The organism is Pseudomonas sp. LBUM1679 (genome assembly GCF_059695565.1).
The window spans coordinates 5,285,094-5,515,779 of sequence record NZ_CP166774.1; the positions used below are offsets into that span (position 1 = coordinate 5,285,094).

A 230,686-nucleotide genomic window follows, 5' to 3' on the forward strand; every position below is an offset into this window, starting at 1 on the left:
AGCCGCTCCTGATCGCGAGCGACCAGCAACAAATCAAATCCACGCGCCGCCAAGCGCTCGGCGTAGATCGCGCCGATACCGGAAGAGGCACCGGTGACGAGGGCTGTGCCTTGGGTCTGGACAGAATTCATGACAGTGCTCCTGGATAGAAGAGGCTCGAAGGAAAGACAGCTGCCCGGGTTCAAAACGCTGCAGTGGGCGACCTATTTATTATATGCATAATATAATATGAATATGATAGCCGTAATTTTCCTGGGCTGACAGAAGGTACACGGTCGTGGCCGTTCGCCAGAATGCAAAAAGGCCGGTCAAATGACCGGCCCCTAGTGTTGTCTTAGTAGCTTAGTTCACTACAAGCTTCTCGCGATTCTTATCCAGAAGGGCTTTACCGATCCCCTTGACCTCGAGCAACTCGTCCACTGACGAAAACGCCCCATTACTCTCACGATACGCAACAATCGCCTTCGCCTTGGCCTCCCCGATACCGGACAGCTCACTCTGCAAGGTCGGCGCATCCGCCTTGTTGAGATCGACTTTACCGGACTGTGCCTCGGGGGCTATCTGTTGAACCTGGGGTGCATTGCCACCTTCTGGCTTGACTGCTGGCGCAGCAACGGCAGCGATCGAGGCGCTGGTGAGCAGGGCAAAAATCAGAGAGTAGAAGTAGCCATTACGCATAAATAAAGCTCCATGACATCGATTGGGAAAGCAGCTTTTTCCAAAGCTGCCCTCCAAACTTAGGCGATGGATGGAGACTGTCAAAAGTGTGTCTGTTGCGGGATGTGAAACAATCAGGGTTCGAGGCGGCGTTGTTGGTAGATCCAGTCAACGATTTCGCCGTCCGGGGTGTAGCCGCTAACGGTTTCGCGCAGGAGCTGGCGGACGCGGGCATAGTCATCCTTTTCAACAGCGCTGAGCAGTTCGGTCAGCTTAGCCTTGAGTACATCCCAAGCCAGATGGTCTTCGTTTGCAGTCATAATCATTGGATGTTGAGTCGCTGCAACGTTGTCACCGATCAGCAACTCTTCGTAAAGCTTTTCGCCAGGTCGTAGACCGGTAAATTCAATTGAGATATCGCCATGGGGATTCTTGTCCGAACGCACGCTTAAACCGGACAAGTGAATCATCTTTTCCGCTAACTCGACGATTTTCACGGGCTCCCCCATGTCCAGCACGAACACATCCCCCCCCTGCCCCATGGAGCCTGCCTGGATCACTAACTGCGCAGCTTCAGGAATCGTCATGAAATAGCGAGTGATCTTCGGATGGGTAACGGTCAGCGGTCCACCCGACTTGATCTGCTTGTGGAACAACGGAATCACCGAACCGGAAGACCCCAGCACATTGCCAAACCGGACCATGGTGAAGCGGGTTTTATTAACCCGCGACACATTGCCCGTGTCACCAAAAAGCACCGGCGCAACCTCGCGACTCAGTGCCTGCAGCGTCAATTCGGCAAGGCGCTTGGTGCTGCCCATCACATTGGTAGGACGCACGGCCTTGTCCGTGGAGATCAGCACAAAGTTGGCAATACCCGCTTGGAGCGCGGCTTGGGCGGTATTGAGCGTTCCGATCACATTGTTCAGAACGCCTTCGGCAATGTTGTGCTCGACCATCGGCACGTGTTTGTAAGCGGCGGCGTGGTAAACCGTGTCTACGCGCCAGGTTTTCATCACGTCCAGTAGCTTGTCCGGATTGCGGACAGAACCGAGAATTGGCAGCAGACGAACCGGCAAGGATTCGCGCGCGATGCGCTGCTCCAGTTCAGACAAGATGCTGTAAAGATTAAACTCACTATGATCAAGCAGTAATAGTGTTGTGGGCCGCAAAGCCAGGATTTGACGGCAAAGCTCTGAACCGATGGAGCCTCCTGCCCCAGTGACAAGAACAGACTGCCCCTTGATGCAATGTTCGAGCAACTCTCCTTGCGCTGGCACGGAGTCGCGGCCCAGCAGGTCAGCGATATCGACTTCCTGAATATCATCGACCTTAACTCTGCCACTGGCCAGATCCATAAAACCCGGCACGCTTCGAACATGCAACGGGAAGCCTTCAAGGAAAGTGAGGATCTCGCGGCGACGGCCTCTGTTAGACGATGGAATCGCGAGGAGAACCTCTTGCGCTCCTGTGACATCGATCATTCGCTGAATATGCTTGGGCTTGTAGACATGCAGGCCTGAGATAATCCGCTCGGCAATGCCATTGTCATCATCAATAAACGCAACCGGCCGCATGGCCCGCCCCATGCGCAATGCAGCGACAAGCTGGTTCCCCGCAGCACCAGCGCCATAAACAGCCACTCTGGGTAGACCATCGTCCCGGCTGGCAAATGGCACATGCTGGACTGCAGCAAACCAGTCCCCAAGGAAATACTGCCGCATTGCCAATCTCAAGCCGCCAATCATGATCATGCTCAACCACCAATAATTGAAGATGATCGAACGAGGGACGATATTTTGATGGTTGCTATACCAATAAACGATTACCCCAAGAATCAGCGATGACAAGCTCACTGCCTTGATAATGGCGATCAGCGCATCATTGCCGAAATAGCGCATCACCGCACGATACATGCCGAAGCGGATAAACAATGGTATTGCAACAATTGGAGCAATCAGGAAAAGCAAAGGATGGACGAGAAATGGGTTCACCATCTCATCAATGCCGAGACGAACGACAAACGCCAGCCACAGAGCAGCCCAAACCAAAACAACGTCGGTCGAAACCTGAATCAGTCGCTTTTGGCGGCGTGGCAGCCCCAGTAAAAGAGCTCGTAACCTATCCATAAACGTTTCAAACACCTTGTCCCGCTCCTAAACTGGATATAACTCGATCATTGTACCTTTTTGAACACAGCCGACACCTGCTAAATCAGTATCCGAAGCTTAACTGGATGAGGCGGAGACGGGGCTTTCGAGCTGACCTGCGTGGAATTTCACAGCGAGAATGATCAATGGGAAGTACGCCACAGCCAAACCAAGAGCGCCATCAAGCCCCCAGTAGGTCACGCAGTAAGCGATGGGCAGCAACCAGAACAAATTGATTGCACCTACAGCCAAGGTTACAGGCAAATGTTTGCCAAACTGGCGAGAAGCGAACTGGTAGGCGTGACTACGATGCGCCTCGTAAATTTTGTCGCCGCGGATCAATCGGCGTAACAGAGTAAACGTGGCATCGACGATGAAGACGCCTAAAAGAATCAACCATGCCCAGAATAGCTCTGACGATTCCCAGGCAGCCTGTAGTGACAATACACCCAGGGCAACGCCCAGGAATCCACTCCCTGCATCCCCCATAAAAATACGCGCAGGAGGAAAGTTCCAATAAAGGAAACCGAGAACCGCCATTGCCAAAACCAGCGGCCCCCAGATCAGGGTTGGAACGCCGTTGATCCAATAAAGCAAACAGGCGCCAAGGCACACGCACACAGCTTCAACGCTGGCAATTCCGTCAATCCCGTCCATGAAGTTGTAGAGATTGAGGACCCATACCAGATAAATTGCCGCAAGAATATGGCCAAACCAGTGCAGGTCCACGCTCAGACCAAAAAGGACTATAGGAGGAAAGCCTCCTATCCATAACAACGCCCATATACCTGCACTGAAATGACCTAGCAACCGCCAACGAGCGGCTATGTGACCATGATCATCCATAAAGCCTATCACGGCGACCAATGCACCCGCACCGCCTACCGCGATCAGCTGCGCCCCTGGAACCAACGCAGTGTAATCAAGAACAGGAAGCGATATGAGAAAGGCGATTACGATCGCCACTCCACCACCGCGTGGCGTTGGGATAGAGTGAGAGCTTCGCGCATTGGGGATGTCGATAATGCTTCGGCTCAGAGCATAACGGCGTAAAGCTGCAGTCAGCCCCAAGGAAAGAACGGCAACAGCCGGAATTAGCCACAAGTAAATCATTATTATTGATGTTCCCGAAAGTGTAATGCAGTGGCCGCCAAAGCCTCGTCAACACCGACTGGCGGCGTCCAGCCTAAAAGAGTGCGAGTTTTTGTAATATCGACTTGTAACGACCCACATAGTCGCTGGGACAGTCCTTTTTTTCCCAATAGTGCGGCTCCGCGCTGAAGTACCCAACTGGGTACCGGAACAAGCCGAGCCGGCTTATCAAGCGCTTTCGCCATCTTGCTCAACAATGCGGTAGTGGATAAATCCTCTCCGTCGCTTACAAGAAAGGTTTGATTGGCAGCCGCGGGGTGATTGATACACGTAACTACCAGATCTACAAGATTATCCAGCGCGACGAGACTTCGACTATTGTAAATTGCTCCGAAGGGCAGGGGAATTCCCTTGTTCAACCAGCGCATCATGTTCAGGAAGTTCGCTTTAACTCCTGGCCCATAGACCAGGACCGGACGGATAATAACGACCTCCATCGCGGTTTCCGCTGCCAGTTGACGAAGTCCCTGCTCAGCTTCCATCTTTGAAATACCATAGGGATCTACCGGGGCGGGAGTATCATCGGCGGTGTAAGCGGCACCTGGAGTCGTCCCCTCCCCATTGACCTTGATTGAACTAATGAAAATAAACCGCCGCACACCAGAATCGGCCGCCTGCCGGGCCAGATTCAACGTGCCTTCAACATTTACTTTGCGAAACGCCGCCAACGGATCGGACTCGGCGTCATTCATGACATGAACCCGGGCCGCTGAATGAATAATCACATTAGAATTAGCGAGATTTTCTTTCCATTGGGTTTCGCCATCAAAGGTGCCGATGCGTACCGTCGGAACGTCCTGTACCTGGAACAAGGATTCACTGCGAACAACCGCTACAACAGGATGTTTTTTTTCGTTGCGTAAACGGTTGAGAATGGCACCACCAACAAAGCCAGTCGCCCCAGTCAAAAAAATAGAATACTGCATTAGTGGCTGGCCTTTCTTGAGGTGGCTTTTCGGAAAAGATCTTCCAGCCGGGCTAAAAGGACGGGTTTCGAATAGTTACTCAAGTAATACTCTCGACCGGAATCACCCATTGCCTTCAACTGACTTGCGTCCGTTTTCGCCAGCGCCAACGTAATGTTTGCCAACCCTCTTGCATCACCAGACGGGCATGTTAAACCGGCACCCGAATCGCCGATCACTCTTGCCGCCTCGCCGTTGATCATCCCCAGAATTGGCCTGCCTGATGCAAGATAGGCTTGTACCTTGCCAGGTATGGTCTTTTCAAAAACGTCATTGGTCTTCAGTGAAACAAGCAAGGCATCCGCGCGCGCGAACAGCCCCGGCATCTCTTCCAGGGGATGCCTTCCTAATAACTGTACGTTATTCAGCCCTCTGGACTGGACTTGTTGACTTAGCCAGTCGCTCATACGCCCATCACCAACAATTACCCAGCGCACAGATACTTTGTCAACCAACTGTTCGGCCGCGTCTAAGACAGCGGGAAGATCTTGGGCCTCACCGAGATTACCCGCGAATAATACAGTGAAGACGGTATCGTCACGTGCCAACAAGGCGGAGTCTTGAGGTGCAGACGCAGCAAAATCATCCTCAGCCCAACTTGGAAAGTAGACCAGTCGTTGTGGCGCTATTTCTTTCGTACAGTATTTTTGAACGTTCTCGAAGAACCCATGCGATTGCATAAGCAAATAGTCAGTACGATTATAAATCCATGAAACCATCTTACCGACCATCGATAGCAAGGCAGGTTTTTTCAAAACCCCTACCGCCCTTAGTGTCTCAGGCCAGAGATCGAGAACCCATACAAACACTGGTACTTTTTTCAACCGTCCAATTACCAATGCCGGGATCGCGGCCATTATCGGTGACACAGCATAGACGAAGACTGCATCAAATTGTTCGCCACGCAACTTGTAGACGCCAATAATCGAGGCGCTAGTAAAAAAACTTAAATAATTCAACACCAAATTAATGCTGCGCTTACCTCGCGAAAGCATCGGTACCCGGACAATCTTGGCATCAAAATAATCACTAAATTGATCAGGCGCTGCTTGAAACTCCTCGAATACTTTGCCTTCTGGGTAATTAGGCAGACCAGTTAACACAGTGACCGAATGTCCCTTTTCTGTAAAATCACGAACCAAATCGTTTATGCGCATATTTTCTGGCCAAAAATATTGCGAAACCACCAAGATCCTCAGTTTTTTTTCAGGCATGATCACAACTCGAATTAGTAGCGTTTCCAGACGACTCGATTTACATAGTCAGTATAACTGTGAACAATCCGGGCTACTTTTTCGGACACATTGGGCATGCTGTAGTCTGCGACCAGGCGTAAAGTACGCTCCGCACCGGAAGCCTGTGTTTCCAAAATCATAAGACCTTGCAAGACTCGCTCAACCTCGAGCCCTACCATCATCACCGCGGCCTCTTCCATACCCTCTGGACGCTCGTGGGCCTCACGAATATTCAATGCAGGGAAGTTAAGAATCGACGACTCCTCATTGATAGTGCCACTGTCGGAAAGCACCGCTTTGGATTCGAGTTGCAACTTATTGTAATCTTTGAAACCCAAAGGTTTAAGAAGTTTAACGTTCTCGTGAAATACGATACCCATTGCATCGACACGTTTCTGAGTGCGTGGGTGAGTCGAAACAATAACCGGATAACCAAAGGTTATCGCAACGGTATTGAGGACATCAACCAACTTCAGAAGATTTTTGTCAGAATCGATATTCTCTTCGCGGTGTGCGCTTACTACAAAGAACTTACCAACTTCCAATCCCAAACGCTTCAACACGTCCGAAGATTCGATTCCATCACGATAATAACTCAGGACTTCGAACATTGGGCTCCCAGTCTTGATCACCATGTCGGGTGATAGACCTTCTTTGAGCAAATAATCGCGGGCAATGGTGCTGTAGGTCAGATTTATATCAGCGGTATGATCCACGATCCGGCGATTAATTTCTTCAGGCACCCGCATATCAAAACAGCGATTGCCTGCTTCCATATGGAAAGTGGGGATCTTCCGGCGTTTGGCAGGAATAACAGCCATGCAACTATTGGTATCCCCCAAAACCAGCAAAGCTTCAGGCTGAACGGAAGCAAGCACACGGTCCACCGAAATGATCACATTCCCTATGGTTTCTGCACCGTTGCTACCCGCGGCATTTAGAAAGTGATCCGGTTTGCGAATCCCGAGGTCCTGAAAGAATATTTCATTCAACTCATAATCGTAATTCTGACCTGTGTGGACCAGTACGTGTTCGCAATATTTATCCAGCGCGTTAATGACGCGCGACAAGCGAATGATTTCAGGCCGAGTGCCTACGACGGTAACGATCTTCAACTTTTTCATTTCAATGCTCTTTCCTTGCGATCAGGCCTTGGTGCCCACAGGCATAGTGTAGGTGTCCGGGAGCTCACGATCAAAAATCTCGTTCGCCCACAGCATGACGATCATTTCACTTTCACCAACGTTGGTGATGTCATGGCTCCAGCCTGGCACGGTCTCTACGACTTGCGGTGCGTCACCATCTGTGAACAACTCATAGAACTCACCCGATGATATATGGCGAAATCGGAAGCAGGCCTTGCCCATGATAACCAGAAATTTTTCTGTTTTCGTATGATGATAATGACCGCCGCGAGTAATACCCGGATGCGCGGTAAAGTAAGAAAACTGGCCCGAATCCTTAGTCTTTAACATCTCCACAAAAACGCCGCGGGCGTCTCCGTGCTTCGGAACATCGTAAGTAAAATCTTCAGGGGGCAGGTAACTAAGATAGGTAGAATACAATGCACGAACGAGGCCAGCACCCACACGTTCGGTGATCATTGACTGCCGACTTCCTTTGAATGCGTACAGTTGCGCCGAAAGGTCACCTACGGTAATCGAGTAATGCGGTTCAACCACAACAAACGGATCACCCGATTGTTTACCATCCATCACAGCAATAAAACTGCTTATGACGTCGTCGATATAAACAAGTGGAATTTTTGCATCAGCATCATTAATACTGACAGGCAAATCATTTGCGATATTATAGCAAAACGTCGCCACGGCCGAATTATAATTAGGCCGAGCCCATTTCCCAAATACATTTGGCAATCGATATAAATGAACGTCATTGCCATATTGCGTAGATAGGCTCAATAGCGCATCTTCGGCTTCACGTTTGCTAGAACCGTAAGCGTTGCCTAACTCAGCCTGTATAGAAGAGGTGTAAAGCAAAGGAACGTTACGACCGCTAGCGGCGATCGCTGCGCACAACGTTTGCGTAAAATCGGCATTACCAACCTTGAACTCTTCGACATTTTGAGGACGATTGACACCGGCCAAGTGAAAAATAAAATCCACTTTTGATACGAGTGAATGCAGACTGGCGATATCATCGTCACGACAGAATCGCAGCACCTCGACGTCTTTTCGCTCTTGCAGATGAGCGATAAGGTTTTTACCGACGAATCCGTTGGCACCGGTGATCAATACTTTCATGCCTTATTCCTCGGGTGTCGCGTGTTCGCCGCGTTGAATTGCACGCATAAAATCAAGTTTCAGCAGCAAATTCTGCATACCCTCAACGTCCAGGCGCTCAGTGTTATGCGAATTATAATCCACCATCGTGGAAATTTTCTCTTCGCCTTGCTCCACGAATTTACTGTAATTCAAATCTCGTAGATCCGGCGGCACACGGAAGTAATCACCCATATCTTCTGCGCAGGCCATTTCTTCTCGGCTCAACAGCGCCTCGTAAAGTTTCTCGCCGTGCCGTGTTCCGATGATCTGGATCGGATGTTCGGGCTGTCCCAGCATGGACGTCAAGGCGCGAGCAAGAGTTTCCACTGTCGCAGCGGGCGCTTTCTGCACGAAGAGATCACCGTTGTTACCGTGCTCAAAAGCGTACAGAACCAGATCAACGGCATCCGCCAAAGTCATCATGAAGCGCGTCATGTTTGGATCTGTAATCGATAGTGGCTGGCCTGCTCGGATCTGATCAATGAACAAAGGAATGACCGAACCACGCGAAGCCATGACATTACCGTAGCGTGTACCACAAATCACCGTTTTGCTGTCGTCAACGTTACGGGACTTGGCCACCATGACCTTTTCCATCATTGCCTTGGAAATGCCCATGGCGTTGATCGGGTACACAGCTTTGTCGGTACTTAGACAAACCACCCGCTTGACCTGATTCTGGATCGCCGCCTCCAGGACATTCTCGGTGCCAAGTACGTTGGTCTTGACAGCCTCCATCGGGTGAAACTCGCAAGACGGTACTTGCTTCAGCGCTGCAGCATGGAAAATGAAGTCTACGCCACGAGTAGCGTTCAATATGCTCTGATAGTCGCGAACGTCACCGATGTAAAACTTTAGCTTAGGACTGGCATAGCGCTTGCGCATGTCGTCCTGTTTCTTCTCGTCGCGGCTAAAAATACGAATTTCATTGATGTCAGTATCTAGAAACCGCTTGAGCACAGCGTTGCCAAAAGATCCTGTCCCCCCCGTTATTAGTAGAGTTTTTTTATCGAACACAGCCAACCCTCTTTATTAAATAATTTTGAAAATAGCCAAAGACCAAACATACCGGGTTTTTATTTTATCAAAAAAACTGCGGTTGCTACTGGTCAAATTGTTACCGTGAATACGCCTCAAAGTGACCACATCACTCAAATGAGTCACTGAACAACGTCTATTCGCAACAAAAGCAATCCATATGTCATGACTAATCACCCTCGAGTAAAAAGGAATTAAATATGGTTTTATATTCTTCGACAAAAGCATAGCGCTTCCATAGTAAGGCACACTACGCCCAACAAAAATATCAAATATATTCCTAAACGGAGAGACGTTCCTGGCTTGGTCAAAGCCACAGAAAAATCGACGAGAGCTTACATCATCGGAAAAGGACTCGATCCCCCCCACGACTAATAAACTGTTCGAGACGTCCATGGCAGAGATCATATTGTCGACTCTACCAGCTGGCCAGATATCATCCTGATCGCTTAGAAAAATATAATTACCTTCTGCCTCTCCAATCAAATTTTCAAAGTTACGTATATACCCGAGATTCGAGGCATTTCTAATAACTTTAACCCTGGAGTCATTAACTTCTTCAATAATGCGAATTGTTTCATCAGTAGAACCATCATCGCCGATCAAAACTTCAGAATCTTGTGGGATCTGCATGAGAATTGACTCAAGCTGCTCCCTTATAAAATCAGCCCCATTGTAAGTAGCCATACAAACGCTGACCGAAAACATATCTATTCCTAATCAATATTTAACAATAAAACCTATTACACAAAAAAACCAACAACCTTAACAAGACACCATCAAAAACCTTCGCTACTTTAACAGCTGCTTTCTATTTACATCGGGTTCACATTGTGAGGAAAGCTCTGTAATGATTAACATTATAGCTATAAAATGCATGAATACAAACACAGGCGCCAACAACAACGGATTTCCGGCACCAGGAATCAGGAAAGCCATTAAACCTAGAACCCAAGCACCTGTGACTCGCTTAGCATCAAAAAAGAAAAACTTGAAACCAAAGAAAAGCACTGAGGCATAAGACAAGAACAACGGAATGCTTAGAACACCAAGTTTGTTAACTAAATTTATGTACGTCAACTCAAAACCATATCCCGTGTCATCACGCTGATAACCCGACATCAATGAACTCCCCAAGCCCGCCCCACTAAAACTCCACTCAGACACCAGATAATCAAACTGTTCACTTCTGATCGAATTACTACCTTCACTTGATGAAAAACTAAAAATAATAACATTATAAAAATCCGTGAAGATCAATAACAAAGCGCCTCCTAGCAAAACTAGAAAAGTCATAACAAATAAATTCTTCCCGATTATTAGGGAACGCAGCACCGAAGAATAACCCGCTACAAAAACGAGCATAAACATAAGTATAAAAACAAGAATAAAGCCCTTGGACATAGCAGGAACGACTAAGGTAAAACCAAAAATCAAAAGCCAAAAGCAAGCTTTCAAGTCGCTTTTAAAACTGGAACCATTTTTTTTCTGCAAAAACAAACACACCAAACAAATAAATAGGAATGGGACCACATAAAGGAAAGTAGCTGAATATAAGGTTCGGAGACCGGCAAGCCCAACCTGATCAGGTTCCCCCCCTCCACCTACAGAGGCAAATGAGCTGTAAACCGCATAAAATCCAAAAATACAACTACATATCGCTGAAAAAAACAAAGCCCTCTTAGAAACATCGAACCCCACAGAAAAATAGAAAACATAGAATAGAACATACAAAGAAAGACCAGCAAAGTTAGCAAAAACATAGCTGATATCAACGCCATTCAACAGGCCAACAAGAACCCCATAACACCAAGAGAAAAAAACGAAAAGAGGCAGTATAAAAACAAAAAACTGCGCGGAGTTTAATTTTCTCGCTCCAACTTCAGATGCAAAAAAACCGATCTTTATCACACCAACAACAGCAAAAAGCGCAACTGCCAAGTAAGAAATTCGCCCGTCAATTATCGTAAGCACAAACATCAAAAACAAACTCAGGAAAATCATTCCTTATGCCCTCTCAAAAACTTAACCATAAGAAACAAATAACAAACAACCCCATAAAAAAGTCCAAAGCCGAAAACGATCCATATCAAATGACCGAAATCATCGGAAAACAACTTAATTCTAACAAAAATAAAACTGGCCATAAATAAGCCATAAAAAATCAGAGAAGTCATATAGACCCTTGCCAAGCCAAGAAATACAAATAGAAAATTTAGCGAGGCGTGAAAATATAATACAAAATAGAAGAACGCGAACCCGATAACAAAATCAGAATACAGAAAATATTTATCGCCTAAAAATACACCTAAAAACAATTTAGGAATAACAATACCAGAAAACAACAAATAGGAGACTAACAAGCCCGCAAAAAAGATACCTGCCGAAACATTCAGGAACATTAATGCTCCATTTCTACCTGAAGCACAGAACCTAGGAAAAAAATAGTTATTAAACGCCCCGTACAATAACCCGCCCCCCAAAACCAAAGTTAACATACTCGAATAAAAAGCCGCAAATGAAGGATCTGCACCTGTAACAAAATATCTAGGTATATTTACTATGAGACTTGAAAAGAAAGCAGCTCCCCCTAAAACAAATCCTTCAAATGAAGCCTCACCTTCAAAGGCAACAGAAACAAATTTTAATGCAAGGAGGGAGAACACGACACCGACTGTCAGAAGGACAACATTCAAACTCTCCCCAACGTAAAGCAATACCAAGACAATTGAAGCGAACAGAACAAATCTAAATAATGTCGATACAAAAACCTTCCGATAACTCCCCTTCCTAATTCCATCACAAAGAAAGGGCTCGTATAAAAACTCAGCACATCTATAGAGAAAAAACCAAAAAACCATCTGCGAAGAAAACAATAACGCCCCAAAAAAACCAAAAAGCAAAAAAGGTATTATCAGTACAAACCTTGTGCGCAATGAATTCTTCAGGCTTATTTGGCCGCTCAGAATAGAAACATTATGCTGCATGGAAAAAAAAAGCTGCACGGGCGCACAAATAGCAAACGACGCACCTAACAATGCGACTTCATCGAAACTCCCAAGGTGAGAGCATGCAACTACCAAAAATATAGAAGGAGCACTGAACAGAACATTAGCAAGAAAAGCAAAAATAAAATTAATCATCTTCAACAGCCGCACTAAAATCTGAAGCAAGAAAATTCTTCTCGCTTATACGCTGTATCCAATTCTGCCATCTGGTACCCAAGCAAGGACCATCCCATAAAATTGATTTCTTAGAGGGTTTACAGTAAAACCCCTCGCCTTGTATAAAAAATTACACCGTCCTCCAGAGAAAGAAATCCGTGAGCAAACACCTCTGGAACCTCAGCCAACCGTGATTTCCCAACCTCAGCATGGAATGTTGCTCGTTAAACCTTTCTTCATGCGCCAACCTGACTTTTTGAGTTATAAGCCAGCCTTGTAGACTGTCCGCCATGAATGAAAACACGCTACCGCCCCAGGATTTACCGTTGGTTTCCTGAGAACGCCGTGTTCACAATCATGTCTGACCAAGGCCACATACGACCTACAAAATGCAGGCTGGCGTTACCTACCCGCATGACCACATTCCCCCTGCCTTTGGCAAGGATGTCCAAAACAAGGCCATCTGAAGCGCTTTTTTAGGATTCGCTTCGCCGTACACCGGCCTTGCCTCTGACGGCCGATCAGCCATGCCGATTACAAATTCTACCAAACCTTTCTCATCCGCGTGCGCGGAGGTCTAAATGGTTTAAACCCTACCTTTCCTTATCAGGACGAAATGACGAATCAACGCGATCATGAAACCTAGCACGCCACCCAAGAACAGCCCTAGCAGTATGATGAGGCCTTTTTTCGGCTTGATTGGGCGGTCAGGCTGTTCGATGGGACCATCCTGGCGGTAGACAGAGACGGTGTCTGGGTTTACTTTCAAATCTGTGTAAAAGCTTTGCTTAATTTGCAGGGCTCTTAACTTCCCTATGAACGGATCATCAGATTTACGTGTTTCAAGGTTCTGAATTTCGGCCTTCAGCGCTTTACTACCGCGCATGTAGGTCAGTTGCCCATCCATACCAGCAGAGATCTCCGCGGAAAGATTGCCCGAAATGATGGGTGGGTTCTGTAGGCCAATGGCCTCAGCAATCGCCAGCGCTTCGCGCAATCGGGTGATGGAGTCCTGGCGAATTCGGCTTTCGGTTTCCTGTAAGGTACTGATCTGCTGACCAAGGTTACGTGCCCGAACTTCCGCTTCACGGCTGGCGTTGCTGATCATTTCTTTTTCCGCTGCGGCACCCGCTCTTACTGCAAAATCCTTCACCCAACCGGTGGCGTGTACAGGATCCTCGCCTTGAACGATAACGGAATAACGATCTGGCTGCTCCTTGCTCGGAAGACCTATGGTCAATGTTTTTAAAAATTCAGAATACAGTACGTCTTGCGATCCCCCGCGCTCGGACGCCGGTAGCGAAGGCAAGTAAACCTCATTGAAGAACGTACGTCGTAGTGATTCACTCTGCAAATTACGGGTGAATACCTCATACACATCTTTGATCGTAAAGGGTATTAGCTCTGAATCGACAGTTCGGCCATAGTTGAAATCGGCGATACCGTTCAACGTAGGCGGTTGCAAGTAAACTCTCGCTTCATAAACTGGTTTACTGAAAAAAGCATAAGTTGCGGCTGCCAAGGCTGCGACCAAGGCCACACTGATGATCAGAAGCTTCTGAGCCCATATCGCCGCAATCAATTCCAACAGGTCGATCTCATTCGCCTGCTGCGCCGTTGCCGGGGTGTTCGCCATATCAAATTAAACCTTTTCAAATTTTTTAGTGGATTGGACGCGAGCTTCTATCTCTTCAGCACCCGCACCGATACGACTCGTCGTGAATGTTAAGCGATCCGTAGGACTATCAGCCTTCACCAGCGCGTGAAACTCGCGCACTGCCGGGCGGATGTACTAGTGGCATGCCAATCCTGCTTAAACGGTTCGAACGTTGTCGTCCAGAAGGTAACGCGCGCGTCTTACTTGGAAGGCGAGTCCAGCAGCTTCTTTAGATACTGACCGTAGCCGGTCTTCTTCAGCGCTTCGGCTTGAGCGCCCAGCTGCTCAGCAGTGATCCAGCCGCTGTTGTAAGCAATCTCTTCCAGGCAAGCCACTTTCAACCCCTGACGCTGCTCGATGGTATGCACAAAGTGACTGGCTTCAAGCAGCGAATCGTGAGTACCTGTATCCAGCCACGCGAAGCCGCGACCGAGCATTTCGACGTGGAGGGTCTTTTGTTCGAGATAGGCACGGTTGACGTCGGTAATTTCCAACTCGCCACGTTCGGACGGTTTGATGTTCCTTGCAATATCGACAACCTGGTTGTCGTAGAAGTACAAACCAGTCACCGCGTAGCTGGATTTCGGCTTGAGCGGTTTTTCTTCGATGCTCAGGGCTCGTCCGGAGGCATCGAATTCAACTACACCGAAACGCTCAGGATCGGAAACGTGATAACCGAAAACCGTCGCACCATGGGCTTGAGCGCTGGCAGAACGCAGCTTGTCCGAGAAGTGCTGACCGTAGAAGATGTTGTCGCCCAGAATCAGACAGCATGGGTCTTTGCCGATGAATTCTTCACCTATGATAAAGGCTTGTGCAAGGCCGTCCGGGCTTGGCTGCTCGGCGTAGGTCAGCTTAATACCATACAGGCTGCCATCCCCTAACAGCTTGCGGAAGCACGGCAAGTCTTCTGGCGTGGAGATGATCAGAATTTCACGCATACCCGCAAGCATCAGCACCGACAGCGGATAAAAGATCATCGGCTTATCGTAGATCGGCAGCATCTGCTTCGAGACGCCGAGAGTTAGCGGGTGTAAACGCGTGCCCGAGCCGCCAGCGAGAATGATGCCCTTACGATTTATCGTGATCATTTATTCAGAACTTCCATAAGCATTCGGGTCACACCACTTTGCCAATCCGGCAGGTGTAGCGAAAAATTTTCACGCAGCTTCTGAGTATTCAGTCTCGAATTCAGAGGACGGCGTGCAGGCGTTGGATACGCAGTCGTTTCAATGGGATTTATCGATGTAACGGCGAGCTGCTCTGCATTGGCCTTGGCGTACTCGATCACATGGACGGCATAGCCATGCCAGGAAACCTCCCCGCTTGCCGCCAAGTGATATAGACCTGACAGCGCTGGACGCTTGGCAGCTTGCTGAATGGCCAACGCCGTCACATCCGCAATCAGGTCAGCACCGGTCGGCGCTCCGACCTGATCCGCAATGACGTTCAATGTTTCACGCTCCCGGGCCAGACGCAGCATAGTCTTGGCGAAGTTGTTACCGCGAGCGCCATAGACCCAACTGGTGCGGAAAATCAGGTGCTTGCAGGCAGAGGCCATGATTGCCTGCTCACCTGCAAGCTTGCTGACACCGTAATGATTTACGGGGGCGACTGCATCAGTTTCCTGCCAAGGCGTGGAGCCCCGTCCACTGAAGACATAGTCGGTTGAGTAGTGGACGAGCCAGGCGTTCAAAACCGTCGCCTCTTCTGCCATGACCTGAATTGCCTGATTGTTCACTCGGTCCGCCAGCTCGGTTTCGCACTCAGCCTTATCAACAGCTGTGTAGGCCGCGGCATTCACAATGACGTCGGGCCTCACCTTGCGTATCGTCGCGCGCAATGCGTCGAGATCAGAAAGGTCGCCCGATAATCCATCGATAACCTGTCGATCCAGGGCAATCAGCTCACCCAAAGGTGCGAGGGAGCGTTGCAGCTCCCAACCTACTTGGCCATTTTTTCCCAATAGAAGGATTTTCATGCTTTGTTCGTGCGATCTGCGTAGTTCTCGTCGATCCACTGCTGGTAGCTGCCGCTCTTCACGTGCTCTACCCACTCAGTATTATCGAGATACCATTCAACCGTTTTGCGGATGCCGGTTTCAAAAGTTTCTTCCGGAATCCAGCCGAGCTCGTGCTGGATTTTGCTGGCATCGATCGCGTAGCGCTGGTCATGCCCGGGGCGATCCTGAACGTAGGTGATCAGGCTGGCATGTGGACGGTGCGCGGAATCTGGACGAAGCTCATCAAGCAATGCACACAAGGTGTGCACGACTTCGATGTTTTGCTTTTCGTTATGTCCGCCGATGTTATACGTCTCGCCAATTACACCTTCAGTAACGACTTTGTAAAGCGCCCGGGCGTGATCTTCGACGTAAAGCCAGTCACGGACCTGGTTGCCTTTGCCGTAAACCGGGAGTGGCTTGCCTTCCAGCGCATTGAGGATGATCAGCGGAATCAACTTCTCGGGGAAGTGGCATGGGCCATAGTTGTTCGAGCAATTGGTGACCAGGGTTGGCAGGCCATAGGTGCGAGCCCAGGCGCGAACCAGATGATCGGAACTGGCTTTGCTGGCTGAGTACGGCGAGCTTGGCTGATAGGGCGTGGTTTCGGTGAAGAGGTCTTCCGGACCTTCAAGGTCTCCGTAAACTTCATCAGTCGAAATATGATGGAAGCGGAAATTGGCTTTGCGCACCTCGTCAAGCGCCACCCAATAGTGACGCGCAGCTTCCAGCAGGGTGTAGGTGCCGATGATATTGGTCTGGATAAATTCAGACGGGCCGGAGATCGAGCGATCTACATGAGACTCAGCGGCCAGATGCATGATGGCGTCCGGCTGGTGCTCACGCAAAACCCGGTCTACTTGGTCACGGTCACAAATATCAACGCGCTCGAACACGTACCGCGAGTTCTGGCTCGCATCAGCCAAGGACTCAAGGTTGCCCGCATAAGTGAGCTTATCGACGTTAACGACGGAATCGGATGTGCTGGAAATAATATGGCGGATGACCGCCGAACCGATGAATCCGGCGCCGCCGGTTACTAGAATTTTCACGCGAAACCATACCCTTGAGTTACTGACAGGGCCGCCAACCGTGCACTGTCTAATCCATGAACGCAAAAACCGGCAATGACCCAAGCATTCTGACAGAGTCAACTCACCCGACCTTGGAGCCAGCCGTTTCGGACAAGCGAAGCATTTTACAGCTTAATGACGTTTTTACTAATGGATGTAGACAAGCAGTGGCTAATGCGTAGTGCGTTTCCGTCCTGCGACGCAATCAGCCAGGATATTTGCGTGAACGGGTGGACGTACGCCTCAGAAGCCAACTCAATAGAGGCCCGACCACCATACCTGCCAGAAGCGCAAACAGTATTGCCAGTGAAACGGGCAACTGCGGCCCGGCCCAGCCAAGAAACAGCAAGGATACCGATTGCTGATTCTCTAGAACGAACGCCAGTATTGCCAGGACCAGCAACAGGACGAATACAGCAAGCATTACGCGCTTGAAATTACGCATGAACGGATCCTTGAATTGTAGCAGCGACTATCAAACCCCCTCCTCCTCATCCTCATTCACCCGATCACGCAACTCCTTCCCCGGCTTGAAATGCGGAACAAACTTGCCATCCAGGCTAACCGACTGCCCGGTCTTCGGGTTACGCCCTACCCGCGGCGCTCTGTAGTGCAATGAGAAGCTGCCAAATCCACGGATCTCGATGCGATCACCGGTGGCCAGGCATTGGGACATTTGCTCGAGCATGGTCTTGATGGCCAGCTCCACATCCTTGGATGAGAGCAGCCCTTGATGGGTGACAATTCGTTCGATCAACTCCGACTTCGTCATATTTTTCCCTTCTTTTTCAAGCAGCTAGATCAGCGCTTCAAAGGTTTTAGCACGCCCGGATGGATTTGAACAGTCTGAGTTTTTACATATCTTTACCAACTGTGAGTGACCCTGTTGCGGAGCAAGAGACGCTGATCGCCCGCTTATTTGCTCATCTGCAGATAACCAGCATGGTGCGGGTCAGGTAGCCGGCAGGATTGAAGCCGAAAGGATATTCATCCTCTTCCTTGGCATCATCGGACCTCATCACGACTTTGTAGCCAGCGCCCTTGCACTCCTTGTCCGCTCGTTTGCGGCACTTTTCCCAGCCTGAGCCCAGCCCGGAGCAATCGACCTCGATGCCACTGACCCCGCGTTTTGCGTGCGTCTTGGCGTTAGTGGTGCAACCTGCCAATGCCAGTACTGCCACTGCGACAATGAGCTTGTTCATTCACTTCCTTATGCCGGACGCACTGCCCGACTGTCGTTTGCTTCAGGCTATAGACTAGCTGCAATTAAACGATTGATCCTGTTAAAGAAAGAGACAGTTTGTGACGACTGCGGTTCATCTCTGATGCAAGGCAGCAGAGAAGATCAAAAGATCAAAAGATCGCAGCCTGCGGCAGCTCCTACAGGGGATCAGCGTAGCGGTGCTTTCGTGTACACCCTTGAGCGGTGTGTTCGCCAAATCGCAGGTACAAAAAAGGGCGACCGAAGTCGCCCTTTTTCTATGGTCTGACAGAACTTAGTTCTGTTTTTCCATTTGTGCACGCAACAGGTCGCCCAGAGTGGTAGGACCAGCAGCAGGTTCCGAAGTCGCTGGCTTGTCGCGCAGGCTCTGGATTGCTTCTTTCTCTTCAGCATCGTCTTTCGACTTGATGGAGAGCTGGATTACGCGGCTCTTGCGGTCAACGCTGATGATCTTGGCTTCTACTTCCTGGCCTTCTTTCAGAACGTTGCGCGCGTCTTCAACGCGGTCACGGCTGATTTCGGAGGCTTTCAGAGTCGCTTCGATATCGTCGGCCAGAGTGATGATGGCGCCTTTGGCGTCAACTTCTTTCACGATGCCTTTAACGATTGCGCCTTTGTCGTTCTCTTGAACGTACTCGGAGAACGGATCGCTTTCCAGTTGCTTGATACCCAGGGAGATGCGCTCGCGCTCTGGGTCAACCGACAGGATAACGGTGTCCAGCTCGTCGCCTTTCTTGAAGCGGCGAACGGCTTCTTCGCCCACTTCGTTCCAGGAGATGTCGGACAGGTGAACCAGGCCGTCGATGCCGCCGTCCAGACCAATGAAGATACCGAAATCGGTGATCGACTTGATGGTGCCGGAGATTTTATCGCCCTTGTTGAACTGGCCAGAGAAATCTTCCCATGGGTTAGATTTGCACTGCTTGATGCCGAGGGAGATACGACGACGCTCTTCGTCGATGTCCAGAACCATGACTTCCACTTCGTCGCCGACTTGTACGACTTTCGAAGGGTGGATGTTCTTGTTGGTCCAGTCCATTTCGGAAACGTGTACCAAGCCTTCAACGCCTTCTTCCAGCTCAGCGAAGCAGCCGTAGTCGGTCAGGTTGGTTACACGCGCGGTAACGCGGGTGCTTTCTGGGTAACGGGCTTTGATAGCAACCCATGGATCTTCGCCCAGTTGCTTGAGGCCCAGGGAAACACGATTGCGTTCGCGATCGTACTTCAGAACCTTGACATCGATCTCGTCGCCAACGTTGACGATTTCGGAAGGATGCTTGATACGTTTCCAAGCCATGTCGGTAATGTGCAGCAGGCCATCGACGCCACCCAGATCGACGAATGCGCCGTAATCGGTGAGGTTCTTGACGATACCTTTGACTTGTTGGCCTTCCTGCAGGGATTCCAGCAGAGCTTCACGCTCGGCGGAGTTCTCGGCTTCGAGGACGCTGCGACGGGAAACGACAACGTTGTTGCGTTTCTGGTCGAGTTTGATGACCTTGAATTCCAGCTCTTTGCCTTCCAGGTGCGTAGTATCGCGCACAGGACGGACGTCAACCAGAGAACCTGGCAGGAACGCACGGATGCCGTTAACGTCGACTGTGAAGCCGCCTTTAACCTTACCGTTGATAACGCCCTTGACCACTTCTTCGGCTGCGAAGGCTGCTTCCAGAACAATCCAGCATTCAGCGCGCTTGGCTTTTTCACGGGACAGCTTGGTTTCACCAAAGCCGTCTTCAACCGAGTCCAGCGCAACGTGAACTTCGTCACCGACGTTGATAGTCAGTTCGCCAGCATCGTTGTAGAACTGCTCAAGCGGGATGAGTGCTTCAGACTTCAGGCCAGCGTGAACGGTTACCCAACGAGCCTGGTAATCGATATCAACGATAACACCGGTGATGATGGAGCCTGCCTGAAGGTTCAGGGTTTTTAGGCTTTCTTCAAAGAGTTCCGCAAAGCTTTCGCTCATTTTAATTCCTGTTGAATAAGGGCGAAGGATACGCCCAGCTCCACATCCCAGACGATGTGGGTTACGTTCATTAAAGAAGCGACACAGGACTATGACTGGTCCCCTGGGTCGTTTCTTGGTCACCCGGCAAGATCGCGCAGGGCGATCTCACTCATGATGCGTTGCAACACCTGTTCGATGGACAACTCCGTGGAATCCAGCTGTATCGCGTCAGCCGCCGGCTTGAGCGGGGCTACTGCGCGCTGGGTGTCACGCTCATCGCGTGCACGGATCTCATCTAGCAGACTCGACAGACTAACACCATCGACTTTGTCCTTCAACTGCAAGTATCGACGGCGCGCACGCTCCTCGGCACTGGCAGTGAGGAATATCTTCAGCGGAGCATCGGGGAACACCACCGTACCCATGTCGCGACCGTCGGCCACCAACCCCGGGGCTTCCTGGAATGCACGCTGGCGCTGCAGCAGCGCCTCGCGTACAGCGGGCAGCGCCGCGACCTGGGAGGCACCCGAGCCGATACTCTCGGTGCGAATGACGTCGCTGACTTCGTCACCCTCCAGGATGATGCGTTGCAGTTGACCGTCGGTCGCCGCGATGAATTGCACATCCAGATGAGCGGCAAGTTTCTTGAGCAGCTCTTCATTGGTCAGGTCGACGCCGTGGTTATACGCCGCGAACGCGAGCAATCGATACAACGCACCGGAGTCCAGCAGATTCCAGCCCAGGCGCTTGGCCAGGATCCCGGCGATCGTGCCTTTGCCAGAGCCGCTTGGCCCATCAATGGTGATGACCGGTGCGCTGATTTTCACGATTGAGCCTCTTGTGCTACACGGATACCGACCTGCGCGCACAACGCGAGGAAGTTCGGGAACGACGTCGCGACGTTGGCACAGTCATGAATGCGGATCGGTGCAGTGGCGCGCAGCGAGGCCACGCTGAAGGCCATGGCAATCCGGTGATCGCCGTGACCGTGCACTTCGCCGCCGCCGATCTGGCCGCCGTCGATGATAATGCCGTCCGGGGTCGGTTCGCATTTGACGCCCAGCGCCAGCAGGCCATCGGCCATGACCTGGATCCGGTCCGACTCCTTGACTCGCAGCTCTTCAGCGCCGCGCAGGACAGTGCGCCCTTCGGCACAGGCCGCGGCCACGAACAGCACCGGAAATTCATCGATGGCCAGCGGAACCAGCGCTTCGGGAATCTCGATACCTTTGAGTTTAGCTGCACGTACGCGCAGGTCTGCTACCGGCTCGCCGCCGACTTCACGCTGGTTTTCCAGGGTGATGTCAGCGCCCATCAGGCGCAGGATGTCGATTACGCCGGTACGGGTCGGGTTGATGCCGACGTGCTCGAGCACCAGCTCCGAACCTTCGGCGATCGAAGCGGCGACCAGGAAGAACGCGGAAGAAGAGATATCGCCCGGGACTTCAATGTGGGTGGCGGTCAGCGTGTGGCCGGACTCGACCGACGCGGTAGCGCCGTTGACGCTGACTGGATAGCCGAAGCCACGCAGCATGCGCTCGGTGTGGTCGCGGGTCGGTGCAGGCTCGGTGACAGTGGTCTTGCCCTCGGCATACAGACCTGCCAGCAACAGACAGGATTTCACCTGGGCACTGGCCATCGGCATGGTGTAGGTCAGGCCCTTGAGTTTGCTGCCGCCACGAATGGTCATCGGTGGACGACCTTCAGCGGCGGTTTCGATCACGGCGCCCATTTCACGCAGCGGGTTGGCCACGCGATTCATCGGGCGCTTGGACAGCGAAGCGTCACCGGTCAGGGTGCTGTCGAAGTCCTGCGCAGCCAACAGGCCAGACAGCAGGCGCATCGAGGTGCCGGAGTTGCCCAGGTAGATCGGGCCCGGCGCCGGCTTCAGGCCATGCAGGCCGACGCCGTGAATGGTCACGCGACCGTGGTGCGGACCTTCGATCACCACCCCCATGTCGCGGAAGGCTTGCAAGGTCGCCAGGGCGTCTTCGCCCTCGAGGAAGCCTTCGACTTCGGTGACGCCTTCAGCCAGGGAGCCGAGCATGATCGAGCGGTGGGAAATCGATTTATCGCCCGGTACACGAATCCGCCCAGTCAGGCGGCCACCAGGTTGTGCCAGGAAAATCAGGTCGTTGGAATTCATAGCGTCCACATAAGCCCGGCGGGCCAGGATTTTACTGAAATGTTCGCGGGCAACCCGGGCGCGCGTGAACACGCCCAACAATTGGTGCCCATCCCCTGCATCGACCGCGTCGCGCAAGGCGTCGAGGTCGCTGCGAAATGTATCGAGTGTGCGCAGGACAGCTTCGCGGTTGGCGAGGAAGATGTCGTGCCACATGACCGGGTCGCTCCCCGCGATTCTTGTGAAATCGCGGAAACCGCCGGCAGCGTAACGGAAGATCTCAAGGTTTTCATTGCGCTTGGCCAATGAATCGACCAGACCGAACGCCAGCAAGTGCGGCAAATGGCTGGTCGCCGCCAACACTTCGTCGTGACGCTCGACCTGCATGTGCTCGACATCGGCGCCCAGTTCGCGCCACAGGCGGTCGACCACGGCCAAGGCCGCCGGATCGGTTTGATCCAGCGGCGTCAGTATCACTTTATGACGGCGGAACAGGTCGGCATTGGAGGCTTCCACCCCGCTCTGCTCGGAACCGGCAATCGGATGCCCCGGCACAAAACGCGAAGGCATGCCGCCGAACGCTGCGGTTGCCGCGCGCACGACGTTGCCCTTGGCGCTGCCGACGTCGGTCAGAATCGCTTGCCCCAGGTTCATGCCGGCCAGGCGGCCGAGCATTTTTTCCATGGCGAGGATCGGTACGGCCAGTTGAATCACGTCGGCGCCCTGGCAAGCGACGGCCAGGTCTTCTTCGCAGCGATCCACCACACCCAGCTCGACCGCCAGCGTGCGCGACTGCGGGTCGAGATCGACCCCGACCACTTCGCGACACAGGCCGCTTTCACGCAAACCCTTGGCAAACGAACCGCCGATCAACCCCAGGCCGACCACCACCAGGCGCCCGATCACAGGTGCAGCAGCAGGTGCAGTGACATCAACCACGGGCCAGGACCTTGGTCAGCGCCTCGAGGAAGCGGCTGTTTTCCGCCGGCAGGCCGATGGTGACGCGCAGGTGGTTCGGCAGGCCGTAGTTGGCCACCGGACGCACGATCACGCCCTCGCGCAGCAAGCCCTGGAAGATCGGCAAAGCAACACGGCCGAGATCGACGCAGATGAAGTTACCCTTGGACGCAATCCAGCTCAGCCCCAGCTCCCGGAAGCCTGCTTCCAATTGCTGCATGCCGGCTTCGTTCAGGCGACGGCTTTCGGCCAGGTACTCGGCGTCCTGCAACGCAGCACACGCAGCGGCCAGGGCCAGGCTGTTGACGTTGAACGGCTGACGCACGCGGTTCAGCACGTCCGCTACGACAGCGGTGGACAAGCCATAACCGACCCGCAGTGCCGCCAGGCCATAGGCCTTGGAGAAGGTGCGCGAGACCAGCAGGTTCGGGTACGCCGCCAGGTAGTCCAGGCCATCCGGCAAGTCACCGCCCTCGGCGTATTCGATGTAGGCCTCGTCCAGCACCACCAGCACGTGTTCCGGCACATCCTGCAGGAACTCGTCCAGCGCCTCGGCATCGAACCAGGTCCCGGTCGGGTTGTTCGGATTGGCGATGAACACCACGCGGGTATCGGCATCGATCGCGGCCAGCATGGCCGACAGGTCATGCCCCCAGTCTTTCGCCGGGATAACCCGCGCGTCAGCACCCACGGCCTGGGTCACGATCGGGTAGACCGCAAACGCATGCTCGCTGAACACCGCGTTCAGGCCCGGCGCCAGATAGGCACGCGCGACCAGCTCGAGAATGTCGTTGGAGCCGTTGCCCAGGGTCACCTGGTTCAGCTCGACGCGACACTGGTCAGCCAGCAGGGTCTTGAGCGCAAAACCATTGCCGTCCGGATAACGGGTCAGTTCGGCCAATGCTTCGCGAATGGCCGCCAAAGCCTTGGGACTGGCGCCCAACGGGTTTTCGTTGCTCGCCAGCTTGACGATGCTGGCCGGATCGATGTCCAGCTCGCGCGCCAGTTCGTCCACGGGTTTACCCGGAACGTAAGGCGAAAGTTGTTGCACGCCCGGCTGTGCCAGAGCGAGGAAGTCGCCACTCATTTGCTACCCCTTAGAGAACGGCTTTCGGGTAGGAACCCAGCACTTTGAGTGCCACTGCTTCCTGACTGATCTTTTCCAGCACACCTTTTACCAGCGGATCGCGGTGGTGGCCGACGAAATCGATGAAGAACACGTAGGTCCATTTACCGCTGCGCGACGGACGGGTCTCGATGCGAGTCAGGTCGATGCCATTATCGTGAAACGGCACCAGCAACTCGTGCAACGCGCCAGGCTTGTTGCTCATGGACACGATGATCGAGGTCTTGTCGTCGCCGGTCGGCGGCACTTCCTGGCTGCCGATCATCAGGAATCGCGTGGAGTTGTCCGGACGATCCTCGATTTTTTCCGCCAGACGGGTCAGCCCGTACAAGCCTGCCGCCATGTCGCCGGCAATCGCTGCCGAATTCCACTCGCCCTTGACCCGCTTGGCCGCCTCGGCGTTGCTGGACACCGCCACGCGCTCGACATTCGGGTAATGGGCGTCCAGCCACTTGCGGCACTGGGCCAGGGACTGGGCATGGGAATAGATGCGGCTGATGCTGTCGGTCTTGGTGTTTTCACCGACCAACAGGTGGTGGTGGATGCGCAGCTCGACTTCGCCACAGATCACCATGTCGTGCTCGAGGAAGCTGTCGAGGGTGTGGTTGACCGCGCCCTCGGTGGAGTTTTCCACCGGGACCACGCCAAAGTTCACCGCACCGGCCGCGACTTCACGGAACACTTCGTCGATGGCGGCCATCGGCTTGCTGATCACCGCGTGACCGAAGTGCTTCATGGCCGCCGCTTGGGTGAAGGTGCCCTCAGGGCCGAGGTAAGCCACTTTCAGCGGCTGCTCGAGCGCCAGGCACGAGGACATGATTTCGCGGAACAAGCGCGCCATCTCTTCGTTGCCCAGCGGCCCCTGGTTGCGCTCCATCACGCGCTTGAGCACCTGAGCTTCACGCTCGGGGCGATAGAACACCGGCACTTCGCCTTCGGCCAGCGAGGCCATCTTTACTCGCGCAACTTCCTGGGCGCAACGTGCGCGCTCACTGATCAGCTCCAGGACTTTTTCGTCCAGGGCATCGATGCGCAGGCGCAGTGCCTTGAGTTCTTGCTCAGACATTAACCGTGTTCCTTCTCGAACTCTGCCATGTACGAAACCAGTGCGTTGACCGCAACGATGTCGACGGCGTTATAGATGGAGGCACGCATGCCACCCACGGATCGGTGACCCTTGAGGTTCAACAGGCCACGCTCGTCGGCGCCAGCCAGGAATGGCTTGTCCAGACGGTCGTCCGCCAGGCGGAACGGCACGTTCATCCACGAGCGGTCCGATTTGTTGATCGGGTTGCTGTACAGGCCGCTGGCGTCGATGAAATCGTACAGTGTGCGCTGTTTCACGTCATTGAGCCTGCCGATGGCTTCAACGCCACCCTGCTCTTTCAGCCATTCGAACACCAGACCCGACAGGTACCAGGCCAGGGTTGGCGGGGTGTTGTACATCGAGCCGTTATCGGCCGCGACCTTGTAGTCGAGCATGGTCGGGCACAGCGAACGGGCGCGACCCAGCAGGTCTTCGCGAATGATGGTGACGACCAGGCCGCTCGGGCCGATGTTCTTCTGGGCGCCGGCGTAGATCATACCGAAGCGCGAAATATCCATCGGACGCGAGAGGATGTCCGAGGACATGTCGGCCACCAGTGGAACGTCACCGGTCTGCGGGATCCACTGGAATTCCAGGCCGCCGATGGTTTCGTTCGGGGCGTAGTGAACGTAGGCCGCGTCTGCAGACAGGTTCCACTCGTTCTGCCCGGGAATGGCGAAATAGTCGTAAGGCTTGGCGGTGGCCGCAACATTGACGTGGCCGTAGCGCGAAGCTTCTTCGATGGCTTTCTGCGACCAGATACCGGTGTCGATATAGTCGGCGGTGCCGCTTTCCGGCAACAGGTTCAGCGGAATCTGCGCAAATTGCTGACTGGCGCCGCCTTGCAGGAACAGCACTTTATAGTTCGAGGGGATATTCAGCAGATCACGCAGATCCTGCTCGGCCTTGGTGGCGATGGACACGAACTCATCACTGCGATGGCTCATTTCCATGACCGACAGGCCCTTGCCGTGCCAATCAAGGAGTTCACCCTGGGCGCGCTGCAGGACAGCTTCGGGAAGCGCCGCAGGACCGGCGCAGAAGTTATAGGCTCTCTTGCTCACATCCAATCTCGCTCTGATTTGGTGGTAACACTGTAGGAGCGAGCTTGCTCGCGAAAAACCTGAGAGCGCAAGGGTGCACCAGACGCCCTGCGTTATCGTTGACGACCATCGCGAGCAAGCTCGCTCCTACATGGGATTTCAGTATTTCCAAAGGGACAAACAACAAGGGGGCGAATTTTCATCCGCCCCCTGTTTGCCCGCTTACTCTTGCGGTTCTTCGTCAGCGGCGGCGTCGAGTTGCTGGTCTTCGGCAACGTCGTCGATCACGACTTCTCCGTCGAACACTGCACCTTCTTCGCTCTCTTCGCCTTCCAGCTCTTCGCCTTCGACTTCCGACGGCTCTTGAACCCGCTCCAGGCCCACCAGCGTTTCATCGCTGGCCAGCTTGATCAGCGTCACGCCCTGGGTATTACGACCCAGGCTGGAGACTTCGTCGACACGGGTACGCACCAAAGTACCCTGGTCGGAGATCAGCATGATCTCTTCGCCATCCTGCACCTGCACCGCGCCGACCAGACGGCCGTTACGCTCGTTGCTGACCATGGCGATAACACCCTGACCGCCACGTTTGTACTCGGGGAACTCGGTGATCGCCGTGCGCTTGCCGAAGCCACGCGCCGAAGCCGTGAGGATCTCGCTGCCTTCTTCCGGGATCAGCATGGAAATCAGCTTCTGTCCTTCCGGCAGACGCATGCCACGCACACCGCGAGCGGTACGGCCCATGGCGCGAACTTCGGACTCCTTGAAGCGGGTGACCTTGCCGCCGTCGGAGAACAGCATGATTTCCTGCTCGCCATCGGTGACGGCAGCAGAAATCAGAATGTCGCCTTCGTCCAGCTCGAGCGCGATCAGACCGACGCTGCGCTGACGACTGAACGCCACCAGCGGGGTCTTCTTGACCGTACCGTTGGCAGTCGACATGAAGATGAACGGAGCCTTCTTCTTGTCTGCAGCCTTGATCCGCGCCTTGCGCTCTTCTTCGGTTTCGTTGCTGTTTTCCAGTTCTTCGAGATCGGACTCGATGCTTTCGGCGTCTTCGGCGTCAGCTTGCTTGCGCATGGCTTCCAGATCGACCGGGAGCATGGTGGTGATGTATTCACCCTCGCTCAGCGGCAGCAGGTTGACCAGCGGACGACCACGGGCAGCGCGGGACGCTTCCGGGATTTCGTAGGTTTTGAGCCAGTACACCTTGCCCTTGCTGGAGAACAGCAGCAGCGTGGTGTGGCTGTTGGCGACCAGCAGGTGAGCGATGTAGTCCTCATCCTTGACGCCGGTGGCCGACTTGCCTTTACCGCCACGACGCTGGGCCTGGTACGCAGCCAATGGCTGGGTCTTGGCATAGCCACCGTGGGAGATGGTCACGACGCGCTCTTCTTCCGGGATCATGTCACCCAGGGTCAGGTCGAGACGGGCATCGAGGATTTCGGTGCGACGCACGTCGCCGTATTCGGCGCGGATCACTTCCAGCTCTTCGCGGATCACTTCCATCAGGCGCGTGGCGCTGCTGAGGATGCGGATCAGCTCGCCGATCTGGTTGAGGATCTCTTGATACTCGGCCAGCAGCTTTTCGTGTTCCAGGCCGGTCAGGCGGTGCAGACGCAGTTCCAGAATGGCTTGCGCCTGTTCCGGCGACAGGAAGTACTTGCCTTCGCGCAGACCGTATTGCGGATCCAGGGTCTCCGGACGGCAGGAGTCAGCGCCGGCACGCTCAACCATCGCGACCACGGCGGAAGATTCCCACGCAGTCTTGATCAGCGCTTCCTTGGCTTCCGACGGCGTTGGCGAAGCCTTGATCAGGGCGATGACCGGGTCGATGTTCGACAGGGCAACCGCTTGACCTTCCAGGATGTGACCCCGTTCGCGCGCTTTACGCAGCTCGAACACGGTACGGCGGGTAACGACTTCGCGACGGTGGCGAACGAAGGCTTCCAGCAGGTCCTTGAGGTTGAGGATCCGCGGACGGCCGTCGATCAGCGCGACGATGTTGATACCGAACACCGCTTGCAGCTGGGTCTGGGCGTAGAGGTTGTTGAGGATCACCTCAGGCACTTCGCCGCGACGCAGCTCGATCACGACGCGCATGCCGTCCTTGTCGGACTCGTCGCGCAGCTCGGTGATGCCTTCGAGCTTCTTCTCTTTGACCAGCTCGGCGATCTTCTCGATCAGACGGGCTTTGTTCAGCTGGTAAGGCAGTTCGGTGATCACGATCTGCTGGCGACCACCGACCTTGTCGATGTCTTCGATCATCGAGCGGGCGCGCATGTAAATGCGCCCGCGACCGGTGCGGTAGGCTTCGATGATGCCGGCGCGACCGTTGATGATCGCGGCTGTCGGGAAGTCCGGACCGGGGATGTATTGCATCAGCTCATCGATGGTCAACTCGGGGTTGTCGATGAGGGCCAGGCAACCGTCGATGACTTCACCGAGGTTGTGCGGCGGGATGTTGGTCGCCATGCCCACGGCGATACCGCTCGAGCCGTTGACCAGCAGGTTGGGAATACGGGTCGGCATGACCGCCGGGATCATTTCGGTGCCGTCGTAGTTCGGCACCCAGTCCACGGTTTCTTTGTGCAGGTCGGCCAGCAGCTCGTGCGCCAGCTTGGTCATGCGCACTTCGGTGTATCGCATGGCTGCGGCGTTGTCGCCGTCCACCGAACCGAAGTTGCCCTGGCCGTCTACCAGCAGGTAGCGCAGCGAAAATGGCTGCGCCATCCGAACGATGGTGTCGTATACCGCGGTATCACCGTGCGGGTGATACTTACCGATCACGTCACCGACAACACGGGCAGATTTCTTGTACGGCTTGTTGAAGTCGTTGCCCAGCTCGCTCATCGCGAACAGCACACGCCGGTGCACGGGCTTCAAGCCATCGCGCGCATCCGGCAGTGCCCGCCCGACAATTACGCTCATCGCGTAGTCGAGGTAGGACTGCTTCAGCTCGTCTTCGATATTGACCGGGAGGATTTCTTTGGCCAGTTCGCCCATGAGAAGCCTGATTCCTTTTTCTGGTGAAACTTCGTCACATCCATATGGGACGAACGAAGCTCGCCGCTGCAGGCTGAGTGCCGTGCACCGACTTACGACAAATCAACGAGTTATGCCATGGATCTGCGCAGTAAAGACAACCCCGTGGGACTGCCTCGGAAAACGCCGGATGTTATCACAAGAGCCGCCACGCACCTATCCCCCTGATGCGCATGGAGCATAGTTAGTTGACCGGTGACAGGCTTGAAGGGGACGAGAGAGGCTTAGAGAGATGCCGAATGCAGAATTCAGGCTGATTTATTGACTCTGCGGGCCTCATCGCGGGCAAGCCCGCTCCCACAGGGTCTGTTGTATGCCCGAGATTTTCGGTGCAACACAGATCCTTGTGGGAGCGGGCTTGCCCGCGATTGCGATTTATCAGGCGCCGGAGACCTTCAATGCAGACGCTTACGACACATCAACTGCGCCATTTTCGCCGTATCCGGCCGCTCGACAATGCCCTTTTCCGTGACGATCACATCGATCAGGTCTGCCGGGGTCACGTCAAACACCGGGTTGAACGCATCGACATCGGCCCCGACCCGCTTACCGCCGACATCCAGTAACTCGCGACCGTCACGCTCTTCGATTGGAATGTCGTCACCACTGGCCAGGTTCATGTCGATGGTCGAGCTCGGCGCCACGACCATGAAGCGCACGCCATGGTGCATGGCGTTCACCGCCAATTGGTAGGTGCCGATCTTGTTGGCCACGTCGCCATTGGCGCTGATGCGGTCGGCCCCCACGATCACCCAGGTAACGCCCTTGGTTTTCATGATATGGGCAGCGGCCGAGTCGGCATTGATCGTGACCGGAATCCCCTCGTTGGCCAATTCCCACGCGGTCAGGCGCGAACCTTGCAGCCAGGGCCGGGTTTCGTCGGCGTATACCCGCTCGACCATGCCTTCAAGGAACGCCCCGCGAATCACCCCCAGCGCCGTGCCGAAGCCGCCGGTGGCCAAGGCACCGGTGTTGCAATGGGTCAGGAACGCCTGGGCATTGCCCTGGTGCTTGCGAATCAGGTCCACCCCCAGTTGCGCCATGGTCAGGTTGGCTTCGCGATCACTTTCATGAATGGCAAGGGCTTCCGCTTCCAGCACCGCCAGCGGATCGGCGTGATGCTTGAGACGCCCAAGCCGTTCGCGCATGCGGCCCAGGGCCCAAAACAGATTGACGGCGGTCGGACGGGCATCGGCGAGCAGCGCGAAATCCTCTTCCAGCGCCGCCCGCCAGTCGCCGCCTTCGGCAAACCGGGCACGCGCCGCCAACACCACGCCATAAGCAGCACTGATGCCAATGGCCGGCGCGCCGCGCACGACCATCGAACGAATCGCCTCGGCCACACCTGCGGCGCTGGTATAGGCGATCCACGTTTCCTCGAACGGCAAAATACGTTGATCCAGCAGATACAGGGCGCCATCACGCCAATCGATGGCCTTCACCTTCTCCGCAGCCAACAGTCGATCGCGCATTCCCCACCCCGCACTCAGAAACAAAAGCCGCCGATTATAGCGATCCCCCCGCGAACACGCTCGGGTATACTTCGCCATCCTTTATAAAAGCACTGGAACCCATCCTCGATGCCGAACACTGCCGTTGCGCTCGACCTGCTATTACTGCCGACCTGGCTGGTACCCGTCGAACCTGCTGGCGTTGTCCTCAAGGAGCATGCTCTGGGCATCCGCGACGGGCGCATCGTCTTTATCGGCCCGCGTGCCGCGGCGCTGAAGCTTGAGGCAAGCGAAATCCGCGAACTGCCGGACATGCTGCTCTGCCCTGGCCTGATCAATGCTCACGGGCATGCCGCGATGACGTTGTTCCGCGGCCTGGCGGACGATCTGCCGCTGATGGCCTGGCTGGAACAGCACATTTGGCCGGCCGAAGCCAAATGGGTAGACGAAACTTTCGTTCGCGACGGCACCGACCTGGCGATCGCCGAGCAGATCAAAGGCGGCATCACCTGCTTCTCCGACATGTATTTCTTCCCCAAGATTGCCAGCGAGTGCATCCATGACAGCGGCATTCGCGGGCAAATCGCCATTCCGATCCTCGACTTTCCGATCCCGGGCGCCAGCACGGCGGACGAGGCCATTCGCCAGGGTGTCGAACTGTTCAACGATCTCAAGCACCACGAGCGTATCAAAATTACCTTCGGCCCCCATGCACCCTACACCGTGGGCGACGAAAACCTGGAGAAAATCCGGGTGATCGCCGAAGAACTGGACGCCTCGATTCACATGCATGTCCACGAAACCGCCTTCGAAGTGCAGCAGTCGGTCGAGCAATATGGCGAACGCCCGTTGGCCCGCCTCGGTCGCCTGGGCCTCCTGGGGCCGCGCTTCCAGGCGGTGCACATGACGCAAATCAGCGATGAGGACCTGGTGCTGCTGGTAGAAAGCAATACCAGCGTGATCCATTGCCCGGAATCGAACCTGAAGCTGGCCAGCGGTTTCTGCCCGGTGGAGCGTTTGTGGCAGGCCGGCGTCAATGTCGCCATCGGCACCGATGGCGCGGCGAGCAACAACGACCTCGACCTGCTCGGCGAAACCCGCACCGCTGCATTGCTGGCCAAGGCCGTCGCCGGCTCCGCCACCGCGCTGGACGCCCATCGCGCGCTGCGCATGGCCACCCTCAACGGCGCCCGCGCGCTGGGGATCGAAACCGACGTCGGCTCGCTGGAAGTCGGCAAAGCCGCGGACATCGTGGCATTCGACCTCTCAGGCCTGGCGCAGCAACCGGTCTACGACCCGGTTTCGCAGCTTATATACGCCACTGGCCGGGACTGCGTGAAACACCTTTGGGTCGCCGGCAAGCAACTGCTCGACGACCGCCGTTTGACCCGCCTGGATGAAGACCAGCTTTGTGCCACCGCCAAGGCCTGGGGCCAGCGCATCAGCGGCCGTACCGAATCGTAAGCCCCCCGGTCGGGGCAACAGGATTTTTCAAGTTTTAGAGGACTTAAGCATGAGCAACGTCGACTACGCCGAAATCGCCAAATTCGAAGCCCTGGCGCATCGCTGGTGGGACCGCGAAAGCGAGTTCAAACCGCTGCACGACATCAACCCGCTGCGGGTCAACTGGATTGACGAACGGGTCCATCTGGCCGGCAAGAAAGTCCTCGACGTCGGCTGCGGCGGCGGCATCCTCAGCGAAGCCATGGCCCAGCGCGGCGCCACCGTCATGGGTATCGACATGGGTGAAGCGCCGCTGGCGGTCGCGCAATTGCATCAGCTGGAGTCGGGCGTGAGTGTCGAGTACCGGCAGATCACCGCCGAAGCCCTGGCCTGCGAGCTGCCCGAGCAGTTCGACGTGGTCACCTGCCTGGAAATGCTCGAGCACGTGCCGGACCCCTCCTCGGTGATCCGCGCCTGCTTCCGCATGGTCAAACCCGGTGGCCAGGTGTTCTTCTCCACCATCAACCGCAATCCGAAGGCGTACCTGTTCGCCATCGTCGGCGCCGAATACATCATGAAGCTGCTGCCGCGCGGCACCCACGACTTCAAGAAATTCATCCGCCCGTCCGAGCTGGGCGCCTGGAGCCGCATGGCCGGGCTGACCGTCAAGGACATCATCGGCCTGACCTACAACCCGCTGACCAAACACTACAAGCTGGCGTCCGACGTGGACGTCAACTACATGATCCAGACCCTGCGCGAGGAGTAAGCCGATGCGTATCAGAGCAGTTCTTTTCGACATGGACGGCACCCTGCTCGACACCGCGCCGGACTTCATTGCCATCTGCCAGGCAATGCGTGCCGATCGCGGTTTGCCGCCGATCAACGATAAACAGATTCGCGACGAAATCTCCGGCGGCGCCAAGGCGATGGTCGCCGTGACCTTCGCCATGGACCCGGAATCGCCGGAATTCGAGGCATTGCGCCTGGAGTTCCTGGAGCGCTACCTCGTGGGTTGCGCCGTTCACAGCAAATTGTTCGACGGCATGGGCGAACTGCTGGCCGATATCGAAAAAGCCAATCTGATCTGGGGCGTGGTCACCAACAAGCCGTTGCGGTTCGCCGAGCCGATCATGCAGCGGTTGGGGCTGGCCGAGCGCTCGGCGCTGCTGATTTGCCCGGACCATGTGAAGAACAGCAAGCCGGATCCCGAGCCGTTGATCCTCGCCTGCAAGATGCTCAACCTGGACCCGGCCAGCGTACTGTTCGTGGGTGATGACCTGCGCGATATCGAATCCGGTCGCGATGCCGGCACCCGGACCGCTGCGGTAACCTTTGGCTATATCCACCCGGACGATAACCCGCGGCACTGGGGGGCGGATGTGGTGGTGGATCATCCGCTGGAGTTGCGCAAGGTGCTTGATAGCGCCCTTTGTGGCTGCTGAGAGCCGGTTTCAAACTCCTGGGAATGTGGCGTGAATGCTGACGCCATCGCGGGCAAGCCCGCTCCCACAGGGTTCTGGTAGGCGAATGCAAATTGTGTAAACACCCTCGATTCTTGTGGGAGCGGGCTTGCCCGCGATTTGCCGCGCGCGATCCGTCTTCTGATTTGTAGAGGTTTTTTATGTTTGATTATTCCGCCCGCCCCGAACTGCTCAAGGACCGGGTCATCCTGGTCACCGGTGCCGGTCGTGGTATCGGCGCTGCCGCCGCGAAAACCTACGCCGCCCACGGCGCCACCGTGCTGCTGCTGGGCAAGACCGAAGCCAACCTGACTCAGGTCTACGACGAAATTGAAGCCGCCGGTCATCCACAACCCGCGGTGATCCCGTTCAATCTGGAAACCGCCCTGCCCCATCAATACGATGAGTTGGCAGCGATGATCGAAACCGAGTTCGGCCACCTCGACGGCCTGCTGCACAACGCCTCGATCATCGGCCCGCGTACGCCGATCGAGCAGTTGTCCGGTGAAAACTTCATGCGCGTCATGCACGTCAACGTCAATGCGATGTTCATGCTCACCAGTACGCTGTTGCCGCTGCTCAAGCTGTCCCAGGACGCCTCGGTGGTGTTCACCTCCAGCAGCGTCGGCCGCAAGGGGCGCGCCTACTGGGGTGCGTACGGGGTTTCCAAATTTGCCACCGAAGGCCTGATGCAAACCCTGGCCGATGAAGTCGATACCGTGGCACCGGTGCGCGCCAACAGCATCAACCCCGGCGCCACCCGCACCAGCATGCGCGCCCAGGCCTACCCCGGGGAAAATCCGCTGAACAACCCGACGCCGGAGGAGATCATGCCGGTCTATCTCTACCTGATGGGACCGGACAGCACCGGCATCAACGGCCAGGCTTTCAACGCCCAGTAACGCCGTGCGTCGCTTTTGTGCCGCGACAGCCTCCTGTCGTGGCGCTCAAATGCTCGTAACTCCCCCCTCATTCCTGGCCAAACAATCGGCATAACGTCGGTGACGTCTGCCAATGAAATTTCAAGACTTTGATTTATAATGCTTTTTTATCTAAAGGAACGTAATGGCATGCGTTTCGCTCTAAATCTGCTCAGACATGCCGTGTGAAAGCAGATGGGAGGCCGATAATTACTTTATCTTCGGCAAAGCAGATTAGACTCGTAGCAGATGTCCTACGGGACTGATGGACCAGTATGACGCGCAGCCCAAAGCCGCTCTCACCCAGCCTGTAAGACAGTCTTACTGCTCAGGGGCGCACGCCATATGAAATCATCTTCCCAGACCAACGCAATTGACTTCGATCGCGCCAAATTGCAACGCCTGGGCTTTGGTCAGCAGCCCCCCCTTCCAGAGAGATCGGTCAGCCTTGCGCAAATGCGCCAGCAGCTGAGCCTGCTGTTGCAAACCAGTCTTGAGCCGCAACGCATCCTCGGGCTGTTTTTTCGCGAGATCCAGCGACTGGTCCCACTGGACGCCTTGAGTTACGAGCACAAGGCCAGCGACTTGCGCCTGACGTTCGGCCAGCGTGGCCAACATTCGATCAGCTACAGCCTCAGCCATGAAGGCGAGCACCTGGGGCAACTGGTGTTCCGCCGCAATCAGCGATTCAGCGACCTGGAGCAGGGCAACCTCGAGTCGATACTGTCCGCATTGCTGTACCCGATGCGCAATACCCTGCTCTACCGCGCTGCGACCCAAAGCGCCTTGCGCGATCCACTCACGGACACCGGCAACCGCATCGCCATGGATCAGACGCTGCAGCGGGAAATCGAGATGTCGCGCCGGCACCTGCACCCCTTGTCGCTGTTGATGCTGGACATCGATCACTTCAAACACGTCAACGACAATCATGGGCATAGCGCTGGCGATTACGTGCTGAAGGCGGTTGCCGCCTCGATCAAGAATCAGTTGCGCAACGTGGACATGGTGTTCCGCTTTGGTGGCGAAGAGTTCCTGATTCTGCTGTCCAACACCGGTCGGGAGGCGGCAGCCATGATCGGCGAGCGGTTGCGATTTGCCGCGCAGACGCAGGATTTTGCCGCCGATGGCAAGTCGATCGAACTGACCGTCAGCCTCGGCTGTTCGACCCTGTTGCCCGGCGAGTCCGGCGACAGCCTGCTGCGACGGGCCGATAGCGCCCTGTATGCAGCCAAGCGCGCAGGTCGCAACCGGCTGGCGATGGCCGGGTGAAAGCCGCCAGGGCGGTCCGCACGCAGTAGCGCTAACGGACAGCGCCGCGCAACTCGCCCACCAATCCTTGCAGTCTGACCGGTTCGGCCTCCTCTACCGTCACGGCAGGGCCCGCTACCAGTGTCACTCGCGACCACAGCCGACGAAACAGCCCCTTGCCCGGATCGCGACTGAAAAAACTGCCCCACAACCCCTGCAATGCCAGCGGAATCACCGGCACCGGGGTCTCTTCCAGAATCCGCCTCAGTCCGCCCTTGAATTCATTGATCTCGCCATCGGCGGTCAGTTTGCCTTCCGGGAAGATGCACACCAGCTCACCGTCCTTCAGATACCGGGCAATGCGCGTGAAGGCTTTTTCGTAAATCTGGATATCTTCCTGACGCCCCGCGATTGGAATCGTCCCGGCCGTGCGAAAGATGAAATTCAGCACTGGCAGGTTGTAGATCTTGTAGTGCATCACAAAGCGAATCGGCCGACGCACCGCCCCACCGATCAGTAACGCATCGACGAAAGACACATGATTGCAGACCAGCAGCGCCGCGCCCTCATCGGGAATCAGTTGCAGATTGCGATGCTCCACGCGGTACATGGAATGGCTGAGCAGCCAGATCATGAAGCGCATGCTGAACTCGGGGACAATCTTGAAGATGTAGGCGTTGACACCGATGTTCAGCAGCGACACCACCAGGAACAGCTGCGGGATCGACAGCTTGACCAGGCTCAGCAATACGATCGAGACAATCGCCGAGACCACCATGAACAGCGCATTGAGAATGTTGTTGGCCGCAATCACCCGTGCCCGCTCGTTCTCGGGAGTGCGCGACTGGATCAGCGCGTACAGCGGCACTATATAGAAGCCGCCGAAGATCCCCAGGCCGAGAATATCGATCAAGACCAGCCAGGTATGGCCAAACCCGAGGATCTCGACCCAGCCATGGCCGTCGACGCTGCCCGGAATCCCGCCGGAATGCCACCACAACAGCAACCCGAACACCGTCAGGCCGAACGAGCCGAATGGCACCAGGCCGATTTCGACTTTGCGCCCGGACAGTTTCTCGCAGAGCATCGAGCCGAGCGCGATACCTACCGAGAACACCGTGAGAATCAGCGTTACCACGGTTTCGTCGCCGTGCATCCACTCCTTGGCGTAAGCCGGGATCTGTGTCAGGTAAATCGCCCCGACAAACCAGAACCATGAGTTGCCGACAATCGAACGCGACACTGCCGGGGTTTGGCCCAGACCCAGCTTCAGGGTGGCCCAGGATTGACTGAAAATGTTCCAGTTCAGGCGCATTTCCGGCGAGGCGGCCGCGGCACGAGGGATGCTGCGGCTGGCCAGGTAACCGATGACCGCAATGCCAATGATCGCCGTGGAGACGATGGGCGCGTAATGACTGGACGACATCATGACCCCGGCGCCGATGGTTCCGGCGAGGATCGCCAGGAAAGTCCCCATCTCCACCAGGCCGTTACCCCCCACCAGCTCTTCTTCGTGCAAGGCCTGGGGCAGGATCGAATATTTCACCGGACCGAACAGCGCCGAGTGAGTGCCCATGGCAAACAGCGCCACCAGCATCAACGACAGGTGATCGAACATGAAACCGACCGCGCCGACCGCCATGATGGCGATTTCCCCGAGCTTGATCAGACGGATCAGCGCATCCTTGGCGAATTTTTCGCCGAACTGCCCGGCCAGCGCCGAGAACAGAAAGAATGGCAGGATGAACAGCAGCGCACACAGGTTGACCCAGATCGAGCGATCACCCTCGATCGCCAGCTTGTACAGAATGGCGAGGATCAACGACTGCTTGAAGATATTGTCGTTGAACGCTCCCAGCGACTGAGTGATGAAAAACGGCAGGAAGCGCCGGGTGCGAAGCAAGGTGAACTGTGAGGGGTGACTCATCTTCCGTGTGTCCCTGATCGTGGGGTAGAGAGTGGCGTGGATACGTTGATTGGAAAGCCGAACGTCGATCCAGGCCACACATTACCTAATCCTGGGCGGTTATTTCTTTAATCCTGCAATACAAGGTGAGACAAACAACTCCCCCCGCCACGCACCCTGCACCGTCCGTTTGCCGACGATCAGCCACATCACCACCAGCAACGTCACCAGCACACAGCCGAAAATACTGAAAAAGGTCAGGTTCAACACACTGGCCAGTTTCAAGGTAGTCAGGGCGTACACGCCCAGGGGGAAGGTAAAGCCCCACCAGCCGAGGTTGAACGGAATCCCGGCGCGCAGGTATCGCACGGTGATCAGCAGCGCGATCAGCATCCACCACAGACCAAACCCCCACAGCGTAATCCCGGCCACCAACCCCAACCCGGCGGCGATTTCACCGACTCCAGGCAATCCGTTGGCCGCGAAGATCGCCGGCGCGTCGGCACCCAGCAGCAACATGCCCAGTGCACCGGTGCCGATCGGGCCGAGTGCCAGCCAGCTCGAGGCGGCCATGTTTTCGTGGGGCAGTTTATGCAGGGCCATGCGCAACAGCAGGATGGTCAGGATGCTGAATGCCACCGGCAGGGAAAAGGCCCAGAGCACGTAGCTGGTGACCAACACCACTATCTGCGAATGGGCATCTGCCAGGTGCGGCGCCAACAGGCCTCCACTGGCGGCGGCGACTTCGGCGGCCACCACCGGCAATAGCCACACGGCCGTCATCTGATCGATGCTGTGCTCCTGCCGGGTGAACATCAGATAGGGGATCAGCACGCCACAGGCCAGGGACATTGCCACGTCCAGCCACCACAGTATTTCGGCGACCGGTATCACGCCATCGCCCCAGCGCGGCAGACCGAACACCAGAAAACCATTGATGATGGTCGCCAGACCCATAGGGATGGTGCCGAAGAACATTGACACGGTCGAATGACCGAAAATCCGCCGCGCCTCATCGAAAAACAGCACCCAACGTGCCGTGTATATAGCCGCGAACAACACAAACAGGACGATATTGAACAGCCAGAGTGCTTCGGCGATCCCGCGAACGCCGGGACCCGCACCTGGCCACTGCGCCAGCGCCAATGCCAGCACACCGGTGCCCATGGTGGCGGCGAACCAGTTCGGGGTGAACTGGCGGATCACTTCGCGCGGGTGCTGCAAATGACTGAAAGGTTTGAAACCGAGTGTGGCGGTGTCGGGGCATGTCATGGCGAACTCCTGTCCTCTTGTTGAGGTGGAATTCATGGTAGAACCGAATCGAATATCTATATAACGGGTAATATCTCTAACTGTTATCTATTTTATGAATACTAGATTCATCCGACATCGGCGTGACAGGCTTTGACAGGCCGCTGCAGCTTCAATCCAAGCAGCGCCCCCAGCGACAGAACGATCAACACTGCACCATAACCATCGGTGGTTGCCACCAGGCCGAAGGTCCGCGTCAGGTTCCCGGCCAGCAACGACGGCAAACAGAACGCGAGATAACTGAGCACATAATACGCCGACATCAACCCGGCCCGCTCATGGGGCAGCGCCAGTGGCACCAGACTGCGCACGGCCCCCAGGAAACCGGCGCCGAATCCGCAACCGGCTATCAGGGTGCCGAGGAAAAACAATGCCAGGCTGGCGCTGTGCACCCCCAGCAAAATCAATACAAGCCCCGCTGGCAGCAAGGTGCCTCCCAACAGCAGCGCCATGGCGGCGGGACGATTGCGCAGGGTGAAGATCATCAATGCACCGGTCACCGTCAATGCCGCTACCGTCGCGCCGCCAATCAGGTTCGAGGCCGACCCCGTGGCGGTACGCACCAACGAGGGTGCCAGCGAGGCGTAAAAACCGCCGAGCGCCCAGGTGGCGGTGTTGAGCGGCAACACTCGCCACAAGGTCGATCGTGCCTGGATCGGCACATGCAGGGTCGGGCGCAGCGACGCCCAGGCACCCGCTTGTGGACTGACGGTTTCGGGCAGGCCCCAGACGTACAATGCTTGCATCACAAACAGCGCGAGCAGCACCCAATAGGTCAACTGCAAGGGCAGCGGCGCAAATTCGGCCAACAGGCCGCAGCCCATGGCCCCGACCGCCATGCCCAGTAACGGCGCGACACTATTGACCAACGGCCCTTGCTGACGATCGGTATCCAGCAGCGCCGCACTCAGCACAGCGGTGGCCATTCCCGTTGCAAACCCCTGAAGCACCCGCGCACCGATCAACCACGCCACGCTGTCGGCATTGATAAACAGCAACATCGCCAGGACGTTAAGCAATACGGCGGTGAAGATCACCGGTTTGCGCCCCAGATAATCCGACAGCGAACCGACCGTCAGCAGCGCCACCAGCAAGCTGATGGCGTACACACCGAAAATAACGGTCAGGGTCGCTGCCGAGAACTGCAGGTGTTCCTGATACAAGTGATACAACGGCGTCGGGGCAGTGGAAGCCGCGAGAAAACTGAGTAAGGTAATCGCCAGAAACCACAGGCTGGAACGATGGGACGCAGAACGGTTCGACGTTGAATAGAGCATTGCACACTCCGCAAAAGCTAATTTTTTGCTTTTGCGGAGTGTGCTACTGGTTAACGCTTAAAGCAAATTCTTTGTGTTAAGGTCGGATGCATGGCTATTAAAGAAGGTTTACGCCCGGGTGGCCGTAGCGCCCGGGTGCAAGAGTCGATTCATTCGGCCGTTCGTGACCTGCTCCAGGAGCAGGAGCGCTCAACCGTGACCGTCCCGCAAATCGCCGCCCGTGCGGGGGTCACGCCGTCGACCATATACCGGCGCTGGGGTGACTTGTCGGCGCTGCTGGCCGACGTGGCCCTCGCGCGCATGCGCCCCGACAGCGAGCCGGCCAACACTGGCAGCTTGCGCGGTGACGTGCTGGCCTGGGCGGATCAGTATCTGGACGAGATGAGCTCCGAACCCGGGCGCAACATGCTGCGGGACGTGCAAAGCAGCACCCTGCCGATTTATTGCGCGACCATAATTGGCGGGCAGTTGCAGACGATTCTGGACCGGTATCCTGATCAGCCGAAGCCGGGTGTCGATCGATTGATCAACCTGGTGGCGGCGCCGACGGTGTTTCGCATCCTGTTTTCGCCGGCTCCGCTGGAGGTCGAGGAGTTGCATCGGTTGATCGAAATTGCGTTGAGTCAGTGAGGCCGCTATCGCGGGCAAGCCCGCTCCCACAGGGATCTTCGTGTGCACACTATTTTCTACACACAGAGACCACTGTGTATGTGCACACTATTTTCTACACACAGAGACCACTGTGTATGTGCACACTATTTTCCACTCACAGAGACCACTGTGTATGTGCACACTATTTTCTACACACAGAGACCACTGTGTATGTGCACACTATTTTCTACACACAGAGACCACTGTGTATGTGCACACTATTTTCCACTCACAGGAGACCACTGTGGGAGCGGGCTTGCCCGCGATGAGGCCGGCACAGCCACCAAAAATCTGACGGCCACTGAGCGTGCGACACCCCGCCACGTCACGACCTTGGTCGACACTGACTAACGCCGGCGCTCGTGCGAGACTGTCTGACCGGGCGGGAGTCCCGGGTGTCTTTTGTCTGGAGTTCCCATGTCGCTGTCCAGCGGGCTGATCGCCACCGTCGCCCTGGCCTATATGGCCATCCTGTTCGCCATCGCCTTCTACGGGGACCGGCGCAGTGCGCCCTTGCCACCGCGCATGCGTGCCTGGGTGTACAGCCTGTCGCTGGCGGTCTATTGCACCAGCTGGACCTTCTTCGGCGCCGTGGGCCAGGCCGCCGAACAACTCTGGTCATTCCTGCCGATCTACCTCGGGCCGATCCTGCTGCTGGTCTGCGCGCCGTGGGTCCTGCAGAAAATGGTGATGATCAGCAAGCAGGAGAACATCACCTCCATTGCCGACTTCATCGCTGCGCGCTATGGCAAGTCCCAGGCACTGGCGGTGGTGGTGGCGTTGATCTGCCTGGTCGGTGTGCTGCCCTATATCGCGTTACAACTAAAGGGCATCGTGCTCGGGGTGAATCTACTGATCGGCGCGGGCGCGGACGCCACGGGCACTCGCGCCCAGGATACGGCGCTGGTCGTGTCGCTGGTGCTGGCGCTGTTTACCATCGTCTTCGGCACCCGCAACCTCGACGCCACGGAACACCACCGCGGCATGGTGCTGGCGATCGCGTTCGAATCGCTGGTCAAGCTCTTTGCGTTTCTCGCGGTCGGCGCGTTCGTGACCTACGGCCTCTACGACGGTCCCGGCGACCTGTTCGATCAGGCCATGCTCGCCCCACGCCTGGAAGAATACTGGAAGGAAACCATCAACTGGCCGTCGATGGTGGTCCAGACCGGTGTGGCGATGATGGCGATCATCTGCCTGCCCCGACAGTTCCATGTAACGGTGGTCGAAAACATCGACCCCCAGGATCTACGCGTGGCCAAATGGGTGTTCCCGGCGTATCTGGCGCTGGCGGCGTTGTTTGTCGTCCCGATCGCTCTCGCCGGTCAGATGCTTCTGCCCAGCTCGGTCTTGCCGGACTCTTTCGTCATCAGCCTGCCCCTGGCGCAGGCTCACCCAGCCCTGGCATTGCTGGCATTTATCGGGGGTGCCTCGGCGGCGACCGGCATGGTGATCGTCGCCAGCGTGGCCCTGTCGACCATGGTCTCCAACGACATGCTGCTGCCATGGTTGCTGCGACGCAACAACGCCGAGCGGCCGTTCGAAGTGTTCCGCCAGTGGATGCTCTCGGTGCGCCGGGTCAGCATCGTGGTGATCTTGCTGCTGGCCTACGTCAGCTATCGCCTGCTGGGTTCGACCGCCAGCCTGGCAACCATCGGCCAGATCGCCTTCGCCGCCGTGACCCAACTGGCCCCGGCCATGCTCGGCGCACTGTACTGGAAACAGGCCAACCGTCGGGGTGTATTCGCCGGTCTCGCCGCCGGGACGTTCCTCTGGTTCTACACCCTGATTCTGCCGATTGCCGCCTCCAGCCTGGGGTTGTCCTTGAGCAGTTTCCCGGGCCTGACCTGGCTGCACAGCAACCCGCTGCACCTGCCGATCACCCCGCTGACCCAAGGCGTGGTGCTGTCCCTGGCGGGCAACTTCACCCTGTTTGCCTGGGTGTCGGTGCTGTCGCGCACAAGGGTTTCGGAACACTGGCAGGCCGGTCGCTTCATCGGTCAGGAAATCAGCGCCCGTCCCAACTCCCGCTCCATGCTGGCGGTACAGATCAATGATTTGCTGCAATTGGCGGCCCGTTTCGTCGGTGAAGAACGCGCCCGTCAGAGTTTCATCCGTTTTGCCTACCGCCAGGGCAAAGGCTACAACCCGAACCAGAACGCCGACGGTGAATGGATCGCCCACACCGAGCGCCTGCTGGCCGGTGTGCTCGGCGCTTCCTCGACTCGCGCGGTGGTAAAGGCGGCCATCGAAGGTCGGGAAATGCAACTCGAAGATGTCGTCCGGATCGCCGACGAAGCCTCGGAAGTGCTGCAATTCAACCGCGCCCTGCTGCAAGGCGCGATCGAGAACATCACCCAGGGCATCAGCGTGGTCGACCAGTCACTCAGGCTGGTGGCGTGGAACCGGCGTTACCTGGAGTTGTTCAATTATCCGGACGGCTTGATCAGCGTCGGGCGACCGATTGCCGACATCATTCGCTACAACGCCGAACGTGGCCTGTGCGGGCCCGGCGAGGCGGAGGTGCACGTCGCCCGCCGCCTGCACTGGATGCGACAAGGTCGCGCCCATACTTCGGAAAGATTGTTCCCCAATGGACGGGTGATCGAGCTGATTGGCAACCCGATGCCGGGCGGAGGTTTCGTCATGAGTTTCACCGACATCACCGCGTTCCGCGAAGCTGAACAAGCGCTGACCGAAGCCAACGAAGGCCTGGAGCGACGGGTCACCGAGCGGACCCACGAACTGTCGCAACTCAACGTGGCCCTGACCGAAGCCAAGGGCACCGCCGAGTCGGCCAACCAGTCGAAAACCCGGTTCCTGGCCGCGGTCAGCCATGACTTGATGCAACCACTGAACGCTGCACGATTGTTTTCTGCAGCCCTTACTCACCAGGACGACGGCTTGTCCGGCGAGGCGCAGAAACTGGTGCATCACCTGGACACCTCTCTGCGCTCGGCCGAAGACCTGATCAGCGACCTGCTGGACATATCCCGCCTGGAAAACGGCAAGATCAACTCGGATCCCAAGCCGTTCGTGCTCAATGAGTTGTTCGATGTCCTCAGTGCCGAGTTCCAGGCGCTGGCCCGAGACCAGGGGCTGAAGTTCCGGGTCAGGGGCAGCAAGTTGCGGGTCGACAGCGACAGCAAACTGTTGCGGCGGATCTTGCAGAACTTCCTTACCAACGCTTTCCGCTACGGCAAAGGGCCGGTGTTGTTGGGGGTCAGGCGGCGCAAGGGCGAATTGTGCCTGGAAGTCTGGGACCGTGGTCCGGGGATTCCCGAAGATAAGCAGCAAGTGATTTTCGAAGAATTCAAACGCCTCGACAGCCACCAGACCCGCGCCGAGAAAGGCCTCGGGCTGGGCCTGGCGATTGCTGACGGTCTGTGTCGCGTGCTGGGCCACACCTTGCAAGTCCGCTCCTGGCCGGGTCGCGGCAGCGTGTTCAGCGTCACCGTGCCGTTGGCCCGGACGCAAACCGCGATGCCGGCCAAGGTCGTCGAACTCAACGGCAAACCGTTGAGCGGCGCGCAGGTGCTGTGTATCGATAACGAAGACAGCATCCTGATCGGCATGAACAGCTTGCTGACACGCTGGGGTTGCCAGGTCTGGACCGCACGCAACCGCGATGAATGCGCGGCGTTGCTCAATGACGGGATGCGTCCGCAACTGGCACTGGTGGATTACCACCTGGACCATGGCGAGACCGGGACCGATCTGATGGCCTGGCTGCGCACCCGATTGGGCGAACCGGTGCCAGGCGTGGTGATCAGCGCCGACGGGCGACCCGAGATGGTGGCGCAGGTGCATGCTGCCGGGCTGGATTACCTGGCCAAACCGGTGAAACCGGCGGCGTTGCGGGCGTTGTTGAGTCGGCATTTACCGTTGTAGCGTGAACCTGGGGGACGGTGTGCCCCCAAAAAGATCGCAGCCTGCGGCAGCTCCTACGGGATCGGGTTTGCCCGCGGTCAATGTAGGAGCTGCCGAAGGCTGCGATCTTTTGATCTTTTGATCTTTTGATCTTTTGATCTTTTGATCTTTACTCCGGCAACTCCGCCAAACCATCCACATCCGTCATCGCCCGCTCCAGCAGATCTGCCGGCAGGCTCTTGCTCGCCCGCGCCCCCAGCAACTTGAGCTGCTCGCTGCGACTGACCAGGTTGCCACGTCCCTCTGTCAACTTGTTGCGCGCGGAGCTGTAGGCCTTGTCCAATTGCTGCAAGCGATTGCCGACTTCATCCAGATCCTGAATGAACAACACGAACTTGTCGTACAGCCACCCGGCTCGCTCGGCGATTTCCCTGGCGTTCTGGCTTTGACGCTCTTGTTTCCACAGGCTGTCGATGACACGCAAAGTCGCCAGCAGCGTCGTCGGGCTGACGATCACGATATTGCGGTCGAAAGCCTCCTGGAAAAGCGTCGGCTCAGCCTGCAACGCGGCGGAAAACGCCGCTTCGATCGGGACGAAGAGCAAGACGAAATCCAGGCTGTGCAAACCGTCGAGCCGCTTGTAGTCCTTGCCGGACAGGCCTTTGACATGATTGCGCAGCGACAGCACGTGTTGCTTGATAGCGATCTGGCCGATGGCATCGTCTTCGGCCGCCACGTATTGCTGATAGGCCGTGAGGCTGACTTTGGAGTCGACCACCACCTGCTTGTCGCCCGGCAGATAAATGATCACGTCCGGCTGGAATCGCTCACCGTCCGGGCCCTTGAGATTGACCTGGGTCTGGTATTCGCGCCCCTTCTCCAGGCCTGCATGCTCCAGCACCCGCTCAAGAATCAATTCGCCCCAGTTGCCCTGGGTTTTCTGCCCTTTCAAGGCCCGGGTCAGGTTGGTTGCTTCATCGCTCAAGCGCAGGTTCAGTTGCTGCAGCCGCTCCAGTTCCTTGGCCAGGGAGAAGCGCTCACGGGCTTCGGCCTGATAGCTTTCCTCGACACGTTTTTCGAAGGACTGGATGCGTTCCTTCAAAGGATCCAGCAACTGCCCCAGACGCTGCTGGCTGGTTTCGGCAAAACGCTGCTCACGCTCGTCGAAGATTTTGCCGGCCAGCTCCGCAAACTGCGCACGCAGCTCGTCTCGCGAGCCTTGCAGGTCACTGAGACGCTGCTGGTGGCTTTCCTGCTGCTCACGCAGCTCGGCATTGAGCGAGGCGGTCTGGGCGTCCAGACGACGCAACTCGGCTTCTTTGCCGGCGCGCTCCAGATTCCAGGCGTGAGCGGCATCGCGGGCGTCGTCACGTTCGATCTGCAGCAGTTCCACTTCACGGCGCACGGCAGCGAGGTCCGCTTGCCGGGCGGTGTTGACCTGGCCCAGATCGGCGATTTCATCGCGGCAGGCTTCGAGCTGGGCGTTCAGTCCATCCTGGGCCAGATGGGCCGTGGTCAGGCGCTCTTCCAGCAGGGCCACCTGCGACTGCATCGCGCTCGCCCGGCGCTGTAATTGCCAGGCCAATACCAGCAACGGCAGCGCAGCACCCGCCAGACCGAGCAATGCGCTGGTCAAGTCCATAGCCATAGCCACTCCCGCCCATTCGATAAAACTTGAAGGTTAACCAAGGCGTCAGGTCTTGGACAGCTCAGTCTTCGATCAGACCCAATTCCTGCAGGGCGCGTCGATCCCCTGCCCGCGCAGCCTGGCGCAACAGGTCCTGACCGATTCGGCGATCCCGGGCATTGCCGCACTCGCGGCACATCAACTGACCAAGACGACTTTGCGCGGCGACGACGCCTTCACGGGCCGGTTGCTTGAGCAAACGTCCGGCGAAGTGTTTGACGTTGGTGTTTTCACCCAGGCGCGGGCTGTCCAGCAACCACTCGGCCACACGCATCGAAAAACGCTTGGGCGGGGTAACACTGGCGGGGGTGGAAGTGACTGAGATCGATACTGAGCGAAACTTCATAAAGCACTGAGGGACAGATCGGAAGGCGCGCCACTCTACTCTTTTTTTCCTACAGGTAAAGCCTAAAAAAACCCGGCACGCCCGTCCTAGAGCAAGCGCTCGGGACAATCCACAGAAGCTGTGGATAACTCAGTGGACAACCGCCTTTGAACTCTCGCAAAGCCCTATGGAATGGGGCCCGCAGTCAAACTGACGATTTTTTCACCAGTAAAAAAAAGCGATGTTTTTCATTGACTTAAATTTTGGATACAGGCACCCACCCGGGTTGAAGGCAAGATGACAGCGGGGTGACAGCCCGCGCAACTGATGTGCACAAGTACCTTTCAGGCAGTTATATCGGGGCGTTTTTTCGGAGCATTTTCGTGTCAGTCCTGGGGATAAACCCTGGCAAACCCCTGATCCAGCCCGGTACGAACTCGATAAACATCGGCGACCGATTGTCGGAATCTATGCTATTACAGGGCGAGATCGCCGGTCTTGAGCTTCTCGCGAGGCCTGGCCCGCGAGGCGAAAAAAGCGCTGGCAGGCATCTTTTTTGCCAGGGCACTTCCCTTTGCCAAATCAATCCGTTACTATCCGCAGCGTTAGTACCAAGCTGAAAGTCAATTCTGGTCGAACACTCCCCCCGGTCTGCCTTCCCCAAGCAAGGAAGCCTCTACCGAACAAGCGGGATCGACCACCTCGATGGTTTCCAGGTAATCCTTGCGTCAACACAGCCTTTGATCGAAAGCAAAGGGTGTTGCGAAGTTCACTTACTCTGACCGAACCAACCTGCAAATTGATCAGGATCTTCACCCCGGGCCCAGAACCTTTGCCCTTGATGTGTTGCCTGCCCTCCTAAGTACCTACCTGCCAGCCCAAGCGCGCCAATTATCAGCGCTTCAAACTGGCTGCTTTGTTCCAGTCGGGTTCTTCGATCGACCAATGGTGGTCGTCGTCACTGGAACGTTTAAATTTTGCACGGCTCTTATCCGTGTCGCTTGTAGGAACACCCAATGACTATGTCTACTCAAATCCACACCCAGGATGCTATCCGCACCCTGACCAACGCTTTTGCACCGATGAACTGCCTGATCATGGCCGCTCGCAAAGGCTGCTTCAGCTTTACCCTGGTCAACGAACACGGCATCGCCCGTCACAGCGAACGCCTGTACCCCGATCAATACTCCAGCGCCGAGCCGCTGCAGGCCGTGATCGAGCGTACCCGTCAGGCACTGGTTGCCTGATACGCCAGCAAGACTGAAAACCATAAAAGCCCTGCTCAAAAAGCAGGGTTTTTTATTGCCCGGTATTTCCCATTGCGACGCTGCTGCCTAAGCACTAACCGATATAACGGTTATAACTCGCAGCCGGAAATATTTTAAAAACAGTCCTTTACGGCGCGAATATGACACTACACTTCAACTCAAGCGGCCTGTTCCGCTTCCGGCGAGCCTGAGCCGATCCACTGCTGCCAAGGCCCCCTTCAGGACTCGCCGACTACTTCACGTTTCGAGGGTGATATGGGTATCGCTGCCAGCGAACTGTGCCGTTATGTGATCCGTCCGACCTTGATTTACCTCGGACGCCATAGCGCAACTGCCGAATCCCTGCTGCTGGGCATTGCCGCCAGCCAGTCTGCCCTTGGTTCCGCCCTGCATGACCGCCGTGGACACGGCCTGTACCGAATTGCCGAACCCCGCCACCAGGCGCTCTGGGACCACTACCTGGCACTGGACCCGGAACGCGCCAGCCTGGTTCGCGGCCTGGCCAGCCAGCATGCATTCCTCAGCAGCCCGCACCTCGAATTGACCGTCAACCTGCGTTACGCCACCGCAATCGCCTGGCTGCTGGTAGAAGAACAGAACACCCCGCTCCCCGAAGCAGCAGATGACTTGATGGGAATGGCCCGCATCTGGCGCCAGACTTTCCAGCCTCAAGGACGCCTGCGTGACTTCACCTTCGCCTGGCAGACCTGTGTTTCACCGCTGAATCAGGTCGCCTGCTGATCCTCCTTTTCGCAAGATCGTGCAACTTGTCGCGAATCTGGTCGGATTGTCCTACAAAACCGCTCTAAATCAAGCGTTACAGGCTATAGCGCCCGGACGAATTTCTTGGTAATTTTCGCCCCGGTGATCACCAGGAGTTCTAATAATGAAAAAAGTAATGCTCAAAACCACCATTAGCCTCGCCGTTGCCTTGGCATCCACCCAGATCTTTGCGAGTGGCTTCGCCCTCAACGAACAAAGCATCAGCGGGATGGGTACAGGTTTTGCCGGGCGATCTTCTTCTGCCGACGACGCATCCACCATTTTTGGCAACCCTGCCGGCATGTCTCGCCTCAAACGCGAACAAGTGACCGGCGGTGTTGCATTTATCGATGCACACACTGACATCAGTGATGCCAGCTCCCGTCCGAACGGTGGCACCAACAAAGGTGACATGGTCCCTTTCATGGGCGTGCCCATGGGCTACTACGTCAAGCCAATCGATGACCAGTGGGCATTCGGCATCGGCGTGTACGCTCCATTCGGCCTGGTGACCGATTACGAGAACGGCTTTGCCGGCCGTTACTTCGGCAGCAAGAGCGAAGTCAAGATCGTCACCCTCCAGCCAACCGTCAGCTACGCCTTCAACGACAAGGTTTCCATCGGTTTCGGTCCGACCATCAACCGCATCGACGGCAAGCTGGAATCGAACCTGTCGCTGAACCCGCTGGCACCGGACGGCGAAGTCAAGATCAAGGGTGACGACACGGCACTGGGCTACAACGTCGGTATCCTGGTTCAAGCCACCGACAGCACCGCTGTCGGCCTGACCTACCACTCGAAAGTGAAGTACAAGCTTGAGGGTGACACCAAGGTCAACTACGGCCTCCTCGGTGCCCTGGGTCAGAACCCGAACCAGAAGTTCGACGCTTCGCTGGACATCACTACGCCTGAATCGGTCGACTTCTCGGTTACCCACAAACTGGACAGCCAGTGGACCCTCTACGCCGGCAGCACCTGGACTCGCTGGAGCCGCCTGAAAGAAATCACCGTCGAGAACGAAGGCGTTCCTGCCGCTCTGGCCGCACGCGGCTTCGGCACCATCACCGAAGAGCAGAACTGGCACGACACCTGGGCTCACGCTATTGGCGCGTCCTACCAGTTGAACAAGCAATGGGTACTGCGTACCGGCCTGTCCGTTGACCAGGCGCCTACCAACAACGAAAACCGCTCCCCACGCATTCCGACTGGCGATCGCACAATCTTCAGCCTCGGTGCCGGCTGGAGCCCGACCGACGACCTGACCATCGACGTAGCGTATTCGTACCTGCGTGAAGAGTCGGTCAAGGTCAACGACAACAACGGCCGCCAGGCCTACGACGCTAAGTATGAAAACTCGGCGAACGGTTTCGGTGTAGGCGCGACCTACCGCTTCTGATGATTCACGGCGAACCTGAACCCCTCGCCGCCTGAATTGAAAAAGCCCCGCGCTCTTGAACAGAGGCGGGGCTTTTTATTGGACGGTGATCGCCCCCTGTAGGAGCGAGCTTGCTCGCGATGGACGTTAACGATGACGAGCGCAGTCTGGATGAACGCGGCGCCCTCACGTTTTTCGCGAGCAAGCTCGCTCCTACAGAGGAATCGGGGTCGATCAGGGTTGCGAAGCCAGGGCTTTCTCCACGGCTTCGATGAATTCGGGATCGTCAGGCTTGGTCAGGCTGGAGAAATCGGCGATCACCTTGCCCTGGCGATCGACCACGTATTTGTAGAAATTCCACTTCGGCGCACTGCTCTGTCTGGCCAGGATCTTGAACAGGTGAGTGGCGTCGTCACCACGGACTTTCTGCGGTTCGGTCATGGTGAAGGTCACGCCATAATTCGCGTAACAGACCTTGGCGGTCTCGGCAGCATCCTTAGACTCCTGCTTGAAGTCATTGGAGGGCACGCCGATCACCTCCAGCCCTTGATCCTTATAACGTTGATTCAGCGCTTCAAGGCTTTTGAACTGCGGGGCAAAACCACAGAAGCTGGCCGTGTTGACCACCACCAGCGGTTTGCCGGCAAAGCGCTGGCACAGGTCGATGGATTCCTTGGCGCGCAACTTCGGTAACGACCCCTGCAACAGATCGGGGCACTCTGCCGCTTGAGCCAATCCGGTAAACGCTACCACCAACGCGGGAACTGCAAGCCAACGCATCAGCATGTCGGTGCATCCTTGAGAAGTCGTCAGTCATGACGTTACTCGTCCTCACAGCCTGCTAGCAAGCACCCATGCCCAACTGCATCAGGGCCAGCCCGCCCTGGTGCCATCCCCACCATGCCAGGGCCAGCAGCAAGGCGCAGACAGCCGCCAGCGCAATCCGCGGCCAGAGACCGTTCATATCGCACTCATCCGGGTCTGCAGGCGCGCCACCGGCTGCTCACGCACCGGCCAGTTCAGGGCGGCGGCCAACAGGCTCAAGAGAATCGCTACCTGCCAGATCAAGTCGTAACTCCCGGTTCGGTCATACACCACCCCGCCCAACCAGCCGCCGAGGAACGATCCGAGCTGGTGGAACAGGAACACAATCCCGCCGAGCATGGACAGATTTCGTACGCCGAACAAGGTCGCGACCGTGCCGTTGGTCAAGGGCACGGTCGACAGCCACAGGAACCCCATCGCCATGCCAAACAGATAGGCGCTGGTCGTCGTCACCGGCGCCCACAGGAACAACCCGATCACCACCGCCCGCAGCAAATACAGACCGGTGAGCAAGCGCGGCTTGGACATCCGCCCGCCGAGCCAGCCCGCCGTATAGGTACCGAAGATATTGAACAGCCCGATCAGCGCCAACACCGTAGTGCCGACGGTGGCTGGAAGATGCTGGTCCACCAGATAAGCCGGCAAGTGCACGCCGATGAACACCACCTGGAAGCCGCAGACGAAAAAGCCGAACGCCAGCAGCCAGAACCCCGAATGGGAGCAGGCTTCGTGCAGTGCTTCGGACAGGGTTTGCTCATGCCCGAGGACCGGCAGCGGTTTGTCCTTGAGCATGCTCACCAGCGGCACGATCAGCGCCACCAGCAGGCCCAGCACCAGCAATGCCGCAGACCAGCCCAACCAGCCGATCAATCCCAGCGTGCCGGGCAACATGGCGAACTGGCCGAAAGAACCGGCGGCACTGGCGATGCCCATGCCCATGCTGCGTTTCTCCGGCGGCACCGCGCGCCCCACCACGCCGAGGATCACCGAGAACGAGGTGCCCGACAGCCCGATACCGATCAATAGACCGGCACTGAGCGACAAGGTCACGGCCGAGTCGGACAGGCCCATGCACGCCAGGCCCAAGGCGTACAGCACCCCACCGATGGCCACCACTTTCGCCGCACCGAAGCGGTCGGCCAGCGCGCCGGTGAAAGGCTGCGCCAATCCCCAGATCAGGTTCTGCAAGGCGATGGCGAAGGCGAATGTCTCACGCCCCCAGCCGAACTCGGCACTCATCGGCGCCAGAAACAGCCCGAAGCCATGCCGTACACCCAGAGACAACGCGAGAATCAGCGCACTCCCCAACAGCACCCATCCGCACGTACGCCACATCGATGTCATTCTTGTTCTCCAGTTACGGGTATATACCCGCTTAAAATCGGAAAAACCGGCTTCAGGCCAGTTCGTCCAACAGCTTCAGCAAGGTTTCGCGTTTTTCGGCGCCCAGTCGATCAACCAGGCGCTGTTGCGCTGCCTCCCAGGCCGGCAACGCCGCTGTCAGGCGTTCCGCGCCAGCCTCGGTGAGCTGGACGATACGATTGCGCATGTCTGCGCCTTCGACCAACCTGACCAGCCCTTCGCCCTCCAGCACCCGCAGATTGCGCCCCAGGGTGCTGCGGTCCAGGCCCATGGCCTCGGCCAGGGTGGAAATACTCGGTTGATCCAGACGCTGCAGATTGCACAGCAGAGAATACTGGGCAACGTTGATCCCGAAGCCATCGAGAGCGCCGTCGTAGTGCCTGCTGACGCCACGGGCGGCGCGACGCAGGTTGATGCATAAACATTGGGAGTCGAGCATGGTGCGTGTATATACCCGCGGTTAAATGAAAGCAAATTTTAAAACATTACCCTGTAGGAGCGAGGCTTGCCCGCGAAGAACGAAAACGCGGTTTTCTGAGAAACCACGGTGTGCCCTTCGCGGGCAAGCCACGCTCCTACAGGATTAATGCAAGCCCTACGATAACCATCATTTCGAGCAGCTCCAGCAACGCCCCCGCCGTATCGCCCGTCGTCCCGCCCAATCGCCGCAGCATCGCGTGCCGCAACCAGGCAAATACCCCCACTGCCAGTACAACGGCCAGCACACCACTGAGACCGGCCACCAGCACACAGGCCAACGCACTCGCTGCCAACACCTGCTTGCCCGCCAGCCTTGGCAAGTGATCAGCCAGCGCCTGCCCCAAACCACCGGGACGCACATAAGGCGTGGTCAGGAACAACCCCAGCATCGCGCTTCGTGCAATCAATGGAACAATGATCAGCACAACGCTGTGTTGCTGCTCGATCAACGCCAGCAACGCGGCGAATTTGAGCAGCAGCACCAGCACCAGCGTCACCACCGCGATCGGTCCGCTGCGAGGGTCTTTCATGATCGTCAGCGTGCGCTCACGATCGCCAAACCCGCCGAGCCAGGCGTCGGCGCTGTCGGCCAGGCCGTCGAGGTGCAACGCCCCGCTGAGCAACACCCACACCGTCAGCAACAGCGCCGCGTGCAGCCACAGCGGCGTGCCGAGCAACAGCCCGTTCAGCGCCCAAAGAATCATGCCGAACAGTACACCGACCAGCGGATAAAACAGCAGCGATCGACCGAGCTCCCGAGGCGCCGGCATACCTGGCAGACGAATCGGCAGACTGCTCAGGAACTGCAGGGCGATCCAGAACGGCAGCATGCTCAGTTCGCTTCCATAAGGATGACGCCGGTCTCGACGCGCAAAGAAAACAGGGCACCATGACCGACTTCAACATTGAGCAACTGTTCGCGCGGCAATCCCCGCGCCTGGGCCAGCAACAAACGCATCACCCCGCCATGGCTGATCAGCAATACCCGCTGACCCGCGCAGGTCGCCAGCAAACGCCCGACCGCTGCCAACACCCGCGTCGAAAAATCCTCGACCCGTTCACCCTCAGGCGGCGTAAACGCATAGGGATCGGCCCAGAACAAACCCAGCGCGTCGGCATCGGTCTCCATCAGCGCCGCGGCGCTCTGCCCTTCCCAAGCCCCGAAATGCAGCTCCTGCAGATCTTTATCCAGGTGCACGGGCAAGCCCAGTTGTGTTCCGAGTTCTTCGGCGAACCGTGAACAGCGTTGCAACGGTGAGCTGACCAAGCGATCCCAAGGCCCTTGCTCGACGATCGCCGCGCGCATCTGCGCCCAGCCTTTATCGGTCAGCGCATCGTCGAGGCTGCCGCGCAGGCCACCGCCGAGTTCGGTTTCGCCGTGGCGCAAGAGATCAAGGTGCAAGGTCATGCCGGACGATCCGCCACCGCGGCTTCGGCGAAAGTCGCCATCTGCCCGTGAAGATCGCAGGCCAGACGCAGCAATGGCACGGCCAACGCGGCGCCACTGCCCTCACCCAGGCGCAGCCCCAGGTCCAGCAGAGGTTCGGCATTCAGGGTCTCCAACACATGGCGATGACCCGGCTCGGCACCGCGATGGCCGAACAACAGCCATTCGCGGCAATCCGGGTTCAAGCGCACCGCGACCAACGCGGCAACACTGCAGATGAACCCGTCCACCAGCACCGCGACGCCTTCCTGGGCACACGCCAGATACGCGCCGACCAGGGCCGCGATTTCAAACCCCCCGAGATTTAGCAGGGTTTGCAGCACGTCGCCACGCCGGGCGCCGTGCAATGCCAATGCGCGCTCGATGACCTGCGCCTTATGGCTGACACCCGTCGCATCGAGTCCGGTGCCCGGCCCGGCCAGATGCAGCACCGGGCAATCGAGCAAGGCGCAGGCCAAGGCGCTGGCCGCGGTGGTGTTGCCGATGCCCATTTCACCACCGATGAACAACTGCGCGCCCGCCGCGATGGCACGCTGCGCACTGTCGCGTCCGGCCTGCAACGCGAGTTCGCCCTGGGCCCGAGTCATGGCCGGACCGTCCACGAAATTGGCGGTGCCCGGGCCGAGGTTGAGGTGGCGCACGCCCGGCAGATTCAGCGACGGCGTCACGGTGCCGAGGTCGACCACTTCAAGGGATGCCCCCAGTTGCCGCGCCAACACGCTGATTGCCGCACCGCCGTTGACGAAGTTGTGCAGCATCTGCCCGGTGACTGCCTGGGGAAACGCCGACACCCCTTCGGCGACCACGCCATGGTCACCGGCAAAAATCGCGATCCACAGCTGATCCAGATTCGGCTTTACCCGTCCCTGCAACCCGGCCAATTGCACCGCCACCGACTCGAGACGACCGAGGGAGCCGGCCGGTTTGGTCAGCTGCTGCTGTCGCGCCTCAGCCTGTTCGACGACTTGGGCGTCGATCGGTTTGCACGGGTTCAGCCACCAGGATTGAGTCATAACGCAGTTCCTTTCAAAGTCAGGGGCAGGCCGGCGACGGTCAGGACGACGCGCTGACAGCGTTCGGCCAAGGCTTGATGCAGCCAGCCGGCTTCATCGACATAGCGGCGAGTCAATTCGCCCAGTGGCACGACACCCATTCCGGTTTCGTTGCTGACAAAAATGATCTCGCCCGGCAGCGATGCCAGGCACTCGAGCAGGGCTTCGCGTTCGGCTGTCAAACGCTCGGCGTCGTCGAGCATCAGCAGGTTGGTCATCCACAGAGTCAGGCAGTCCACCAGCAGGCAACGGTCAACGCTGGCGGTTTCGCGCAAGACGCGGGCGAGTTCAACGGGCTCTTCGATCAACGACCATTCGGCCGGGCGACGGGCGCGGTGATGAGCCACCCGTTCGTTCATTTCACCGTCCAGGGGTTGGCTGGTGGCGATGTAGGTCACTGCCAGGCCACTGTCGGAAGCGAGTTTTTCGGCCAGGCGGCTTTTGCCGGAGCGGGCGCCGCCGAGGATCAGTTGCAGCATGGTTCATTCCTTAAAATCTTCGGTGAGTCGACGGGCCTCATCGCGGGCAAGCCCGCTCCCACAGGGATTTGCGTCGTACACAAAACCTGCTCCCGACACAAAACCCTGTGGGAGCGGGCTTGCCCGCGAAGAGGCCGGTACAGGCACCTCAGATCCCACAGAGCTGACGCAACAGCCGGGTATCCAGATGCTTCTCCACCAGATCCGCCAAGCGCTCGATATCGCGCTCGCGCAACCCGTGATAATCCACTTCCTGCACCGCCTGCAAACCCGCCCAACGCAACAACGCACTGCACGCCGCCGGCGATTCGAACAGGCCATGCAGATAGGTGCCGAAAATCTGCCCATCAACACTTTGCGCACCGTCGCAGCGACCGTCATCCAACTGCACGGCAGCGTTTTCCAGCGCCGGCCCGGTGGTCACCCCGGCATGGATTTCATAGCCAGTGACCGGTGCATCTTCCAGCGCCAGACGCCCGCGGACATTGCGCAGCTGCTTCTCCTGTTCAAGCTGCGTCTCGAAGGCCAGCCAACCCAGACCGGCGCTCGACCCCGGCGCACCTTCGAGGCCCAGCGGGTCGTGCACTTGCTCGCCGAGCATCTGCAGGCCACCACAGATACCCAGCACTTTGCCGCCATAGCGCAGATGACGACTGATGGCGATGTCCCAGCCACTGGCCCGCAGATACGCGAGATCGCTGCGCACGCTTTTCGAACCGGGAAGAATGATCAGGTCGGCTGGCGGGATAGCCTGGCCAGGGCCGATGAACTGCAGGTCCACTTGCGGGTGCAGACGCAGCGGATCGAAATCGGTGTGGTTGCTGATCCGCGGCAGCACCGGCACCAGCACTTTGAGTACCTGGTCCGCCTTGTCGGTCTGGCGCTGATCGATACCGTCCTCGGCTTCCAGGTGCAGGTCCATGACGTAAGGCAAGACGCCGATCACCGGTTTGCCGGTACGCGCCTCCAGCCAATCCAGCCCCGGCTGCAGTAACGCGATGTCGCCGCGAAATCGGTTGATGATGAAACCTTTGACCCGTGCCTGTTCACTCGGCGACAGCAACTCGAGCGTACCCACCAAATGCGCAAAAACCCCGCCGCGGTTGATGTCGGCAATCAGCACCACCGGGCAGTCCACCGCCTCGGCGAACCCCATGTTGGCGATGTCGCCGGCACGCAGGTTGATCTCGGCCGGCGAACCGGCGCCTTCGACCATGACCACCGGATAAGCCCCGCTCAGCCGTTCATGGGACGCCAGCACCGCTTGCATGGCGATGGCTTTGTAGTCGTGATAGGCCACCGCATTCATGGTCGTGACAGCGCGACCATGAATGATCACCTGGGCGCCGGTATCGCTGTTGGGTTTGAGCAGCACCGGGTTCATGTCGGTGTGCGGTTCAAGGTTGGCTGCCTGGGCCTGCACCGCTTGCGCGCGACCGATTTCGCCGCCGTCGGCGGTCACGGCGCTGTTGAGCGCCATGTTCTGCGGCTTGAACGGCACGACGCTGACCCCATGCCGGGTGACCCAGCGACAGAGCGCCGTCACCAGCGTGCTTTTACCGGCGTCCGATGTAGTGCCTTGCACCATCAACGTCGTCATTGGCGTTCCTTGGCATAGGCGTCGAACGCTTGCGCGAGACGTGTCCAGCCGGCTTCATCGGCGGGCAAGCCGAATCGCAGGCTGCTGTTGTCGGTGAACAAGCGCAGCAGGATGCCGCGCCGGGCCATGAATTCATGCAGGGCTTTGGCGCGCTCGGTGATCAGCCATTGAAACAGCGCGCAACCGCCCTGGGGTGCGAACCCCTGTTGTGCCAGCAGCCGCGCCAGGCGCTCGCTGGCCGCTTCGGTGCGCTGGCGTTGGCGAGCGTGGCCTTCGGTGTCCAGCAGGCAGGCCTGCCCCGCTACCCGGGTAGGCCCGCTGACTGCCCACGGCCCCACCTGCTCGGCCAGCAATTTAAGCAGCTGGCGCTCGGCCAGCACGAATCCCAGGCGCACGCCGGCCAGGCCAAAAAACTTGCCAAAGGAACGCAGCACGATCAATCCGACCTGATGGGCAAAAGGCGCCAGGCTCAAGTGCGGTGTGTTGTCCATGAACGCCTCGTCCACCACCAGCCAGCCACCGCGCTGGGCCAGTTTCGAATGCCAGTCGAGCAGGCGACTCGGGGTCAGGCTCAGGCCCGTGGGATTGTTCGGGTTGACCACCACCAGCACGTCGAGGCTGTCAAGAAAGAAGTCGACTTCCTGCTCCAGCACTTCACGCACGATATAACCGCTGCGGCGCCACGCTTCGGCGTGCTCGGCGTAACAGGGCGAGAGCACGCCGACCTTGCCGACGCGACGCAAACGCGGCAACAGCTGGATCGCCATTTGCGAACCAGCCACCGGCAGCACCTGTGCGGCGCCGTAGTAATCGCAGGCCGCCTGCTCCAGACCGTCATCGGTTTCCGGCAATCGCGCCCAGGCGCGCAACGGGATATCCGGGACCGCAAATGGCCAGGGCGCGAGGCCGCTGGACAGGTCCAGCCAGTCGGCTTCGGCGATGCCGTATTCGAGCGCCGCCTTGCGCAATCGACCTCCGTGCTCAAGCATGGAATTCAGCCCCCACGCAAAGAATCAGCAACCATAACCATACCCCGCGCTGGACCAATTGCCAGCCACGGTCGATGGAGTCGGCATCCGCCGGCGGGCCTTCACCCAGTTGCGGACGCTGATGCAGTTCACCGTGATAGATCGCCGCCCCGCCCAGCTCGACGCCGAGCGCGCCAGCCCCGGCGGCCATCACCGGCCCGGCATTCGGGCTGTCCCAGGTCGGCCCCTGGGTGCGCCAGCACTTCAACGCCAGGCGAGTCTTGCCGAGCAGCGCGTAGGTCAACGCCACCAGGCGTGCGGGAATATAGTTGAGCACGTCATCGATCTTGGCCGCGGCCCAGCCGAAACGTTCGAAGCGGTCGTTACGGTAACCCCACATCGCATCGAGGGTGTTGCTCAGGCGATACAACACCACGCCGGGCACCCCCGCCACGGCGAACCAGAACAGCGCGGCAAATACCGCGTCGCTGCCGTTCTCCAGCACCGATTCGGTGGCAGCCCGGGCGACTTCGGTTTTATCCAGTTCGCTGGTCTGGCGGCTGACCAGATACCCCACGCGTTTGCGTGCTTCTTCAATATCATCGCTGCGCAGCGCCTTGGCCACTGGCTCGACGTGTTCACCGAGGCTGCGCATGCCGAGGGCACAATAGAGCGCGAGAATTTCGACGATCCAGCCGACATAAGGCGCCCAGGAAAACGCCGTGGCCAGCAAGGTCAGCGGCACGACCGCGATGACCCAGGCGGTGACGCCGTGACTGCGCCAGCCGCGACCTTCGCTATTGAAACGTTGTTCGATGCGCTCGGCAAAACGGCCGAACGCCACCAGCGGATGCCAGCGTTTGGGCTCACCCAGCAGCGCATCCAGCGCCACCGCGGCGACACTCAACAACGCCACACTCATTGACTCACTCCCCAATAATTTTCATACAGCAATTCGCTAAGCTCACGCGCTTGCGCCCAGCCTTCCAGGGCCAGCATCGGCGCTGGATAAAACGCCTGGACCGGACCCAGGCACAGCACGGCCAACGGCTTGGCGCCAATGGGCATTTCCAGCAAGGCGGCCAGGGCTTGCGGCTCGAACAAAGAGACCCAGCCCATGCCCAGTCCTTCGGCACGGGACGCCAGCCACAGGTTCTGGATCGCGCAGGACAAGGAGGCCATGTCCATCTCCGGCAAGGTGCGGCGGCCGAAGATATGCCGATCGCGATCGTCCATCAGCGCGGCGACCAACACTTCGGCGCAGTCGTTGATGCCTTCGACCTTGAGCTTCATGAATTCGTCGCTGCGCTCACCGAGGGCTTCGGCGGTGCGGATGCGCTCTTCTTCCACCAGCTGTTGGATCTTGCCGCGCAGGGCGCGGTCGCTGATGCGGATGAAGCGCCAGGGCTGCATCAGGCCCACGCTCGGGGCCTGGTGGGCGGCTTCGAGCAGGCGTCGCAGTAGTTCGGGCTCGACGGTGCCGCCGCTGAAGTGGCGCATGTCGCGGCGTTCGGCGATGGCACGGTAAACCGCTGCGCGTTCGGCTTGGGAGAATGCGTTGTCGGTCATGGCCTCTTCGCTGGCAAGCCAGCTCCTACAGTTGACCGCGTTTGTTCAGGCAACACACTTTCTAATGTGGGAGCGACGATGCGGCGATCCGACTTGCTCGCGATGGCGGCGTCAAGGTCAGGCGCGAACAATGCGGCAATCGCCAATGGATTGGACGGAAAATAAAAATGCACATAAGAGGCCGTCATCCGCCCCAGACGATAAACCGCCTCCGCCCCACGCCCGCCATTCGGGCTCAACCCACGGGCAACCGGCTCAAGCCCGGTACTGGTCAGCGAATGATGATAAGTGTGCCCACGCAGCAACCCTTCCGGCAGTTCCACCGCCTGCAGGGCCAATGCAGCCAGACGCTTCTGCATCACCGCATCCCCGGCCAGCAAGCCGACCAACTCAGCACGAGTGCCTTCGACATCGGTCAACGAATCCAGCAGATACAACATCCCGCCACACTCGGCCAGCAACGGTTTGCCCGCGGCATGGTGAGCGCGAATCGCATCGAGCATCGATGTGTTCTGTGACAGCGCCACATGGTGCAATTCCGGATAACCACCCGGCAGGTACAGACTGTCCGCCTCCGGCAATCCGGCATCCCGGATCGGCGAGAAAAACAGCAACTCGGCGCCCATGGCTCGCAGCAGGTCCAGGCTCGCGCCATAGGTGAAGGCAAAGGCTTCGTCACGGGCCACTGCGATCCGCACGCCAGCCAACAATGGCTTGGCGGCGATCACTTCAGGAGCGGCGAATTCCACGGGCGGCGGCAGCGCAACATCGCAACTGTTGGCCAGTGATTCGGCCGCCGCATCAAGGCGCAGATCGAGATCATTGAGCTCGCTGGCCTGAACCAGCCCCAGGTGTCGGCTCGGCAATTCGATCCCGGTTTCCCGGGACAAGGCGCCGTACCAGCGCAAGCCTTCAGTCAGGCTGCCCTCGAGCAATTGCGCATGCCGCACCGTGCCCACGCGGTTGGCCAATACACCGGCAAACGGCAAGTCCGGCTGATAGCGCGCCAGTCCCAGGGCCAGTGCGCCAAAGGTCTGCGCCATGGCAGTGCCATCGATCACGCCCAGCACCGGCACCCCGAAGTGCCGCGCCAGGTCGGCGCTGGACGGCGTACCGTCGAACAGCCCCATGACCCCTTCGATCAGGATCAGGTCGGCAACAGCTGCGGCTTCCCACAGCAGTCGACGACTTTCCTGCTCGCCGACCATCCACATGTCCAGTTGATACACCGGCGCACCGCTGGCGCGCTCGAGAATCATCGGGTCGAGGAAGTCCGGGCCGCACTTGAAGACCCGGACCTTGCGCCCCTGATTGCGGTGCAACCGGGCCAGTGCGGCAGTGACGGTGGTCTTGCCCTGACCGGAGGCCGGCGCGGCAATCAAGACCGCCGGGCAATGACGTGGTTGGCTCACAATTCGACGCCTTTTTGCGCTTTGATACCGGCCTGGAACGCGTGCTTGATCACCCCCATTTCCGTGACGGTGTCGGCCAGCTCGATCATTTCCGGTTTGGCGCCGCGACCGGTGACCACCACATGCTGCATCGGCGGACGCGCCTGCAAGTCGCTGAGCACCTGATCGAGGTCGAGATAACCGTGCTTGAGCGCGATGTTCAACTCATCCAGCACCACCAGGCCGATGGACGGATCGCTCAACAGTTCCCGGGACACTGCCCAGGCGGCTTCGGCGGCCGCGATATCACGCTGACGATCCTGGGTTTCCCAGGTGAAGCCTTCGCCCATCACATGAAACCGCACCTGCTCTGGAAAACGGCGGAAGAACAGTTCTTCGCCGGTGCTGTTGCGGCCCTTGATGAACTGCACCACGCCACACTGCATGCCATGGCCCAGGGACCGGGCGAGCATGCCAAAGGCCGAGCTGCTCTTGCCTTTGCCGTTGCCGGTCAGCACCAGCAGCAGGCCGCATTCGTTCGGGGAATTGGCGATGCGTTCATCGATCACGGCTTTTTTGCGCAGCATGCGCGCCAGGTGACGTTCATCACGATCGGGGGTATCAGTCATGGGGGAGCTCTCCGTTGAGGCTGGATAACGGCGGGCAGGCACAAGAATAGACGGCAAAAAGCCTGGCATCGCCCACCGTGATGCCGCTGGATGAATCAGGCCGGTCTCCGGGCTCATGAGCGGCGCTGGCCTGACTGCGCGCCTTCCCATGTCGGCTTTCGACACAGTGGCTCAAGGCGCAGTCTTCACTCATTTACCGTTGCGGGGGCAGCGTCGGGATCATGACGCTTCATCGTTCGAAGACCATCACTCACCGACTTCCCTGTTTCACTCTGTCGGCCATGGCCACAGAGCACCTGAAACAAGCCGCGAAGGTTAGAGGGTTGGGGGTGGAGCGTCAATTGAGAAAGCGCCCCGCGGCTGACCGGTTGAACCATCGCGCCTCCCGGCTCCTCTATGATTGTATCAACGCGTCCATAGGGAAGATCAGCATGCGCAAGCCCCAGCTCGTTCTCGTCATCGCGCTCGCCGGAGGGCTCGCCGCCTGTGGTGAAACCTCCAGCCTGCAAGTCATGGACGGCACCGGACCGTCGCCCAAGCTGCCAGAACCGAACAAGACTCTGATCCCGACGGTGAACATCGCCCCGGCGATCGGCTGGCCGGACGGTGCAAAACCCGTCGCGGCGACGGGAACCCAGGTCGCCGCCTTTGCCGAAGGTCTCGATCACCCGCGCTGGCTCTACGTGTTGCCCAACGGCGACGTGCTGGTTGCCGAAACCAATGCGCCACCGAAGCCCGATGATGGCAAAGGCGTCAAAGGCTGGGTCATGAAAAAAGTCATGGGCCGTGCCGGTGCAGCCGTACCGAGCCCGAACCGCATCACGCTGCTGCGGGACAAGGACCACGACGGCATCGCCGAAACCCGTACGGTGTTCCTGGAAAACCTCAATTCGCCGTTCGGCATGACCCTGGTCGGCACTGACCTGTACGTTGCCGATACGGACCGCTTGCTGCGTTTCCACTATGAAAATGGTGAAACGGCGATCAAGTCGCCACCGATCAAAGTGGTCGATCTGCCGGGCGGCACACTCAATCATCACTGGACCAAAAACGTCATCGCCAGCAAGGACGGGAGCAAGCTGTACGTGACGGTGGGTTCCAACAGCAATGTCGCCGAAAACGGCATGGACCAGGAAGAAGGTCGCGCGGCGATCTGGGAAGTGGATCGCGCCACCGGCAACCATCGGATCTTCGCTTCGGGGATCCGCAATCCCAACGGCCTCGCCTGGGAGCCCCAGAGCGGCGCGCTGTGGACCGCCGTCAATGAGCGCGACGAAATCGGCAGCGACCTGGTACCGGACTACATCACTTCGGTGAAGGACGGCGGGTTCTACGGCTGGCCGTACAGCTATTACGGACAACATGTCGATGCACGCGTGACCCCGCAGAATCCTGACCTGGTGGCCAAGGCCATTGCGCCGGACTACGCAGTGGGCCCGCATACGGCATCGCTGGGCCTGACCTTTGCTGAAGGCAACACCCTGCCGTCGCAGTTCAAGGAGGGCGCATTCATCGGCCAGCACGGCTCGTGGAACCGCGACCCGCACAGTGGCTACAAAGTGATTTTCGTGCCATTCAACGCGGGCAAACCGGTGGGGCAACCGGTCGATGTGCTCACCGGGTTCCTCACCGACGACGAAAAAGCCATGGGCCGTCCGGTGGGGGTGGTGATCGATCAGCAGGGCGATTTGCTGGTGGCGGATGATGTGGGGAACAAGGTGTGGCGGGTGTCGGCAGTTAAATGACGTCATTGCTGTAAACGCATAACCCTGTGGGAGCGGGCTTGCCCCGGGCGGCGTTCCGACGATGAGGTCGGCACATTCAACATTGATGCTGCCTGACCCACCGCAATCGCGGGCAAGCCCGCTCCCACAGGGATCTCGGGCGCTCACAATTTCTGTGGTCAACAGAGATCCCTGTGGGAGCGAGACCGGCTTGCCGGCGAAGAGGCCATCAATGCCACCCAAAAATCGCCTGCCTAGCGCTTGCGGCACAAGGTCAATCCATCCCCCAGCGGCAACAACGACAGATCCACCCGCACGTCATCCTTCAAGGCCAGATTGAGTGCCTGGATGGCCCGGGTGTCTGCGCTGTCGGGATTGTCCTCAAGCACCCGCCCGCTCCACAGGGTGTTATCAAACACCGCCAGACCACCGACCCGCAGCAAACGCAACGCATGCTCCAGATAGCTCGGGTAATTGGCCTTGTCGGCATCGATGAAGACCAGGTCGAACTGCCCTGGTTGATCCAGCCGGGCCAGAGTTTCCAGCGCCGGCGCCAACCGTAGGTCAATCCGCCCCGCCAGACCCGCTTCCTGCCAGTAACGGCGCGCAGTAGCGTTGTAATCGCCAGGAATATCACAGCAGATCAGCGAACCGTCATCCGGCAACGCCGCCGCCATGCACAAGGCGCTGTAACCGGTGAAGGTGCCCACTTCCAGCACACGCCTGGCGCCGGTGAGCTTCACCAGCAACGCGAGAAACTGCCCCTGCTCCGGTGCCACCTGCCAGCGCGCCATGGGCAGCGCCTGGGTTTCATCGCGCAAACGCTTGAGCAGCGGCGTCTCCCTGAGGGAGACGTCGAGCAGGTATTGATACAGGGAATCATCGAGATTGAGCGTGCGAGCCGTCATGACCAGAGCCTGCAATCTATGGATTACGTGCCAGATGCTCTGGTTGTAGCACACGCTTGGCGCTCAGGTAGGCTTTCTGCCAATAAGCCTTGGACAAGCTGTCGAGCTTCACCGTACCGCCAGTGGCCGGTGCATGGACGAAGCGACCTTCGCCGACATAGATCCCGGCGTGGCTGACCTGGGAGCCGCCATTGGTGGCGAAGAACAGCAGGTCGCCGGTTTGCAGGCCTTCCTTGCCGACACTGGCCGCCTGCATGCCGATCATCTCGCGGGTGGTGCGCGGCAAGGAAATACCGGCAACATCACGGTAGACGTAACCGATCAGCCCGCTGCAATCAAACCCCGAATCCGGCGTGTTGCCGCCCCATCGATAGGGCGTGCCGACGAGGCCGAGCGCACGAAACAGTACGTCTTCAGCGGCGGGAGAAAAGGCTTGGGAGGGACCGAAAACCAGCGGCGCGCGAATCACCGGTGCCGGTGGCGGCGGTGTGCGGCTGGCGCAGGCGCTGAGCAGCGCGGCGAAGCACATGATTGCGAGGCGGGCCGACATCGTCATAGGCACAACATCCTGATCTGGCTGCGGCTATTTCCACCGACAGGGCAGAAAAGAAAACCGCCTGCGCAGGACGCAGGCGGTTTGCCATCAATATTAGATCAGGATTTTAGCTGCTGCGTGGCAAACTTCAAGTAAGACTTTAAGTTCACCCTACAAAATGTCTGCTTATTTGCGTGCCGTGACGATCGCCGGACCTGTCGCTGGCGCCATCGCGAGTGCGCGCTTGGCTTCGATGAAGGTCTTGCTCCAGTAGCTGTCGCCCAGACTGTCGATCCGGACACCGCCGCTGCGGCGGCTGCTGGAATGGATGAACTGGTTGTCGCCCAGGTAGATCCCGGCGTGACTGACGCGCCCACGACGACCGTTGGTGGCGAAGAACAACAAGTCACCCGGCTTCAGATCGCTGCGAGTCACCAGCGGGGCGTCCACGTTGATCATTTCGCGGGTGGAGCGCGGCAGGTTCATACCGGCCTCTTCCCGAAACAGATAACCGATAAAACCGCTGCAATCGAACCCGGCCTCGGAGGTGCCACCGAAACGGTAACGGGTGCCGATCAGGGACATGCCACGTTCGAGGATGCTGTCGGCCAGAACCGGAAGCTGGTACGACTTGCCATTGGCGAAGCTGGCCAGTTCTTTATCGGTGGCCGCCTCTTGCTCGATAGCTTCCTGGAGAAGAACGGAAGTCGATTGGGCGGTAACTGAGTTGATAACCTGCTGGTTTTGCTCTTGCTGGGACACTGGAGAATGAGCAGCGCAACCGAACAACAGGGTGACGAGTGCGAGAGGCACGAGGGGTGCGAAGCGCTTTAGCATGGGCACGACCGTGGCTGATAGTTATAAGAGAAGCCGCGACTATGCCCGCAATCATGCTCATTTGCAAATTCAATCGACCTTTGTGTGACTTCCCGGCTTCTCGATTACATCTAAGCGCTTAAGCCCCATTTAGTCGTCGCACAGCCTGCAGACCTGTAGGCATGCAGGTTTTTTGGCGTCTGAAAACTGCCGAAACCCGGTTCAGGCACGGGCTTCACCAGCCCAATGTTTCTTTGAGGAACGGAATCGTCAACTTGCGCTGGGCTTGAAGCGACGCCTGGTCGAGGCGCTCAAGCAACTCGAAAAGCGCACTCATGCTGCGCGTACCCCGCGTCAGGATGAAATGCCCGACTTCGTCGGTCAGGTGCAAGCCGCGACGAGACGCGCGCAGTTGCAAGGCACGCAATTTGTCTTCGTCGGAGAGCGGACGCATCTGGAAGATCAGGGCCAGGGTCAGGCGGGACTTGAGATCCGCCAGTTTGACCGGCAGCTCACGCGGCGACGTCGAAGCGGCGATCAATAGGCGCCGACCGCTGTCACGCAGACGGTTGAACAGATGGAACAGCGCCTCTTCCCAATCCGCACGCCCGGCGACCGCCTGCAGGTCATCCAGGCAGACCAGTTCGTATTGTTCGAGGTTGTCGAGGATTTCGATGCCACGATCCAGCAGCTCGGCCAACGGCAGGTACACTGCCGGCTCCCCCAGCTGTTCGAAACGCAGGCAGGCCGCCTGCAACAGATGCGTACGTCCTACCCCGTCCTTGCCCCAGAGATAAATCAGGCTTTCGGTCCAGCCGGCGTCGGCTTCGCATAGCCGCTCGACATAGCCGAGTGCAGCGGCATTGGCGCCTGGGTAGTAATTGATAAAGGTAGCGTCATCACGCAGACGCACACCTAGGGGCAGCTGAATCGGTTTCATGCTGACTGAACAGTTCCAGGGGAACCGTTAGTGGCCTCTGTGTAAAGTTTGCGAAGTTTATACCCGTGAAGCTGACCGCACAATGCGACAGACCACAAGCAAAATCAATGGTTTGCGTTAATGCATTGGTTTTATGGCAGTTTCTTTGGCGCCAAGGGCGATAGCCATGCAAAAGAGGCAGGCCAACCTGGCAATGAACCAGGCTGCCTGCGAGCAACCGTCAACCCGCCTCAGAGCTCAGGCTCGTCGACGCCACTGTACATATCTGAATCCTTGTACAAATCATGCACATGACGCACCAGCACCATGATCACCGCCGCCACCGGCAATGCCAGAAGCACGCCGGTAAAGCCGAACAGCTCGCCCCCCGCCAGAATAGCGAAGATCACCGCCACCGGATGCAGGCCGATCCGGTCTCCCACCAGCAACGGCGTCAGCACCATGCCTTCCAGTGCCTGACCGACCATGAATACCGCAACGATGCCGACCATGGGGTACAGGTCGCCACCGAACTGGAACAGGCCGGCAACCAACGCCGCACCAATCCCGATGACAAAGCCCATGTACGGCACGATCGCCGCCAGACCGGCAATGAGGCCGATCAACAGCCCCAACTCCAGCCCTATCAGCATCAAGCCCGCCGCGTAGATCACGCCCAGCGCGACCATCACCAGCAACTGCCCGCGCACGAATGCACCCAGGACTTCATGGCATTCACCGGCCAGCGTCACCACACGCGCTTCGCGATCACGGGGCAGTAAACCGCGGATCTTGGCCATCATCAGGTCCCAGTCCCGCAACAGGTAGAAAGCCACCACCGGGATCAGCACCAGATTGGCCAGCAACCCGATCAACGCCAGCCCGGAAGCCGTCGCCTGACTCAGCACCACACCGACAATGTCAGTGGTCTGGCCCATGTGTTCGCTGATCGCTGCCTTGAGCTTGTCGAATTTCCAGAAACCATCCGACAGGCCAAATTTCGATTGCGCCCAGGGCAGTGCACTGTGCTGCAACCAGTCGAGCATCTGCGGCGTCAGTTCGTACAAGCGAAACAACTGCTTGGCGAGCATCGGCACCAACACCAACAGCAACGTGGTGAAGATCAAGGTAAACAGCGCAAACACCGCAATCACGCCCCAGGTCCTGGACAGACCGGCTTTCTCCAGTCGATCCACCAGAGGGTCGAACAGATAGGCCAGCAGCAGCGCGACCAGAAATGGCGTGAGAATCGGATGCAACAGCCAGACAAACGCGCAGAGCAGGATCACCCCACCCAACCAGTACCAACGCCGCGTATCGGCCATGAACCACTCCAGCTTCTATATAAGGAAAGAACGACTTACCAACTTACCAGCGGAACCGCAGCTGCGGCGTCGGTTTCGGAGCCGGTGCCACGGCAGGTACCGAGCCATCGGCCGAGGGCTGGGCAGGCGTCGCAGGGGCTGGCGCTTCACCGGCCGGCACTTCCTGCAGCCTGGCCAAAGACAACTGCGCCTTCAACTGTTCGGCGCTGCCATTGACCCGATAAAGAATCCGGTCGCCGTCGACGCTTTGCAGACGCGCACCAAAAGGTTCGAGCAAACGCCCAAGGGCCGCATAGCGCTCCAGGTTCATGCCCTGCACTTCCAGCAATTGTTCACTCGAAGCACCCGGCTTGACCACAAACCGCGGTGCCAGACGCTGACTGACAGCCAACATGACGGCATCGGCCACGGCGGCCTGATCCGCGCCCTGCACACTGCCGGCCTCTTTCTGATCGCCCAGCCACAAACGCCACTTGGCTTGCCACTGCCCCCCTTCTTCACGGGCATGCACGGCCAGCAAGGCATCGGCGTTGTAACGGCCCGAAACGCCGCGCAACGGTGCCGGATCCGTGCCTTCCAGATTCGGCGCGGTGGCAACGATCTGCTCATTCAGGTCCGCCAGCGGCAAACGCAATGGCAAACCACGGTATTGTGCCGCGCGGCGCAATGGCGTCGCGCTGGCCTGACGATCGCCCACCAGGCTCGAGCCCTCGGTGGAATCGTTCAGCCACCAGCCCAGGATCGACGGTCGGTTCGCGCTCCAGAGTGACAACCCGGCACGGCGCAATGCCTGCTCCGTGCTGGCCGGGTCGAAATCGACCTTCAGTACTTCCGGCGGACCGGCATCAAAACCGAATTGACTGATGATCTGTTGCGGATCCTTGCGCAACGCCGCCAACCCCGGGCTTTGCGCCGCCTTGGGATCACCGGTCAGACGCAACACCAGCGTATCCAGCGCTCGCTGGGTGGCTTGATCGCGCTCCTCGGGCGCCTGACTGCTGACAGGCTCGCGCACTTGATAAAGGCCTTTGACGGTTTCGGCATGACTGGCGAGGCTGACCAACGATAAACCGCCCATTAACAATAATTTGAACAAACGCATGGAAGATTCCTGACGACAAGAGCGGCTGGAACAGACCGCATGAAGACAATCGAGCAAGGCTGTGACCCTCGTCCGACGCAAAACATTCACACGGCCCGGGTAAGTTTTTGCACTGCCATAACGATAGACGGTTAATAGCGCTACCTTATACAGCCATGGGCGATTGCACCAACCCGGGCAATTACAGTTTTTTTCAGCCGATATGCCCCTGCTGTCGGCCTGAGGATGGCCGCTGCCCCTCAAGCCTGATAAAATCGCGCGCCTTCGCAGACCGGCAACAGCCGGGCCCTTGAATTTGCGCTCGGCAATCGCCCTCGCCGGTACAAGTGGTCCCGTTGAACTCGGTCGTTACCCCTGAATCCCCCCTAAAGGCCTGGATCATGAGCAAGCAACCCTCCCTGAGCTACAAGGACGCCGGTGTAGACATCGACGCCGGTGAAGCATTGGTCGAACGCATCAAGAGCGTCGCCAAGCGCACTGCGCGCCCGGAAGTCATGGGCGGCCTGGGCGGTTTTGGCGCCCTCTGCGAAATCCCGGCCGGCTACAAGCAGCCTGTGCTGGTTTCCGGTACTGACGGCGTCGGCACCAAGCTGCGCCTGGCACTGAACCTGAACAAGCACGACAGCATCGGCATCGACCTGGTGGCCATGTGCGTCAACGACCTCGTGGTCTGCGGTGCCGAGCCGCTGTTCTTCCTCGACTACTATGCCACCGGCAAACTCAACGTCGAAACCGCGACCCAGGTCGTGACTGGCATCGGCGCCGGCTGCGAACTGTCCGGCTGCTCCCTGGTCGGCGGCGAAACCGCTGAAATGCCTGGCATGTACGAAGGCGAAGACTACGACCTGGCCGGTTTCTGCGTCGGCGTCGTGGAAAAATCCGAAATCATCGACGGTTCCAAAGTCGCTGCCGGCGATGCCCTGCTCGCCCTGCCGTCTTCCGGCCCGCACTCCAACGGCTACTCGCTGATCCGCAAGATCATCGAAGTGTCGGGTGCCGACATCGAAAACATCCAGCTCGACGGCAAGCCGCTGACCGACCTGCTGATGGCCCCGACCCGCATCTACGTGAAGCCGCTGCTCAAGCTGATCAAGGACACCGGCGCCGTCAAGGCCATGGCCCACATCACCGGTGGTGGCCTGCTGGACAACATCCCGCGCGTGCTGCCAAAAGGCGCACAAGCCGTAGTTGACGTGGCGAGCTGGACCCGTCCTGCCGTGTTCGACTGGCTGCAAGAGCAAGGCAACGTCGACGAAAACGAGATGCACCGCGTGCTGAACTGCGGCGTGGGCATGGTCATCTGCGTCGCTCAAGAGCACGTCGAAACCGCGCTGAACGTGCTGCGTGAAGCCGGCGAGCAGCCTTGGGTCATCGGCCAGATCTCCACCGCTGCCGAAGGCGCGGCCCAGGTCGAACTGAAAAACCTCAAGGCACACTGATGCAAGAGCGGATGTCCCACACCTGTGATGTGGTGGTGCTGTTGTCCGGCACGGGCAGTAACTTGCAGGCTTTGATCGACAGCACGCGGACCGGCGACAGCCCGGCCCGCATCGCTGCGGTGATTTCCAACCGCGCCGACGCCTACGGCCTGCAACGCGCCAGGGACGCGGGTATCGATACCCGCTTCCTGGATCACAAGGCTTTCGAAGGCCGCGAGGCCTTCGATGCCGCGCTGATCGAACTGATCGACGCCTTCAATCCCAAACTCGTGGTCCTGGCCGGCTTCATGCGCATTCTCAGCGCCGGCTTCGTGCGCCACTACCAGGGTCGCCTGCTCAACATCCATCCCTCGCTGCTGCCCAAATACAAAGGGTTACACACTCACCAGCGCGCACTGGAGGCCGGCGACACCGAGCACGGCTGCTCCGTGCACTTTGTCACCGAGGAACTCGATGGCGGACCGCTGGTCGTACAGGCAGTAATACCGGTAGAGTTGCAGGATTCGCCGCAGAGTCTGGCGCAGCGAGTCCACACCCGGGAACACCTGATCTACCCGTTGGCCGTACGCTGGTTTGCCGAAGGTCGTTTATCACTCGGCGAGCAAGGTGCTTTACTGGATGGGAAGCTACTTGCCGCCAGCGGCCACTTGATTCGAACCTAGGAGATTTTATGCGTCGCGCCCTGCTCTTCGCTTGCGCTCTGCTCGTCCTGCCTTTTGCACAGGCTGCAGAACTTCAACCTTTCTCCGCCAGCTACACCGCCGACTGGAAGCAGTTGCCCATGAGCGGCACCGCCGAGCGCAGCCTGACCAAGCAAGCCAACGGCGCCTGGAAGCTCAGTTTCAAGGCCTCGATGATGATCGCCAGCCTGACCGAAGAAAGCACCCTGACCCTGGACAAGGACACCTTGCTGCCACAGTCCTACCATTTCGAACGTGGCGGTCTGGGCAAAGCCAAGAAGGCTGACCTGGACTTCGACTGGACCAACAAAATGGTCACCGGCACCGATCGCGGCGACCCGGTCAAACTCCCGCTCAACCGCGGCATGGTCGACAAATCCACTTATCAGCTGGCCCTGCAGCACGACGTGGCCGCCGGCAAGAAAAGCATGAGCTATCAGGTCGTCGATGATGGCGAAGTCGATACCTATGACTTCCGCGTGCTGGGTTCGGAAAAAGTCGACACCAAGGCCGGCCAGATCGATGCGATCAAGGTCGAGCGCGTGCGCGATCCGACGCAGAGCAAACGCATCACCGTGCTGTGGTTCGCCAAGGACTGGGATTACCTGCTGGTCCGCCTGCAACAGGTCGAGACGGACGGCAAGGAGTACAACATCATGCTCCTGGACGGTACGGTCAACGGCAAGGCTGTCAAAGGCAGCTGATCCGGGTCGATACAAAACTAGCCTCGCAATGTGCGGGGCTTTTTTTTCGTCTGACGAATAGTCATATTTGTAACCGTTCTGTGTAGGAGCCGGCTTGCCGGCGAAGGCGCTCTCAAGGACGCCTTCGCCGGCAAGCCGGCTCCTACAGGGGACGGGGCAGGATCGATAGAAAGTTATCCCGCGCGACTTTTCGGGCGACGTCTTCCGGCAACGCATCGAGAAACGGATCGAAGCTGCGCATTTCCTTACCGAGCTTGTTGAAACGTCCCACGACATCGGAGCCGAGCATGAAGCGTTCCGGGAAGCGCTCCACCAACTTCAACCATTCCTGCCTAGGCTTGCCCTGCTCATCCAGCAGGTAGGGCGTCAGCATGCTCCAGGACAGGTCCACGAACAGATTGGGGTGCTTCTCAAGCAGACGCGTCAGGGTCGGCAGCAGAAACTCCAGCTGAGTCTGGTGGCGATGAATCTCGGCGCTGGTACCGGCGTGAGCCCAGATGAACCGGGTGTGCGGATGATTACGCAGCGGCTCTTCGACTTCCGCCAGGTACAACGGATTTTTCTCACGCTTGGAGGTGATGTTGGAATGCAGCATGACCGGCAAGTCGTTTTCGGCGGCGAGGTGATAAATCCGCGTCATCGCCTCGTTGTTCGCCCGCGGTGTGTCGCCGGACGTCAGCGCAGTCAGGTCATCGTGGCGGGTGAAGACCTCGCCTATGCCCTGCCACAGACCGGGATTGAGATCGAGCATGCGCTGGATATGCGCCGCGGAGTTCTTGTCGTTGGGATTGAAACCTGACAGGAACGGGTGGAAGTACTGACGCTGTTCGGGGCTCAACGAGTTCACGGCGGCTGCGACTATGACATCGGTGGCGCTGTACCAGTAGGCATCGGCGTCATCGCCGGCGTAATAACGTGGACGCTTGGGTTCGTCTTCGTGCCATTTCTTGGCCACCGGAATGCCGGAAATCATCACATGCTCGATGCGGTTGTCGGCCATGGCCTTGAGCAATTTCGGCATCCCGGCCGTTTCCTGAAAAAAGTCCACGTAATGCAGGTGCGCATCGCTGTAGGCATATTCGCGGGCGCTGGCAACGTGGCAGGCAAAGACTAACAGGCAGGCAACGCTGTAGCGGAACAGAGGCACGGGCGATCTCCAGCATGTAGGAACAGCGTAGACCCCAGCGCAAGGTCCAGGGTTCATCAAGGCAAGAAAGTGGAACGCGAACATGTAGGAATGCTCTATACCTTCAAGGTCTTTTTTGACTGAATGACTTTTCCTTGCCTGCGAGGTTTCCCATGACTGTTACCGTCAATACCGTTTCCGCCGAAGGTTTTCGCCACAGCGTCCAGATCGATGAGCACGAGTTGTTTGCCGATGTCCCCAAAGAGATCGGCGGCGAAGGCACTGCGCCAGAGCCCCACGACTACTTCGACGCCGCCCTCGGCGCCTGCAAGGCCCTGACCCTGAAGATGTACGCCAGGAAGAAGGACATTCCGCTGACCGGTGTCACGGTCGAGGTCAAACGCGATAACAGCGAAGAGCAGAAAGGCAAATATGCCCTGCACGTCAAACTGACCCTCAAGGGTGTGCTCACCGACGCCCAGCGCGACGAACTGCACCGCGTAGCCGACCGCTGCCCGGTGCACAAGCTGATGACCAGCACTGAAGTCAGTATCGAAACCCATCTGTCCGAAGGGGCTTTCAGCCAATAGCGGCAAGGGCTGCGCAAGCGGGTTATGCTCCATGCGTCACCCGCTCAGCCTGGAATGCACCATGAACACTCCGCTCGTGATCCGTCCCCGCGCCGAAGACGTCGAAGGCCAACCGATTCTTCGCCCTTTGCCGTCAGCCAAATGCCGCAGTGTCGGACCCTTTGTGTTTTTCGACCACATGCTGGAAACCCTGTACCCGGCAGGCCATGGCATGAACATCCGGCAGCATCCGCATATTGGCCTGTCCACCCTCACCTACTTGTTCGAAGGGCAAATCCAGCACAAGGACAGCCTGGGCTCCGATCAGGTGGTCGAGGCTGGGGATGTCAGCTGGATGACGGCGGGCAGCGCGATCGCCCATGTCGAGCGCACGCCGCAGGCACTGAAGGACAGCGGGTTCAGGATGCATGGGCTGCAGATCTGGCTGGCGTCGCCCAAGGAACATGAACAGGGCCCGGGGCACTACAGCCACCACCCGGCGGCCACACTGCCGGTCAGCGACAACCTTGGCGTGAAGATCCGGATGATTGCAGGGTCAGGCTTTTGCCTGGAATCGCCGGTGCCAGTGCTTTCTCCTACGCTGTATGCCGAATTGAACCTGCAAACGGCCACCACGTTGCTCATACCTACCGAGCATGAAGAGCGGGCACTGTATGTGTTGAAGGGCGAGGCGCAGTTGGATGGCGAGCTGTTGGAACCCCTTACGCTGGCGGTGTTGCCTGCCGGGGAAGCGATGACGCTGTTCGCCGAGAGCGACTGTCACGCCGTGCTGTTCGGCGGTGCACCGCTGGATGGACCGCGGCGGATCAACTGGAATTTTGTGGCGAGCGATCCGGCGGCTATCGAAGAAGCGCGGCGACGCTGGGCCGCCGGGGATTGGCCTACGGTGCCGGGGGAAAGCGAGCGGATCGAACTGCCTTGAGATCTCTGGTACCAGTTGCACCGCCATCGCGAGCAAGCTCGCTCCCACAGGGGAACGCATTTCAATGTGGAGATCTTCGGTGCCAGTTGCAGCGCCTTCGCCGGCAAGCCGGTCTCGCACCCACAGGAGCACCGCATTCCACTGTGGGAGCGAGCTTGCTCGCGAAGAGGCCGGCACTGCCACCGAAAATGCCAGGCAGCAGCAATCATCCCCTGAACACCTCATCCAGCAGGTTAGGCATCGACGTAAACGCTAGAGCTAGCGCGATGCACGGCCAGAATAAAAAAACCCGCCGAAGCGGGTTTTTTTGTACAACGCTGTTAAACCGACAGTTCAACCAACAGTTTGTTGAGGCGGCGCACATACGCGGCCGGGTCCTTCAAGCTGTCGCCGGCCGCCAAGGCCGCCTGATCGAAGAGAATGTGCGACAGGTCGCCGAAACGCTCGTCACTCTGCTCGTTGTCGAGTTTCTCGATCAGCGGGTGAGCCGGGTTGAATTCGAAGATCGGCTTCGACTCCGGAACCTTCTGACCGCTGGCTTCCAGGATCTGACGCATCTGCATGCCCAGGTCCTGCTCGCCGATGGCCAGAATCGCCGGGGAATCGGTCAGACGGTGGGAAACCCGCACTTCGGCCACCGAATCGCCCAGTGCCGTTTTCAGACGCTCGACCAGGCCTTCTTTGGACTTGGCGACTTCTTCCGCGGCTTTCTTGTCCTCTTCCGAGTCCAGGTTGCCCAGGTCCAGGTCACCGCGCGCCACGTCGACAAAACTCTTGCCGTCGAAGTCGCTGAGGTAGCTCATCAGCCACTCATCGATGCGGTCGGTCAGCAGCAGCACTTCGATGCCTTTCTTGCGGAAGACTTCCAGGTGCGGGCTGTTTTTGACCTGCGCGTAGGTTTCGCCGGTCAGGTAGTAGATCTTGTCCTGACCGTCCTTGGCGCGAGCCAGGTATTCGGCCAGGGAAACCACTTGCTCGCCTTCTTCGCCCTGGGTGGAGGCGAAACGCAGCAGGCCGGCGATTTTCTCTTTGTTGGCGAAGTCTTCTGCCGGGCCTTCTTTCATGACCTGGCCGAAGTTTTTCCAGAAGCTCTTGTATTGCTCAGGCTCGTTCTTCGCCAATTTTTCCAGCATGTCGAGCACACGCTTGGTCAGCGCCGACTTCATGGAGTCGATGATCGGGTCTTTCTGCAGGATTTCCCGCGACACGTTCAGCGACAGGTCGTTGGAATCGACCACGCCTTTGATGAAGCGCAGGTACAGCGGCAGGAACGACTCGGCCTGATCCATGACGAACACACGCTGCACGTACAGTTTCAGGCCTTTGGGCGCTTCACGCTGGTACAGGTCGAACGGTGCACGGGCCGGCACATAGAGCAGCGAGGTGTATTCCAGCTTGCCTTCGACCTTGTTATGGCTCCAGCTCAGCGGGTTCTCGAAATCGTGAGCGACGTGCTTGTAGAACTCCTGGTATTCCTCGTCCTTGACTTCAGTGCGAGGGCGAGTCCACAAGGCGCTGGCGCGGTTGACGGTTTCCCATTCAACGGCCGGTTGCTCTTCGCCTTCAACGGCTGCCACTTCTTTCGGCAACTCGATCGGCAGTGCGATGTGATCGGAGTACTTCTTGATGATGTTGCGCAGTCGCCAGCCGTCGGCGAATTCGTCTTCACCCGACTTCAGGTGCAGAACGATACGGGTGCCGCGTTCGGCTTTCTCAACGGTCGCGACTTCAAAGTCGCCTTCACCCTTGGATGACCAGTGCACGCCTTCGCTGGCAGCAGCACCGGCACGGCGGCTGAACACGTCGACTTTGTCGGCAACGATGAATGCAGAGTAGAAACCCACGCCGAACTGACCGATCAGGTGCGAATCTTTTTTCTGATCGCCAGACAGATGTTTCATGAAGTCGGCGGTGCCGGACTTGGCGATGGTCCCCAGATGGGTGATCGCGTCTTCGCGGCTCATGCCGATGCCGTTGTCTTCGAGGGTGACGGTTTTAGCGTCCTTGTCGAAGCTCACACGGATCTTCAGCTCGGCGCCACCTTCCAGCAGGTCAGGCTTGGCCAAGGCTTCAAAGCGTAATTTATCGACAGCGTCAGAGGCGTTCGAGATCAATTCGCGAAGGAAAATTTCCTTGTTGGAATACAGCGAATGGATCATGAGGTGCAGCAGTTGCTTCACCTCGGTCTGGAAGCCCAGGGTTTCCTTTTGAGTTTCCACACTCATGGTCATCAAACTCCAATCAGATGGCATAAGCCGCGACCTTGATGGTCGGCGGCGGGTTGTCATCAAAGTTGGGGGCTCAGATCAGGATTTCAAGGGCTCTTCGATTTTGAAATGGGCCCGGGCCGTGGCAATCGGCTCGGATTCGGTACTTTGCCAGGCCGTAATCGCCACGTTGGCGACGCGCCGCCCCTGGCGACAAACCTGGCACCTGGCCCAGGTGTCACGGAATTGCCCTGCGCGCAGGTAGTCGAGGGAGAAGTCGATGATCTTCGGCACGCCGGGTGATCCGGTGAAAACCAGCAGGTGCAGCGCCGCGGACAACTCCATGAACCCGGCAATCACGCCGCCATGAATCGCCGGCAGCAGAGGGTTGCCAATGTTGTCCTTGTTGGCCGGCAAGCGAAACAACAACTCATCCCCCACGCGCGAACACTCGATGCCGATCAGTTTGGCATAGGGAACCCGGTGCAGCAGCGAGGCGTAGTCCCCCTGTTCATGGGCCTGTTGCAGTTGTTCTTTGAAGTTGTCAGTCATTGCGTACCTCCGGCGATGACACCGCCATACCCTTTGGTGCCCTTGATGGCTTTACCCATGCGCATGAAGGTGCCGACGACATGGGCGATGGGTTGTTCGGGGTCGTCCTGATAGGCGAAGCCGCGGGCGAAGATCACATCGGTGGTGACCCGGTAGCACTGGGCGAATCCATAGACATTTTTGTGCGGTTCGGCGGCGTGCATGTAATCGATGCGCAGGTCCAGGGTCGGACACACTTCGAACTCGGGCAACACGCAGAGGGTGGACATGCCACAGGCGGTGTCCATCAGCGACGTCAGTGCCCCTCCATGGATCACGCCGGTTAGCGGATTGCCGACGATTTGCGGGCTGTACGGCAATATCACGGTGAGCCCTTCACAACTCGCGCTGTGAACCCGCAGCCCGAGTACCTGACAATGTCGCAGCGCCGACAGGAATCGTGTCGCACGCTCAAAAACGGGGTTTTCGGCCATTTGATAAAAACTCTTATTAGTGTCCTGAGATCGCACTAGGCGCTTTGAGTAAAAGTTCCCGCCGGAATAAACTTATATATCTGTATGAATTGAGGAACTTAACGCTGAGCGCTGTGCTCGAAAGGCCAGTAGATATTTTCCATAAGGAGAAACACCCCATGCGTAAGACTTTTGCTATTGCCTTGATGTTGACCGCTTCCCTCGGTCTCGCTGCTTGCGATAAAAAATCCGAGGACAAAGCTCAAGATGCCAACCAACATGCTGAGCAAGCTCAGCAAGACATGAACAAAGCTCAGGATAAAGTGAACGACGCAGCGAAAGAAAACGCCGAAGCTGCCAAAGCTCAGGCTGAATCGAACGAAGCGGCGACAAAAGAAGCACCTAAAAACTAAAACGTTTTTAGCGTGACAAAGAAAACCCGCCAAAGTGCGGGTTTTCTTTTGTCTGCACATCCGGGTACTAGAGCAAAATAGTTCTAAAAGTCGGACTAATCATCAGCAACAACGAACAGACTAAGCCGACAAACCACACCAGGCTGCGCTGCCAGGCCAAATCTACCCAATAGCACAACAAATAAATGATTCGTGTTATCACGAAGATGATTGCCAGCGAATCGATAAGCCACCCCGCCGTCTGCGTGGTGTGCGCCATCAACACCCCCACCGCAAACAATATGAATGCCTCGATACAGTTCTGATGCGCCGCCAGCGCCCGGGCACCGAAGCCGGTGAGTTGCGCCTGCTGCTGGCGCGGCAGGTGATTATCGTAACCGCCCTGCTCTTTCATGGCCTTGGCCACCGGAATGCGCGCCACATAAATCAGCAAGGCACTGATAAACACACACCAGAACGGAATACTCATCAAGCGACCTCTTTACTCGCCTCGGGCAAGGGTGCCTCTGTAGGGGTATAGACCATTACGTCGAGAACGTCGGAGTGAAATTCCCGGCGATAGAGCACCAACACCACGCCGGTACTCATCAACATGAACAACCAGGGACTGACGAACCAGGCCAACATGGTCATGCCGAAGTAATAAGAGCGCAGGCCGAAGTTGAACTGGTTGGCGGCCATGGAAATCACCCGGGCTGCCCGGGCGGCAAAGGCTTTGCGTTCCTGTTCGGAAACATGCCGTTCACCGACCATGGGGGCCGAACCCACCAGAATCGCCGCGAAGTTGTACTGGCGCATGCACCAGCTGAAGGTAAAGAACGCATAGACAAATACCAGCGCCAGGCACAACAACTTGATTTCCGACATGCCCTGGGACGCTTGCTGCACCATCGGGATATCCGCCAGCAACGACACGGCCCTTTCGGAAGCACCCAGCACCGTGAGAATGCCGGCCAGAATAATCAGCGTGCTGGAAGCGAAGAACGAGGCGTTGCGCTCCAGGTTGCCGATCACGCTGGCGTCGGCGATACGGTTATCGCGCAGCAGCATGCGGCGCATCCAGTCTTCGCGGTACAGGTGCAGGACGCTGGCCAGGCATGCGGTGTCGCGGGCTTTCCAGGTCGCATAGCGCGTGTAGCCGCCCCAGCAGATCACGAACCAGGCGGCGGCGAGAATGTGGATCAGGTTGGCGAGGATGAACGACATGGAGGTCCTTGTGATGTGTCTGCGGAAACACTGACCCCGTGTGGGAGCGAGCTTGCTCGCGATAGCGGTCTGACTTCAGCAGATAGGCTGACCTACACCGCTATCGCGAGCAAGCTCGCTCCCACAGGGAACGGGCAATGCTTCGACGTTAACTTAAGAGAAAAGACACTGCACCGAGTCCAAAAAAAATGCCCCGTATCAATCGATACGGGGCATTTCTGTTTGTGCTTTCACAGGCCCGCTTGTGGCGGCCCTTGCAGCGGCTTAAGCCAGCGCTTCTTCGCGCTTGCCCAGCAAACGATCACACACCACCGCCACCACCAGCGTCATGACCGACGGTACCAGCCACGCCAGGCCTTGCTCGCTCAATGGCAGGTGAGCCAGCTGCGTCGGCAGCCAGTCCGCCAGACCGGCGCCTTTGAGTGCATCGATCAGGCCGAAGATGAAGGACACCAGCATGACCGGGCCGACAATACGGCCCTGCTCATGCCAGAAGTCCTTGCAGAAGCTCAGGGCCACCAGGGCGATGCACGGCGGGTAAATTGCGGTCAGTACCGGGATCGAGAACGCGATCAGCTTGGTGAGGCCCAGGTTGGACACCAGCAGGGAAAACGCGGCGAGGATGATCACCAGGGTCTTGTAGGACAGTGGCAGCACACGGCTGAAGTATTCAGCGCAGGCACAGGTCAGACCGACCGCCGTGACCAGGCAGGCCAGGGCGATCAACACCGCCAGGAAGCCGCTGCCCAGGGAGCCGAAGGTGTGCTGCACGTAAGCGTGCAATACCGCCGCGCCATTGGTCGCACCGGCAGCCACTTCATGACTGCCCGAACCGAGACGGAACAGGCTGATGTACACCAGGGCCAGCCCCACGCCGGCAATCAGCCCGGCAATGATCGCGTAACGGGTGATCAGCGCCGGCGACTCGACACCACGGGAGCGGATGGCATTGACGATGACAATACCGAAGACCAGCGCCCCCAGGGTATCCATGGTCAGGTAACCATTGATGAAGCCTTGAGAAAACGGTGCCGCCACGTACTCGGGAGTGCCCACGCCGATATCACCGGCCGGCAATGCAAACGCGGCGATGCCGAGAACAGCCAGGGCGATGATCTTCAGCGGTGCGAGGAAACGTCCTACGGTATCCAGCAAACGGCCCGGGTACAGCGAGATGAAGAACACCAGCAGGAAGTACACCGAGCTGTAGAGGAACAGTGCCAGCGGGCTCTCGCCGGTCAGCGGTGCCAGGCCGACTTCGAAGGACACGGTCGCGGTGCGCGGCGTCGCGAACAGCGGGCCGACAGCCAGGTAGCACGCAGCGGCCAGCAGGCCCCCGGCGACTTTACCGATCGGGCTGCTCAAGGCATCCATGGCGCCGCCGACTTTGGCCAGGGCTACCACGGTGATCACCGGCAGACCGACTGCGGTGATCAGAAAGCCCAGCGCCGCCAGCCAGACATGAGGTCCGGCCTGCAAGCCGACGATAGGCGGGAAGATAATGTTGCCAGCCCCGACAAACAGGGCAAAGGTCATAAATCCAAGTGCCAGGATGTCCTGGCCTTTCAACACTTTCATTAAGGAAATACCACACTACTGAATCGGAATTTAGAGGGGGACTTCCCTATGGGTGAGGGAAATGCTGTCGGTCCGTATGGGACTGACCCGTTTAGCGCGTAGCGGCCTTGTGGGCTGGGGACGCAAAATGGCGGCTAGCCTAACGAATTTGGCCGACAAACGCACTGTTAGGGTGCGAACTATCCGATACACGACATTTCGATGTCGCGTTTATGCATGTAATTGGTTGTCGCCTGTAAGTCCGGCATCGCGGGCAAGCCCGCTCCCACAGGAAATGTGTCGTATGCAATTTTTTGAACCTCCCGGGCACCTGTGGGAGCGGGCTTGTCGGATCGCCGCACCGCCGCGATGGCGTCCGCAGGGTCGACACAAACCCCGGTAACGACAAAGGCCACCCGAAGGTGGCCTTTGTCAGCAGAGCTACAAGTTAAGCGCGAGGCTTACTTGATCGCCCAACCGGTCAGCTCGGACAGAGCCTTGCCGATGTCTGCCAGCGAACGCACGGTTTTCACGCCTGCGTCTTCCAGGGCAGCAAACTTCTCGTCTGCAGTGCCTTTGCCGCCAGAGATGATTGCGCCAGCATGGCCCATGCGCTTGCCCGCAGGGGCAGTCACACCAGCGATGTAGGAAACAACCGGCTTGGTCACGTGTGCCTTGATGTAGGCAGCCGCTTCTTCTTCAGCCGAACCGCCGATCTCGCCGATCATCACGATCGCTTCGGTCTTCGGGTCTTCCTGGAACAGCTTCAGGATGTCGATGAAGTTCGAACCCGGGATCGGGTCACCGCCGATGCCGACGCAAGTCGACTGACCGAAACCGGCGTCAGTGGTCTGCTTCACAGCTTCGTAGGTCAGGGTGCCGGAACGGGAAACGATACCGACCTTGCCTGGCAAGTGAATGTGACCTGGCATGATGCCGATCTTGCATTCGCCTGGAGTGATCACGCCTGGGCAGTTAGGACCGATCAGGACTACGCCCAGCTCGTCGCACTTGACCTTGGCATCCAGCATATCCAGGGTAGGAATGCCTTCAGTGATGCAAACGATCAGCTTGATGCCGCCGAATGCTGCTTCCAGGATGGAGTCCTTGCAGAAAGGAGCTGGAACGTAGATCACGCTGGCGGTGGCGCCAGTGGCAGCTACAGCGTCTTTCACGGTGTTGAACACTGGCAGACCCAGGTGCTCGGTGCCGCCTTTGCCCGGAGTAACGCCACCGACCATCTTGGTGCCGTATTCGATGGCTTGCTGGGTGTGGAAACTACCTTGCGAACCGGTAATACCCTGGCAGATAACTTTGGTGTCTTTATTGATCAGGACGCTCATTATTTGCCCTCCGCAGCTTTAACGACTTGTTGAGCAGCGTCGGTCAGGCTGGTAGCAGCGATGATGTTCAAACCGCTTTCTGCCAGTACTTTAGCGCCCAGCTCAGCGTTGTTGCCTTCAAGGCGAACAACAACCGGGATTTTCACGCCGACTTCTTTCACTGCGCCGATGATGCCTTCGGCAATCATGTCGCAACGAACGATGCCGCCGAAGATGTTGACCAATACTGCAGCGACGTTAGTGTCGGACAGGATGATCTTGAACGCTTCGGTCACGCGTTCTTTGGTAGCACCGCCGCCCACGTCGAGGAAGTTGGCTGGTTTGCCGCCATGCAGGTTGACGATGTCCATGGTACCCATGGCCAGGCCAGCACCGTTGACCATGCAACCGATGTTGCCGTCCAGCGCTACGTAGTTCAGTTCGAACTTGGCAGCGTGCGCTTCGCGCGGATCGTCTTGCGACGGATCGTGGAAAGTCTTCAGCTTAGGCTGACGGTACATGGCGTTGGCGTCGATGTTGATCTTGGCGTCGAGGCAATGCAGATCGCCGTCAGCCTTGATCACCAGCGGGTTCACTTCCAGCAGAGCCAGGTCGTGATCCTTGAACAGCTTGGCCAGACCAACGAAGATCTTGGCGAACTGAGTCACTTGCTTGCCTTCCAGACCCAGCTGGAATGCCAGCTCGCGACCCTGGAATGGCTGAGCGCCAACCAGTGGATCGATAGTGGCCTTGAGGATTTTCTCAGGGGTGTCGTGAGCGATTTTCTCGATGTCCACGCCACCTTCGGTGGAAGCCATGAACACGATGCGGCGGCTCGAACGGTCAACGACAGCGCCCAGGTACAGCTCTTTAGCGATATCAGTGCACGATTCAACCAGGATCTTGGTGACTGGCTGACCATTGGCGTCAGTCTGGTAAGTCACCAGACGCTTGCCCAACCACTGTTGAGCGAAGGCTTTGGCGTCTTCTTTGCTGCGAACCAGCTTTACGCCGCCCGCTTTACCGCGACCACCTGCGTGAACCTGGGCTTTGACAACCCATTCGGTCCCGCCGATCTTGTCGCATGCTTCTGCTGCTGCTTCCGGGGTGTCTACGGCGAAACCCTGGGATACTGGCAGGCCGTATTCAGCGAACAGCTGCTTACCCTGATACTCATGAAGATTCATGCTTTTTACCGTCTTCGTTAGGTACTGCGCATTCGGTGCTGCACTCGTTCAAGTGCCGCACCACCTGTGACTGCTGCTTGCGTAGCCTTTCCGGACAACCGGTGCAGCTACGCAAGACTGCGTCCAGCGGATATTCCGCGGTGAGGCTTGCATGCAAGGCTCACGACGGGCCATACCGCCGTGGTTTCTTATTGTCTTAACGCTTCTTCTTGTTGGCGATGTGAATGGCGCCGCCATTCACTGCCAGAGCTGCTTCGTGCAAGGCTTCGGACAGGGTCGGATGGGAGAAGACCATCATGCCCAGGTCTTCAGCGCTGGTGCCGAATTCCATACCGATCGCGCCCTGCTGAACCAGTTCTGCAGCGCTCGGGCCAATCACGTGGACGCCCAATACGCGGTCAGTCTTGGCATCGGCAATGACTTTGACGAAACCGCCGGTATCGTTGGCTGCCATGGCACGGCCACTGGCTGCGAACGGGAAAGTGCCGACGTTAACTTCAACGCCTTCAGCTTTCAAGGTCTGCTCGGTTTTACCGACCCATGCGATTTCCGGGTGAGTATAAATAACCGAAGGGATCAAGTCATAGTTCATCTGGGCTTTGTGGCCCTTGATGCGCTCGACAACCATGATGCCCTCTTCCGAGGCCTTGTGAGCCAGCATCATGCCGCGAACCACGTCGCCGATCGCGAAAACGCCCGGTACGGTGGTGGCGCAGTGATCGTCAACGTGCACGAAACCGCGCTCGTCGAGGGTCACGCCGCAATCGGCGGACAGCAGATCAGTGGTCACCGGACGGCGACCAACGGCTACGATCAGCTTGTCGAAGGTGATGTTCTGTTCGCCCTTGGCGTCGGTGTAGTTCACCACGACTTCGTCGCCGTTCACTTTGGAACCGGTGACGCGAGCGCCCAGCTTGATGTCCAGACCCTGTTTGGTCAGGGTTTTCAGCGCTTCCTTGGAAACGGCAGCGTCAGCGGCCATCAGGAAGGTGTCCAGCGCTTCGAGAACGGTGACTTCTGCACCCAGGCGGGACCAGACCGAACCCAGTTCCAGACCGATGACGCCAGCGCCGATCACGCCCAGACGTTTTGGTACGGATTGGAATTCCAGCGCGCCCGTCGAATCGACGATCACATTCTGGTCAACCGGAGCCGGTGGAATGTCGATCGGACGCGAGCCTGGGGCCAGAATCACGTTTTCGGCTTCGATGATTTCTACCGAACCGTCAGGTTTGGTGACTTCGACTTTCTTGCCGGCCAGCAGCTTGCCGTGACCCTGGATGGAGGTCACACCGTTGGCTTTGAACAGGGTCGCAACACCGGAAGTCAGACCCTTGACGATGTTGGCCTTGCGGCCGACCATCGCTGGCACGTCCATGGTCACGCCGGCGTGGTTGATCCCGTGGATCGCGAAGCCTTCTTTGGCTTCCTTGTATTTCCAGGAGCTGTCCAGCAGGGCCTTGGAAGGAATGCAACCGACGTTCAGGCAGGTACCGCCCAGCGCCAGCTTGCCTTCCTTGTCGGTGTACTTCTCGATGCAGGCCGTCGAAAGACCCAGCTGCGCGGCCTTGATGGCAGCCACATAGCCGCCAGGGCCCGCGCCGATCACTACTACGTCAAATTTCTGCGACATTCAAAAAATCCTCTTTTGGCAACAAGCTTGAAGCCACAAGCCTCAAGCCAGGCTGCAATTGCTTGCAGCTTGTGGCTTGAAGCCTGTAGCGGCTTCTATCAGATATCCAGCAGCAAACGAGCCGGGTCTTCCAGCAGGTTCTTGATGGTAACCAGGAAGGTCACAGCTTCTTTGCCATCGATCAGACGGTGATCGTAGGACAGCGCCAGGTACATCATCGGACGGATGACAACCTGACCGTTGATCGCCATAGGACGCTGCAGAATGTTGTGCATGCCCAGGATGGCCGCTTGCGGCGGGTTGACGATTGGGGTCGACATCATCGAACCGAAGGTACCACCGTTGGTGATGGTGAACGTACCACCGGTCATCTCGTCCATCGACAGTTTGCCGTCACGGGCTTTCTTGCCGAAGGTGGCGATGCCGCCTTCGATTTCAGCCAGGCTCATCAGTTCGGCGTTACGCAGAACCGGCACAACCAGGCCGCGGTCGCTGGAGACAGCAACACCGACGTCGGCATAGCCGTGGTAAACGATGTCGGCACCGTCGATCGAAGCGTTGACTGCCGGGAAGCGTTTCAGCGCTTCGGTAGCAGCCTTGACGAAGAACGACATGAAGCCCAGGCGCACGCCATTGTGGGACTTCTCGAACAGGTCTTTGTACTTCGAACGCAGGGCCATGACTTCGGTCATGTCGACTTCGTTGAACGTGGTCAGCATCGCCATGTTCGACTGGGCTTCAACCAGACGCTTGGCAACGGTGGCCCGCACACGGGTCATCGGCACGCGCTTCTCGATGCGGTCGCCAGCGGCGAAAACCGGAGCTGCGGCAGCAGGAGCAGCAGCCTTGGCAGGCGCGGCAGCCGGAGCGGATTTCTTGGCGGCAACCGCTGCCACCACGTCTTCCTTGGTCACGCGACCGCCTTTGCCAGTGCCGGCAACGGAAGCGATGTTGATGCCATTTTCTTCAGCCAGCTTGCGAGCAGCCGGTGCAGCAACAGGATCGTCTTCGCCTTCGGCGGCAGGAGCAGCAGCCTGTGCAGCGGCCGGAGCAGCGGCAGCGGCTGGAGCGGCAGCAGCGCCGCCCGCTTCGATGGAGCCCAGGACTTCGTCGGACAGAACGGTGTCGCCTTCGTTCTTGACGATAGCGCCCAGCACGCCGTCAGCGGTGGCCAACACTTCCAGAACAACCTTGTCGGTTTCGATATCGACGATCAGGTCATCACGCTTTACAGCGTCGCCCGGTTGTTTGTGCCAAGTGGCAACGGTGCCATCGGCAACCGATTCCGGAAAAGTGGGGGCTTTGATTTCGATAGCCATTATCTGTGGGTCCTTAAATTCGGTTTCAGGTGCGCGAAGGCGTTAAACAGTAAAGGCGTCTTGCAGCAGTTTTTCCTGCTGTTCGGCGTGCATCGATGCATAACCACATGCAGGTGCAGCAGAAGCATCACGGCCGGCGTACTCGAGTACGAGTGCCTTGTTGTGATTGCCAACGATGCGACGCATGTGGTGCTGGCTGCAGTACCACGCACCCTGGTTCATCGGCTCTTCCTGACACCAAACGATGTGTTTGAGGTTGGTGTACGGAGCCAGGACTTCGTTCAAGTCGTCCTCAGGGAATGGGTACAGCTGCTCGATACGCACGACGGCGATGTCGTCACGGCCTTCGGCACGGCGTTTTTCCAGCAGGTCGTAGTAGACCTTGCCGCTACACAGAACAACGCGCTCGACCTTTTTCGGATCCAGTGCATCGATTTCCGGGATGACGGTCTGGAACGAACCTTCGGCCAGATCTTCCAGGGTCGACACGGCGAGTTTGTGACGCAGCAGCGACTTCGGCGTCAGCACGATCAACGGCTTGCGCAGCGGGCGAATCACCTGACGACGCAGCAAGTGGTAGATCTGAGCCGGTGTAGTCGGTACCGCTACCTGAATGTTGTGCTCGGCGCACAGCTGCAGGTAACGCTCCAGACGAGCCGAAGAGTGCTCCGGCCCCTGGCCTTCATAACCGTGCGGCAGCAGCATGGTCAGACCGCAGAGACGGCCCCACTTGTGCTCGCCACTGGTGATGAACTGGTCGATAACCACCTGGGCACCGTTGGCGAAGTCGCCGAACTGGGCTTCCCAGATCACCAGCGCCTCAGGCGTAGTGGTCGAATAACCGTATTCGAACGCCAGAACCGCTTCCTCGGACAGGAACGAATCGTACAGGTCGAAGCGAGGCTGACCTTTGTACAGGTTCTGCAGCGGAATGTAGCTGCCCGTGTCTTTCTGGTTGTGCAGGACGGCGTGACGGTGCGAGAACGTACCGCGACCGATGTCCTGACCCGTCATGCGAATCGGGTGACCTTCGAACGCCAGGGTCGCGTACGCCATGGTTTCGGCGTAACCCCAGTTGATCGGCAGGCCGCCGGCTTGCATTTTCTGACGGTCTTCGTAGATTTTCGAGACCTGGCGCTGAACCACGAAGCCTTCTGGAATTTCCAGCAGCTTGGCGGACAGTTCCTGCAAGGTCTTCAGGTCGAAACGCGTGTCGTGACGCGCGGTCCAGGCGTGGCCCAGATACGGACGCCAGTCCACGAACAACTCTTTGTTCGGCTCTTTGACCAGGCTTTTCACTACGTGCAGACCGTTGTCCAGCGCGTTGCGGTATTCGTCGACCTTGGCCTGAACACGCTCAGCGTCGAGCACTCCGCCCTGGGTCAGGCGATCGGCATACAGCTCACGGGTGGTGCGCTGCTTGGCGATCTGCTGATACATCAGCGGCTGGGTACCACTTGGCTCGTCGGCCTCGTTGTGGCCGCGACGACGGTAGCAGACCAGATCGATCACCACGTCACGCTTGAACTGCATGCGGTAGTCGATGGCCAGCTGGGTCACGAACAATACGGCTTCCGGATCATCACCATTCACATGGAGGATCGGCGCCTGGATCATTTTCGCGACGTCGGTGGCGTACTCGGTGGAACGCGAGTCCAGCGGGTTGCTGATGGTGAAACCGACCTGGTTGTTGATCACGATGTGCACGGTACCGCCGGTCTTGAAACCGCGGGTCTGCGACATCTGGAAGGTTTCCATGACCACGCCTTGACCGGCGAATGCCGCGTCACCGTGGATGGAAATCGGCAGAACCTTCTCACCGGTAGGGTCGTTGCGACGATCCTGACGGGCACGCACCGAACCCTCGACCACTGGCGAAACGATTTCCAGGTGGGACGGGTTGAACGCCATGGCCAGGTGAACTTCACCGCCGGTGGTCATCACGTTGGAGGAGAAGCCCTGGTGATATTTAACGTCACCGGAACCCAGCTCGACCTTCTTCTTGCCTTCGAACTCGTCGAACAGCTCGCGCGGATTCTTGCCGAAGGTGTTGACCAGCACGTTCAGGCGGCCACGGTGGGCCATGCCGATCACGATTTCCTTGGTGCCGTAGGAACCGGAACGCTGGATCAGCTCGTCGAGCATCGGAATCAGGCTCTCGCCGCCTTCCAGGCCGAAACGCTTGGTACCCGGGTATTTGGTGCCCAGGTATTTTTCCAGACCTTCACCGGCGGTCACGCGCTCGAGCAGGTGGCTCTTGATGTCGGCGGAGTACGTCGGACGGCCACGCACGCTTTCCAGACGCTGCTGGAACCACTGGCGCTGCTCGGAATCGGTGATGTGCGTAAACTCAGCGCCGATGGTGCGGCAATATGTCTGCTGCAACGCTTCGTGAATTTCGCGTAGGCTCGCCTCCTCTTTGCCGATGAACAGGTCGCCGGCACGGAAGGTCGTATCAAGATCGGCATTGGTCAAGCCGTAATGATTGATCGACAGGTCTGCAGGTGCAGGACGCTGCCACAGCCCCAGCGGGTCAAGCTGGGCTGACTGGTGGCCACGCATACGGTAGGCCTGGATCAATCGCAGCACTTCAACTTGCTTCTTCTCGTGCTCACTGCTCACGCTGCCGGCGGAAACCGGTTGGGCGCGGCGCTGGTTCTTTGCCAGCAAGACGAAATGATCGCGAATCGTGGAGTGCGAAACATCGGTGGCAGAGTTGCCGTCGGCAGGCAACTTCTGGAAGTAGGTGCGCCACTCTTCTGGCACAGCGTTAGGGTCGTGCAGGTAGAGCTCGTAGAGCTCTTCCACATAGGCAGCGTTACTACCGGATAGGTAGGCGCTGTTCCACATGCGCTGCATCACGCTTTCTTGCATGCTTGGTCACCCTCGGTTAGGGGAACACCACCGGCGTCGACACCGAGCACGCTTGCAGAAGTCCGAATGCAGCGACTAAAACAAGCCACTAGGATCACGCTGATAGTCCGGGTACCAGCCCGGATGCCCCTGCTTGTCTCATTTCTTCAAAATAAGAGCCGCAGCCTTTTAAGCTGCTGCTCAGGTTAAAACTACGGCGCCGGTTGAAGCCTGCGCCGTAGCATCTACGGGTACAGCGGTCTTGCGGGTACTACAGCTGAATCACACGCCGCTTTGCAGAAGCATGTTACGAATGTGACCGATGGCCTTAGTCGGGTTCAGGCCTTTCGGACAAACGTTGACGCAGTTCATGATCCCGCGGCAGCGGAATACGCTGAACGGGTCATCCAGTGAAGCCAGACGCTCGGCAGTCTTGGTGTCACGGCTGTCTGCCAGGAAGCGATACGCTTGCAGCAGAGCAGCTGGACCCAGGAACTTGTCCGGGTTCCACCAGAAGGATGGGCAGGAGGTCGAGCAGCAAGCGCACAGGATGCACTCGTACAGACCGTCGAGCTTTTCACGCTCTTCCGGGGTCTGCAGACGTTCGATGGCCGGAGCCGGCGTGTCGTTCTGCAGGTAAGGCTTAACCTTTTCGTATTGCTTGTAGAAGATGCTCATATCGACGACCAGGTCACGGATTACCGGCAAACCTGGCAAAGGACGAACAACCAACTTGTTACCTTTTACGACGGCAGACAGCGGCGTGACGCACGCCAGGCCGTTTTTGCCGTTGATGTTCATGCCGTCGGAACCGCAAACACCCTCACGGCAAGAGCGACGATAGGAGAAACCTTCGTCCTGCTCTTTGATCAGGGCCAGCACGTCCAGCACCATCAGGTCTTTACCACCGGTGTCGACCTGGAATTCCTGCATGAACGGCGCAGCGTCCTGATCAGGGTTGTAGCGATAAACACTGACTTTCAACATGGCGGCCACCCTTAATAAGTCCGAATCTTAGGTTCAAAAGTCGGAACAGTCTTCGGCGAGAAGTTCACAGCACGCTTGGTCACGCGCTTGTCACCCGGGAAGAACAGGGTGTGGCACAGCCAGTTTTCGTCGTCGCGGTCTTCAAAGTCTTCACGGGCGTGAGCGCCGCGGGACTCTTTGCGGATCTCTGCAGCGATGGCGGTGGCTTCGGCCACTTCCAGCAGGTTCTGCAGCTCCAGCGCTTCGATACGTGCAGTGTTGAACGCCTGCGACTTATCGCTGATCTTGACGTTGGCGATACGCACGCGCAGGTCAGCCAGCTGGGCAATACCCTTCTGCATGTATTCGCCGGTACGGAATACACCGAAGTAGTTCTGCATGCAGTTTTGCAGCTCGCGACGCAGGGTTGCCACGTCTTCGCCATCGGTACGCTCGTTCAGAGCGGACAGACGGGCCAGAGCCGTTTCAATGTTGGCGTCGGTGGCGTCGTCGTATTCGATACCGTCGGTCAGCGCTTTTTCCAGGTGCAGACCCGCCGCACGACCGAACACAACCAGGTCGAGCAACGAGTTGCCGCCCAGACGGTTGGCACCGTGAACCGATACGCAAGCCACTTCGCCCACTGCGAACAGGCCAGGAATGATGGTGTCGACGCCTTCGGCATCCTGGGTGATCGCCTGACCATGAATGTTGGTCGGAACGCCGCCCATCATATAGTGGCAAGTCGGAACGACCGGAACCGGAGCAACCACCGGATCAACGTGAGCAAATGTCTTGGACAGTTCGCAGATGCCTGGCAGGCGGCTGTGCAGCACTTCCTCACCCAGGTGGTCGAGCTTGAGCAGTACGTGGTCGCCATTCGGACCGCAACCGTTGCCGGCGATGATTTCCTTAACCATCGAACGGGCAACGACGTCACGACCGGCAAGGTCTTTGGCGTTCGGAGCGTAACGCTCCATGAAACGCTCGCCGTGCTTGTTGATGAGGTAACCACCTTCACCACGGCAACCTTCAGTAACCAGTACACCGGCGCCGGCGATGCCGGTCGGGTGGAACTGCCACATTTCGATGTCTTGCACCGGCACGCCAGCACGCAGAGCCATGCCGACGCCGTCACCGGTGTTGATCAAGGCGTTGGTGGTGGACGAGTAGATACGACCGGCACCGCCAGTGGCCAGAACGGTGGCCTTGGCGCGGATGTAGCTGGTTTCACCGGTTTCGATGCAGATGGCGATCACACCGACGAACTCGCCTTCCTGGTTTTTCACCAGGTCAACAGCGTAGTACTCGTTCAGGAACGTGGTGCCGGCTTTCAGGTTGCCCTGATAAAGCGTGTGCAGCAGCGCGTGACCGGTACGGTCGGACGCGGCGCAGGTACGGGCAGCCTGGCCACCTTTACCGTAATCCTTCGACTGACCGCCGAATGGCCGCTGGTAGATACGACCTTGTTCGGTACGGGAGAACGGCAGACCCATGTGGTCCAGTTCAAATACCGCAGCCGGGCCTTCCTGACACATGTATTCGATAGCGTCCTGGTCACCGATGTAGTCGGAACCCTTGACGGTATCGTACATGTGCCAGCGCCAGTCATCGTTCGGATCAGCCGAAGCGATGGCGCAGGTAATGCCACCCTGAGCGGAAACAGTGTGCGAACGGGTCGGGAACACCTTGGTGATCACGGCAGTCTTGTGACCGCCTTGCGCCAGTTGCAGCGCGGCGCGCATGCCGGCACCGCCACCACCAATAATGATGGCGTCGAAAGAAATCGTTGGAATGTTAGCCATGGATCAGATACCCCAGAGAATCTGCACACCCCAGACGAAGTAAGCGAACATCGCAACGCCGCATACTGCCTGGAAAAGGAAACGTACTGCAGTCGCGGACTTGCCCAGCGCCATCGGCGTCAGGTAGTCGGTCGCGATGGTCCACATGCCGACCCAGGCGTGAGCGCCCAGGGCCACAAGGGCCAGCAGACTGAAGATACGCATCCCGTTGTGGGCGAACAGGCCGTGCCATTGGTCATAGCCAATGCCCGGGTTCGCCGCGAGGTATCCGATCAGGAAGATGAAATAAGCCGCGAGAACGACCGCAGACACACGTTGCGCCATCCAGTCATAAAGACCGGAACGCGAAAGGTTCGTAACGCTGGTTACCATATCCAAACTCCTGCCAGAACGATCAACACCACGGAAACGGCGATGATAATTTTCGAGCCCAGGCGGCCGCCTTCAAGCGTCTCACCGATGCCCATGTCCATGATCAAGTGGCGCACACCGGCTACCAGGTGATACAGAAGAGCGGACAGGAGACCCCATGCTACGAACTTGGCCAGCGGGCTGGTCAAGGTTGCCTTCACGTCGGCAAAACCTTCCTCGGAACCCAGGGATTTGCCCAATGCATAAAGCATGAAGCCAAGGCCCAGGAAGAGGATGATGCCGGAAACACGGTGAAGAAACGACGTAACGCCGGTGATGGGGAGTTTGATGGTCCTTAGGTCTAGGTTTACAGGTCGTTGGCTTTTCACGGCTTTTTTTTCACACTGAAGAGCCCCTAACAATCAGGGCAAAGTTGTTGGGGAGTGCACTGGTCAGGTAACCACCACCCAGGGATGCGACCCCCAATAAAGCAGGCCCAAAAGCCCCTGGCGGTCGGTGGCCGAGTATAGACAGTTAGGCTACTAATGACAACGCGTTCGCCTACCCCCAATAGCGCATTGCACAAGTTGGATAAAAGGCGTAAATGGCAGGCAATTTCGAGGAAAAAGTCCGGTTAAAGCCTTCTGGAGCAAGAGTTTAGGCAAATTGACATTCGAATTTATCTCACTATAGTGGTGCGGGCCCTGCGTGGGGGGTCTGTCTGATGATTTCAAGCATAAATAGGAGGCCACATGGCTGACAAAAAAGCGCAGTTGATCATCGAGGGCGCAGCCCCCGTCGAGCTGCCCATTTTAACCGGCACCGTTGGTCCCGATGTTATCGACGTTCGGGGCCTGACGGCCACGGGCCGTTTCACCTTTGACCCTGGTTTCATGTCGACTGCTTCCTGCGAGTCGAAGATCACCTATATCGACGGCGACAACGGCATTCTGCTGCACCGCGGTTACCCGATCGAACAGCTGGCTGAAAAGTCGGACTATCTGGAAACCTGCTATCTGCTGCTCAACGGCGAATTGCCGACCGCAGAACAGAAAGCCCAGTTCGTCAGCACCGTCAAGAACCACACCATGGTTCACGAGCAGCTGAAGACTTTCTTCAACGGCTTCCGTCGCGACGCCCACCCTATGGCCGTCATGTGCGGTGTAGTCGGCGCCCTCTCGGCCTTCTACCACGACTCCCTGGACATCAAAAACCCGCAGCATCGCGAAATCTCCGCGATCCGCCTGGTTGCGAAGATGCCGACCCTGGCCGCGATGGTTTACAAGTACTCCATGGGTCAACCCATGATGTACCCGCGCAACGACCTGACGTACGCGGAAAACTTCCTGCACATGATGTTCAACACCCCGTGCGAGATCAAACCGATCAGCCCGGTGCTCGCCAAGGCCATGGACAAGATCTTCATCCTCCATGCCGACCACGAGCAGAACGCGTCGACCTCCACCGTACGCCTGGCCGGCTCTTCGGGTGCCAACCCGTTCGCCTGCATCGCCGCCGGCATCGCTGCACTGTGGGGCCCTGCCCACGGCGGCGCGAACGAAGCCGTTCTGACCATGCTTGACGAAATTGGCGATGTCTCGAACATCGACCAGTACATCGCCAAGGCCAAGGACAAAAACGATCCGTTCAAACTGATGGGCTTCGGTCACCGGGTCTACAAAAACCGCGACCCACGCGCCACCGTGATGAAGCAGACGTGCGACGAAGTGCTGAAAGAGCTGGGCATCAAGCACGACAAGCAACTCGAACTGGCCATGCGCCTGGAAGAGATCGCCCTGACCGACCCGTACTTCATCGAGCGCTCGCTGTACCCGAACGTCGACTTCTACTCGGGGATCATCCTCAAGGCAATCGGCATTCCAACCAGCATGTTCACCGTGATCTTCGCCCTGGCGCGGACCGTCGGCTGGATCTCCCACTGGAAAGAAATGCTCTCCAGCCCGTACAAGATCGGCCGTCCGCGGCAGTTGTACACCGGCTACGAGTCGCGTGACATTCCTGATCTGGAAGACCGCAAATAAGACCTGTCTTGCGATAATGTCTTGAGCTGTACCGGAAGCGGCCTCTTTTATAGGGGCCGTTTTTGTTTGTGCCTGGTGCTAAATGCGCGGCGAACTGCCGGCCGGCCTAACCCTCAAGCGCACGCGTGCCCCTGTAGGCGCTGGCGAAGCCTGCGATCCTTTGATCTTTGCTGCGGATCAGGCACCGCGCAATCATGTTGAAGATCAAAAGATCGCAGCCTGCGGCAGCTCCTACAGTGGGTCAGCGTACATCCGACAGATATTGGTCGGCTGGCAGGCCGCCTTCGCTGGCAAGCCAGCTCCTACAGTGGGTCAGCGTACATCCGACAGATATTGGTCGGCTGGCAGGCCGCCTTCGCTGGCAAGCCAGCTCCTACAAAGGATCGGCGTACACCGTCCGCTCTTCACCACTCATCAGGCCGAGCGTTAGCTCGCCTGCAGCTTTTGATCTTGATCCACACGCCCCTTCGGTAGGCTGAGTGGAGGTGTTCATCCGGGGAGTGGCGCGCAGCGCCGTTCGACGCAGTCGAACACGCTGCATGTAGGTCGTCGCGAAGCAGACCGGAGGGCAGTGTCCCCGGATGGATACCGGAGCGAAGGAACGCCGAGCCTTAGCGAGGGGCCGGACGCTTGGGGCGAGCCTTTTTTTGCTTACTTTTTTTTGGCGTTTGAAAAAAAAGTGAGTCGCCGTAAGGGCGAAACCCTAAGTGGCCGTTACCGCAGCAACGGATATGTACACCATCAAAACCGGCTATCAGCCCACCACCGCACCCAAGCCCAACAAAGTTCGATAACCGCCCATAAAAAAAATGCCCCGATCTCTCGACCAGGGCATTTCGTCCAGCTCAGCTTATATATGGAAACCCGAAGCCTTAGTGAGCAACCGCCCCACTCGCCCCCAACCCCGTCTGCGAACGAACAAACTGCGGGAAGAACAGCGCCCGCTCATTGTCAGCCGCCTTCGACTTGTCAGTGATCGAGAAGAACCAGATCCCGATAAACGCAATGGCCATGGAGAACAGCGCCGGGTACTCGTATGGGAAGATCGCCTTCTCGTGATGCAGAATCTGCACCCAAATGGTTGGCCCAAGCACCATCAAGCCAACGGCACTGATCAGGCCCAACCAGCCGCCGATCATCGCACCGCGGGTGGTCAGGTTCTTCCAGTACATGGAAAGCAGCAGCACCGGGAAGTTACAGCTCGCCGCGATCGAGAACGCCAGGCCCACCATGAACGCGATGTTCTGGCTTTCGAACAGGATACCCAGACCGATCGCCAGCACACCCAGGCAGACGGTGGTGATTTTCGAGACGCGGATCTCGTCCTTGTCGTTGGCTTTGCCCTTCTTGATCACACTGGCGTAAAGGTCGTGGGACACCGCCGTGGCACCGGCCAGCGTCAGACCGGCAACGACTGCCAGAATGGTCGCGAACGCTACCGCCGAGATGAAGCCCAGGAAAATACTGCCGCCCACCGCATTGGCCAGGTGCACCGCCGCCATGTTGTTGCCGCCCAACAGCGCGCCAGCCGCATCTTTAAAGGCCGGGTTGGTGCTGACCAGCAGGATCGCGCCGAAGCCGATGATGAACGTCAGGATGTAGAAGTAGCCAATGAAGCCGGTTGCATACAACACGCTCTTACGAGCTTCTTTCGCGTCACTCACGGTGAAGAAGCGCATCAGAATGTGCGGCAGGCCAGCGGTACCGAACATCAGTGCCAGGCCAAGGGAGAACGCAGAGACCGGATCTTTCACCAGCCCGCCCGGGCTCATGATCGCCTCACCTTTAGGGTGAACCTTGATCGCCTCGGAGAACAGGGCGCTGAAGTCGAAGTTGACGTGTTTCATCACCATCAGCGCCATGAACGAGGCACCGGACAGCAGCAACACGGCCTTGATGATCTGCACCCAAGTGGTCGCCAGCATGCCGCCGAACAACACGTACATGCACATCAGGATGCCGACCAGGATCACGGCGACGTAGTAGTCGAGACCGAACAGCAGCTGAATCAGCTTGCCGGCGCCGACCATCTGCGCGATGAGGTAGAACGCTACCACCACCAGCGAACCGCAGGCGGACAGCGTGCGGATCTGGGTTTGCCCCAGGCGGTAGGACGCCACGTCGGCAAAGGTGTATTTACCCAGGTTACGCAGGCGCTCGGCGATCAGGAACAGAATGATCGGCCAGCCCACCAGGAAGCCGATCGAGTAGATCAGGCCGTCGTAGCCGGAAGTGAACACCAGGGCGGAAATACCCAGGAAGGACGCCGCGGACATATAGTCGCCGGCAATGGCCAGACCGTTCTGGAAGCCGGTGATCTTGCCACCCGCCGCATAGTAGTCGGCCGCCGAATTGTTGCGCTTGGAGGCCCAGTAGGTAATGCACAGGGTCAAGCCGACGAACGCCACGAACATCAGGATCGCGGAAACGTTGAGCGGTTGCTTGTGCACTTCGCCAGTCAGGGCTTCAGCCGCCCAGGCGCCAGGTGCAAAGGCTGCAATGCTCAATAGAGCCATTAGACGCCGGATCATTGCTGAGCCTCCTTGAGAATCGCATTGTTCAGGTCGTCGAATTCGCCATTGGCGCGTCGTACGTAGATTGCCGTCAGGATAAAGGCCGAGAGAATCAGCCCGACCCCAATGGGTATGCCCCAGGTAATTGACGATTCAGGACTGATTTTCGCGCCCAGGATATGCGGCCCGTAAGCAATCAACAGGATGAAACCGGAGTAAAGCCCAAGCATGATCGCCGAAAGAATCCAGGCGAACCTTTCTCGCTTACTAACCAGCTCCTTGAAGCGCGGGCTGTTTTGAATCGAGAGGTAAATGCTGTCGTTCATTGTTTTTATCCTCGCAGCACAGATGAAGTTGTAACGTCATCCACTCTATGCGGCTGCGGAACTGGTTCCAGACGACCTTAGTATTAGAACGACATGACAGAATCGCCAAACTGTAGGAGCGAGCTCGCTCCTACAGAAAAGCAAAGGCCGCCTGGCATAAATGCCAGGCGGCCCTGGGAGGTGCCGACCATTAGGGTCAGCTCAAATCATTTGGTCCAGTCTGCAACGCGTTCCGGGTGTTTGGCCACCCAGTCTTTCGCCGCCGCTTCAGGCTTGGCACCTTCCTGAATCGCCAGCATCACTTCGCCGATTTCGTCTTTCGACGCCCACTGGAAGTTCTTCAGGAACTTGACCACTTCCGGTGCCTTGGCTTCCAGGCCTTTGCTACCGATGCTGTTCACGGTCTCAGCCGCGCCATAAACGCCTTTCGGGTCGTCCAGGAAGCGCAGTTTCCACTTGGCGAACATCCAGTGCGGCACCCACCCCGTGACGGCAATGGATTCCTGTTTCTTCTCGGCACGGGTCAGCTCGGCAATCATGCCGGCGCCGGAACTGGCCTTGAGCTGATACCCGGTCAGATCGTAGTCCTTGATCGCCTGTTCGGTCTTGAGCATCACGCCTGAACCGGCGTCGATGCCAACAATGCGCTTTTTGAAGCTCTCGTCGGTTTTCAGATCTTCAAGCGACTTGGCCTTGACGTACTCCGGCACGATCAAGCCGATCCTGGCGTCCTTGAAGTTCGGGCCGTAGTCGACCACCTGATCCTTGTTCTTGGCCCAGTAATCGCCGTGAGTCACCGGCAGCCAGGCTGAGAGCATGGCGTCGAGTTTACCTGTGGCGACACCCTGCCACATGATCCCGGTGGCGACCGCTTGCAGCTTCACGTCGTAATCGAGTTTCTGCTTGATCACTTCGGCTGCCACATGGGTGGTCGCAACGCTGTCGGACCAGCCGTCGACGTACCCGATGGTCACGGTTGCCTTCGCGGCCAACGCCTGGGTGGAGCCGATCGCAAGCACCAGAGCGGCACTGGCGCCTAAAAGTCGTCGCATCTTCATCGTTACTTCCCCGAAAGTGCTGCGCTCGACGGATGCCGAGTCGCGTCAACGTATTGTTATGGTGCGCAGCGCCCCCATCGCGCTTCACCGCAAACCCGTTCGAACTTCAGCGCGATTTACCCATGAGAGCACTGACGCCTCGATAATCAACCTGACGACAACAGCGACCTGCTCTGCCAGCGACCTCAAGGCATCGAGAAACGACATCAGAACGCCATTAATCTAGACCAGCGAAAGTCCGCCGGCCAATCCGCCCGAACTTTGCATGTCAAAATCATGCAGGCCACCAGAAACGCGGCAAATGCAGGTAACATGCGCGGCTTTGCTCCCAGACGGCCTGACCATGCCCGCGACATCGCGCTTTCCTTTTTTTGCTTATCTGTTTGCCTGCCTGCTGGGGCTTTTTGCCCTGGGTGGCTTCTGGTACGGCCTCGGCAAACCGGTGATTCTGCCGGACGTGGCCAGCGCGACGCACAAGCTGCAATGTGCCTCCTACACCCCGTTCGACAAGGACCAGTCGCCGTTCGATGTGCCGTTCAAATTGCGCCCCGAGCGCATGGACGCCGACCTCGCGCTGCTGGCCAAAAGCTTCGAATGCATTCGCACCTATTCCATGACCGGCCTCGAGGCCCTGCCTGACCTCGCGCGCAAGCACGGGCTGAAGATGATGATTGGCGCCTGGGTCAACAGCAACCCGGTGGACACCGCGAAAGAAGTCGACCTGCTGATCGCGTCGGCCAATGCCAATGCGGACGTGGTGACCTCGGTCATCGTTGGCAACGAGACCTTGTTGCGCAAGGAAATGACCGGCGCGCAGTTGGTGAAACTGATTGACCGGGTCAAAAGCCAGGTCAAACAGCCTGTCACTTATGCCGACGTCTGGGAGTTCTGGCAAAAGCACCCGGAAGTTGCCCCGGCGGTGGACTTCATCACTATTCACTTGCTGCCGTACTGGGAGGATCACCCTTCTAACATCGACGTCGCCCTGTCGCAGGTGGCCGCCGTGCGTCAGTCTTTCGGCAGCATGTTCGCGCCCAAGGACGTGATGATTGGCGAAACCGGCTGGCCGAGCGAAGGCCGCCAACGCAAAACCGCCCTGCCGAGCCGGGTCAATGAAGCCAGGTTCATCCGCGGATTTGTCATCATGGCCGAGCAACAAGGCTGGCATTACAACCTGATCGAAGCCTTCGACCAACCGTGGAAACGCGCGAGCGAAGGTGCGGTCGGTGGGTACTGGGGGTTGTTCGATGCCGATCGCCAGGACAAGGGCGTGCTGGCCGGTCCGGTGTCGAACGTACCGTACTGGTCGCAGTGGCTGGCGGTCGGTGGCTTGATCTTCCTTGGCACGCTGATCCTCGGCGGTCGTGTACGCAGCACGCGCGCGGCGCTGGTCCTGCCACTGCTCGGTGCGCTGGCCGCCTGCTCGATCGGCGCCTGGGGTGACCTGGCCCGTGTCACCACCCGCTTCGCCAGCGAGTGGCTGTGGGTCGGCCTGTTGACGGCGTTGAACCTGCTGGTGCTGGCCCATGCGGCCCTGACCCTGAGCGCACGTACCGGTTGGCGCGAGCGCGCGTTCAATGTTCTGGAACGTCGGGCTGGCTGGTGGCTGGCAGCAGCAGGGTTCGCCGCGGCGGTGACGATGCTGGAACTGGTGTTCGATCCGCGTTATCGCAGCTTTCCGAGTGTTGCTTTTATCCTGCCAGCACTGGTTTACCTGTGCCGTCCGGTGAGCGTGCCGCGCCGGGAGATGGCCTTGCTGACCTTCATCATCGGTGCGGGGATTGCGCCGCAGTTGTATCAGGAAGGTTTGCAGAACCAACAGGCCCTGGGTTGGGCGCTGGTGAGTGTGTTGATGGTTGGGGCGTTGTGGCGCAGTTTGCGGGTTCGCAAGGGCTGATCTTCTGCGCGGCCACTGGCCTCATCGCGGGCAAGCCCGCTCCCACAGGGTTCTTCGGCGAATACCGAATTTGTGTTCGACAAAGATCACTGTGGGAGCGGCGGTGCGGCGATCCGACTTGCCCGCGATGACGATCTATCAGGCAACGCGGGAAGCCCGGACCAGACGGGTTCTTCGGCGAATACCGAATTTGTGTTCGACAAAGATCACTGTGGGAGCGGCGGTGCGGCGATCCGACTTGCCCGCGATGACGATCTATCAGGCAACGCGGGAAGCCCGGACCAGACGCAGTGCAGCAATCACCACCGCAAAAACAGCCAATGTCGTGTTGTACAACGCCAGCGCCGGCAATCCGAACACCAGCGCCAGCACCGCCAACCACCACCCTGCCCGGCCCGGCAGCACAAAACCGATCACCGCTGCCGCCAATGCCGCCCAGCCCAATACCCTGAAATGAATCACCAGCCCCAGGTTCGAACGGACCTGGCATTCCCAGCGGCTCGCTTCATCCACACAGATGCCGACCCATTGAGCATCCTCCATGAAACCATAACGCGCGCCATAACTGGCGGCCAGCCATAATGGCAGCAAAACAAGCAGCAGAATCACGGGCAGACGGCGGGACATGAAACACTCCAATACGCGAAAACGGCGGCCAGCTTAATCCCCTGGCAGCGGTTAGCAAACGCGTGACACAGATAATTGGTCACGAAACAGCCGCAAAGTGTATCGTCCAGCTACCATTACTCCGAAATTAGGCCTGATTGGTGCCGATCCATGGCACTTTGGCGCAAAACCCGTGGTCATAGCCTGCGAACTTCATTCGGCACCTTCCTCTAAGGGATCTAGTCATGCTCCGTTCCTTGCGCTTCGCCGCCCTGTTTGGCGGCATTATTTTGAGTGCGTCCGCACTGGCGGTCGATATCGACGCCGCCAGCTATGGCTACCCCTTGACCAACCCGTTCGAGGCGACCATTGCCACGACGCCACCGGACCTGCGCCCGGAGCTGCCGCTTGACGATGACATCAATCAGGCAACCCGCAGCGTCACATTGCGCCCGGAGCGTGAGTTCCAGCTGCCGGACAACTTCTGGCCAGTGAAGAAACTTACTTACCGCATTGCCACCCAGGATAAAGCCGCGCCGCTGATCTTTCTGATCGCCGGTACCGGCGCGCGCTATGACAGTACCCTCAACGAATACCTGAAGAAGCTCTACTACAAGGCCGGCTACCACGTGGTGCAACTGTCGTCGCCCACCAGCTTCGACTTCATGAGCGCTGCCTCACGCTTTGCCACGCCCGGCATAACAAAGGAAGACGCCGAAGACATGTACCGGGTGATGCAAGCCGTGCGGGCGCAAAACCCCAAGGTCGCCGTCACCGATTATTACCTGACCGGCTACAGCCTGGGCGCACTGGACGCAGCATTCGTCGCCCATCTTGACGAAACCCGTCGCAGCTTCAACTTCAAGAAAGTCCTGCTGCTCAACCCGCCGGTCAACCTCTACACCTCGATCACCAATCTGGACAAGCTGGTCCAGACCGAGGTCAAGGGCATCGACAACTCCACCACCTTCTATGAACTGGTGCTGGACAAACTGACCCGCTACTTCCAGCAAAAGGGCTACATCGACCTCAACGATGCGCTGCTCTACGACTTCCAGCAGTCCAAGCAGCACCTGAGCAACGAACAGATGGCCATGCTGATCGGCACCTCGTTCCGCTTCTCGGCGGCCGATATCGCGTTCACCTCGGACCTGATCAACCGTCGCGGCCTGATCACGCCGCCGAAATACCCGATCACCGAAGGCACCACCCTCACGCCGTTCCTCAAGCGTGCGCTGCAATGCGACTTCGATTGCTACATCACCGAGCAGGTCATCCCGATGTGGCGCGCCCGCACTGACGGCGGCAGCCTGCTGCAACTGATCGACCAGGTCAGTTTGTATGCGCTCAAGGACTACCTGCACGACAGCCCGAAAATCGCGGTCATGCACAACGCCGACGACGTGATCCTCGGCCCTGGCGACCTGGGTTTCCTGCGCAAGACCTTCGGCGATCGCTTGACTGTTTATCCATTGGGCGGCCACTGCGGCAACCTTAATTACCGCGTCAACAGCGACGCCATGCTGGAGTTTTTCCGTGGCTAAATACCTCCTGCTTATCGCCGCGTTACTCTGTGCAGGCGTCGCCAGTGCCGACAACAGCAAAGCCAACGCCCCGGTCGTGATCGACAGTGACGGTTTCAAGGAGCCGCTGAGCAAACTCAAATTCAACCCGGGGCTGGATCAGCGCGAGTTCGAGCGCTCGACGCTCAACGCGTTGAACGTCTACGACCCGCTGGAAGAGTGGAACCGCCGCGTCTACCACTTCAACTACCGTTTCGACCAATGGGTATTCCTGCCCGTGGTGGACGGTTATCGCTACATCACCCCGAGTTTCCTGCGCACCGGCGTCAGCAACTTCTTCAACAACCTCGGTGATGTGCCGAACCTGATGAACAGCCTGCTGCAGTTCAAGGGCAAGCGCTCGATGGAAACCACCGCGCGCCTGCTGCTCAACACCACCGTCGGCATCGCCGGCCTGTGGGACCCGGCCACGGCCATGGGCTTGCCGCGCCAGAACGAAGACTTCGGTCAGACCCTGGGTTTCTATGGTGTACCGGGTGGCGCCTACTTCGTGTTGCCGATCCTCGGCCCGTCGAACATCCGCGACACCGGCGGCCTGGCCGTGGACTTCACCGCCGAGAACGCGATCAACTTCCTGAACGTCGCAGAGGTCAGCTCCAACCATCCCGAGGTCTGGCTCCTGCGCAGCGTCGACAAGCGATATCAGACCGGCTTTCGCTACGGCCAGCTGAATACGCCGTTCGAGTACGAGAAAGTGCGTTACGTGTACACCGAATCGCGCAAGCTGCAGATCGCCGAGTAAATCCATCGGCAACAAAAAAGGCCATTCGATGCGAATCGAATGGCCTTTTTCATGCGCGCAACTTCAAACGCCAAAAAACCAATGTGGGAGCGAGCTTGCTCGCGATGAGGCCATAACATTCAACATCTATGTTGACTGTTACACCGCTATCGCGAGCAAGCTCGCTCCCTCAGTTGGACAGTGTCAGGCTTCAGCCTTTCACTGCTTTCCAGATCTTGCTGACAACCATCACCCCCGCCAACACCACCGCACCCGCCACAATCCCCGCCACTGCATTCAGCAATGTCGGCACGATAAACCCGGCACCGCCCGCGCCTGCGCTGACACTTTCAATCCAGTGATGAACCACCGGCACGCCATGAGTCAGGATCCCGCCGCCCACCAGGAACATTGCCGCCGTGCCGATCACCGACAGGCTTTTCATCATGTACGGTGCCGCACGCAGAATCCCGCCGCCGATGCTTTTGGCCATCTGCCCGGGTTTCCGGGTCAGCCACAAGCCGAGGTCGTCGAGTTTGACGATGCCGGCCACCAGGCCATAAACACCGATGGTCATGACGATGGCGATGCCTGACAGCACGATGACTTGCTGGGTCAGCGAGGCGTCCGCCACGGTGCCCAGGGTGATAGCGATGATTTCCGCCGACAGGATGAAGTCGGTACGAATCGCGCCCTTGATCTTGTCTTTCTCGAACGCAACCAGATCGACTGCCGGATCGGCGACCGCTTCGACCAGCTCTGCATGCTCGGCTTGATCCTCGGCCTTGCTGTGCAGGAAGGTGTGGGCGAGTTTCTCGAAACCTTCGAAACACAGGTAGGCGCCGCCGACCATCAACAACGGCGTGACCAGCCACGGAATGAACGCACTGATCGCCAGGGCCGACGGCACCAGGATCAGCTTGTTGATGAACGAGCCCTTGGCCACCGCCCATACCACCGGGATTTCCCGCTCCGCGCGTACGCCGCTGACCTGCTGGGCGTTGAGCGCCAGATCATCACCCAGCACGCCGGCAGTCTTCTTCGCTGCCATTTTGGTCATCAACGCCACATCGTCCAGTACCGCGGCAATGTCGTCGATCAGCAACAGCAAACTGCTTCCTGCCATGAATCAGGCTTCCTTCTTGAATGAATGCTGCGCAGCATAGCGCGGCTCAACGGGCGGCGGGGCATTCTTGAGCGTCGCGCGAGGCCGGTGCTACCATGCGCAACCGCCAGCACAGGCAAGGAACCACCTGGTTTATGAGCACTATCCGCGAGCGCAACAAAGAACTGATCCTGCGTGCCGCCAGTGAAGAATTTGCCGACAAGGGCTTCGCTGCGACCAAAACCAGTGACATCGCAGCCAAGGCGGGATTGCCCAAGCCCAACGTCTACTACTACTTCAAATCCAAGGAAAACCTCTACCGCGAGGTCCTGGAAAGCATCATCGAGCCGATCCTGCAGGCTTCGACGCCATTCAATGCCGACGGCGTACCCAGTGAAGTGCTGAGCGGCTACATCCGTTCGAAAATCCGCATCTCCCGCGACCTGCCCTTCGCCTCCAAGGTGTTTGCCAGCGAAATCATGCACGGCGCCCCGCACCTGAGTCCCGACCTGGTCGACCAGCTCAACGGCCAGGCCAAGCACAACATAGACTGCATCCAGACCTGGATCGACCGCGGCCAGATCGCCCCCATCGACCCCAACCACCTGATGTTCAGCATCTGGGCCGCGACCCAGACGTATGCCGATTTTGACTGGCAGATCACGGCCATTACCGGCAAAGCCAAGCTCGATGAAAGCGATTACGAAGCGGCGGCGCAGACGATTATCCGGTTGGTATTGAAGGGGTGTGAGCCGGACTGAAAGACTGCGGCGCGGCCATCGCGGGCAAGCCCGCTCCCACAGGGTCTGTTGGTGCACAAAAAATCCATGAACACCCTCAATCCTTGTGGGAGCGGGCTTGCCCGCGATAGGGGCGACTCTCTATCAATTCTTAAAGCCATATCGCATCCCACAGCGGATAGTCGCCAAGCCGCTCTACAAGCCCCGCACGCAACGGATTGGCCACAACATACCGCGCCATCTTTACCAAGTCCTCTTCCCGTCTTAATGCCCGGTCGTGATAGCCCTGTTGCCAAAGTGGCCCTTTCCTATCGCTGGAAAGATTCACCTCTCGAGTACTCAATGACTTGGTTCGGCGCATCAGATTACTGAGCGAACATGTCTTCATCTCGACCAGCCAATGGAAGTGATCAGGCATAACCACCCATGCCAGCGAGTTCACCAACCCCAGGTTGTGTGCATGGCGAAATTGATGAACGACCAATCTGCCCAAAGCGAAATCGGCAAAAACCGGCTCTCGACCCTGTGTATTGGAGGTCAGCAAATAGACTCGATCGGGTTCGGCATAGCGACCCGTTCTCAGGCGATGTGAAGCAGGTAAGTCAGGCATTCCTTTGCCTCTTTCATACTCAATTCATGAAAAGGCTAGCTCTATGAATGCCAGAGGGTGAGGCAGACTTTTAGCTGGATGTGTCTGATAGATCGCTATCGCGGGCAAGCCCGCTCCCACAAGGATCGATGGTGTTCACATATTTTGTGTCCATCTGCTGGATCCTGTAGGAGCGGCGGTGCGACGATTCGACTTGCCCGCGATAGCAATTGCTCAGACGCTGAAGATCAAGCACTCACCCCAGCATCCGCCCGCAACCCCAGCGCCTCGATCGCACTGATCGCACACTGCTCATCAACATCCGACAGATCCCCGCTGATCCCCACCGCCCCCAGCACATTCCCATCCTGATCCCGTATCAGCACCCCGCCCGGCGCCGGCACGACACTGCCCTGCCCCAAGCTGTTCAAGGCCGCGATAAATGCCGGGCGTTGTTGGGCATCCAGCGCCAACAGGCGTGAGCCCTTGCCCAGCGCAATGGCGCCCCAGGCTTTGCCGATGGCGATCTGCGGGCGTAGCAGGCTGGCGCCGTCCTCGCGTTGCAGGGAGACCAGGTGCCCGCCGGCATCCAGCACGGCGATGGTCAATGGGGCCGCGGCGATTGCACGCCCGGCGGCGATGGCCTGACTGGTCAGGTTGACTGCAACTTTCAAGGTTAAAGCGCTCATGGTGCTGTCCTCATTTTGTTATAGGGAAAGCCGTTGGACTGCGTTTGTGCAGAAGTCCGTCGCCACAAATAGAACACAATGAGTTATATTTTTGTATACAATAATTCACGAAAATCGCCACATGCGACGAAAAGCCACAGCAGATCTGGCTTCCGACAAATGGAACAGACGCTTGATAAAATGGATTGACCTGCGTCGCCCGCCGTGAATACACTCTGCACAAAGCCACTTGTATACAATTATAAAACGTAAGAGGCACAAAACCATGAGCAAAATGAGAGCAATCGAAGCCGCCGTTCTGGTGATGCGCCGTGAAGGGGTTGATACCGCTTTTGGCATCCCCGGCGCCGCAATCAACCCGCTGTACTCCGCCTTGCAGAAGGTCGGTGGCATCGATCACGTCCTCGCTCGCCACGTTGAAGGCGCCTCGCACATGGCCGAGGGCTTCACCCGCACCAAGGCCGGCAACATCGGCGTGTGCATCGGTACTTCCGGCCCAGCCGGGACCGACATGGTCACCGGGCTCTACAGCGCCTCGGCCGACTCGATCCCGATCCTGTGCATCACCGGGCAAGCACCCCGCGCCCGTATGCACAAGGAAGACTTCCAGGCGGTCGACATCACCGCCATCGTCAAGCCAGTGACCAAGTGGGCAACCACCGTCATGGAACCGGGCCAGGTGCCCTATGCGTTCCAGAAAGCCTTCTACGAAATGCGCTCCGGCCGTCCAGGTCCAGTCCTGATCGACCTGCCGTTCGACGTGCAGATGGCTGAAATCGAATTCGACATCGACGCCTACGAACCGCTGCCGCTGGCCAAGCCTTCCGCCAACCGCGTGCAGATCGAGAAGGCCCTGGCCATGCTCGATCAGGCCGAGCGTCCACTGCTGGTCGCCGGTGGCGGCATCATCAATGCCGACGCCAGCGAGTTGCTGGTGGAGTTCGCCGAGCTGACCGGTATCCCCGTCATTCCTACCCTGATGGGCTGGGGCACTATCCCGGACGATCACCCGCTGATGGTCGGCATGGTCGGCCTGCAAACCTCGCACCGCTACGGCAACGCGACGATGCTCAAATCCGACCTGGTACTGGGCGTCGGTAACCGTTGGGCCAACCGTCACACCGGTTCGATCGACGTGTACACCGAAGGCCGCAAGTTCATCCACGTCGACATCGAGCCGACGCAAATCGGCCGTGTGTTCAACCCCGACCTGGGCATCGTGTCCGACGCCGCCGCCGCGTTGACCGTATTCATCGAAGTCGCTCGTGAATGGCAAGCCGCCGGCAAGCTGAAAAACCGCAGCGCCTGGCTGCAGGATTGCCAGCAGCGCAAGGCCAGCCTGCAGCGCAAGACTCACTTCGATAACGTGCCGGTCAAGCCACAGCGCGTGTATGAAGAGATGAACCAGGTGTTCGGCAAAGACACCTGCTACGTCAGCACCATCGGTCTGTCGCAGATTGCCGGCGCGCAGTTCCTGCACGTCTACAAGCCGCGTCACTGGATCAACTGCGGCCAGGCAGGCCCTCTGGGCTGGACCATTCCGGCGGCGCTGGGCGTGGTCAAGGCCGACCCGACCCGCAAGGTCGTGGCCCTGTCGGGCGACTATGATTTCCAGTTCATGATCGAAGAACTGGCGGTGGGCGCGCAGTTCAAGCTGCCGTACATCCACGTGGTGGTCAACAATTCGTACCTGGGGCTGATCCGTCAGGCCCAGCGCGGTTTCGACATGGATTACTGCGTGCAGTTGTCCTTCGATAACCTGAACGCTCCGGAACTCAACGGTTACGGGGTCGACCACGTCGCGGTGGCCGAAGGCCTCGGCTGCAAGGCGCTGCGTGTGTTCGAACCGGCCCAGATCCAGCCTGCCCTGCGCAGGGCCCAGGAACTGATCGAAGAGTTCAAGGTACCGGTGATCGTCGAGATTATTCTGGAGCGCGTGACCAACATTTCCATGGGCACCGAGATTAACGCCGTCAATGAATTCGAAGACCTGGCGCTGGTCGGCAACGATGCGCCAACGGCGATTTCGTTGCTGGACTAACTGCTGATCGCTCCCCTGTAGGAGCGAGGCTTGCCCGCGAAGGCGTCGTACCATTCAACATTGATGTCGACTGACACGACGCCTTCGCGGGCAAGCCTCGCTCCTACAGGGGACCTCACAAATTCAAGGGAAACCACCATGCCGCGTTTCGCAGCCAACCTGTCCATGCTGTTCACCGAACAGGATTTTCTTGCCCGTTTCGAAGCGGCCGCCAAGGCCGGCTTCAGTGGCGTCGAATATCTGTTTCCTTACGACTTCAGCTCCGCCGAGATCAAGGCCAGGCTCGACGCCAACGGCCTGACCCAGGTGCTGTTCAACCTGCCGGCCGGTGAATGGGCCAAGGGCGAGCGCGGTATCGCGTGCCTGCCGGACCGGGTCGAAGAGTTCCGCGCCGGTGTCAACCTGGCGATCGCTTACGCCAAAGTGCTGGGCAATACCCAGGTCAACTGCCTGGCGGGTATCCGTCCACCAGGCGTCGACGATGCCACAGTGGAAAAAACCTTCGTCGCCAACCTCAAGTACGCGGCCGACAAGCTGCAAGCGGCGGGCATCAAACTGGTGATGGAAGCAATCAACACCCGCGACATTCCCGGTTTCTACCTGAACAACACGGCGCAAGCCCTGTCGATTCGCGAGCAGGTCGGCAGCGCCAATCTGTACCTGCAATACGACATCTATCACATGCAAATCATGGAGGGCGACCTGGCCCGCACCATGGCCGCACACCTGGGCGAGATCAACCACATCCAGTTGGCCGACAACCCGGGGCGCAACGAACCGGGCACCGGTGAAATCAACTACCGCTTCCTGTTCGAACACCTGGACCGTATCGGTTACCAGGGTTGGGTTGGCTGTGAATACAAGCCGCTGACCACCACTGAAGCGGGTCTGGGCTGGCTGAAAGCCCATAACGCGATCTGAACGAACAACACAAAACCCTGTGGGAGCGGGCTTGTCGGATCGCCGCACCGCCGCGATGACGTCGGCACAGCACACATCAATGTTGCCTGACCCACCGCCATCGCAGGCAAGCCAGCTCCCACATGAATCTGCTGCGTCCCCAAGACTGTATTGCCGCATCGGAATATGCGTCAAATAAAGAGGAATTTCTCATGGCTAAAATCGGATTTATCGGCACCGGCATCATGGGCCACCCAATGGCGTTGAACCTGCAGAAAGCCGGTCACAGCCTGTTCCTGTCGGCGCACCACGACGCCGCCCCGGCCGACCTGATCGCCGCTGGCGCGGTCGCCCTGGCCAACCCGAAAGAAGTCGCCCAGGAAGCCGAATTCATCATCATCATGGTGCCGGATACTCCGCAGGTCGACGACGTGCTATTCCGCGCCGACGGCGTTGCGGCCGGTGTCGGCAAAGGCAAGGTGGTGATCGACATGAGCTCGATCTCGCCGACCGCCACCAAGGCTTTCGCGGCGAAAATCAACGAAAAAGGCGCGCAGTACCTCGACGCGCCAGTGTCCGGCGGTGAAGTCGGCGCCAAGGCCGGAACGCTGAGCATCATGGTCGGCGGCGATGCCGATGCCTTCGAACGCGTGTTGCCGCTGTTCCAGGCCATGGGCAAGAACATCACCCTGGTCGGTGGCAACGGCGACGGTCAGACCGCGAAAGTGGCAAACCAGATCATCGTGGCGTTGAACATCCAGGCCGTGGCCGAAGCCCTGCTGTTCGCCTCGAAGAACGGTGCCGATCCAGCCAAAGTGCGTGAAGCCCTGATGGGCGGTTTCGCTTCGTCGAAGATCCTCGAAGTCCACGGCGAGCGCATGATCAAAGGCACCTTCGACCCGGGCTTCCGCATCAGCCTGCACCAGAAGGACCTCAACCTGGCCCTGGCCGGTGCGCGCGAACTGGGGATCAACCTGCCGAACACCGCCAACACCCAGCAAGTGTTCAGCACCTGCGCGGCCATCGGTGGCAGCAACTGGGACCACTCGGCGCTGATCAAGGGCCTGGAACATATGGCGAATTTCTCTATTCGCGATAAATAAGCCCCGCACCAACCCCTGTGGGAGCGGGCTTGCCCGCGATGGGATCACTGCGGTGTGCCTGATACACCGCGTCGCCTGGATCGCAGGCAAGCCAGCTCCCACAGGACCGCGTTGCAGCACCTGCTGTCGTCTTACCCCAATAACAAGAATTCCGGGAGCCCGCCATGTCGGTCGATCCGCAACAATTGCTGCGCGAGCTGTTTGCCACAGCCATCGACGCCGCCCATCCAGAGCAAGTCCTCGAAGCCCATTTGCCCACTGACCGCAGCGGTCGGGTGATCGTCATCGGCGCCGGCAAAGCCGCGGCGGCCATGGCCCGGGTGGTCGAGCGTTGCTGGCAGGGTGAAGTGCGCGGTCTGGTAGTGACCCGTTACGGCCACGGCGCCCCGTGCGAAAAAATCGAAGTGGTCGAAGCCGCGCATCCGGTGCCTGATGCTGCCGGCCTGGCGGTCGCCAAACGCGTGCTCGACCTGGTCAGCGACCTGACCGAAGCGGACCGCGTGATCTTCCTGCTCTCCGGCGGCGGCTCGGCATTGCTGGCCCTGCCCGCGGCCGGTATCACCCTGGCAGACAAGCAGGCAATCAACAAAGCCCTGCTCAAATCCGGCGCCACCATTGGTGAGATGAACTGCGTTCGCAAACACCTTTCGGCGATCAAGGGCGGTCGTCTCGGCAAGGCCTGCTGGCCTGCCACTGTTTATACCTACGCGATTTCCGATGTACCGGGCGACCTCGCCACGGTCATCGCGTCCGGCCCGACCGTGGCCGACCCGAGCACCTCCAGCGAAGCGTTGGCGATCCTCAAGCGCTACGGCATCGAAGTGCCTGCCTCCATGCGCGACTGGCTGCAAAGCCCGGAATCGGAAACGGTCAAACCCGGCGATCCGAGCCTTGCGCGCAGTCATTTCCAACTGATCGCCCGCCCCCAGCAATCGCTTGAGGCCGCTGCGGTGAAAGCCCGTCAGGCCGGTTTCAGTCCGCTGATCCTCGGTGACCTGGAAGGCGAATCCAGGGAAGTGGCCAAGGTTCACGCCGGCATCGCCCGTCAGATCGTGCGGCATGGCCAGCCCTTGGCGGCACCCTGCGTGATCCTCTCTGGCGGTGAAACCACCGTCACGGTGCGCGGTAACGGCCGTGGCGGACGCAACGCCGAGTTCCTGCTGAGCCTGACCGACAGCCTCAAAGGCCTGCCCGGCGTCTACGCCCTGGCCGGTGACACCGATGGCATCGACGGCTCCGAGGACAACGCCGGCGCGCTCATGACCCCGGACAGCTACGCCCGCGCCGCCGCGCTCGGCCTGAGCGCCAGCGACGAGTTGGATAACAACAACGGCTATGGCTATTTCGAGGCGCTGGACGCCCTGATCGTCACCGAACCAACCCGCACCAACGTCAATGACTTCCGCGCCATCCTGATTCTCGAGAGCACAAACAATGACGCCTGACAAAAAAGTCAAAATCCTCGCCACCCTCGGTCCGGCCACGGACGGGATCGACGACATCCGTGAGCTGGTGCAGGCCGGGGTCAACATCTTCCGCCTGAATTTCAGCCACGGCGATCATGCCGACCACGCCCAGCGCTACCAGTGGATTCGTGAAGTCGAGCGCCAGCTGAATTATCCGCTGGGCATTCTGATGGACCTGCAAGGTCCGAAACTGCGGGTCGGCCGGTTCGCCGAGGGCAAGGTGCAACTGCATCGCGGTCAGGCACTGCGTCTGGACCTGGACCCGACGCCGGGGGATCAGCGGCGGGTCAATTTGCCCCACCCGGAAATCATCGCGGCGCTGGAACCGGGCATGGACCTGCTGCTCGATGACGGCAAACTGCGGCTGCGCGTGGTCAGCAAATACGCCGACGCCATCGACACCACCGTGCTCAATGGCGGCGAGCTGTCGGACCGCAAAGGCGTCAACGTACCGCAAGCGGTGCTCGAGCTGAGCCCGCTGACCGCCAAGGATCGTCGCGACCTGAGCTTCGGCCTGGAGCTGGGTGTGGACTGGGTGGCGCTGTCGTTCGTACAGCGTGCGGAAGACATTCGCGAAGCCCGCGAACTGATCGGCGACAAAGCATTTTTGATGGCCAAGATCGAGAAGCCGTCGGCGGTGGCTCAACTGCGGGAAATCGCCGAACTGAGCGACGCGATCATGGTCGCCCGTGGTGACCTGGGTGTGGAAGTGCCGGCCGAAAGCGTGCCGCAGATTCAGAAAAACATCATCAGCACCTGCCGCGAGCTGGGCAAACCGGTGGTGGTGGCGACACAGATGCTGGAGTCGATGCGCTTCTCTCCTGCGCCCACCCGTGCCGAGGTGACCGACGTCGCCAACGCCGTGGCCGAAGGCGCGGACGCGGTGATGCTGTCGGCGGAAACCGCGTCCGGCGAGTACCCGCTGGAAGCGGTGCAGATGATGAGCAAGATCATCCGCCAGGTGGAAAACGGCCCGGACTATCAGGCGCAACTCGACGTCAGCCGGCCGAAGGCCGAGGCCACAGTATCCGACGCCATCAGCTGTGCGATCCGGCGCATCAGCAACGTGCTGCCGGTGGCAGTGTTGGTGAATTACAGCGAGTCGGGTACGTCGAGTTTGCGTGCGGCGCGGGAACGGCCGACGGTGCCGATCCTCAACCTCACGCCGAACCTGCAGACCGCGCGCCGGTTGACCGTGGCGTGGGGCGTGCACTCGGTGGTCAATGATCGGTTGCGGCAGGTGGATGAGGTGTGCTCGACAGCGCTGGAGATTGCGCAAGCGCAGGGGATGGCTCAGCGCGGGGACACTTTATTGATCACGGCGGGAGTGCCGTTCGGGCAGCCGGGGTCGACTAACTCGCTGCGTATAGAGACGTTGATTTAGCATCTGCACCGGCCCCTTCGCGGGCAAGTCGGATCGCCGCACCGCTCGCCCCTACAGGAATGCGCTGTCCCTGTAGGAGCGAGCGGTGCGGCGATCCGACTTGCCCGCGAAGAACGATTACACGGCTCCCCTGACATACAAAAAAATGCCTGCCCACCACTTCAACACCCACTGCCCCGACTGGGCCACAGCCCTGCTCAACGGCTTCAGCCAGATCTTCCTCCAGCGTCACCCGCTGTGCGGCCTGCTGTGCCTGCTGGCGATTCTTTTCACCGCGCCCTCCCTGCTCGGCGGTGCGCTGCTGGGTGGCGTCGCCGGATTGCTCACCGCCCAGCGTCGCGGCTACGCCAAGGCCGATCGCCAGGCCGGGCTGTTCTGTTACAACGGTGTTTTGCTCGGCATGCTGCTGAGCCTTTGTTTCCCCTGGTCCGCGATGTTGCCGCCGCTGATCATCGCCGCCGGTGGCCTGAGTGCGATGCTGATTCAACAATGGCTCAAACGCGCCCGCGATCATCAATGCCTGCCCGCCTACACCACACCCTTCGTCGGGTTGAGCTGGTTGCTGCTCTCGTTTGCCGCCCCCCAACATCCGGCGCCACTGATCGAACTGAATACCCTCAACGTGCTTGCCGCCTCATGGAAGGGGCTCGGTCAGGTGATGTTTCTTGGGCATCCGTTGGCCGGTGCGCTGATTGCGGCGGGGTTACTGATCGCTGATCGGCGTGCATTTCTCTGGGCGTTGCTCGGCTCGATTGCCGGTGTCGGATTCGCTCTTTTGCATTACGAAACGTCAAACGCGCTGCTGGGTTTGAGCGGCTACAACCCGGTGCTCGCTGCCCTCGCCTTCAGCCAGGTTCGCCGCCAGCCCTGGCTGCCGTTGCTGGGCATTGTCCTGGCAATACTGCTCACACCAGGCTTCGCCGCACTCGGTCTGGCCCCATTGACCGCGCCATTTATCCTCGCCTGCTGGCTGATCCGTGCCGGCATTCGTGTGCTGCGCCAGGCCGCCGCTGACAGTGCGCCTTGCGCAACCACCGGGAATCACCCTAGGCTTCGCTGATTCCCGATTCAGGCGTTTTCCATGGACAGCAGCAAAAACTGGCGTGAAGAGCTTTACGTCATGATTTTCCAGAGCGACACCAAGGCCGGGCGGCGCTTCGACGGCATCTTGCTGTTGATCATCCTCGCCAGCATTGTGATCGTGATGCTCGACAGCATCGACGCGATCCACCAGAACTACGCCAACCTGCTGGCGTACATCGAATGGGGCTTCACCATTATTTTTGCGATCGAGTACGGCCTGCGCCTGTACTGCTCGCCCAAGCCGTTGCGTTATGCGTTCAGCTTTTATGGGCTGGTGGATTTGCTGGCGATCGTGCCCGGCATTCTTGCGCTGTATTACAGCGATGCGCAGTACTTGCTGATTATCCGGATCATTCGGATGCTGCGGATTTTCCGCGTGCTCAAACTCAGCCCGTACCTCAAGCAAGCCAACTATCTGATGTCGGCGTTGCGCGGCAGCAAGCAGAAGATCGTGGTATTTCTGCTCAGCGTCTGCACGCTGGTCACGGTATTCGGCACGCTGATGTATGTGATCGAAGGCCCGGAACACGGGTTCACGAGCATTCCCAAAGGTATCTATTGGGCTATCGTAACGTTGACCACCGTGGGGTTCGGCGACATTGTCCCCAGGACGCCGCTGGGCCAGGTGGTTTCGTCCCTGGTGATGATCACCGGCTATTCGATCATCGCTGTGCCGACCGGGATTTTCACTGCCGAACTGGCGAACGCGATGCGTGGCGAACAGCAGCAGACCGATTGTCCGGTGTGCAAGAAAAACAGCCACGAACAGGGTGCGGCATTCTGCTCGCGCTGCGGCAACGCATTGTTTAAGAAACTGGAATAAGCAAAGCACTTTTTAATCTTTAAAGGACTATGTGCCTCCGGCTATAGTCGCTGGCAAAACGGTGGCAACACTTCTTTTAATGACTGAAAAATAACCCTGTAGGAGCTGGCTTGCCAGCGAAGGTCTGAAGAACGCCGCGTTCCGTCAGCAAACACGCGTTATCGTTAACGACCTTCGCTGGCAAGCCAGCTCCTACACAAAAACAAGGAATGCGCAGTGAAAAAACTCTTTGGCGCCTCACTTCTGGCCGCTGGCTTGGCCCTGACCAGCGTGGCGCAAGCCGCACCGACCCTGCTTAACGTGTCCTACGACGTGATGCGCGATTTCTACAAGGACTACAACACTGCGTTCCAGAAACACTGGAAAGCCGAGCACAACGAAAACATCACCCTGCAGATGTCTTTCGGTGGCTCCAGCAAACAGGCGCGTTCCGTGATCGACGGCCTGCCAGCCGACGTCATTACCATGAACATGGCCACCGACATCAATGCCCTGGCGGACAACGGCAAACTGATCCCGGACAACTGGGTCACTCGCCTGCCGAACAACAGCGCGCCCTTCACCTCGGCCACCGTGTTCATCGTGCGTAAAGGCAACCCGAAAGCCCTGAAAGACTGGCCGGATCTGCTCAAGGATGGCGTGCAAGTGATTGTGCCGAACCCGAAAACCTCGGGCAACGGCCGCTACACCTATCTCTCGGCCTGGGGTTATGTGCTGAAGAATGGCGGTGACGAAACCAAGGCCAAGGACTTCGTCGGCAAGCTGTTCAAACAAGCGCCGGTGCTGGACACCGGTGGCCGCGCAGCCACCACCACCTTCATGACCAACCAGATTGGCGACGTGCTGGTGACCTTTGAAAACGAAGCGGAAATGATCGCTCGCGAGTTTGGCCGCGATCAGTTCGAAGTCATCTACCCAAGCGTCTCCGCCGAAGCCGAGCCACCGGTCTCCGTGGTCGACAAAGTGGTCGAGAAGAAAGGTACCCGCGCTGCCGCCGAGGAATATCTGAAGTACCTGTGGTCGCCGGAAGGCCAGGAAATCGCCGCGGCGAACTACCTGCGTCCGCGTGATCCAGCGGTATTGGCGAAGTACACCGACCGCTTCCCGAAAGTGGATTTCCTGTCAGTGGAGAAAACCTTTGGTGACTGGCGCACCGTGCAGAAGACCCACTTCAATGATGGCGGGGTTTTTGATCAGATTTACAGCGGTCAGTAATTCCTAGTCCAATAAAAAAGGTGATCTGCGAAGATCGCCTTTTTTTGTGGGTTCCAGCAGTCACAGAATCCTTGTACAGCGTTGATCCTGTGGGAGCGGGCTTGCCCGCGATGGCGGTTTATCAATCACATCAATGCTGGATGTGCCGCCGCTTTCGCGGGCAAGCCCGCTCCCACAGGTTCTGCGACACACAGTTACATCGGAGGGGTGACGCCGTCCTTGCCCGCCGAAATTGACTGTGCCGTCAGCGTACCGTCCGCACTCTGCGTCACAAACGTCACAATCTTCACCCCGACCTTCAGCAAGCTACGATCCCCCGGCAGCAGATTGACGATCGGCACGTCCTCCGGCACCAGGATCTTCTGTTGCCCGCCCTTGTAGTGAACGGTCAGCACCCGGCCATTGCTCACGACCAGGTCGCCGACACTGCCATTGGTCATGCTGCTGCCCTTGGCCAGATCAAAGGGTCGATGCCCGTCGCCACTACCGGCCAGTTCCGGTGGAAAGACGTGAACTTCCAGGGCCTTGAGGGTGCCGTCTGCTTGCGGCACGGCAGCCGAGCCGATGTAGCTGCCAGGTTTGATGTCTTCGATATTGGCCAGGGTGACAGCGCGGACTTTGGTGTCTTGGGTCAGGTGGATGACCACGTTTTCACCGCTGTATACATGGACGTTCAACACATCGGCATTGACGCCAGTGATCTCGCCGCGCACGCCGATGCGCATGCCTGGTGCGTCTTGGGCCTGAGCCAGGCCAGCGGTGCACAAGGTGATGAGGGTGATAGCAGAAGCGCCGCAAATCAGCTGACGAAACATCGCATTCATGGAAAGGGCCTTCCGGTTATGTAGTGTGGAGAACATAAGCACGCTATCGAACAAGATGTAAGTGAATGTATCATCAGGCCTCGAATTTTTGACGCATGGTGCTTCGGCAACCACGCAAAGCCGGGGTCAATCATTGCGCACAGGCATGATGACTATCACTGCAATCCCTCTTCCAGCGCTTTGGCCTGCCGCTTAGCCTGCGCGCCTTCCCTTTCGTTTAGCGAGACTCGTTATGAGCCCAGCGACCCAGGTGCCCCACGGCACCGCGACAATGACCCGAGGCATGGTCCTGCTGTTTGCCTTCTGCTGCGGCGCCATTGTGGCCAACCTCTATTACGCCCAGCCGATCATCGATCTGATCGCTCCGGACGTCGGCCTGAGCAGCTCCATGGCCAGTTTCATCGTGTCGCTGACCCAGATCGGTTACGCGTTGGGCATGTTGTTCCTGGTGCCGCTGGGTGATCTGCTCGAGAACCGCCGACTGATGATCATCACCAGCGTGGTGGCGATTGCCAGCCTCCTGGGCGCGGCGTTCACCGATCAGCCGAACGTGTTTTTGCTGATTTCGCTGCTGGTGGGCTTCAGTTCGGTGTCGGTGCAGATCCTGATTCCCCTGGCCGCGCACCTCGCGCCGGAAGAGTCTCGCGGTCGTGTGGTCGGCGGGATCATGGGCGGTTTGCTGCTGGGGATTCTGCTGGCGCGTCCGGTGTCCAGCCTGGTGGCTGACCATTTCGGCTGGCGGGCGATGTTTGTGATTGCCGCGGTATTGATGGCGGCGATCAGCATCGTTTTGGCCGTGACCATTCCCAAGCGCCAGCCTGATCACAGCGCTACTTATGGCCAGTTGCTGGGTTCTCTCTGGACCCTGTTGCGTAAACAACCGGTACTGCGTCAGCGCGCGCTGTATCAGGGCTGCATGTTCGCGACCTTCAGTCTGTTCTGGACTGCCGTGCCGCTGGAACTGGCGCGCAATCATGGTCTGTCGCAAACCCAGATCGCGATCTTCGCCCTGGTCGGGGCCATCGGCGCCATTGCCGCGCCCATCGCCGGTCGCCTGGCCGATGCCGGCCACACCCGCATCGCCTCGTTGCTGGCGCTGCTGTTCGCCAGCCTGAGCTTCCTGCCAGCCTTCATCCATCCGGTCTACAGCGTCATTGGCCTGGCGGTCACCGGTGTGGTACTCGACTTTTGCGTGCAGATGAACATGGTTCTCGGTCAGCGCGCGATTTACGCCCTCGATGCCAAAAGCCGCAGTCGGTTAAATGCGCTGTACATGACCAGCATCTTCATCGGTGGCGCGTTTGGTTCGTCGGTGGCCAGTGCTGTGTATGAGCACGGCGGCTGGTTGTGGATCGTGATCGTCGGCAGCGCGTTTCCGTTGCTGGCGTTATTGCGGTTTTTGAGTGTTTCAGAGAAGCGTTCGCTCGCTACCGCGTGAACGTCAAAAAACGTTGGTTTACGGCGGGTGATTGAAGTTCCCACCCAGCATGAGTCTTATCCTCATCGATTCTGGATGCAGTGAAGGAATCGCCAGTTAACACCGCACAGGTGAATATTTCGTTTGTTTCGTTTATTGCGATTTTCGATTATTTCGAATAGCCTGCCAACTTCAGTTATTCAGAATATTGGAAACCTCCATGTCACTCGCCACCCATCCCCCGATTACCTTACCCATGGAGCGTGAGGTGCAGGCTGCAGTCGAAGGCCAACGCACCTTGGCTGCCTTCCTCACGACTCAAATCGAAACTCAGCACATCCAGATTTTTGACCAACAGAATGAAGCCCATAGCGTTGAGCTGCCTACTTCGGCTCTGCGACTGCTGGTCGATATTTTGGCCGAGCTGGCAGCCGGCAATGCCGTCAAGGTGGTCCCGGTCCATGCTGAGCTGACTACCCAGGAAGCGGCGGATCTGCTCAACGTCTCACGCCCTCACCTGATCAAGCTGCTTGAATCCGGCGAATTGTCCTACCACAAAACAGGCAAGCACCGACGTGTGCGCTTTGTCGATTTGATGGACTATAAAAACCGGCGCGACACTGCCAGTGAGCAAGCAATGACGCTTCTTGCGGAGCAGGCACAGGCGTTAAGGACAGGATACGAGTGAGGCACTCCTCTTTTACTGCTGTTTATGACGCCTGTGTGCTCTACCCCGCGCCCCTGAGAGATTTTCTGATGTGGCTTGCACTCTCCGGATGTTTCAGAGCGAAATGGTCTCTGGAGATACACAACGAATGGAAGCGCAACCTGCTGAAAAACCGTCCGGATCTGACCGCAGAACAACTCGATCGCACGTCCGAGCTGATGGATCAGGCGTTACCCGACGCTTGTGGAACGGGTTACGAAGACCTGATTGAAGGATTAACGCTGCCCGACATCGATGATCGACACGTGCTGGCAGCTGCCATTCGTTGCAATGCCAGCGTCATCGTCACTTTCAATCAGAAAGACTTCCCTCGTGAGGTATTAGGTCCTTTCGGTATCGAGGCTCAGCATCCTGACCAGTTCGTCGACAACCTCTTTGACCTGGACCCGGCAGCGGTGATAGCGGCGGCCCAACGTCAACGAAAACAGTTGAAGATGCCACCGATAGACGTCAACACCTATCTTGATCTTCTATTGCGTCAGGGCCTGGTTCAGTCGAGCAAAGCATTGACTCTCTATGCGGCCATTCTCTGACTGCTGCTCCCCAGGGCGTTAAACCACACACCCATCGAATCCCACAGTGACATTCCCCGGCAACTTGTCCCGATGCTCCAGCAACCATGCATCCAACGCATGGCCGACATGGGTCAACACCGCCAGCTCCGGTTGCAGCTCTTCAATGCACCGCAACGCCAGGTTCAGGTCGTTGTGGTTACGTGGAGCCTGGGGCTGCGGCGGTATCGAGCAGTCGAGCACCAATAGATCAAGGGGCGCTTTTTGCAGCCAGGCGGTGGTGGCCGGCGGCAAGCCTACGGTGTCGGTCAGGTAGGCGATGCGCCGTCCCTCGCCTTCCAGCAGGTAGCCAAGGGTGGGCCTTGAGTGTTGCAGCGGTAACGCCGTGACGCTGAGTGCGCCGAACCGGCGGGTGTCGAAGGCTGCGAACGGCTGACTGAAGTCGAGAATGCCGGGGTGTTTGTAGAGGTCGGCCAGGCCTTCCGGGTCCACCGGCCCATGCACCGGAATGACCAGCCCCTGGCCCCAGCGCAGATGCAGCAGGCCCTGGGCGTGATCGGCATGGTAGTGGGTCTGGAAAATGCCGTTGAAGCTGCGTGGCGGGAAGCGTTCGGTCAGGTCCGGCAGGCCGCTGTCGATCAACCAGCGCTGATCGCCACATTCGACCAGGGCGCTGCAGGGGCGACGCCTGCGGCGTTCGTCCTTGCGGGCCAGGTCACAGGCTGCGCAGTCGCAGCCGTAGACCGGCACCTGTCGCGCATCACCGGTGCCGAGCAAGGTCAGGCGCATTCGGATTGTCCGTCGACGCAGGCCAGCAAACGTTCGACCGTGTGCTTCAGCGACCCGGAGTTGTCGAGCACGTGCACTGCCGGATCGTGCCCGGCGAGCACACGCTCGCTGAAGCGGGCATTGCGCGCCAGCCGCGCCTCGATCTCGGTGACCGACTCCCGCCCCCGTGCCAGCAGGCGCTGGCGCAAAACGGCTTGATCCACGGTCAGCAACAGCACCAGCAGGTTTGGATAACGTCGGCGCGTAGCTGGCAAATGGCCGCGCGAGCCATTGACCAGAACGTCCTGCCCGGCCGCCAGCCAGTCGTCGATTTCCCGCGGGATGCCATAGGCCAGGCCATTGGCGTGCCAGCTCAGGGCAAACGCGCCCCGCGCCTCCATGTCGGCGAACTGTTGCGCACTGACACCTTGCGCCGCCTCCCCCACCGCTTCCGCCGAGCGGGTGATGACCCGCCGCACCATGCGACAGCCGCGATCGGCCAACGGCGCCCGTGCCGCATCCAGCAGGCTGTCCTTGCCCGACCCGGAAGGTCCGATGAGATAAATCAACCTGCCCGCCATCAAAACACCCTCTTCGCCTGTCGCCAGACTTGTTGTACCACCGGCAATCCGTCCTGGCTTCGGGCCTGTACCAGGTCCGCGCGCAAGCCCGGCGCAAGTTCGCCGCGATCGCTCAAACCTGCCGCTCTGGCCGGCGCCTGGGTGACCATGCGCACCGCCTGCGCCAGGTCGCAGTTATTGTCCTGGGCCGCCAGCAAAAACGCCGCCTGCAGCAGACTGGCCGGGTAGTAGTCACTGGACAGGATATCCAGCAGCCCCGCAGCCGCCAGGTCTGCCGCAGCGACGTTACCCGAGTGGGAACCGCCGCGCACGATGTTCGGTGCGCCCATCAACACCTTCATTCCCCGTTGCCGGCTGCCCTGCGCGGCCTCGACGGTGGTCGGGAACTCGGCGATGGTCATGCCGTAGCGCGCCGATTCTTCGACATGCGCCAGGGTCGCATCGTCATGGCTGGCCACCGAGAGGCCGAGGTCCAGGCAATGTTCCACAATCGCCGCGCGATAGCGGGCGCTGTACTGACGTGAGTTGGCCATCTGCAACTCGATGAATTCGTCCATTTGCAGGGTCGTCAGGTGGTACTTGCCCATGTAGTACTCACGGTACTTGGATTCCTGCACAAACTGGCGCTGACCCGGCGAGTGGTCCATCACCGACACCAATTGCACCAGTGGATGCTGCACCAGGTCGCGGAACACACTCAGGGTGTCCGGATGACACAGCTCGCACCGCAGGTGCAAACGGTGTTCGGCGCGGGTCAGCCCGGCGCTGGACGCGCTGGAGATCGCCTCGAGCATCGCCGGCAATTTCTGCATGCGATTGCCCTTGGGGTTTACATCGCCGATGGACACGGCGTCGAACACCGTGGTGATGCCGGCCGCGATGATCTGCGCATCGTGGCTGAGCACCGCCGAGTTCGACGGCCAGTCGACGCCGGGGCGCGGGGTCATGTGCCTTTCCAGGTTGTCGGTATGCAGCTCGACCAGCCCCGGCAACAGGAAATCGCCGCTCAGGTCCTGGGCCTGGGGCAACCGGCTCGGGCCTTCGGCGATGTCGGCAATCACGCCGTCGCGCAGCACCAGGGTGCCGAGGAACACCCGGTCAGCGGTGACCAGGCGGGCATTGCTGAGGATCTGTTCAGCGGGCATCGGCGTATTCCTCATGGTTCACAGCGGCTGGGGTCATGTCGAGATGGCGATCGGCAACCGCTTCGCGGGCGGTGCGGTCGTGAAAAATGCCGATCAACGCGGCGCCTGCCGCCTTGGCCTCGTTCATCAGCTCCAGCACCACCTGGCGATTGGTGTCGTCCAGGGACGCGGTCGGTTCGTCGAGCAGCATCACCGGCCAGGCCACCATGAAGCCGCGGGCGATGTTGACCCGTTGCTGTTCGCCCCCGGAGAAGGTGCCGGGGGCCAATTGCCAAAGGCGTTGCGGGATGTTCAAACGGCTGAGCAACAGCTCGGCGCGCGATTGCGCCCGATGTGTTGACCAGCCGCGAGCCAACGCCGGCTCCATCACCACGTCCAGGCAGGCCACCCGTGGAATCACCCGCAGGAATTGACTGACATAGCCCAGGGTTCGCTGGCGCACCTGGAGAATGTCCCGCGGCTCGGCGCCCACCAGCTCCAGCCAGCCACCGTCGTGCTGCACGCGAATGCTGCCGCCGGCCGGCAGGTAATTGCCATAGAGGGTGCGCAACAAGGTGCTTTTACCGGCGCCGGACTGGCCATGCAGCACCAGGCATTCACCGCCCGCCACGCTGAAATCCACCCCGCGCAGCACGTTCAGGACAACACCGTGCTGTTGATGCAAGGTGAAGGTTTTCGAGAGGTCACGGACCTCGATCAAGGTATTCATCGCTCGATTTTCCACAGAGGGGCGGGGCTTCACGGCTGCAACACCGAAGACACCAGCAGTTGCGAATAAGGGTGTTGCGGATCGTCGAGGATCTGGTCGGTCAGGCCGGTTTCCACCACCCGCGAGCGCCGCATCACCATCAGCCGATCCGCCAGCAGACGCGCCACGGCCAGGTCGTGGGTGACGATGACCACCGCCAGGTCCAGTTCCCGCACCAACCCGCGCAGCAGGTCGAGCAGACGCGCCTGCACCGACACGTCGAGTCCGCCCGTCGGTTCGTCCATGAACACCAGGCGCGGGCTCGACACCAGGTTGCGGGCGATTTGCAGGCGCTGCTGCATGCCACCGGAGAAGGTGCGGGGCAAGTCGTCGATGCGCAGCGGGTCGATTTCCACCTGGCTCAGCCAATCGATCCCGGCACCGCGCAGTTGCTGGTAATTGCGCACGCCCTGGGCCATCAGGCGTTCGCCGATGTTGGCACCGGCGGAAACGCCCATGCGCAAGCCGTCGCGCGGGTTCTGTTCGACAAAGCCCCATTCGGTGCGCAGCAACGTTCTGCGCTCGGCTTCGCTGGCGCTGTACAGATCGAGCCATTGCCCCTGCTTGTCGCGGTAGCCGATGCTGCCGCGCTGGGGCGGCAGGCGGCCGCTGAGCAACGAGAGCAAGGTCGACTTGCCGGAACCGGACTCGCCGACAATCCCCAGTACTTCGCCTGGGTACAAGTCGAAGCTGACGTCCTGGCAGCCCTTCTCCAGGCCGTACAACAGCGACAAGTCGCGTACCCGCAGCAAGGGTTCGGCAGTAACGGTGGACAGTTCATTCTTCAGCGCCTGGTTCATTGGCCCTGCTCCTGCTGGCTGACGCGCTGGGCGCAGTAATAGGTGTCGGAACAGACGAAGCGCTGGGTCCCGGCGTCGTCGATGATCAGCTCATCGAGGAACGAATCGTGGCTGGCGCAAATGGCACAGCACTGGTCCCACTTCTGCACTTCGAAGGGGTGATCCTCGAAGTCGAGACTGGTGACCCGGGTGTACGGCGGCACCGCGTACAAGCGTTTCTCCCGACCGGCGCCGAACAGCATCAACGCCGGGCTCATGTCGAGTTTCGGGTTGTCGAATTTGGGAATCGGCGAGGGGTCCATCACATAGCGTTCGTCGACCATCACCGGGTAGGCGTACGCGGTGGCGATGTGGCCGAAGGTGGCGATGTCCTCGTAGAGCTTGACGTGCATCACCCCGTAATCATTGAGCGCGTGCATGGTCCGGGTCTCGGTTTCCGAGGGTTCGATAAAGCGCAACGGCTCGGGAATCGGCACCTGATAGACCATGATCTGCTCGGCGTGCAGCGGGGTCTCCGGGATCCGGTGGCGGGTCTGGATCACCGTGGCGTCCGGGGTGTTTTCAGTGGTGGCGACGCCAGCGGTGCGGGCGAAGAAGCGGCGGATCGACACTGCGTTGGTGGTGTCGTCCGCGCCCTGGTCGATGACCTTGAGCACGTCGTCGGCACCGAGAATGGCCGCGGTCAATTGCATGCCGCCGGTGCCCCAACCGTATGGCAGCGGCATCTCGCGCCCGCCGAACGGCACCTGGTAGCCGGGGATGGCCACGGCCTTGAGCAAGGCGCGACGGATCATGCGTTTGGTCTGCTCATCGAGGTAGGCGAAGTTGTACGCCGCATCGCGCGCAGGCGTCATGCCCTTCATGGGGTTGCTCAGGTCATTCATGGCTGTGGCCCTCGGCCGGTTTGCGCAGTTTGCGGATCAGCTCCAGCTCGGCCTGGAAATCCACGTAGTGCGGTAATTTGAGGTGCGAGACAAAACCGGCGGCCTCGACGTTGTCGCAGTGCATCAGCACGAACTCCTCCTGCTGCGCCGGGGACAGGATCTCTTCGTTGTACTCCCCGGCCCGCAACGCACGGTCGACCAGTGCCATGCCCATGGCCTTGCGCTCGGCGTGGCCGAAAGCCAGGCCATAACCGCGGGTGAACTGCGCCAGCTCGGTGGCGGAGCCGACGAACTGGTTGACCATTTCGCACTCGGTGACTTCGATACTGCCCAGGCAGATGGGGAAACCCAGCTCTTCGGGATCGATCCACACCTGCACTTCACCGATACGGATTTCCCCTGCGAACGGGTGATTTCGGCCATAACCGCGCTGGGTGGAATAACCCAGCGCCAGCAGAAAACCTTCATCGCCACGGGCCAGGGCCTGCAAGCGCTGGGCGCGGCTGGCGGGCAGTTCCAGTGGGTCGCGGGTGATGTCGGCCACGCTGTCGCCGTTGTCGGCCTCGTTCTTGATCAGGCCTTCCCTGGCCAGCAAACCCAACACCCGTGGGCAGGGTTCGAGGCTGGCGTTCGGCGTGACTGGCGGCCCCGGGTATTCGCCTTCGGCGAGCAGCGCAAAGTCCAGCAGACGATGGGTGTAATCGAAAGTCGGCCCCAGCAACTGCCCGCCCGGCACGTCCTTGAAGGTGGCCGACAAGCGTCGACTGAGCTGCATGTTTGACGTGTCGATCGGCAGGCTCGGGCTGAAGCGCGGCAACGTGGTGCGATAGGCCCGCAGCAGGAAGATCGCCTCGACCAGATCCCCCGCCGCTTGCTTGATTGCCAGTGCGGCCAGTTCCTCGTCATACAGCGAGCCTTCGCTCATCACCCGGGCCACGGCCAGCGGCAGTTGCTGGCGGATCTGCTCGACGCCGAGTTCAGTGACAGTAGTATCGCCCCGGCGTTTTTTCGCCAGCAGACGGTGGGCATTGTCGATGGCCTGTTCGCCACCCTTGACGGCTACGTACATCAGACAGGCTCCTGGGTTGGGCGGATGATCCGCGTACTGCGCGGCAGGCCGATAACGTCGTGACCGGCGCTGAAAAACAGGTCCAGTCCCCGGGGAAATTCGTTGCGCCGTTCACGTTCACGCCAGAAGCCATCGGCCACGGGCAGAGCTGCGCCGTGCTCGTGCTCAATCCCCGGTCCGCGCCAGCCCAGCCCTGCTCCGCCGTCAAGGCTCGGCAGCTGAACCAGCAAGGTGCAGGACTGATCCGGGTAGCGATCGTTGCCATGGTCGAAGCCGCTGAGGTCGAGCAGGTCCTCGGCAGCGAGCAAGGCAAAACGCGCGTCTTCGCGGTGTGCGGTCAGTGGGCAACCACAGTGAAATGCCAGGTTGGCGCGGATCGCCGGCGTGTCGAAGGACGGCGCCAGCCACAGCGGCGTGTCGGCATCCAGCAAGGCCAGGCACAACCCGTAGGTCGCCGGGGCCAGCCCTTCTAGGCGTGGGGAGGCGTGCAGGGTCTGGATCGATCCGGGGCCGGCCAGCGCCTTGAGCGCGGCGCGAAAACCGCGCTGGGCATCCAGCACCGGGTCGTTGAACGCCGGTTGCAACAACGGTGCGCTCATCAGTTTTCTCCTCGCACGAGGGTGAAGAATTCGACTTTGGTGGCGGCGGTTTCCGCCTCTTTTTGCGCCCGGCGTTGCGTTTGGGCGTTGGCCAGCGGCGTGATCACTTGATCGAGCCAATGGCGCTGTTGCGCCCCCTGCAAATGCGCGTCGGCCAGGGCCGCCAACTCGGCGTGGACCTTGTCCCGACCCGCCAGGTAGCTGTAACCGGTACGCCCATCGGCCAGGCGCACCACGCACCGGGTCACACTCATTTCGCCAACGTTGAAAGGCGCACCGTTGCCGCCCATGCGGCCACGGACCAGGGTCATGCCGATTTCCGGGGCGCGGATCAGCTGGTATTCAATGTCGCGCAGCGCGGCTTCGTGCGGCTGCAATTCGCCGCGACGGGCGCGGGCCAGCACGCCGATCCAGTGCTGCCGCGCAGCGCAAGGAACAGGGTTCATGGTTGAGTTCTCCATCAGATGACGACCTGGTACTGAAAGCGATCCGAACGGCTGGTGGACTGGGCGAGCTCCACCGGGCGGCCGTCGCGGTCGCGGGACAGGGTGAACACACTCAGCGCCGGCAAGTGCCGGGGCATCATCAGCAACGCGGCTTCTTCGCGGCTGGGTAAACGGGCGCCGATCAGGCTCAGGGTGCGGGTCAGTGGCAGGTCCCGCTCGCTCAAGTACTGACGCAGGGAACCGCCGGTGTAGTCGGCCAGCAACGGCGCGTGGCTGGCGCAATAGCGATGACGGATCAGGCTGACCGGCTGGTGATCGAGCTTGCGCAACGTCTGCAATTCGATCATCGGTGCCATCTCGGCAAGACCGAGGTGTTGCGCCTCTTCGCGGCTGGCGAAGCAGTAACGGCGCTTGAGCAGCACCGCCTCGACGCCCAGGCCCTGGGCCGATAACGACTGGCTGTAGGCGCTGTCGGCCGCCATCGGATAAATCAGCGGCCGCTCCAGCACCTGTGTGCCCTTGCCTTGGCGGCGCAACAGGCTGCCTTCGAACACCAGCTCATCGATGGCGCGGCGCAAGGTATGGCGGTTGACCCCGAAACGTTCGGCCAACTGCACTTCCGCCGGCAGGAAGTCCCCGGCCTGATAATCGGCCAGCTCACGGCGCAGGATGTCGGCCAGTTCGCGGTACACCGGTTCATCTTGTCTAGACAACTGCATGCTTAAAAAAAAGCGCCCAGGGGCACCCCTCCGAAATTCAGATGAACCGCTTGCGCAGGCGTTGCGACAGGATGTCGATCAGGCTGACCACGACGATGATCACCAGCAAGACTGCACACGTCTGGACGAACTGAAAGGCGCGGATGTTCTCCCACAGAATCACCCCGATCCCGCCGGCACCGACCATCCCCACCACCGTCGCCGAGCGCACGTTGGCCTCGAAACGGTAAAGCGCGTAGGACACCCAGAGCGGCATCACTTGCGGAATCACGCCGTAGATCACTTCTTGCAGTGCGCTGGCACCGGTAGCGCGAACACCTTCCACCGGGCCCGGGTCGATGGCCTCGACCGCTTCGGCGAACAGCTTGGCCAGCACCCCGGTGGTGCTGATCCACAGCGCCAGCACCCCGGCGAACGGGCCCAGCCCGACCGCCACCACAAACAACATGGCAAACACCATTTCGTTGATCGAACGGAAGGCATCCATCACCCGCCGCAACGGCTGGTGAATCCACCAGGGGGTGATGTTCTCGGAGCAGAGAATCCCCAGGGGTATCGAGCAGACAATCGCCAGCACCGTGCCCCACAGGGCGATTTGTACGGTGACGATCATTTCCTTGAGGTAGGCGCGCCATTCGTGGAAGTCAGGCGGGAAAAAATCGGCGGCGAAGGTCGCCATGTTTCCCGAATCGCGGTACAGCGCCATCGGGTTCATCTCGGCGCCGTGCCAGGCCCAGGCCAGCAGGACCAGGAACAGGCCCCAACCGGCGTACTGCGGCCAGGTGCGCTTGCCGACAGCTTCAGCGTGCAAAGTGGTCATAAGGCTTCTCTAAAAGACGACTCAAATGAGGCGCGACACGTGAGAAATGTCTGGCGCAAAACCTGTGGGAGCGAGCTTGCTCGCGATAGCGGTTTTACATTCGACATTGATGCTGGCTGACCCGACGCCATCGTCGGAACGCCGCCCGGAGCAAGCTCGCTCCCACAGGGACCGCGCCGTGGATCAACCGGCGGAGGCTGCGCTCTTTTTGTCGCTGGACTTCTCGAGGGAAGTCAGGCGCTCTTGCAGCTTGGCCAGGTCGGCGTCGATATCGGCTAATTTCTTGGCCTTATCTGTGGCATCGAGCTTGGTGTCGGCATTGATCGTGGTGCGCAACTTGAACAACTCAAGCTGACGGATCGGTAGCAACTGGTCGTCGCTGGAGGCCAGGAACTTGCCCAGCTGCATGCCCTTGAGCACCGCTTTCTCGGACTCGGTATCGCCATAGCTGAAGATGAAATCGCGGATCTTGTTCTTCTCGCTATCGCTCAGGGCCTTGCTCCACACCAACGGGTCCGCAGGGATCAGCGGCGACTTCCAGATCACCTTGAGCAATGCAGCCTTTTCCGGCTGGGTGACTTCCAGGCGGTCCCAGCTTTCAGTGTTGAACGTCGCCACATCCAGTTGCCCCTTGGCCACGCTCAAGGCGTTGACCTCATGGCTGGAGTTGAGGGTGCGCTTGAACGCGGTGGCCGCATCGACACCGTTCTTGGCGAACACGTAGTAGCCCGGCACCAGATAGCCCGAGGTGGAATTCGGATCGCCGTTGCCGAAGGTCAGCGACTTGGCGTTTTTCAGCATGTCGTCGACGGAGTTGATCGGGCTGTCCTTGCGCACGATCAGCACGCTCCAGTAGCCGGCGGCACCGCTGGCGGCTGCAGTCTGGGCGAAGATCTCGCCATTGGAGCGGTCCACCGCTTCAATGGCGGCCTTATTGCCCAGCCAGGCGACGTCGACCTTGTTGAAGCGCATGCCCTGGATCAGGCCGGCATAGTCGGAGGCGAAGGTGGCGTTGATCTTCAGCCCGGTCTTCTTGTGCATATCGTCCAGAAACGGCTGCCAGATGCTCTTGAGGTTCTGCGAAGACTCGGTGGACATGATGCCGAAGTTGATGGCTTTTTCTTCAGCCTGGGCGGTGCCCAGTAAGCAGCTTGCAAGGAGTGTTGCGCCAGCAAAAACGCGACCGATACGGTTCAACATGGAATGGATTCCTGAGGGAGCAAAATGGGGGTGTTCACACGCGAGCCAGCACCAGCCGGGGCGCGGGTTCGGCGCGGCGGGATTGCTCGGAAAACATCAGGCTGGTGTCGAAGTCGGCACCGTACAGATCATTGAGGAACTGACTGCTCAGGTCGGCGGCGAGGCCATCGAAATGGATGCGCCCGCCCTTGAGCGCCACGGCACGCGGGCAATAACGCGTGGCGTAATCGACCTGATGCAGGGTGACCACCACGGTCTTGCCGTCGCGGCGGTTGATGTCGGCGAGGATCTCCATGACCTTGCGCGCCGACTCCGGGTCCAGGGAGGCGATGGGCTCATCGGCCAGAATCACCTCGGCACGCTGGGTCAGGGCGCGGGCAATCGCCACCCGTTGCTGCTGGCCGCCGGACAAGGTCGACGCCCGTTGCGCCGCCAGGTCGGCCAGGCCGACACGGTCCAGGGACTCCATGGCGAACTGTTTTTCCTCGGCATTGAACAGGCTCAGATTGCCGCGCCAGCGTGGCATGCGGCCCAGGCAACCGAGCAGCACGTTATCGAGCACGCTGAGGCGGTTGACCAGGTTGAACTGCTGGAAGATGTAGCCGATATCGGCCCGCAAGCGACGAACCTTGCCATTGAGCCGGCCGGACGCCTGCACTTCTCGCCCCAGCACCTTGACGCTGCCGCCGTTGTTGCGATCGCAACAGGCCAGGCCCGCGAGGTGCCGCAACAAGGTGGATTTGCCGGAGCCGGAAGCGCCGATCAGCGCGACCATCTCACCGGCCGCGATGGTGAGTTGGAGGTCGACCAGTGCGGTCTTGCGCGCAAAGGTCTTGTTCAGATGATCGACATGGATAGCTGCGTTCATGGGCTTCTCTGTCTGGTTGAACAGCCGTCCCTGGCCGCTTTGAAGTTCAACCGACTTTAGGCAAAGGCTGTGTCAGCCCTATGACTTGCACATGTCGCTGGATTAACTATTTGATGAAGGTTTTGTGAAAGGTTGAGCAGACGGGAACGATCGAGAACCTGTGGGAGCGAGCTTGCTCGCGATGAGGGAGGTACATTCAACATCAATGTCGACTGACACTCAGTCATCGCGAGCAAGCTCGCTCCCACAAGGTGTGGCAGCGGTTCAGTCATTACTTTTTCAGCGGACATAAAAAAGGCGACCCGAAGGTCGCCTTGTTATGTGCTGACTGTTACTGCCCAAACTGCCGTCCCAACCCGCCCGGCACGCCCTGGATATCGGTATCTTCCCACGGCCCGTTCGGGCTGATCGAACGGCTCCAGCCGTTGTTCCAGCGATAGTAGGTGCGCTGGCGGTAGAAGGTGTTGGGCTGATCATCGAGCACGTACACGCTGAGCTTGGGATCCCAATGGCTGCTGCCACCCGGCGGCGGGGCGAAGCTGGCGGAGGTTCGAGGCAGCGGTTTTGCGGGCTTGGCCGGAATGCTCGGCTTGCTCGGCGTCGGTGCGGTAGACGGCGTCGGGCGGGGCTGCGAGGGCGGGATCGGCGGCAGCGGCGTCGGCGTCGGCTCGGGCCGCTGGACCGCGCAAGCGCTTAACCCCAGGACCATACTGAGCAGGGTGATACGAGCGATGGCGGTCATGGTTGCGTTTCCTGTCATTTATCCGGACTGTCGATGGTCAGTTGTTGCTGTGCGGTGGTGCTGCTGGCCAAGGGCTGGCTGCGACCGATCCATTCGCCCGCCGTCGGCTGGCCGGCGCGGGAGACGCGTGCAACCAGTTGGACTTCAGGGAAGTTCGACAGTTTCAACTGCGGCATCATGGCATCGGCATCGCCCAGCTCGACGGTCGCCGGCAAGTCGGCCACGGTCAGGCGTTTGGCGGCCAGTGGCGCGGGTGGGCCGGACGTGGCGCGGGCAAAGATGAACACGCTGTCGCCCGGCTGGACCTTGGCCTTGAGCTCGGGTGAAAGATCCACACGGACCTTGAGCACCGCGGCCACCCTGGCCGCCGGCGCCTGGGCCACCTTGCCGCCGCTGGCGACGAGTTTTTCGCTGGCCCGCGCAATCCCGCCTTGCAGCGCGGCACGGGAATTGTCATCCGGCGGCAATTGCGCCAGCAGGCGATTCCAATAGTCGATGGCGTCCTGATAACGCTCGCTTTCGAACGCGGCGATACCGAGCAGGCCGAGGCTGGTGACTTCCTTCGGATCGGCTTTGAGCGCTTCGTCGGTCAAGGCCTGAACCTTGTCCGACCACTTCTTGCCATCGGCGAAGTACTGGGCCTGGGCCCACTGACCGAGCAGCTCCGGCTGACGACCGGCCAGGTTGACCGTGCGTTCGAAGATCTTCGCCGCATCAGCTGGACGCTCCTGAGCCATGTAGGTGCGACCGAGGAAGTACAGGCCTTCAGCCGAATCCGGCTGCGCCTCGACCGCGCGCTCCAGGCGACGGGTCATTTCTTCCATCGACTGTGGCGCCTGGGCGAATTCGCGGGTCAGCTCGACCTTGTCGCTGGCCCCGAAATGCAAGTACAGGCCAAGGCCCAGCACCGGCACCAGAATCGCCGCCAGCAAGGGCCACGGTTTGCCCAGGCGGGACACGCGCGGTGCCTCGACACCTTCGGTGTCCGCCAGCAACTCACGCGCCGCTTCGGCGCGGCCGGTGTCCATTTGCACGGCGTCGAGAACGCCCTCCTCCTGCTGGGTCTGCAGTTCAGCCACGCGCTCCTGATAGAGCGCGACGTTCAGGGCGGTACGATCCTCTTCAAGCTGGGCGCGACGGCCACGCAAAACAGGGATCAGCAGAAAACTCAGGGCAACCAGTAGCAGCAGACCTGCAGCGAGCCAGAAATCAATCATTCTTGGTTTTATCCAACAGGTGGTCGAGGCGCTCACGCTCATCAGAAGAAAGCTCATCCTTGGTCACAGCGCTTTGCACGCGACGACGGCGGACGATCACGGCGATGATCACGAAACCGCCCAGCAGCAGGCCGGCAGGGCCGAACCAGAGCACGGCGGTCTTGGCGTTCAGCGCGGGTTTGTAGCGGACGAAATCACCGTAGCGGTCGACCATGAAATCGATGATCTGCTGATTGCTCTTGCCCTCGCCGAGCATGCGGAAAATTTCCTTGCGCAGGTCGGCGGCAATCGGTGCGTTGGAATCGGCGATGTCCTGATTCTGGCACTTGGGGCAGCGCAGTTCTTTGGTCAGCTCGCGAAAACGCTCGCGATCGCCTTCCTTGGCGAACTCATAAGTGTCGATGGCCGCGTGCGCCACGCCGGCCATGCTCAAGCCCAAGACCACAGCGGCTATCCAGCGCTTCATGGCTTGGCCTCATCCACCAGCGCCTGATACTTGGCCGCCAGTTTTTCACGCCAGACCTGCTCGTCGATCACCCCGACGAACTTGTCGCGGATGATGCCCTTGGCGTCGATGAAGAACGTTTCCGGGGCACCATACACGCCGAGGTTCAGGCCCAGCGTGCCCGCATCGTCGCGGATGTCCAGCTGGTACGGGTTGTGGAATTCATCCAGCCACTTCAAGGCGTCGACGTTGACGTCCTTGTAGTTGATGCCGTAGATCACCACGCCCTTCTCGGCCAGTTTGTTCAGCACCGGGTGCTCGACCCGGCAGGAAATGCACCAGGTGCCCCAGACGTTGACCAGCGCCGGTTTGCCGAGGAGGTCGGCCTTGGTCAGGGTCTTGTCGCCCTGCACCGCCGGCAGGGAAAACTCCGGGAACGGTTTGTTGATCATCGCCGAAGGCAGCTCGGCCGGGTTGAGGTACAGGCCGCGGTACAGGAACACGGCAACCACCAGGAAAATCGCCAGGGGCAACAGCATCAGCCAACGTCTCATGCAGTTGCCTCCGACATGCCCAGTGCTTCACGCACGCGGCTTTTCACCTTGACCCGATAACGCCGATCCATCGCCGCCAGCAACCCGCCGAGACCGGTGAGCAGGCCGCCGAACCAGATCCAGCGCACGAACGGCTTGACGTGCACGCGCACGGCCCAGGCGCCATCGCCCAGCGGTTCGCCGAGGGCAACGTAGAGATCGCGGGTGAAACCGGCATCGATCCCGGCTTCGGTCATCACCGAATTCTGCACGGTGTACAAGCGTTTTTCCGGGTGCAGCACGCTGATTTCCTTGCCATCGCGGATGACCCGGATGGTGCCCTTGTCGGAGGTGAAGTTCGGGCCTTCGTAGTGTTTGGCGCCTTCGAACACGAACTGGTAACCGCCCAGGGCCATGGATTCGCCCGGCGCCAGGCGCAGGTCGCGCTCGGCACTGTTCTGGCTCGACAGCACGACACCCAGGGCGCACACGGCAATGCCGAGGTGCGCGACCTGCATGCCCCAATAGCTGCGGGTCAGGGTCGGCAGGCCTTTGATCAGGCCCTTGTGGCGAGTCTTGTCGACGATGTCGCGAGCGCCGGCCAGCAACACCCAGGCCGCGAGCATGAAGGTGGCGATCACCGCCCAGTTGAAATCACCGTAGGCGACGCCGGCCACCACCGCCAACGCGGCGCTGCCGAGCAACACCGGGGTCAACATGCCCACCAGCCATTTGACCGGGGTGTCTTTCCAGCGCACCAGCATGCCGACCGCCATCACCACCATCAGCAACGCCATCAAGGGAATGAACAACGCGTTGAAGTACGGCGGGCCGACCGACAGCTTGGCGCCGGTCATCGCATCGAGGATCAGCGGGTACAAGGTACCGAGCAGAATCATCGAAGCCGCCACCACCAGCACCAGGTTGTTGCCCAGCAGCAGGGTTTCCCGGGACCAGAGGTTGAAACCGACGTGACTCTTGACCACCGGTGCGCGCAGGGCGAACAGCGTCAGCGAACCGCCGACCACAAACAACAGGAAGATCAGGATGAACACACCACGCTCGGGATCGGAGGCAAAGGCGTGCACCGACGTCAGCACACCGGAACGGACGAGGAAGGTCCCGAGCAGGCTCAACGAGAACGCAGCAATGGCCAGCAACACGGTCCAGCTCTTGAACACGCCACGCTTTTCCGTTACCGCCAACGAGTGAATCAGCGCCGTGCCGACCAGCCATGGCATGAAGGAGGCGTTTTCCACCGGGTCCCAGAACCACCAGCCGCCCCAGCCGAGCTCGTAATAGGCCCACCAGGAGCCCAGCGTGATGCCGATACCGAGGAAGGCCCAGGCGACGATGGTCCACGGACGGGACCAGCGCGCCCACGCCGCATCAAGACGACCGCCGAGCAGCGCGGCGATGGCAAAGGCGAAGGCTACCGAGAAACCGACATAGCCCATGTACAGCATCGGCGGGTGAACGATCAGGCCGATGTCCTGCAGCAAGGGGTTGAGGTCATGACCGTCCGTTGGAATCTGCGGCAGGATCCGTTCGAACGGGTTGGACGTCAGGATCAGGAACAGCAGGAAACCGATGCTGATCATGCCCATGATCGACAGCACACGGGCGAGCATCACTTGCGGCAACTGCCGGGAGAACACCGACACGGCGAAGGTCCAGCCGCCGAGGATCAACGCCCACAGCAGCAACGAGCCTTCGTGAGCGCCCCATACCGCGCTGAACTTGTAGTACCACGGCAAGGCGCTGTTGGAGTTGTTGGCGACGTAAGCCACGGAGAAGTCGTCGGCCATGAACGCATACGTCAGGCAACCGAAGGCGAACAGCAGAAACGCGAACTGCCCCCAGGCGGCCGGCTGGGCGAGGCTCATCCACAAGCGGTCGCCGCGCCAGGCACCGAGCAAGGGCACCACGGCCTGGACCAGCGCGAAACACAGCGCCAGGATCATTGCCAGGTGGCCCAGTTCGGGAATAAAGATGCCAGAAGTCATATCAACCCTCCTTCGCGGGTGTCGGGGCGGATTGACCGCTGTCTTTCAAGGCCTTGGTCACTTCCGGCGGCATGTACTTTTCATCGTGCTTGGCCAGCACTTCATCCGCCACCACGACGCCATCGGCGTTGAGTTTACCCAGGGCGACGATGCCCTGCCCTTCACGGAACAGGTCCGGCAGGATGCCGCGGTAGCTGATGGTCACGGATTTGTTGAAGTCGGTGACGATGAATTTCACATCCAGTGAATCGCCGGAACGCGTCAGCGAGCCCTCCTCGACCATGCCGCCGGCGCGGATGCGTGTGTCTTGCGGGGCTTCTCCATTGGCGATCTGGGTCGGTGTGTAAAACAGGTTGATGTTCTGTTGCAGGGCGCTCAGGGCCAGGCCGACGGCAGCGCCGACGCCGACCAGGATCGCGAGAATGATGATAAGACGCTTTTTACGCAGGGGATTCACTTGCCGTTCTCCCGGCGCAGACGACGCGCCTCTTGTTGCAGATACCGCTTGCGGGCCAGGACCGGCGCCGCCACGTTGAGGACCAGGACCGCCAGGCAAATGCCATAGGCCGACCAGACATACAGGCCATGATGGCCCATGGCGAGAAAGTCGCCGAATGAAGCAAAACTCATCACGCGACCTCCAGGCTGTTCTGCACTTCGGCCTTGACCCAGCTGGCGCGGGCTTCGCGCTTGAGCACTTCAAGGCGCATGCGCAGCAACAGCACGGCGCCAAAGAAACAGTAGAAACCCAACACCGTCAGCAGCAGGGGCAGCCACATTTCGACAGGCATCGCCGGTTTTTCGGTGAGGGTGAAGGTCGCGCCCTGGTGCAGGGTGTTCCACCACTCCACCGAGTACTTGATGATCGGGATATTGATCACGCCGACGATCGCCAGCACCGCGCAGGCCTTGGCCGCGCTGTCACGATTGCTGATCGCGTTGCCCAGCGCAATGAGACCGAAGTACAGAAACAGCAGGATCAACATGGACGTTAGTCGCGCATCCCAGACCCACCACGAACCCCAGGTCGGTTTACCCCAGATCGCGCCGGTGACCAGCGCCACGGCGGTCATCCAGGCACCGACGGGGGCCGCGCATTGCAGGGCGACGTCGGCCAGTTTCATCTTCCAGACCAGCCCGACGATGCCGCACACGGCCAGCATCACGTAGATGGACTGCGCGAGCATGGCGGCCGGCACGTGGATATAGATGATGCGAAAGCTGTTGCCTTGCTGGTAGTCCGGCGGCGCGAAGGCCAGACCCCATACTACGCCAACGCCGATCAGCAGCAACGCCGCGACGCCAAGCCACGGCAGCAGTTTGCCGCTGATGCCGTAAAACCATTTGGGTGAGCCGAGCTTATGAAACCAGGTCCAATTCATTACTGTTTCCATCACGGTTGCCACTCGTTATCACGAGTTGGCCAGGGTCTGCTTTTTTAAGCAAAAATGGTTAAAAAACAACCAGACCTCATTATTATTCGCCGACGCTGATCTTCAGGCCAGCAGCTATTGCAAAAGGTGTCAGGGTTATCGCCAGGGCGGTCAGGCTGCCAAGCCACAGGAGATAACCGGTCGCCGGCATGCCCTGCAAGGCCGCCTGCAAGGCGCCACTGCCCAGGATCAACACCGGGATGTACAACGGCAGGATCAGCAACGCCAGCAGCAGGCCGCCTCGCTTCAACCCCACCGTCAGCGCCGCGCCCACCGCACCGAGCAGGCTCAGCACCGGTGTACCCAGCAATAACGAAAGCAGCAACACCGGCAGACAGGCGGCAGGCAAACCGAGCATCAACGCCAGCAGTGGAGCGAGCAAAACCAGTGCCAGGCCAGAGAAGGCCCAGTGTGCCAGTACCTTGGCCAATACCAGAAGAGGCAGGGGGTGCGACGAAAGGACCCACTGCTCGAGGGAACCATCCTCGAAATCACTGCGGAAAAGCCCGTCCAGCGAGAGCAAAACCGATAAAAGGGCGGCTACCCAGACCAGTCCCGGAGACAAGGTTTGCAACAATTGAGACTCGGGACCGACCGCCAACGGGAACAGGGAAACGACGATCGCGAAGAATACGAGCGGATTGGCCAATTCCGCAGGACGGCGGAACAGCAAACGGGCCTCACGGGCGACCAACAGGCCGAAAACACTCATACGGCCCAGTTCCCCAGATCAATGTCGCGATAACCGGCCGGCATCCGGCTCAGGGTGTGGTGCGTGGTCAACACCACCATGCCACCGCGTTCGCAATGGGCAGCCAGGTGTTCTTCAAGTTGTGCCACGCCTTGTTTATCGAGCGCGGTAAAGGGCTCATCGAGGATCCACAGTGCCGGGCTGTCCAGGTACAACCGCGCCAATGCCACGCGGCGCTGCTGGCCGGCAGACAGAGTGTGGCAGGGAACATCCTCGAATCCGCGCAGACCGACAGCGGCCAAGGCTTGCCAGATCGCCTCGTGGGAGGCCGGTTGATGCAAGGCGCAGAGCCAGCTCAAGTTTTCTTCCGGGGTCAGCAGGTCCTTGATCCCGGCGGCATGGCCGATCCACAGGAGGTTGTGCGCCAGTTCACTGCGTTGCTCGTTCAACGGCTGGCCGTTGAGCAGCACTTGACCGGCGGTCGGCTGCATCAGGCCGCAAAGCAGGCGTAGCAGGCTGGTCTTGCCGCTGCCGTTAGGGCCACTGATCTGCACCATTTCGCCACTGGCCAGTCTCAATTCGAGATTTTCGAAAAGCAGCCGAAGGTCTCGCTCACAGGCAAGGGCAACGGTTTGCAGGACAGGACTGGTCAAGAGATCACGGGCCTTTACGGTTCAAGTCGGCAGCGGTGCGGCCGCTAAAGAGATGCAGGATAAATGCTTTGGCGGCTCGGTCTAAGGCGCCAGATCAAGAATTTGCAAATGATTTCAGCGCCCCGGATACAACGGGGCCGCATTATACATGCCATGCCCTACTCTCAAGAGGGCAATTTCCTCAGGTTGTGACCGCATATGACAGGCGAAATGAACATCCTCCCGCTACCGCCAACCGCGCCTGCGACGCCACGTGCGCAGGCGGTCAGCGGCGAGCTGCTCAAGTTGCTGACGCCAATGGAGGGCTTGATCAGCACCGGTCAGAGCGCCAAGGCCGAAGTGCTGTCGCTCAAGCAGGCGGAACAGACTTTTCAATTGCTGCTGAAGGTCACCCTCGACAGCGGCCGCCAGACTACGGTCCAGGCCACCAGTGCCCAGCCGCTGCTCCAGGGCACCCGCCTGGCGATTACCCAGCCATCGGCAGGCAATCTGGCGATCACCGTGCAACAGGCCGTCGCGTCCAGCGTCGCCACCCTCACCCGCATCGATACCGCGCAACTGCCGGCCGGCACCCTGCTGCAAGGCAAAGTGCAGACCTCGCAAGCCCTGCCCCAGGTGCCGGGCCAGCCAACGGTCTTTCGCTCGATGGTGAGCTTGCTCAATACGGCGTTGAGCGGCAGCACACTCAGCATCGACAGCCCGCAGCCGCTGCGCATCGGCACCTTATTGAGCGCGCGGGTGCAGGACGCCCAGACCTTGAAGTTCGTCCCGTTGAGCAGCCGCCAGGAACAACTGGCGGTGACCCAGCAACTGCTCAGCCAGCAGAGCCGCCAGGGTTCGATCGACGGGCTGTTGAAAATGCTGCAAACCCTGCCCGCGGATCAGACATCCAGCGATGTGCGCGCTGCCGTGGACAAGCTGCTCGCCGGCCTGCCGGACGTTCATCAACTCAGTACGCCCAAGGGCCTGGCCCAGGCACTGGCCAGCAGCGGGCTGTTCCTCGAAGCGAAACTGCTCGGCGGGCAGAACCCGACGCTGGCACCGGACATGAAGGGCGACCTGCTCAAGCTGATCGCACAATTGACCCCGGGATTGCCGGCCAACACCAATCTGAATGCGATCATTGCCGCCAATACCCTGGCCCAGACCATGCCGGGTTTCGTGCGCAGCGCCCTCGGCATGCTGGGGCAGGTCAGCGCCAAACCGTCGCCGACCAGCTTTCCCCTGCCCGAACGCCTGTTGCAAAGTGCAGACGGCGAGGACGATCTCGAGCACCTGCTGCGTCTGGCGGCTGCAGCGGTTTCACGTTTGCAAAGCCATCAGCTGTCGAGCTTGGAACAGACCGGCGTGACCAGTGACGGGCGCCTGATGAGCACTTGGCAACTGGAAATCCCGATGCGCAATATGCAGGACATCGTGCCGTTGCAGGTCAAGTTCCAGCGCGAAGAAACGCCCGAAAAACAGCAGCCAAAAGAACGCCACGAAGAACGCCCACCCAAACAACACCTCTGGCGCGTCGAACTGGCGTTCGACATGGAGCCGCTGGGGCCGTTGCAGGTTCAAGCGCAGCTGATCAGTGGCAGCCTCTCCAGCCAGCTATGGGCCGAGCGGCCGTATACCGCCCGCCTGATCGAAAGCAATCTGGCGGCACTTCGTCAACGCCTGCTGTCTTGCGGCCTGAATGTCGGCGATATCGATTGCCACCTCGGCACACCGCCGCAAGGCGCCCAAACCCGTCTCGAACAACGCTGGGTCGACGAAACCGCATGAAAACCCCTGATACCCCGCGCCAGGCCATCGCCCTCCAATACGACGGCAGCCACGCCCCTACCCTCACGGCCAAGGGCGACGACGCACTGGCCGAAGCCATTCTGAAAATTGCCCGCGATTATGAAGTGCCGATTTACGAGAACGCCGAACTGGTGAAGCTGCTGGCGCGGATGGAATTGGGGGAGAGTATTCCGGAGGAGTTGTATCGCACGATTGCCGAGATTATTGCGTTTGCGTGGAATCTGAAGGGAAAATTTCCGACGGGGCATGATCCGGATGCGCCTGCAGAGGAGCGTGATGTAACGCCCCAAGGCTAACGCTGAGGGGGGCTGATACGCGCCGGTTCGATTCATAGGGCGACGTGTTAGCTGACGTTCCGGGCATGATGTGCTGCCCGGATTTTGCCGGAGCCCCGCAGGTGATCTGGCTAAATTTTCCCAACGAACAGGGGTAAACCGGTAGCAGGATCAAGTCCTTTTTCGGCGCTGAGTTTTTCGATCAGTTCGGGAGACGGAATGACCGGAACAGCAGAGTCGCGTTCACGTTTCCATTGGAAAGTGCCATCCCATTCGGGAAGGACGGCTGGTGGGAGTGGGACGATGTCTTCAAGGTCCGGGACCTTTGCCCCGAGATGTTCATGGCGTGTTAGAAAATCATATATTTTATCGTAGCGTTCCACTCGTTCTAAGTCTTTTCCCAAAGACAAATAGTAAAGTCTATCGGACGCTATTGGACCATTAAAAGACTTCGACAAATTCCTAGCACTGTTAGCACTTCCATTCCGAGCCGCATACTGATAACCTTCCAATGACTCTTGATAAAGACCCAAGACCTTAGAATAACTTGCGTAATCTCTTCCCGCCAATGGATGACCCTGCTCCATAGCACACTTGTACATCGCTCTCATGATATCGCCACCATTGGGCACGTACGAAAGCAGTCTACCAATGTAGTATTGGGCGTCCGGATTTCCCATGTCGGCAGACCGGCGAAAATACGCTCTGGACGCAGCGACATCCTGTTTAACCCCATAGCCTGATTCGAGATAATGCGCCATATCGTAGTAGCCCCCCGGAATTCCTTTTCCAATAAAATATTCGGCTAGATCAATAGTTTCCTTGCTGGCATGAGGCGACCTGGCTTGTCCTGTTGACAGCAAGAATTGTAAATTAGTGGCAGCTTTGTAGTGATCATGCGCAGCAGCGATTCGATAATACCGTGCGATTTCATCGTAGTTCTTTTTACCCTTGAGCTTATCCAAGTAGAGACCATAACGATAGAGAACGTCCGCATCTGCATTCAAAGCAGGTAAAGAATCAACTTCATGAGAACAGTGAAACTCCAACCGTTCGTACGCAAAATCCAGCCGTGATGCATCGATCATATGTTCTTCCTTTTTTGAGCAGGCAGCGACGAACGCAAAAATACCGAGAATTAGAAAAAATTTACTCATCATTCAATCCAGGTTTTTTCTGGCAGGGCTTTTTTGCATAAACTCAATTAAAGATGCAACAGGAGTCTCAAATGCAAGCTCGGCTAGTTTTTTAGAATTATTTGTTGCCCCACTTCGATTCTGAACAATAATATCCTGCCAGTCCTCGTAAATTTTATTCATATCATCACCACCCCCAACTTCCCCCGTATGCACCCCAAACAAATGCTCCCGCAACGGCCGAGTAATCGCCGGATCTTCAATACAAATATTCAACTCACTGTCCACCTGCATGCTGCGCGTATTAATGTTCGCCGACCCCAGCGTGGTAAAAACGTCATCAACTATCATCAGCTTGCTGTGCACATAGACATCCATCCAGTTGTCCGGCGGTGAATCCGGCGCTACCAAGGTACAGATATGCACCTTCAAGCCGTTAATGTCTGTATTGGAGATCCCCGCATTGTCTTTATCCGGAAATTCCTTTTCCAACAGCGCCACTTTGGCGCGCGCTTTGGCTAAATCATCCATTAAAGTTTCGTAGTAGTGAGCCGCCGGTACATCGCGCTCGATATCGCGCACTTTCTTGAAGATCCCCGCATTGACGCTGGCCAACCGCTCGGTTTGCCTGGCCTGCTCAAGCTCCTCGAGCAGATCGTCGCGCCGCTCGGCCCTGGCCACCTCCGGCATCAGTTGCGGGCGCCCCAACTGCTTCAACATGCGGAACGTATTGACGGAACCATCGCCCATCGCCTCTTGGGAAGAGTTGGTCACGACAAAGAGGTAAAGCGGTCCGTCCGTCTCGAGATCGCGTCCGCCGTCGAGGAGGTTTTGCACCACGCTTTTGATCTTTTCCGCCAACGGTGGCCAGCGGAAATACTGATTCTCGATGTAGATGAACTGGGTCATGTTGTTGACGGACTTCAGGTAGAGCTGCTCGATGTCTCTTTTACCTTCCTGGCTTTGGGTCCGGAGGACTTGCGCCATGACCGGTACGCCATGCCCTGGCCGTACGTGCAGTTGCGCGGCAATGGGTTGACGAGGGGTCAGCAGGTCGACATGGGTTTCTTTGTGCCAGGCCTCGCAAAAGTTGTGGTTCAGGAACTCCAGTACCGGGCCGGTGACTCGACTGGAAATGTCCTGCCGGGGCGTGGCGCCGTTGCGGCCGAACTATGCGTGGTGACGCTCGTGACTGTGACGGTCATTGTCCCAATAGGCATCCAGGGTGTTATGCCCCATCACGAACCCAACGGCGATCTGCGGTTTTTCATAATCCACCAGGACCATTTTCTGGTGGTGGGTCGGCTCGGCAACCATCGCCACCGTACTCATGACTTTGTTGGTGGTGCTGCGCTCCTGATCCAGCGCGTTCATGGCCAGCCGCCAGGCAATTTCCGCGCGGTCCAGCAAGCCGAAGTCGCGGGTGACGAATTCGATATTCCTGATGCCCAGGGAGGGCTCATTGCCCCACATCAGCATGCGAAAGAAACGCTGCCCCAGCTCGATGGGGCCAGTCTCTGCCCCGGTATAGGCGAGCCTGATCTGGCGATACCACAACGCGTCATATTCGACTTGTTCGTCGTTGCGGTTCTGCTTGTACTTGCCGAACCAGTGGGTGACGTTGTCGCCGGGAGTCATGTTCTCTGAAGTCTGGGCGACGCGTAGCGAGTCGTACCAGCACAGGATTCGGACTTGAACACCTTCATTGGCCTTCTTGATCAGCAGATCACCAATGCGCAACGAGCTTGTGTCGCCCCGCTTGAAATACATCGACGGCTGAAAGCCCCAGCAGATGATTTCCACGCTGCTTTTGGCCGCCATGATGGCGTCATACACCGCGCCGAACGCACGTTCGCCATTCACCAGCGGCTCGAAGGTGGCCGGAACCGGCGGGTACTCGGTGCATTCCACGAACCAGGGTAAATTGAGCTGGCATGAGTGGGTTTGACGGGTGGCGATCGGGGTGGTGATTGAGGGTGTGGCCATCGTCAAGCCTCCGGTTTCGGGGAGTTCAGTTGGGTGTAGGCCTGGCGAAACTTACTAAGGTTTTCTAACCGACAGGGGCAATCCGGTGGAGGGATCCAGCCCTTTCTCGGCGCTGAGTTTTTCGATCAGTTCGGGAGACGGAATGACTGGAACAGCAGAATCGCGTTCACGTTTCCATTGGAAAGTGCCATCCCATTCGGGGAGGACGGCTGGTGGGAGTGGGACGATTTCATCCAAGTCCGGAACCTTAGCCCCGAGATGTTCGTGACGCGTTAGAAAATCACTAATTTTGTTATACCGACTGACTCGTTCGGGATCTTTTTCAAGTGCTAAGTAATCAAGCGTAGCGGACGCGGGAGGCCCCTCGAATGCGCCCGCCAGAGTATCAGCACTTATATCATTTCCATTTCGAATTGCAGTCTGATAGCTCTTCAAAGACTCTCCGTAAAGACCAGAAACCTTTAAATAAGACGCGTAATACATCCCCGCAGATCGATGACCTTGCTCCATCGCACATTTATACATTGCAAGCATGACATCTGCGGTATTTGGAACATTAGAAAGAAGCCTACCTATGTAATACTGAGCTTCAGGATTGCCCATATCAGCAGCCCGTCTAAAGTAAGCTTTGGATGCAACAACATCCTGTTTAACGCCATAACCTACCTCAAGGTAATGTGCCATATCGTAGTAGGCGCCCGGAATTCCTTTTTCAACAAAATACTCTGCTAGATTGATAGTTTCCTTACTGGCTTGAGGCGAACTGGCTTGACCTGTCGACAGTAAGAGCTGCAAATTAGTGGCAGCTTTGTAGTGATCATTCGCAGCAGCGATTCGATAGTAGCGTGCAATATCGTCATAGTTTTTCTTCCCCTTGAGTTTTTCCAGATGAATACTATACCGGTAGAGAATATCCGCATCCTTGTTCAATGCAGGTAAAGAATCCCCCTCATGTACACAGTGAAATTTTAACCGCGCGTAAGCAAAGTCTAGCTGCGAGACATCAGGCATGTTTTCTTCCTTTTTTGAACAGGCCGAAATCAATAAATACAGGCAAATCAAAATACAAATTTTCTTCATGATCAATCCAAGTTTTTCCTAGCAGGACTTGCTTGTAAAAACTCAACCAACGATGCAACAGGAGGACTAGGTAATACCGAACCTTCACGCGTTGAATTTTTCGTGCGCTTATTATTATTTTCCAGGATGATTTTATTCCAACGCCTGTACACTTTTGACATCTCCTCCCCGGCAACCCCTACCCCCGTATGCACCCCAAACAAATGCTCCCGCAACGGCCGAGTAATCGCCGGATCTTCAATACAAACATTCAACTCACTGTCCACCTGCATACTGCGCGTATTAATATTGGCAGACCCCAGCGTGGTAAAGACGTCATCGACAATCATCAGCTTGCTGTGCACATAGACATCCATCCAGTTGCCTGGCGGTGAATCCGGCGCAACCAAGGTACAGATGTGCACCTTGAGTCCATTAATTTCTGTATTGGAAATACCCGCATTGTCTTTATCCGGAAATTCCTTCTCCAACTGCGCCACCTTGGCGCGCGCCTTGGCTAGATCTTCCACCAAGGTTTGGTAGTAGTGAGCCGCCCCTACATCGCGATCGACATCCCGCACTTTCTTGAAGATCCCCGCATTGACGCTGGCCAGCCGCTCGGTTTGCCGGGCCTGCTCAAGCTCCTCGAGCAGATCGTCGCGCCGCTCGGCCCTGGCCACCTCCGGCATCAGTTGCGGGCGCCCCAACTGCTTCAACATGCGGAACGTATTGACGGAACCATCGCCCATGGCCTCTTGGGAAGAGTTGGTCACGACAAAAAGGTAAAGCGGCCCGTCCGTCTCGAGGTCGCGGCCACCGTCGAGAAGGTTTTGCACCACGCTTTTGATCTTTTCCGCCAGCGGTGGCCAGCGGAAATACTGATTCTCGATGTAGATGAACTGGGTCATGTTGTTGACGGACTTCAGGTAGAGCTGCTCGATGTCTCTTTTACCTTCCTGGCTTTGGGTCCGGAGGACTTGCGCCATGACCGGTACGCCATGCCCTGGCCGTACGTGCAGTTGCGCGGCAATGGGTTGACGAGGGGTCAGCAGGTCGACATGGGTTTCTTTCTGCCAGGCCTCGCAAAAGTTGTGGTTCAGGAACTCCAGTACCGGGCCGGTGACTCGACTGGAAATGTCCTGCCGGGGCGTGGCGCCGTTGCGGCCGAACTGTGCGTGGTGACGCTCGTGACTGTGACGGTCATTGTCCCAATAGGCATCCAGGGTGTTATGCCCCATCACGAACCCAACGGCGATCTGCGGTTTTTCATAATCCACCAGGACCATTTTCTGGTGGTGGGTCGGCTCGGCAACCATCGCCACCGTACTCATGACTTTGTTGGTGGTGCTGCGCTCCTGATCCAGCGCGTTCATGGCCAGCCGCCAGGCAATTTCCGCGCGGTCCAGCAAGCCGAAGTCGCGGGTGACGAATTCGATATTCCTGATGCCCAGGGAGGGCTCATTGCCCCACATCAGCATGCGAAAGAAACGCTGCCCCAGCTCGATGGGGCCAGTCTCTGCCCCGGTATAGGCGAGCCTGATCTGGCGATACCACAACGCGTCATATTCGACTTGTTCGTCGTTGCGGTTCTGCTTGTACTTGCCGAACCAGTGGGTGACGTTGTCGCCGGGAGTCATGTTCTCTGAAGTCTGGGCGACGCGCAGCGAGTCGTACCAGCACAGGATTCGGACTTGAACACCTTCATTGGCCTTCTTGATCAGCAGATCACCAATGCGCAACGAGCTTGTGTCGCCCCGCTTGAAATACATCGACGGCTGAAAGCCCCAGCAGATGATTTCCACGCTGCTTTTGGCCGCCATGATGGCGTCATACACCGCGCCGAACGCACGTTCGCCATTCACCAGCGGCTCGAAGGTGGCCGGAACCGGCGGGTACTCGGTGCATTCCACGAACCAGGGTAAATTGAGCTGGCATGAGTGGGTTTGACGGGTGGCGATCGGGGTGGTGATTGAGGGTGTGGCCATCGTCAAGCCTCCGGTTTCGGGGAGTTCAGTTGGGTGTAGGCCTGGCGAAACCGGCTACGATCTTGCTGCGCAGAAATGTCCGGATGAGGCTGACTTTCGTGTCGATGGAAGCCTTGATTGGCACGTTCGGCGTTGCCAGGATCACCCAGGTACTCACCGCCCACCGGCACGTCGTAGCTGACGCCGTTAGCGAGTTCGATGTGGTAGCGGGAGGTGGTGACATGATGATCGACTGCGAACCGGCCGCTGGCATCCATGACGCCTTTGCCAACCTGCGCACCATCGGCGAAGACCGTGTACGGCATGCCCTTCCACGACTGATAACCTGCGGCGCTGCTTTGCCCAGCCACCAACGTGATGGTCTTGCTGATCGAGGCTATCGGCCACGCCGGGTTATCGCGGTTGAGTTGCGCCGGCCCGCCGAGGTTTTTTTTCACGCCCTTTACATCGATGGTGCCGGGCGCATGGATGTCGATGTTGCCGTCTTTAATGCGGATGTAGGCGCCACCGCTGGTGAGCAGGATCTCATCCTGCGCGGCAATCTCGACGGTCCGGGCTGTGGACGTAATGCGCACGCTGTCTCTGGCGGTGAGCTCGATGCGATCGTTCTGGGCCTGGATTTCGATAGTGCCTTTGGCCGCAAACAATTTGGCGCCAGCGGCCTGGGCGAACAGGCTGATACTTTCTGCGACGCTGGCCAGCAATGATTTGCCGCTGGCGAGGTTGATGTCCTCCCCTGTCGAGAGCGTCAATTGCTTGCCGCTATGCAGGTGGGTGTTTTGCGGCGTGGCGGTGACGATGTCGGCCGGGGCCGAGGCGATCAACAGCGGTTTGTGGTAACCGGTCGTCTGGCCACGGCCACCGCTGCTGATCGCCGCTTCGGTGTCGCCCGCGTTGCGCAATTGCCGTGTGGTGCCGGCCATGCTTTTTTCTGCGCTGCCATAGTTCAGCTGAGTGTCGGCGCTCAGTTGTTCAAGGCTGTCGACGCCACCTTGCATGGGCAAGGCATTGTGCTGCCGAGCGACCTCGGACAATGACTTGACCCGTTCTTGTGCGTTCGTCAGTTGCTGCCGGGCTTCTTGAGCATCAAGCTGACCGCCTTGCGCGTTGTTGCGCGGCCATGTGCTGAGGTACAACCCTTGCTGTGCGCGCAAGGCGCCATAGGCATCGGTGCGCAGCTCAAAACCGGTGCCACGCAATGCGCCACGCTGATTGCCCTGCTGGTCGATCAGGTAGCCGAGGTTCAACTGGCTGTGGCCGTGACTGCTGTGGATCTGTGTACGGACCTGGCCCGTGGAGTCGTCCATGACCCACTGGTTGTAACCCCGCCCCTGAATTTCCTGGCTTTTATAACCACTCATCAAACCGCTCGAGTGCCAGGCGGGGTTATGTCCGCCATAGACCTGACCCATCACCAGGGGGCGGTCGATGTCGTTATCGAGGAAGGTGATCACGACCTCTTCCCCTGAGCGTGGCACGTTCACACTGCCCCATCCTTCGCCACTGCTGGCCTGCATCATGCGTAGCCAGCATGAGCCCAGCTCACCGTCTTTCACCAGACGATCCCAATGAAAACGCACGCAGATTCGATTGAGGCTGTCGGTAAAAACTTCGCGACCGCTCGGGGTCACGACGACTGCCGTCTGCGGTCCCGGATGGGCTGGCTTGGCATGAGCGAACGGGCTGCGATAGGCAATGTCCAGCCGCTGGGTCTCGAATCGGTTTTGATAAATACCCTCACCGCCCGCAGGCAGTATCGACTTCCCTTGCCCCGTCTCGAAAAGCGCGCTCAAGCTACCGGGTGGATTGATCCGTTGCGTGCCGACTGGCAAGTTGCTCTGGGCGTAGAACTCGACGGCGATGATCAGGAATTGGCGGTCCTTGCGAGTCTTGAATTCATACAACGGATGTTGGGTCAGCTCGAAGCCATGGCCTGGTTGCATCTGGCGTACGCCGCCCTGGCCATGAATGCGTCTGGCAGCGGATTCGTCCTGTTCAATCTGCACTCGGCTGAGCCAGTCGCCACGGTCGAGGTTCTGCCAGGCATATTGCCCACGGTATTGATAACGTTCGAGATCCGCCGGCGCCGATGCGGCAGGCAACGCCAGCGCTTGTGTGACTTGGGGTCGGGCATGACAGAAATAGTCGTTGCTGCTCGATTGCACTACGCCATTGAGCAAGCGAGTACCGGGGCTCCATTGGGTAATGCTGTCTTGCAGGGCGGCGGCTTGTTGGGTGTGAAATCTCAGGGTCGGCGGGTTCAGGGTCGGCAAGAACATGACACTGTCGGTGAAAACGATGCAGTGACTGTCAACTTGATGTTCCACATACCAGAACAGGCCTTCTTGCTCGCACCAGCGCTGGACGAAGTGCGCGTCGCTCTCGTTGAACTGGGTGACATAGGACAGCAGCGGATAGTCCCGTGACAATTCAAAGCGGTAGGCACCCTGCGCCTGGCTGTAGCGTTGGAACACCTGAGCGAGGATGTCCGGGAGATTCACCTCCTGCCAGATCCGGCAATCCACCCGGTATTCCAGCAGGCTGAACCAGGGAGCGAAGACCAATTGCCAGTCGTCAAGACCGCCATCGCTGCCCAGGTAACGCACGCTTTCCACCCAGCCATGCCTGGGACTCAAACTGCCGTCGTCGAGCTTGATGCTCAGCTGGACAGCCTGGCCGATGAGTTGCTCCGGGTCGAAAGCCGAGGTCTGGTTGATCACATCGACCGTATAGCGAGGCACCTGGCTCAGTCGCTCTTGGGCATGGGCTCGCAGGGCGAACAGTTCTTGCCCTTGGGGCGTCGTCAGTTGCAACAAGCGTTCGGCCTGGCTCAGCGGCTGGCCGAACGGGGCCGTCACGGTGTCAGTGATTGAATTCACCTTTCAAAACTCCTTGTTTCATTAATCCCTGATGCTTGCGCCGATCAGCCAGCCTTGAGTCTGGTCGGCCTGGGTGCGATCCAATATCCAGACGGCACTGTCGGGTTCAGCGCTGGCGGTCAGCCAGGCGAGGCCTATTTGCACCCATTGCTCGGTCACAGGCCCGAACCGTGCGCCGATGATGCTGAGGCGAATCTGTCGCTCGAGGTCCAGGGCTGGCAGAAAATCCCGGGCGTATCGGTTGAGCTGGTTGAGGCGCTGCCCCTCCAGCGCGCCATCGCCGATCAACACCTTCACTCGCGATGGATCTATGGCCGTACGCTGACTGAGTGCTGCCATCAACTGTTCAAGTGTCTGCGTGTCGTTGCGATCCTGAGCGGTGCGCGGGGCGTGGCCCAGACTGATTGGAGCAAACAGCTTCAGAAGGCTGTCGGTCTGCAGCGGCGCGCTTTTGGATTCGCGGCGCAGCAACACCGCGCTAACCGCTTCGCCAGCCAGCTGATCAGGCAGACACGCCGATAGCTGCTCCTTGCAGGCCCAGGTGTCCAGGCTCAGGCACAGCAGGTATTGCGCGCCGGCACTGCGGGCTAGCACCTCGGGCAACCACTGCGCCGGGACTTGCGTCTGCAGGTCGAAACCACGGTGTGGCAATAGCTCACGGGGCCATATAGTCACGACTCGATCAAACCAGTCCATTGCGCGGACGGCACCTGGCACGAACAACACAACCTGAGTGTTGGGCCAATCGATGGAGTCCCGGAAGGCCGGTGCCCATTTTTTCAAAGCCGCCTGCAGGATTTCGCTGGAGCGGCGCAGCGCGTTGATGTCTGGACGCCCGGCTGCCGGGGTCGCGAGTCGGCGAACAGGCCGGCGCAACCCGCGCTCATCGAGCAGGCGTGGGTCATGAGAAAAGTCGGTGGGTAAACCGGCCAGCTCGCTCGCTGACAACGGTGCTTCAAATGCGCCACAAGGTAGCCAGACCCAGGCCCGGACAATGCTGACGCAGGTAGAGGCAAAATCGCCCTTGGGACATCCTGCTTCTGCCAGGCGTTGCTTTTCCTGCTCGGCCAGGCGCCGCTCGGATATTCGATCGTAAAAACTGGTGCGGGTTGTCATCTCCGATCCTTAGAGAACGCCGGTGTCCTTTTGCGTAGCAACCAACCGCGCACCGCAGGCAGTCAGGTCCCCGTCACGCGCGACCGCTCTGTCATCGTCCAGCAGCGTTTCATCGCCACTGCCAATCGTGCATTCCCCATGGGGGCAAGACACGCGGTCGCCGACTCTCGCAATCGCGAGACCATTGATAAAAGTAGAGGGGGATCCTTCAACTACCCGGCCCCCATCAGAGGTCGGGTCGTTGAAAACGATGATGGGTCGCATGATGGACGTCCGTGTTTAAACAGGCGCGAGTCGATTCGCGGAAACACACCGTACTAACGGCAAGCCATTGTCACAAGTCGGCACATTCCGTAAATCTTGTAGCCTGGGTCCTAGGACGTCGTAGTCCGCGTCCTAGGACCATCAACTCCGGTTCAGCCGGCGTCAGGCCGCGTACCCGAAGGTGCTCAGACCGAGAAAGACGTGACGGCACGCAGTGATGATTATTGATCGGCAAACTTGATTGCGCGGCGCATTCGGCTCAGGTGCTTCAACCCTTCGATGATCAATACCACCACGGCCAGCCAGATCGGCAGGTAGGTCATAACCAGCGTGGTCCAGGAAAATCCGCCGGTGCGGTACAGCTCGTTGGCCACACCGATGGCCGCGAATACCGCAGCGATTTTTTGCAGGTGCGACATGCGCTCGCCATACACGATGCGCCCGGTGATCACCATCGTCAGCGGCAGCAGGAAGTAGCCCAGCGACACGTCCAGTCCATGACCATTGAGCGGCCCCCACATGAAGATCCACAGCTGCACCGCGACCAGCGCACTGGTGAGCAACACGCCGAAAATCAGCTTCGGTTTTTCACGCACGCGCTGGTAAATCAGCGGGACCCATTTCCAGTCGCCGGAGAGGCAGATGAACAAAGTCATGAACGGCAGCGAAATGAGATTGCTTACAGGCAAGGATTAAAACGCGACAAGACAGTCGTTGTCATACTTCAACTTTACGGTTGGTATTTTTAGCAACAAAATTCAGGCACAGTTATATGTTTTTTATTATATTGCGCAAAGTTCATCCGGCACGTTATCGAACCCGACTTCGGTCATTGATAGAAGAACACCCAGCACGAGTGCTTCCAGGTAAAACGCTGCACCCGCGGGAAATTCTCGCTGCGATTGAGTTTGAGCCCTGATTTTAAGGGCTTTCGCCTGCACCAGAGCGGGACAGGCCTGTTGCACGGCGACCATCATGCCGAGTATGCCGGCAAGCGCAAGCCAGACCAGCAAAGAGTTGTGCCTGATTGAGATGGATCAGGCGGTGCCCTGGAAGGGCTTGATTGCCCTACTGAGGTTTCGAGAACGCCATCGCGAGCAAGCTTTACTCCTACAGTCGGGGTGTTCGCAAATATATGAACAACACTGACCCGTAGGAGCAAGCGGTGCGGCGATTCTACGTTTTCGTTATTTGACTATTGCTTCTCGACTCACGTCTTCAGCATGAAAGTCTCCCGTGGAAGGACTGTACATAGGAATAAACGAAACACGTTGCCCCACTACAGGGGCATCTTTACTCTCAGGTGTACCATCCCAATCAAGAAAGCTCTTTTTATGGAAATAACATTTTTTATCCAGATAACCAGAAATATACCCAAGATAACGCTGGGGCTTCTCGGGCTCATACGTTTCTATTACCCCGAAATGACGGACAGAATTGGCTTCCATATCAAATTTCCTAGTGTTAATTTAATTCAAGATTATTCAAAGTTACGACAAGCACACTTATTAAACACCACGCCAAATCAAAAAAAAACTATCAGTTGTAACAGTATCTATAGCCACAAAAAACTTATAAAACTGATTTGAGCTCTGCTCTCGATAACAGCGGGTGCACAGGCCTTTCGTGCATGACCGCTAACGCTGATCGGTCCTTGCAGAGGCCAAAACTTTTTGCGTGAGATCTGAAGCGAGGGGTCCTGAGGGACAGGATCCGGATGCGCCGAGGATGGAGAAAGACATCACCGGGCGCGGGGATGATGTTGATTCCGTGCCGTATGGAAAAAGATCTTCTCAATTCTTGTGCAACTTGCTCATCAACTCCGCCTCGGCCTGGGTCAAGCCGCAGGACTGAGTCAGTTCATTGACGCTCGCGCCCATGCCCACCAGGCGAGCCGCCTGGGCGAACGACAGGCTCGATGGGTCACGCTGTTCCAGCTGCGCCAGTTTGTCCGGCAACGGTCCGACCACCGCGCGCAATTCTTGCAGGTCCTGCCCCATGCGCACGTTGCTGTTCTGGTAGTCGTCGACGCGTTTGGCCAGGTCCTTGATGCGCTGATCGCGCAGCGCATCGCCCCGGGCCTGTTGCGCGGCGATCAGCTTTTGCGCGCGAACGTAGGCCAGGAACATCGCCAGCGTGCCTGCCCATAAGAGGAACAGGACAACGACCGCCACCTCAAGCATCAATCAGATGTTCTCCAGGTCCGACCATTCTTCTTCGCTCATCATCTTGTCCAGTTCGACCAGGATCAGCAATTCGTTGTTCTTGTTGCACACACCTTGAATGAACTTGGCGGACTCGTCGTTACCGACGTTCGGCGCGGTTTCGATTTCCGACTGACGCAGGTAAACCACTTCGGCCACGCTGTCGACCATGATGCCGACCACTTGCTTGTCGGCCTCGATGATGACGATACGGGTGTTGTCGCTGATCTCGGCGTTCATCAGGCCGAAGCGCTGACGGGTGTCGATCACGGTGACCACGTTGCCCCGCAGGTTGATGATGCCCAGCACGTAGCTCGGGGCACCCGGGACCGGGGCGATTTCGGTGTAGCGCAGGACTTCCTGAACGCGCATCACGTTGATGCCGTAGGTTTCATTGTCCAGCTTGAAGGTTACCCATTGCAGGATCGGATCTTCAGAACCCTTTGCAGACGACGCCTTATCATTCATACCCTGACCCCTCGATAAACCGCCCTGGCGGTGTGTGTTCTGTGCGGCGACATGCACTGCCGCCAACTGTTGTCATGTAGCTTCCATGTCGGTTTACGGGCCGGCTTTGCTGCCGCCCATGTGCTTTGCCCCGCCGCTGGCGATCAGCTCGGCCAGTTCGGTAACGTCGAGCAAAGCACACATGTGTTCAATCACCGTGCCTGCCAGCCACGGCCGCTGACCGCGGTGGCTGCGCCATTTGATTTCGTTCGGGTCCAGGCGCAGCGAGCGGCTGACCTGATGCACTGCCAGTCCCCACTCGTAGCCCTGCACCGAAATAACGTATTGCAGGCCCTGGCGCAAATCATCGCGATAACGGTCGGGCATGACCCAGCGCGCGGTATCCAGCACCTTCAGGTTGCCGGCCTGGCTCGGCAGGATCCCGAGGAACCAGTCCGGCTGACCGAACAGCGGTGTCAGTTCGTGACCGGCCAACGAATAGATCGAACCCAGGCACACCAGCGGCACCGCCAGGGTCAACCCGGCGACATCGAACAACAGGCATTCGAATGGCTCGGCGGCCCATGAAGGACGACCGGTTGGTTCAACCGTTGGTGGCGTGGCGCCGGGAGCTTGATAGACTTCGACTACCGGTGGTACCAGGGTTTGCGGTGGTGGCGCGAGGGTCGATACGGCTGCCGGAACCGGTGTTGGCGCTGCTTCGATCATGACCGGCGCATTCGCGAGCGGAGCAACCATTGGCGCGGCAGCCACAACGGATTTATGCGCATCAAGCGCCTGCTCTTCAAGCACCGCCGCCTGGAATTCATCCAGTGCCGCTTCAACCTCGACCCCTTCGGGGAGCGTTTCGACGTCCGCCTGCAACTCTTCGGTCGCCTCCATCAGCAAGCTGTCCAGATAGGACTGCAGCGCCAGTTGCGGACGTGAGGTGATCTTTGCCGGCCGGTTCACTGACACACCCCTGCTGTAGGAGCGAGCTTGCTCGCGAAGAACCTGAACGCGCCGCGGCGTGTCAGGTTTTTAGCGTTATCGTTGACGACCGTCGCGAGCAAGCTTGCTCCTACAGGACTCGGGCTCATCTCAGGCGACCTGCGGGACGAGTTGTGCCGCCAGCAGGTGCTTGAGCAGGGCGCGGTAAGCGAGGACGCCACGGCTCTTGCCGTCGAATTGCGAAGGCGTCATGCCGGCAAGGCTGGCATCGCGCAAGCGGGTGTCGACCGGGATGTGGCCCTGCCAGATTTCCTCGGGGTACCTGTCGCGCAACAGCCGCAGCGTCCCGAGGGAGGCCTGGGTGCGACGATCGAACAAGGTCGGCACGATGCTGTACGGCAGCGCCTGCTTGCGTGAGCGATTGATCATCGTCAGGGTGCTGACCATGCGCTCCAGGCCTTTGACCGCCAGGTGCTCGGTCTGCACCGGGATCACCAGCTGCTGGCTCGCCGCCAAGGCATTGACCATCAGCACGCCGAGCAACGGCGGGCTGTCGATCACGGCGTAATCGAAGTCCTGCCACAACTGCGCCAGGGTCTTGGCAATCACCAGGCCCAGGCCGCTCTGGCCCGGAGACTGGCGCTCGAGGGTCGCCAGCGCGGTGCTCGACGGCAACAGCGAAATATGTTCATGACTGGTGGACAACAACAGCTGACCGGGCAAATCCGCGGGCACGCTGCCCTTGTGCAGGAACAGGTCGTAGACGCTGTGTTCCAGCTTATCGGGGTCATAACCGAAGTAACTGGTCATGGAGCCGTGGGGGTCGAGATCGACCACGACCACGCGCTTGCCCGCCTCGGCCAGTAACCCGGCTAAAGCGATGGAGGAAGTGGTTTTACCGACACCACCCTTTTGATTGGCGACTGCCCAGACTCTCATTGGATTGTTCCTCCCGGCCGAGCGGCCCGACCGAGAAATAGCTCAGGGTATTAATGCGGGTGACGGAGAATTGACGGCACTCTCTCGTCCCGGCGACTTGATCGGGGTCGGTGCAGTTTGTGTGCCAGCACGCCTCAATGCGGCATCCGGTTTGGCATGGGCGGTCCCGGTGCCGGTCAGGCTGCGACGTATATCGAGATTTCGCGACACCACCAACACCACGCGACGGTTGCGCGCCCGCCCCTCGGCGGTCGCGTTATTGGCCACCGGCTGGAACTCACCGTAACCCACCGACGCCAGACGGCCGGGGTTCACCCCCTGCATCGCCAGCATGCGCACGATGCTCGCCGACCGGGCCGAGGACAGCTCCCAGTTGGTCGGGTATTGCGCGGTGCGGATCGGTCGATCGTCGGTGAAACCTTCGACATGGATCGGGTTGTCGAACGGCTTCAGGATCGCGGCGACCTTGTCGATGATGCTGAACGCGATGTCGCTGGGCATGGCGTCGCCGCTGCCGAACAACAGGCTGGAATTGAGCTCGATCTCAACCCACAGTTCATTGCCGCGCACGGTCATCTGATTGGCGCTGATCAGGTCACCGAACGCCGCGCTGATGTCATCGCCGATGCTTTTCAGCGGATCGTCGGCGGCCGGGGCTATGCCCGCGTCGACCTGCTCGCTGTCCTTGACCAGTGACTTGGCCGGGTTCACGGTCCGCGGTCGTTCGTCGCCGATGGGGATCGGCGTGAGCGCGCGATCGGCGTCGGTAAAGACGCCGATCAACGCTTCGGAAATAACCTTGTACTTGCCTTCGTTGATCGAAGAGATCGAGTACATCACCACGAAAAAGGCGAACAGCAAGGTGATGAAGTCCGCATAAGACACCAGCCAGCGATCGCGATTGACGGGTTCTTCAGGTTGCCGGCGACGCGCCATCGTCCATGACCTCCCTCAATCCATGAAGCCGTGAAGCTTCAACTCGATAGAGCGAGGGTTTTCACCTTCGGCGATCGACAGGATGCCTTCCAGCAGCATTTCGCGGTATCGCGACTGCCGCAGGGCGACGGACTTGAGCTTGGCGGCAATCGGCAGCAGGACCAGGTTGGCACTGGCCACGCCGTAGATGGTGGCGACGAAGGCCACGGCAATGCCGCTGCCCAATTGTGACGGATCGGCCAGGTTGCCCATGACGTGGATCAGGCCCATCACCGCACCGATGATGCCGATGGTCGGCGCGTAGCCGCCCATGCTTTCGAAGACTTTGGCGGCCTCGATATCGCGGTTTTCCTGGGTGTAGAAATCCACTTCCAGAATGCTGCGGATCGATTCCGGCTCGATGCCGTCCACCAGCAGTTGCAGGCCTTTGCGCGAGTAGGTGTCGGGCTCGGCGTCGGCCACCCCTTCCAGGCCGAGCAGACCTTCCTTGCGCGCGGTCAGGCTCCAGCCCACCACGCGATCGATACCGCCGGCCAGGTCCAGCCGCGGCGGGAACAGGATCCAGACCAGAATCTGCAGGGCGCGCTTGAAGGCGCTCATCGGCGACTGCAGCAGCGCCGCACCGACGGTCCCGCCGATGACAATCAATGCCGCCGGGCCGTTGGCCAGTGCGCCGAGGTGACCGCCTTCAAGGTAGTTGCCGCCGATGATCGCGACGAACGCCATGATGATCCCGATCAGGCTCAGAACATCCATCAGACACACGCCTCGACCAGGTGCCTGCCAATTTCGTCCAGGCCATACACCGCGTCGGCCAGTTCGGCTTTGACGATGGCCATCGGCATGCCGTAGATCACACAGCTCGCTTCATCCTGAGCCCAGATCGAGCTGCCGCTCTGCTTGAGCAGGCGCGCACCTTCGCGACCGTCGGCGCCCATGCCGGTCAATACCACCGCCAGAACTTTGTCACCATAGGACTTGGCCGCCGAACCGAAGGTGATGTCCACGCACGGCCGGTAGTTCAGGCGTTCGTCTCCCGGGAGGATCTTCACCGCGCCACGCCCGTCGATCATCATCTGCTTGCCACCCGGGGCCAGCAGCGCGAGGCCCGGACGCAGGAAGTCGCCATCCTCGGCTTCCTTGACGCGGATGCGGCAGAGCTTGTCCAGACGCTCGGCGAACGCCTTGGTAAAGGCCGCGGGCATGTGCTGGATCAACACGATCGGTGCCGGGAAGTTGGCCGGCAACTGGGTCAGCACCCGCTGCAGAGCAACCGGGCCGCCGGTGGACGTGCCGATCGCGACCAGCTTGTAGGCTTTACGCTTGGGTGCCGGCGACAACGATGCCGGGGCGTGCGTACGCGCCGGCATCGGTGCCGGTGCCGGACGCGCAGGCGCGCTGCTGCCGTAACTGCTGACGCCCGAAGGCGCAGGCGTCGGTGTCGGTGCTGGCGCTGGCGCGGCGACCGGAGCCGGAGCGCTATAGGCGCTGACACGCCGGTTGCTGCGCGAGATGCTCAGGATCTTCTCGCACAGCAGCTGCTTGACCTTCTCCGGGTTGCGCGAGATGTCTTCGAAATTCTTCGGCAGGAAATCCACCGCGCCGGCGTCCAGCGCATCCAGGGTGACCCGGGCGCCTTCATGGGTCAGCGAGGAGAACATCAACACCGGGGTCGGGCAGCGTTGCATGATATGCCGCACGGCGGTGATGCCATCCATCATCGGCATCTCGTAGTCCATGGTGATCACGTCCGGCTTGAGGGCCAGCGCCTGATCGATCGCCTCTTTGCCGTTGGTCGCCGTGCCGACGACCTGGATTTTCGGATCGGCGGAAAGAATTTCCGAGACGCGGCGGCGGAAAAACCCCGAATCGTCCACCACCAGGACTTTGACTGCCATAAACACTCCATTAGACGCAGCGGGGCCTGAGTCGCCCCGCCCCGCCAGAATCAAATACGCCGCGTGGCGTAACGCTTGAGCATGCTCGGAACATCGAGAATCAGCGCGATGCGGCCGTCACCGGTGATGGTGGCGCCCGACATGCCCGGGGTTCCCTGGAGCATCTTGCCCAATGGCTTGATCACCACTTCTTCCTGGCCCACCAGTTGATCGACGACGAAGCCGATCCGCTGGGTGCCCACCGAAACGATCACCACATGGCCTTCTCGCTGCTCTTCGTGAGCGGCGGAGCGGACCAGCCAGCGCTTGAGGTAGAACAGTGGCAGCGCCTTGTCGCGCACGATCACCACTTCCTGACCGTCGACCACGTTGGTGCGCGACAGGTCGAGGTGGAAGATCTCGTTGACGTTCACCAGCGGGAAGGCGAACGCCTGGTTGGCGAGCATGACCATCAGCGTCGGCATGATCGCCAGGGTCAGCGGCACCTTGATGACGATCTTCGAGCCCTGGCCCTTGGCCGAGTAGATGTTGATCGAACCGTTGAGCTGGGAAATCTTGGTTTTCACCACGTCCATGCCCACGCCACGACCCGACACGTCGGAGATCTCGGTCTTGGTCGAAAACCCCGGGGCGAAGATCAGGTTGTAGCACTCGGTGTCGCTCAGGCGCTCGGCCGCGTCCTTGTCCATCACCCCGCGTTTTACCGCGATGGCACGCAGGACGTGCGGGTCCATGCCTTTGCCGTCATCGGAGATCGACAGCAGGATGTGGTCGCCTTCCTGCTCGGCCGCGAGAATCACCCTGCCGCAACGGGACTTGCCCGCGGCTTCGCGTTCTTCCGGCGATTCGATGCCGTGGTCGACGGCGTTGCGCACCAAGTGCACCAGCGGATCGGCCAGGGCCTCGACCAGGTTCTTGTCGAGGTCGGTTTCTTCGCCGACCAGCTCCAGGTTGATCTCTTTCTTGAGCTGGCGCGCCAGGTCGCGAACCTGGCGCGGGAAGCGTCCGAAGACCTTCTTGATCGGTTGCATCCGGGTCTTCATGACCGCGGTTTGCAGGTCGGCCGTGACCACGTCGAGATTGGACACGGCCTTGGACATGGCCTCATCGGCGCTGTTGGCGCCCAGGCGAACCAGGCGGTTACGCACCAGCACCAACTCGCCGACCATGTTCATGATTTCATCGAGCCGCGCGGTGTCGACCCGCACGGTGGTCTCTGCTTCGCTGGCGGGCTTCTCAGCCGGCGGCGCCGCCGGTGCACGCGCAGGCGCCGGGGCGGCCTTCACTGCGTCGGCTTTTGGCTCGGAGGCTTTTGGTTCGACGGCTTTGGCGACCGGTTTGGGGGCTGCGGCCTTCGCGATCGGTGTGGCCACCGATGCACCGGCACCGGCAGCGGTGCCGATTTCAGAAAACTTGCCTTTGCCGTGAAGCTCGTCGAGCAGCGCTTCGAACTCGTGATCGGAGATCAGTTCGCTGCCTACCGCTGCGGCCGTTGGCGCAGCCGGGACCGGAGCCGAAGCAATCGCCGACTCCAGCGCTTCGACCGCGAAGTTGCCCTTGCCGTGCAGTTGATCGAGCAGTGCTTCAAATTCTTCGTCGGTGATGTCGCAGCTGTCGCCTGCCGTTTTCGGCGCGGCCGGTGCGGCGGGCACTGCTGGCGCTGCTGGCGCAACCACGGCGTCGACGGCGAACCGGCCTTTACCGTGCAACTGATCGAGCAATGACTCGAACTCGGCATCGGTGATTTCGTCGCTGCCCGCCGCATTGTTGCTGACCGGTGCCGGAGCGCAAGGCGCCGCCTCGGCCTGCGCCTTGATCGCGTTCAGCGAGTCCAGCAGTTGTTCGAATTCATTGTCGGTGATGTCTTCCGAAACGCTGTCAGCCACAGGCGCCACGGCGACAACCGGTGCCGCTGCGTCGGCCGATTGCGGCTCGGCCAGACGCGCCAGGGCCGCCAGCAACGCAGGTGTGGCCGCCGTGACCGGGCTGCGTTCGCGGACCTCGGTGAACATGTTGTTCACCGCGTCGAGTGCTTCGAGAACCACGTCCATCAGTTCCGAGTCGACGCGACGCTCACCCTTGCGCAGGATGTCGAACACGTTCTCGGCGATGTGACAGCACTCCACCAGCTCGTTGAGCTGGAGGAAGCCGGCGCCTCCTTTTACAGTGTGAAAACCGCGAAAAATTGCATTGAGCAAGTCCGCATCATCCGGTCGGCTTTCCAGCTCGACCAGCTGTTCGGACAGCAGCTCTAGAATCTCGCCGGCCTCAACCAGGAAATCCTGAAGGATCTCTTCATCGGCGCCGAAGCTCATTAATGGGGTGCTCCTAACAGGTCTTAAAATCCAAGGCTGGAAAGCAAATCGTCCACATCGTCCTGACCGGACATGACGTCTTCTCTTTTATCGGCATGAATCTGCGGACCTTCACCCTGAGAGAGCTGTTTTTGCGGATCTTTTTCTGCCCGCATCGCTTCACGGTCATGTTCGATGCCCGCAAAGCGGTCCACCTGACTGGCCATCAGCACGAGTTTGAGCAGGTTGCTTTCAACTTCGGTGACCAATTGGGTCACACGCTTGATCACTTGACCGGTAAGGTCCTGATAATCCTGAGCGAGCAGGATATCGTTGAGGTTGCTCGACACAATGCGATTGTCGGCGCTGCTGCGTGTCAGGAAACCGTCGACCCGCCGGGCCAGTTCGCGGAACTCTTGCGCCCCGACTTCACGACGCATGAACCGTCCCCAGTCCGTGCTCAGCGCCTGGGCTTCGTGGCTCAGGCTGTTGACCAGCGGCGTGGCGTTCTCTACCAGGTCCATGGTGCGGTTGGCCGCGGCCTCGGTCAGCCTGACCACATAGCCCAGGCGCTCCGTGGCGTCCGTGATCTGGGACACTTCCTCGGCTTGCGGCATGTGCGGGTCAATCTGGAAATTGACGATCGCGTTATGCAACTCGCGGGTGAGCTTGCCCACCTCCTGATACAGGCCGCGGTCACGGGTCTGGTTGAGCTCATGGATCAGTTGCACCGCGTCGCCGAACTTGCCTTTTTCAAGGCTTGCGACCAGTTCGACCGCGTGTTTTTTCAGGGTCGATTCGAAATCACCCTGTGAAGATTCTTTTTGCTCCATAGCTCCCCCGTGGCGCTGTTGCTCAACCAATGCGTTCGAAAATCTTCTCGATTTTTTCTTTTAACGCCTGGGCCGTGAAGGGCTTGACCACATAGCCGTTAACACCGGCCTGGGCCGCCTCGATGATCTGCTCGCGCTTGGCTTCAGCGGTTACCATCAGCACCGGCAGGTGCTTGAGCTTTTCATCGGCACGCACGTGGCGCAGCAGATCGATGCCGGTCATGCCAGGCATGTTCCAGTCGGTGACCAGAAAATCGATGCTGCCGCTGTTGAGCATCGGAATGGCCGTGGTGCCATCATCCGCCTCGACCGTGTTGGTGAACCCAAGGTCACGCAACAGGTTTTTAATGATCCGCCGCATCGTTGAGAAGTCATCAACGATGAGGATTTTCATGTTCTTGTCCAATTCGACCTCCAAGCAGTCTTAAACGCGCCCAGCACCTGGACGCGCCATTTCAATCAATCCGGCGATGCACTCGATGACTGTCTGGAGCACAACAGATCGCGACCGGCGCAGTTGAACACCACACCAGCCACGTTCGCAGTGTCCCCAACACTGCCTTCAGCGCGCTCGCCACTCCCCCAAACGCGCCCGCAAACGGGCCGCGCACTGGCTGTGTAACTGGCTGACCCGGGATTCGCTGACCCCCAGGACCTCGCCGATTTCCTTGAGATTGAGCTCTTCGTCGTAGTACAGCGCCAACACCAGGCGCTCACGCTCAGGCAAATTGGCAATCGCGTCCGCCAGCGCCGCCTGGAAGCGTTCATCTTCCAGATCGCGCGACGGCTCCGGATGTGCACTCGCGCCGTCCTCGTGCAGCCCTTCGTGTTCGCCGTCCTGCAACAGATCGTCGAAACTGAACAGCCGGCTGCCCAGGGTGTCGTTCAAAATCCCGTAATAATCGTCGAGACTCAATTGGAGTTCGGCCGCAACTTCGTGATCTTTAGCGTCGCGCCCGGTTTTAGCTTCAATCGAGCGAATCGCGTCGCTGACCATGCGGGTATTGCGGTGGACCGAACGTGGCGCCCAGTCCCCCTTGCGCACCTCATCGAGCATCGCGCCGCGGATTCGAATGCCCGCGTACGTCTCGAAGCTGGCGCCTTTGCTGGCGTCATATTTGGTCGACACTTCCAGCAGGCCGATCATCCCGGCCTGGATCAGGTCTTCGACCTGGACACTGGCCGGCAGACGTGCCAGCAAGTGGTAAGCAATGCGTTTGACCAGTGGCGCGTAACGCTCGATCAGCTCGTACTGCGCGTCACGTGCCGACTGCTTGTAAAAGTTGTAGCCTCTGGCTGTCATAGCACCGGTCCTGCGGTTTGTTGCACCAGGCGTTCGACGAAAAACTCCAGGTGCCCGCGGGGGTTGGCCGGCAACGGCCAGGTATCGACCTTCTGTGCAATGGCCTTGAAGGCCAGGGAGCACTTGGAACGCGGAAAGGCCTCATAGACGGCGCGCTGCTTCTGCACGGCCTTGCGCACACTTTCGTCGTACGGCACGGCGCCCACGTATTGCAAGGCGACGTCGAGGAAGCGATCCGTGACCTTGGTCAACTTGGCGAACAGGTTGCGACCTTCCTGCGGGCTCTGGGCCATGTTGGCCAGGACGCGGAAGCGGTTCATCCCGTAATCGCGGTTGAGCAACTTGATCAGTGCGTAGGCGTCCGTGATCGAGGTCGGTTCGTCGCAGACCACCAGCAACACTTCTTGCGCTGCGCGAACGAAACTGACGACCGACTCACCAATGCCCGCCGCGGTGTCGATCACCAATACGTCGAGGTTATCGCCGATATCGCTGAAGGCCTGGATCAGGCCGGCATGTTGCGCCGGGCTCAGATGCACCATGCTCTGCGTGCCGGACGCGGCCGGGACGATACGAATGCCGCCGGGGCCTTGCAACAGAACGTCGCGCAGCTCGCAGCGGCCTTCGATCACGTCGGCCAGGGTCCGTTTGGGTGTCAGTCCCAGCAGGACGTCGACGTTCGCCAGCCCCAGATCGGCGTCCAGCAGCATGACGCGCCGGCCGAGTTCAGCTAGAGCCAGGGACAAGTTCACTGACACGTTAGTTTTCCCGACGCCACCTTTGCCGCCGGTCACCGCGATCACCTGTACTGGATGCATGCTGCCCATGTTATTTCTTTACCTTGTCTTGCATAGACGGAGGCCACATTACTGGCTGCGCGTTCACCAACGGAACAATGCATGGCAGACCATCGATGTAGGTACAAAAACTATTCATTACTACCTCAGCCGACCCGCTTGGTCGGGCTGTGATAAATATCAGCGAACATATCAGCCATGGCTTCTTCGCTGGGTTCTTCCTGCATTTGCACGCTTACTGCACGGCTGACCAGCTGATGACGCCGCGGCAGATGCAAATCATCGGGAATCCGCGGGCCATCGGTCAGGTAAGCCACCGGCAAATCATGGCTGATGGCCAGGCTCAACACCTCGCCCAGACTGGCGGTTTCATCCAGTTTAGTCAGGATGCAGCCCGCGAGGCCGCAGCGCTTGTAACTGTGATAAGCGGCCGTCAGCACCTGTTTCTGGCTGGTGGTTGCCAGGACCAGATAATTTTTTGACTTGATGCCGCGCACGGCCAGGCTTTCGAGCTGCATGCGCAATGCCGGATCGCTGGCCTGCAGGCCGGCGGTATCGATCAGCACCACACGCTTGCGCAGCAAGGGATCGAGCGCCTGCACCAGCGATTGCCCCGGGTCGACGTGCGTCACCGGCACATTGAGGATGCGGCCGAGGGTCTTGAGCTGTTCCTGGGCACCGATCCGGTAGCTGTCCATACTCACCAGCGCGATATGCTGCGCGCCGTACTTGAGCACGTAACGGGCCGCGAGTTTGGCCAGGGTGGTGGTCTTGCCCATGCCTGCAGGACCGACCATGGCAATCACCCCGCCCTCTTCCAAGGGTTCGATCTCCGGTATGTTGATCATCCGCGCCAGGTGCGCCAGCAACATGCGCCAGGCCTGACGGGGCTCTTCGATGTCGGGAATCATGTCCAGCAAATCCCGGGACAACGGGCCGGACAGGCCGATGCGTTGCATACGCCGCCAGAGGCTGGCCTGGGCCGGACGGCTGCCTTGCAGCTGGTTCCAGGCCAGGGAGCCGAGTTGCACTTCCATCAGTTCGCGCAGGCTGTTGAGCTCGAAACGCATCGAGTCGAATGCACGTGGGTCGACGCCCCCGGCTGCCGCCGCGGCAGGCGCGGGCTCAGGACGCGCAGGCTCGGCGAAAGTCGGCTCGACCAGTGGCTCGGCGGCGGTCAATGGCAGGCCGGCGAACAACTGGCGATTGGTGCCCTTGTCGCTCTCGCCTTCGCTGCGCAGGCTCAGTTCGGCCTGGGCGGTGACGATCCGCGACTGGGTCTTGCGCAGTTCGTCTTCGAGCTCCATGTTCGGTACACGCGGCGCCAGCGCCGACAGCTTGTAATCCAGGGCAGCCGTCAGCTCGACACCACCGGCGATCCGGCGGTTGCCAATGATGGCGGCATCAGCCCCCAGCTCATCACGAACCAGCTTCATGGCCTGACGCATATCGGCGGCGAAAAAACGCTTAACTTGCATGAACCCTTACCTCAGCCGTTGGGCCCTACTGTCGCAACGATGGTCACTTGCTTGTTGTCAGGAATTTCCTGGTACGCCAACACATGCAAACCCGGGACTGCGAGTCGGCCAAATCGCGACAGCATCGCGCGAACCGGGCCGGCTACCAGCAAAATCACCGGTTGACCTTGCATTTCCTGCCGCTGCGCCGCCTCGATCAACGAACGCTGCAGCTTTTCAGCCATGCTTGGCTCCAGCAGAACACCCTCTTCCGAGCCTTGTCCCGCCTTCTGCAGACTATTGAGCAATATCTGTTCCAACCTTGGCTCCAGCGTGATCACTGGCAGCTCGGAGTCAGTGCCTACAATGCTTTGGACGATTGCGCGGGAGACGCCAACGCGCACGGCAGCCACCAGCGCGGCGGTATCTTGACTCTTGGCCGCGTTGTTCGCGATGGCCTCGGCAATGCTGCGAATGTCCCGCACCGGCACCTGTTCGGCCAGCAACGCCTGCAGCACCTTGAGCAGCTGCGACAGCGAAACCACGCCCGGCACCAGCTCTTCGGCCAGTTTTGGCGAGCTTTTGGCCAGTAATTGCATGAGTTGCTGCACTTCTTCGTGGCCGATCAGCTCACTGGAGTGCTTGTACAGAATCTGGTTCAAGTGGGTTGCCACGACGGTACTGGCATCGACCACGGTGTAACCGAGGGATTGCGCCTGGGCTCGCTGGCTGACTTCGATCCAGACCGCTTCCAGACCGAAAGCCGGATCTTTGGCGTTTATGCCGTTCAACGTACCGTAGACCTGCCCCGGGTTGATCGCCAGCTCCCGGTCCGGGTAAATCTCCGCTTCGGCCAGGATCACCCCCATCAGGGTCAGGCGATAGGCGCTCGGCGCCAGGTCGAGGTTGTCCCGGATATGCACCGTCGGCATGAGGAAGCCGAGGTCCTGGGACAGCTTCTTGCGCACGCCCTTGATCCGCGCCAGCAACTGACCACCCTGGTTGCGATCCACCAACGGAATCAGGCGGTAGCCGACCTCCAGGCCGATCATGTCGATCGGGGTCACGTCGTCCCAGCCCAGCTCCTTGGTTTCCTGGGCGCGGGCCGGCGACGGCAGCAGCTCCTGCTGACGCTGCACCTCTTGCAGGGCCTGGACCTTGACGCTGTTCTGCTTCTTCCAGAACAGGTACGCGCCGCCGCCGGCCAGGGCCGCCATGCTGAGAAAGGAGAAGTGCGGCATGCCCGGCACCAGGCCCATCACCGCCATCAAACCGGCCGCGACCGCCAAGGCTTTCGGCGAGGCGAACATCTGGCGATTGATCTGCTTGCCCATGTCTTCGGAACCGGACGCACGGGTCACCATGATCGCGGCGGCTGTCGATAACAACAGTGATGGCAATTGCGCCACCAAACCGTCACCGATGGTCAACAGCGCGTACACCTTGCCGGCATCGCCGAAGCTCATGCCATGCTGGAAAATCCCGACCGCCATGCCCCCGATCAGGTTGATGAACAGAATCAACAGGCCGGCAATGGCGTCACCGCGCACGAACTTGCTGGCACCGTCCATGGAACCGTAGAACTCGGCTTCCTGGGCCACTTCGGAGCGTCGGGCCTTGGCCTGGTTCTGGTCGATCAAACCGGCGTTCAAGTCGGCGTCGATCGCCATCTGTTTACCGGGCATGGCATCGAGGGTGAAACGCGCGCTCACCTCGGAAATCCGCCCGGCACCCTTGGTCACCACGACGAAGTTGATGATCATCAAGATCGCGAAGACCACGATACCGACCACGTAGTTGCCGCCGATCACCACCTCACCAAAGGCCTGGATCACCTTGCCGGCGGCGGCGTGGCCATCCTGGCCGTGGAGCATCACCACCCGCGTCGAGGCCACGTTCAACGCCAGCCGCAGCAGCGTCGCCACCAGCAGGATGGTCGGGAACACCGCGAAGTCCAGCGGGCGCAAGGCGTAGACGCAGACCAACAGGACGACGATGGACAAGGCGATGTTGAACGTGAAAAACACGTCCAGCAGGAACGGCGGCATCGGCAACATCATCATCGCCAGCATGACCAGCAACAACAACGGCACACCCAGATTGCCCCGACTCAAGTCGGCAACGTTCGTGCGAGCAGTGTTGAGTAACTGAGAGCGATCCACCGGTTTTCCCCGTTCCTTTAAAGCAAACTTTTGACGCCAGACGCAGGCGCAGAGGGGGTACTGCAAGAAGCCTTCCAACTTTTGCGGGGTTTGGAATAGAGGGGTTTATCGAGGGTTATGGTATCGCCTGACCCGGCCTCATCGCGGGCAAGCCCGGCTCCCACAGGGATCTGTGTCGAACGGGGAATTTGCGGTCATCCCCAATCCTGTGGGAGCCGGGCTTGCCCGCGATGAGGCCGGCACTGCCAGCACAAAATTCATGAATTGCAGATATCCGCTTCAAGATCAAAAGATCGCAGCCTGCGGCAGCTCCTACAGGGTGCATGCGATCTATGTAGGAGCTGCCGCAGGCTGCGATCTTTTGATTTTAAACATCTATGTTTAATCGACATCTCCAGACACTTACAGAGCCTACACATTCTTGCGCCGTAGCCTACGACTGCGCCAGAATCCGCCGGCTTGTGCGCCTGAGGGCCGGGCTTTATCGTTTCGCGGTCGCTGAAAAACAGCGATCGGGTTTGGTAGCCCGGTAGACTTCGTGCGTAGCACACCTGAAGCAGGCCTTGCGGTCTGTGTCTTCATGGTGGCCATGCGCAGGGCGCCTTCGGGCGCGCCGGTTCTCCAAGTCACCGGTCTACCAACCCGCGTATGGCCACCACCCATTCGTTTGGTAGCGAGAGTGATGGCTCCTCTTTTCTGATTTGGAGTTCCATCTATGTTCAAAGTAACGCCCAACCCGCCGGAAACCGAAAACGCTTCCCCAGACACCTCAATCGATCCGCAAAAACTCCACGAAGCCGCCGACCGTGCCCTCGATGAGTACATCAACCTGTCCGCCCGCATAAACGCCACGGAGCGCAAGCCCAGCACCATGTTCGTGATTGCGCCCGGCATCGATACCGAAAGCCTGTTGGCCCATGCCTGCGAGTCGCTGGCGTCGGCCAGGGTCGTGGCCGATGACTTTGCTGCAGGGCTGAAAGGTTCTCAGCGCCATACGATGATGGCGATTTCGCAGATGATCATGGTTGGCGAATTGGCGGTGAATCGCGCGCTGGATAACCTCGATCCGCAGGGTTAGTAAAGGGTTCAAGCAAGGCACAATTCATGTGTGCGAGCCTGCTCGCGAAAGCGGCGTGTCAGTCGACATCTTTATCGATTGGGGGTGGCCTCTTCGCGAGCAGGCTCGCTCCCACGGGTTTTGTGTGTTGGCTGACTGGCTTGGGACTGGTCAGGAATCGCGGCGAAAATCCGGCGAAATCGGGTCATCCTTGGAAAAAAGGGGATACCCATTAGCCGGTATCAAACCAAGGTTAAAAGTCGGCGCACCTAACAGTTCTGCTAGTACCCAACCCTTACCAAACCGCCAATACTGAGTTCCCGCACTTCGGACATTCGAAGGAACCTCCCATGACATCGCCGCGCGAAACCGTACTCTGCCAATACCACTACGACCCCCTTGATCGACTGACCAGTCACGCCCTGCCTGATATCCCCGAGCGCCAGCGTTTTTACTGCAAAAGCAGGCTGGTCACCGAGATACAGGGGGCGATGCGCTATTCCATCGTCCAGCATGGCGATCAACTGTTGGCGCAACAACGAAGTGAGGGTAATGCACCCGATACCACGCTGCTGGCCACCGATCAGCAGCGTTCGGTGTTGCAGGCGGTCAAAGCCAATCATCCACGACAACCCATAGCCTATTCGCCCTATGGCCACCGCCCAGTTGAAAGCGGGTTACTCAGCCTGCTCGGCTTTAACGGCGAACGTCCGGATCCGGTGACTGGGTGTTATTTGCTGGGGAATGGGTATCGGGCGTTTAATCCGGTTTTGATGCGATTCAACAGTCCGGACAGTTTGAGTCCGTTTGGGAAGGGTGGAATAAATGCATATGCGTATTGCGGAGGAGATCCAATTAATAGATTTGATTCAAATGGGCGATCATGGCAAGTTCTTGTAAAACAACTGAATGCTCTTATTGCAAGCAATACGTCACGCGCAGAAATCTCGCGGCACACCAAAAACGCCATAAAAACAATCCAAAAACGATTAAAAACCAGCATTACTGATAGTGCACATAGAGTTAACCAAGAGCCAAAAGAACATTTAATAAAACGACTTAATACAGAATCCTTATTAACACCTGACGACCACCCAGAATTCGATAAAATACGACATATCAAACTTTCACAGCTTTCGGAAGAGATCGCAAAAGCATCCAAAACAATCTCAACCATCAAATATAAACGCAGCATAGTAAAAGACATACAAGATATACGAGGCTACAAATACTCCGATGATGATTTTGAAGCGTACAGCAATGCCATCTCACAACAAAAATATTTCATTACAAAACTAAAAAATAAATTCGCACTGCCAGATTATGAGCAACCACCCTCCTATTCAAACGCAATGAAAAATATACGCACCAACTAATAATCAACGCAAACGAATTTAATGAAAAAAAAAGACAACAAAGGGGACGAGCACAAATATCAAAAAAGGAGACACCCATTAGCCAGTCTCGAGCCACCAAGTCGTGCCTGACACCCATGTGGGACAAGTGGTAGCGATTACTGCATGCGCCGCTGTATCAGGGGACTGCCACAGAGCAACATTGGTGCCGCCAATGCGTCCAAAAACCTGTCATAGAACTGTAGTTAGCGCACGGTGCACGTCCAGTTCCTGCGGGCTCACTTGGCAGACCCGGTTACTACGACAGCCGCATTTAGATCAAAAGATCGCAGCCTTCGGCAGCTCCTACACAGGAATTGCGTACACCCTGTAGGAGCTGCCGAAGGCTGCGATCTTTTGATCTTAAACATCCATGTTTAATCGACATCTCCAGACACTTACAGAGCCTACACATGCTTGCGCCGTAGCCTACGACTTTGCCAGAATCCGCCGGCTTGTGCGCCTGAGGGCCGGGCTTTATCGTTTCGCGGTCGCTGAAAAACAGCGATCGGGTTTGGTAGCCCGGTAGACTTCGTGCGTAGCACACCTGAAGCAGGCCTTGCGGTCTGTGTCTTCATGGTGGCCATGCGCAGGGCGCCTTCGGGCGCGCCGGTTCTCCAAGTCACCGGTCTACCAACCCGCGTATGGCCACCACCCATTCGTTTGGTAGCGAGAGTGATGGCTCCTCTTTTCTGATTTGGAGTTCCATCCATGTTCAAAGTAACGCCCAACCCGCCGGAAACCGAAGACGCTTCCCCAGACACCTCAATCGATCCGCAAAAACTCCACGAAGCCGCCGACCGCGCCCTCGATGAGTACATCAACCTGTCCGCCCGCATAAACGCCACGGAGCGCAAGCCCAGCACCATGTTCGTCATTGCGCCCGGCATCGATACCGAAAGCCTGTTGGCCCATGCCTGCGAGTCGCTGGCGTCGGCCAGGGTCGTGGCCGATGACTTTGCTGCAGGGCTGAAAGGTTCTCAGCGCCATACGATGATGGCGATTTCGCAGATGATCATGCTTGGCGAATTGGCGGTGAATCGCGCGCTGGATAACCTCGATCCGCAGGGTTAGTAAAGGGTTCAAGCAAGGCACAATTCATGTGGGAGCGAGACCGGCTTGCCGGCGAAGGCGGCGTGTCAGTCGACATCTTTATCGAGTGGGGTGGCCTCTTCGCGAGCAAGCTCGCTCCCACAGGTTTTGTATCGTTCACAAAATCAGGTATGACACCCATTTTGCAGGAGCGAGCTGGTAGCGTTCCGACTTGCCCGCGTAGAGGCCGGTATTGCCAGCACAGACTTCGAGATCACGCCGCGAATCCAGCGGATCGGCAAATCATCCCTGGCTACCGCGCCCGTTAGAAGCGACTCGTCACGGACCTCAAGCCCCCACCCCAAGCCGTCTAAACGCACACAAACCCTGTGGCGAGGGAGCTTGCTCCCGCTGGGCTGCGCAGCAGCCCCACCCCCAGCAAATGCAGTGAGTCAGACATACCCAGTTGTTTGCTTGGCGACTGCTGCGCAGCCCAGCGGGAGCAAGCTCCCTCGCCACAATTGAGCGCTGCCCTGTCTATCTCCGGCACCACAGATACATGGCCGACCTATCAGTTCTGCTAGTACCCAACTGTTGCGAAATTACCAATACTGAGTTCCCGCACCTCGGACACTCGGAGCCCCCATGCCATCGCCGCGCGAAACCGTGCTCTGCCACTACCGCTACGACCCCCTTGATCTCCTGATCAGTCAGGCGCTGCCAGACATCCCCGAGCGCCAGCGCTTTTACTGCAAAAGCAGGCTGGCCACCGAGATACAGGGGGCGATGCGTTATTCGATCGTTCAGCATGGCGACCAGCTGTTGGCGCAACAGCGGAGTGAGGGTGATGCGCCTGATACCACGCTGCTGGTGACCGATCAGCAGCGGTCGGTGTTGCAGGTGCTCGAAGCCAATCATTCACGGCAACCCATCGCCTATTCGCCCTATGGCTTCCGATCCGTAGAAAACGGATTACTCAGCCTGCTCGGCTTTAACGGCGAACGCCCGGACTCGGTGACTGGGTGTTATTTGTTGGGGAATGGGTATCGGGCGTTTAATCCGGTTTTGATGCGGTTTAACAGTCCGGATAGTTGGAGTCCATTTGGAAAGGGAGGATTAAATACGTACGCTTATTGCTTAGGAAACCCTATAAATAATAGTGATCAAAGTGGACGATTTACCACTGCCGTGTTTAATTTCATACTCAAAAATCGGAGAATACACTTTTATGGGACAAACGGCCGCGGGATAAAAATACTTCCTGGCGTCTCGACAAGACAAGCTATGCAAGCAAGAGACAAGATTCTAAGAATAAACAAGAAACTTGGTGATTTACGTAACCTCAAAATGGACGAATTCAAAAAAATGTACGAAAACGGATTTCCTCCATCTCAACCTTCCAGCCTACAAAGGCTCGCAGAAGAGAGTGTAATTTCAAATAACATACTAAAAAATGACGTACCATTCCCATCTGGCCTGCGAGGACCTATTAGCAATAGAGTTACTGCTTCGAGACTACACCGTGGAGCCGTTATTTTCATACAAGAACACGTCAAGAACAACTTTTTTGGATATAGGAATCTAAAAAAACTCGCAAACGGGGGAGCGGCACTTCGTAGTTATGAAATGGAATATTACCCACGAGTTATTGAAATAGCTAATGAGACGAAAAGAAGTTTTTCTGACATACGGTCCATTCGCCAGGAACTTAAGGCCAGTAAGCGCAAACTGATGCGAGAGAATTTTGATGAGTGGGCGTGGTGAAACAGGAGAAAAGGGTCAGAAAAGGAGTCAGTTTTGATTTTCGACGCAACGACAAAAGACAAACACACGGATAACCTAGCAGCCCTGCTAGTACCCAACGATTCAAAAGCCGCCAATACTGAACTCTCGCACTTCGGACCTTTGGAGCAACCACCCATGACATCACCGCGCGAAACCGTACTCTGCCAGTACCACTACGACCCCCTTGATCGACTGACCAGTCACGCCTTGCCTGATATTCCCGAGCGCCAGCGCTTTTACTGCAAAAGCAGGCTGGCCACCGAGATACAGGGGTGATGCACTATTAGATCGTTCAGCATCGCGACCAATTGCTGGTGCAACAGCAATACGAGGACGATGTACCCGGCACCGTGCTGTTGAACCAGGACCAACAGCAATGGGCCGAGAAACGAGCGGCATAGTCAGGCAGATCACGCGACAGCCTCCTTGAACAATGCCGATTAATTAATTGTTGAGTTTTGAAGTTAACCACGAATGTTTTTCATTGCGCTTGCGACTTCATAGGAAGGTGGAGGCTCATAAGCTGGCAAACGTTTTTCTATAAGCCTCTCTAAATATTCATAATTCTTCGAGTGCGCTTTTTCTAATTGTTTAAAAAATCCGTCATCGAGGCCGGGGGAATATGCATCAGCCAAGTCGCGCCGTATTGCAATCATTCTATCAAGATCTGCGATGTTGGTTTGCGTCAAGGTAATTTCATTTTCCAACTGTGAAGGCCCGATAGATGGTATTTTTTTCAAGTCTGGTTGGTTGTAAGGGTTGGGTAAGGTTTCTTGCCTCAGGCGATGAATTAAATACTCGTCCTTTTTCATACCTATTGCTTTTGCTGTTTTAGCTAATTTCTCTTTTCCTCCTGCGAGCTTGGTGATGTTATCAATGGCGTCCAAGGTGTGTTGCGATGCTCCTGAGCGCGTTGTATTTTTGGCAATGTTAAAATTCATCAATTTTAAAAACTTCTTCCATGCTCGCCCATTTGGATCGACACGATTAATTGGGTCTCCACTACAATATGCGTACGAGTTCACTCCCCCCTTTCCAAATGGACTCCGACTGTCTGGGCTGTTGAACCGCATCAAAACCGGATTGAACTGTCGATACCCCTCCCCCAAATGATAATGCCCAGTCACCGGGTCGGGCCGTTCACCGTTAAACCCTAGCAAACTGAGTAAACCATTCTGTATCGGTCGATGACCGTAGGGGGTGTATGCAAGTGGATGCGGCTGGTTTGCGTCGAGCGCGTTCAGTACCGAACGTTGTAGATCAGTCGCCAGCAGCGTGGCGACCGCTTTGCCGCCCTCACGCTGCTGCTGCGCCAACAGCTGCTCTTCGTGTTGCACGATACTGCGTTGCACCGAGCCTTGTATTTCAGTGACCAGGCGGGTTTTGCAGTAATAGCGATGGATTGCCGATTGCTTGAAGGTCGTGCAATTGACCAGACGATCGAGCGGGTCGTAATGGTAACGACTCAGGAGTGTTTCGCGAGTAGGGGTAGGCATTGACTGAGTTCCGTGCGAAGTCCAAACAGCCGAGCCTTTAGTTTCATTCCTTTTTCAATCGCTGCCTACTATCAGAAGTGATAGGGTTTTGCCCTCTCTGGAGTCGGCGGGCAGGAGAATGTCAGATTTTTTGAGTGCGGGCCGGTAACGGCCTACCGTCAGGCAGGCCTTCATTTCACCAGGTTGGCCTGATAAATCGATCGCCGTACAGGATCGCAAATTGATTCATCGCACTCTTCCAGTCATGTGCCGGTTTGCCCCAGTTCGCGATGATATTGCATAAACCTTGTAGGAGCTGCCGAAGGTTCGGGCCGCGTTCGGACGATCTTTTGACTTTAAACATCTACGTTTAATCGACATCTCCAGACACTTACAGAGCCTACACATTCTTGCGCCGTAGCCTACGACTGCGCCAGAATCCGCCGGCTTGTGCGCCTGAGGGCCGGGCTTTATCGTTTCGCGGTCGCTGAAAAACAGTGATCGGGTTTGGTAGCCCGCCGCTCACACATGGCGCACAGCGTCACCTTGTTCAGGTGCTTTATCGGCACTTGTTTTTATGGTGGCTGTGCGCAGGGCGCCCTCGGGCGCGCCGGTTTTTCCATGTGGGCCGGTCTACCAACCTGCGTATGGCCGCCACCTCTCGTTTGGTAGCGAAGGTGATGGCTCTTCCCATTACATATGGAGTTCCATCTATGTCCAAAGCAACGCCCAACCCGCCGGAAACCGAAGACGCTTCCTCAGACACCTCTATCGATCGGCAAAAACTCCACGAAGCCGCCGACCGCGCCCTCGATGAGTACATCAACCTGTCCGCCCGCATAAACGCCACGGAGCGCAAGCCCAGCACCATGTTCGTGATTGCGCCCGGCATCGATACCGAAAGCCTGCTGGCCCATGCCTGCGAGTCGCTGGCGTCGGCCAGGGTCGTGGCCGATGACTTTGCTGCAGGGCTGAAAGGTTCTCAGCGCCATACGTTGCTGGCCATTTCGCAGATGATCATGCTCGGCGAACTGGCGGTGAATCGCGCGCTGGATAACCTCGATCCGCAGGATTAGTAAAGGCTTCAAGCAAGGCACAATTCATGTGGGAGCGAGACCGGCTTGCCGGCGAAGGCGGTGTATCAGTCGACATCTCTATTGGCTGGGATGGCCTCTTCGCGAGCAGGCTCGCTCCCACAGGTTTTGTGTGCTGGCTGAATGGTTAGGGACTGGTCAGGATTTGTGTGTCAGTCGAGTCTCTGTTGGCTGGGATGGCCTCATCGCGGGCAAGCCCGCTCCCACAGGGCTGCGTCAACACACACAAAACTTGTGGGAGCGGGCTTGCCCGCGATGAGGCCGGTGCTGCTAGTGCATCTCTCAGGAATCGCGGCGCAGGTCCGGGGGAATCGGGAGATCATCCTTGAGCGGATCCGGCCGTTTGCCCTTGCCCGCGCGGTGCTGGCGGATCTGGTAGACGTAGGCCAATACCTGAGCAACGGCCAGATAGAGTCCGCCCGGGATTTCCTGCTCCAGTTCGGTGGAGTAGTAGATCGAGCGCGCCAGCGCCGGGGATTCGAGCAACATCACCTCGTTGGCCACCGCAATCTCGCGCATCTTCAACGCCAGGAAATCACTGCCCTTGGCCACCAGCGTCGGCGCCCCGCCCTTGTCCGGGTCGTATTTGAGCGCCACGGCGTAGTGGGTCGGGTTGGTGATGACGACATCGGCGTCGGGGATTGCCGCCATCATCCGGCGCTGGGACATTTCGCGCTGCAACTGGCGAATGCGCTGTTTGACCTCCGGCCGCCCTTCCTGGTCCTTGTGTTCGTCGCGTATTTCCTGCTTGGTCATCTTCAGTTTCTTGGCGGTTTCCCACAGCTGCACCGGCACGTCCACCGCGGCGATGATGATCAGGCCGCAGGCCATCCATAATGTGCTCCAGCCGACCACTTGCAGGCTGTGGATGATCGCCATGTCCAGCGGTTCATGGGCGATGCGCAGCAGGTCGTCGATGTCCGAGGACAACACTGCCAGCGCCACGAACAGGATGATGAAAAACTTGGCCAGGGCCTTGAGCAGTTCCACCACGGCCTTGGACGAGAACATGCGCTTGAGGCCGGCGCCGGGGTTCATCCGGCTGAACTTGGGCGCCATGGTGCCGGCAGAGAACAACCAGCCGCCCAGGGATATCGGGCCGATCACCGCGGCCAGCAACAAGGTGATCATCACCGGCTGGATCGCCAACAGGGCAATCTGCCCCGAGTGCAGCAGGTAGGTGCCCATGGCGCGCTGGTCGAGGATCACTTCCCGCGACAACGAGAAGTTCATCCGCATCAGCGCCATCAGGTCCTGAGCCAGTGCGCCGCCGAAGATCAGCAGCGCACCGGCACCGGCGAGCATGATTGCCAGGGTGTTGAGTTCCTTGGAGCGGGCAATCTCGCCCTTCTCCCGGGCGTCCTTTTTCTTTTTCTCCGTGGGGTCTTCTGTTTTGTCCTGACCGCTTTCGCTCTCTGCCATGACTCAGCGCGCCCGTGCCAGTTCGCGTAACCACTGCAAGGCCTCGGAGGCCAGCGGTTGATACTGATTGATGATGTCTGCCAGCCCGACCCAGACGATGAACAGCCCGAGCACCAGGGTCAGCGGGAAGCCGATGGAGAAGATGTTCAGCTGCGGGGCGGCCCGGGTCATTACGCCAAACGCGATGTTGACCACCAGCAACGCGGTGATCGCCGGCAGCACCAGCAACAGCGCCGCCCCCAGGACCCAGCCCAGCTTGCCGGCCAGGTCCCAGAAATGATTGACCACCAGCCCGCTGCCGACCGGCAACGTGGTGAAGCTTTCAGTGAGGATTTCGAACACCACCAGGTGGCCGTTCATGGACAGGAACAGCAGCGTGACCAGCATGGTGAAGAACTGCCCGATCACCGCCACCGAGACGCCGTTGGTGGGGTCGACCATCGAGGCGAAGCCCATGCCCATTTGAATGGAGACGATCTGCCCGGCAATGACGAAGGCCTGGAAAAACAACTGCAAGGCGAACCCCAGCACCGCGCCGATGAGGATCTGTTCGGCAATCAGCAGCAGCCCGCTCAAGTCCAGCGCGTTGACCGGCGGCATCGGCGGCAGGCCGGGGACGATCACCACCGTGATGGCCAGTGCGAAGTACACGCGCACGCGCAGGGGAACCAGGGTCGTGCCCACGATCGGCATCACCATCAGCAACGCCCCCACGCGAAACAGCGGCAACATGAACGTCGCCACCCAGGTGCTGATCTGGGTATCGGTCAGCTGCAACAGCGACATGGTCTAGCCGATGACCTGGGGAATACTGCCGTACAACTGCAGGATGTATTCCATGAAGGTCTGCACCAGCCACGGGCCGGCCACGATCAGCGTCACCAGCATCACCAGCAGGCGCGGCAGGAAGCTCAGGGTCTGTTCGTTGATCTGGGTGGCGGCCTGGAACATCGCCACCAGCAGGCCCACCAGCAGACTCGGGATCACCAGCACGGCCACCATCATGGTGGTCAGCCACAGCGCTTCGCGAAAGATGTCGACCGCCACTTCCGGGGTCATGGCGACACACCGCCGAAGCTGCTGGCCAAGGTGCCGATGATCAACGCCCAGCCATCCACCAGCACGAACAGCATGATCTTGAACGGCAGGGAAATGATCAGCGGCGACAGCATCATCATGCCCATGGCCATCAGCACACTGGCCACGACCAGGTCGATGATCAGGAAGGGAATGAAGATCATGAAGCCGATCTGGAACGCGGTTTTCAGCTCAGAGGTGACAAAGGCCGGTACCAGAATGGTCAGCGGCGCCTGATCCGGCGAAGCGATGTCGGTGCGCTTGGACAGGCGCATGAACAGCTCCAGATCGCTGCTGCGGGTCTGCGCCAGCATGAAGTCCTTGATCGGCACCTGGGCCTTGGCCACGGCATCCTGCGCCGAGAGTTTTTCCGCCAGGTAGGGTTGCAAGGCATCTTGATTCACCCGGTCGAACACCGGCGCCATGATGAACAGGGTCAGGAACAGTGCCATGCCCGTGAGGATCTGGTTCGACGGCGTCTGCTGCAGGCCCAGGGCCTGGCGCAGGATCGAGAAGACGATGATGATCCGGGTGAAACTGGTCATCAGCATGACGAACGCCGGGATGAAACTCAGCGCGGTCATGATCAGCAGGATCTGCAGGCTGACCGAGTATTCCTGGGCGCCCTCGGCATTGGTGCCCAGGGTGATCGCCGGGATCGACAACGGGTCGGCGGCGAACGCCAGCGGCGCGGCCAGCATCAGGGCCAGCGTCAAGACGATGCGTAACGCAGCCATTACTGCTTATCCTTCTGATCCTTGCCCATCAGCTCCATCAGGCGCAGGGCAAATTCGGGGGTGGTCTTCTCGGTGCTCGGCACCTGCACCGGCTCCTTGAGCACGTGCAGGGCGGTGATGCTGCCGGGACTGAGGCCGAGCAGAATCTGCTCGTTGCCGACCTGCACCAGCATCAGCCGGTCACGCGGGCCGAGCGCGCGGGAACCGATCAGCTCGATCACCTGCCCCTTGCCGGCCGGCCCGGCCTGCTGCACCCGGCGCAGCAGCCAGGCAAGGAAGAAAATCAACCCCAGCACCAGCAGCAGGCCGAACACCAGTTGCGTCAATTGCCCGGCCACACCGCTGCTGACCGCCGGTGCCGCCGCCGTGGCGGCCGCCACTGGCTCGGCCGCCAGCACGTTGAACGGCAAGGCCAGCGCTGCCCCTAGAAAAACCCCTGGAAACTTTTTCACTCAGCGCAGCTTCTTGATGCGTTCGCTTGGGCTGATCACGTCCGTCAGGCGGATGCCGAACTTCTCGTTGACCACCACCACTTCGCCGTGGGCGATGAGCGTACCGTTGACCAGGACGTCCAGCGGCTCACCGGCCAGGCGATCGAGTTCGATCACCGAACCCTGGTTGAGTTGCAGCAGGTTGCGGATGCTGATATCGGTGCTGCCGACTTCCATGGAGATCGACACCGGGATATCGAGGATCACGTCCAGGTTCGGCCCGTCCAGGGTGACCGGGTTGTTGTTTTTCGGCACGCCGCCGAACTCTTCCATCCGCAGACGGTTGGACGACGAATTGACCGCATCGGCAGCGAGCAAGGCGTCGATGTCGTCCTGCCCGTCACCGGCTTCTTCGAGGGCCGCAGCCCATTCATCAGCCAGTGCCTGGTCGTCCTGGGTATGCATATCGTTAGCCATCATGTGTCCTCGGCGTGCAACCCTTTCAAAGGGATGCCGTCAGTTAAAAGCGAATGTGCTGCGCGCCGGTCAACGGCGCTCGATCGGCTCGATCACCTGCAACGCGAGGTTGCCTTTGTGCGAGCCCATCTTGACCTTGAACGCAGGCACGCCATTGGCGCGCATGATCATTTCTTCCGGCATCTCGACCGGGATAATGTCCCCCGGCTGCATGTGCAGGATGTCCCGCAGGCGCAACTGGCGACGGGCAACCGTGGCCCCGATCGGCACGTCGACATCCAGCACGTCCTGGCGCAGGGCGTTGACCCAGCGCTCGTCCTGATCGTCGAGGTCCGACTGGAAGCCGGCGTCGAGCATTTCGCGCACCGGCTCGATCATCGAATAGGGCATGGTCACGTGCAGGTCGCCGCCACCGCCATCGAGTTCGATGTGGAAGGTCGACACCACCACGGCCTCGCTCGGGCCGACGATGTTGGCCATGGCCGGGTTCACTTCCGAGTTGATGTACTCGAAGTTGACTTCCATGATCGCCTGCCAGGCTTCCTTCAAATCGACGAAGGCCTGCTCGAGCACCATGCGCACGACGCGCAGTTCGGTCGGGGTGAATTCGCGCCCTTCGATCTTGGCGTGACGGCCGTCGCCGCCGAAGAAGTTGTCCACCAGCTTGAACACCAGCTTGGCATCGAGGATGAACAGCGCGGTACCGCGCAACGGTTTGATCTTGACCAGGTTGAGGCTGGTCGGCACGTACAGCGAGTGCACGTATTCACCGAACTTCATCACCTGCACCCCACCGACGGCAACGTCCGCCGAGCGGCGCAGCAGGTTGAACATGCTGATGCGGGTGTAGCGGGCGAAGCGTTCGTTGATCATCTCCAGGGTCGGCATGCGTCCACGGACGATGCGATCCTGGCTGGTCAGGTCATAGCTTTTGACGGTGCCGGGTTCGGCAGCGATATCGGCCTGTACCAGACCATCGTCGACACCGTGCAACAGCGCGTCGATCTCATCCTGGGACAGCAGGTCCTGCACGGCCATGTCGTGTTCCTACTGCAGTACGAAATTAGTGAATAGCAATTGTTCGATGACCACTTTGCCGAGTTCTTTGTGCGCCACTTCCTGGACGCTGGCCGTGGCTTTCTGCCGCAACATTTCCTGGCCGACCGGCGATGCCAGGGTGGCGAAGTCCTGCCCGGAGAACAGCATGACCAGGTTATTGCGGATCACCGGCATGTGCGCCTTGAGCGCGTCCAGATCGGCTTGATCGCGACCCAGCATGGTGATGCTCACCTGCATGTAGCGCTGCCGGCCGTTCTGGTTGTAGTTGGCAATGAAGGCCGGAAGCAGGGGCACGAAAACCGCCGGCTGTTTGCCGACATCCAAGGTTTGCGGCGCGGCGACTGGCGTGCTCCGGGGGCTGTGCATGAAGTACCAGGTGGCCCCCACGGACAAGCCGATCGCCAGCAGCAGGGCAACCACTGTCACAATGATCAGCTTGATCTTGCGTTTGGTTGCGGGGTCTTTAACCGCGTCTTCGCTATTCGCCATGCCAATAATCCGTCACTAATCGGGGTTTCACAGTCGCAGGCTTGGCAAGAGCAAGTGTTATGCCATGTAGGAGCTGGCTTGCCAGCGAAGGCGGCACGTCAGTCGATACGTGTATTAGCTGACACACCGCGCACGCCCCCTGTAGGAGCTGGCTTGCCAGCGAAGGCGGTGTGTCAGTCAACATGTGTATTAGCTGACACACCGCACGCCCCCTGTAGGAGCTGGCTTGCCAGCGAAGGCGGTGTGTCAGTCGATAGATGTATTGGCTGGTATACCGTCTTCGCTGGCAAGCCAGCTCCTACAGGGGGGGTTGGGCTTGATCAGGCGTAGTAGTCGACTGCGCTGGAGCCGACGATGCTGGTAGCGCTGGCCGCCACTTCGGCGACTGTTGGCGCACGCTCGTCATCCATGGCATCTAGGCGACCACCGCTGGCGCTGGTCCGCCCGCCGTGACTGTGCTGTGCCTGGTCCTGTCCTTGCTGCGAACCACGGGATTGGTCGGACACATTGACATCAACCTGGCCCATGCCCTGCTGCGCAAACATGTCGCGCAGGCGATGCATCTGCCCGTCGAGCGCTTCGCGAACACCTGGATGCGCGCTCATGAAGGTGATCTGGGTCTGCTGATCCGGCACCATGTTCACCCGAATGTCGAGGCGCCCGAGTTCGGCCGGTTGCAACTGGATGTCGGCCGCCTTGAGGTTGGCGCTGGACAGGTACATGACCCGGTTCACCACTTCTTCGGTCCAGCCACTTTGATGCAGGGCGATCGGCTGGTTCACCGGCAATGCGTTAGCGGTTTTCGGCGTGGCCGCCTGGGTCAACGCCGCCAGGCGGTTGGCGAAATCGTCGACACGGGTATCGCTGCTGGCGGTCTTCAAGTCTTTCAAGCCGTCATCGAGCAGGCCGCTGAAGGCCTTGTCCCCGCCCTCGGTGCTGTCCTTTTCGGCCTGCACGTCAAGCATGCTCGCCGTGCCGGCGATCAGGTTTTGTGCCGAAGCCGGCTCGCCATCGGCTTCGGCCGAGGTCGGCAGCGCTGGTGGCCGAGCCTGGCTCGAAGCGGAAACGTGCCCGCCCTGCTCCATGGCCAAGCGCAAGGCTGGCAGGGCATCGAGGGGGTCGGCCTGGGGATCGAACGTGGCGTCGACGGTGACGGCCGGCGTCGTTGCCGCGACCACCGGCTGTTCGCCCAGGGGCGGCACCGCGACTACCGCTGGCGGAGTTTGCGCAACGAGTGTCGGCCCTGCGGGATCGACGGTTGGCTCGCCCGTCGCCTCGGTGACAGAGGCGTCAGCGGCATCCGAACCATCGTCGGCGATCGGGTCGTCGGCCGCCGGTTTATCGGCGGGCAAGGATTTGCCGCTATCGGCAACGGCCGGTTTCGGGGCGGCAGCCTTGTCGTGGCTGAGGTCCTTTTTGCCCGGCCCCTCAGCGGCGGTGTCGCGCATGGGCTTGGCCGGCCCGTCGTTCCCTGCAGAACCTGTGTTCCGAGCCTGATTGGCGTAGACATGAGCGAAGCTGGAGGCCTTGGCCCCGGGCTCGGCGACCTGCGCCGGTGTATTGGCGGATGCCGCCTTGGCCTTGGTCTGGGCGGCGGCCTGCAGAAGCATATTGGGGGTAACGGGCATGAAACGGTCTCCGCCGCACTGGGAACGTAGGTACAGTTGACGGAGAGCAAAGCAAGGGTCGCGCCAGGTTCAGGTGAGCGGCGCGAAAAGCGCCAACACAGTTGTCCTAGTCGGCAAGAGCGCGCTGACGCTCGGCCTCGTAAAGCGGTCGGACAAGGGCGAATTCGCCGTCAATTTCGCCCACCAGTTGTTCAACGCCGGCGAGGCGTTTCTGCTTGGCGCATTGCTCCAGCTCATGGCACAACCGGGCCAGGCGAATGGCGCCCATGTTGCTGCTGCTGCCCTTGAAACTGTGGGCAGCATTCATCAGTTGCTGGGCATCGTCTGCCTTGTGCAACAGTACCAGGCGTTCTTCAGCGTCAGCGAGAAAGGTATCCAGCAACAGCGGATACTCATCCTCCATGACTTCTTGCAACGCGCTCAGCACGTCGCGGTCCAGATGTGTGTCAGCCACTTGCTCACTCCTTGATCAAGAATGCGTGGATTATGCCAGAGCCTCCCAGAAAAATTCCACGCGGGCACTTCGACCATCGTCGAACCAGCTGGCATTACGGCTCAATTGACGGATCAGACCGATGCCACGTCCCGACAGACGGACACCATCAGCGGGCAGCTGCAGCACCCGATCGACATCAAAACCCTTGCCACTGTCTTCAACGCGAACCGTCAGGCAACCGCCTTCGCCCTTCGGTGTCACCTGCAGATGTACCCGGATGAAGCCATCGCGCAACTCATCCAGGCGCGTATTGCGCTGTTGATAATAGCGGGTAAAACCCGAGGCATCCCGTTTGAGGCTGGAGTCCAGGCCCAGTACGCCATGCTCCAGGGCGTTGGAATACAGTTCCGCCAGCACACTGTAAAGCGCCCCGCTTTGCGCCCGCAGCCCATGGACCTCAAGCAGCAACTGCAACAGAGAGGGCAGCGGGTTGAAGCGCTTGAGCGTGGCCGCGCGAAACTCGAAACACACCGACCAGTCCAGCGGACAGGACTGGCCACTGTCGGAATACACCATCGCCGGCGGGCTCATCTGCGCCGCCTCCAGCAAGCTGACCTCGACCATGCTGACGTCGTCACGGGCTTCGCCGCGAAAATCGCGCAGCGCCTGCTCGATCTCGGCGAACAACTCATCAGGCTGACGATTGGCGGCAAACACCTGCTGCAGTCGCTCGACACCAAACAGTTGATCCTGGGTATCGCAGGTATCGAGCACGCCGTCGGATAACAGAAACACCCGATCGCCGACGGCCATCGGCAACACTTCAGTGCGATCGTCAAAGGTTTGCGGGCTCAGCACACCGAGCGGCAAGTGCCGAGCCTTGAGCGGCGTGCGCTCACCCGTGGCGATGCTGTGCAGGTAACCGTCCGGCATCCCGCCGTTCCACACCTCCACCGAACGCCGCTGAAAACTCAGGCACAGCAGCGTGGCACAGCAGAACATGTCCACCGGCAGGATGCGCTTGAGCTTGGCATTCATCTCGCGCAAGGTTTCGGCCAGGCCGTAGCCCTTGGCCGTCATGCCATAAAAGACTTCAGCCAGGGGCATGGCCCCGACCGCCGCCGGCAAGCCATGGCCGGTGAAATCCCCGAGCAATACATGCATGTCGCCGGCCGGGGTGAACGCGGCCAGCAGCAAGTCACCGTTGAACAGCGCGTAGGGCGATTGCAGGTAGCGGATATTCGGCGCATTCAGGCAACCGGAATGGGCCACCTTGTCGAATACGGCCTTGGCCACCCGCTGCTCATTGAGCAGGTGATGGTGATGCCGGGCGATCTGGTCACGCTGCTGCAACACGGTGGCCTGCAACCGGCGCAAGCGGTCCATCGCCTTGATTTTGGCGGCGAGGATCACCTGGTTGTAGGGCTTTGCCAGAAAGTCGTCGCCCCCAGCCTCCAGACAGCGCGCCAGGGCTTCGCTTTCGGTGAGCGACGTCAGAAAGATGATCGGCACCAGGGTTTCGCCGGCCAACGCCTTGATCTGCTGTGCCGCCTCGAAGCCGTCCATCACCGGCATCATCGCGTCCATCAACACCAGCTGCGGGCGTTGCTGACGGAACGCTTCGACCGCCTCGGCACCGTTGGCGGCCGTCAGCACTGCATGGCCCTGGCGCCGGACGATGCTCGACAGCAGCATGCGATCGGCCGCGCTGTCTTCGGCGATCAGGACCGTCAGCGATTCGAGCGGCGCCTGCATGCCGCTCAACTGATGTCGAACAGTTTGTCGAAATTGGAGATGGCGAGGATCTTCTTCACGTCGGAACTGCTGTTGACCACGCGAATGTCGGAATCGTCGCCACCGGCGTGATCGCGCAGCAAGAGCAACATGCCCAGTGCCGAACTGTCGAGGTAGGTGGCTTCTTTCAAGTCGACGACGACGGCGGAGAGTTTCTTGTCCTCGTAGGAGTCACGAAACTCCTGATGCTTGGCGAAATCGAATCGTCCCTTGATCGAAATCGTCAGCTTTTGTCCATCGGGGGATACTTCTGATAAGACTGACATGAACGGCTTCCTTGTCATTGGGGAACGTACGTGTAGAAGGTTTAGCACTTGGCGGGGGTGGGGGCAAGGCTGGTAGTTGTGGTGGGGCCGAGGACGCCTTCGCGGGCAAGCCTCGCTCCTACAGGGTTTTGTGTCGTTCACAACATATGAATACGACACAAAACCTGTGGGAGCGGGCTTGCCCGCGATGAACGATAACGCGGTCTTACCGATTCAATACGGATCCTGCCGCGGCAACCGCTGCGACAATTCATCCAGCAGCTTCTGCTCGCGTTTGTCTTCCAGCCGTCGCGCCTCGTCCATGTAACGCTGAACCAGCTTGCGCAATCCTTCGACCCGGGCATACGCCTGCTGCCAGGTTTCCCGTGCCTTGTTCAGATTGTTCTGATGCCAGGTCAGGCTCTGTCGTTGCTGATCGATGGCCGTGCCCAGTTGCGCGAGGAAGCCTTGATACCCCAGCAACCATTGACCGGAAACGCCGCTGCTGCCGCGCACGATCCATTGCTCCTGGTAGTCGAGCCGAAACGCTTCGAGGTCGGCGAGTTTGCTTTCGGCCAGACGGACCTGCCCTTGAAAATGCCCCAGGCGCTGGACCGCGGCTTTCTCGACCTTTTCCGCCATGTCCACCACCGGTGCCAGGCGGGCTGCGCGACTCTGGGCCATGGCCGGTTAGCCGCCGGCCGCAGGGGCAAAGATCGAACCCAGGTAGGCTTCGCTTTCACCCAGGCTGATGCTGTCGTTCAGGCCCTGGCGCTGGTACTTGACCAACTGCGGTTGCAGGGCAATCGCCAGGTCGGTTTCCCGATCACCGCCGGCGACGTAGGCGCCGACGCTGATCAGGTCGCGACTCTGCTGATACCGCGACCACAATTGCTTGAAGTACTGGGCGCGGGCCATGTGTTCGGCTGACACCACCGACGGCATGACCCGGCTGATGGATGCTTCGATATCGATCGCCGGGTAGTGGCCTTCCTCGGCCAGGCGTCGGGACAGTACGATGTGCCCGTCGAGCACGCCTCGCGCCGAGTCGGCAATCGGATCCTGCTGATCGTCGCCTTCGGACAACACGGTGTAGAACGCGGTGATCGAACCGCCGCCCTTCTCGGCATTGCCGGCGCGCTCCACCAGTTTCGGCAACTTGGCGAACACCGACGGCGGATAACCCTTGGTCGCGGGCGGTTCGCCGATGGCCAGGGCGATTTCCCGCTGGGCCTGGGCGAATCGGGTCAGGGAGTCCATGAGCAACAGCACGTTCTTGCCCTTGTCGCGGAAATATTCGGCGATGCGCGTGCAGTACATGGCCGCGCGCAGACGCATCAGCGGCGCATCGTCCGCGGGCGACGCCACCACCACCGAACGCTTGAGGCCTTCTTCACCGAGGCTGTGCTCGATGAATTCCTTGACCTCACGACCGCGCTCACCGATCAGCCCGACCACGATGATGTCGGCCTCGGTGAAGCGGGTCATCATGCCCAGCAGCACACTCTTGCCCACGCCCGTACCGGCAAACAACCCGAGGCGCTGGCCGCGACCGACCGTCAACAAGCCGTTGATGCAACGAATGCCCACGTCCAGCGGTTCGCTGATCGGTTCACGCTTGAGCGGGTTGATGGTCGGGCCGTCCATCGGCACCCAGTCTTCGGCCTTCATCCCGCCCTTGCCGTCCAGCGCCCGACCGGCGCCATCGAGCACCCGTCCGAGCATGCTCATGCCCATCGGCAAGCGACCGGTATCCGCCAGCGGAATCACGCGCGCACCGGGGGCGATACCGGCGACGCTGCCGACCGGCATCAGAAAGACTTTGTTGCCGGAGAAGCCCATGACTTCGGCTTCGACCTGCACCGGGTGGTAACTGTCGTCGTTGATCACCATGCAGCGGCTGCCCATGGCGGCGCGCAAGCCTTCGGCTTCGAGGGTCAGGCCGACCATGCGCAGCAGGCGGCCTTCGAGGATCGGCGCGCCGGCCAGCGTGGTGGCCTCGGCATAACTGCCCAGGCGCTTGGCGAAGCTGGTGCGGTCAAGGCGCATCGGGCAGGTCCAGTGCGGGGGCGGCTGCCGGTGTGTTGCCCGTCGGCAGCTCCAGGCTCAGGTCCGGCGCCGCCGGGTGCAGCACCTGTTCGTGCAGTTGATCGAACAGCTTGTCCATGACCCGCGTAACCCGGGTTTCAATCGACGCGTCAATGCGACTGTGCTCGGTCTCGACCCGGCAACCACCGGGCAACAAGGCCTCGTCCTCGACGATGCGCCAGGTTTCTTCATGACGCTCGCGCAGGGCTTTGACCTGGGCGAAATCTTGCGGATTGATGTACAGCCGCACATTGCCCACGCCCAATGGCAACAGTTTGAGGGCATCGCGCATGACGTGTTCGATCTGTGTCGAGTCGATGGCCAGTTCGCGCTGAATCACCTGTCGGGTGATGTGCTGCACGAGGTCGACCAGGGACTTCTCGATCTCGGTGTCCTGCTCGGCAATGGGTTCCAACAGGTGGCCCATCAGCTTTTCCAGCGCGGCAAGTTTCGCCGCCAGCGCCACTTCGGCTTCCTGGCGGACCTTGAGCGTGGTGCTGTGAAAGCCCTCCCGCTCGCCGGTGGCAAAACCTTCGTTGTAGGCTTCCTGGCGAATGCTTTCGAGCTCTTCGAGGGTCAGCGGCTGGACCTCCTCCAGCGGCACCTCCTGCATGGCCGGCGGCTCGGGTTCAGGCTCCGGTTCGGGCTCGGGGACGTACGGATCGAAACTGGGCAACGACCAGATATCGACACCCCTGACGTCCTTGGCTCGGATCAGGTCGGTCTGGGACTCATCATGTTCAGTCGACATAGTGATGTCAGATCATCTCTTCGCCGCCCTTCCCGCCGAGAACGATTTCTCCGGCTTCGGCCATACGGCGGGCAATGGTGAGGATTTCTTTCTGCGCGGTTTCCACGTCGCTGACGCGCACCGGGCCCTTGGCCTCGAGATCATCGCGCAACAATTCGGCCGCCCGCTTGGACATGTTCTTGAAGATCTTGTCCTTGACGTTTTCGTCCGAGCCCTTGAGGGCCAGCACCAGCACATCGGAGGACACTTCGCGCAGCAATGCCTGGATCCCGCGGTCGTCGACATCGGCCAGGTTGTTGAACACGAACATCAGGTCTTCGATCCGGCCGGACAGGTCTTCGTCGACTTCGCGGATCGAGTCCATCAACTGGCCTTCCACCGAGCTGTCGAGGAAGTTCATGATGTCGGCCGCGCGCTTGATGCCACCCAGGTTGGTACGCGAGGCATTCGAGGCGCCGGAGAACTGCTTCTCGAGAATCTGGTTGAGCTCTTTCAGGGCGGCTGGCTGCACGGTGTTGAGCGCAGACACGCGCAAGATAATGTCCAGGCGCACCTTGTGGTCGAAGTTGCCCAGCACCTCACCCGCCTGGTCCGGGTCGAGATAGGCGACCACGATGGCCTGGATCTGCGGGTGCTCATAACGGATCACGTCGGCGACGGCACGCGGTTCCATCCACTTCAGGCTGTCGAGGCCACTGGTGTTGCCGCCCAGCAGGATGCGGTCGATCAGGCCGTTGGCCTTTTCTTCGCCCAGGGCCTGGGTCAGCATTTTGCGCACGTAGTCGTCGGAGCCGACGCCCAGGCTGGTCTGGTCGCCGACGATCTCGACGAACTCGCTCATCACCTGCTCGACCTGCTCGCGGTGCACGTTGCCCATCTGCGCCATGGCCACGCCCACGCGCTGCACCTCTTTCGGACCCATGTGGCGCAACACCTGGGCGGCGTCGGTGGAGCCCAGGGACAGCAGCAGGATCGCGGCTTTGTCGACCTTGGACAGTTTGGCGGCAACGGCTCTATCATTCATCTGCGTTAATCCACTCTTTCACGACCTGGGCCACACGACCCGGGTCTTCTGCCACCAGACTCTTGATTGCATTCAACTGGGCGTCATAGCCTTCGCTCGGGCTTGGCAGCAGGATGCTGGTCGGGCCGCCAAGGCTGACGCGATCGTTGGCCAGTTCGCCATCCAGACCGCCCATGCCACCCAATTCGACATCGTTGCCGACGGCCAGCTGCCTGCCTTTTCCGCCGTTGGTGATGTTGTTGAGGACCGGACGCAGCACACCGAAGACCAGCACCAGGATGAACAGGATGCCCAGCACTTGCTTGATCACATCCCAGAACCACGGCTGGGAGTAGAACGGCACATCGGCAATCACTTCGGCACGCTCGGCGGAGAACGGCATGTTGATCACGCTGACGCTGTCGCCACGGCTGGCGTCGAAACCGACGGCGTCCTGCACCAGACGGGTGAAGCGCGACAATTCATCGGCGGTCCACGGCGCACGGGTGGTTTCACCGTTGGCCGGGTTGATCCTGACCTGATCGTCCACCACCACCGACACCGACAGGCGATTCAAACGGCCCTGCTGCTGTTTGGTGTGGCTGATGGAACGGTCGAGCTCGAAGTTACGGGTGGACTGTGAACGCTTGTCCGCCGGGTACGGGGCAAGCATCGGCTGGCCGGTGGCCGGGTCCATGATTTGCTGACCGTTGGCGTCCAGCAGCGGCTGCCCAGGCTGGACCATGCCGGCCGACGCGGTGCCGCCACCGGTGGTTGCAGGCGCGGACGCCGGCGATGGCGGCTGGTTGCTCAGGGCACCCGGCACGCCTTGCGGGCCATTGCTGGTGGTGCGTTGTTCGTTCACCGATTGTTCGCTGCGCAACGCCGGCTGGTCCGGGTTGAACTGCTCGGAGGTCGACTCGACGGCACTGAAATCCACATCGGCCGAGACTTCGGCTTTGTAACGATCATTGCCCAGCACCGGTTGCAGGATGTTATGCACGCGCTGGGTGAGCATGCTTTCCATGCGGCGGCTGTAGTCGAACTGCTTGCCGGCCATGGTCAGCTCGGAATTTTCCGCCTGATCGGACAGCAGGTTGCCCTTCTGATCGACCACGGTGACCTGGGATTTGCTCAGTTCAGGCACGCTGGTGGCGACCAGATTGATGATCGCCAGCACCTGGCCAGGTTCCAGGGAACGGCCGGAATACAGCTCGATCAGCACCGATGCACTGGGCTTGCGCTCATCGCGCACGAACACCGAGCTTTTCGGAATGGCCAGGTGCACGCGTGCACCCTTGACGTTGTTCAGGCTGGAGATGGTCCGTGCCAGTTCGCCTTCCAGGCCGCGCCGATAGCGGGTCGCTTCCATGAACTGGCTGGTGCCCAGGCCCTGGTCCTTGTCGAGGATTTCAAAACCGATATTGCCGTCGCTGGGAGTGACACCAGCGCCCGCGAGCTTGAGGCGCGCGCGGGACAGGTCTTCGGCCTTGACCAGCAAGGCGCCGGAATTGGGTTCGACGGAGTAGGCAATATCGGCGGCCGCCAGGGTATCCATGACCTGCTTGGCGTCCATCCCGGCGAGGCTGCCGTACAGCGGCCGGTAGTCCGGTTGCTGCGACCACAACACCACGGCAAAGCCAATCGCCACGCTCGCCGCCAGACCGACCAACAGGCCCACCTGACGCAGCATGGTCATCTCGGAGAGATTTTCCAGAAAGGACAAGCCGAACAGCGGCGCTTTGCCGCCTATCGGAGTGGTCCTGGCCGGAACGTTATCAGCGCCTGGTTCTGCCATGACTGGATATCGTCCTTAAACCGGCATCTGCATGATGTCTTGGTAGGCCTGAACCAGCTTGTTACGGACTTGGGTGATCGCCTGGAACGACACACCGGCTTTTTCCTTGGCAATCATCACGTCGGTCAGATCGACACCGCTTTTGCCGATCTCGAACGCCGTGGACAACTGGCTGGAGGCCTGCTGGGTTTCGTTCACTTTATTGACGGCCTGACCGAGCATGTCGGCAAAGCTGCTGCCCGGCAGTTGCGGGACGGCAGCCGTCGGTTTCGGCGCAGACATGGCATCCATTTGCATGGCCCGCATGTCCAGCATCAACCGATTGAATTCAATACCTTGGCTCATCGTCTACTCTCTCTGGCGACCCGCAATTTTTTGACGCTCACTCAGCGGGTAGTCAGGTGTTAGCAACAAGGGTGCCAGCTCCATGGCCACGAAAAACAAAAGCCCCTGTAGGCTTTGACTCAACCGTTAATCACCGCAAAACATTGTGGGAGCGAGCTTGCTCGCGAAGGCGGCGTGTGAGGTGATACATGTATTGGCTGACACACCGCCCCCCCCTATAGGAGCTGGCTTGCCAGCGAAGGCGGCGTGTCAGGCGACACATGTATTGGCTGACACACCGCCCCCCTGTAGGAGCTGGCTTGCCAGCGAAGGCGGTGTGTCAGGCGACACATGTATTGGCTGATAGACCGTCTTCGCTGGCAAGCCAGCTCCTACAGGGGACCGTGTTGCGGCATGACTGGGTGGTTCGTTTGCGGATCAGGTCGCGAACAGGCAGGCTTCCACATCCATCCCGGCATCGCGCATCTGTGCCAGCTTGTAACGCAAGGTGCGCGGACTGATACCCAAGCGTTCGGCCGCCTCTTTGCGCCGCCCACGCTCGGCGCGCAAGGTATCGATGATCATCTGGAACTCACGGCGCCGCAGATCATCACCCAAGGCCCCGGCAGATTCGGCTTCAATCTCCACCGCGCGCACCGTAGCCAGCGCCGGCAACGGCGCACAGGCCACCGGCCCCGCCAGGCAAAAATCCTGAGGCTGAATCAACCCACCCTGCTGCAGAATCAGCGCCCGCTGAATCGCGTTATCCAGCTCACGCACATTGCCGGGCCATGGATACCCGATCAGACACGCCTGCGCCTCGGGCGACAGGCGCGCCGCGGCATGCTTCATCTTGTGAACGTGCTTGGCCAGCAAACGCTCGGCCAGCGGCAGGATATCCGCGGTGCGCTCGCGCAACGGACGCCAGGCCAGCGGAAACACCGACAGCCGATAGAACAGGTCTTCACGAAAGCGCCCCGCCGCCACTTCCGCGGCCAGGTCACGGTTGGTGGTGGCAACCACCCGAATATCCAGAATGATCGGCTTGCGCGCACCCACCCGCTCGACCTCCCGCTCCTGCAACACCCGCAACAACTTGGCCTGCAGGCCCAGGGGCATTTCGGAAATTTCGTCGAGCAGGATGGTCCCGCCGTCCGCCTGTTCGAACTTGCCGGCCTGCGCCGCGATGGCACCGGTGAACGAACCCTTCTCATGACCGAACAGCGTGGCTTCGAGCATGTTGTCGGGGATGGCTGCGCAATTGATCGCAATGAACGGCTGACTGGCGCGCCGGGAGTGCTGATGGATGTACCGCGCCAGCACTTCCTTGCCGGTCCCGGACTCCCCGGAAATCAGCACCGTGGAATCACTGCGCGCGACCCGCGCGGCCAATTCCAGCAACTGTGCACTGGCCGGCTCGAACGCGATCGGCCCCTCGCCTTCGCTCGCACCGAGACTGCCAAGCGCATGCCGCGCCACCAGATCGAGCAAGGTCTTGGGCTCGAACGGCTTGACCAGATAATCCGCCGCGCCCTGACGCATCGCATCGACTGCCCGCTCCACCGCGCCGTGGGCCGTCATCAGCAACACCGGCAATTGCGGCTGGCGCGCCCGCAGCAAGCCGAGCAGCTGATGACCATCCATGCCCGGCATGTTGACGTCGCTGAGCACCAGATTGAACGCCTCGACACTGACGGCAGCCAGCGCCTCCTCCGCCGACCCCACCGCGATGTAAGCGTGACCGCCGAGCATCAGCGTATCCGCCAGCGCTTCGCGCAATGCGCGGTCGTCCTCGACCAGCAACACCTTGATCGCCATGTTGTTCATTGCGCCCCCTGAACGCGGGGCTTGTCAGCCGAAAAAAGCGGCAGGCTCACCAGCGCGCAGGTGCCGCGGCCCGGCCGCGAGCGCAGCTGCAATTCGCCCTGGTGGGCCCGCGCCACCGCCTTGACCACGGTCAGGCCGAGGCCGGTGCCGGTGGCCTTGGTGGTGAAAAACGGCTCGCCCAGGCGGGCCAGCACCTGGCTGTCGATGCCACTGCCGCTGTCACTGACCGCGACCCGCAAGTTGTTGTCGCGGGTATACAGATGGACTTTCAAACGCACATCACCGGCACTGGCCTGAATTGCGTTCTCGATCAGATTCAGCAGGGCGCCGACCAGGGTGTCGCGATTGCACAGCAGCTCGCCCGAATGGCTGTCGCACTGCCAGCGGATCGGCAACGCCTGCACCTGGGTCAGCGCCGCCGCCTGCAGCGACTGCAAGAGCATTTTCGGCGTAATGCGATCGGTCAGCGGCAGCTCGCCGCGGGCGAACACCAGCATGTCGCGCACCTGATGTTCGAGCTCGTGCAAACGCTCTTTGAGGCGCCCGGCAAACCGTTGCTGGGTCTCGACCGGCAGCGTTTGCTCAGTCAAATGACTGGCATAGAGCAAGGCCGCGGACAACGGCGTGCGAATCTGATGGGCCAGCGAGGCGACCATGCGCCCCAGGGACGACAGCCGTTCGTGGCGCGCCAGTTGATCCTGCAGGTGCCGGGTTTCGGTCAGGTCGTTGAGCAACACCAACTGCCCCGGCTCGGCATCCAGCGAGCGCGTGGCGATCGACAGGCGCCGACCATCCTTCAGGGAGATTTCATGGCCATCGTCTTCCCGGGGCGCAAAGCAGCGGGCAATGACCTGCCGCCACAACTCGCCTTCGAGGGGCAGCCCCAGCAACTCACAGGCCGCGGGATTGGCTTCGCGCACGATGCCCTGGGCATCGATGACGATGACGCCGCCGGGCAACAGATCGAGGAGGTTTTGCAGGCGGTTGGCCAGGCGTTCTTTTTCCGCCAGTTCCTGCATGCGCTGGGCGCTGACCACTTCCAGCTCACCCTTGAGCTCGGTGACCCGGGCTTCGAGCATGCTGTAGGAGTCAGTCAATTGACTCGACATCTGGTTGAACAGCGCGAACGACTGCTCAAGGCCAAGCCGGCTGGCCTGCTCTACGGACGACGGGGACCCCGAAGCGTCAGGGACAGGAGACAACTGGGCGGCTTGGGGCATCGTGTGCTCACTCGCTGGGCTGGACCGTCAGATAAACGGAACGTTGCGAGAGCTATAGCAATACCCGTGCCTGAAAACAGTTAAGGAAACTGTAGGAGCTGGCTTGTCCGATCGCCGCACCGCTGCGAAGGCGGCGTGTCAGGCGATACATAAACCGGCTGCTGCATCGCGCACGTGTAGGAGCTGGCTTGCCAGCGAAATCGGTCTATCGGCCAATACATGTGTTGACTGACATACCGCCTTCGCTGGCAAGCCAGCTCCTACAGAGAGGGGCGAAACAGGCGTCAATCCTCCGCCTGTTCATCACCTTCACGCCGGCTCATGCCGTACTTGCGCATCTTCTCCACCAGTGTGGTGCGACGGATACGCAGGCGTTCCGCGGCGCGCGCGACAATGCCATTGGCATCATCCAGCGCCTGCTGAATCAGCCCTTGCTCCAGACCACCCAGGTAGTCCTTCAGGTCCAGGCCTTCCGGCGGCAGCAGCGCGTTGGCACCGAAGTCCGGGGTATGCCCGTTGATAGCCACCCGCTCTTCGAGATCACTGCGCAGGCTGTCGACCAGTTGCTCGTCTTCATCATCGACATAGCGGAATTTCTTCGGCAGCTCAATCACGCCAATCACCCCGTAGGGATGCATGATCGCCATGCGCTCCACCAGGTTGGCCAGTTCGCGGACGTTACCCGGCCAGCCGTGACGACACAACGACATGATCGCCGCAGAATTGAAACGAATCGAACCGCGCTTTTCGTGCTCCATGCGCGAGATCAGCTCGTTCATCAGCAGCGGAATATCTTCGACACGCTCGCGCAGCGGCGCCATCTCGATCGGGAACACGTTCAGGCGGTAATACAGGTCTTCGCGGAACGAGCCGATCTCGATCATGCTTTCGAGATTCTTGTGGGTCGCCGCGATGATGCGCACATCGACGCTCTGGGTCTTGTTGCTGCCCACGCGCTCGAAGGTGCGCTCCTGCAACACGCGCAACAGCTTGACCTGCATCGGCAGCGGCATGTCGCCGATTTCATCGAGGAACAGAGTGCCGCCGTTGGCCAGTTCAAAGCGCCCGGCCCGGCTGGTGATCGCCCCGGTAAAGGCGCCCTTCTCATGGCCGAACAATTCGCTTTCCAGCAACTCGGCCGGAATCGCCCCGCAATTGACCGGCACGAACGGCGCGTCACGTCGCTTGGAGTGGTAATGCAGGTTGCGCGCGACCACTTCCTTGCCGGTGCCGGACTCACCGAGGATCAGCACGCTGGCATCAGTGTCGGCGACTTGCTGCATCATCTGCCGCACGTGCTGAATCGCCCGGCTGGTGCCGACCAGACTGCGGAAAAGATTGGGTTCGCGATGCCGACCGCGCTCGCGCGCCTGGTCATACATCTCGCGATAGACCTGGGCACGGTGCAACGAGTCGAGCAATTTGCTGTAGCTGGGGGGCATTTCCAGGGTCGACAGCACGCGACGACGCAAGTCTTCCGGCAAGTCAGCGGAAGAATTATCGCCCATCAACAACACCGGAAGGAACTCATCCCAAGTCGAGAGTGTCTTTAACAAGCCCAGCAGTGCGCCAGGCGCACTGACCGTGCCGATGAGGACACAGATGACTTCACGACTTGACGACAACGAGCCGACCGCCTGCTGCCAGTCATGGCTGCCGCAGGGTAAATTTTCTTCACCGAGAAAATTCAAAATCACCGCCAGATCCCGGCGGCGAACGCTATCGTCATCGATCAGCAGAATTTTGGTTTCACGCCACATGCAATAGCTACTTCCCTAGTCAACCCGGTGCCCGAAATGAGTGGGCAAGCCAGACGCTCGCAGACCGAAAAGCCTGTACGCGTCTGAAATCTGGAAACAGCCACTAGTTAAGTCAAAAAACCGTGCACAGTCAAATTTATGGCGCAGTACAATTTGGACTAATGTCGGTTTTTCAACCGAACAGATGGTAAACCTTTGCCGCGTTCTTCGCTTGGGTCATCTGGGACATTTCGTCGACTATCGACTGGCGCTCGCCCATCGTCACCGTCAATAAATCCTTGTAGACGGCCAGCAGGCTTTCCAGATTGGTGCGCACCGCCGCCTCGTCGAATGGCGCTTCGGTGAGCACCTCATCGACGCATTCCCGACAGGCCAAATCCAGTTCGCCGATCGCATCCCAATTGCGCTCGGCCAGCGCATCGATGAGGGCTTCGCGGGTTTGTTCAATCCGTTGCAGTGCTTGACTCATGGCGTCATCCTCGAACTAGCCGACTTGTTGATCCGCAATTGCATCCCAGCCGCTTTTGACCGTGATCAACAGGCGGGTCACTTCGTCGATGATTTCAGGGTCGTTTTGCGCATTGGCCAGGGTCAAACGCACAGTCATGTACTCGTACAGGCTGTCCAGCTGCTGCAAGGCGGCCTTGTCTTCAGTCTTTTCTTCATCCAGGCCCTGACGCAAGCCGGTGATGATGTCGATAGCCTTGGTAATCAACAGTGCCTTCTGCGCGAGATCACCACGACTGATCGCACCTTTGGCCTGCGCCATGCGATCCAGACCGCCTTCCATCAGCATTTGAATCAGGCGATGGGGGCTGGCTTCAGAGATCTGAGCGTGGGAATTAACCTTCTGATACTGACGAAGGGCGCGCATCGGGTTCATGTTTCTACCTCATTACAGATGACAGGCAAAATGACTGGGACATGCTCTCTATGTCGACGGTGGCGCGAAAAACTTTAGCCACGAAATAGAGCCAAATCAGTCGTCTTTAGGGTTATTCAAAGAGTTGAGCGTGGTCATGATGCTGGAGCTGCTGGCATTCATCTGCGCGATCAAGGTGTCCATCGCCGTGTATTTGGCGCTCAGGGTGCTTTTCAAGGATTCCATACGGCGATCCAGGTCGCCTTGCTCAGTGGTCAGGTCGGTCAGCTTGGCGTTCAAGTCCGAGGCACGCGATGCCAGCAGGCCGGAGGTGCCAACGTAGGCAGCCGTGGCTTTGGTCATGCGCGTAACCAGACCTGCGTCACCGGTAAACACCTTGGAAATCTCAAGCGCACCGTTAGGCGTCGCCACCGCGGCGTCCCATTTTTTGTCATCCAGGGTCAGCAACCCGGTTTTCTGATCGGTACTGATGCCCATTTGCGACAAGTTGCCGATGCTCGACCCACTGGTGTTTTGCAGCAGTTCGTTGCGAATACCGTTGACCAATTGACGCATGGAAGCATCGCCGGTCAGCGCGCCCGAGGTGGTAGTCGCCGCATCACCCGTCGCCGTGACTTTGGTTTGGGTGTTGATCGAGGTCAGCAGCGCGTTGTACGCCGTCACAAACGACTGAACCGAGGTTTTCAGGGTGCCGGTGTTGGAGGCCACGGTGATGGTCGAGGGTTTGGTGTCGATCAGCTCAAGGCTCACTCCACTGATGGCCGAGGTGATTTTGTTGCTCGACGATTCCATGGCGATGCCATCGATAGTGTATTCGGCGTTAACCGGCGGTTTACCGGCGCTATACCCGGTCGACAACTCAGAATCACCGCTGATGGTAATGTCGGTGCCCTTGCCCGTGGTCTGCGAGCTGATCACCAGGCGTGAGCCATTGGCGTCGGTCAGGACGTTGGCACTGATGCCTTTGGATTGCAGCTGCGTGTTGATCGCGTCACGGGTCTGCTGCATGGTCGCACCAGCCGGGATCGCGACGTTGTAGTCGTTATCGGACTGCGAGATGGTCAGGGTCGTGGACTGCGTACCCGCGTTGACCACCGCCGAAGCACCGCCCTCAAACACCTTGCTGGTCACTTTTGAAGCGGTCGCCAATTGAGTGACATCCAGCGCATAGGTGCCGCTGGAGGCCTTGTCATCAATCGTGACCTTGGAAATTTTCTCGTCAGACGACGAAGCGGCCAACCCGTTGAAGCTGGACACGCTATTGAGCTTGGCAATCGCCGTACGATAGCTTTCGAGCGCGACTTTTACCGTACCCACCGCCGACAACTGAGTCGTGGTACTGGTTTGCAGCTTGGTGATCTGGCTTTGCTTGGGTGCTTTTTCAGCATTCACCAAGGCAGTCACAATCCCGACGGTATCGAAACCTGAACCGACACCCGTAATGGTTGAACTGGCCATCTGTATTCTCCTTAGCCGGTGGCTGCTGCTTTATTGGCGAGCAAGGCCGATTCGGCAGACAGCATCACAATTCGTGCCACCTTCAAACGCTGAAAACCGGAAAAACAAAAGGGCACGTAAACGCGCCCTTCTGTTCTCAACCAAGCGCTGAAATTACTGAAGCAGTTTCATCACAGCGGATGGCAGTTGGTTAGCCTGGGACAGGATCGCAGTGGATGCCTGTTGCAGGGTTTGTTGCTTGGTCAGCTCAGCGGCTTCCGAGGCGAAGTCAGTATCCTGAACGCGACCCAGTGCAGCGGTGGAGTTCTCGGTGATGCTTTGCAGGTTGGCCACGGTGCTGGTCAAACGGTTTTGTACGGCACCCAGAGCGGAACGCTGGGTGTCGATCTGCTGGATCGCGTCGGCCAGAGCCTGAACGGTACGCTGGGAGTCAGCGGCGGTCAGAACGCTCAAGTCGGAAACGGTGGTTTCCATGGTTACGGCTGAGGTAGTGCCAGTGCTACCCGCAGACGGAGTCAGACCAAGTGACTCCAGACCTGTACCTGCGCTGCCATCCTTGATGGTGATGTCCTTATTAGAGAACAACTTCAAAGTACCATCAGTATTTTTGCTGGCAGTTACGCCGGTGCTGGCGCTGTTGATCGAGGATACGATGGTATCGGTGGTATCACCCTTCTTGAACTTGACTTCAACACCATTAAGCTCAATCGACGTATCAGCAGTTAGTTTAGCTTGAGAAGTACCTGCCGACAGACCCAACTGAGCCAACGAGCCACCCTTGGTGTTGGCCAGCTTGACATCGCTGCCGTCTTTGGAAGTCAGCTCGACACGCCCTTCAGCATTGATGGTGGCAGACTTGATACCATCAGCCCCCGCCATTTTGCTCAACACTTGATCAACGGTATCAGTAGCAGCCCAAGCAATTGGCTTGCCATTGATAGAGATCCCGCCGTCAGTGCCGATTGCGGAGTTCCTTGCTAATGGAGCACTTGTTGTTGCAGCTGTAGTTTGTGGGGAAGAAATAGCGGTAAGACCTGCTTTACCCGCGTCAGCACCACCAACGATGATAGCACTGCTCGAAGTCAGCTCCATTGTTCCTGCAGTGTCATCCCACACTGCGGTCACATTGCTGTCAGCAGCCTCGATCGCGGTGGCAAGGTCCGTACCGTTCATACCGTCGGTTACATCAACGGTTTTACCATTGATAGTAATTTTGTCTGTAGCTGCAAGCGCTGAAGTATTAGCAGCCTTGAGACTTTCAACAACTGAACCAGTAGCTGTAGCTTCGGCCAGGATGGGGCTATTGGCAACGTTAAAACCTGCTTTAGCGACAGCCGTACCCGCAAAAGCGATATCTGATGCCGAAGTAAATGTCATTTTCCCAGTAGCGTTATCAAATGTTGCCGTAACAGTTGAGTCTGCAGCATTAATCGCTGTAGCAAGCTCAGCACCTTTCATGCCAGCGGTCAGAGCAACGCCCTTCCCGTTAACCGTCATGGTGTCGCTAGCAACAATCGTCGAAGCTGTAGACCCCACCCCCGTCTGCAGACCTGTTTGGGCAGTACCAGTAGCAGCTGCAATAGCAGTAGTGGTAGTGGTCGTCGAAGAACCTGTCAGCACGGTACCGACGGACGTAGCCGAAAGGTTTTTCATTGCTGCACCGCTCACAGACGCTTCACTGTAAGAACCCTTCAAACCAGTAGCGCTGATATCGCTCATGCCAAACGAAATAGTCTGGTTGGCATCGGAACCGATCTGGAACGCCTGGTTCTGGAACGAGCCGTCCAGCAGGTTACGACCACCGAAGGTGGTGGTTTGGGCGATACGGGTCAGTTCACCGGTTTTCGCCGTGAATTCTTGCTGCAGGGCGGAACGGTCAGCGTCGCTTTTGTCACTGTTCGCGGACTGCAGGGCCAGTTCACGCAGACGTTGCAGAATGTTGGTCGACTCTTGCATCGCGCCTTCAGCGGTCTGTGCAATCGAGGTGCCGTTGTTGGCGTTGGCGATCGCCACGCTCATGCCTTTAACCTGGGAGGTCAGACGGTTGGCGATCTGCATGCCAGCAGCATCGTCTTTGGCGCTGTTGATTTTCAGGCCGGAAGACAGACGGGTCATCGAGGTGCTCAGCGCATCGCCAGCTTTGTTCAGGTTCTTCTGAACAGTCTGGGAGGTGAGGTTGGTATTTACTGACATGGACATGACGAAATCCTCATTGGTTGGGTGCTGCGGCTTCCGGCCCTGGCAACCGCCGGGTGTGGCCTAGAGAACCTTCGTAATGGTTATCGTCGTGAACGCAATTTGCTTGAGGGCTTTTTTCGAATTATTTACTAGCACCGTGCCACTTGTTTAGATTCAAGGGCTTACATTGCCTTGCCCCAAATGCAAAAACGCCCATGACCTTTCGGTCATGGGCGTTTCGGTGTAGCCGTTATTCGCGGATCAAGGGCGGTGGATAATCGCCGAGCCCCAGGACAGGCCCACACCAAAACCACTGATCGCCACTCGCTTCCAGCTGGAATCAAACATGTGCTTTTCCAGCAGCAGCGGAATACTCGAAGACACAGTATTGCCAGTCTCGACCATGTCCTTGATGAACTTCTCCGGCTCGTTTTCAAAGCGCCGCGCCACAGCATCGACAATCGCCGCGCTGCCCTGGTGAATGCAGAACGCATCAACGTCCTGGGAGGTCAGGCCCGACTCATTGAGCAACTCATGCAAATGCGCCGGCACCTTGAGCAAGGCAAAATTGAACACCTGCCGCCCATTCATATAGAACACCCCGTCCGTCACCTTCAGGTGAGGCGCGCCGGAGCCGTCGGTGCCGAACTTGGCCTTGTCCAGCTGCCAGACGGCGTCTTCACCCATCCAGGTGGCCGTGGCGGCGTCGCCGAACAACATGGTGGTGTTGCGATCTTCCGGGTCGACGATCTTCGAATACGGGTCGGCGGTGATCAGCAGGCCATTCTTCAGGCCTGTGGCTTCCATGAAGCCTTTGATGGCGTAGATGCCGTAGACGTAGCCGGAGCAGCCCAGGGAGATGTCGAAGGCCGCGACGTTGGTCGACAGGCCCAGCTTGTCCTGGACGATGGCGGAGGTGTGGGGCAGGCCTTCTTCGTCGCCGTTCTGGGTGACGACGATCAGCACGTCGATGGATTGACGATCGAGTTGCGGATTATTTGCAAACAAGGCATTGGCCGCCTCGACGCAGAGGTCGGAGGTTTCCTGCCCAGCGTCCTTGCGCGGCAGGAACGCCGAACCGATTTTCCCGAGGATGAACTCTTCATCCTTCTCGAATTTCGCGCCCTGAGCATAATTATCCAGCCCACTCGCTGGCACGTAGCTGGCAATGCTTTTTATGCCAATCATTGTGGCTTCCCAATACTAAATAGCTGGAGATCACCGCTCGCAGACCGAGAGGTACTGAAAATACTGGATTTCACCGAGCGAAAAAATACGGTGCAGACGCTTCAGAACCCTGAAAACACGTCCGACAAGGGTCAGCCCCCTGCCCATCCTTTCTGACACAATACAGTGAAGATGCTCATTATGACTCGCAGGTCACGCATTTTGCGTGCCTTGTGCCAAACATCCAGTCACAAACAAGCGATCAGCCTCCAAGCGGAGGGCTGAAACCAGCGACGAATGGAAAAAAGGGCTAGCGAGATAATGCCGTTCAGTTAAGCGAATGCGGCTCACTGTAGGAGCGAGCTTGCTCGCGATGGTCGTAAACGATAACGCGTGTTTACTGGTTAAACGCGGCGCTCTCGAGTCCATCGCGAGCAAGCTCGCTCCCACAAAAAACGGCATTACCCGCGAGAGAGTGCCGGTCATCGAGCAAGGCTCAAAGCTTGTTGAACAGGCTCAGCTGGGCGATTTTCACGAACGCCAGCTGCGAGGCCTGCAGCAGTGATTGCTGGAATGCCAGTTCGATGGATGCCGTGGCAACATCCGTATCACCGATAGCCGCCTGGGTACTGGTGTTGCTCAAGCCCTGGCTGACGTTCTCGGCGCTCTGGATGTCAATGGCGTTCAAGCGCGCACCTATCGACCCTCGAACGTTATCGACCCGTTCACTGGCATTGGACAGGTTGCCGATCGACGCATTTATCGTGTCCTTCAGCTTGATCTGTGCCAGAACGTTGCCATCGGACGGTGTTTCCAGCGCCTGGCGTAACTGACTCAAGGTGTCCAATGCACTTTGCGTCTGGTGGTTGCTGGCTCCTACCACAAACTGATCTTCTGCTTGCGGATCGCCGGTAAAATCAAACTTCACCCCCGCGAACGTGATCGAGCCGGCAGCCAGAACTCCATCCCCGATCTGTTTGCTGTCTGCACCCATAGGCTGGGCATAGACTTGGTAATTGGTGGCATCGGTGAACTTGATGACCACACCGCTGCTGGGAAATCCTTTGACGTAGTCGTCCTGGTTCGTGATGCCGGACGGGGTGATCTGCGCCGTCGAGGCATTGCTTGGTGTCCGTGATGCGTTGAAGCTGTCAGGTTTGCTGCCCAAGGAGAAAGTGTAATCCTTGACCTCCTCATCAGGGGACATTGGCAGGGTGGTCGCAGGATCCACAGGCGCCTTGAGTCGCAAGGTGATGTCGAACTCCACACCCCGCAAGCTGATGGTCGAGCCACCTTCTTTTTTCGAATCGAATATGCCGTTTCCCGACACTTCGGACGTTACATCCTTACCCGTCTTGTCCGCGATGGTGTAATGAGTGCTGTCGACAAACTTCAGTTCGTAAGGTTCTCCAGCCGTAAAACTATTGGTGTAAGCCGCGTTCGACTTCATCAAGCCGGCGGACACTGAAACGGTACCGTCATTAGGCTTCGACGGATCAGGAATCGCCTGGGTGCGCCCCGAGTTGGTCGCCGACTCGAGGATATTTTTACCGGTATCGCTGGTGGCAATGGACAAAGTGTCCGACACCTGAAGATTCAACTGGGTGTCATCACCCTGATAGGCGTAGGTGCCGTCGTTGTTGCGCACATAAGGCGGTGTCGAAGCTTTCGAGCCGGAGAACAGGTAGTTGCCCGACGCGTCCTTGCTGTTGAGCAAGCCCAATACTTGCGCTTCAATCTCGCCTATCTCGCCGGCAATGGTTTTTCGATCGGCATCGCTGTAGCCACCATTACCCGCCTGGAGCGCCAACTCGCGAGCACGCTGCAGCGCGGTGTTGACGCTATCCAGCACACTTTCCTGGGTGGCCAGCGAACTCTTGATGCTGCCCATGTTGGTGCTGTACTGCCCCAGCATCGCTTTCTGCTGTTGCAGCATCAGCAACTGCGACGCGCCCACAGGGTCATCACCGGCACTTTGAATCCGCACACCCGAGGTGATCTGCTCCTGGGTCTTGACGATCGAGGAGAAGTTGTTCTGGTACTTGGCCGCACTCGTCTCAAAGTACTGGGCTGTAGAAATTCGCATCGTCGAATACTCCCTTAAAGACTGTTGATCAGCGTGCTGAAGATTTCTTGCGCGGCCTTGATAATCTGCGACGACGCGGTGTAGTACTGCTGGAACTTGACCAGGTCGGCGGCCTCATCGTCGAGGTTGACCTGGGACACCGAGGCCACCTCGGACTTGGCGCGCGCCAGAATCGCACCGCTCGCCGTGCTGTCGCCAAGGGCCTGGCTGGCCTTGGCGCCGACCTGTCCCACCAGTTGGCTGTAAGCGGTGCCCATGCTCATGCCGGCGTTGCCGTCACTGACACCGACCGTGGCCTTGGTCTGCAAGCCCAACAGTTCGTTGGCATTGCGGTTGTCTTGCTTGCCATCCACGTTGAACGCGACTTCGTACTTGTCATTCTTCGACGGCGCGCCACTGACCGTGGTGTTGAAGGAAAACGATTTGCCGGGGATCGCGGTGCCGGACGCGTCGAGCATCGGCACCTTGATGGTCAGATCGTTGCCTTGGCCGGGAACGATGGTGCCCTTATCAATGCTCTCCCCTTTGGAGTTGAAGACTTCATATGCCTGGCTGCCGCCCACCGCGTCTTTAAACGTCAGCGTCACCGGCATCGAATTTTTGATGCCGGCTTGCAGGCTGGCCAGGTCGGCGCCGCCATAAATATCCAGCGGGATGGACAATGCGGGCGATGTCAGCGCACCGCTGCCACTGTTGCCGGTGCCGCTGGTCGCGACGAGAGGGCCGGCAAACGCCAGCTTGTTCGAGTCGGTCATCTGGGTGGTGATGGAACTCGCGCCGGCAAGGGTCGGCATGACCTTGAACGAATCTCCGGCCTTCAGAGCGCCGCCGTTGAGATCGAGCTTGAAGCCATCGATTTCTGCCGCTGGCGACAGGTCGAAAGCCCCCATCTCCTTGCCATCGGAACGCTTGACCGTGTACTTGTCCGCGGCCGTGAACGTGACCTGATAGTCAAACTTGGACAAAGCACTGGAGTCGGTGATGGTGACGTTGAGGTTGCCGGAACCTTTACTGTTAGTCGAAGCCCCCACACTGCGCTGACTGATGGCGGTAGCACTGTTGATGTTGGAGAACAGCGAAGCACCGAACTCGCCATTGGCATCCAGCCCCTGGCCCAGCTGACGGTTGATCTTGTCGGCAACCACCAGTGCCGTGCGGCCCAGGTCGTTGATCGCCGGCGCCAGCACGTCTTCGCGATAGCGTAGCAACCCACCGATCTTGCCGCCGCTGATGACCGACGTCACGTCACTGACCGACGACGGCGAGTTGACCTGGATATTCAGCTGGCTCTTGTCGATCCCGCTTCTGACGGTCGACAGTGTGTTCGCCGTGTTGCCCATCACCAGCGACTGCCCCGTACCCAGGGAAACGTTGTAACTGCCGTTGTACTCCTGGACGGTGACCCCGACCAATTCATTGAGCGTGCGCACCGCTTCACTGCGGGCATCGAGCAAGTTGCTGGGGCCACTGCCGGTCGAGTTGCCGGCCTGGGAAATTTGCTGGTTCAACGCGGCAATCGACGACGTCAGCTGGTTGACCTTGTCGGTGATCGTGGTCAACTGACTGTTGATGCCTTCGTTCTGCTGCTGCATCTGCGACGCCAGGGCGTTGAAGCGGTTGCTCAACGTTTGCGCATTGGTCAACAGCAACTGCCGCCCGGCGGTGTCGCCCGGCGCACCGGCAGACGTCTGCACCGAGGCAAAGAAGCTGCTCAATACCGCGCTGATGCCGGTGGTCTTGTCGGAGAACAGCTTGTCCAGCGGGCTTACCTGCTCGAGGTAGGCGTTGGCATCGTTACTCAGCGAGGTGGAGGTTTGCAGCTGGTTATCGAGGTAAGCGTTATAGACCCGACGCACATCGGCCAGGGTCGTACCGCTGCCGATAAACACCCCGCCATTGAGGTGCGAAGTATTACTGCTCTGAATGGTTTGTTGGCGTGAATAGCCGGCGGTGTTGGCGTTGGCAATGTTGTTGCCGACGGTCGCCAATGACACCTGGCTGGCGTTCAGACCCGACATCCCGATATTGAGCAAACTCATGATTCAGACCCTTATGCCTATAAAGGCGTGGTGGAAACGCCCGCCGCAGCGTAGTTCTGGTAACTGCTCATCTGCCTGGCTATCTGCGAAATCTTGCTGGCGTAGTCCGGGTCGGTGGCGTAACCGGCCTTCTGCAACTCGCGCACAAATTGTTCCGGGTTATCGGCGGATTTCACGACGTCTTGATAACGATTGTTCGATTGCAGCAAGGTCACCAGGTCATGGAAGCTGTCCTTGTACGAGGAGTAGGAACGGAACTGCGCCGTTTCCTTGACCATTGCGCCATTTCTGAATTCGCTGGTGATCGCCCGCGCCGAATCGCCCTGCCAACTGCTGCCGGCCTTGATGCCGAACAGGTTGTGGCTGCTGCTGCCGTCCTGGGCACGCATGACCGATTTGCCCCAGCCGGTTTCCAGGGCGGCCTGGGCCACCAGGTAACGCGGATCGACGCCGATGCGGTCGGCGGCTTCCTTGGCCATGGGCAGCATGGTGTTGACGAATTCGTCGGCGGAGCTGAAGGCCTTTTTCGCCGGTGCCAGGGGGATTTGCGCCATGGATCGACCATGGACCTGCAGGCGCCCGCTGGCGGTGGTATCGGTTTGTGCGGTCAGCCAGTCGCCGTTGTACAGGGGGCCGGCGCCGGTTGGGGTGCTTGGTAGCTGGGCCTTGTTCAGCGCTGTGGTGGCGGACGACGCCGTGGTCGATGTCTTGGTCGATGCTGAGGGCACCAGCCCGGCGAGCAAGCGGTCGGCCAGTTTCGGTGGCAGGGCCAGGCGCCGCTGGTTGATCAGGGCCATGTCGTTGTGATGCGCGCCCTCGCCCGCGCTCGCCGCCGACTGTACCGAGCGCGAAGCCCATAACGGTCGCTCGCCATTGAGGCGCGACAAGGGGCCGTGGGTGGCGGTCGTGCCGGCGGCGATCGGGGTTTCCACCGCGGCTTTGGCGGCAGCCTGTTTGGCGGCGGACGCGGCAGCGGCCTCGCCCGGCGCCAGCGGTTTGTTCTTCGCCATCTGCCGCATCAACACGTCCGCCAGGCCGATGCCGCCGCCTTCGCGGGACATGGATACGGCGAGCTGCTGGTCGTACATTTCCTGGTACTGCTTGGCCGCCGGGGTGTTGAGCGGGTTGTCCTGGCCCAGCGCGTCGGTGGCCGAGCGCATGGATTTGAGCATTTCACCGAGGAACAGCGACTCGAATTCCTGCGCGACCTTGCGCAGGTTGCCGTCGCTGTTCTTGTCGCCGACCTTGAGCTGGTTCAGGCGATTGAGGTCCGAATAGGACCCCGAGTCGCTGCTGCTGACCCCCACACCGCCCTTGCGCATGTCCATGGTCGTCATCCTCAGATCACGATCAAGTCGGCTTGCAAGGCGCCGGCCTGTTTCAGCGCTTCGAGGATGGCCATCAAGTCACCCGGCGCGGCGCCGACCTGGTTCACCGCCCGGACGATTTCGTCGAGGGTGGTGCCCGGGCCGAACTTGAACATCGGCTTGGCTTCCTGCTGGGCGTTGACCCGCGAGCGCGGCACGACGGCCGTCTGCCCGTTGGACAGCGGGCCGGGCTGGCTGACGATCGGGTCTTCGGTGATGGTCACGGTCAGGCTGCCGTGGGTCACGGCGGCCGGGGATACCTTGACGTTCTGGCCGATCACGATGGTGCCGGTGCGGGAGTTGATGATGACTTTCGCCACCGCCTGGCCCGGGTCGACTTCAAGGTTTTCGAGGATCGACAGGTAGTCGACGCGCTGGCTTGGATCGAGCGGCGCGCTGACGCGAATCGAGCCGCCGTCGATGGCCTGGGCCACGCCGGGGCCGAGCAGGTCGTTGATCTTGTCGACGATGCGCTTGGCGGTGGTGAAGTCCGAACGGTTGAGGTTCAGGGTCAGGCTGTTGCCCTGGTTGAACCCGCTCGGCACCGAACGCTCAACCGAGGCCCCACCGGGGATGCGCCCGGCCGAGGGCACGTTGACCGTGATCTTGGAACCGTCGCGACCTTCGGCATCGAAGCCGCCGACCACCAGGTTGCCCTGGGCGATGGCGTAGACGTTGCCGTCGATGCCCTTGAGCGGGGTCAGCAGCAAGGTGCCGCCGCGCAGGCTCTTGGAGTTGCCGATGGAGGACACGGTAATGTCGATCTGCTGACCCGGCTTGGCGAACGCCGGCAAGTCGGCACTGATCGACACGGCCGCGACGTTTTTCAACTGCACGTTGCCCGAACCCGGCGGCACCTTGATGCCGAACTGCGAGAGCATGTTGTTGAAGGTCTGCAGCGTGAACGGGGTCTGGGTCGTCTGGTCGCCGGTGCCGTTGAGCCCGACCACCAGGCCGTAGCCGATCAATTGGTTGGAACGCACCCCGGAAATGCTGGCGATGTCCTTCAGGCGCTCAGCCTGGGCGCTGGACGCTGCACACACCAACAAGGCCGCAACGATGAGACTTCTCAAATTCAACGTGGCCACCTAGAAAGGGAACAGCGGGCTGAGGAAGAAACGGTCGAACCAGCCTGGCTGACTCGCGTCGGCAAAGGCACCGGTGCCCGAATAGGTGATGCGTGCGTCGGCGACCCGGGTCGAGGACACGGTGTTGTCGGTGGCGATGTCATCGGCGCGCACCAGGCCGGCAATCCGCACCAGCTCGTCACCGGTGTTGAGGGTCAGCCATTTCTCGCCGCGCACGGCGATGATGCCGTTGGGCAAGACGTCGGCGACGGTCACCGTGATCGAACCGGTGAGGCTGTTGCTCTGGCCGGACTTGCTGTCGCCCTTGGTTGCGCGGTCGCCGGCGTAACCGACGTCCAGGCTCAGGTTACCGCTGCCCACCGGGTCGTTGGTGCTCAGACCGCCGCCGAAAAACGAGCTCAGGCCGATGTCGGTCTTGCTGTTCTTGGCGGTTTGCGAATTGGCGTTCTTGCTGGCCTGGGTGCGCTCGTTCAGGGTGATGGTGATGATGTCACCGACCCGGAACGCCTTGCGGTCGCTGTACAGGTTCTGTTCGAAACCGGCCTGGTAGATCGAGCCGTTGTTGGCCGCCGCCGGCAGCGGCGTGCGCGGCAACACCGGGGCGTAGTAAGGGTCATTGGGCTTGGGCGGTGGGGCGACACAACCCGCGAGCGCGGTGATCCCACTCAGTGCCAGGACAGATACAAAGCGATTCATGACCCTACCTCACGGTGTTGCTGGCGACCACGTGGGCGCCCCATGGACTTGATTACAGATTCTGCGTGACGAACGAGAGCATCTGGTCGGCGGTGGAAATCACCTTGGAGTTCATCTCGTAGGCGCGTTGAGTGGTGATCATGTTGACCATCTCTTCAACGGTGCTGACGTTGGAGGTTTCCAGGGTGTTCTGCAGCGTGGTGCCGAAACCGGCCAGGCCCGGGGTGCCGACTTGCGGCGCGCCGCTGGCGGCGGTTTCCAGGAACAGGTTGTTGCCCACTGCCTGCAGGCCGGCCGGGTTGATGAAGTCGGCGGTTTGCAGGTTGCCGATCACCTGGGCGGCCGGGTTGCCGGCCACGGTGATGGACACGGTGCCGTCGCGACCGACCGTGAAGGTCTGGGCGTCGTTGGGGATGACGATGGCCGGTTCCAGGGCGAAGCCGCTGGCGTTGACGATCTGGCCGTTGGAGTCGAGGTGGAAGGTACCGTCACGGGTGTAGGACGTGGTGCCGTCCGGCTGCAGGATCTGGAAGAAACCGCGGCCGTCGATGGCCATGTCCAACGGTTGCTCGGTGGTCTGCAGGCTGCCGGCGGTGAAGTTTTTCTGGGTGCCGACGATGCGCACACCGGTGCCCACTTGTAGACCCGACGGCAGTTCGCTGTCCTGGGTCGACTGGGCGCCTGGCTGGCGTTTGATCTGGTAGAGCAAGTCCTGGAACTCGGCGCGGTCACGTTTGAAACCCGTGGTCGAGACGTTGGCCAGGTTGTTGGAAATGGTCGTCAGGTTGGTGTCCTGGGCGGACAGGCCTGTTTTGGCAACCCATAGAGCCGGAAGCATTCGATTCTCCTCGTGCGCCTGTTTTACGGCGCGACGTTCTGATGATTATTAGATCTGCAAGACCCGAGCCATGGCCTGGTCGTCTTCTTTGGCGGTGTTCATCATCTTGACGTGCAGTTCGAACTGCTTGGCCAGGGCCAGCACCGAGGTCATCTCTTCCACGGCATTGACGTTGCTCGACTCGAGGAAGCCGGACACCAGCTTGACGTTGGCATCGGCCTGCGCCGGCTGGCCGTCCTTGGTGTGGATCGAACCGTCCAGGCCTTTGGTCATGTTCTTGAAGTCCGGGTTGACCAGTTTGATGCGGTCGACTTGCGCCATCACCCGCGGGCCCTCGCCCATCGCCCGAATGCTGATGCTGCCGTCCTCGCCCACTTCGATCTGCTGCTCGGGCGGCACGGCAATCGGCCCGCCATTGCCCAGCACCGGCATGCCGTTGCCGGCCCGCAGCACGCCGAGGGCGTCGACGTTCAGGCTGCCGGTGCGCACGTAGCTTTCGCCGCCGTCGGGGTTCTGCACCGCAATCCAGCCGTTGCCTTGCACGGCGACATCGAGGTCGCGGCCGGTCTCTACCAGCGCGCCAGGGGAAAAGTCGGTGGCCGGACGCTCGGTCAGGGCAAACGCCCGCGCCGCAAAGCCGTCACCGAACACCGGCATCGAACGCGCCTGCTCCAGGTCTTTCTGGAAGCCGTTGGTGGAGATGTTCGCCAGGTTGTTCGCATGAGCCTTCTGCGCCAGTGCATTCTGGCTGGCGCCGGTCATTGCCACATAAAGGTACTTGTCCACACTCTTTCCTCTGCATGCCGGACGTTTGCCGCCCACAGCTGTACTGCTGAGCCATAAGCAATTTGCAGACCAACTTTTTTCTGGCGGCGCGGGGGCCGGCAAACAAAGGGGTTGAGGGGTTCAGGAGGGAATGGGGGATTGTGTCAAAGTCGAAAAACCGGCGGTGTTATGCCGGTGGGTGGCAAGGCTTGACCTGAGTGTTGCCTATGCTGGCCTCATCGCGGGCAAGCCCGCTCCCACAGGGTTGTTGGTTGTTCAGGGATAGTGTGAACCCTGAAGATCCCTGTGGGAGCGGGCTTGCCCGCGAAGAGGCCCGAACAAACACAACAAGCGCCCGCTATGTCTCGGTCTTGCCAACCTCATATTCGCGCAACTTGTTGGCAATGGTGGTATGCGAAACCCCCAACCGCTTCCCCAGTTGCCGACTGCTCGGATGCTCGGAATACAGCCGCTCCAGCACCGCCTTCTCGAAGCGCCCGACAATCTCGTCCAGCCCACCCTCCAGCGAGAAATCGCCAAGGGGCTGACGCACTCCGTAATCCGGCAATCGAATGTGCTCGGCCTTGACCGTCCCGCCCTCGCACAACGAAACCGCCTGGAACAACACATTCTCCAGTTGCCGGACATTGCCCGGCCAATGGTAGTGACTGAGCCGCTCCATCGCCGCCGGCGCCAGTTTCGGCAGCGGGCAACCGATCTGCCGGCTGGCTTGATCGAGGAAGTGTTCCACCAGCGGCGTCAACCCGTCGAGACACTCGCGCAACGGCGGGATGTGCAACGACAGCACGTTCAGGCGGTGATACAGATCCTGGCGAAACTCCCCGCGAGCGCACAGCTCGGACAGGTCGACCTGGGTCGCGCAGATCACGCGCACATCCAGATAAACCTCTTCATCACTGCCGACACGACGGAAGCAACCGTCCTGCAGGAAACGCAGCAATTTCACCTGCAGGCGCGGGCTCATTTCGCCGACGCCGTCGAGAAACAGCGTACCGCCCGCCGTCAGCTCCAGCAGCCCGAGCTTGCCTTCGGCCCGCGCCCCTTCAAAGGCGCCGGGGCCGTAGCCGAACAACTCGGTCTCGGCCATGGATTCCGGCAGGCCGGCGCAGTTGAGCGCCATCAGCGGTGACTGGCCACGGGGGCTCGCCAGGTGGCAGGCGCGCGCCAGCAACTCCTTGCCGGTGCCGGTTTCGCCTTCTATCAATAGCGGCGCATCCAGCGGCGCCATGCGCCGGGCTTCGCGCACCACGGCGGCCATCACTTTCGAACTCTGGAAGATGCTGTCGAACCCGCGCAGTTCCTGCTTGCGCACGTTATAAATGCGCTCACCCACCCGATCCGCGCGATGCAGGGTCAGCACCGCGCCGGCCATGGCTTCGCTGTCGTCATGCTCCGATTGCAACGGCGCAATGTCGGCGAGAAACACGTCGCCCTTGACCTTGACCCGCAGCCCGTTGATCCGCGACTTGTTGGCGCGCACCAGTTCCGGCAAGTCGAAATCCTCGGCGTACCGCGACAACGGGATCCCCGGCACCTCATCGACGCGCACCCCGAGCAACTGCGCCGCCGCACGGTTGGCCGCGACGATCGAGCCGCCCATGTCGATCGACAGCACCGGAAACTCCAGCGCGCCGAGCAAGGCATTGAGCTCCATGTGCCGACGCTCGCTGGGCATCAGCCCGACACGCTTGACCCCGAAGACCCCGGCAATCGATTCGAATTTCGGCCGTAGCGCCTGGAACTGAATGTTGATCAGGTTCGGGCAAAGCAGGTAGATGGCATTGCCATGCTCACCGCCGACCTCGCCGCGAGCGACGTTGATCCCGTATTCCACCAGCAGGTTGAGAATGTCGCGCAGGATGCCGATGCGGTTCTGGCAGTGAACTTTGATACGCATATAAAGGCCTGAAAAAGCGGTGAATGAGGTAGATAGCAGGCGCTCGACCTGTAGGAGCAAGCTTGCTCGCGATAGCGGTGGATCAGGTAAATAAAAGTCGTCTGACACACCGCTTTCGCGAGCAAGCTTGCTCCTACCAGGCATGTTGCAGTGCCCTTGGGCGTATTTTTCTGCTGAGGTACGCAGATAGTCGTCAAGATTATGTGACACCTGCACGCCATTTCAACCCCGCAGATCTCAATACTTGCGCGGCAAGCGGCAAACCGTAACGAATACTTTACGAAAACCGTGGTATTTTCCTGCGCCCGCTGCAAACCACCTGCTGCAACGCCGAACACCTTGGGGTATTTCTAAGTCCATAGCAGGACATAACAAGAACGAAATCCCCTAGCAGGAGAGCAGCATGAAGCAGACGCACTACGTGGCTCGCGAGCCCGATGCGCAAGGTTTTATCGACTACCCCGCCGAAGAACACGCGGTGTGGAACACGCTGATCACTCGCCAACTGAAAGTGATCGAAGGGCGTGCGTGCCAGGAATACCTGGACGGTATCGAAAAACTCGGTCTGCCCCACGACCGCATTCCGCAACTGGGCGAGATCAACAAGGTGCTCGGTGAAACCACCGGCTGGCAAGTTGCCCGGGTGCCTGCACTGATCCCCTTCCAGACCTTTTTCGAATTGCTCGCCAACAAACAGTTTCCGGTGGCGACCTTCATTCGTACCCGCGAAGAGCTGGATTACCTGCAAGAGCCGGACATTTTCCACGAGATCTTCGGTCACTGCCCGCTGCTGACTAACCCCTGGTTCGCCGAATTCACCCACACCTACGGCAAACTCGGCCTGCAGGCGACCAAGGAAGAGCGCGTGTACCTGGCGCGCCTGTACTGGATGACCATCGAGTTTGGCCTGGTCGATACGCCGCAAGGCATGCGCATCTACGGCGGCGGCATTCTGTCCTCGCCTAAAGAAACGGTGTACTGCCTGTCGAATGAACCTGAGCATCAGACGTTCGACCCGCTGGAATGCATGCGCACGCCGTATCGCATCGACATCCTGCAGCCGCTGTATTTTGTTCTGCCGAACCTCAAGCGCCTGTTCGATGTGGCCCATGAAGACATCATGAGCATGGTCAAGCAAGGCATGCAGCTGGGCTTGCACACCCCCAAATTTCCGCCAAAAGCCGCGTGATCCGCGGCTTTTAGAATCATGTGAGCCTGTCAGGAACCGACGCTTTGGTTTAGCGTGGTGAGATTGACGGCCGATTTCCAATAATTCGATTTCAGGAACCCATCATGTCCACATTGAACCAAGCCCACTGCGAAGCCTGCCAAGCCGGCGCCCCTCAGGTCAGCGACGAAGAACTGCCGGTGCTGATCAAGCAGATCCCTGACTGGAACATCGAAGTCCGCGACGGCGTGATGCAGCTGGAAAAAGTGTTCCTGTTCAAGAATTTCAAGCACGCCCTGGCGTTCACCAACGCCGTTGGTGAAATCTCCGAGGCCGAAGGTCACCACCCGGGCCTGCTGACCGAGTGGGGCAAAGTCACCGTGACCTGGTGGAGCCATTCCATCAAGGGCCTGCACCGCAACGATTTCATCATGGCCGCGCGCACCGACGACGTGGCCAAGGACGCCGAGGGCCGCAAATAATGCATTTCGACGCCATAGGTCGAGTCCCCGGCGACCCGATCCTCGGCCTGATGGAGGCCTATGCGCTGGACCCGAACCCGCGCAAATTCGACCTCGGCGTGGGCGTCTACAAAGATGCCCAGGGCCTGACCTCGATACCTCAGGCGGTGAAGCTCGCCGAAGCGCGGCTGGTGGATCGTCAGGCCACCAAGACCTACATCGGCGGTCACGGCGAACCGGCGTTCGGCAAAGTTATCAATGAGCTGGTACTGGGTGCCGACTCTGCGCTGATCGCCGAACAACGGGCCGGTGTGACGCAGACGCCGGGTGGCACCGGTGCGTTGCGCTTGAGCGCCGACTTCATCGCGCAGTGCCTGCCGGGCCGTGGCGTGTGGTTGAGCAGTCCGACCTGGCCGATTCACGAAACCATCTTCGCCGCGGCGGGCGTCAAGGTCAGTCACTACCCTTACGTGGGCAGCGACAACCGTCTCGATGTCGACGCGATGCTGGCGGCACTCGAAGCGGCACCCAAGGGTGATGTCGTGTTGCTGCACGCCTGCTGCCACAACCCGACCGGGTTCGACCTGTCCCATGACGACTGGCGCCGGTTATTGAAGGTAGTGCGCAGCCGCGACCTGTTGCCCCTGATTGATTTTGCCTACCAGGGCTTCGGCGATGGCCTGGAACAGGATGCCTGGTCGACCCGGCTGTTTGCCGCCGAGTTGCCGGAAGTGTTGATCACCAGTTCCTGCTCGAAGAACTTCGGCCTGTACCGCGACCGTACCGGCGCGTTGATTGTTTGCGCCAAGACCGCCGACAAGCTGGTGGATATCCGCAGCCAACTGGCCAACATCGCCCGCAACCTGTGGTCGACGCCGCCGGATCACGGCGCCGCTGTCGTGGCGACCATCCTTGGCGATCCGCAGCTGAAAAGTCTCTGGGCCGATGAAGTGGAGACGATGCGCTTGCGTATCGCCCAGCTGCGCAGCGGCCTGGTGGAAGCCCTTGAGCCGCACGGGTTGCGCGAGCGCTTTGCTCATATTGGCGTGCAGCGCGGAATGTTTTCCTACACCGGGTTGACGCCGGAGCAGGTTAAAAAACTGCGTGATCAACACAGTGTGTACATGGTCGGCACTGGCCGGGCGAATGTGGCGGGGATTGATGCGACGCGTTTGGATCTGCTGGCCGAGGCGATTGCAGACGTCTGCAAATAACCACCTGCCTCCCTGTGGGCTGGCTTGTCGGATCGCCGCACCGCAGTGAAGGCGGCGTGTCAGCCAATACACCAATCGACTGACACACCACACCCCCTGTAGGAGCTGGCTTGCCAGCGAAAGCGGTGTATCAGTCGATACATGTATTGGCTGACACACCGTCTTCGCTGGCAAGCCAGCTCCTACAGGGTGCGGTGTATCAGTCGATGCATATCTGACCTGTCTATACAACCCCATCCGTCGAAACAAATGGATATAAAAGTCTATTTGTCATTTCGACTCCTGTATCCTTCCCAGGCTTTTTAAAAGCGCGGATCTACCCAGATCTATCAACAGACTTTGCGAGGAGCGCGATATGCACGAGATCCCTAATCTCCCCTTCCCAAGCCTGCACGAAACTGAGCAGACGACCACGCAACAAGCCGGTGCCCAACAGCCCGAGCCGAAAGAAGCATCTGAACGCCGCCAGGCCGACAGCGAAGACTGAAACACCTGCAATGCCAGACCGTGTGGAAAGCGCTAACATGCGCTTTCCACACCGCCTGAACCTCGAGCGCCACCCCATGACCGACGAATTCAACCCTTCTTTTGATGAAGAGCAGCAGGCCAGCGTCCTGATCGGCACCGCCGAGAAGATGATCGAGATCTGGCACCGCCTGTCCCCCGAGAAACAAGCCACCTTGCTCGCCCGTTTCGGCAGCGAAGAAAATGCCCTGGCCGCCCTGGTCACCACGCAACTGGTTGCTCCGCAGCGCCCTGAATGACCCTCTGCGGCAAATAGTTTTACTTTTCCACGCCCCGTGGCCGCTCGCGCCGCTATCATAAGCAGCCTATCTATCCTGCTGCCCCGTGGACCTTTACCTCATGTCTGAAAACCAGCGCCCCCTGGCGGTCACGCTGCAAGTCGTCTCCATCGTCCTGTTTACCTTCATCGGCTACCTCAACATCGGGATTCCCCTGGCCGTATTGCCGGGCTATGTCCACAGCGACCTGGGTTTCGGCGCGGTGATCGCCGGCCTGGTGATCAGCGTGCAATACCTGGCCACCCTGCTCAGCCGGCCCTATGCCGGGAAGATCATCGATAACAAGGGCAGCAAGCTCGCGGTGATGTACGGCCTCGCCGGCTGCGGCTTGAGCGGTGTGTTCATGCTGATTTCCGCCTGGACCCAGAGCCTGCCGACCTTGAGCCTGATCAGCCTGTTGATCGGCCGACTGGTGCTCGGCAGCGCGGAAAGCCTGGTCGGTTCGGGCTCGATCGGCTGGGGCATCGGCCGGGTCGGCGCAGCGAACACCGCCAAGGTCATCTCCTGGAACGGCATCGCCAGCTATGGCGCGCTGGCGGTCGGTGCGCCGCTGGGGGTGTTGCTGGTCAGTCGATGGGGCTTGTGGAGCATGGGCGTGAGTATCGTGCTGCTGGCCATCCTCGGCCTGGCGCTGGCATGGCCGAAAACCGCGGCGCCGATCGTGGTCGGCGAACGCCTGCCGTTCATGCATGTGCTGGGGCGGGTGTTGCCCCATGGCTGCGGACTGGCGCTGGGCTCCATCGGTTTCGGCACTATCGCGACCTTCATCACCCTGTATTACGCCACGCAACACTGGGATAACGCGGTGCTGTGCCTGAGCCTGTTCGGCGCCAGCTTCATCGGCGCCCGGTTGCTGTTCGGCAACCTGATCAACCGCCTCGGCGGCTTTCGCGTGGCGATTGCCTGCCTGTCGGTGGAAACCCTGGGCTTGCTGCTGCTGTGGCTGGCGCCGGATGCGCATTGGGCGCTGGCCGGCGCAGCGCTGAGCGGTTTCGGCTTCTCGCTGGTGTTCCCGGCACTGGGGGTGGAAGCGGTCAACCTGGTGCCGGCCTCCAGCCGTGGCGCGGCGGTCGGGGCTTATTCGTTGTTCATCGATTTGTCACTGGGGATTACCGGCCCGCTGGCCGGTGCGATTGCGGCAGGTTTCGGGTTTGCCTCGATCTTCCTGTTCGCCGCCCTCGCCGCCCTGAGCGGCCTGGCCCTGAGCGTTTACCTGTACCGGCAGGCGCCAAAACACCTGAGTGAGAAGCACCGCGAAGAACGGGACGCGCGCTAGAAGTCGACCTTGCCACGCCCGGCCTTGATGCTGCCGCGCTTGGTCTTGGATTCGAGCCGGCGCTTTTTCGAACCGAGGGTCGGCTTGGTCGGACGGCGTTTCTTTTCGACCTTGGTGGCGCTGAGGATCAACTCGGTCAGGCGCTCCAGCGCGTCGGCGCGATTGGCTTCCTGGGTGCGGTATTGCTGGGCCTTGATGATCAACACGCCTTCGCTGGTGATCCGGCTGTCCCGCAACGCCAGCAGCCGCTCCTTGTAGAACTCGGGCAAGGACGAGGCCGGAATGTCGAAGCGCAGGTGCACCGCACTGGAGACCTTGTTGACGTTCTGCCCACCCGCCCCCTGGGCACGAATGGCCGTCAATTCGATCTCGGCATCCGGCAGATGCACGTTGTTGGAAATCACCAGCATGGAAAAAGGTCCGTATTCAGAACGCGCAGGATACCGCGAATGAACTGGAAGAATGCGGTCCCTGTGGGAGCGTGGCTAGCCCGCGATGAACGATAACGCGGTATGCCTGATGGACCGCGGCGCCTGAATCGCGGGCAAGCCACGCTCCCACAGGGTTATGCATCAATCCTGAAAACGACAAACCCGGCACATGGCCGGGTTTGTTGTTTCTGCACTCTGCGCTTACTTCGCGCTTGAGCCAGCAGCCTGCAGCGCATGCTGCGCGCTGCGCTTGTTCTTGATGCCGTAGCAGATCCACATGAATGCCACCCACACCGGAATCGCGTACACCGAGATCTTAATCCCCGGGATCAACAACATCACGCCGAGGATGAACACCACGAACGCCAGGCACACGTAGTTCCCGTACGGGTACCACAACGCCTTGAACAGCGGCGTCTGCCTGGTTTTGTCCATGTGCTGGCGGAACTTGAAGTGCGAGAAGCTGATCATTGCCCAGTTGATCACCAGGGTCGCGACCACCAGCGACATCAACAGCTCAAGGGCGCTGTGCGGAATCAGGTAGTTCAGCAACACGGCGATCAGCGTCACGGCGGCCGACGCCAGGATCGAACGCACAGGCACACCGCGCTTGTCGATCTTCGCCAGGGCTTTCGGCGCATCGCCCTGCTCGGCCATGCCCAGCAGCATGCGGCTGTTGCAGTAGGTGCCGCTGTTGTACACCGACAATGCCGCGGTCAGGACCACGAAGTTGAGGATGTGCGCGGCGGTGTTGCTGCCGAGCATCGAGAACACTTGTACGAACGGGCTGCCGCTATAGGAGTCGCCGGAGGCGTTCAGGGTCGCCAGCAGGCTATCCCATGGCGTCAGCGACAGCAGAATGACCAGCGCACCAATGTAGAAAATCAGGATCCGGTAGATCACCTGGTTGATGGCTTTGGGGATCACGGTTTTCGGCTGGTCGGCTTCTGCTGCGGTGAAACCGAGCATTTCCAGGCCACCGAAGGAGAACATGATAATCGCCATGGCCATGACCAGACCGCTGACACCGTTCGGGAAGAAGCCGCCGTGGGACCACAGGTTGGTCACCGACGCTTGCGGGCCGCCGTTGCCGCTGACCAGCAGGTAGCTGCCGAGGGCAATCATGCCGACGATGGCCACGACCTTGATGATCGCAAACCAGAACTCGGCCTCGCCAAAGACTTTGACGTTGGCCAGGTTGATCAGGTTGATCAGCACGAAGAACCCGGCGGCCGAGACCCAGGTCGGGATGTCCGGCGCCCAGTAGTGGATGTATTTGCCGACCGCGGTCAGCTCCGACATGCCCACCAGGATGTACAGGATCCAGCAGTTCCAGCCCGACAGGAAGCCGGCGAAACCGCCCCAGTACTTGTGCGCGAAGTGGCTGAAGGAACCGGCCACCGGCTCTTCGACAATCATTTCGCCGAGCTGGCGCATGATCATGAAGGCAATGAAGCCGCAGATGGCGTAGCCGAGGATCATCGACGGGCCAGCGGATTTCAGTACCCCGGCCGAACCGAGGAACAGTCCGGTACCGATCGCGCCACCGAGGGCGATCAGTTGAATATGGCGATTTTTCAGGCCGCGCTTCAGCTCGCCTGAATGCGAGTTTTGTCCACTCATGAAAAGGGTCTCACGCAAGGTTTGATGATGTTCGTTAGACGTTGCTGCTCGGTTACGGCTTCAAGCAGCGCCGATCAAACCCCAGCGCAGGCACCGGGAGTCCAGCGTTTTTACAACGGTCATGCGTCACCTGTTTGTTTTTATCTGTGACGAAATCGGACCCGACACGCTCGTGACGTGGCGGAGTGAACAAGGCGGATAACCTTGAGGTTTGCGCAGATGCGCAGGAGGTCACAGTTAAAACGCGGCGCATTGTACACCTGTAACCCCCTGCTGCCAGACACCGTTGGATCAACGCGTCGTTTGCCGGGATTGCCTGTGTCCGCCCCGAGTGTCTCGGGCGGCTGCAAAAATTGAGTCAGACCTTTGCAGGTCCTGGACGGGGGCGGCAGAAAAATCGCCCTTTGGGGAGAGATGGAGATGAGTCACGGCGTACATTGCGCCTCCTTCTTGTTATGCACCTGCACGACAGGCATGGGGCGCATCTGATCCTTGATGAGGCTGTGAAACAAGCGGGCCAGAGGGCTGTAAAGAGTTTGAAGAGCCAACCGGATGGAAGTATTTCCTTACAGTGTCTGGAAAATCACCAATCCAAAGGACCAATCAGCAGATTTCGTCAGATTTTCGTTACAGGGCGTAACGCTGGTTTTCCGTTTCGAGCTCGGTGGAGTTGCTATTGGCGCCATCGCGGGCAAGCCCGCTCCCACAGGGAGCGTGGGTGTAAGCAAGATCCATATGCACCCCGGAACACTGTGGGAGCGGGCTTGCCCGCGATGGCGCCCGCAAAAACACTACAAAACCAAAGCAGGGCTCAAAAAAAACGCCAACCCGAAGGTTGGCGTTTTTGATGAAGCGCTTACCACTTACTCAGGCTTGCGACGACCAAAGCCCGGACGCTGGCCGGAGCCGGCCGGGGCGCCGCGGCGTTTGCCCGAGGGTGCGTCCTTGTCGACCAGGACGATGCCCGGGCGTTTCTTCGGCGCCGGCTTGGCCGGGCGCTTGGTGTCGGACGGACGGTCCGCCACTGGCGTACCGCGAGCCGAATCACCACGAGGTTCACCACGACCTGCCGGGGCGCCGCGATCACTGCGACCACCGCTTGGCGCACCGCGGCCTTCACCGCGCTCGGTGCGACCGTTGGCCGGACGTGGCGTGCGTGGACCGCGCTCGCCGTCAGCACGAGGTGCTGCTGGCTTGCGGGCTGGACGCTCGCCTTCGATTTGCGGTTCACGGGAGTCACGCGGCGTAGCAGCGGTCTGGTTACCGATGGCTGGACGCAACGAACGCACGCGCTCGGTCTTGCCCATCGGACGCGACGATTTACGCTGCATGCGATCGAGCTTGTCTTTGCTCTTGGCGTTCATCTGCGGCATGGCCACCGGGGTCAGGCCCACTTCAGCACTCAGAATGTCGACTTCGTACTGGCTCATTTCGCGCCAGCGACCCATCGGCAGGTCGGAGTTGAGAAACACCGGACCGAAACGCACGCGCTTCAGACGGCTGACCACCAGGCCCTGGGATTCCCACAGACGACGGACTTCGCGGTTGCGACCTTCCATCACCACGCAGTGGTACCAGTGGTTGAAACCTTCGCCACCCGGGGCTTGCTTGATGTCGGTGAACTTGGCCGGGCCGTCTTCGAGGACGACGCCTGCCTTCAAGCGCTCGATCATCTCATCATCGACTTCGCCACGCACACGGACTGCGTATTCACGGTCCATTTCGTAGGACGGGTGCATCAGGCGGTTGGCCAGCTCACCGTCGGTGGTGAACATCAGCAGACCGGTGGTGTTGATGTCCAGACGGCCGATGTTGATCCAGCGACCTTCTTTCGGGCGCGGCATCTTGTCGAAAACGGTTGGACGGCCTTCCGGGTCGAGGCGGGTGCAGATTTCGCCGTCGGGCTTGTTGTACATGATCACGCGGCGTACCGACTCGGCGGCTTCTTCGCGCTTGATCACCTTGCCATCAATGGTGATGGCGTCGTGCATGTCGACGCGCTGACCGAGGGTGGCGTCTTTGCCATTGACCTTGATGCGGCCGTGGCTGATCCAGGCTTCTACGTCACGGCGCGAGCCGACGCCGATACGGGCGAGGACTTTCTGCAGCTTTTCGCCTGCTGGGCCGATTTCCTGGTCGTCTTTCTGGTCTTTGATACTCATCTGGGCACCTCCCGGTGTGGTCTGTTCAGGCAGCTCGAAGTGAGGGGCCTGAAGCGTTGAAAGCTGGGTACTCGGGCGAAGGGATCGCCGGAGGGTCGCGAATCATACGCTCATGCGGGCGTTCGCGCATCAGAGACTAGTCGACGCAGGCCAGGTTATTTGCTTTTCCGCCGACCGGTGGCGCCGAGCTTGATCAACCGCAGCGCCGCTTCAGCCAGCACCGTGCGCTTGTCGACCTTGTCGAGTTTCTTCCAGGCCTTGATCTCGCGCTTGCTGCGGCCGCAGCCGATGCAGATGTCGTCGGTGAATTTGCAGAGGCTGATGCAGGGGTCTTTGGTAGAACTCATCGAATACTCCAGTCAACACTGAACCCTGTGGGAGCGGGCTTGCCCGCGATGAGGCAGTGTCAGTCGACATCATTGTTGCCTGACCCGCCGCCTTCGCGGGCAAGCCCGCTCCCACAGGGATCTCTATCGCCCACAGGTTTTCGGGTCAGTCCTCGAGTTCGCGGCGTTCGGCTTCGATCGCTTCGGCGAGGGCTTTGGCTTCAGCCTCTTCGTCGGTCAATTCGGGCTCGGGATTCGCGTGTTCGAGCGCGGCGACCGCGGCGAGGAGCTTTTCGCGAGCTTCGGCGACGCCAAGCACATCATCTTCCTGCTGCTCTTCCTGCTCTTGCTGCTCTTGCTGCTCTTGCTGCTCTTGCTGCTCTTCCTGCTCTTCCTGCTCTTCCTGCTCTTCCTGCTCTTCCTGCTCTTCCTGCTCTTCCTCGACTGAGGCTTCGGGCTCAGGTTGAAGTTCAACTTCGATTTCCGGCTCAGGCTGTTCCAAAACCTCTTCAGTCTCAGTCACCGCCCCATCGCGCAGGAGGTCGTCGAAATCCGTCTTGAGCCCCTCCTCCATCGTGTCCAGCTCCTGCAGCAACGTATGGAAACTGGTTTCCTCCTTCGGCTCTTCCGGCTCGGCACTGGCATCCGCCAGCTCTTGCAGCCCGGCCGGCACCGGTGCGTCGTCGAAATCCAGCACCGGATCAGGTTCAAGCTCGCGCAGCTCGGCCAGGGGCGGCAGATCGTCGAGGTTTTTCAGGTTGAAGTGATCGAGAAAGACTTTGGTGGTGGCGAACATCGCCGGTTTGCCGGGCACTTCGCGATAGCCGACGATGCGGATCCACTCGCGCTCCAGCAGGGTCTTGACGATGTGAGTGTTGACCGCCACACCCCGTACGTCTTCGATCTCGCCCCGGGTAATCGGCTGGCGATAAGCGATCAGGGCCATGGTTTCGAGCATGGCGCGGGAATAGCGTTGCGGCCGCTCTTCCCACAGACGCCCGACCCATGGCGAGAATTTTTCGCGGATCTGCAGACGATACCCGGAGGCGACTTCCTTCAGTTCGAAGGCGCGGCCGTCGCAGGACTTGGCCAGAATCGTCAGGGCTTTCTTGAAGACCGGCGGCTCCGGTCGTTCGGCCTCTTCGAACAGTTCGAACAAGCGTTCAAGCGATTGCGGTTTTCCCGAGGCCAACAGAAAGGCTTCAAGCAGTGGCGCCAGCTCGCGGGGTTCACTCAGGTTCATGATTCAACTCGTTATTCGGCTCGGGCCCGGACGTGGATCGCCGCGAACGGTTCATTCTGCACCAGCTCGACCAGGGATTCCTTGACCAGTTCGAGGATCGCCATAAAGGTCACCACCACCCCCAGGCGTCCTTCTTCCGCGGTGAACAGTTCGACAAACGGCACGAAACCGCCGCCCTTGAGCCGTTCCAGCACATCGCTCATGCGTTCGCGGGTGGACAATGCCTCGCGGCTGACCTGGTGGCTTTCGAACATGTCGCCCCGGCGCAGGACCTCGGCCATGGACATCAGCAACTCTTCCAGGCTTACGTCCGGCAACAGCTTGCGCGCCCGGGCCTCGGGGGCGTCGAGCTTGGGCACTACCACGTCACGACCGACGCGGCTCAAGCCATCGATGCCTTCGGCAGCCGCCTTGAAGCGTTCGTACTGCTGCAAGCGCCGGATCAGTTCGGCGCGCGGGTCGTCTTCTTCGTCTGCGATGGTTTCGGCACGTGGCAGCAACATCCGCGACTTGATTTCGGCCAGCATCGCGGCCATCACCAGGTATTCCGCGGCCAGTTCCAGGCGCACCGACTGCATCAATTCGACATAACCCATGTACTGGCGGGTGATTTCCGCCACCGGGATGTCGAGGATGTTGATGTTCTGTTTGCGGATCAGATACAGCAACAGGTCGAGGGGGCCTTCGAAGGCCTCGAGAAAAACCTCGAGCGCGTCCGGCGGGATATACAGGTCCAGCGGCATTTCCATGACCGCCTGGCCATAGACCATGGCGAAGGGCAGCTCTTGCTGGGCTCCGGCCTGACTGTCGACGGGTTCCACTGCGGACATCTAGGCCTCGGCCATGAATGGCGTAGGGTCGCCACAACCGACGCGGATCACTTCGGGTTCGCCGTCAGCGAGGTTGATCACCGTGGACGCCTTGATCCCGCCGAAACCGCCGTCGATGATCAGGTCGACCTGGTGCTCGAGCAACTGGCGCATTTCGTAAGGATCGCTCATCGGGTCGGTGTCGCCGGGCATGATCATGGTCACGCTCATCAACGGTTCGCCGAGTTCTTCCAGCAGCGCCAGGGCAATCGGGTGGGCCGGCACGCGCAGGCCGATGGTGCGTTTTTTCGGATGCAACAGCAGGCGCGGGACTTCGCGAGTGGCGTTGAGGATGAAGGTATAGGGACCCGGCAGATGTGCCTTGAGCAGGCGGAAGGTGCCGGTGTCGATCTTGGCGAACAACCCCAGTTGCGACAGGTCACTGCAAATCAGCGCAAAGTTGTGCTTTTCATCCAGTTGACGCAAGCGGCGCACGCGTTCCACGGCGTTCTTGTCACCGATCTGGCAACCAATGGCGTAGGACGAGTCTGTGGGATAAATCACCACCCCGCCGCCGCGGATGATCTCGACAGCCTGTTTGATCAGGCGCGCTTGCGGGTTTTCCGGATGAATCTGGAAAAATTGACTCACATTTTCTACCTGTTCAGACGGCGGCAATAATTGGGTCATGTTTGAATCGACACCACAGTGGCGGCAGATCCTCCGGGAGCGGGCGGTACTCACCGATCTCGGACCAGCCTCCAGGGCCATGAAAATCACTGCCGGCGCTGACCAGCAGACCGAACTCACGGGCAAGAATCGCCAGGCTGCCCACTTGCTCGGCGGGCTGATGGCCATTGACCACTTCGATCGCGTGGCCCCCTGCTTGAATATAGTCGGCAATCAGCCGGCGACGTTTGCTGCGAGTGAAATCGTAATGCCAGGGATGCGCCAGGCTGACCCAGGCTTTCGCCGCGCGCAGGGTTTCGACGGTGTCTTCCAGGGTCGGCCAGTGTTGCTTGACGTCCCCCAGCTTGCCGGCGCCCAGCCATTTGCGGAACGCCTCGGCGCGATCCTTGACGTAACCCTCGCGCACCATCCAGTCGGCGAAATGCGGACGGGCCGGCGCGTTGCCGCTGTCGCCCAGTTCCTGCTGAATGGCCCGGGCACCTTCCAGCGCGCCCGGCATGCCTTTCAACGCCAACTTGCGGCTTATTTCTTCGGACCGCAGCCAGCGGCCATCGTGCAATCTGGCAATCGCCTCGACCAGCGGTGGTGCATTCACATCAAATCCGTAGCCCAGCACATGGATGGTCGCGCCCCCCCAGGTGCAGGACAATTCGACGCCATTGACCAGTTGCATGCCCAGCGCGGACGCGGCGCTACGGGCCTCATCAAGGCCTTCAAGGGTGTCGTGATCGGTCAAGGCCAGGACTCGCACGCCTTTCTCGAACGCACGCGCAACCAGTATTGCAGGCGCCAGGGCGCCATCGGAGGCCGTGCTGTGGCAGTGCAAGTCAACGTTCACGGGGATGTATTACCTCAAATCAGCTGGCGCTATCGCGCGCCCATATGTTTGTTATTATGCCGCCACATCCTGCTTCTGGCTGCCACTGTGAAACAATTCATCGATTTCATCCCGCTCCTGCTGTTCTTCATTGTGTTCAAGATCGATCCACGGGTCGTCGACATCGCCGGTCATCAACTGACCGTCGGCGGTATCTACAGCGCCACCGCGATGCTGATCGTCAGCTCCCTGGTGGTCTACGGCGCGCTCTATTTCAAGCAGCGCAAGCTGGAGAAGAGCCAGTGGCTGACCCTCATCGCCTGCCTGGTCTTCGGCAGCCTGACCCTGGCGTTCCACAGCGAGACCTTCCTGAAATGGAAAGCCCCGGTGGTCAACTGGCTGTTTGCCCTGGCGTTCATCGGCAGCCACTTCGTCGGTGATCAATTGTTGATCAAACGCATCATGGGCCACGCGCTGACCCTGCCGGAAGCGGTCTGGACCCGACTGAACATCGCCTGGATCGGGTTTTTCCTGTTTTGTGGCGCCGCCAACCTGTTTGTCGCGTTCACCTTCCAGAGCTACTGGGTCGACTTCAAGGTCTTCGGCAGCCTGGGCATGACCTTGCTGTTCCTGGTCGCACAGGGCATCTACCTGTCCCGCCATTTGCACGACGCCGATACCACAACGCCAAAAACCGAGGACTGACATGCTTTACGCAATCATTGCCACAGACGTCGCCAACTCCCTGGAAGCCCGCCTGGCCGCACGGCCTGCCCACCTTGAGCGCCTGCAAGTGCTCAAAGGCGAAGGCCGCATCGTACTGGCCGGCCCGCACCCGGCCGTCGACAGCAATGATCCGGGGGCCGCGGGTTTCACCGGCAGCCTGATCGTCGCCGAATTCGCTTCCCTGAGCGCCGCCCAGGCCTGGGCCGATGCCGATCCGTATATCGCCGCCGGCGTCTACGCCAACGTTTCGGTCAAGCCGTTCAAGCAAGTCCTCCCGTAATATCCCCCTTGCGATGAACCTTCCCGGTTCATCGCGCTCTCAACGCTCATTATTCTCTTTCACCGGCCGACAACCTGCCCAGTAACCGTATTGGAGCAAGGCGTCGCGATACGCAAAGGTCCGTTGTGTCTGAAAAGTTCCGTTATGTCTGAAAAGTTCCGTTGTGTCTGATGATAGTTGTGTCAGCCATCCAAGTCCGCTGCCACATCTATTGACCGACCGGCAACAATGGTTCGTCCTCGGTGCGGTTGGCCCTGCTCTGCGGTATCTTCGCCAGTGGTACAAGCAGCACGTCGGCAATGGCTAAATTGAGTGATTCATGAGCGAGTTGTTATTAATTGATGATGATCAGGAGCTGTGCGAGCTCCTGAGCAGTTGGCTGAGCCAGGAAGGCTTTCACGTCCGCGCCTGCCACGATGGCCGCAGCGCCCGTCGCGCGCTGGCGGAAACCTCGCCGGCGGCCGTGGTGCTGGACGTGATGCTGCCCGACGGCAGCGGCCTGGAGTTGCTCAAGCAACTGCGCAGCGATCATCCGGACTTGCCGGTGCTGATGCTCTCGGCCCGGGGCGAGCCGCTGGATCGTATCCTCGGCCTGGAACTCGGTGCCGACGATTACCTGGCCAAACCCTGCGATCCACGGGAACTGACAGCGCGCTTGCGCGCCGTATTGCGCCGCAGTCATCCGACGGCGGTGTCCAGCCAGCTCGAACTGGGCGACCTGTGTTTCAGCCCGGTGCGCGGCGTGGTCAGCATCGATCAACAGGAATTCACCCTCACCGTTTCCGAAAGCCGCCTGCTCGAAGCGCTGCTCAAGCAACCCGGTGAACCGCTGGACAAACAGGATCTGGCGCAGATCGCCCTCGGCCGCAAATTGACCCTGTACGACCGCAGCCTGGACATGCACATCAGCAATCTGCGCAAAAAGATCGGCCCGCACCCCGACGGCCGCCCGCGCATCGTAGCCCTGCGCAGCCGTGGTTATTACTACAGCCTGTGAAACCCCACACGATCCCCTGTAGGAGCTGGCTTGCCAGCGAAGGCGGTGTAAATGACACACCGCGGCGTCAGCTTCGCCAGCAAGCCGGCTCCTACAGGTGGGTGTTTGTCAGGAAGGTACAAAATCGTCTTTACCCAAGCTTTACGCTCCGCTGACCGCCGCTGACCTTGATCTGCGTAATCTGCACTCATCCGGAACGTACCGGGAACGAGACAAGGAGATTCACCATGCGCAAGACTCTTATCGCTCTGATGTTCGCTGCCGCCCTGCCGACCGTTGCCATGGCCATGCCTGAAGGCGCCGGCCCGATGGGCCCGATGGACGGCTCGCGCCACGGCGGCCAGATGCACGGCATGCACGGCAAAGGCCCGTACAGCCAGCTGGACCTGAGTCGCGAACAGCGCGAGCAGATCCGCAAGATCATGGGCGAGCAGATGCACGAGCGTAAGCAAGTGGTCGACAAATACCTGGAAAAACTGTCGCCAGCCGACCAGAAAGCCATGAAAGATGAAATGGCCGCCAACCACAAGAAAGCCGAAGCCGACGTGCGTGCCCTGCTGAAACCGGATCAACAGAAGCAGTTCGACGAGATCCAGAAGAAAAAGGCCGAGCGCCGCGCGGAATGGGCCGAGTTCAAGGCCTGGAAAGCGCAACAACCGCAAAAAGCGCAATAATGCGCTAACCACCGGACCCAACGGCTGAACACCCTTGGGTCTGGTACAACTCGGTTTAATTGTAGGAGCTGGCTTGCCAGCGAAAGCGGTGTCACAGACAACAATAATGTTGAATTTGACGACCCCTTCGCTGGCAAGCCAGCTCCTACATTGGTTTTATGTTTGTCTGGGGATTATCTGTGCGCTCATTGTTCTGGCGTATCCTGGCCAGCTTCTGGCTGGCCATCGCTCTGGTTGCAGGGCTGTCCATTCTGCTCGGGCACATGCTCAACCAGGACGCGTGGATTCTCAGCCGCCACCCGGGTCTCAACACCCTGGCCGAACAGTGGACGCAAACCTACGAAGCCCAGGGAGAGGAAGCGGCCCAGGACATTCTGGAACAGCGCAAGCGCCAGTATCACATCGACGTTCAGGTGCTCAACGAGAGCGGCGATCCAGTGGTGCGCGGCACCTTCCCCCGCCGCGCGGCAGCCTTTGAAGCGCGGCAGCAAAACGACGATCGCCGCCTGCCGTGGCGTCGCCTGACCGATGAGTACACCAGTGCAAAAACCGGTGACACCTACCTGCTGATCTATCGAATCCCGCATCCGGAACTGGACGCCTGGCACCGCGAAAGCCTGCTTTGGCCGTTGAGTGCATTAGGTATTGCGTTGGTGGTACTGACCCTGTTCAGTCTGCTGGTGACCTTTTCGATCACCCGCCCGCTCAGCCGCTTGCGCGGTGCCGTGCATGATCTGGGGCAAACCACCTATCAACAGAACAGCCTGGTGAAACTGGCAAACCGGCGCGATGAGTTCGGCGTGCTCGCCAACGATTTCAACCGGATGGGCGCGCGCCTGCAAAGTCTGATCGGCAGTCAGCGGCAACTGTTGCGCGATGTATCCCACGAATTGCGCTCGCCCCTCGCCCGACTGCGCATTGCGCTGGCACTGGCCGAACGGGCCAACCCCGAGGAACGGGAAAAACTCTGGCCACGCCTGACCCGTGAATGCGACCGGCTGGAAGCGCTGATCAGCGAAATCCTGGTGCTGGCGCGGGTCGATGCCGACAACGCCAGCGCCGAAGAGGTGGACCTGAATGCCTTGCTCAACACCCTGCAAAAAGATGCACAGTTAGGTTCGCCGGAGCAGAACGTGCGCCTTGAGGCCGAGCCGCAACTGAACCTCAAAGGCTGGCCGACCATGATCGAACGCGCGGTGGACAACCTGCTGCGCAACGCCCAGCGCTTTAACCCCGTAGGGCAATCGATAGAAATGCTGGCATCACGCCAGGGTGAGCGAATTGTCGTCAGTGTGCGCGACCATGGGCCCGGTGTGGAGACCGAGCATTTGAGCCAGTTGGGTGAGCCGTTCTATCGCGCACCGGGACAGGCTGCGGCGGGGCATGGCCTGGGGTTGGCGATTGCCCGTCGTGCGGCGGAGCGGCATGGCGGGAGCCTGGTGTTGGCCAATCATCCGCAGGGTGGGTTTATCGCCAGTCTTGAATTGCCGTTGGTGCCGGGGGCTGTGGTGCAGCCTTGAGAGCAGTGGTGATGCAAAAAGATCGCAGCCTCGTTGCACTCGTCAGCTCCTACAAGGGTTTTGTGTACACCTGTAGGAGCTGACGAGTGCAACGAGGCTGCGATCTTTTGATCTTAGGCTTTTAAAGACGGCCAGGCGCTGACAAACTCGGCCAGATCAACCTTCTCCGCCACCCGCGGCTCTTTCTGCGGGGTGCCCAGATAAAGAAACGCGATCACCTCTTCCCCTTCCGCCAGTCCCAACCCTTTGGCCACATGCGGCGAATAAGCCAGCTCACCGGTGCGCCATACCGCGCCAATCCCTTGCGCATAGGCCGCCAGCAAAATCCCGTGGGCCGCGCAACCCGCCGCCAGCAGCTGTTCGGACTTTGGATATTTGACGTGGTCCTGCAAACGGGCGACCACCACAACCACCAGCGGCGCACGCAGCGGACCGTTACGCGCCTTGTCCAGCGCAGCCTCGGACACTTCGCTGTCCTGCAGCCGCGCCGCTTCGGCCAGCAACTCGCCCATCTGCTCGCGCGCCGCGCCTTCGACGGTCAGGAAGCGCCAAGGCTGCAGGTGGCCATGGTCCGGTGCTCGCATCGCGGCGGCAAACAGCACTTCGCGCTGCTCCGGGGTGGGTGCCGGTTCAAGCAGTCGTGGAACGGAAACACGGTTGAGCAACGCGTCGAGAGCCTGCATCGGCCACCTCCTGAAAAAATTGTCCGGCTATTCTAGCTGCAAGTGAGCAGACCCTGCCGGTTTACATGCCCTGCGCCGCAGGTAGAATGGCGCCCTTCCCTATTACAGCCCGAGCGGACTTCATGGCGTTGCCGACCTTACGGACCAT

General features: G+C 59.2%; 217 protein-coding genes, 5 pseudogenes and 1 riboswitch (2 of these 223 only partly in view). Of the genes and pseudogenes, 54 read left to right on the top strand and 168 right to left on the bottom strand.

The genetic code is table 11. The annotated features are described in order from the left end of the window. From ACA062_RS23920 to mtnA, 28 genes and pseudogenes are all read right to left on the bottom strand, one after another. Positions 1 to 131: the 5' end (the start) of an SDR family NAD(P)-dependent oxidoreductase gene (locus ACA062_RS23920; RefSeq protein WP_497453300.1), read on the bottom strand. Its footprint begins 664 nt before the window's first position; only the first 131 of its 795 coding nucleotides appear in the window; its start codon is at positions 129 to 131; its stop codon lies beyond the left edge, outside the window. Between the two features lie 211 nt (positions 132 to 342). Beyond that, positions 343 to 678, bottom strand: a complete 336-nt coding sequence (locus ACA062_RS23925; protein ID WP_497453301.1) for a ComEA family DNA-binding protein — start codon at positions 676 to 678, stop codon at positions 343 to 345. Positions 679 to 791: 113 nt separating this feature from the next. Continuing rightward, on the bottom strand, positions 792 to 2,786 hold the full coding sequence (locus tag ACA062_RS23930) for a polysaccharide biosynthesis protein (protein WP_497457487.1): 1,995 nt from the start codon (positions 2,784 to 2,786) through the stop codon (positions 792 to 794). Between the two features lie 99 nt (positions 2,787 to 2,885). Continuing rightward, positions 2,886 to 3,920 carry an MraY family glycosyltransferase gene (locus tag ACA062_RS23935; protein WP_497453302.1) on the bottom strand — a complete coding sequence of 345 codons (1,035 nt, stop codon included), beginning with the start codon at positions 3,918 to 3,920 and terminating at the stop codon, positions 2,886 to 2,888. 2 nt (positions 3,921 to 3,922) lie between these two features. Beyond that, on the bottom strand, positions 3,923 to 4,885 hold the full coding sequence (locus ACA062_RS23940) for a UDP-glucose 4-epimerase family protein (protein ID WP_497453303.1): 963 nt from the start codon (positions 4,883 to 4,885) through the stop codon (positions 3,923 to 3,925). Then, positions 4,885 to 6,138 carry a glycosyltransferase family 4 protein gene (locus ACA062_RS23945; RefSeq protein WP_497453304.1) on the bottom strand — a complete coding sequence of 418 codons (1,254 nt, stop codon included), beginning with the start codon at positions 6,136 to 6,138 and terminating at the stop codon, positions 4,885 to 4,887. Before ACA062_RS23945 ends, ACA062_RS23940 begins: the two co-directional genes overlap by 1 nt. 14 nt (positions 6,139 to 6,152) lie before the next feature. Further along, entirely contained in the window at positions 6,153 to 7,283 is a 1,131-nt protein-coding gene (gene wecB, locus ACA062_RS23950; RefSeq protein ID WP_497453305.1) for a non-hydrolyzing UDP-N-acetylglucosamine 2-epimerase, read from the bottom strand. Positions 7,284 to 7,304: 21 nt separating this feature from the next. Continuing rightward, on the bottom strand, positions 7,305 to 8,423 hold the full coding sequence (gene wbjC / locus ACA062_RS23955; protein WP_497453306.1) for a UDP-2-acetamido-2,6-beta-L-arabino-hexul-4-ose reductase: 1,119 nt from the start codon (positions 8,421 to 8,423) through the stop codon (positions 7,305 to 7,307). Between the two features lie 3 nt (positions 8,424 to 8,426). Continuing rightward, positions 8,427 to 9,461 (bottom strand): polysaccharide biosynthesis protein, encoded by a 1,035-nt coding sequence (locus ACA062_RS23960; RefSeq protein WP_497453307.1) that lies wholly within the window; start codon positions 9,459 to 9,461, stop codon positions 8,427 to 8,429. Positions 9,462 to 9,476: 15 nt separating this feature from the next. Then, complete coding sequence (locus ACA062_RS23965; RefSeq protein WP_497453308.1) at positions 9,477 to 10,190, bottom strand: glycosyltransferase; 714 nt, start codon at positions 10,188 to 10,190, stop codon at positions 9,477 to 9,479. Between the two features lie 84 nt (positions 10,191 to 10,274). Continuing rightward, positions 10,275 to 11,486 (bottom strand): hypothetical protein, encoded by a 1,212-nt coding sequence (locus ACA062_RS23970; protein WP_497453309.1) that lies wholly within the window; start codon positions 11,484 to 11,486, stop codon positions 10,275 to 10,277. Continuing rightward, entirely contained in the window at positions 11,483 to 12,625 is a 1,143-nt protein-coding gene (locus tag ACA062_RS23975) for a hypothetical protein (protein WP_497453310.1), read from the bottom strand. Before ACA062_RS23975 ends, ACA062_RS23970 begins: the two co-directional genes overlap by 4 nt. A 607-nt stretch (positions 12,626 to 13,232) precedes the next feature. Further along, entirely contained in the window at positions 13,233 to 14,282 is a 1,050-nt protein-coding gene (locus ACA062_RS23980) for an LPS O-antigen chain length determinant protein WzzB (RefSeq protein ID WP_497453311.1), read from the bottom strand. Positions 14,283 to 14,503: 221 nt separating this feature from the next. Next, entirely contained in the window at positions 14,504 to 15,394 is an 891-nt protein-coding gene (rfbA, locus tag ACA062_RS23985; protein ID WP_497453312.1) for a glucose-1-phosphate thymidylyltransferase RfbA, read from the bottom strand. Next, a complete protein-coding gene (gene rfbD, locus ACA062_RS23990) occupies positions 15,391 to 16,284 on the bottom strand; it encodes a dTDP-4-dehydrorhamnose reductase (protein WP_497453313.1) in 894 nt (297 codons plus the stop codon). The genes rfbA and rfbD overlap by 4 nt, the downstream gene beginning before the upstream one ends. After that, the gene (gene rfbB, locus ACA062_RS23995; protein ID WP_497453314.1) at positions 16,281 to 17,357 is read right to left on the bottom strand and encodes a dTDP-glucose 4,6-dehydratase; all 1,077 of its coding nucleotides are present in this window, start codon (positions 17,355 to 17,357) and stop codon (positions 16,281 to 16,283) included. The genes rfbD and rfbB overlap by 4 nt, the downstream gene beginning before the upstream one ends. Positions 17,358 to 17,583: 226 nt before the next feature. Then, a complete protein-coding gene (locus ACA062_RS24000; RefSeq protein WP_497453315.1) occupies positions 17,584 to 17,823 on the bottom strand; it encodes a LapA family protein in 240 nt (79 codons plus the stop codon). 30 nt (positions 17,824 to 17,853) lie between these two features. Further along, a complete protein-coding gene (gene ihfB / locus ACA062_RS24005) occupies positions 17,854 to 18,150 on the bottom strand; it encodes an integration host factor subunit beta (protein WP_003218804.1) in 297 nt (98 codons plus the stop codon). A gap of 151 nt (positions 18,151 to 18,301) precedes the next feature. Next, positions 18,302 to 18,580: a hypothetical protein gene (locus ACA062_RS24010; protein WP_497453316.1), complete on the bottom strand. Its 279-nt coding sequence runs from the start codon at positions 18,578 to 18,580 to the stop codon at positions 18,302 to 18,304. Between the two features lie 294 nt (positions 18,581 to 18,874). Next, on the bottom strand, positions 18,875 to 20,569 hold the full coding sequence (gene rpsA, locus ACA062_RS24015) for a 30S ribosomal protein S1 (RefSeq protein ID WP_123406822.1): 1,695 nt from the start codon (positions 20,567 to 20,569) through the stop codon (positions 18,875 to 18,877). 119 nt (positions 20,570 to 20,688) lie between these two features. Next, the gene (cmk, locus tag ACA062_RS24020) at positions 20,689 to 21,378 is read right to left on the bottom strand and encodes a (d)CMP kinase (protein WP_497453317.1); all 690 of its coding nucleotides are present in this window, start codon (positions 21,376 to 21,378) and stop codon (positions 20,689 to 20,691) included. Then, positions 21,375 to 23,582, bottom strand: a complete 2,208-nt coding sequence (locus tag ACA062_RS24025; protein WP_497457488.1) for a bifunctional prephenate dehydrogenase/3-phosphoshikimate 1-carboxyvinyltransferase — start codon at positions 23,580 to 23,582, stop codon at positions 21,375 to 21,377. Before ACA062_RS24025 ends, cmk begins: the two co-directional genes overlap by 4 nt. A gap of 25 nt (positions 23,583 to 23,607) precedes the next feature. Further along, positions 23,608 to 24,720, bottom strand: coding sequence for a histidinol-phosphate transaminase (gene hisC, locus ACA062_RS24030; protein ID WP_497453318.1), 1,113 nt, complete (start codon positions 24,718 to 24,720; stop codon positions 23,608 to 23,610). A 10-nt stretch (positions 24,721 to 24,730) separates the two neighbouring features. After that, entirely contained in the window at positions 24,731 to 25,825 is a 1,095-nt protein-coding gene (gene pheA / locus ACA062_RS24035) for a prephenate dehydratase (protein ID WP_007899727.1), read from the bottom strand. Next, a complete protein-coding gene (gene serC, locus ACA062_RS24040; protein WP_497453319.1) occupies positions 25,825 to 26,910 on the bottom strand; it encodes a 3-phosphoserine/phosphohydroxythreonine transaminase in 1,086 nt (361 codons plus the stop codon). The genes pheA and serC overlap by 1 nt, the downstream gene beginning before the upstream one ends. A gap of 28 nt (positions 26,911 to 26,938) precedes the next feature. Continuing rightward, positions 26,939 to 27,019, bottom strand: a pseudogene (locus ACA062_RS24045) (outer membrane lipoprotein carrier protein LolA); the annotation flags it as partial. 92 nt (positions 27,020 to 27,111) lie between these two features. Then, positions 27,112 to 29,895 (bottom strand): DNA gyrase subunit A, encoded by a 2,784-nt coding sequence (gene gyrA / locus ACA062_RS24050; protein WP_497453320.1) that lies wholly within the window; start codon positions 29,893 to 29,895, stop codon positions 27,112 to 27,114. A 434-nt stretch (positions 29,896 to 30,329) separates the two neighbouring features. Continuing rightward, on the bottom strand, positions 30,330 to 31,406 hold the full coding sequence (gene mtnA / locus ACA062_RS24055) for an S-methyl-5-thioribose-1-phosphate isomerase (RefSeq protein WP_497453321.1): 1,077 nt from the start codon (positions 31,404 to 31,406) through the stop codon (positions 30,330 to 30,332). Positions 31,407 to 31,514: 108 nt separating this feature from the next. Here mtnA and ACA062_RS24060 point away from each other — a divergent pair, with 108 nt between their 5' ends. The 5 genes from ACA062_RS24060 (at position 31,515) to ACA062_RS24080 (ending at position 36,483) form a co-directional block, all read left to right on the top strand. After that, entirely contained in the window at positions 31,515 to 32,849 is a 1,335-nt protein-coding gene (locus ACA062_RS24060; RefSeq protein WP_497453322.1) for a TRZ/ATZ family hydrolase, read from the top strand. A gap of 49 nt (positions 32,850 to 32,898) precedes the next feature. Continuing rightward, a complete protein-coding gene (ubiG, locus tag ACA062_RS24065) occupies positions 32,899 to 33,597 on the top strand; it encodes a bifunctional 2-polyprenyl-6-hydroxyphenol methylase/3-demethylubiquinol 3-O-methyltransferase UbiG (RefSeq protein WP_497437785.1) in 699 nt (232 codons plus the stop codon). Between the two features lie 4 nt (positions 33,598 to 33,601). Then, positions 33,602 to 34,273, top strand: a complete 672-nt coding sequence (gene mupP / locus ACA062_RS24070; RefSeq protein WP_497453323.1) for an N-acetylmuramic acid 6-phosphate phosphatase MupP — start codon at positions 33,602 to 33,604, stop codon at positions 34,271 to 34,273. Between the two features lie 179 nt (positions 34,274 to 34,452). Beyond that, positions 34,453 to 35,193, top strand: a complete 741-nt coding sequence (locus ACA062_RS24075) for a YciK family oxidoreductase (protein ID WP_128873329.1) — start codon at positions 34,453 to 34,455, stop codon at positions 35,191 to 35,193. A 363-nt stretch (positions 35,194 to 35,556) separates the two neighbouring features. Then, on the top strand, positions 35,557 to 36,483 hold the full coding sequence (locus ACA062_RS24080; protein WP_497453324.1) for a GGDEF domain-containing protein: 927 nt from the start codon (positions 35,557 to 35,559) through the stop codon (positions 36,481 to 36,483). 31 nt (positions 36,484 to 36,514) lie between these two features. Here ACA062_RS24080 and ACA062_RS24085 read toward each other — a convergent pair whose 3' ends face one another. From ACA062_RS24085 to ACA062_RS24095, 3 genes are all read right to left on the bottom strand, one after another. Next, positions 36,515 to 38,389, bottom strand: a complete 1,875-nt coding sequence (locus tag ACA062_RS24085; protein WP_497453325.1) for an MFS transporter — start codon at positions 38,387 to 38,389, stop codon at positions 36,515 to 36,517. A gap of 99 nt (positions 38,390 to 38,488) precedes the next feature. Next, complete coding sequence (locus tag ACA062_RS24090; RefSeq protein WP_497453326.1) at positions 38,489 to 39,640, bottom strand: TDT family transporter; 1,152 nt, start codon at positions 39,638 to 39,640, stop codon at positions 38,489 to 38,491. Between the two features lie 107 nt (positions 39,641 to 39,747). Further along, positions 39,748 to 40,956: an MFS transporter gene (locus ACA062_RS24095; RefSeq protein WP_497453327.1), complete on the bottom strand. Its 1,209-nt coding sequence runs from the start codon at positions 40,954 to 40,956 to the stop codon at positions 39,748 to 39,750. A 90-nt stretch (positions 40,957 to 41,046) separates the two neighbouring features. On the opposite strand from ACA062_RS24095, the gene ACA062_RS24100 reads away from it, so the two are divergent. Further along, positions 41,047 to 41,586, top strand: coding sequence for a TetR/AcrR family transcriptional regulator (locus ACA062_RS24100; RefSeq protein ID WP_497453328.1), 540 nt, complete (start codon positions 41,047 to 41,049; stop codon positions 41,584 to 41,586). Between the two features lie 438 nt (positions 41,587 to 42,024). Beyond that, on the top strand, positions 42,025 to 45,495 hold the full coding sequence (locus ACA062_RS24105) for a hybrid sensor histidine kinase/response regulator (RefSeq protein WP_497453329.1): 3,471 nt from the start codon (positions 42,025 to 42,027) through the stop codon (positions 45,493 to 45,495). A gap of 148 nt (positions 45,496 to 45,643) precedes the next feature. On the opposite strand, the gene ACA062_RS24110 is transcribed toward ACA062_RS24105, so the two are convergent. Together ACA062_RS24110 and ACA062_RS24115 are read right to left on the bottom strand one after the other, a co-directional pair. Then, positions 45,644 to 47,008, bottom strand: coding sequence for a DNA recombination protein RmuC (locus ACA062_RS24110; RefSeq protein ID WP_497457489.1), 1,365 nt, complete (start codon positions 47,006 to 47,008; stop codon positions 45,644 to 45,646). 175 nt (positions 47,009 to 47,183) lie between these two features. After that, complete coding sequence (locus tag ACA062_RS24115) at positions 47,184 to 47,507, bottom strand: sel1 repeat family protein (RefSeq protein WP_497453330.1); 324 nt, start codon at positions 47,505 to 47,507, stop codon at positions 47,184 to 47,186. Positions 47,508 to 48,508: 1,001 nt separating this feature from the next. On the opposite strand from ACA062_RS24115, the gene ACA062_RS24120 reads away from it, so the two are divergent. From ACA062_RS24120 to ACA062_RS24130, 3 genes are all read left to right on the top strand, one after another. After that, positions 48,509 to 48,733 carry a hypothetical protein gene (locus ACA062_RS24120; protein WP_007898912.1) on the top strand — a complete coding sequence of 75 codons (225 nt, stop codon included), beginning with the start codon at positions 48,509 to 48,511 and terminating at the stop codon, positions 48,731 to 48,733. Between the two features lie 276 nt (positions 48,734 to 49,009). Next, positions 49,010 to 49,495 (top strand): hypothetical protein, encoded by a 486-nt coding sequence (locus ACA062_RS24125; RefSeq protein ID WP_497453331.1) that lies wholly within the window; start codon positions 49,010 to 49,012, stop codon positions 49,493 to 49,495. A 145-nt stretch (positions 49,496 to 49,640) separates the two neighbouring features. Next, positions 49,641 to 50,912, top strand: coding sequence for an OmpP1/FadL family transporter (locus ACA062_RS24130; RefSeq protein WP_497453332.1), 1,272 nt, complete (start codon positions 49,641 to 49,643; stop codon positions 50,910 to 50,912). 213 nt (positions 50,913 to 51,125) lie between these two features. On the opposite strand, the gene ACA062_RS24135 is transcribed toward ACA062_RS24130, so the two are convergent. The 14 genes from ACA062_RS24135 to cobO all read right to left on the bottom strand — a co-directional run bounded on the left by ACA062_RS24135 (position 51,126) and on the right by cobO (position 62,693). After that, a complete protein-coding gene (locus ACA062_RS24135) occupies positions 51,126 to 51,677 on the bottom strand; it encodes a glutathione peroxidase (protein WP_497453333.1) in 552 nt (183 codons plus the stop codon). A 55-nt stretch (positions 51,678 to 51,732) separates the two neighbouring features. After that, complete coding sequence (locus ACA062_RS24140; protein ID WP_497453334.1) at positions 51,733 to 51,855, bottom strand: hypothetical protein; 123 nt, start codon at positions 51,853 to 51,855, stop codon at positions 51,733 to 51,735. After that, entirely contained in the window at positions 51,852 to 53,060 is a 1,209-nt protein-coding gene (locus tag ACA062_RS24145) for an MFS transporter (protein WP_128873316.1), read from the bottom strand. Before ACA062_RS24145 ends, ACA062_RS24140 begins: the two co-directional genes overlap by 4 nt. A gap of 52 nt (positions 53,061 to 53,112) precedes the next feature. Beyond that, a complete protein-coding gene (locus tag ACA062_RS24150) occupies positions 53,113 to 53,517 on the bottom strand; it encodes a MarR family winged helix-turn-helix transcriptional regulator (protein ID WP_497453335.1) in 405 nt (134 codons plus the stop codon). 136 nt (positions 53,518 to 53,653) lie between these two features. Beyond that, entirely contained in the window at positions 53,654 to 54,388 is a 735-nt protein-coding gene (locus ACA062_RS24155) for an adenosylcobinamide-GDP ribazoletransferase (RefSeq protein WP_497453336.1), read from the bottom strand. Between the two features lie 2 nt (positions 54,389 to 54,390). After that, positions 54,391 to 54,966 (bottom strand): alpha-ribazole phosphatase family protein, encoded by a 576-nt coding sequence (cobC, locus tag ACA062_RS24160; RefSeq protein WP_497453337.1) that lies wholly within the window; start codon positions 54,964 to 54,966, stop codon positions 54,391 to 54,393. Beyond that, on the bottom strand, positions 54,963 to 56,018 hold the full coding sequence (cobT, locus tag ACA062_RS24165; RefSeq protein ID WP_497453338.1) for a nicotinate-nucleotide--dimethylbenzimidazole phosphoribosyltransferase: 1,056 nt from the start codon (positions 56,016 to 56,018) through the stop codon (positions 54,963 to 54,965). Before cobT ends, cobC begins: the two co-directional genes overlap by 4 nt. Next, on the bottom strand, positions 56,015 to 56,536 hold the full coding sequence (cobU, locus tag ACA062_RS24170) for a bifunctional adenosylcobinamide kinase/adenosylcobinamide-phosphate guanylyltransferase (protein ID WP_497453339.1): 522 nt from the start codon (positions 56,534 to 56,536) through the stop codon (positions 56,015 to 56,017). Before cobU ends, cobT begins: the two co-directional genes overlap by 4 nt. Positions 56,537 to 56,684: 148 nt before the next feature. Beyond that, positions 56,685 to 58,136 (bottom strand): cobyric acid synthase, encoded by a 1,452-nt coding sequence (locus ACA062_RS24175; protein ID WP_497453340.1) that lies wholly within the window; start codon positions 58,134 to 58,136, stop codon positions 56,685 to 56,687. Beyond that, positions 58,133 to 59,125, bottom strand: a complete 993-nt coding sequence (cobD, locus tag ACA062_RS24180) for a threonine-phosphate decarboxylase CobD (RefSeq protein ID WP_497453341.1) — start codon at positions 59,123 to 59,125, stop codon at positions 58,133 to 58,135. The genes ACA062_RS24175 and cobD overlap by 4 nt, the downstream gene beginning before the upstream one ends. Then, positions 59,118 to 60,026 (bottom strand): adenosylcobinamide-phosphate synthase CbiB, encoded by a 909-nt coding sequence (gene cbiB, locus ACA062_RS24185; RefSeq protein WP_497453342.1) that lies wholly within the window; start codon positions 60,024 to 60,026, stop codon positions 59,118 to 59,120. The genes cobD and cbiB overlap by 8 nt, the downstream gene beginning before the upstream one ends. Then, entirely contained in the window at positions 60,023 to 60,673 is a 651-nt protein-coding gene (gene bluB, locus ACA062_RS24190; RefSeq protein ID WP_497453343.1) for a 5,6-dimethylbenzimidazole synthase, read from the bottom strand. The genes cbiB and bluB overlap by 4 nt, the downstream gene beginning before the upstream one ends. Beyond that, positions 60,670 to 62,085: a cobyrinic acid a,c-diamide synthase CobB gene (locus ACA062_RS24195; protein WP_497453344.1), complete on the bottom strand. Its 1,416-nt coding sequence runs from the start codon at positions 62,083 to 62,085 to the stop codon at positions 60,670 to 60,672. Before ACA062_RS24195 ends, bluB begins: the two co-directional genes overlap by 4 nt. Next, positions 62,082 to 62,693 (bottom strand): cob(I)yrinic acid a,c-diamide adenosyltransferase, encoded by a 612-nt coding sequence (gene cobO / locus ACA062_RS24200; protein ID WP_064679011.1) that lies wholly within the window; start codon positions 62,691 to 62,693, stop codon positions 62,082 to 62,084. The genes ACA062_RS24195 and cobO overlap by 4 nt, the downstream gene beginning before the upstream one ends. A gap of 81 nt (positions 62,694 to 62,774) precedes the next feature. Next, positions 62,775 to 63,008: riboswitch (cobalamin riboswitch) on the bottom strand. Between the two features lie 116 nt (positions 63,009 to 63,124). Between cobO and ACA062_RS24205 the strand changes: the two genes are divergently transcribed. After that, the gene (locus ACA062_RS24205) at positions 63,125 to 64,438 is read left to right on the top strand and encodes a PQQ-dependent sugar dehydrogenase (protein ID WP_497453345.1); all 1,314 of its coding nucleotides are present in this window, start codon (positions 63,125 to 63,127) and stop codon (positions 64,436 to 64,438) included. A 233-nt stretch (positions 64,439 to 64,671) separates the two neighbouring features. On the opposite strand, the gene ACA062_RS24210 is transcribed toward ACA062_RS24205, so the two are convergent. From ACA062_RS24210 to ACA062_RS24235, 6 genes are all read right to left on the bottom strand, one after another. Then, a complete protein-coding gene (locus tag ACA062_RS24210; RefSeq protein ID WP_497453346.1) occupies positions 64,672 to 65,325 on the bottom strand; it encodes an O-methyltransferase in 654 nt (217 codons plus the stop codon). 16 nt (positions 65,326 to 65,341) lie between these two features. Beyond that, positions 65,342 to 65,881, bottom strand: a complete 540-nt coding sequence (locus ACA062_RS24215) for a C40 family peptidase (RefSeq protein WP_497453347.1) — start codon at positions 65,879 to 65,881, stop codon at positions 65,342 to 65,344. A gap of 165 nt (positions 65,882 to 66,046) precedes the next feature. Next, entirely contained in the window at positions 66,047 to 66,697 is a 651-nt protein-coding gene (locus ACA062_RS24220) for a C40 family peptidase (protein WP_497453348.1), read from the bottom strand. Between the two features lie 214 nt (positions 66,698 to 66,911). Beyond that, entirely contained in the window at positions 66,912 to 67,616 is a 705-nt protein-coding gene (gene hda / locus ACA062_RS24225) for a DnaA regulatory inactivator Hda (protein WP_008033543.1), read from the bottom strand. A 230-nt stretch (positions 67,617 to 67,846) separates the two neighbouring features. Then, the gene (locus ACA062_RS24230) at positions 67,847 to 68,920 is read right to left on the bottom strand and encodes an AI-2E family transporter (RefSeq protein ID WP_497453349.1); all 1,074 of its coding nucleotides are present in this window, start codon (positions 68,918 to 68,920) and stop codon (positions 67,847 to 67,849) included. A gap of 43 nt (positions 68,921 to 68,963) precedes the next feature. Then, positions 68,964 to 70,022, bottom strand: a complete 1,059-nt coding sequence (locus ACA062_RS24235; RefSeq protein ID WP_497453350.1) for a DUF2066 domain-containing protein — start codon at positions 70,020 to 70,022, stop codon at positions 68,964 to 68,966. A gap of 380 nt (positions 70,023 to 70,402) precedes the next feature. Here ACA062_RS24235 and purM point away from each other — a divergent pair, with 380 nt between their 5' ends. The 3 genes from purM to ACA062_RS24250 are packed head-to-tail and all read left to right on the top strand — an operon-like array spanning position 70,403 to position 72,845. After that, a complete protein-coding gene (gene purM / locus ACA062_RS24240) occupies positions 70,403 to 71,461 on the top strand; it encodes a phosphoribosylformylglycinamidine cyclo-ligase (protein ID WP_128873302.1) in 1,059 nt (352 codons plus the stop codon). Positions 71,462 to 71,472: 11 nt separating this feature from the next. Next, a complete protein-coding gene (gene purN, locus ACA062_RS24245; RefSeq protein ID WP_497453351.1) occupies positions 71,473 to 72,123 on the top strand; it encodes a phosphoribosylglycinamide formyltransferase in 651 nt (216 codons plus the stop codon). An 8-nt stretch (positions 72,124 to 72,131) separates the two neighbouring features. Beyond that, positions 72,132 to 72,845 (top strand): DUF3108 domain-containing protein, encoded by a 714-nt coding sequence (locus ACA062_RS24250; protein WP_064679020.1) that lies wholly within the window; start codon positions 72,132 to 72,134, stop codon positions 72,843 to 72,845. Between the two features lie 142 nt (positions 72,846 to 72,987). On the opposite strand, the gene ACA062_RS24255 is transcribed toward ACA062_RS24250, so the two are convergent. Next, positions 72,988 to 73,992 carry an amidohydrolase family protein gene (locus tag ACA062_RS24255; protein WP_497453352.1) on the bottom strand — a complete coding sequence of 335 codons (1,005 nt, stop codon included), beginning with the start codon at positions 73,990 to 73,992 and terminating at the stop codon, positions 72,988 to 72,990. Positions 73,993 to 74,144: 152 nt separating this feature from the next. On the opposite strand from ACA062_RS24255, the gene ACA062_RS24260 reads away from it, so the two are divergent. Together ACA062_RS24260 and ACA062_RS24265 are read left to right on the top strand one after the other, a co-directional pair. Then, positions 74,145 to 74,561 (top strand): OsmC family protein, encoded by a 417-nt coding sequence (locus tag ACA062_RS24260; protein WP_128869329.1) that lies wholly within the window; start codon positions 74,145 to 74,147, stop codon positions 74,559 to 74,561. A gap of 61 nt (positions 74,562 to 74,622) precedes the next feature. Continuing rightward, positions 74,623 to 75,483: a pirin family protein gene (locus ACA062_RS24265; RefSeq protein ID WP_497453353.1), complete on the top strand. Its 861-nt coding sequence runs from the start codon at positions 74,623 to 74,625 to the stop codon at positions 75,481 to 75,483. A gap of 320 nt (positions 75,484 to 75,803) precedes the next feature. Here ACA062_RS24265 and htpG read toward each other — a convergent pair whose 3' ends face one another. The 3 genes from htpG to ACA062_RS24280 all read right to left on the bottom strand — a co-directional run bounded on the left by htpG (position 75,804) and on the right by ACA062_RS24280 (position 78,715). Further along, positions 75,804 to 77,708 carry a molecular chaperone HtpG gene (gene htpG / locus ACA062_RS24270; RefSeq protein WP_497453354.1) on the bottom strand — a complete coding sequence of 635 codons (1,905 nt, stop codon included), beginning with the start codon at positions 77,706 to 77,708 and terminating at the stop codon, positions 75,804 to 75,806. A gap of 81 nt (positions 77,709 to 77,789) precedes the next feature. Next, complete coding sequence (locus ACA062_RS24275) at positions 77,790 to 78,242, bottom strand: PaaI family thioesterase (RefSeq protein WP_128870171.1); 453 nt, start codon at positions 78,240 to 78,242, stop codon at positions 77,790 to 77,792. Beyond that, the gene (locus ACA062_RS24280) at positions 78,239 to 78,715 is read right to left on the bottom strand and encodes a PaaI family thioesterase (RefSeq protein ID WP_497453355.1); all 477 of its coding nucleotides are present in this window, start codon (positions 78,713 to 78,715) and stop codon (positions 78,239 to 78,241) included. Before ACA062_RS24280 ends, ACA062_RS24275 begins: the two co-directional genes overlap by 4 nt. Before the next feature lie 158 nt (positions 78,716 to 78,873). Here ACA062_RS24280 and ACA062_RS24285 point away from each other — a divergent pair, with 158 nt between their 5' ends. Further along, positions 78,874 to 79,107, top strand: a complete 234-nt coding sequence (locus ACA062_RS24285; protein WP_497453356.1) for a hypothetical protein — start codon at positions 78,874 to 78,876, stop codon at positions 79,105 to 79,107. A 67-nt stretch (positions 79,108 to 79,174) separates the two neighbouring features. Here the strand turns inward: ACA062_RS24285 and ACA062_RS24290 are convergent, their stop codons facing one another. From ACA062_RS24290 to sdhC, 12 genes are all read right to left on the bottom strand, one after another. Beyond that, entirely contained in the window at positions 79,175 to 79,576 is a 402-nt protein-coding gene (locus ACA062_RS24290) for an MAPEG family protein (protein ID WP_497453357.1), read from the bottom strand. Further along, the gene (locus tag ACA062_RS24295) at positions 79,576 to 80,313 is read right to left on the bottom strand and encodes a DUF599 domain-containing protein (protein WP_497453358.1); all 738 of its coding nucleotides are present in this window, start codon (positions 80,311 to 80,313) and stop codon (positions 79,576 to 79,578) included. The genes ACA062_RS24290 and ACA062_RS24295 overlap by 1 nt, the downstream gene beginning before the upstream one ends. A gap of 264 nt (positions 80,314 to 80,577) precedes the next feature. Then, the gene (gene brnQ / locus ACA062_RS24300; protein ID WP_497453359.1) at positions 80,578 to 81,891 is read right to left on the bottom strand and encodes a branched-chain amino acid transport system II carrier protein; all 1,314 of its coding nucleotides are present in this window, start codon (positions 81,889 to 81,891) and stop codon (positions 80,578 to 80,580) included. Positions 81,892 to 82,331: 440 nt separating this feature from the next. After that, complete coding sequence (gene sucD / locus ACA062_RS24305; RefSeq protein ID WP_008148605.1) at positions 82,332 to 83,213, bottom strand: succinate--CoA ligase subunit alpha; 882 nt, start codon at positions 83,211 to 83,213, stop codon at positions 82,332 to 82,334. Beyond that, a complete protein-coding gene (gene sucC / locus ACA062_RS24310) occupies positions 83,213 to 84,379 on the bottom strand; it encodes an ADP-forming succinate--CoA ligase subunit beta (RefSeq protein WP_497453360.1) in 1,167 nt (388 codons plus the stop codon). The genes sucD and sucC overlap by 1 nt, the downstream gene beginning before the upstream one ends. A gap of 196 nt (positions 84,380 to 84,575) precedes the next feature. After that, on the bottom strand, positions 84,576 to 86,012 hold the full coding sequence (gene lpdA / locus ACA062_RS24315; RefSeq protein WP_497453361.1) for a dihydrolipoyl dehydrogenase: 1,437 nt from the start codon (positions 86,010 to 86,012) through the stop codon (positions 84,576 to 84,578). A gap of 98 nt (positions 86,013 to 86,110) precedes the next feature. Next, positions 86,111 to 87,331, bottom strand: a complete 1,221-nt coding sequence (gene odhB, locus ACA062_RS24320; RefSeq protein ID WP_497453362.1) for a 2-oxoglutarate dehydrogenase complex dihydrolipoyllysine-residue succinyltransferase — start codon at positions 87,329 to 87,331, stop codon at positions 86,111 to 86,113. Positions 87,332 to 87,373: 42 nt separating this feature from the next. Next, on the bottom strand, positions 87,374 to 90,205 hold the full coding sequence (locus ACA062_RS24325) for a 2-oxoglutarate dehydrogenase E1 component (RefSeq protein WP_497453363.1): 2,832 nt from the start codon (positions 90,203 to 90,205) through the stop codon (positions 87,374 to 87,376). 261 nt (positions 90,206 to 90,466) lie between these two features. After that, positions 90,467 to 91,171, bottom strand: a complete 705-nt coding sequence (locus ACA062_RS24330) for a succinate dehydrogenase iron-sulfur subunit (protein ID WP_128870180.1) — start codon at positions 91,169 to 91,171, stop codon at positions 90,467 to 90,469. A gap of 11 nt (positions 91,172 to 91,182) precedes the next feature. Further along, positions 91,183 to 92,955, bottom strand: a complete 1,773-nt coding sequence (gene sdhA / locus ACA062_RS24335; RefSeq protein WP_497453364.1) for a succinate dehydrogenase flavoprotein subunit — start codon at positions 92,953 to 92,955, stop codon at positions 91,183 to 91,185. A gap of 3 nt (positions 92,956 to 92,958) precedes the next feature. Continuing rightward, a complete protein-coding gene (gene sdhD / locus ACA062_RS24340) occupies positions 92,959 to 93,327 on the bottom strand; it encodes a succinate dehydrogenase, hydrophobic membrane anchor protein (protein WP_007977503.1) in 369 nt (122 codons plus the stop codon). Further along, positions 93,321 to 93,695: a succinate dehydrogenase, cytochrome b556 subunit gene (gene sdhC / locus ACA062_RS24345; protein ID WP_033052382.1), complete on the bottom strand. Its 375-nt coding sequence runs from the start codon at positions 93,693 to 93,695 to the stop codon at positions 93,321 to 93,323. The genes sdhD and sdhC overlap by 7 nt, the downstream gene beginning before the upstream one ends. A 363-nt stretch (positions 93,696 to 94,058) precedes the next feature. Between sdhC and gltA the strand changes: the two genes are divergently transcribed. Further along, a complete protein-coding gene (gene gltA, locus ACA062_RS24350) occupies positions 94,059 to 95,348 on the top strand; it encodes a citrate synthase (protein ID WP_497453365.1) in 1,290 nt (429 codons plus the stop codon). An 872-nt stretch (positions 95,349 to 96,220) separates the two neighbouring features. On the opposite strand, the gene ACA062_RS24355 is transcribed toward gltA, so the two are convergent. The 3 genes from ACA062_RS24355 to ACA062_RS24365 form a co-directional block, all read right to left on the bottom strand. After that, on the bottom strand, positions 96,221 to 97,879 hold the full coding sequence (locus tag ACA062_RS24355; protein ID WP_497453366.1) for a cation acetate symporter: 1,659 nt from the start codon (positions 97,877 to 97,879) through the stop codon (positions 96,221 to 96,223). After that, entirely contained in the window at positions 97,876 to 98,187 is a 312-nt protein-coding gene (locus ACA062_RS24360; protein WP_017337238.1) for a DUF485 domain-containing protein, read from the bottom strand. The genes ACA062_RS24355 and ACA062_RS24360 overlap by 4 nt, the downstream gene beginning before the upstream one ends. A 206-nt stretch (positions 98,188 to 98,393) precedes the next feature. Further along, entirely contained in the window at positions 98,394 to 99,245 is an 852-nt protein-coding gene (locus ACA062_RS24365; RefSeq protein WP_497453367.1) for a glycine betaine ABC transporter substrate-binding protein, read from the bottom strand. A 301-nt stretch (positions 99,246 to 99,546) separates the two neighbouring features. Here ACA062_RS24365 and ACA062_RS24370 point away from each other — a divergent pair, with 301 nt between their 5' ends. Then, entirely contained in the window at positions 99,547 to 101,142 is a 1,596-nt protein-coding gene (locus ACA062_RS24370) for a glycoside hydrolase family 17 protein (protein WP_497453368.1), read from the top strand. A gap of 258 nt (positions 101,143 to 101,400) precedes the next feature. Here ACA062_RS24370 and ACA062_RS24375 read toward each other — a convergent pair whose 3' ends face one another. Then, on the bottom strand, positions 101,401 to 101,769 hold the full coding sequence (locus tag ACA062_RS24375) for a hypothetical protein (protein WP_497453369.1): 369 nt from the start codon (positions 101,767 to 101,769) through the stop codon (positions 101,401 to 101,403). 224 nt (positions 101,770 to 101,993) lie between these two features. Between ACA062_RS24375 and ACA062_RS24380 the strand changes: the two genes are divergently transcribed. Then, complete coding sequence (locus tag ACA062_RS24380; RefSeq protein ID WP_497453370.1) at positions 101,994 to 103,292, top strand: serine/threonine protein kinase; 1,299 nt, start codon at positions 101,994 to 101,996, stop codon at positions 103,290 to 103,292. Beyond that, positions 103,285 to 104,073 (top strand): MlaA family lipoprotein, encoded by a 789-nt coding sequence (locus tag ACA062_RS24385; protein ID WP_307328250.1) that lies wholly within the window; start codon positions 103,285 to 103,287, stop codon positions 104,071 to 104,073. The genes ACA062_RS24380 and ACA062_RS24385 overlap by 8 nt, the downstream gene beginning before the upstream one ends. 190 nt (positions 104,074 to 104,263) lie before the next feature. Here the strand turns inward: ACA062_RS24385 and ACA062_RS24390 are convergent, their stop codons facing one another. After that, positions 104,264 to 105,178: a DUF808 domain-containing protein gene (locus ACA062_RS24390; protein ID WP_497453371.1), complete on the bottom strand. Its 915-nt coding sequence runs from the start codon at positions 105,176 to 105,178 to the stop codon at positions 104,264 to 104,266. A 134-nt stretch (positions 105,179 to 105,312) separates the two neighbouring features. Between ACA062_RS24390 and ACA062_RS24395 the strand changes: the two genes are divergently transcribed. Continuing rightward, positions 105,313 to 105,918, top strand: coding sequence for a TetR/AcrR family transcriptional regulator (locus tag ACA062_RS24395; RefSeq protein ID WP_497280947.1), 606 nt, complete (start codon positions 105,313 to 105,315; stop codon positions 105,916 to 105,918). 130 nt (positions 105,919 to 106,048) lie between these two features. Here ACA062_RS24395 and ACA062_RS24400 read toward each other — a convergent pair whose 3' ends face one another. Both ACA062_RS24400 and ACA062_RS24405 read right to left on the bottom strand, forming a co-directional pair. Beyond that, entirely contained in the window at positions 106,049 to 106,507 is a 459-nt protein-coding gene (locus ACA062_RS24400; RefSeq protein ID WP_497453372.1) for an REP-associated tyrosine transposase, read from the bottom strand. A gap of 227 nt (positions 106,508 to 106,734) precedes the next feature. Next, positions 106,735 to 107,175 carry a GlcG/HbpS family heme-binding protein gene (locus ACA062_RS24405; protein WP_150785452.1) on the bottom strand — a complete coding sequence of 147 codons (441 nt, stop codon included), beginning with the start codon at positions 107,173 to 107,175 and terminating at the stop codon, positions 106,735 to 106,737. 265 nt (positions 107,176 to 107,440) lie between these two features. Between ACA062_RS24405 and gcl the strand changes: the two genes are divergently transcribed. The 8 genes from gcl (at position 107,441) to ACA062_RS24445 (ending at position 117,190) form a co-directional block, all read left to right on the top strand. Then, positions 107,441 to 109,216 carry a glyoxylate carboligase gene (gcl, locus tag ACA062_RS24410; RefSeq protein ID WP_497453373.1) on the top strand — a complete coding sequence of 592 codons (1,776 nt, stop codon included), beginning with the start codon at positions 107,441 to 107,443 and terminating at the stop codon, positions 109,214 to 109,216. Positions 109,217 to 109,354: 138 nt separating this feature from the next. Further along, positions 109,355 to 110,137 carry a hydroxypyruvate isomerase gene (gene hyi, locus ACA062_RS24415; RefSeq protein WP_497453374.1) on the top strand — a complete coding sequence of 261 codons (783 nt, stop codon included), beginning with the start codon at positions 109,355 to 109,357 and terminating at the stop codon, positions 110,135 to 110,137. A gap of 191 nt (positions 110,138 to 110,328) precedes the next feature. Continuing rightward, positions 110,329 to 111,219, top strand: coding sequence for a 2-hydroxy-3-oxopropionate reductase (locus tag ACA062_RS24420; RefSeq protein ID WP_128869374.1), 891 nt, complete (start codon positions 110,329 to 110,331; stop codon positions 111,217 to 111,219). A 164-nt stretch (positions 111,220 to 111,383) separates the two neighbouring features. Then, complete coding sequence (locus tag ACA062_RS24425; RefSeq protein ID WP_497453375.1) at positions 111,384 to 112,664, top strand: glycerate kinase type-2 family protein; 1,281 nt, start codon at positions 111,384 to 111,386, stop codon at positions 112,662 to 112,664. Next, complete coding sequence (gene pyk / locus ACA062_RS24430) at positions 112,654 to 114,069, top strand: pyruvate kinase (RefSeq protein ID WP_497453376.1); 1,416 nt, start codon at positions 112,654 to 112,656, stop codon at positions 114,067 to 114,069. The genes ACA062_RS24425 and pyk overlap by 11 nt, the downstream gene beginning before the upstream one ends. Positions 114,070 to 114,214: 145 nt before the next feature. Next, entirely contained in the window at positions 114,215 to 115,129 is a 915-nt protein-coding gene (locus ACA062_RS24435; protein WP_497453377.1) for an urea transporter, read from the top strand. A gap of 21 nt (positions 115,130 to 115,150) precedes the next feature. Then, the gene (locus ACA062_RS24440) at positions 115,151 to 115,975 is read left to right on the top strand and encodes an ion transporter (protein WP_497453378.1); all 825 of its coding nucleotides are present in this window, start codon (positions 115,151 to 115,153) and stop codon (positions 115,973 to 115,975) included. A gap of 216 nt (positions 115,976 to 116,191) precedes the next feature. Next, on the top strand, positions 116,192 to 117,190 hold the full coding sequence (locus ACA062_RS24445; RefSeq protein WP_497453379.1) for a sulfate ABC transporter substrate-binding protein: 999 nt from the start codon (positions 116,192 to 116,194) through the stop codon (positions 117,188 to 117,190). A gap of 194 nt (positions 117,191 to 117,384) precedes the next feature. Here ACA062_RS24445 and ACA062_RS24450 read toward each other — a convergent pair whose 3' ends face one another. Continuing rightward, on the bottom strand, positions 117,385 to 118,014 hold the full coding sequence (locus tag ACA062_RS24450; protein WP_497453380.1) for a hypothetical protein: 630 nt from the start codon (positions 118,012 to 118,014) through the stop codon (positions 117,385 to 117,387). Positions 118,015 to 118,246: 232 nt separating this feature from the next. Here ACA062_RS24450 and ACA062_RS24455 point away from each other — a divergent pair, with 232 nt between their 5' ends. The 3 genes from ACA062_RS24455 to ACA062_RS24465 all read left to right on the top strand — a co-directional run bounded on the left by ACA062_RS24455 (position 118,247) and on the right by ACA062_RS24465 (position 120,691). Beyond that, positions 118,247 to 119,452, top strand: a complete 1,206-nt coding sequence (locus tag ACA062_RS24455; protein WP_497453381.1) for an MFS transporter — start codon at positions 118,247 to 118,249, stop codon at positions 119,450 to 119,452. Between the two features lie 199 nt (positions 119,453 to 119,651). Further along, complete coding sequence (locus ACA062_RS24460; RefSeq protein WP_497453382.1) at positions 119,652 to 120,119, top strand: helix-turn-helix domain-containing protein; 468 nt, start codon at positions 119,652 to 119,654, stop codon at positions 120,117 to 120,119. Then, positions 120,116 to 120,691 carry a PIN domain-containing protein gene (locus ACA062_RS24465; protein WP_497453383.1) on the top strand — a complete coding sequence of 192 codons (576 nt, stop codon included), beginning with the start codon at positions 120,116 to 120,118 and terminating at the stop codon, positions 120,689 to 120,691. The genes ACA062_RS24460 and ACA062_RS24465 overlap by 4 nt, the downstream gene beginning before the upstream one ends. Positions 120,692 to 120,709: 18 nt before the next feature. Here ACA062_RS24465 and phnP read toward each other — a convergent pair whose 3' ends face one another. The 23 genes from phnP to ccmA form a co-directional block, all read right to left on the bottom strand. Next, positions 120,710 to 121,459: a phosphonate metabolism protein PhnP gene (phnP, locus tag ACA062_RS24470; protein ID WP_497453384.1), complete on the bottom strand. Its 750-nt coding sequence runs from the start codon at positions 121,457 to 121,459 to the stop codon at positions 120,710 to 120,712. Further along, on the bottom strand, positions 121,450 to 122,019 hold the full coding sequence (gene phnN / locus ACA062_RS24475) for a phosphonate metabolism protein/1,5-bisphosphokinase (PRPP-forming) PhnN (RefSeq protein ID WP_497453385.1): 570 nt from the start codon (positions 122,017 to 122,019) through the stop codon (positions 121,450 to 121,452). Before phnN ends, phnP begins: the two co-directional genes overlap by 10 nt. Beyond that, positions 122,019 to 123,164, bottom strand: a complete 1,146-nt coding sequence (locus ACA062_RS24480) for an alpha-D-ribose 1-methylphosphonate 5-triphosphate diphosphatase (RefSeq protein WP_497453386.1) — start codon at positions 123,162 to 123,164, stop codon at positions 122,019 to 122,021. Before ACA062_RS24480 ends, phnN begins: the two co-directional genes overlap by 1 nt. Continuing rightward, positions 123,154 to 123,873, bottom strand: a complete 720-nt coding sequence (phnL, locus tag ACA062_RS24485) for a phosphonate C-P lyase system protein PhnL (protein ID WP_497453387.1) — start codon at positions 123,871 to 123,873, stop codon at positions 123,154 to 123,156. Before phnL ends, ACA062_RS24480 begins: the two co-directional genes overlap by 11 nt. A gap of 29 nt (positions 123,874 to 123,902) precedes the next feature. Then, entirely contained in the window at positions 123,903 to 124,712 is an 810-nt protein-coding gene (gene phnK, locus ACA062_RS24490) for a phosphonate C-P lyase system protein PhnK (protein WP_497453388.1), read from the bottom strand. After that, positions 124,709 to 125,575 (bottom strand): alpha-D-ribose 1-methylphosphonate 5-phosphate C-P-lyase PhnJ, encoded by an 867-nt coding sequence (locus ACA062_RS24495; RefSeq protein WP_497457490.1) that lies wholly within the window; start codon positions 125,573 to 125,575, stop codon positions 124,709 to 124,711. Before ACA062_RS24495 ends, phnK begins: the two co-directional genes overlap by 4 nt. A 13-nt stretch (positions 125,576 to 125,588) precedes the next feature. Next, entirely contained in the window at positions 125,589 to 126,665 is a 1,077-nt protein-coding gene (locus ACA062_RS24500) for a carbon-phosphorus lyase complex subunit (RefSeq protein WP_497453389.1), read from the bottom strand. Next, entirely contained in the window at positions 126,665 to 127,264 is a 600-nt protein-coding gene (gene phnH / locus ACA062_RS24505) for a phosphonate C-P lyase system protein PhnH (protein ID WP_497453390.1), read from the bottom strand. The genes ACA062_RS24500 and phnH overlap by 1 nt, the downstream gene beginning before the upstream one ends. Beyond that, positions 127,264 to 127,710 (bottom strand): phosphonate C-P lyase system protein PhnG, encoded by a 447-nt coding sequence (gene phnG / locus ACA062_RS24510; RefSeq protein WP_497453391.1) that lies wholly within the window; start codon positions 127,708 to 127,710, stop codon positions 127,264 to 127,266. The genes phnH and phnG overlap by 1 nt, the downstream gene beginning before the upstream one ends. A gap of 14 nt (positions 127,711 to 127,724) precedes the next feature. After that, entirely contained in the window at positions 127,725 to 128,429 is a 705-nt protein-coding gene (gene phnF, locus ACA062_RS24515) for a phosphonate metabolism transcriptional regulator PhnF (protein WP_138968568.1), read from the bottom strand. Between the two features lie 37 nt (positions 128,430 to 128,466). Then, positions 128,467 to 129,249 carry a phosphonate ABC transporter, permease protein PhnE gene (gene phnE / locus ACA062_RS24520; RefSeq protein WP_138968570.1) on the bottom strand — a complete coding sequence of 261 codons (783 nt, stop codon included), beginning with the start codon at positions 129,247 to 129,249 and terminating at the stop codon, positions 128,467 to 128,469. A 183-nt stretch (positions 129,250 to 129,432) separates the two neighbouring features. Beyond that, positions 129,433 to 130,449, bottom strand: coding sequence for a phosphonate ABC transporter substrate-binding protein (gene phnD / locus ACA062_RS24525; protein WP_497453392.1), 1,017 nt, complete (start codon positions 130,447 to 130,449; stop codon positions 129,433 to 129,435). 34 nt (positions 130,450 to 130,483) lie between these two features. After that, on the bottom strand, positions 130,484 to 131,317 hold the full coding sequence (gene phnC / locus ACA062_RS24530) for a phosphonate ABC transporter ATP-binding protein (protein WP_497453393.1): 834 nt from the start codon (positions 131,315 to 131,317) through the stop codon (positions 130,484 to 130,486). A gap of 331 nt (positions 131,318 to 131,648) precedes the next feature. Further along, the gene (locus ACA062_RS24535) at positions 131,649 to 132,059 is read right to left on the bottom strand and encodes a hypothetical protein (RefSeq protein ID WP_497453394.1); all 411 of its coding nucleotides are present in this window, start codon (positions 132,057 to 132,059) and stop codon (positions 131,649 to 131,651) included. Between the two features lie 14 nt (positions 132,060 to 132,073). Continuing rightward, positions 132,074 to 133,276, bottom strand: a complete 1,203-nt coding sequence (gene ccmI, locus ACA062_RS24540) for a c-type cytochrome biogenesis protein CcmI (RefSeq protein ID WP_497453395.1) — start codon at positions 133,274 to 133,276, stop codon at positions 132,074 to 132,076. Then, positions 133,269 to 133,742 (bottom strand): cytochrome c-type biogenesis protein, encoded by a 474-nt coding sequence (locus tag ACA062_RS24545; protein ID WP_497453396.1) that lies wholly within the window; start codon positions 133,740 to 133,742, stop codon positions 133,269 to 133,271. The genes ccmI and ACA062_RS24545 overlap by 8 nt, the downstream gene beginning before the upstream one ends. Beyond that, positions 133,739 to 134,275, bottom strand: coding sequence for a DsbE family thiol:disulfide interchange protein (locus ACA062_RS24550; protein WP_497453397.1), 537 nt, complete (start codon positions 134,273 to 134,275; stop codon positions 133,739 to 133,741). The genes ACA062_RS24545 and ACA062_RS24550 overlap by 4 nt, the downstream gene beginning before the upstream one ends. Further along, positions 134,272 to 136,260: a heme lyase CcmF/NrfE family subunit gene (locus ACA062_RS24555; RefSeq protein WP_497453398.1), complete on the bottom strand. Its 1,989-nt coding sequence runs from the start codon at positions 136,258 to 136,260 to the stop codon at positions 134,272 to 134,274. Before ACA062_RS24555 ends, ACA062_RS24550 begins: the two co-directional genes overlap by 4 nt. Position 136,261: 1 nt before the next feature. After that, a complete protein-coding gene (gene ccmE / locus ACA062_RS24560) occupies positions 136,262 to 136,717 on the bottom strand; it encodes a cytochrome c maturation protein CcmE (protein WP_497453399.1) in 456 nt (151 codons plus the stop codon). Continuing rightward, a complete protein-coding gene (gene ccmD, locus ACA062_RS24565) occupies positions 136,714 to 136,890 on the bottom strand; it encodes a heme exporter protein CcmD (RefSeq protein WP_064679077.1) in 177 nt (58 codons plus the stop codon). The genes ccmE and ccmD overlap by 4 nt, the downstream gene beginning before the upstream one ends. Continuing rightward, positions 136,890 to 137,642 (bottom strand): heme ABC transporter permease, encoded by a 753-nt coding sequence (locus ACA062_RS24570; protein ID WP_497453400.1) that lies wholly within the window; start codon positions 137,640 to 137,642, stop codon positions 136,890 to 136,892. The genes ccmD and ACA062_RS24570 overlap by 1 nt, the downstream gene beginning before the upstream one ends. Positions 137,643 to 137,736: 94 nt before the next feature. Further along, complete coding sequence (gene ccmB, locus ACA062_RS24575) at positions 137,737 to 138,405, bottom strand: heme exporter protein CcmB (protein WP_093225052.1); 669 nt, start codon at positions 138,403 to 138,405, stop codon at positions 137,737 to 137,739. After that, entirely contained in the window at positions 138,402 to 139,037 is a 636-nt protein-coding gene (gene ccmA, locus ACA062_RS24580) for a cytochrome c biogenesis heme-transporting ATPase CcmA (RefSeq protein ID WP_150764500.1), read from the bottom strand. Before ccmA ends, ccmB begins: the two co-directional genes overlap by 4 nt. Positions 139,038 to 139,235: 198 nt before the next feature. Here ccmA and fliK point away from each other — a divergent pair, with 198 nt between their 5' ends. After that, the gene (gene fliK, locus ACA062_RS24585; protein WP_497453401.1) at positions 139,236 to 140,807 is read left to right on the top strand and encodes a flagellar hook-length control protein FliK; all 1,572 of its coding nucleotides are present in this window, start codon (positions 139,236 to 139,238) and stop codon (positions 140,805 to 140,807) included. Further along, entirely contained in the window at positions 140,804 to 141,124 is a 321-nt protein-coding gene (locus ACA062_RS24590; protein ID WP_497453402.1) for an EscU/YscU/HrcU family type III secretion system export apparatus switch protein, read from the top strand. Before fliK ends, ACA062_RS24590 begins: the two co-directional genes overlap by 4 nt. 110 nt (positions 141,125 to 141,234) lie before the next feature. Here ACA062_RS24590 and ACA062_RS24595 read toward each other — a convergent pair whose 3' ends face one another. From ACA062_RS24595 to flhA, 24 genes and pseudogenes are all read right to left on the bottom strand, one after another. After that, the gene (locus ACA062_RS24595) at positions 141,235 to 142,263 is read right to left on the bottom strand and encodes an SEL1-like repeat protein (RefSeq protein ID WP_497453403.1); all 1,029 of its coding nucleotides are present in this window, start codon (positions 142,261 to 142,263) and stop codon (positions 141,235 to 141,237) included. After that, positions 142,264 to 144,225: pseudogene (locus tag ACA062_RS24600) on the bottom strand (phospholipase D-like domain-containing protein). A gap of 54 nt (positions 144,226 to 144,279) precedes the next feature. Beyond that, complete coding sequence (locus ACA062_RS24605; protein ID WP_497457491.1) at positions 144,280 to 145,308, bottom strand: SEL1-like repeat protein; 1,029 nt, start codon at positions 145,306 to 145,308, stop codon at positions 144,280 to 144,282. After that, positions 145,308 to 147,269, bottom strand: a complete 1,962-nt coding sequence (locus tag ACA062_RS24610; RefSeq protein ID WP_497453404.1) for a phospholipase D-like domain-containing protein — start codon at positions 147,267 to 147,269, stop codon at positions 145,308 to 145,310. Before ACA062_RS24610 ends, ACA062_RS24605 begins: the two co-directional genes overlap by 1 nt. Positions 147,270 to 147,271: 2 nt before the next feature. Then, the gene (locus ACA062_RS24615; protein WP_497457492.1) at positions 147,272 to 150,127 is read right to left on the bottom strand and encodes a type VI secretion system Vgr family protein; all 2,856 of its coding nucleotides are present in this window, start codon (positions 150,125 to 150,127) and stop codon (positions 147,272 to 147,274) included. Positions 150,128 to 150,169: 42 nt separating this feature from the next. Continuing rightward, positions 150,170 to 151,264 carry a hypothetical protein gene (locus tag ACA062_RS24620; RefSeq protein ID WP_497453405.1) on the bottom strand — a complete coding sequence of 365 codons (1,095 nt, stop codon included), beginning with the start codon at positions 151,262 to 151,264 and terminating at the stop codon, positions 150,170 to 150,172. A 9-nt stretch (positions 151,265 to 151,273) separates the two neighbouring features. Next, entirely contained in the window at positions 151,274 to 151,528 is a 255-nt protein-coding gene (locus ACA062_RS24625) for a PAAR domain-containing protein (protein WP_497453406.1), read from the bottom strand. 320 nt (positions 151,529 to 151,848) lie between these two features. Further along, positions 151,849 to 152,202, bottom strand: a pseudogene (locus tag ACA062_RS24630) (EamA family transporter); the annotation flags it as partial. A 108-nt stretch (positions 152,203 to 152,310) separates the two neighbouring features. After that, the gene (locus tag ACA062_RS24635; RefSeq protein ID WP_497457532.1) at positions 152,311 to 152,541 is read right to left on the bottom strand and encodes a hypothetical protein; all 231 of its coding nucleotides are present in this window, start codon (positions 152,539 to 152,541) and stop codon (positions 152,311 to 152,313) included. A gap of 174 nt (positions 152,542 to 152,715) precedes the next feature. Next, positions 152,716 to 152,976: a hypothetical protein gene (locus tag ACA062_RS24640; RefSeq protein ID WP_497453407.1), complete on the bottom strand. Its 261-nt coding sequence runs from the start codon at positions 152,974 to 152,976 to the stop codon at positions 152,716 to 152,718. 345 nt (positions 152,977 to 153,321) lie between these two features. Then, positions 153,322 to 153,714 carry a DUF2802 domain-containing protein gene (locus ACA062_RS24645; RefSeq protein WP_497453408.1) on the bottom strand — a complete coding sequence of 131 codons (393 nt, stop codon included), beginning with the start codon at positions 153,712 to 153,714 and terminating at the stop codon, positions 153,322 to 153,324. Further along, positions 153,715 to 154,200: a chemotaxis protein CheW gene (locus tag ACA062_RS24650; RefSeq protein ID WP_128869458.1), complete on the bottom strand. Its 486-nt coding sequence runs from the start codon at positions 154,198 to 154,200 to the stop codon at positions 153,715 to 153,717. An 86-nt stretch (positions 154,201 to 154,286) separates the two neighbouring features. After that, positions 154,287 to 155,151, bottom strand: a pseudogene (locus ACA062_RS24655) (CheW domain-containing protein); the annotation flags it as partial. Between the two features lie 129 nt (positions 155,152 to 155,280). Further along, the gene (locus ACA062_RS24660; RefSeq protein ID WP_497453409.1) at positions 155,281 to 156,069 is read right to left on the bottom strand and encodes a ParA family protein; all 789 of its coding nucleotides are present in this window, start codon (positions 156,067 to 156,069) and stop codon (positions 155,281 to 155,283) included. A gap of 42 nt (positions 156,070 to 156,111) precedes the next feature. Continuing rightward, positions 156,112 to 157,005, bottom strand: coding sequence for a flagellar motor protein MotD (motD, locus tag ACA062_RS24665; RefSeq protein WP_497453410.1), 894 nt, complete (start codon positions 157,003 to 157,005; stop codon positions 156,112 to 156,114). 15 nt (positions 157,006 to 157,020) lie between these two features. Then, complete coding sequence (locus tag ACA062_RS24670) at positions 157,021 to 157,761, bottom strand: flagellar motor protein (protein ID WP_150785473.1); 741 nt, start codon at positions 157,759 to 157,761, stop codon at positions 157,021 to 157,023. After that, a complete protein-coding gene (locus ACA062_RS24675; protein WP_497453411.1) occupies positions 157,761 to 158,903 on the bottom strand; it encodes a protein-glutamate methylesterase/protein-glutamine glutaminase in 1,143 nt (380 codons plus the stop codon). The genes ACA062_RS24670 and ACA062_RS24675 overlap by 1 nt, the downstream gene beginning before the upstream one ends. A gap of 50 nt (positions 158,904 to 158,953) precedes the next feature. Then, on the bottom strand, positions 158,954 to 161,218 hold the full coding sequence (locus tag ACA062_RS24680; RefSeq protein ID WP_497453412.1) for a chemotaxis protein CheA: 2,265 nt from the start codon (positions 161,216 to 161,218) through the stop codon (positions 158,954 to 158,956). A gap of 23 nt (positions 161,219 to 161,241) precedes the next feature. Then, a complete protein-coding gene (locus ACA062_RS24685) occupies positions 161,242 to 162,030 on the bottom strand; it encodes a protein phosphatase CheZ (RefSeq protein WP_497453413.1) in 789 nt (262 codons plus the stop codon). 22 nt (positions 162,031 to 162,052) lie between these two features. Beyond that, entirely contained in the window at positions 162,053 to 162,424 is a 372-nt protein-coding gene (locus tag ACA062_RS24690) for a chemotaxis response regulator CheY (protein WP_162493647.1), read from the bottom strand. A gap of 168 nt (positions 162,425 to 162,592) precedes the next feature. Further along, on the bottom strand, positions 162,593 to 163,333 hold the full coding sequence (fliA, locus tag ACA062_RS24695; RefSeq protein ID WP_497453414.1) for an RNA polymerase sigma factor FliA: 741 nt from the start codon (positions 163,331 to 163,333) through the stop codon (positions 162,593 to 162,595). Further along, complete coding sequence (gene fleN / locus ACA062_RS24700) at positions 163,330 to 164,160, bottom strand: flagellar synthesis regulator FleN (protein WP_007975361.1); 831 nt, start codon at positions 164,158 to 164,160, stop codon at positions 163,330 to 163,332. The genes fliA and fleN overlap by 4 nt, the downstream gene beginning before the upstream one ends. 116 nt (positions 164,161 to 164,276) lie before the next feature. Beyond that, the gene (flhF, locus tag ACA062_RS24705) at positions 164,277 to 165,608 is read right to left on the bottom strand and encodes a flagellar biosynthesis GTPase FlhF (RefSeq protein ID WP_497453415.1); all 1,332 of its coding nucleotides are present in this window, start codon (positions 165,606 to 165,608) and stop codon (positions 164,277 to 164,279) included. An 11-nt stretch (positions 165,609 to 165,619) separates the two neighbouring features. Then, positions 165,620 to 167,749 carry a flagellar biosynthesis protein FlhA gene (flhA, locus tag ACA062_RS24710; RefSeq protein WP_497453416.1) on the bottom strand — a complete coding sequence of 710 codons (2,130 nt, stop codon included), beginning with the start codon at positions 167,747 to 167,749 and terminating at the stop codon, positions 165,620 to 165,622. A gap of 715 nt (positions 167,750 to 168,464) precedes the next feature. Here flhA and ACA062_RS24715 point away from each other — a divergent pair. From ACA062_RS24715 to ACA062_RS24735, 5 genes are all read left to right on the top strand, one after another. After that, positions 168,465 to 168,827: a DUF6124 family protein gene (locus tag ACA062_RS24715; RefSeq protein ID WP_497453417.1), complete on the top strand. Its 363-nt coding sequence runs from the start codon at positions 168,465 to 168,467 to the stop codon at positions 168,825 to 168,827. A 329-nt stretch (positions 168,828 to 169,156) separates the two neighbouring features. Continuing rightward, positions 169,157 to 170,182 (top strand): RHS repeat-associated core domain-containing protein, encoded by a 1,026-nt coding sequence (locus ACA062_RS24720; protein ID WP_497453418.1) that lies wholly within the window; start codon positions 169,157 to 169,159, stop codon positions 170,180 to 170,182. 729 nt (positions 170,183 to 170,911) lie between these two features. Beyond that, positions 170,912 to 171,274 carry a DUF6124 family protein gene (locus tag ACA062_RS24725; RefSeq protein ID WP_497453419.1) on the top strand — a complete coding sequence of 121 codons (363 nt, stop codon included), beginning with the start codon at positions 170,912 to 170,914 and terminating at the stop codon, positions 171,272 to 171,274. 603 nt (positions 171,275 to 171,877) lie between these two features. Continuing rightward, a complete protein-coding gene (locus tag ACA062_RS24730) occupies positions 171,878 to 172,996 on the top strand; it encodes an RHS repeat-associated core domain-containing protein (RefSeq protein ID WP_497453420.1) in 1,119 nt (372 codons plus the stop codon). Positions 172,997 to 173,029: 33 nt separating this feature from the next. After that, a complete protein-coding gene (locus ACA062_RS24735; RefSeq protein WP_497453421.1) occupies positions 173,030 to 173,293 on the top strand; it encodes a hypothetical protein in 264 nt (87 codons plus the stop codon). A 188-nt stretch (positions 173,294 to 173,481) separates the two neighbouring features. Here ACA062_RS24735 and ACA062_RS24740 read toward each other — a convergent pair whose 3' ends face one another. Beyond that, positions 173,482 to 174,513 carry an RHS repeat-associated core domain-containing protein gene (locus ACA062_RS24740; protein WP_497453422.1) on the bottom strand — a complete coding sequence of 344 codons (1,032 nt, stop codon included), beginning with the start codon at positions 174,511 to 174,513 and terminating at the stop codon, positions 173,482 to 173,484. Positions 174,514 to 175,205: 692 nt separating this feature from the next. Between ACA062_RS24740 and ACA062_RS24745 the strand changes: the two genes are divergently transcribed. Continuing rightward, positions 175,206 to 175,568, top strand: a complete 363-nt coding sequence (locus ACA062_RS24745; protein WP_497453423.1) for a DUF6124 family protein — start codon at positions 175,206 to 175,208, stop codon at positions 175,566 to 175,568. Positions 175,569 to 175,868: 300 nt separating this feature from the next. Here the strand turns inward: ACA062_RS24745 and flhB are convergent, their stop codons facing one another. From flhB to ACA062_RS24915, 34 genes are all read right to left on the bottom strand, one after another. Continuing rightward, positions 175,869 to 177,008, bottom strand: coding sequence for a flagellar biosynthesis protein FlhB (gene flhB, locus ACA062_RS24750; protein WP_497453424.1), 1,140 nt, complete (start codon positions 177,006 to 177,008; stop codon positions 175,869 to 175,871). Between the two features lie 3 nt (positions 177,009 to 177,011). Continuing rightward, the gene (gene fliR / locus ACA062_RS24755) at positions 177,012 to 177,794 is read right to left on the bottom strand and encodes a flagellar biosynthetic protein FliR (protein WP_497453425.1); all 783 of its coding nucleotides are present in this window, start codon (positions 177,792 to 177,794) and stop codon (positions 177,012 to 177,014) included. 3 nt (positions 177,795 to 177,797) lie between these two features. After that, on the bottom strand, positions 177,798 to 178,067 hold the full coding sequence (fliQ, locus tag ACA062_RS24760) for a flagellar biosynthesis protein FliQ (protein WP_007948918.1): 270 nt from the start codon (positions 178,065 to 178,067) through the stop codon (positions 177,798 to 177,800). Then, a complete protein-coding gene (fliP, locus tag ACA062_RS24765) occupies positions 178,064 to 178,822 on the bottom strand; it encodes a flagellar type III secretion system pore protein FliP (RefSeq protein ID WP_497453426.1) in 759 nt (252 codons plus the stop codon). The genes fliQ and fliP overlap by 4 nt, the downstream gene beginning before the upstream one ends. After that, the gene (fliO, locus tag ACA062_RS24770) at positions 178,822 to 179,274 is read right to left on the bottom strand and encodes a flagellar biosynthetic protein FliO (protein ID WP_497453427.1); all 453 of its coding nucleotides are present in this window, start codon (positions 179,272 to 179,274) and stop codon (positions 178,822 to 178,824) included. The genes fliP and fliO overlap by 1 nt, the downstream gene beginning before the upstream one ends. After that, positions 179,275 to 179,730, bottom strand: coding sequence for a flagellar motor switch protein FliN (fliN, locus tag ACA062_RS24775; RefSeq protein WP_497457493.1), 456 nt, complete (start codon positions 179,728 to 179,730; stop codon positions 179,275 to 179,277). 69 nt (positions 179,731 to 179,799) lie between these two features. Further along, the gene (gene fliM / locus ACA062_RS24780) at positions 179,800 to 180,768 is read right to left on the bottom strand and encodes a flagellar motor switch protein FliM (protein ID WP_150785478.1); all 969 of its coding nucleotides are present in this window, start codon (positions 180,766 to 180,768) and stop codon (positions 179,800 to 179,802) included. A 9-nt stretch (positions 180,769 to 180,777) separates the two neighbouring features. Beyond that, positions 180,778 to 181,278, bottom strand: coding sequence for a flagellar basal body-associated protein FliL (gene fliL, locus ACA062_RS24785; protein ID WP_497453428.1), 501 nt, complete (start codon positions 181,276 to 181,278; stop codon positions 180,778 to 180,780). 320 nt (positions 181,279 to 181,598) lie between these two features. Then, positions 181,599 to 182,906 carry a flagellar hook-length control protein FliK gene (locus ACA062_RS24790; protein ID WP_497453429.1) on the bottom strand — a complete coding sequence of 436 codons (1,308 nt, stop codon included), beginning with the start codon at positions 182,904 to 182,906 and terminating at the stop codon, positions 181,599 to 181,601. 106 nt (positions 182,907 to 183,012) lie between these two features. After that, positions 183,013 to 183,360 carry an Hpt domain-containing protein gene (locus ACA062_RS24795; protein ID WP_497453430.1) on the bottom strand — a complete coding sequence of 116 codons (348 nt, stop codon included), beginning with the start codon at positions 183,358 to 183,360 and terminating at the stop codon, positions 183,013 to 183,015. Between the two features lie 30 nt (positions 183,361 to 183,390). Next, complete coding sequence (locus ACA062_RS24800; protein ID WP_497453431.1) at positions 183,391 to 185,097, bottom strand: ATP-binding SpoIIE family protein phosphatase; 1,707 nt, start codon at positions 185,095 to 185,097, stop codon at positions 183,391 to 183,393. 5 nt (positions 185,098 to 185,102) lie between these two features. After that, positions 185,103 to 185,402 (bottom strand): STAS domain-containing protein, encoded by a 300-nt coding sequence (locus tag ACA062_RS24805; protein WP_497453432.1) that lies wholly within the window; start codon positions 185,400 to 185,402, stop codon positions 185,103 to 185,105. Between the two features lie 213 nt (positions 185,403 to 185,615). Next, positions 185,616 to 186,065 (bottom strand): flagellar export protein FliJ, encoded by a 450-nt coding sequence (gene fliJ / locus ACA062_RS24810; protein ID WP_128869447.1) that lies wholly within the window; start codon positions 186,063 to 186,065, stop codon positions 185,616 to 185,618. A 6-nt stretch (positions 186,066 to 186,071) separates the two neighbouring features. Further along, entirely contained in the window at positions 186,072 to 187,430 is a 1,359-nt protein-coding gene (gene fliI / locus ACA062_RS24815) for a flagellar protein export ATPase FliI (RefSeq protein WP_497453433.1), read from the bottom strand. Continuing rightward, positions 187,420 to 188,220, bottom strand: a complete 801-nt coding sequence (gene fliH / locus ACA062_RS24820; RefSeq protein ID WP_497453434.1) for a flagellar assembly protein FliH — start codon at positions 188,218 to 188,220, stop codon at positions 187,420 to 187,422. The genes fliI and fliH overlap by 11 nt, the downstream gene beginning before the upstream one ends. A 7-nt stretch (positions 188,221 to 188,227) precedes the next feature. Further along, on the bottom strand, positions 188,228 to 189,244 hold the full coding sequence (gene fliG, locus ACA062_RS24825; protein WP_497453435.1) for a flagellar motor switch protein FliG: 1,017 nt from the start codon (positions 189,242 to 189,244) through the stop codon (positions 188,228 to 188,230). Continuing rightward, a complete protein-coding gene (gene fliF / locus ACA062_RS24830) occupies positions 189,237 to 191,021 on the bottom strand; it encodes a flagellar basal-body MS-ring/collar protein FliF (RefSeq protein ID WP_497453436.1) in 1,785 nt (594 codons plus the stop codon). Before fliF ends, fliG begins: the two co-directional genes overlap by 8 nt. 15 nt (positions 191,022 to 191,036) lie before the next feature. Next, entirely contained in the window at positions 191,037 to 191,366 is a 330-nt protein-coding gene (gene fliE, locus ACA062_RS24835) for a flagellar hook-basal body complex protein FliE (protein ID WP_064679115.1), read from the bottom strand. 417 nt (positions 191,367 to 191,783) lie between these two features. Then, on the bottom strand, positions 191,784 to 193,163 hold the full coding sequence (locus tag ACA062_RS24840; protein ID WP_497457494.1) for a sigma-54-dependent transcriptional regulator: 1,380 nt from the start codon (positions 193,161 to 193,163) through the stop codon (positions 191,784 to 191,786). A 5-nt stretch (positions 193,164 to 193,168) separates the two neighbouring features. Continuing rightward, positions 193,169 to 194,392 carry a sensor histidine kinase gene (locus tag ACA062_RS24845; RefSeq protein WP_497453437.1) on the bottom strand — a complete coding sequence of 408 codons (1,224 nt, stop codon included), beginning with the start codon at positions 194,390 to 194,392 and terminating at the stop codon, positions 193,169 to 193,171. A gap of 284 nt (positions 194,393 to 194,676) precedes the next feature. Next, complete coding sequence (locus ACA062_RS24850; protein WP_497453438.1) at positions 194,677 to 196,152, bottom strand: sigma-54 dependent transcriptional regulator; 1,476 nt, start codon at positions 196,150 to 196,152, stop codon at positions 194,677 to 194,679. Between the two features lie 172 nt (positions 196,153 to 196,324). Beyond that, a complete protein-coding gene (fliT, locus tag ACA062_RS24855) occupies positions 196,325 to 196,621 on the bottom strand; it encodes a flagellar protein FliT (RefSeq protein WP_497453439.1) in 297 nt (98 codons plus the stop codon). Positions 196,622 to 196,636: 15 nt separating this feature from the next. Further along, positions 196,637 to 197,035 (bottom strand): flagellar export chaperone FliS, encoded by a 399-nt coding sequence (fliS, locus tag ACA062_RS24860; protein WP_497453440.1) that lies wholly within the window; start codon positions 197,033 to 197,035, stop codon positions 196,637 to 196,639. Positions 197,036 to 197,131: 96 nt separating this feature from the next. After that, positions 197,132 to 198,493: a flagellar filament capping protein FliD gene (gene fliD, locus ACA062_RS24865; protein ID WP_497453441.1), complete on the bottom strand. Its 1,362-nt coding sequence runs from the start codon at positions 198,491 to 198,493 to the stop codon at positions 197,132 to 197,134. Positions 198,494 to 198,646: 153 nt separating this feature from the next. Continuing rightward, complete coding sequence (locus ACA062_RS24870) at positions 198,647 to 200,692, bottom strand: flagellin N-terminal helical domain-containing protein (protein WP_497453442.1); 2,046 nt, start codon at positions 200,690 to 200,692, stop codon at positions 198,647 to 198,649. A gap of 240 nt (positions 200,693 to 200,932) precedes the next feature. Beyond that, positions 200,933 to 201,859, bottom strand: a complete 927-nt coding sequence (locus ACA062_RS24875; protein WP_497453443.1) for a ketoacyl-ACP synthase III — start codon at positions 201,857 to 201,859, stop codon at positions 200,933 to 200,935. 475 nt (positions 201,860 to 202,334) lie between these two features. Then, entirely contained in the window at positions 202,335 to 203,924 is a 1,590-nt protein-coding gene (locus ACA062_RS24880) for a flagellar hook-associated protein 3 (protein WP_497453444.1), read from the bottom strand. A 14-nt stretch (positions 203,925 to 203,938) separates the two neighbouring features. Further along, entirely contained in the window at positions 203,939 to 205,963 is a 2,025-nt protein-coding gene (gene flgK / locus ACA062_RS24885; protein WP_497453445.1) for a flagellar hook-associated protein FlgK, read from the bottom strand. Positions 205,964 to 205,980: 17 nt separating this feature from the next. Beyond that, positions 205,981 to 207,291, bottom strand: a complete 1,311-nt coding sequence (gene flgJ, locus ACA062_RS24890; RefSeq protein WP_497453446.1) for a flagellar assembly peptidoglycan hydrolase FlgJ — start codon at positions 207,289 to 207,291, stop codon at positions 205,981 to 205,983. Between the two features lie 11 nt (positions 207,292 to 207,302). Beyond that, on the bottom strand, positions 207,303 to 208,409 hold the full coding sequence (locus ACA062_RS24895; protein WP_497453447.1) for a flagellar basal body P-ring protein FlgI: 1,107 nt from the start codon (positions 208,407 to 208,409) through the stop codon (positions 207,303 to 207,305). Between the two features lie 9 nt (positions 208,410 to 208,418). Beyond that, positions 208,419 to 209,114: a flagellar basal body L-ring protein FlgH gene (flgH, locus tag ACA062_RS24900; protein WP_138968644.1), complete on the bottom strand. Its 696-nt coding sequence runs from the start codon at positions 209,112 to 209,114 to the stop codon at positions 208,419 to 208,421. Positions 209,115 to 209,166: 52 nt separating this feature from the next. Continuing rightward, on the bottom strand, positions 209,167 to 209,952 hold the full coding sequence (gene flgG / locus ACA062_RS24905) for a flagellar basal-body rod protein FlgG (RefSeq protein ID WP_128871735.1): 786 nt from the start codon (positions 209,950 to 209,952) through the stop codon (positions 209,167 to 209,169). Positions 209,953 to 210,000: 48 nt separating this feature from the next. Then, a complete protein-coding gene (locus ACA062_RS24910; RefSeq protein ID WP_497453448.1) occupies positions 210,001 to 210,738 on the bottom strand; it encodes a flagellar basal body rod protein FlgF in 738 nt (245 codons plus the stop codon). Between the two features lie 337 nt (positions 210,739 to 211,075). Continuing rightward, positions 211,076 to 212,635, bottom strand: coding sequence for a sigma-54-dependent transcriptional regulator (locus ACA062_RS24915; RefSeq protein WP_497453449.1), 1,560 nt, complete (start codon positions 212,633 to 212,635; stop codon positions 211,076 to 211,078). Positions 212,636 to 213,038: 403 nt separating this feature from the next. Here ACA062_RS24915 and phhA point away from each other — a divergent pair, with 403 nt between their 5' ends. The 6 genes from phhA (at position 213,039) to ACA062_RS24945 (ending at position 217,557) form a co-directional block, all read left to right on the top strand. Further along, on the top strand, positions 213,039 to 213,824 hold the full coding sequence (gene phhA, locus ACA062_RS24920) for a phenylalanine 4-monooxygenase (RefSeq protein ID WP_497453450.1): 786 nt from the start codon (positions 213,039 to 213,041) through the stop codon (positions 213,822 to 213,824). A gap of 104 nt (positions 213,825 to 213,928) precedes the next feature. Beyond that, positions 213,929 to 214,285, top strand: coding sequence for a 4a-hydroxytetrahydrobiopterin dehydratase (locus ACA062_RS24925; protein WP_150712199.1), 357 nt, complete (start codon positions 213,929 to 213,931; stop codon positions 214,283 to 214,285). After that, positions 214,285 to 215,478, top strand: coding sequence for an amino acid aminotransferase (locus tag ACA062_RS24930; protein ID WP_497453451.1), 1,194 nt, complete (start codon positions 214,285 to 214,287; stop codon positions 215,476 to 215,478). Before ACA062_RS24925 ends, ACA062_RS24930 begins: the two co-directional genes overlap by 1 nt. Before the next feature lie 355 nt (positions 215,479 to 215,833). Continuing rightward, positions 215,834 to 215,965, top strand: coding sequence for a hypothetical protein (locus ACA062_RS24935; RefSeq protein ID WP_307328006.1), 132 nt, complete (start codon positions 215,834 to 215,836; stop codon positions 215,963 to 215,965). A gap of 76 nt (positions 215,966 to 216,041) precedes the next feature. Beyond that, positions 216,042 to 216,242 carry a hypothetical protein gene (locus ACA062_RS24940; protein WP_497457495.1) on the top strand — a complete coding sequence of 67 codons (201 nt, stop codon included), beginning with the start codon at positions 216,042 to 216,044 and terminating at the stop codon, positions 216,240 to 216,242. 100 nt (positions 216,243 to 216,342) lie between these two features. Further along, entirely contained in the window at positions 216,343 to 217,557 is a 1,215-nt protein-coding gene (locus ACA062_RS24945; RefSeq protein WP_497453452.1) for an MFS transporter, read from the top strand. Here ACA062_RS24945 and arfB read toward each other — a convergent pair. From arfB to ACA062_RS24985, 8 genes are all read right to left on the bottom strand, one after another. Then, complete coding sequence (arfB, locus tag ACA062_RS24950) at positions 217,554 to 217,967, bottom strand: alternative ribosome rescue aminoacyl-tRNA hydrolase ArfB (protein ID WP_008010994.1); 414 nt, start codon at positions 217,965 to 217,967, stop codon at positions 217,554 to 217,556. The genes ACA062_RS24945 and arfB overlap by 4 nt on opposite strands. 222 nt (positions 217,968 to 218,189) lie before the next feature. Further along, entirely contained in the window at positions 218,190 to 219,611 is a 1,422-nt protein-coding gene (locus tag ACA062_RS24955; protein WP_497453453.1) for an amino acid permease, read from the bottom strand. 863 nt (positions 219,612 to 220,474) lie between these two features. Continuing rightward, positions 220,475 to 221,773, bottom strand: a complete 1,299-nt coding sequence (gene rluB, locus ACA062_RS24960) for a 23S rRNA pseudouridine(2605) synthase RluB (RefSeq protein WP_497453454.1) — start codon at positions 221,771 to 221,773, stop codon at positions 220,475 to 220,477. A gap of 155 nt (positions 221,774 to 221,928) precedes the next feature. Beyond that, a complete protein-coding gene (locus ACA062_RS24965; protein WP_154977459.1) occupies positions 221,929 to 222,120 on the bottom strand; it encodes a DUF1289 domain-containing protein in 192 nt (63 codons plus the stop codon). Positions 222,121 to 222,265: 145 nt separating this feature from the next. Next, a complete protein-coding gene (scpB, locus tag ACA062_RS24970) occupies positions 222,266 to 223,342 on the bottom strand; it encodes an SMC-Scp complex subunit ScpB (protein ID WP_497453455.1) in 1,077 nt (358 codons plus the stop codon). A gap of 11 nt (positions 223,343 to 223,353) precedes the next feature. Then, positions 223,354 to 224,172, bottom strand: coding sequence for a segregation and condensation protein A (locus ACA062_RS24975; RefSeq protein WP_128871745.1), 819 nt, complete (start codon positions 224,170 to 224,172; stop codon positions 223,354 to 223,356). Then, positions 224,173 to 224,802, bottom strand: coding sequence for an L-threonylcarbamoyladenylate synthase (locus ACA062_RS24980; protein ID WP_497453456.1), 630 nt, complete (start codon positions 224,800 to 224,802; stop codon positions 224,173 to 224,175). 13 nt (positions 224,803 to 224,815) lie between these two features. Further along, on the bottom strand, positions 224,816 to 225,679 hold the full coding sequence (locus ACA062_RS24985; protein WP_497453457.1) for a PHP domain-containing protein: 864 nt from the start codon (positions 225,677 to 225,679) through the stop codon (positions 224,816 to 224,818). 87 nt (positions 225,680 to 225,766) lie between these two features. On the opposite strand from ACA062_RS24985, the gene ACA062_RS24990 reads away from it, so the two are divergent. From ACA062_RS24990 to ACA062_RS25015, 6 genes and pseudogenes are all read left to right on the top strand, one after another. Continuing rightward, complete coding sequence (locus ACA062_RS24990) at positions 225,767 to 226,363, top strand: septation protein A (protein WP_497453458.1); 597 nt, start codon at positions 225,767 to 225,769, stop codon at positions 226,361 to 226,363. Position 226,364: 1 nt separating this feature from the next. Further along, a complete protein-coding gene (locus ACA062_RS24995; protein ID WP_157711983.1) occupies positions 226,365 to 226,664 on the top strand; it encodes a YciI family protein in 300 nt (99 codons plus the stop codon). Positions 226,665 to 226,857: 193 nt separating this feature from the next. Then, positions 226,858 to 226,976, top strand: a pseudogene (locus ACA062_RS25000) (translation initiation factor 2); the annotation flags it as partial. Positions 226,977 to 226,983: 7 nt separating this feature from the next. After that, positions 226,984 to 227,661: a response regulator transcription factor gene (locus tag ACA062_RS25005; RefSeq protein ID WP_138968662.1), complete on the top strand. Its 678-nt coding sequence runs from the start codon at positions 226,984 to 226,986 to the stop codon at positions 227,659 to 227,661. 227 nt (positions 227,662 to 227,888) lie between these two features. Then, on the top strand, positions 227,889 to 228,335 hold the full coding sequence (locus ACA062_RS25010) for a Spy/CpxP family protein refolding chaperone (RefSeq protein ID WP_150749095.1): 447 nt from the start codon (positions 227,889 to 227,891) through the stop codon (positions 228,333 to 228,335). Positions 228,336 to 228,514: 179 nt separating this feature from the next. Continuing rightward, positions 228,515 to 229,855 carry a sensor histidine kinase gene (locus ACA062_RS25015; protein ID WP_497453459.1) on the top strand — a complete coding sequence of 447 codons (1,341 nt, stop codon included), beginning with the start codon at positions 228,515 to 228,517 and terminating at the stop codon, positions 229,853 to 229,855. Between the two features lie 113 nt (positions 229,856 to 229,968). On the opposite strand, the gene ACA062_RS25020 is transcribed toward ACA062_RS25015, so the two are convergent. Beyond that, positions 229,969 to 230,538, bottom strand: a complete 570-nt coding sequence (locus tag ACA062_RS25020) for an NAD(P)H nitroreductase (protein ID WP_497453460.1) — start codon at positions 230,536 to 230,538, stop codon at positions 229,969 to 229,971. A 122-nt stretch (positions 230,539 to 230,660) separates the two neighbouring features. Here ACA062_RS25020 and ACA062_RS25025 point away from each other — a divergent pair, with 122 nt between their 5' ends. Next, positions 230,661 to 230,686 carry the start of a TrkH family potassium uptake protein gene (locus ACA062_RS25025; protein WP_497453461.1) on the top strand. It continues 1,429 nt past the right edge of the window, so 26 of the gene's 1,455 nt are visible here — the first part of the coding sequence; its start codon is at positions 230,661 to 230,663; its stop codon lies off the right edge, out of view.

Excerpts from the sequence above, each read along its gene's own strand:
- ACA062_RS23925 (WP_497453301.1), bottom strand. The coding sequence starts at position 678 with ATGCGTAATGGCTACTTCTACTCTCTGATTTTTGCCCTGCTCACCAGC.
- ACA062_RS23930 (WP_497457487.1), bottom strand. The coding sequence starts at position 2,786 with ATGGATAGGTTACGAGCTCTTTTACTGGGGCTGCCACGCCGCCAAAAG.
- ACA062_RS23935 (WP_497453302.1), bottom strand. The coding sequence starts at position 3,920 with ATGATTTACTTGTGGCTAATTCCGGCTGTTGCCGTTCTTTCCTTGGGG.
- ACA062_RS23940 (WP_497453303.1), bottom strand. The coding sequence starts at position 4,885 with ATGCAGTATTCTATTTTTTTGACTGGGGCGACTGGCTTTGTTGGTGGT.
- ACA062_RS23945 (WP_497453304.1), bottom strand. The coding sequence starts at position 6,138 with ATGCCTGAAAAAAAACTGAGGATCTTGGTGGTTTCGCAATATTTTTGG.
- wecB (WP_497453305.1), bottom strand. The coding sequence starts at position 7,283 with ATGAAAAAGTTGAAGATCGTTACCGTCGTAGGCACTCGGCCTGAAATC.
- wbjC (WP_497453306.1), bottom strand. The coding sequence starts at position 8,423 with ATGAAAGTATTGATCACCGGTGCCAACGGATTCGTCGGTAAAAACCTT.
- ACA062_RS23965 (WP_497453308.1), bottom strand. The coding sequence starts at position 10,190 with ATGTTTTCGGTCAGCGTTTGTATGGCTACTTACAATGGGGCTGATTTT.
- ACA062_RS23970 (WP_497453309.1), bottom strand. The coding sequence starts at position 11,486 with ATGATTTTCCTGAGTTTGTTTTTGATGTTTGTGCTTACGATAATTGAC.
- ACA062_RS23975 (WP_497453310.1), bottom strand. The coding sequence starts at position 12,625 with ATGATTAATTTTATTTTTGCTTTTCTTGCTAATGTTCTGTTCAGTGCT.
- ACA062_RS23980 (WP_497453311.1), bottom strand. The coding sequence starts at position 14,282 with ATGGCGAACACCCCGGCAACGGCGCAGCAGGCGAATGAGATCGACCTG.
- rfbA (WP_497453312.1), bottom strand. The coding sequence starts at position 15,394 with ATGATCACGATAAATCGTAAGGGCATCATTCTCGCTGGCGGCTCGGGC.
- rfbD (WP_497453313.1), bottom strand. The coding sequence starts at position 16,284 with ATGAAAATCCTTCTATTGGGAAAAAATGGCCAAGTAGGTTGGGAGCTG.
- ACA062_RS24000 (WP_497453315.1), bottom strand. The coding sequence starts at position 17,823 with ATGCGTAATTTCAAGCGCGTAATGCTTGCTGTATTCGTCCTGTTGCTG.
- ihfB (WP_003218804.1), bottom strand. The coding sequence starts at position 18,150 with ATGACGAAGTCGGAGTTGATCGAACGAATTGTCACCCATCAAGGGCTG.
- ACA062_RS24010 (WP_497453316.1), bottom strand. The coding sequence starts at position 18,580 with ATGAACAAGCTCATTGTCGCAGTGGCAGTACTGGCATTGGCAGGTTGC.
- rpsA (WP_123406822.1), bottom strand. The coding sequence starts at position 20,569 with ATGAGCGAAAGCTTTGCGGAACTCTTTGAAGAAAGCCTAAAAACCCTG.
- hisC (WP_497453318.1), bottom strand. The coding sequence starts at position 24,720 with ATGAGTGGCGACTTCCTCGCTCTGGCACAGCCGGGCGTGCAACAACTT.
- pheA (WP_007899727.1), bottom strand. The coding sequence starts at position 25,825 with ATGTCTGAGCAAGAACTCAAGGCACTGCGCCTGCGCATCGATGCCCTG.
- gyrA (WP_497453320.1), bottom strand. The coding sequence starts at position 29,895 with ATGGGCGAACTGGCCAAAGAAATCCTCCCGGTCAATATCGAAGACGAG.
- mtnA (WP_497453321.1), bottom strand. The coding sequence starts at position 31,406 with ATGCGCGATCGACTGTTGGCTGCGGAGAAGGTGAAGGCCATCGATTGG.
- ACA062_RS24060 (WP_497453322.1), top strand. The coding sequence starts at position 31,515 with ATGCCGAACACTGCCGTTGCGCTCGACCTGCTATTACTGCCGACCTGG.
- ubiG (WP_497437785.1), top strand. The coding sequence starts at position 32,899 with ATGAGCAACGTCGACTACGCCGAAATCGCCAAATTCGAAGCCCTGGCG.
- mupP (WP_497453323.1), top strand. The coding sequence starts at position 33,602 with ATGCGTATCAGAGCAGTTCTTTTCGACATGGACGGCACCCTGCTCGAC.
- ACA062_RS24075 (WP_128873329.1), top strand. The coding sequence starts at position 34,453 with ATGTTTGATTATTCCGCCCGCCCCGAACTGCTCAAGGACCGGGTCATC.
- ACA062_RS24080 (WP_497453324.1), top strand. The coding sequence starts at position 35,557 with ATGAAATCATCTTCCCAGACCAACGCAATTGACTTCGATCGCGCCAAA.
- ACA062_RS24085 (WP_497453325.1), bottom strand. The coding sequence starts at position 38,389 with ATGAGTCACCCCTCACAGTTCACCTTGCTTCGCACCCGGCGCTTCCTG.
- ACA062_RS24090 (WP_497453326.1), bottom strand. The coding sequence starts at position 39,640 with ATGACATGCCCCGACACCGCCACACTCGGTTTCAAACCTTTCAGTCAT.
- ACA062_RS24095 (WP_497453327.1), bottom strand. The coding sequence starts at position 40,956 with ATGCTCTATTCAACGTCGAACCGTTCTGCGTCCCATCGTTCCAGCCTG.
- ACA062_RS24100 (WP_497453328.1), top strand. The coding sequence starts at position 41,047 with ATGGCTATTAAAGAAGGTTTACGCCCGGGTGGCCGTAGCGCCCGGGTG.
- ACA062_RS24105 (WP_497453329.1), top strand. The coding sequence starts at position 42,025 with ATGTCGCTGTCCAGCGGGCTGATCGCCACCGTCGCCCTGGCCTATATG.
- ACA062_RS24115 (WP_497453330.1), bottom strand. The coding sequence starts at position 47,507 with ATGAAGTTTCGCTCAGTATCGATCTCAGTCACTTCCACCCCCGCCAGT.
- ACA062_RS24120 (WP_007898912.1), top strand. The coding sequence starts at position 48,509 with ATGTCTACTCAAATCCACACCCAGGATGCTATCCGCACCCTGACCAAC.
- ACA062_RS24125 (WP_497453331.1), top strand. The coding sequence starts at position 49,010 with ATGGGTATCGCTGCCAGCGAACTGTGCCGTTATGTGATCCGTCCGACC.
- ACA062_RS24130 (WP_497453332.1), top strand. The coding sequence starts at position 49,641 with ATGAAAAAAGTAATGCTCAAAACCACCATTAGCCTCGCCGTTGCCTTG.
- ACA062_RS24135 (WP_497453333.1), bottom strand. The coding sequence starts at position 51,677 with ATGCTGATGCGTTGGCTTGCAGTTCCCGCGTTGGTGGTAGCGTTTACC.
- ACA062_RS24140 (WP_497453334.1), bottom strand. The coding sequence starts at position 51,855 with ATGAACGGTCTCTGGCCGCGGATTGCGCTGGCGGCTGTCTGCGCCTTG.
- ACA062_RS24145 (WP_128873316.1), bottom strand. The coding sequence starts at position 53,060 with ATGACATCGATGTGGCGTACGTGCGGATGGGTGCTGTTGGGGAGTGCG.
- ACA062_RS24150 (WP_497453335.1), bottom strand. The coding sequence starts at position 53,517 with ATGCTCGACTCCCAATGTTTATGCATCAACCTGCGTCGCGCCGCCCGT.
- ACA062_RS24155 (WP_497453336.1), bottom strand. The coding sequence starts at position 54,388 with ATGCTGCCGTTCTGGATCGCCCTGCAGTTCCTGAGCAGTCTGCCGATT.
- cobC (WP_497453337.1), bottom strand. The coding sequence starts at position 54,966 with ATGACCTTGCACCTTGATCTCTTGCGCCACGGCGAAACCGAACTCGGC.
- cobT (WP_497453338.1), bottom strand. The coding sequence starts at position 56,018 with ATGACTCAATCCTGGTGGCTGAACCCGTGCAAACCGATCGACGCCCAA.
- cobU (WP_497453339.1), bottom strand. The coding sequence starts at position 56,536 with ATGCTGCAACTGATCCTCGGCGGCGCCCGCTCCGGCAAAAGCCGCCTG.
- ACA062_RS24175 (WP_497453340.1), bottom strand. The coding sequence starts at position 58,136 with ATGACGACGTTGATGGTGCAAGGCACTACATCGGACGCCGGTAAAAGC.
- cobD (WP_497453341.1), bottom strand. The coding sequence starts at position 59,125 with ATGCTTGAGCACGGAGGTCGATTGCGCAAGGCGGCGCTCGAATACGGC.
- cbiB (WP_497453342.1), bottom strand. The coding sequence starts at position 60,026 with ATGAGTGTGGCGTTGTTGAGTGTCGCCGCGGTGGCGCTGGATGCGCTG.
- bluB (WP_497453343.1), bottom strand. The coding sequence starts at position 60,673 with ATGACCGACAACGCATTCTCCCAAGCCGAACGCGCAGCGGTTTACCGT.
- cobO (WP_064679011.1), bottom strand. The coding sequence starts at position 62,693 with ATGACTGATACCCCCGATCGTGATGAACGTCACCTGGCGCGCATGCTG.
- ACA062_RS24205 (WP_497453345.1), top strand. The coding sequence starts at position 63,125 with ATGCGCAAGCCCCAGCTCGTTCTCGTCATCGCGCTCGCCGGAGGGCTC.
- ACA062_RS24210 (WP_497453346.1), bottom strand. The coding sequence starts at position 65,325 with ATGACGGCTCGCACGCTCAATCTCGATGATTCCCTGTATCAATACCTG.
- ACA062_RS24215 (WP_497453347.1), bottom strand. The coding sequence starts at position 65,881 with ATGACGATGTCGGCCCGCCTCGCAATCATGTGCTTCGCCGCGCTGCTC.
- ACA062_RS24220 (WP_497453348.1), bottom strand. The coding sequence starts at position 66,697 with ATGCTAAAGCGCTTCGCACCCCTCGTGCCTCTCGCACTCGTCACCCTG.
- hda (WP_008033543.1), bottom strand. The coding sequence starts at position 67,616 with ATGAAACCGATTCAGCTGCCCCTAGGTGTGCGTCTGCGTGATGACGCT.
- ACA062_RS24230 (WP_497453349.1), bottom strand. The coding sequence starts at position 68,920 with ATGGCCGATACGCGGCGTTGGTACTGGTTGGGTGGGGTGATCCTGCTC.
- ACA062_RS24235 (WP_497453350.1), bottom strand. The coding sequence starts at position 70,022 with ATGCGTTTGTTCAAATTATTGTTAATGGGCGGTTTATCGTTGGTCAGC.
- purM (WP_128873302.1), top strand. The coding sequence starts at position 70,403 with ATGAGCAAGCAACCCTCCCTGAGCTACAAGGACGCCGGTGTAGACATC.
- purN (WP_497453351.1), top strand. The coding sequence starts at position 71,473 with ATGTCCCACACCTGTGATGTGGTGGTGCTGTTGTCCGGCACGGGCAGT.
- ACA062_RS24250 (WP_064679020.1), top strand. The coding sequence starts at position 72,132 with ATGCGTCGCGCCCTGCTCTTCGCTTGCGCTCTGCTCGTCCTGCCTTTT.
- ACA062_RS24260 (WP_128869329.1), top strand. The coding sequence starts at position 74,145 with ATGACTGTTACCGTCAATACCGTTTCCGCCGAAGGTTTTCGCCACAGC.
- ACA062_RS24265 (WP_497453353.1), top strand. The coding sequence starts at position 74,623 with ATGAACACTCCGCTCGTGATCCGTCCCCGCGCCGAAGACGTCGAAGGC.
- htpG (WP_497453354.1), bottom strand. The coding sequence starts at position 77,708 with ATGAGTGTGGAAACTCAAAAGGAAACCCTGGGCTTCCAGACCGAGGTG.
- ACA062_RS24275 (WP_128870171.1), bottom strand. The coding sequence starts at position 78,242 with ATGACTGACAACTTCAAAGAACAACTGCAACAGGCCCATGAACAGGGG.
- ACA062_RS24280 (WP_497453355.1), bottom strand. The coding sequence starts at position 78,715 with ATGGCCGAAAACCCCGTTTTTGAGCGTGCGACACGATTCCTGTCGGCG.
- ACA062_RS24285 (WP_497453356.1), top strand. The coding sequence starts at position 78,874 with ATGCGTAAGACTTTTGCTATTGCCTTGATGTTGACCGCTTCCCTCGGT.
- ACA062_RS24290 (WP_497453357.1), bottom strand. The coding sequence starts at position 79,576 with ATGAGTATTCCGTTCTGGTGTGTGTTTATCAGTGCCTTGCTGATTTAT.
- ACA062_RS24295 (WP_497453358.1), bottom strand. The coding sequence starts at position 80,313 with ATGTCGTTCATCCTCGCCAACCTGATCCACATTCTCGCCGCCGCCTGG.
- brnQ (WP_497453359.1), bottom strand. The coding sequence starts at position 81,891 with ATGAAAGTGTTGAAAGGCCAGGACATCCTGGCACTTGGATTTATGACC.
- sucD (WP_008148605.1), bottom strand. The coding sequence starts at position 83,213 with ATGAGCGTCCTGATCAATAAAGACACCAAAGTTATCTGCCAGGGTATT.
- sucC (WP_497453360.1), bottom strand. The coding sequence starts at position 84,379 with ATGAATCTTCATGAGTATCAGGGTAAGCAGCTGTTCGCTGAATACGGC.
- lpdA (WP_497453361.1), bottom strand. The coding sequence starts at position 86,012 with ATGTCGCAGAAATTTGACGTAGTAGTGATCGGCGCGGGCCCTGGCGGC.
- odhB (WP_497453362.1), bottom strand. The coding sequence starts at position 87,331 with ATGGCTATCGAAATCAAAGCCCCCACTTTTCCGGAATCGGTTGCCGAT.
- ACA062_RS24325 (WP_497453363.1), bottom strand. The coding sequence starts at position 90,205 with ATGCAAGAAAGCGTGATGCAGCGCATGTGGAACAGCGCCTACCTATCC.
- ACA062_RS24330 (WP_128870180.1), bottom strand. The coding sequence starts at position 91,171 with ATGTTGAAAGTCAGTGTTTATCGCTACAACCCTGATCAGGACGCTGCG.
- sdhA (WP_497453364.1), bottom strand. The coding sequence starts at position 92,955 with ATGGCTAACATTCCAACGATTTCTTTCGACGCCATCATTATTGGTGGT.
- sdhD (WP_007977503.1), bottom strand. The coding sequence starts at position 93,327 with ATGGTAACCAGCGTTACGAACCTTTCGCGTTCCGGTCTTTATGACTGG.
- gltA (WP_497453365.1), top strand. The coding sequence starts at position 94,059 with ATGGCTGACAAAAAAGCGCAGTTGATCATCGAGGGCGCAGCCCCCGTC.
- ACA062_RS24355 (WP_497453366.1), bottom strand. The coding sequence starts at position 97,879 with ATGATCCGGCGTCTAATGGCTCTATTGAGCATTGCAGCCTTTGCACCT.
- ACA062_RS24360 (WP_017337238.1), bottom strand. The coding sequence starts at position 98,187 with ATGAACGACAGCATTTACCTCTCGATTCAAAACAGCCCGCGCTTCAAG.
- ACA062_RS24365 (WP_497453367.1), bottom strand. The coding sequence starts at position 99,245 with ATGAAGATGCGACGACTTTTAGGCGCCAGTGCCGCTCTGGTGCTTGCG.
- ACA062_RS24370 (WP_497453368.1), top strand. The coding sequence starts at position 99,547 with ATGCAGGTAACATGCGCGGCTTTGCTCCCAGACGGCCTGACCATGCCC.
- ACA062_RS24375 (WP_497453369.1), bottom strand. The coding sequence starts at position 101,769 with ATGTCCCGCCGTCTGCCCGTGATTCTGCTGCTTGTTTTGCTGCCATTA.
- ACA062_RS24380 (WP_497453370.1), top strand. The coding sequence starts at position 101,994 with ATGCTCCGTTCCTTGCGCTTCGCCGCCCTGTTTGGCGGCATTATTTTG.
- ACA062_RS24390 (WP_497453371.1), bottom strand. The coding sequence starts at position 105,178 with ATGGCAGGAAGCAGTTTGCTGTTGCTGATCGACGACATTGCCGCGGTA.
- ACA062_RS24395 (WP_497280947.1), top strand. The coding sequence starts at position 105,313 with ATGAGCACTATCCGCGAGCGCAACAAAGAACTGATCCTGCGTGCCGCC.
- ACA062_RS24400 (WP_497453372.1), bottom strand. The coding sequence starts at position 106,507 with ATGCCTGACTTACCTGCTTCACATCGCCTGAGAACGGGTCGCTATGCC.
- ACA062_RS24405 (WP_150785452.1), bottom strand. The coding sequence starts at position 107,175 with ATGAGCGCTTTAACCTTGAAAGTTGCAGTCAACCTGACCAGTCAGGCC.
- gcl (WP_497453373.1), top strand. The coding sequence starts at position 107,441 with ATGAGCAAAATGAGAGCAATCGAAGCCGCCGTTCTGGTGATGCGCCGT.
- hyi (WP_497453374.1), top strand. The coding sequence starts at position 109,355 with ATGCCGCGTTTCGCAGCCAACCTGTCCATGCTGTTCACCGAACAGGAT.
- ACA062_RS24420 (WP_128869374.1), top strand. The coding sequence starts at position 110,329 with ATGGCTAAAATCGGATTTATCGGCACCGGCATCATGGGCCACCCAATG.
- ACA062_RS24425 (WP_497453375.1), top strand. The coding sequence starts at position 111,384 with ATGTCGGTCGATCCGCAACAATTGCTGCGCGAGCTGTTTGCCACAGCC.
- pyk (WP_497453376.1), top strand. The coding sequence starts at position 112,654 with ATGACGCCTGACAAAAAAGTCAAAATCCTCGCCACCCTCGGTCCGGCC.
- ACA062_RS24435 (WP_497453377.1), top strand. The coding sequence starts at position 114,215 with ATGCCTGCCCACCACTTCAACACCCACTGCCCCGACTGGGCCACAGCC.
- ACA062_RS24440 (WP_497453378.1), top strand. The coding sequence starts at position 115,151 with ATGGACAGCAGCAAAAACTGGCGTGAAGAGCTTTACGTCATGATTTTC.
- ACA062_RS24450 (WP_497453380.1), bottom strand. The coding sequence starts at position 118,014 with ATGAATGCGATGTTTCGTCAGCTGATTTGCGGCGCTTCTGCTATCACC.
- ACA062_RS24455 (WP_497453381.1), top strand. The coding sequence starts at position 118,247 with ATGAGCCCAGCGACCCAGGTGCCCCACGGCACCGCGACAATGACCCGA.
- ACA062_RS24460 (WP_497453382.1), top strand. The coding sequence starts at position 119,652 with ATGTCACTCGCCACCCATCCCCCGATTACCTTACCCATGGAGCGTGAG.
- phnP (WP_497453384.1), bottom strand. The coding sequence starts at position 121,459 with ATGCGCCTGACCTTGCTCGGCACCGGTGATGCGCGACAGGTGCCGGTC.
- phnN (WP_497453385.1), bottom strand. The coding sequence starts at position 122,019 with ATGGCGGGCAGGTTGATTTATCTCATCGGACCTTCCGGGTCGGGCAAG.
- ACA062_RS24480 (WP_497453386.1), bottom strand. The coding sequence starts at position 123,164 with ATGCCCGCTGAACAGATCCTCAGCAATGCCCGCCTGGTCACCGCTGAC.
- phnL (WP_497453387.1), bottom strand. The coding sequence starts at position 123,873 with ATGAATACCTTGATCGAGGTCCGTGACCTCTCGAAAACCTTCACCTTG.
- phnK (WP_497453388.1), bottom strand. The coding sequence starts at position 124,712 with ATGAACCAGGCGCTGAAGAATGAACTGTCCACCGTTACTGCCGAACCC.
- ACA062_RS24495 (WP_497457490.1), bottom strand. The coding sequence starts at position 125,575 with ATGAAGGGCATGACGCCTGCGCGCGATGCGGCGTACAACTTCGCCTAC.
- ACA062_RS24500 (WP_497453389.1), bottom strand. The coding sequence starts at position 126,665 with ATGTACGTAGCCGTCAAGGGTGGCGAACAGGCCATCGACAATGCCCAC.
- phnH (WP_497453390.1), bottom strand. The coding sequence starts at position 127,264 with ATGAGCGCACCGTTGTTGCAACCGGCGTTCAACGACCCGGTGCTGGAT.
- phnG (WP_497453391.1), bottom strand. The coding sequence starts at position 127,710 with ATGAACCCTGTTCCTTGCGCTGCGCGGCAGCACTGGATCGGCGTGCTG.
- phnF (WP_138968568.1), bottom strand. The coding sequence starts at position 128,429 with ATGCAGTTGTCTAGACAAGATGAACCGGTGTACCGCGAACTGGCCGAC.
- phnE (WP_138968570.1), bottom strand. The coding sequence starts at position 129,249 with ATGACCACTTTGCACGCTGAAGCTGTCGGCAAGCGCACCTGGCCGCAG.
- phnD (WP_497453392.1), bottom strand. The coding sequence starts at position 130,449 with ATGTTGAACCGTATCGGTCGCGTTTTTGCTGGCGCAACACTCCTTGCA.
- phnC (WP_497453393.1), bottom strand. The coding sequence starts at position 131,317 with ATGAACGCAGCTATCCATGTCGATCATCTGAACAAGACCTTTGCGCGC.
- ACA062_RS24535 (WP_497453394.1), bottom strand. The coding sequence starts at position 132,059 with ATGACCGCCATCGCTCGTATCACCCTGCTCAGTATGGTCCTGGGGTTA.
- ccmI (WP_497453395.1), bottom strand. The coding sequence starts at position 133,276 with ATGATTGATTTCTGGCTCGCTGCAGGTCTGCTGCTACTGGTTGCCCTG.
- ACA062_RS24545 (WP_497453396.1), bottom strand. The coding sequence starts at position 133,742 with ATGAAGCGCTGGATAGCCGCTGTGGTCTTGGGCTTGAGCATGGCCGGC.
- ACA062_RS24550 (WP_497453397.1), bottom strand. The coding sequence starts at position 134,275 with ATGAGACGTTGGCTGATGCTGTTGCCCCTGGCGATTTTCCTGGTGGTT.
- ACA062_RS24555 (WP_497453398.1), bottom strand. The coding sequence starts at position 136,260 with ATGACTTCTGGCATCTTTATTCCCGAACTGGGCCACCTGGCAATGATC.
- ccmD (WP_064679077.1), bottom strand. The coding sequence starts at position 136,890 with ATGAGTTTTGCTTCATTCGGCGACTTTCTCGCCATGGGCCATCATGGC.
- ACA062_RS24570 (WP_497453400.1), bottom strand. The coding sequence starts at position 137,642 with ATGAATTGGACCTGGTTTCATAAGCTCGGCTCACCCAAATGGTTTTAC.
- ccmB (WP_093225052.1), bottom strand. The coding sequence starts at position 138,405 with ATGAGTGTTTTCGGCCTGTTGGTCGCCCGTGAGGCCCGTTTGCTGTTC.
- fliK (WP_497453401.1), top strand. The coding sequence starts at position 139,236 with ATGACAGGCGAAATGAACATCCTCCCGCTACCGCCAACCGCGCCTGCG.
- ACA062_RS24590 (WP_497453402.1), top strand. The coding sequence starts at position 140,804 with ATGAAAACCCCTGATACCCCGCGCCAGGCCATCGCCCTCCAATACGAC.
- ACA062_RS24595 (WP_497453403.1), bottom strand. The coding sequence starts at position 142,263 with ATGATGAGTAAATTTTTTCTAATTCTCGGTATTTTTGCGTTCGTCGCT.
- ACA062_RS24610 (WP_497453404.1), bottom strand. The coding sequence starts at position 147,269 with ATGGCCACACCCTCAATCACCACCCCGATCGCCACCCGTCAAACCCAC.
- ACA062_RS24620 (WP_497453405.1), bottom strand. The coding sequence starts at position 151,264 with ATGACAACCCGCACCAGTTTTTACGATCGAATATCCGAGCGGCGCCTG.
- ACA062_RS24625 (WP_497453406.1), bottom strand. The coding sequence starts at position 151,528 with ATGCGACCCATCATCGTTTTCAACGACCCGACCTCTGATGGGGGCCGG.
- ACA062_RS24640 (WP_497453407.1), bottom strand. The coding sequence starts at position 152,976 with ATGGAAGCCAATTCTGTCCGTCATTTCGGGGTAATAGAAACGTATGAG.
- ACA062_RS24650 (WP_128869458.1), bottom strand. The coding sequence starts at position 154,200 with ATGAATGATAAGGCGTCGTCTGCAAAGGGTTCTGAAGATCCGATCCTG.
- ACA062_RS24660 (WP_497453409.1), bottom strand. The coding sequence starts at position 156,069 with ATGAGAGTCTGGGCAGTCGCCAATCAAAAGGGTGGTGTCGGTAAAACC.
- motD (WP_497453410.1), bottom strand. The coding sequence starts at position 157,005 with ATGGCGCGTCGCCGGCAACCTGAAGAACCCGTCAATCGCGATCGCTGG.
- ACA062_RS24670 (WP_150785473.1), bottom strand. The coding sequence starts at position 157,761 with ATGGATGTTCTGAGCCTGATCGGGATCATCATGGCGTTCGTCGCGATC.
- ACA062_RS24675 (WP_497453411.1), bottom strand. The coding sequence starts at position 158,903 with ATGGCAGTCAAAGTCCTGGTGGTGGACGATTCGGGGTTTTTCCGCCGC.
- ACA062_RS24680 (WP_497453412.1), bottom strand. The coding sequence starts at position 161,218 with ATGAGCTTCGGCGCCGATGAAGAGATCCTTCAGGATTTCCTGGTTGAG.
- ACA062_RS24685 (WP_497453413.1), bottom strand. The coding sequence starts at position 162,030 with ATGGAGCAAAAAGAATCTTCACAGGGTGATTTCGAATCGACCCTGAAA.
- ACA062_RS24690 (WP_162493647.1), bottom strand. The coding sequence starts at position 162,424 with ATGAAAATCCTCATCGTTGATGACTTCTCAACGATGCGGCGGATCATT.
- fliA (WP_497453414.1), bottom strand. The coding sequence starts at position 163,333 with ATGACAGCCAGAGGCTACAACTTTTACAAGCAGTCGGCACGTGACGCG.
- fleN (WP_007975361.1), bottom strand. The coding sequence starts at position 164,160 with ATGGGCAGCATGCATCCAGTACAGGTGATCGCGGTGACCGGCGGCAAA.
- flhF (WP_497453415.1), bottom strand. The coding sequence starts at position 165,608 with ATGCAAGTTAAGCGTTTTTTCGCCGCCGATATGCGTCAGGCCATGAAG.
- ACA062_RS24715 (WP_497453417.1), top strand. The coding sequence starts at position 168,465 with ATGTTCAAAGTAACGCCCAACCCGCCGGAAACCGAAAACGCTTCCCCA.
- ACA062_RS24720 (WP_497453418.1), top strand. The coding sequence starts at position 169,157 with ATGACATCGCCGCGCGAAACCGTACTCTGCCAATACCACTACGACCCC.
- ACA062_RS24725 (WP_497453419.1), top strand. The coding sequence starts at position 170,912 with ATGTTCAAAGTAACGCCCAACCCGCCGGAAACCGAAGACGCTTCCCCA.
- ACA062_RS24730 (WP_497453420.1), top strand. The coding sequence starts at position 171,878 with ATGCCATCGCCGCGCGAAACCGTGCTCTGCCACTACCGCTACGACCCC.
- ACA062_RS24740 (WP_497453422.1), bottom strand. The coding sequence starts at position 174,513 with ATGCCTACCCCTACTCGCGAAACACTCCTGAGTCGTTACCATTACGAC.
- ACA062_RS24745 (WP_497453423.1), top strand. The coding sequence starts at position 175,206 with ATGTCCAAAGCAACGCCCAACCCGCCGGAAACCGAAGACGCTTCCTCA.
- flhB (WP_497453424.1), bottom strand. The coding sequence starts at position 177,008 with ATGGCAGAGAGCGAAAGCGGTCAGGACAAAACAGAAGACCCCACGGAG.
- fliR (WP_497453425.1), bottom strand. The coding sequence starts at position 177,794 with ATGTCGCTGTTGCAGCTGACCGATACCCAGATCAGCACCTGGGTGGCG.
- fliQ (WP_007948918.1), bottom strand. The coding sequence starts at position 178,067 with ATGACCCCGGAAGTGGCGGTCGACATCTTTCGCGAAGCGCTGTGGCTG.
- fliP (WP_497453426.1), bottom strand. The coding sequence starts at position 178,822 with ATGGCTGCGTTACGCATCGTCTTGACGCTGGCCCTGATGCTGGCCGCG.
- fliN (WP_497457493.1), bottom strand. The coding sequence starts at position 179,730 with ATGGCTAACGATATGCATACCCAGGACGACCAGGCACTGGCTGATGAA.
- fliM (WP_150785478.1), bottom strand. The coding sequence starts at position 180,768 with ATGGCCGTGCAGGACCTGCTGTCCCAGGATGAGATCGACGCGCTGTTG.
- fliL (WP_497453428.1), bottom strand. The coding sequence starts at position 181,278 with ATGGCGAATAGCGAAGACGCGGTTAAAGACCCCGCAACCAAACGCAAG.
- ACA062_RS24790 (WP_497453429.1), bottom strand. The coding sequence starts at position 182,906 with ATGCCCGTTACCCCCAATATGCTTCTGCAGGCCGCCGCCCAGACCAAG.
- ACA062_RS24800 (WP_497453431.1), bottom strand. The coding sequence starts at position 185,097 with ATGCAGGCGCCGCTCGAATCGCTGACGGTCCTGATCGCCGAAGACAGC.
- ACA062_RS24805 (WP_497453432.1), bottom strand. The coding sequence starts at position 185,402 with ATGTCAGTCTTATCAGAAGTATCCCCCGATGGACAAAAGCTGACGATT.
- fliJ (WP_128869447.1), bottom strand. The coding sequence starts at position 186,065 with ATGGCCCAGAGTCGCGCAGCCCGCCTGGCACCGGTGGTGGACATGGCG.
- fliI (WP_497453433.1), bottom strand. The coding sequence starts at position 187,430 with ATGCGCCTTGACCGCACCAGCTTCGCCAAGCGCCTGGGCAGTTATGCC.
- fliH (WP_497453434.1), bottom strand. The coding sequence starts at position 188,220 with ATGTCGACTGAACATGATGAGTCCCAGACCGACCTGATCCGAGCCAAG.
- fliG (WP_497453435.1), bottom strand. The coding sequence starts at position 189,244 with ATGAATGATAGAGCCGTTGCCGCCAAACTGTCCAAGGTCGACAAAGCC.
- fliF (WP_497453436.1), bottom strand. The coding sequence starts at position 191,021 with ATGGCAGAACCAGGCGCTGATAACGTTCCGGCCAGGACCACTCCGATA.
- fliE (WP_064679115.1), bottom strand. The coding sequence starts at position 191,366 with ATGAGCCAAGGTATTGAATTCAATCGGTTGATGCTGGACATGCGGGCC.
- ACA062_RS24840 (WP_497457494.1), bottom strand. The coding sequence starts at position 193,163 with ATGGCGATCAAGGTGTTGCTGGTCGAGGACGACCGCGCATTGCGCGAA.
- ACA062_RS24845 (WP_497453437.1), bottom strand. The coding sequence starts at position 194,392 with ATGCCCCAAGCCGCCCAGTTGTCTCCTGTCCCTGACGCTTCGGGGTCC.
- ACA062_RS24850 (WP_497453438.1), bottom strand. The coding sequence starts at position 196,152 with ATGTGGCGTGAAACCAAAATTCTGCTGATCGATGACGATAGCGTTCGC.
- fliT (WP_497453439.1), bottom strand. The coding sequence starts at position 196,621 with ATGAGTCAAGCACTGCAACGGATTGAACAAACCCGCGAAGCCCTCATC.
- fliS (WP_497453440.1), bottom strand. The coding sequence starts at position 197,035 with ATGAACCCGATGCGCGCCCTTCGTCAGTATCAGAAGGTTAATTCCCAC.
- fliD (WP_497453441.1), bottom strand. The coding sequence starts at position 198,493 with ATGGCCAGTTCAACCATTACGGGTGTCGGTTCAGGTTTCGATACCGTC.
- ACA062_RS24870 (WP_497453442.1), bottom strand. The coding sequence starts at position 200,692 with ATGTCCATGTCAGTAAATACCAACCTCACCTCCCAGACTGTTCAGAAG.
- ACA062_RS24875 (WP_497453443.1), bottom strand. The coding sequence starts at position 201,859 with ATGATTGGCATAAAAAGCATTGCCAGCTACGTGCCAGCGAGTGGGCTG.
- ACA062_RS24880 (WP_497453444.1), bottom strand. The coding sequence starts at position 203,924 with ATGCGAATTTCTACAGCCCAGTACTTTGAGACGAGTGCGGCCAAGTAC.
- flgK (WP_497453445.1), bottom strand. The coding sequence starts at position 205,963 with ATGAGTTTGCTCAATATCGGGATGTCGGGTCTGAACGCCAGCCAGGTG.
- flgJ (WP_497453446.1), bottom strand. The coding sequence starts at position 207,291 with ATGGACATGCGCAAGGGCGGTGTGGGGGTCAGCAGCAGCGACTCGGGG.
- flgH (WP_138968644.1), bottom strand. The coding sequence starts at position 209,114 with ATGAATCGCTTTGTATCTGTCCTGGCACTGAGTGGGATCACCGCGCTC.
- flgG (WP_128871735.1), bottom strand. The coding sequence starts at position 209,952 with ATGCTTCCGGCTCTATGGGTTGCCAAAACAGGCCTGTCCGCCCAGGAC.
- ACA062_RS24915 (WP_497453449.1), bottom strand. The coding sequence starts at position 212,635 with ATGCGTATCAAAGTTCACTGCCAGAACCGCATCGGCATCCTGCGCGAC.
- phhA (WP_497453450.1), top strand. The coding sequence starts at position 213,039 with ATGAAGCAGACGCACTACGTGGCTCGCGAGCCCGATGCGCAAGGTTTT.
- ACA062_RS24925 (WP_150712199.1), top strand. The coding sequence starts at position 213,929 with ATGTCCACATTGAACCAAGCCCACTGCGAAGCCTGCCAAGCCGGCGCC.
- ACA062_RS24930 (WP_497453451.1), top strand. The coding sequence starts at position 214,285 with ATGCATTTCGACGCCATAGGTCGAGTCCCCGGCGACCCGATCCTCGGC.
- ACA062_RS24935 (WP_307328006.1), top strand. The coding sequence starts at position 215,834 with ATGCACGAGATCCCTAATCTCCCCTTCCCAAGCCTGCACGAAACTGAG.
- ACA062_RS24940 (WP_497457495.1), top strand. The coding sequence starts at position 216,042 with ATGACCGACGAATTCAACCCTTCTTTTGATGAAGAGCAGCAGGCCAGC.
- ACA062_RS24945 (WP_497453452.1), top strand. The coding sequence starts at position 216,343 with ATGTCTGAAAACCAGCGCCCCCTGGCGGTCACGCTGCAAGTCGTCTCC.
- arfB (WP_008010994.1), bottom strand. The coding sequence starts at position 217,967 with ATGCTGGTGATTTCCAACAACGTGCATCTGCCGGATGCCGAGATCGAA.
- ACA062_RS24955 (WP_497453453.1), bottom strand. The coding sequence starts at position 219,611 with ATGAGTGGACAAAACTCGCATTCAGGCGAGCTGAAGCGCGGCCTGAAA.
- rluB (WP_497453454.1), bottom strand. The coding sequence starts at position 221,773 with ATGAGTATCAAAGACCAGAAAGACGACCAGGAAATCGGCCCAGCAGGC.
- ACA062_RS24965 (WP_154977459.1), bottom strand. The coding sequence starts at position 222,120 with ATGAGTTCTACCAAAGACCCCTGCATCAGCCTCTGCAAATTCACCGAC.
- scpB (WP_497453455.1), bottom strand. The coding sequence starts at position 223,342 with ATGAACCTGAGTGAACCCCGCGAGCTGGCGCCACTGCTTGAAGCCTTT.
- ACA062_RS24975 (WP_128871745.1), bottom strand. The coding sequence starts at position 224,172 with ATGTCCGCAGTGGAACCCGTCGACAGTCAGGCCGGAGCCCAGCAAGAG.
- ACA062_RS24995 (WP_157711983.1), top strand. The coding sequence starts at position 226,365 with ATGCTTTACGCAATCATTGCCACAGACGTCGCCAACTCCCTGGAAGCC.
- ACA062_RS25005 (WP_138968662.1), top strand. The coding sequence starts at position 226,984 with ATGAGCGAGTTGTTATTAATTGATGATGATCAGGAGCTGTGCGAGCTC.
- ACA062_RS25010 (WP_150749095.1), top strand. The coding sequence starts at position 227,889 with ATGCGCAAGACTCTTATCGCTCTGATGTTCGCTGCCGCCCTGCCGACC.
- ACA062_RS25020 (WP_497453460.1), bottom strand. The coding sequence starts at position 230,538 with ATGCAGGCTCTCGACGCGTTGCTCAACCGTGTTTCCGTTCCACGACTG.